Origin of the sequence: Paenibacillus sp. 37, from assembly GCF_008386395.1 — a bacterium.
Classification (GTDB): Bacteria; Bacillota; Bacilli; order Paenibacillales; family Paenibacillaceae; genus Paenibacillus; species Paenibacillus amylolyticus_B.
Window position 1 is genome coordinate 5763508 of sequence record NZ_CP043761.1, and the last position, 230686, is coordinate 5994193.

Below are 230686 nucleotides of genomic sequence, written 5' to 3' on the forward strand. Positions count from 1 at the left end.
TAGCACCCGTTGTGAAGAAACATTGGCCTCATAACAACGTGCTTCCACCCTCCCCAGATGAAGATCGTCAAATCCAAACTGCAGCAGCCTCTGTACCGCCTCGGTAGCCACACCCCTGCCCCAACAGGACCTGTTCAGGATATAACCGATCTGTGCGGTACCATTCTGATCATTCCAGTGTTGGAATGAGGTGATTCCAATCACCTGTTCCTTGCCTCTCCAGCAGATCCCATAATGTAACGAATCCAGCTTGGTGCTGCTGCTCCGTATCTGGTTCAATAACCGTCTCGCCCTGATTGGCGTGGGCTGGCTTCCCCTATTCACATATCTTATGACTTGAGGATCGGAAAATAGTTCCGATAATGTGCTGTAATCACTTTGACGTAATGATCGCAGGACAAGACGCTCTGTCCACAAAGCGGGCAGACCTTGAACCAGCATTTTTCGGGTAAGCATGACAATCGCTCCTTTTGCCTAAACGGGCTCTAGTCCGGTAAGACAAGCATGCTCTGATGATGATCCGGCGTAATACCATTTGAACTGATCCACGAACTTTAGTATTCGCATTTTAGTATTAATATATTGCAACATTCAATTCCTCACGCTAAAAGGCCCAGATGCTGACTACTCCTGCAGCCCGCGATAGATACCCGTACGAATCTCACGAATATAGAAATCCAATGCAGGAACATTCGCCGACTGTGCAACCTGTACTTCTCGCTCAATATCATAAGGCACCCGCACAAATTGAACATTGAATGAGGTATTGTTATCGTTGCTGTCTTCACCCTCCAGAATGCAGTAGGAAGCCTGTGGAAGATCGAGTGGATTACCAACACTGCCTGCATTAAACAGTAACTTGCCGTTCATATACTGCAAGTATGCATTATGCACATCCCCATAACCTACAACATCTGCAACACCTTGCTCAGGCTCATCAGCCGGAGGATCAAACATTGCCAACCTCTTTTCCATCGCGTCCCACGGCTGTACACGATGGTACACACTTTGAGGTGAAGCATGGACCAGACGTATGGTGCGACCGCTCAGTTGAAATTGATGACTGAAGGGTAGGCCCGCCAAGTACGCCAATCGTTCCTCACCCAACCGTTCTGCTTGCCACGTAAAGTTCTCGTTGTCTTGGTTAACCGCAACCAGTTCATCCCAATTGCCACGGATGACAAGTTCGCACGTTGCTCTCACCTGATCCACAACCTGTACCGGTTCTGGCCCCTTTCCCACGAGGTCACCAAGACAAAAGATTCGCTCCACGCCACGACTTCGGATATCTTTTAACACTGCTTCCCAGGCAGTCATGTTGCCATGAATGTCGGATACAATCGCAATTCTTTCCATCTGGATAACCTCCATTCATGTTGAATCCTTTATGTTGTATATTCATCTTATATTCTTTTATGTGGTTGATCCTTTAAGCTCAAAAACCGTTAATTCTGGTCTGCACAGAAAACGAATCGGCAGTTGAGTCATGCCAAAACCACGATTCACATACACAGGCATCTGTGTCTGGGTGCTGTAATATACCCCCTGGACATCCGTGTAATACAATCCTTGAACATACTTGTGTGAACCTCGCGGAGTTGTCAGTGCCCCGATCCAGGGAAAACGTACCTGTCCACCATGGCTATGACCGGAAAGTTGTAATCCGAAACCATAGGGAGTGGCAATATCGGCGTAATCCGGTTCATGCATAAGTAACAATTTCCACACATCATGATCCAATCCCTTGATAGCTTGGGCAGGATCAGGCCTGCCTGTAAGTGCGTCATCCAGGCCAGCTATGGCCAGACGTTCGCCTCCTTGTTCAATCACCACATGTTCGTTCCGTAACAAAGTGAATCCGGCTTCACGGAACATGGTTGTCACTTCATTCTGCTGCCCGCCCCGATAATCATGATTCCCCAAAACTGCAAATTTGCCATACTTCGCTTGCATGGAGGCGAGTACCGGAATACATTCACGCATCGGCTCTGCTTCCCTCTCGACGATGTCTCCGGTAAAACAAATCAAGTCCGGTTGCTGCTCCTCAATCGTTGCTGCCAGCTTCTTCAGCTCTTTCACCCCGGTATGAAAACCAAGATGGGCATCGCTGAACTGAACTATACGCAAACCGTCAAATGCCTTTGGAAACTTCGGAAGTTTCAGCTCCACTTGCTTGATCTCCAGACGACGCGGTTCCCATAGCCAGGCATAACCTCCTGTAAGCAAACTGGCACCCGCTGTCATCAAAACCATGCGCAATAAGAAACTTCGGCGAGAGGGATCATGATCCTTTTCTTCTCCAGGAAACACAGACTCTTCTGTCCCTGGTGCTTTGTACGAGCGCTGGGACGGCGAGTTGTTACTGCCCTGACGCGGTGTCTCTGCCATATCTCCCCCTCCTTCTACGCTCTTAATCCATCCCCTTAGTATATCATATTCTGCATGTGTAGCCCGGTTCCTCTGCTTCATTACAAAAAGAAGCCGGGATCTCCGGCATGTTGCTGCACGGGATCACGACTTCTTCTAAGTTGCAGATTACACTTCTGCACATGTTATGACGAGATTATACACCCAACCAGCGTTTGAACATATGCTTGGTCGTTTGTTTGTTCATTTCGGCAATGGAGGTAGTCAGTGGAATGCCTTTTGGACAGGATTGCACACAGTTCTGTGAGTTACCACAGCCCTCGATGCCTCCGTCTTCCATCAACGCTTCCAGACGATCGTCGGCGTTCATCTCCCCTGTTGGGTGAGCGTTGAACAGACGCACTTGGGACAGTGCTGCTGGACCGATAAAGTCAGTTTTCTCATTGACGTTCGGGCATGCTTCCAGACATACACCACATGTCATGCATTTGGACAGCTCATATGCCCACTGACGCTTCTTCTCAGGCATCCGTGGACCTGGACCGAGGTCATAGGTACCATCAATCGGAATCCATGCTTTTACGCGTTTCAGGGCGCTAAACATCCGGCTACGGTCGATGACCAAGTCACGAACCACTGGGAATGTCTTCATCGGTTCGATACGAACAGGCTGTTCGAGCTTGTCGATCAGGGCTGCACATGCTTGACGTGGCTTGCCGTTGATGACCATGGAGCAGGCACCGCAGACTTCTTCGAGACAGTTGGAATCCCAGCACACGGGTGCAATGGATTTGCCATCTGTATTGACGGGGTTTCGCTGAATCTCCATCAGGGCGCTGATCACATTCATGTTGGGACGGTACGGAAGCTCAAATTCTTCGTTGTACGAAGATGACTCCGGGCTGTCCTGACGGGTGATGATAAACTTGACGGTTTTGTTGGCTGTAGCTTGTTCCGCCATATCGTAGTCCCCTCCTCTGGTGACGATGATTGTATTGCTGATGCGCAAAGTTACTGGTTTGGTGCACGGGAGACGCTTCGTCAGCGGAATGCCCCTCTGATCGCTGTTATCCCCGGATTTTTTTGATCAACCCTTTCCAGGGTTAAAATCCGGTGATAAAGGCGAGCGCTTCGCTTCTTCTGGGCATTTCCGCTTCCTCCGCTACATCGTGCACTGGGTCACTTTGCTGGAAACTGCATTCCATTCATTCTGGATTGCCGTAATTTTAGATAAGCAAGCTTTGCCCATGCGTTGCTTGCTTATGAACAGGTATTTTGGCTTCCTCTGCTGCGATGTGCACACAAAGTATCTTTGCTGAGAACCTTCACTCCATCACTCTGATGGCAGTAACTTTGAAGAAGCTCTGCTTCTCCAAAGTTCTCCTGCCTCTTCGTTCAGGTGCTTGATATTTAACCTTATAAATAAATCCCTGATATTTAATCCTTGGAGTAATCCCGGATACGTGGTGGGATCAAGGATACGTCTACTGGCTCGTACGAGATTTTCGGGCCTTCCTTCGACCAGCTTGCGATGGTCGTTTTCAGGAACTCTTCGTCATTACGTTCCGTGAATTCCGGTTTGTAATGCGCGCCGCGGCTTTCGTTACGCAGCAGTGCGCCGAGAGTCATTGCTTCTGCCAATTCAATCATGTTCCACAGTTGGCGAGTGAATGCTGCGCTCGGGTTATTCCAACCGGAGCTGTCATACATGTTGATTTTGCCATAACGCTCTTTCAATTCCTTGATCTTGCCAATCGTGGCTTCAAGCTTGTCGTTGTAGCGCACAACCGTCATGTTGGCTGTCATCCACTCGCCAAGCTCTTTATGAATAACATAGGCATTTTCCGTGCCCTGCATTTTCAAGATGCCTTCATATTTGTCGCTTTGTTGTTTGGTGTGTTTCTCAAATACGGAAGATGGGATATCAGCGGACGATTTTTTAAGTCCTTTGATATATTCAGCCGCTTTTGGTCCAGCCACCATACCACCATAGATCGCAGATACCAATGAGTTTGCACCCAGACGGTTCGCACCATGGTATTGATATTCACATTCACCAGCTGCGAACAGCCCCGGAATGTTAGTCATTTGGTTATAATCTACCCACATGCCGCCCATAGAATAATGGACTGCCGGGAAGATTTTCATTGGGATTTTACGCGGGTCATCGCCCATGAACTTCTCATAGATCTCAATGATTCCGCCGAGTTTAACATCCAGTTCCTTTGGATCTTTATGAGACAGGTCGAGATAAACCATGTTCTCACCGTTCACACCCAGACCCATATCTACGCAGACGCTGAAGATTTCACGAGTCGCGATATCACGTGGAACCAGGTTACCGTAGGATGGATATTTTTCTTCAAGGAAGTACCAAGGTTTTCCATCTTTGTACGTCCAGATCCGTCCACCTTCACCACGCGCGGATTCAGACATGAGACGTAACTTGTCATCCCCTGGAATGGCTGTCGGGTGAATCTGAATGAACTCCCCGTTGGCGTAATTTACACCTTGCTGATACACCGCACTTGCCGCTGTACCTGTGTTAATTACAGAGTTGGTCGTTTTACCGAAGATGATCCCCGGACCACCACTCGCCAGAATAACCGCTTCTGCCGGGAAGGTCTGTACCTTCATCGTTTTCAGATCCTGAGCCACGATCCCGCGACATACACCTTCATCATCCAAAACCGCCTGCAGGAACTCCCAGTTCTCATATTTCGTAACCAGACCAGCTGCTTCCCAGCGACGTACCTGCTCGTCTAATGCATAGAGCAATTGTTGTCCTGTTGTCGCTCCGGCAAACGCTGTACGGTGATGCTTCGTTCCTCCAAAACGACGGAAATCAAGCAAACCTTCCGGTGTCCGGTTGAACATTACGCCCATACGGTCCATCAAGTGAATGATGCCAGGTGCTGCTTCGCACATCGCTTTAACAGGAGGTTGGTTCGCAAGGAAGTCACCGCCGTATACCGTATCGTCAAAGTGTACCCATGGGGAGTCACCCTCACCCTTGGTATTTACCGCTCCGTTAATGCCGCCTTGTGCGCATACAGAGTGGGATCGTTTAACAGGAACCAGTGAAAATAAATGAACATGGACTCCGGCTTCAGCCGATTTGATCGCCGCCATCAATCCCGCGAGACCGCCGCCCACAATAATTACATTCGTTGATGCCATTGCTGTTCACTCCCTTATAAGTCAGCATTTATACGCTAAATGCTTAAATTAGAACTGTTTTTACTGCGTCAATCATCGAAGTAGCTGTCTGGAAATCAATGCTCCGGAAAGCAAATAGTGAAGCAATAAACATGATGGAAACAATAGCGAACAAGCTCATACATACGTAAGAGGATACACGTTGCGCACGCGGACCAACCGTAATTCCCCAGCTAACGAGGAACGACCATAGACCATTGGCAAAGTGATATGACGCCGCAACCACACTGATCATATATATCGCAAAGGTTATCGGATTCGTCACCGCATCATGTATGACGCCGCCAATCTCTTCATGGGATACATTCCCCAGCGCAATCTGTACTCGCGTCTCCCATACGTGCCAGATGACGAATACAAACGTAATAATACCGCTTACCCTCTGTAACGTGTAGCGCCAGTTGCGCTCATTGCCAAAACGGCCCACGTTAGGCTTGGCCTGATAGGCAATATAAAGACCGTATACACCGTGATAGAACAACGGCAGCCAGATAAGTAACGCCTCGATCACAATAACAAGAGGCAAACCGTTCAGAAATGCAACAGCACCGTAAAAAGCTTCTTTGCCGCCTTCAACTGCTGTGAAGTTTGTCACCAAATGCTCAGCAAAGAACAGACTGAGCGGAATGACGCCAAGCAAGGAGTGCAGCTTTCTGGAGTAAAACCCTTTCATAAAATGTCGATCCCCTTTCGCTAAATACAACGTTTTCATAAATGATTTCACTTATCATGACACGAATCCTTTTCCATGAAAAGGTTCGACAAATTGTTCCGTTTTCCCTAGGTGTGAACAACTTGTGTCACGAACCATGTTACTCCTTTTTTTCTTATAAGGGAATTGCAATATAATTATTAAATGTTATAACCTATAGGTATAAGCAGTGAAACATTGGGTTTACAGGCTATACAACATGGAAAACGATTAAGCAAGGGCAAGAATCACATTCATGGAAAAGAGGTTATTGTTCATGTTTGAGGAGTTAAATGCATTTGCGGCGGTCGTGGAGCAATCCAGCCTAAACCGCGCATCCAAGTTACTGAACTTGTCCCAACCCGCACTCTCACGCAAAATTGCCAAATTGGAGGATGAACTCGGGGTTGCCCTGTTCCACCGCCGTGGCAAACGGCTGGAGTTAACCAGTGTGGGCCAGTTCACCTATACCTACGCTGTAGAACAGAAGCAGCAGCAACAGAAGTTCCTCACCATGCTGGCCCAGTATAAAGACGAAGAACAGAGCACCATTACACTCGGAGCCAGTCTGACGACGCTTCAAACTACGTTACCACCTCTCGTCAATGCCTTTATGGAGAAACATCCAAATGCCGAACTGAAACTGTTGACGGGAAAAACACATGAAATTGTGTCGTTTGTGCGTGACAAAAAAGCCGATGTGGGCATTGTCGCCTCCTCCATCAGCGAAGTGGGGCTTAACTGTGTGCCGCTCTTTGACGATCACCTGGAACTGGTTGTGCCGCTTACACACCCCTTGTCCGGTAAGGAAGCCGGGATGGAGCATTTGCAGGATCTGCCGATGATCACGTTCTCCAAAGGCACCTGGTACCGCAAATTAACGGACGATCTTTTCCAGCGCTGTGCCGTGATGCCGGATATTCGTATGGAGATTGATTCCTTCGAAGCGATCATACGACTTCTGCCTTCCGCCAAAGCTGCTGCTCTATTGCCCAAGTCATATCTTCGTCCACAATTACTCGCGGACAATGATCTTGTTTCTGTTCATTTGCCTCAATTACAGCAGACCCGCAGAACAACCTGTATGATCTATGGAGAAAAAGAGGACCTCAGCGAGACTTCCAGACAATGGGTCAAGGAGACGGCTGCACTCTTTACAGCAAAGGCGCCATTACCCTCAAGGAGGACTACGACGCCTTTGCCTTGATCTGAATCAGCCAGGTACTAACGCCTGGCTTCCATATTTAACTCATCTTAATTATCAGCTCTCTTGGCTGATAACCTCTTCTTCAAATCGGTCGATATCTGCATTATTACCAATAATGACCATGATATCCCCCATTTGAAGCGAATCCAGTGCCGTCGGAGCAATGATGACCCCGGCTTCTTTCTGTAACGCTACAATGCTGCAACCAAAACGTACACGTGCATTCAGGGTCGAAAGGGTCTTGTTGTGCAGACAGGCGGGAACCTTCATCTCGACAATACTGTAATCATTGGATAATTCAATATAATCCAGCAAATTCGGGGTAACCAGCTGATGGGCAACCCGAATGCCCATATCCCGCTCAGGATAAACGACACGATCAATCCCCAGTTTATCCAATGCTCGTCCGTGAAGGACGGATATGGCCTTGGCCACGACCGTCTTGACGCCCAGCTCTTTTAACAGAATCGCGGTGAGAATGCTCGTCTGAATATCATCTCCGATGGCTACGATACCACAATCAAAATTGCGAATACCCAGAGAGCGCAACACTTCCTCATCTGTGGCATCGGCTACAACGGCATGGGTGACCAATTCACTCATGTCTTCGACGACTTCTTCATTTTTATCGATTCCGAGCACCTCGTAGCCGAGTTCCATTAATTCCTGTGCCAGACTGGAGCCAAACCGCCCAAGCCCAATCACCGCAAACTGCTGTGTTTTCATTGTTCTTCACGAACCCCTTATCCAAATCATTTTCAATCACTAAAAATAGATTTATCCAATAATCATTTTGCCTTCCGGATACCTGTATAACTCTTTACCCTTTTTCTGCCCAAGTGCATACGCTAATGTGATCGGTCCAAGCCTTCCTGCAAACATCGTAAAACAGATCAGGAGTTTGCCCAATGTAGTCAACTTCAGCGTCAGTCCCAGCGATAATCCGACAGTACCAAAGGCCGATGTTGTTTCAAATAATATCATCATAAAACTGGCGTCTTCTGTGGTACTCAGTGCCATCGTTACAGCTATGATGAACAAAAGCGCCAGCAATGTAATGGTAAGCGCCTTGAAAATCCGTTCCTGTACGAGCCGATAGCGGAAAAACACGATATCTTCACGTCCACGCATCATGGCGATGACCGCGCCAGCCATAATCATAAATGTCGTTGTTTTGATCCCGCCTCCGGTAGAACCCGGCGAAGCACCAATGAACATCAGAATGATCATAAAGAACTGTGTTGCCTGTCTGAGTCCGGCAATATCTACCGTATTGGCTCCTGCTGTTCGCGGCGTAACGGACTGGAAGAATGAACCGAGAATTTTGCCACCCCAGTTCAGGCCACCCAGTGTCCGTGGATTGCTAAATTCAAATACGAAAATGACAAGTGCACCAAACACAATCAACAATCCAGTCATTAACAGTACAACTTTGGAGTGCAGAGACAGCTTCCGCGTTTTGCGGTAATCCACCAGGTCTGACAGCACTACAAAACCGATACCACCAGAGACAATCAGGAATATCGCTGTAAAATTAACCAACGGGTCATACACATAACCGGTCAGACTGCGGAAATCCCCAAACATATCAAAGCCCGCATTGTTGAACATGGAGATCGCATGCCAATAGCCATAATAGATCGCCTGTCCGACTGGCATGTCGAATGACCAGCGGATGGCAAACAGTGTGCCACATATGCCTTCGATAATGAGTGAGTAGATCACAACTTTACGAATGAGCCGGACGATACCCTCCATCGTGCTCTGGTTCATCGCTTCCTGTAGAATCAACCTTTCTCTGAGCGAGATCCGCCGTTTGAACGCAATGGCAACCAACGTGGACATTGTCATGAAGCCCAGTCCGCCAATCTGAATCAGAATCGCGATCACAACCTGACCCAGCACCGAGAAGTGAGTCCCTGTATCGACCACTACCAAACCAGTGACACAAACAGCCGAAGTTGCTGTAAAGAGCGCATCAATAAATGCAAGACTGTCACCGTTACGGTTGGATGCCGGAAGCATTAACAGCAATGTGCCTACCAATATGATGCCAGCAAACCCTAACACAAGAATACGGGGCGGCGATAATCGCATCCATTGAACATTCAGTTTCACTTGAGTATCTTCCACCTCTTCTACAATGAAAATAACTCCACACCCGTGGAGCCTTCTTCATTTGTAATGCTGTTGCCAAACGTTAAACATGTATGAATCAGATTAAAACGACATATATAATGAAGTTGGAATATATTCTATTCGTTCCCTTGTTGTGCGAAAGACATGCGAATCGTTGCACATTTGCTTCAAAATTATAAGCGTTGCGACGTTTGTAGACAAAACGTTTTTTGTGTAAATAGCATCGAATTCAGCCAAAAAGGGAAAAACTCAGATATGGCGACGGATGGATCAGATTCTTTCGGTCCTTTTCATTCATTTTCAAGGATTTACACCAGTTTTCGTTACATCATTGGCATTCGGTGCTTGGCCTGTGCTATGTTAACTTTAATATCCATATTAGTGCGTGTTCAAAAAAGGGCGGTTTTCAGTACCAAGAAGATGGGATGAAGCCAGAGACTTTTTGAACAACCTCTATTAAATAAGGAGGAACAACATTACATGAATCCCTTAGGGCAGCCTTTGCAACTTAAGGCTAACTTCAAGCGGCTGGGGTTGCTTGCGGCGATTGGCCTGATTCTATTTTTTGTATTTCAGATCTTTCCTGCCACCTCATCGCAAACAACAGAAATTTCGTCTACGTCCTTCATAACCAAGGAGCAGGCGACGCAATCCGCACGATCATTCGCAGCTTCTGTGAATGACTATACACTGCCAAATGATGATGAAAAAACCCTGGTAACCTACCAGACACATTCGGATATCTACGGGTATATGGCCAAAACCAAACAACTTGATACCTATAACCAGAAATGGGAAACAAGCTATCCTTACGATGTATTCCGCGTTCGTTTGCCTGATCAGGACAAAGGCGGTTATCTTCATGTTGACGTACATATGAAAACAGGAAAAGTGGTCGGCTTCAAACGGGAACTGCCTTCTTCCCTCTACACCGCCATTGAGGCGGAACAAAGCACCGGGAAAGTGACCACATCGCAAGTACTTGCTGAAGGCAATATATCTTTGGACGAGAAACAACAGCTTGCGGCTGGCGTTCTGACCGAATTTGGTTATGAAGTGCCGGCACTTCAACTGGAGACTCGCGATGGTGAAGCGGGACTGAAGTATGTGGATTCTGAAAAAGCCATTGGAGACTCCAAGCTTGAACTGAACTTTACGTTTGAAGAGGGTGCGGTACGATCGTTCGATCCTGGCTTCTCGGTCCCTGAATCCCATACCGATTATGTGAAAGCTCAGACGCGACAAGCCAACTGGATGACCTATGGCGGCTATGCGTTCCTGACCCTTGTTCTGGGCGTGCTGGCCATTATCTATAGCATTCTGACCCGAACACATACTTCTTTCAAACGCGGGATCATTCTCTCACTGGTGTATTTCGCAGCTTCGGTGATTGGCACGCTGAACATGATTCCTCTGCTTCAAGCACAGGGATTCTCCAACTTCATGTTAGCGTTCCTGATGTTATTTCAGATAGGTATTACACTGGTCATGAGTGCAACCATCTATCTATCCCTCGTTGCCGGTGACGGCATGTGGCGTAAAATCGGTCTGAACCCTTGGCCTCGTGCCAAAGAACCGGGATACGGAAAATATGTACTTCACAGCATGGTTGCCGGTTACCTGTGGGCATTCATTCTACTGGGTGTGCAATCCATCCTGTTCTTCATTCTGGAGCGGAGCATTGGCACATGGTCAACAACGTCAGCAGATCAATCTACATTCAATATGACCTATTCGTGGCTCTTCCCGATCATGGCCTGGATGGCCGGTATTGGTGAAGAAGCCGTCTATCGACTGTTCGGCATTCGTATGATGCAAAAGATTGTGCGTAACACGTTTATTGCCTGTCTGATTCCAACCATCATTTGGGCACTTGGACACACATTGTATCCGATCTATCCAGTAATCACCCGTCCCATTGAGCTGTTAGTGATTGGATTGCTGTTCAGTCTGATCATGCTGCGTCACGGCTTCATTGCCGTTGTATTCGCCCATGTGATCTTCGACAGCTTGCTGATGGGACTCAGCTTGGTCTTTATGGGAGATGCCCTGAATATGGCTGCCGGACTCTTCTGGATTGTACTCCCGGCCATCGTTGGATATGTGATCTACAAATTCAATCCAAAACAAAAAGAGAAGCCGTATGTTACGACTCCTCATCCCGAAGTGCTGCAATAATCTGATTTGCCAGTTTGTCACCAATAGATAGAGGCCGGAAGTCTTCGACGCTGGCCTCTTTTATTTTGCGCAAAGAGCCAAAATGCTTCAACAGCAACTTACGCCGCTTTTCTCCAATACCCGGAATGGCATCCAAACGTGATGTCACCATCGATTTGCCACGCTGTTCCCGGTGGAACGAGATCGCAAAACGGTGGACCTCTTCCTGTATCCGCTGCAACAGGTAGAATTCCTGACTATCCCGTGGCAGGGAGATGACTTCCGGTGGATTACCGATCATCAACTGCGAAGTTTTATGCTTCGCATCCTTCACCAGTCCACATACCGGAATAAACAGCCCCAGCTCATTTTCCAAAATATCAACCGCAGCCGAGATCTGTCCTTTACCACCATCGACCACAATCAGGTCAGGCTGGGTCAGGTTTTCTTTTAATACCCGCTCGTAACGGCGACGGATAACTTCTCTCATGGTTTCATAATCATCCGGTCCTTCAACCGAACGGACCTTATATTTCCGATATTCCTTCTTATCCGGTTTACCATCCGTAAATACGATCATGGCGGATACCGGGTTCGTACCCTGGATGTTCGAGTTATCAAACGCTTCAATACGGTGAAGCTGATCCAGTCCAATATATCGGCCTAGCCCTTCAGCAGCTTTGGATGTCCGTTCTTCATTTCGCTCAATTAGACGGAACTTCTCTTCCAGTGCTACACGTGCGTTATCTACAGCCATGGTGATCATCTGGCGTTTCAATCCACGTTGTGGGATGAGCACTTTGATCTCCAACCACTCCTGTAAAGCAGCAGCAACCTGAGTGGGGTCTTCCAGTCCTGATGGGAGCTTTTCAGTTGAAGTAGTTGTATCCATTATTGGAGCATCCTCTTGCATACTATCAGGCTGTTCAACTTCTGACTCAGCGGCACTTCCATAAGGTGCCCGGGTCTCAGCAACCAGTGGCTGGTTAGCTGTACTTTGCTCCACTTGTTGCGTCTGTTCGAACTCTATCGTAACTGCGGCAGGCACCGATCCATCAGCATCAGATAACGTATCCAAACTGTCGTTATCCGTTGCAAATTCCTTGGGCATTTCCGGCAACAAAATTTCTTGTGGCAATGCCGGATTATCACTGTAATACTGTGTTACATAGGACATGAAATCACTGTACGCCTCACCGTAAAACGGGAAGGTGGAGACATGGCGTTCGATCATTTTACCCTGACGCATATATAGAATCTGGACACACATCCAGCCTTTATCAATGGCAAAACCAAATACATCACGGTCTCTGGCATCGGCCATCGTAATTTTCTGTTTTTCCATCATCGCATCAATGGCGATTACCTGGTCGCGCAGTTCCTTGGCACGTTCAAAATAAAGATCCTCCGCAGCCTCTTGCATCTTACGCTGCAAATCCTTCTTGATCTCTTCGTGACCACCGCTCAGAAATGAACCAATCTCCTGGGAAATCTGGTCGTACTGCTCCTTCTCCACTTCCTTCACACAAGGGGCAAGACACTGTCCCATGTGATAGTACAGGCACACTTCTTTGGGCATTACACCACATTTGCGCAGAGGATACATGCGGTCGAGCAATTTTTTCGTTTGGTGTGCCGCATATGAGTTCGGATAAGGTCCGAAATATTTGGCTTTATCTTTCAGCACACGCCGGGTTACTTCCAACCGGGGGTGCTTTTCATTTGTAATTTTAAGATACGGGAATGTCTTGTCATCCTTAAGCAATACGTTATAACGCGGCATATGTTTCTTGATCAGGTTACACTCCAGAATGAGTGCTTCCATGTTACTGCCCGTCACGATATATTCAAAATCACGGATTTCGGAGACCAGTCGCTGAGTCTTTCCGTTATGACTACCGATAAAATAAGAGCGTACGCGGTTCTTCAGAACTTTAGCCTTACCTACATAGATAATCGTGCCTTCACTATTCTTCATCAGGTAACATCCAGACATATCTGGCAGCAAAGCGAGCTTGTGACGAATCTGCTCCAATGCCTTCTCCTGATCCTGCAAATCATTCATGAATTGGTCCATAATTCGGTGAATCCTCCTTCCCGAAAAAAGTATAAATAAAAGGTTACACTAAGCCATTCTGATTACAGTACCGTCTTCCAATCCGTTATTGGATTGTCTCTGAGTCACCTTTTTTTATAAGAAGAAACTAAAGATAATTCACACTGACACTACGATGACAGAACAACCTTCCAATCCCTGTTATCCCCAGATTTTTTTCATTCCCTTTTCTCAAGGGAAAAATCTGTTGATAAAGGGGAACGCTTCGCTTTTTCAGGTTTTTTCTGTCCTCTCCGTTACTGTGTAAATAATTAGTTCCAACTATATATCAGAGATGAATCCGGGATAAAGACGAGCACTTCGCTTCTCCAGATCGGTTCTGTACTCTACAATCAAGTGTGAAAAATATTTTTACTTTATATTGTCCTATATAAAGGTATTCGACGCAAAACGCCCCCGGCATGTAAACCGGAGGCGTATGTGTAAACCTGTAAATTATTGGTGTTTTGCGATAATTCCTTTGAGCGCATCTTTCGAATTCAGACCAACCACTTTATCTACCGGTTGACCGTCTTTGAAGAAGATCAAAGTTGGAATGCTCATTACGCCAAAGCGGGAAGCAGATTCCGGATTTTCATCCACGTTAACTTTAGCAATTTTCACTGCATCGCCAACTTCTGTGGACAGCTCTTCCAGGATTGGAGCGAGCATTTTACAAGGACCACACCAAGGCGCCCAGAAATCAACAAGAACCGTTCCTTCGCCTTCTACTTCAGCGTTGAAGGATTGATCGGATACGTTAACAATAGCCATGAAATTGTCCTCCTTATATATACTTACGGTTTTATTTTAACCTGTAACGTCGTGAACGACACTTCCAGTATAACACAGGTACGTCAAACTTGTGAATTGAACGCTGCAATGTTCATCTTCCCAACATCAAATCTTCACAATTACAGGATGTGGCATACCAACTTCAAAATCTTTACAAACGCTTTCTTTTCCAAGTATACTAAAATTACTCCGGGTTTCAGCCCCAATACGGGCAAGCTGTTTCCCCATAAGGAGGCAATAACATGGATGCAAATGTGCGGATCAGCGACCCGCGTGAACATGTGAACGAGGAACCCCGCAACGATCTATTTGATCTGATCGCGGGTGTTGCCGGCATGGCCGGCCTGATGACAGTGATCTTTTTCGGTATGGTTATCTTCAAATTCCTCACCGAATAGGACACTCACAGGTCTCACGCAGGACCAGAAAAGCCCGGTTTTCGCGACAATGCGAAAGCCAGGCTTTTTTTGGGACTACTTTAACTTTTGATTGCAATCAGCTCAGCTTCTAAATCGTAAGCTCCACCGATAAGAACCATTTCGTTCAATTAGCTCGGTTCAACGTTTGCCGCGCTGATTCTCACCCCGAACGGAGATGACATCCACAAATGGACGAATCCGGTCCATGAGACGCTGCCCTTTATTCATTTCCTCGCCGTCCCGATTGGTGAAACTAAGATGTTTCTCCAGCCCATCCAGATTGTAATTGGACGTATAGAACGTTGGTTTGCGATTCATCCGATAGTTCAGAATGGACCCCATCACATGATCTCGAACCCAAGGGTTCAGATTCTCTGCCCCGATATCATCAAAGATGAGCAGATCACAACTTTTCAAAATATCCGTCATTTCCTTCAGCTTCTGCCCTTCACTGATCATGGATTTCAGATCCTCCACAAAGTCAGGCATATAGATGATGACACCCGTATGGCCTGCAACCGCCAGTTCATGCAGCAGATAACACATCAGAAACGTCTTGCCTGTCCCGAATGTTCCTTCCAGAAACAGTCCTTGCGGAGATAATCCATTCTCCTTGGTCTCCCTAATATAACGAAGCACCTGATTCACTGCCGGAGCACGCATCCGATCCTTGCCCATAATCTCCACGTCGTTGTATCCGGCACTGAGTGCACGCTCGTCCACATAGAAACTGCGAATGCGTTGCTTAATGATATGTTCATTTTGCCGGGCGATATGTTTGGAACAAGGCGCTTTTATATCTATGATTTCGGGTTTACCGTTAAAATGTTCTACTTCCAGTTTGCAAAAGTGGCCCTGAAAATCGTTAGGACAGTTGTCGAGTCCCGGACAATTCGCACAGTTCTTAGAGTCTTTGGCGTACTGAAACAGCTTGCTCAGATCGGTCATGAGCTGTGCATCTTGCAGTTCAGGATGACCTGCGCGGAATTCGCGTACGTACGGATTTTCCATCAATTCCGCCGCAATCCGCCGCGATTGCTCACGAAAGGCAGGGTTCAGCTGCTGAAGCAGTCCTCCCAAGGATTCCATGGCTTCAAGCCCCCTTAATGTTTCAATATAGAATGAACAATTGAAGTGTACCCCTGACCATCTTGATGGCATAGGAACTTTCGATCATTTGCAATTCTACTGTTCATTCTATAGAAAAACAACCAATAACTCAACAGATACATCTGGTAAATAGCGTAACCCTTCCACCACCGTACGTAATGCCTAGTTTAGAGCACACTTGCAGTCCTGTACCTTTTAGTGTGTGTTCAAAAGTCTGTTTTTCGACTCTTTAAACAACTTTTATCAGCGGCGCAAGCCGACAGTAACGATCTCGCATGAACCTGTCTGTATGTTCCATTCCTTGCTGGCAAATGATAATGTCGACGCCTCTTCTATGTTGTGGGAATGAAGCATTTCGCCCTCTTCCTCCAGGATGTTGCTTTTGTACGCCGTTTCGAATGGCTGCGGAATCACTTGTGATGTTGCAAGCTTCAACGTGGCAGAGTCAGTGGTCATATTGAACCAGCGGAGCATCACATCACCGGAATCCTCATTTACCTTGAGCGAAGAAAATGCTAAACCGTCTCCTTGCCATGCAAACGGTGTGTTGCTAGGTGTCAGATAACCCGGGTGTACTTCAGTCTGTGCCAGCGTCCAAGGGACCTGGAACTGATACGCCTCAATATATGCGCCTGACGCTGCACCATTGCCATCATGCGGAATGATCTCGATTTTAAACGTATGTTCACCAAGACATTGTGCTTCAGGTGTCGGGAACAAACCCCAGTCTCCAAGTTCACCCACAGCACGAAGGAGCGTAACCGCAATAGTATTGCGCCCATCCTGAAGGACTTCATATTCATTCAGACCCAGATTGGCAACGACCAATCCGGCGTCCTTTTCACTCACATCCACAAAATTCTGTTGATGTTGTGTATTGCTTGGATTTTGCCACTCTGGTGCAGGCTTGTTATCACGTGTTGCAATTTCGAACATGGAATCCACATGATGAACAGCAGATACAAGATCCGTCGGGAAAAGAGCACGTACCCGATGATCCTTCGCCTGATTGTTGAAGGTTGTCTCCAATTGTACTCCTTTTCCACTACGACTAAGTGATATAACCGTACGGATCTGAAGTGGAATCATTTTAGTTGAACGCTGGGCTTTACGATGTGGATAATAAATCAGTTCCCGCTGTTCCTGATCCAGCATCTCATCCGCTGACTCCGGTATTTCCCAATGATGAATCACCTCGAACGAGGCCAAGTATGATGTATCCTCAAGGACCCGAATTTCGGCCTGAAGTGCTTGTGTTGTCAATGCAACTTCATTCTCTGGTTGCTTGAACATGTATTCATTACCGATATCACCCACATTTTCGTACACGCCAAGGTCCTTATAAGTCCGGCCTGTTCGTTTGTCTGTAATTGTGAATGAACCGTTGTCTGCAATCGTGACAATCATATGTTGATTTTCCATGCCACGTTCACCACGCAACAGCGTAGTCGTTTTCGACGGAGTACCACTCTTGGCATCATCCGCAAAGTTGACCAATGCATAGGTTTTCAGGCCAAATGCAGCTACATTCTCTGTTTCAAAACGAATACGAACGCGCCGACAGCTATACGGCTGACGGAAGCGGTCATCCGGCAGATCATAGCCAAATTGCAGACCCAGATCTTCCACCGTACATGGAATCTGCGTACCTTCTTCATCTACAAGGATACGACCTGACAGATCAACGGCGTTCATCTGCGCCGCCATCTCTTCCAGCGTGTATCCTTCCCGGAAATACAACCGAGCCGCATCCAGTTCCATCTGAACCACACCGCTTCGTTCCCACCCTGTTGTATTAAACACCACAACAGGCCGGGCATGCTCGCCATAGCGTGCAAAGATGGAGGTATCCACGGCTGTGGCAATCTGGTTGGTGCTGTCCTCAATTAATGCTTCTGCTACATGACGGCTCTTATCAAACCGTGTCACCATCTCACGGTGTACCTCATCCACACTGCATCCACAGATGCTGTCATGCGGGTGATTTTGCATCAGCGTTTTCCATGCATACGTCAGTTGATCATGTGGATAAACATGACCAAGCAGATAGGCAGAGGATGCCAGTGGTTCGGCCACTTTTTCCAGCATGGTCTGGCCCAGTTGGTTCATCTGTTTCAGATACACACGAGCCGAGGCCGTGTTCACCAGAGTTCCCCAGCCATCGGTACGCTGGCTGCGCAGCTCTCCTTTGACCGTGGACAGCTCATGTTCAGCCGATACTCTCAGGGCGGTCAGATAGTCCGGGAAGTTCGAGTGAACAAACTCGATATCGGGATATAATTGCTCAGCCATACGGATGGCTTCTGGCAGGTCTCGTTGAATCGGTTGGTGATCACATCCGTTCATGTACAACAACTCATTGGTCGATGCATATTTCTCAGCGTCTGCAAGCTTGGTTTCCCAGAACTTGCGAGCCGAAGCCTCGTCTACCGGAACCTCATTCCCGTTGGAGTACCAGTTAGCAAACAATACGCCGAGCACTTTCGATCCGTCTGGTCCTTCCCACATCAGCTCCGAGAAGCTTGATTCATATCCGGCATCCGAAACCGTATTATTAAATCCCGTAGGCTTCACACCACGTCCAAAGAACACATTATCAATGCCCGATTGCTGCATCAGCTGCGGAGTCTGCCCGACCAATCCGAATGTATCGGGAAAGTAACCAATTTTCGAAGGTGTACCGTAACGTTTGGCATCCTTATGTCCAACCTGCATGTTGCGCACATTGGCTTCTCCACTCGTCAGAAACGCATCCTGCAAAATGTACCATGGTCCAATCACAATTCGCCCATTGCGAATATGTTTCTCCAGTCGTTCCTTCTGCTCCGGTCGAACCTGAAGATAATCCTCGATGATAATCGTTTGTCCATCCAAATAAAAGCTTTTATAGTCCGATCCCTCATCAAGCTGATCCAATAGTGAATCCACGAGCTGAATGAGCCGCATATGATGCTTCTCATACGGCAAGTACCATTCCCGATCCCAGTGGGTATGCGAAATAATATGTGCTCTCTTCTTCTTAGTCATCGTGTGATCCCACCTCTTTCATCTTGTTGTACAATCTCAACCTCATCAGGGCGATACACCGCAGTCAGCTTTCCGGAAACATCTGTCGCAAACAGCACCGAACGATTTTTCTCCAATTGGAACGAGTACGATACACCTGTACGTTGATCTCTCACATGAACTTCATGGTTCAAGGCAAACTCCGATACAAATACATACAGATTCCCTTTTGGAAAACTCAGCTTCCGGCCGTAGATCCCTGCGATATCTCCGCCAGATATCCATTTCAACTCCTGTTCGATGCCCGAAATCTCGGTTGCATAACGATACAATTCAGCAAGTGGCTCATCCCGTCCGTTTAACTCGATCGGCAGTGGAGTCCAGATTAATTTCCCTTTGCCCAAAGGCAGAACGTGTACTTCATCTGCTGTACCATTATCCCCATGAAGCAAAGTCTCCTTTGCCACCTCGGCGATCCGACGCCGTCCATAGGTCACCCGGTGATTCACGCCATTAATATTCAGCAGCTCTTCCCGCTGCACGTTACCCAGACTGCGTTTGCCGACGATATGATCTGCCCGGTCAGTTGCCTTCCAGTACGCATCCAGTCCCAGCGGCCCTGTAATGAGCAGGCTCGTGCCTTCCTTCTCCGCAAACGTGAGCAATTGATGCAGTGCATCGCTGTCCATATTGTGCGGACTCGGTAGGATAATCAGTTTCGGTGGTTGCTGCTCCAACGCTTCCAAATGATATTCGGATAACGCACGGAATGGCAATTTCAGATCATAGGACATCACACGAGTTAGCTTTGTTGTGGCATCATAGGCGAGGGCACGGTTGGAAAAGTCATTGGAATAAGGGAACACCACTGCAATATCTTCCAGCTCACGGTCTTCAAAGAGATCACGAATGCCATGCATGAATCGGCCAAAATCATAAGACACATCCGCCTCTGGTTTCTCCGTACCATCTGCACGAAGGGCTCCGATATGGGACTCATTGGCATTATCCATATAAAAGTTGGTGTTCCAGATCCATTGCACGGCGCCTGCGCCGCCTGTCGAGAAAGCATAAGCGTACTTTCGTTCGAGAATGCCACGAAGCTCTTCTTCCGTACGTTTGGCTCGACCATCCGGGGTTTCCACATACATGATGCCCGTCTCCTGGATGAGATTTGGCTTATGTGGCGTTTTAGCGAAAATGCCATCCCAGATCAGATCATCATTCAACCACCAGGAATGCACGGTTGTATAATCCACTTCTCGTTCATAGAAGAATGGCGAAGGACGCTGTGCACCAAGGGCTTCGTCCTGTCCCACCGTGACCAGATGATCCGGTACCAGATCCTTGATTGTACCTACAAGCTCTCTTGCCCAAACATTGTGCATTTCCATGGAGAAAAGACAGTAATCGAGCCAGCGTGTTCCTTTTTTGGCCTTGTGCATGTCCTGTACATCAAAGTTAATCTCTTCTGCCTCCGGGATCACCGCTGCTGCAAAATTGGGGAGCTGCTTCGGTGACATGTTCCATGCCTCCTGCAACGCTTCACTCGTCTGATGCCGCTGCTGAAGCCACTCGACAAAGGCTTGCTGTTCATATGAATCCCTCGCCGAGCGTGGACCAGCTGAGAAGATGCGCACCGGATCAAACATGGATGGCTCATTAATCAGATCCCAGTCCACATGGGTTGTATGCGTGTGACGACTGACGATGCTGCGGATGAAACGTTTCTGAGCCTCGACACTCTGAGGGTCCAAATACGGATTCGTTCCTTCCCATGTCTCCGGTGTAAAGGAGAAGAAGGTAAACGTGACCTGTAAGCCATGCCGTTTCGCCGTTAAAATAAATGCATCAATGGCACGAAGCACATCCTCTGCCATATGTCCGTCCACCTGCATCATGTTGCGATAGGCGGTCCAGATTCCCGTCCGAATCCAGTTAATACCGGCTTTTGCCATCTGAGCCATGTCTCGATCCCAGACATCCGCATTGGGCAGAAATAAAAATTTCCGTGCCACATCGGAGGTCATGTAGGTCATGCCTACAACAGGGAGAGGACGTCCGTCTTTTACAAAATAGTCCCTGCTGCGGGTAATCACTTCCCCTTCTGCCAGCAATGCTGCATCTTGTCCCCAGAAGCCCTGACGCAAGGTCCGATCTTCCCCGTCAGGTGCCTGCGCGTGGCATACGATCCGATACAGCCCACTTTCAATGGAAACCGGGAGAAGTATACGTTCGAAACGCTGCTCACCGGAAAGTTCCATCTCCAGTTGATGGCTCCATACCTTCTCCGTCGTTCCACTTATGCGATCCTCATGCTCGACCGTTATGTCAAACGTCCACAGCTCGGACTCGGTAAGTCTATTGCCTGCACGCTGTAAAATCTGGCCTTGAAGTGTGAGTACAGCCCGTTCATCTGGCTCATACGAAGCATAATTCGTTTTCAGGGATAACTCAGTTACACCTTGCGCACAGAATTGCGCCCACTTCACAATCTCGTCAGCGCCATCCTGCGTCCAGAATGAGGTGGTCAGCGGCAGGTGCACAAATATCCATCGTGAACCAACGAAAGTCCCGCGCGAGTTTTCCCACAGAACGACCGGAGCGGCGATGCTACGTCCATCCTTGCTCATGCCACGAAGTAATGGATAAATCTGCGTACTCATGGGACCGGATGAACCCATCTGGTGGGGCAGATCACTTGTTTTGGTTGTATGTGGAACCAGATTCCATGTATCTGCCTTCTCGAACAGCCCCTCTTTCCCAGTGAGAAGCGGGATCTGTTCGGATGACGTGTACGATTGCACATTGGCAGAAGATACGTTCAGTGCCTCATGAATATAGAGTTCCTGATGATACGCGGTCTGCTCGGACTCTACAACCCATGCCCCATTCTCATATCGAACCGGACGTTTAAAGGGTGCGCCCCCCATACTGATCAGGCTTCCGCCCTGGTGCAGGTAAGCTGCAATCTCCGTCCAGGCGGACTTGGGAAAATAGGGTGCATGCAGATTGACCAGACATCCTTCACCAGCCGTCGCTTTCAACGCCTCTGCAAGTTCATCAGCGTTTACAACAGTAATCTCTTCGACTGCTTTCCATGTATTCAGAGCCTGCTCAGTTGGAAAAGCACCTTCCATTGGAAACGCAGGATCAGCGAAAATAATCAGCTTTTTATCATTAGGTTGGATACTCATAACAGGCCATCCTTCATGGATTTATAGACCAACTGGGAGAACAGGCTGTTGGACCATGCAAACCATTTTCGTGTAAAAATCGTTGGATCATCAGCGTGGAAGCCTTCATGCATATAACCTGTATCCGCATCTGTCGCTTCGAGCATGCGAATAATCTCCAGTTTCTCCTCGGCAGACTGCGCAGTCAGACCTTGCATGGACAATCCCATATGCCAGATGTAATCTGGTGGTGTGTGCGGGCTACCGATTCCTTTGGCAACCTTGCCCTCATAATAGAACGGGTTCTCTTTGCTCAGAGCGAAGCGGCGGGTATTTTGGTAGATCGGATCATCCGCTGTGACGTAACCCAGATATGGAATGGACATGAGTCCCGGTGTACCCGCATCGTCCATAAGACAGTGGTTGCCATAACCGTCCGTCTCGTACGCATAGATCGGTCCAAATTCCGGATGACGATAAATACCGTACAACTGAATGCCGTGATCTACGTCCTGCTCCAGATCCTTCAATTCCTGCAAAAGTTCCATATCCCGGAACACCCACTCGGCAAACTCCTGCATTTGGCGCAGAGCTACCACCGCGAACATGTTGCCAGGGATATTGTAGTGGAAATCACACGCATCATCACTGGAACGGAAACCGGACCAGATCATACCCGTGTAGTTGACTGGCATACCCTTTCCGTGATTGCGCAGGGAATCTGTTGGGATACCGTTATTGCGAGTGAAGCGATATGGAGATTGTTCCATGTGATGCTGTTCGACTTTGAACAGGTCCACGATTTTACGCATCGCTGCTTTGAAGCTTGAATCGAAAATGTCAGTCAGTTCGGTTTCCTTCCAATATAAGTACGCCAAACGTACAACAAAACATAATGAGTCAATCTCAAATTTGCGTTCCCACACCCAAGGTGACATCTCGGTCTCGTCCGTAGTGTTCCAATGCCAGTCGTTAGCAGTCTCATTGAAGGCATTGGCATATGGATCGATGTGAACATATTGGATATGACGTTTGATCAGCCCGCCAATAATGCGTTGCAGGTCCTCATCTTCTTTTGCAAACGGAATGTAATGTACAACCTGCTCCACGGAATCACGCAACCAGGAAGCCGGAATATCTCCTGTGATAACAAAAGTCGTACCGTCCTCCATCAACTTCGTTGTTGTTTCAATAGTGTTGGGGAAGCAGTTTTTGAATAATTGAAGCAGTTTCGGTCGGTGAGCCAGTTTCTGTTCTGCTTCTTCGAGCACGGCCTGAATGGATTGTGGCAAAGCAACAGGTGGCATGGGTATTTTCGGTAATCTGAACTGTTCCATGGATGAGTGCAACTCCTTAAACAAATTGAATGGTGTAGCTGTACAGGATGAAACAAAAAATTTACACGGGACCACTGCGCGGTCAGAAATATCCTCCGATCGCTGTTATCCCCAGATTTTTTTGATTCCCTTTTTTAAAGGGTGAAATCTGGGGATAAAGGCGAACGCTTCGCTTCTTCGAATTCTTTCTGTCCTCTCCGTTTATCGTGTAAATTTTTAGTTGAACATGTATAGCTCAAAAATATTTCAAAAAGGTTTACCGCAGTAGCACGGTTTGTATTTGGTAGGGTTTAAAAGATAGTGTAATCTGGCCGTTCGTGTGGGCCAGTGGTTTGATCGGTTCTTCCAGTGCGTTGGAATGGTACGCTTGCTCGAACGCATGTGGCCATTGCAATGTGATGTTTTCGCGTTTGCCTGAGGATTCATAGAAACGCAGCGCGGTGCCGTGTCCATCCTCTGCCAGTTTGACGGTATCCAGAATGACATGCTGGCTTTCGAAGTTAATCCATGAGCCAGTTGCTGGACGTGAGTGAGCAACAGTTACTGTTGCATCTGCGGTTGGATATACTCCAGCCCCTGCGCTTTGTTGTGATTGATCCCTCTGCTGCATCTGTTCCATCGATTGCTCTTGTTGTGCCTGTTGTTTTTGCTCTACTTGTTGCACGACCACTTCCGTGTTCAGTTCAGCTGCCTGGCGTACGGTGTGTGCGTTTCTCCAGTCTCCGTCGTGCGGGTACAGGGAATATGTGAATTCATGTTCTCCCAGATCAGCCGTACGGTCAGGCCATTTTGGTGCTCGCAGCAAGGACAAACGAATGGTACTTCCGTGCACGTCATACCCGTACTTGCAGTCGTTGAGCAAACTCACGCCGTATCCATATTCGGATACATCTGCGAAGCGATGTCCGCAGACCTCATACTGGGCTTGTTCCCAGCTTGTGTTGCGATGTGTTGGACGTTCCAGTGTGCCAAACGGAATCTCGAATGTGGCCTTGGAAGTCACCACATCAATCGGGAAACCAACTTTCAGAAGTTTGTGATTCTCGTTCCAGTTCACCTGTGTTTGGAAGTCAATTCGCCGTAAGTCATGATAAAAGACGATATCTTGTGTAATCACCGATTGATGTAGCTTCCACCGGAAGCGCAGGACATCTTTCGTTGTACCCGCCAGCACCAGCTTTTTCTCCAACAGTTCCACTTCGCCAGCAATCTGTTCCTCATAACGACTGTCGATATCCCATGCATCCCAGAGCGTTGGGCGATCGTGGAAGAAGTGAAGTTGATTGCCACGTTCACCCGGCTTCAACATCTCACGCTCTGCGGTTTTATCCCACAGACGGGTGATCTCCCCACGTTCATTGAACTGCACATGATAAAAGGCAGTATCCCATGTATCATTAAAGGTTGGTTGTGCGGCAAGGGTGGTCATTTCCCGTACATTCGTTTCCCTTGTGTTTTCCGGTACCAGCCAAATCGTCTTATATCCAAACGCCGGAATGTCTGTCACGAGAATAGACATACTTCCATCCTCCCGATCCATCCGCAAGCGCTGGCCTTCTTCATCGATGCCGTAGCGATCCAAGCTATCCTGCACAGCCAATTGAACAACTGCACTGCGTTTCCAGCCCAGGCTGTTGAATACAACATAGGCTAATGAACCTTCCGGTCCCTCTGTGTTGATACCCGTTGTCAATGCTGTAACACCCTGGGTCAATCTGTTCTTACCTAATTCAAATACCTGTACATATTCCTCATTCGAAGTGACGTAGGATTCCGTAATCGCCGATCCCGGTATAATATCGTGGAATTGATTCAGCAAAATCAATTTCCAGCCGTCATGCAGTGCTGAACGCACTTCAGCTTCGGTATTCGCCTCCATATCTGGCAGAGCGAGTGTATTCCACAATTCAGCTTCACGATATAGAACTTCCGCTTTCCGGTTGTTGCGCTTATTACGCGCATGGGTCGTGTAGGTTCCCCGATGTAACTCCAGATACAGATCGCCATGCCACTTCGGAAGTACAGGTTGCTCCTTTTCAATTCCGGCAAAGAAAGCTCCAGCTGTGCTATAACGGCTCGCAGGCTGACCTACCATCAGGTCTGCGCGATCCACATACTCCAGCATCTCGCGTGTTACGCCACCGCCGCCATCTCCGTGTCCGTATAGAAGCATATGCTCCGGATGCGCTGCTTTCTCACGGTAGGACTGCCAGTGATCATGAATGTCCTTCGGCAACGTATGCTCGTTAACACCATGATTGAGGTAAGACAGAATGGGTGTTCCATCAATGCCCACCCAGTGGAAGAGATCATATGGAAACACATTTGTGTCATTCCATCCGAGCTTTGTTGTCATGAAATATTCCACATTGCCATGCTTCAAAATCTGCGGCAGGGAAGCACAGTACCCGAATGTATCCGGCAGCCATTCAATCTGTGATGTCTTGCCAAACTCCTCCATATAGAAACGCTGACCATATAACATCTGGCGAATCAGGGACTCCCCGCTCGGGATGTTCAAATCCGGCTCAACCCACATGCCGCCCACAAGCTCCCAGCGACCTTCTACAATCCGCTGCTTCACCCGCGCGTACAGCTCAGGGTCATGCTCTTTCAAAAATGCATATAACAAGGGTTGGCTCTGTGAATACACATAGTCAGGATATTCATTCATGAGTGCATCCACGGTGGAGAAGGTACGGCTAGTCTTACGTACGGTCTCGCGCACAGGCCACAGCCAGGCAATATCAATATGGGATTGTCCCACCATATGCTCCAGACCTTCCGCGTTTCCGCCAATCTCACACACATGATGCTTCAGATTATTCTCAATCTGACGAATACCCTCTCCCTGCTCAATCTCTTCTGCTGACATGCCTACAAATTGATCCATCGCACGATACACCAGTTCTAACAGGCGAACCCGCCGAAAGTCACTTTCCGGTAGCAACACAGCCGAATCACGCACAATAATGACGGTATACATCAGACTACGAACCGCTTCATTTGGTCTCACCAGCAGGCTCGTAATGGATGTGATCGGCGGCTGAATAACCGCCTGTTGATTCAAGGGGTCCACAGGTTCAGGTACCGGATCAAACATCTCAATCTCAAGTTCCGGAGCGTTTCCGACTTTGGATGGATCAAGCGTGACGTAGGTATGATTGCGGTCAAGGCCCTGATAAGAGTGCCCATTTACCCGAAGCAAACCTTCTCCGCCTGTCTCAAATACAAGCCCATAAGGTGCTTGCTGCCATGTAGCAGGGATCTCCAAACGTGTTCTAAAAAAATAAGTCGTTCCCTGTTTGCTCGGAAAACGCTCAAAATCTTGCCCTTCGGGGTACTCACCATGATCCTCATACTGTCCTGGCACATTATAATAAGCGCGGGTAATGTCCCAGCTACGCAGCTGTAATTGCTCCAGCCACTGATGTTCGGACAACTCGCGAATAAATCGTCTGATACGTTCCAACGTCTTACGCCTCCCTTACGGTCAGTTCGGCCATTTGCGTATCGTTAACGCAGCTGCCGATATGGATATGGAATTGTCCCGGTTCAACGACAGGTTTCAAATCACGACCAATATACTGCAGTTGCTCGGCTCCGATTCGGAATTCCACGGTCTGTGTCTCTCCAGGCTCCAAGTTAACTTTTGCAAACCCCTTCAGTTCCTTGGCGGGACGAGTCAGTGAGCTGACCACGTCAGAGATATACATCTGTACAACTTCTGCACCTGCATAACGGCCGGTGTTGGCCACATTCACCGATACCTTAACTGAATCATCAGTTGTCATGGACGAAGAACTCAGTTTCGGTTCGCTGTACTCATATGTGGTATAACTCAGTCCGTATCCAAATGCATAACGTGGCTCCAAATCCTCTTCGAGGTAACGCTTGCCTCGGGAACGTTTGCCGTTATAATAGATCGGTAATTGGCCGACATGCTTTGGAATGGAGATCGTCAATTTGCCTGACGGATTCACATCACCGAATAGAATATCTGCAATGGCACGACCGCCCTCTTGACCCGGATACCACGCCTCCAGAATTGCATCGGCATGTTCATCGACCCAAGGTTCAGTGATCGGACGACCATTAATGTAAACAACGATAAGCTTCTTGCCGAGCTTGTGAATCTCCTGAATGAGTTCCAGCTGTACTCCGGCAAGACCCAACGTCATCCGGTCGATGCCTTCGCCGCACTCCATATCGTTCCATGAGTTATCCGATACATTGGAAGCGCCCGTCTTCAGATCGATCGTTCCTTCTCCAAAGTCACGTGCACTGGAGCCGCCAACCACCATAATGACCGTATCCGCCTGGCTGGCAATTTCGATGGCACGCTCAAATCCTCCTTTTGAATCACCTTTAATCCGACAGCCCGGTGCATAAAGAATCTGATCTGTACTGCTGTCACCAGTCAAAGGACCAACAGAACTCTTCTCCGTTTGCCCATTCACATGATTAGCCAGCTTACTGCGAATCCCATCCAGTACCGTTGCCACTTTGGACTTCGGTTGCGGAGATGTGTAATCGCCCAGTTGATTGTAAGCTTGGTCTGCATTAGGACCAATAACGGCAATCTGTCCCACATCTGCTATCGATAGAGGTAACGTGTCAGCCTCATTTTTGAGAAGTACAACCCCTTCCGCCGCCAACTGCCGTGCCAGTTGAACATGCGCTTCACTGCCAATCACTTCCGCTGCCCGATCGGCATCCACATAAGGCTGTTCGAATAAACCCAGTCTGAACTTCAACGCCAGCACGCGAGAGACAGCCTGATCCAGAACCTGCACATCAAGCTTGCCTTCTGCCACCGCCTGCACCAGATATTGCCCAAACATCTCACCGGACATTTCCATATCGATGCCTGCCTCAATTGCCTGTACGGAAGCTTCCATTCCATCTGCCGCGACATCATGCCCACTTGCCAGCATGTTGATCGCACCACAATCTGTAATGACCAGACCGTCAAAGCCCCAATCCTTACGCAAAACATCTTCCAGCAATTCTGTATTCACGGTGCAAGGCGTGCCATCAATTTCGTTGTATGCTGGCATGATCGACGCAGCGCCAGCTTCCACCGCTTTACGGAATGGATAGAGATCCACTTCCAGCAGTTCACGCCAGCCCATATGTACAGGCCCTGCATTACGTCCACCTTCCGAGCTGCCATAACCAACAAAGTGTTTCAGCGTTGCCGCTACTGTATCTCCACCGTCAAGACTTCCACCCTGAAGTCCTTCTACGGAAGCAACTGCCAGCTCTCCAATGAGAAACGGATCTTCACCAAAACATTCCTCGGTACGTCCCCAGCGCGGATCACGCACAACATCCAGTACCGGAGAATAGGTGACCGCACCGCCTTGAGCACGTGTCTCCCGCGCTACTGCCTGGCACATCTCCCGATACAGATCCACATTCCAGGTGCTCCCCAACAAGAGGGGAACAGGATAGACCGTTCCGTCAATGGCCATATGACCATGCGAGCACTCCTCCCCAATCAGAATGGGAATCCCCAGTCTGGAATGTTCTATCACATAACGTTGAATCAGATTGACCGCCTCAGCGCCTTCTCTGGCCGATAGTCCATTTTCCAGCGTGACGCCAGTCCATGGATCTGCCCGAAGCGCACCGTAAAGCGAACCGATGCCCCCATTTTCCACTTGCTGCTTAAAGGATTCGTTTAACATGATGTTCCCTTGATCATTCGTATAGGTCTGCCAGCCAAATGGCTGCGTAAGTTGACCTACCTTTTCTTCCGTAGTCATCAGGCTCAGCAGGTGTTGCACCCGTTCCTCTACGGATTTCCTTTGATCCTTATAAGTCATCACTCTACATCTCTCCAATCCTATAACGTGATCCGGTTATTCTTTGACCGCACCCACCGTCAGACCCTGTACGAAATAACGCTGGAAGAACGGATAAGCGAATATAATTGGCAACGTAGCAAGCACAACCATCGCCATTCGGGACGTATCCTGCGGAATGGACTGCATGGCTGCCAGACTCATCGAACTGTTAGCAGAGTTCTGCTGGATAAACTGGATACTCGACTCAATCCGCATTAACATGGATTGCAGCGGTACCAGATTCGGATTATCGATGTATAATAGCGCATTGAACCAATCATTCCAGTAACCGAGTGTACTGAACAACCCGATGGTTGCCAGTCCCGGCAAGGAGAGTGGAATCACGATTTTCATAAAGGTATAGAACTCACCGGCACCATCAATTTTCGCAGATTCAATGACTGCATCCGGCACACTGGTGGAGTAGAATGTACGCAGGATCATAATATAGAAGGCATTCATCGCCAGCGGCAGAATCAGTGCCCATAACGTATCTTTCAATCCAAGCAGCTGGGATACAACCATATAGGTTGGAATCATCCCGCCGTTAAACAACATGGTCAGAATCGCAAAGATGGAGAAAAATCTCCGATATCTGAAGCTCTTGCGAGAAATCGCATACGCATACAGCGACATGAGAATCAAACTGATAATGGTACCGAGTACCGTCACCAGAATGGTAACTCCATACGCACGCAGCAGCGTGTCCCCACTCTGCCAGACAAACTGATATGCCGCGAGACTCCATTCTGCCGGAATCAGACGATACCCATCACGGGCCAGTGCTTTCTCGTCTGTAAACGAGATAATAACTACAAATATAAAAGGAAATACACAGATCAGAGCGAATAGACCGGCGATAATGTTCATGATCACGTTCCATCCGCTGGATACGTGGTGGAAGTCGCGTTTTTTAACAAGCCCTGCTTGAGCCATGGTGGTTCACTCCTTTCCCTGTTCTAGAATAGGCTACTGTCTTTATCTACTTTGCGCACAACATAGTTGGAGATGATAACGAGAACAAAGCCTACGACGGATTGATACAATCCCGCAGCTGTACTCATGCCAATCTCACCACTCGTTTTCAAACCACGATATACATACGTATCAATAACATTCGTAACGGAATAGAGCGTACCTGAGTCCCTTGGCACCTGATAAAAGAGTCCAAAGTCGGCATAGAAAATGCGGCCTACGGCCAGCAAAGTCATAATCGTGATGATGGGCGACAGTAACGGAATCGTAATGTTACGAATCTGCTGCCATTTGCTTGCTCCATCAATCATGGCTGCTTCATACAGTGATTTATCAATCCCCAGAATGGAAGCCAGATAGACAACGCTGCTATAACCGATGGTTTTCCATAACGCTACGAATACCAGAATATACGGCCAATATTTTGCCTCGGAGTACCATTGAATCGGTTCCACCCCGAACCAGCCAATAATCTGATTCAACATCCCGCGGTCCATGCTCAAGAAGCTGAATGCGAAGTAACCAACGATAACCCAGGATAGAAAATACGGCAGAAACATACCGGTTTGATACAGTTTGGCGAGTCGTTTATTCACTAGTTCCGAGAGCAGGATTGCCAATGCTACAGAGAATACCAGTCCCAGGAAGATAATCGCGATGTTATAAAAGAGGGTGTTGCGTGTAATGAGCCATGCGTCACTTGTGCTGAACAGGAATTTGAAATTGTCCCAGCCAACCCATTCACTCTTCATCAGACTTGCCCAGAACCCTTCACGGCTGAAGCGATATTCCTTAAAGGCAGCCACTGTACCCACAAGAGGCAAGTAGGAGAAGAAGAAGAACCAGATGGCGCCTGGCAGCACCATGAGCAGCATGACCCGGTTTCTAAGCAGGTTTTTCAAAAATGTAGTCATTGTGGAGTTCCTCCTTCAGGCTTGAATGAAAAAGGACCGGACGCGATAAGCAGCCGCCCGATCCTTACGATGTACTGTTACTTGTTCTCTGCTCTCCAGGCATCCAGCTGGCTTTGGGCTTCAGCCATTACTTTCTCCAGTCCGGCTTGATTGAACTTCTCAATCACTTGATCCAGATTGGCTGCCGGGTCCAGTGTACCTGTCATCAGTGCTGCCCAGTACTGCTCTTTCACGTTCTGTACCGCTGTCAGTTCGGACGATACATTGCTTGCATCAAAGTTAAAGCTGAGGATCGGGGAATTGACACCTTCAGCGTTAAACTTCTTGAACTCATCCCATTTGTTATCCGGGTCATTGCTGTTCAGATAGAGCAGCATGTTGTTCCCAAGGGAGTATGAAGGCATATCGTAGTTTTTCGATTCAGGCAGATTTTCCATATGTGTGTCATCCACTTTTTTGTAGTGTGTGCCCTCAATGCCGGAGTCCACCATATTACGCAGCACAGGATCTGTATTCAGCAGGTTCAGGAATTCCATTGCTTTCTCCGGATATTCCGAGTTGGCCGAGATGGCCATGATGGAACCTTGTACAGATGTATTCGTTATAATTGCTTCACTTGCAGGTGTTGAAACGACTTGATAACCGTAACTTGCAGACCATTGATTGTCCGCGAGCGGCTGAGTCTGTGCACGATCCAGGAACCAGTTGCCCGATGTTGTCAGGTCGTTCGTTGAACCTGTTGTTGCCGCTTCTGCTGATACATAACCAGCCTTGTAGTATTTGTGCATCGTGGTAAGTGCTTCTTTCATTTCAGGTGTTTCCAGTATGTTTACAAGCTTATAGTCTGTTGTATCCAGCTTGATTGCCATTGGCAGATTCTGAATGACATAGTCATAAGGCACGTAAGGAACATAGTTTTTATCCATGGCAAATGGTGTTACACTCGCCTCGTTTTCCTTAATTGTTTTGAGCAGAGGCTCCAGACTGTCTAACGTACGAACGCCAGAGATGTCCAACTTGTATTTATCAACCAGCATTTGGTTAAAGCGCCATACCTCTTGTTGTGGCAACTCTTTGTTGGCTGGAATTCCGTAATTGTGTCCATCTACCTTCGAACCGCTGAGGAATGCAGGATCAATGGTCTTGGTAAGATCCTGACCGTATTCATTAAGCAGGTCATCCAGTTCAAGGAATGCACCTTTTCTGGCATTTTGTACATAATCGAATCCACCGGAAGAGGTGAACAGAATGTCCATTGGCTCACCGGATGCTACGTTAACCTGCATCTTCTGCGGGTAATCACCCCAGTCAACCATCTTCATCGTTACCGTGGCATTAATTTTCTCTTTGGTATACTTGCTCACTTCTTCCATCACTTTGTTGACGTCTTTCTGAGGGGTACCGATGGTATACCAGATCAACTCTACCGCGTCATCTCCAGCTCCCCCGGATTCTGAAGCATCTTTGCTTCCTCCACAGGCACTAAGAACAAGTGTAACGGCCATTAACAATGCAAGAACGAGTGAGAAGCGTTTTCTTTGTTTACTCATTTCTTTGATCCTCCCTTTTCGTGTTCCCTTAGGCTCTACTTACTAACTGCTTTAACCTTATCGAATGAAAGCATTTACAAAAAGAAGATAAACTTAAGTTTTCGAGGTACAAATTAAAGAGAAATCGTCCTTGGGCATCTATTTTGTACCTGTTTAAATAAATCGCTTACATGAAAGAGACATGCCGGGTAACGTATGCCATGATTTTCATCCATGCCATTCCTGTTCCCGATATGTCTCTTGGCTCTCTGTCCGCATGGTTGGATCTACTCGTCACCGAATTAACCAAACACCTTGTAATCAGTCGGTGAAATCCCCACATATTTACGGAACTGTTTATAGAAATATCCCGTCTCCCAATACCCCACATTTCGTGCGATCTCATGTACCTTCAGATTGGAATTGCGCAGTTGCTCCTTCGCACGTTCAATCCGGTATTTGTTGATATATTCGGCAAACGTCTCTCCGGTCTCCTTATGGAACAATTGTCCCAAATACACCGGATGCAGATGATAGTGGGCACCCAGCAGTTTCAGAGAAAGCTCTTCTGCGTAGTGTTTGTCGATATGCTGAAGCACCTGGTTTACAATCGGATTTTTCAGATCCTGCAATAGGGACTGGATCGTCTGCGACCCAACTTGCTGAAGCGCCCGCACGAGTTCATCAAAAGTGCCACTGTCCAGGACAAGTTGAAGCCCTTGTTGGTATATCGCAGACTCATCCGAGTGTTTGATGCTCTCCAGTTCCATCTTGAAGCGAATCACCACTTCCAGTGCGGTATTCTGTAACTCCCCAGGTGTAAGCCCATCGCGATGCTGTTCAAAATCCATACGAATCCGGTCGGCAAGTTGTTCTGTATTGCGGGACAGAATGAGTTTGGCATACTCCCTCCATTCAATGAAAAAGGTCGCGTTTGAATTTCCGCACCTTTCCAGCATGGCATGGTCGATGACTTTAAGGTCAGGATAAATCATCACATACTGGAGTGCTTTTTTGGCCTCCGAATAACTGGTCGGCGCATGGTACAGTCCCTTCATCAATCTGCCTGCTCCAATGCGTGCCCCCGGATGGGTTACGGTTATCTCATCAGATAATGCCTGCAAGCCATCCATCAACTTCTGTTCCTCGTCACTCGTACCCTGAATATTGGCAATAATGACGATGTCTCCATCGATATCATGAAATACGTTCAGATGTCGTCTGTCTCTGAGCATCTCTTCTACGCGTTCAAACATGCCGGATACTTGCCCTTTGTCACGCAGAATGGCCACAGCAACGTCTGGTGCATCCAACGAAAGGTCCATAAACTGGGCACGTTCTTCAAATTCGGTAGCTGCAATCTGTCCTGTAAGCCATCGATGAAGAATGTTATCTTTCAGAATCTGAATGCCATAAGCATCATCGGCTTGAGGTGATACCGTATGATCCAGCTTGGACGCGGTGTTGCTCAGCGTAGATTCCAATTCCTCCACATTAATCGGTTTAAGCAGATAATTTTCGATCCCCAGCTGCATGCCTTCCTTCAGATATTCGAACTCATTGAAACCACTGAGGATAATGACCTTAAGCTCAGGTTGTACTCGCCTTGCTTCCCGAATCAGATCGAGACCATTCATGAGTGGCATGGATATATCCGTAATCAGGATGTCCACAGGCTGAGAAGAGAGCGCTTGTAACGCTGCTTGCCCATTGCCCGCATGACTCACAATTTCCATTCCAAACGAAGACCAGTCCACAATATCGTATAACCCTTCAATGATGAATGGCTCATCGTCCACAATAAACACCTTGTACATATTACACACCTGTCCCTTCTGTATGTGGATAACGCACCCTGATCCGTGTTCCTTCTCCGAGGGTGCTATCTATGGTGATACCGAACTCTGGCCCATACAGGAAGCGCAATCGACTATGGACACTGCGCAGCCCAAACATCTGACCAGATTCTTCAGGACGTTCCAGTTCTTCAAGGATTTCCGTCAGGCGTGCCGGTTCAATGCCTTTGCCATTATCTTTAACTTCCACTTGCACCACATCATCTGTCTCTTCTACAACAATCGATAATCGGTTATCCGAACGTTCTGTCTGAATGCCGTGTACGACATAATTCTCAATGATGGGTTGCAGCGAAAGTTTGACCACAGGATGTTGATAATATGCAGCATCGATCTGGATCGTATATATGAAAATATCCTTATAGCGGATTCGGAATAACTCCAGATACAAGCGACAAGCTTCCATCTCGTCCTTCAACGTATAATTTTTCTTCTGCTGTACCAGGCTCTTGAACAATACGGATAGACTATAGATCATCTCGCCAACATCTCTCGCCCCTTGGGATATCGCCCTCATCCGAATCACTTCAAGCGTATTGTAGAGAAAATGAGGGTTGATGCGCGCCTGTAATGCGACCAGCTCGGTCTCCTTCTGTTTGATCTCGGCTTTGTAGACTCGTTCAATATAGAGATTTAGCTCGTCCAACATATCGTTGAAGCTATGTGAGATCTGCCCCAGTTCATCATCACGCGGATCGTCGATGCGAGCCGTGAAGTTGCCGTATTTCACTTTTTGGGTGAAGCGAATAATTCGACGGGTTCGTTTGGCAAAGTTAATAATGAAAAATGCCGGAACCAGCACGGCAAATAAAATACAGACGATACTGATCGAGATGATGGTATTGCGAATGCCCGCATAGGTTTCAGCCATCTCTTCTACCGGAACGGTACCCATGACCACATAACCCTGATCCGCGGAGACAAACTTGTTCACATACATGTTCTGCTCCTTTTTCATCGAATCCATATCCGTCTGATCAAACAGGGAATCGGCCACATTCACGTAAGGGTACTTTTTCCCGTAATACTGATTGTTGGAGTCGAACAAGACTGTTCCTTTGGCCGATAACACCACGATTTCTCCCTTGAGATTACTCTCGTAGTTGTCCAGCGCGTTACCGATTCCTTCTGAGTCAAAGAAGACAAGAAATTGGCCCAGATTCCGTAGAGTCTGTGTATTGTTAATCGGTACGCGGATGGAGTAGAGCGCAGGGTCCCATTGATTAATCTCTTTGCGTATCCAGTAGTTAGGTGCACTGATATTGGGCGTTTCCATCGCCATCACGTCCGGAATATAGGAATGAGCTACATTGGCGTCCAGCTTGCGGAACTGCTTGTGTTGATTAAAGGTAGACAGATCCTGCTGTTCGGCGCTATACAACATGAGTTGGTTAATCTGCGAATTGCGATCCATAATGTTCTGAAAATGTTTCAACACATCGGCCGAATAGTCATCCTGATTGGCGTAATATCCATTTGTCATATGCTGAACATATTCAGCGTACGAATGATTCATCAGGTAAGTAATGTTGGCGGACAGCGCCTCATTCTGATGCATATCCCTCACCATGTTTTGCACCGATTCATACTGCTGATGAATGTACCGATCCACATGTTCCATCGCCGCTTTCTGGATCGCCAGTTCCCGGCGAATCGTGGAGTCGGACACCGACAGGAAGATGATATAAGACAATGTAATGATCGTGACAATCGATATCATCGAGAAGATCAGGAGCATTTTCATAAACATATTATTTTTGAAGAAATTATTGTAAACGCTAACAATTTTCAAATCGCATGTTCCCTCCGATGCTGTTTTCCTAACTTGAATTATATCATTAGGCTTCTGACATTAACTTGTCACCTGCAACTTTTCTTTAGTTTATATCTGTGTTTCTTTAATTTCACCCTATTTAAAAACGCTTTCATCCACTATCGTTAACCATAAGTTTAGCTTTGTGTAAAAGAATATCTTACATTCATTCCACTTCAAGGAGGAACAGCATGACACGCAAACTCAAACCAAAAGGCATCATTCCCAAGGTCACTGCCATGGTCCTGACTACGGCTCTGCTTGGACAAGTTGTTGCATCATCCGTTTATGCCGGAGACACGCTCCCTTACACCGGTGAAAGTGCCAAAGGGGTGAATCAGCCCTATCAACATGGATACACCTCGGCCCAGATTCTGAACTGGACACCGGAAAGTGATATCCATGGCGATTTACTTCGTGCCCATGTTCCCTTGCAGCCCCGTAATGAAGCGTTCGCTGCCACACAGGCTTATCCTGAGCTTAGTCCGGATACCCAGCTATTCACGATGAGCGGCGATTACGGCAATGCATTCTTTGATAGCACACCTTATACCAATGAATTCAGCCAGTATCTGTTTAATTATTGGCAATATACAGACTACTACAGTTATTGGCACGGCATGGCCTCTGCGGGAGTACCTGAGGAGCTGTACGATCCGAGTAAAGAATGGACGGAGAAATACTTCGAGTTTGGCATTTTGAACATTCCGAATCCGGCCTATACCAACGCAGCCCACAAAAATGGCGTCAAATCCATTGCCAACATTTTTTTCTCAGACAATGACCGTGGACCACAGACGTACAAACAAATGCTGATCCAGGATGAAAACGGTAATTTCCCTGTGGCCGAGAAACTGGCCGAGATGGCGGAATACTACAACTACGATGGATATTTCTTCAATCAGGAAGAGGTTGCCCGGGGTGTAGCCCCTGAGGATATCGCTTCCTATAAGAAATTCATGAAGTATCTAAGAGATAAGGGACTGTACGTTCAATGGTATGACTCCACCATCAATACAACAGGCAAGATTCAATATCAGAACCAATTCAATGGGCTCAACAGCCCCTTTGTACAAGATTCCGTTCTCGGCAGAGTCTCCGATTCCATCTTCCTGAATTATGTATGGAACCACAAGATGCTCCGCGATTCCCGTGATCATGCCCTTAGCCTGGGACTGGATCCACTGGAAACCGTATTTGCTGGTGTCGAAGGTGGACATGACAAATTCGGCCGCTGGAAGCAATCCTATGACCTGCGCCATAACCTGGATGAGAACGGTCAACCGATGAACAGCATCGCGACACTGGGTGCCGACTTCACCCACAACGCCCTGGATGAAGAGATGGGCGATGGCAGTACCAATCACCGAGCTGAGGATAAGTACCAGTGGATGACCTTTGTACGTGATCGTGCCTGGTGGTCTGGTCCAAATCAAGACCCGACAGATGCACGTCGTAATGCGTCTGCCGATCTGTCGGATGTGTATGCTTCCGGTGCGAATTGGGATGGGATTGCCGCTTATCTGACCGAACGCTCCGTTATCAACGGCTCTAATTTTGCGACCAGCTTCAATACAGGTCACGGTCTGAAATATTATGAAGATGGCGCTGTCTCGAACGACAAGGAATGGTCCAATATCAACATTCAGGATATCCCTGTCACTTGGCAATGGTGGATGGATAGTGAAGGTGAAGGTGACAAGCTCAGTGTTGATTTTGACTACGGTCCATCTTATGAGAAAGGCGCAAGGTACAACTATAATTCCATCGGTGCGTTTAATGGCGGCAGCTCTCTCGTGGTGAACGGTACATTGAACACGGACAACTTCCTTCGCCTGTACAAGACCGACCTGTCCGTCAACGTACAATCCAAACTGGAGCTGACGTATAACAAACCGTCCACTAGCGATGCTTCTTCCCTGTATGTTGGGTTAATCTTCGAAGACGATCCATCCAACGTGGTCAATGTGGAAGTGCCTCAGTCAGGCCAGCATACTACAGGTTGGAAGACAACTTCGCTGGATTTGAGCGCCTATCAAGGCAAAACCATTGCCGCTATGGGATTGTCCTTTGACCCGAATGGCAAAGCGATTGAGAATTACCAGATGAATATTGGCGAGATCCGCATTTCCGACGGTTCAGCGGCTGTACCGGATGCACCTACCGGATTCCATATTGCCAAAGCACTGACCAACACCGACGAACTGGTTGTTGCATGGAACATGAAGGACTATTCAGAGGTCAAACAATACAATTTATATGAAAATGGCGCCTATGTTGGCGGCGTGTATGATTCTACTTTTTATATCAAATCGTTAAAACAGCCTTCTGGTGAACTGTCCATTCGTGCTGTTGGTGCAGATGGTACCGAGAGTGAAGCAGCGGTCCTGCCTTATGATCTGAATGCAGCCGTTCAGAATATCGATGTGAAATTCAAAAAGAATGGCGATGCTATTGTAAGCTGGAAAAACCCGAAAAAAGTAAACGATTCGGGCAAAGACAAAGATAAGCATACGGATAAGGACAAGGATAAAGATAAAGACAAAGGTAAAGGTAATGAGTCTATTCAACTCACACTACAAACCGAATACACGAAAGAACCTTTCACTAAGTCAATTCAAGTCAAAAAAGGAAAACAGTCTGCCGTTCTGACCGGACTTCCGACCAATGGTGAGCATTACGTGCTGAACATTGCTATTGGCGGGCAGAACCCGGTAACCCATACCGGACAGCTAGCAGATCTTCAGATTACACCATACGCCAAGGAAAAGATCACGGTAAAAGATGGAAAGTATACATTAGCCCTCCCGGATCTGGAGGATTGGTACAAGATCTATGTATATGAAAATGGGGTGGCACGCGAGTTCGGAGTCACTTACGTTTCGCAGAAATTCCCGTATATCATTCGGGGAAGAACAAAGCTAAGTGAACTGACCTTCACACCAGCGTCCAGCAACAGTTCTTTAAAGCTGGTCATTGAGGATTATGCGGGCAATCAAGCCACGACAATTTTGAGATAAATATAATTTTCGTGCACGCCAGTATGCTGGTTGAAATACGTACAGCCCTTCACTTCCCAAAGGAAGTTGAAGGGCTGTTTGTTCCTATAGGAACGCATCCATCTGCTGAACATTCAATGCTTTTTGAACTAACGTATTTCTTTGATTACACCCCGTTGGATAACATTGAGGATAGATACTTCCGCAACTGCTTTTTGTCTATTTTATCCACAGCTGTTCTGGGCAAAGTATCCAAAATGAACAGTTGAGTCGGCCATTTGTACGGAGCAAGGTGTAGCTCACAAAACGCCCGCACCCGCGTCAGATCCAAACTGTCACCTTCCCGTAATACTATGAAAGCAACGAGTTCCTCGCCTTCGTCAGGAAGAGGAAGTCCGATTACGGCCGCCTCGCTTACCGCCTCATGGCTCACAATAACATGCTCAACTTCGGCACAAAACACATTGGAACCGCCCACAATAACCATATCCTTCAAGCGATCAAACACATAAAGATAACCTTCGACATCCAGACAACCGACATCCCCAGTTCGAATCCAGCCATCGGACATGGTCTCGGCAGTAACCTCCAACTGGCGCCAATACCCCTGCATGGTCTGTGCACCTCGAACAACGATTTCTCCAGCCTCGCCCGTAACTGTCTCACTTCCGTCCGTATCTAATATCCGAACTTCGAAGGCCTGCTCACCTTGGGCAGCCAAGTCAGCAGGACGACCTACGGATCGAAGGCGATGAGGATCGCCTATATGCTGAGCAGGAAAAAGGCGGCTTATAGACATTCCACATTCCGCTTGTGAGTAGTTGTTCACAATGATAACTTCAGGAAATTGCGATACGACTTCCTGTAGTGTATCCGGGGAAATAATGGACCCTCCGCAGCCAATAAGCGATAGACTCTTCAAGTTTCTACCTCCTACGGATGCCTCGCGGGTAAAATCACGAAGCAGTTGGCCTACTGTGCTGAGTTGTGTAATCTGATCACGTTCAACAGCTTCCATTATGCGGTGTACATTCGCCGGATATTTATCCAGAAATACAAGACAGCCTCCGGCAGCCATAGTCGCCCACAATTGGAACTGACCCACCAGATGGGATAGGTTGAGCACTAACACACGACGACTGAGATCATGTCCGAAGCCTGCAGAAGGCGTAAGTTGATTCCAAGCAGCCATTCCGCGATGCGAATGCATGACCCCTTTTGGCCGACCAGTTGTCCCGCCCGTATAAATCAGGACTGCCGTATCGTCCACACTTCGTTTGACATGGTCTTTTGGAGAGAAAGCGGGTTCCTGCTGTAAAAGAGCAGCGAGCGAACTGCTATTCGTCCCTTCTTCTTCAGTCGTGAACAGTTTTGGACAATAACCAAGAAGCTTTACTGTGGCGATAGCGGCTTCAGCATATTGGTCATCATGAATAACCATATGTGGTTCTGCGTCCTGAAATATGGCAGCGAGTTCAGGTACTGTTAGCAAAGGAGACGGCACGAGTGGTATAGCACCGATCCCAACTGCTGCATAAAACGCAACAACGAGCTGGGGATCTGGATCACCTAAAAGGGCAAAGCGATCACCGGCCCGGAGTCCTTTAACATACAGAGCATGACTCAGTCTTTCAACTAGACCGTTAAGCTCCCCATAACTCATCGTTTGCCCATATCGCATTAACGCAGGTTCCTCAGGGTACAGACTTGCTGCAATTAGCAATCGTTCGGATAGAAGCAAGCAATTACCCCCAATATTTAAATTTCCATTTTTCCGTTAAGAAAACTATGGAATAAAAAGAGAGTAGCATATATCTGGAATAATAAGTAATCATTATCCCCTATTAAAATCATAAATTCTTCTGATATTACAGTTCTGCCAACAGACGATTCTTGCCATTTACCTAATTGCTAACTTATTTAGGCAGGTCAAATTGGGCTGCTTTTTAAACTGAAATCCAACATTTCTTTTATCATTACGTTTATTTAGGTAACGAGTACCGGTGTATCCTCCCATAGTTGAACGGAAAAAAGTATCTTTATATACTAAAAGTGAGAACTTTATATCTAAAGTAATCTTCAACTTGTTTAACTCTTTTCCAATATACTTAACAAAAAGTTCATAACGTCTCTTTAACCATTTAAATGGCCTAATCCTGATGTTTGTAATTTTACGTGTATGAGTGATCCGGTAGGACGTCCAAATTTTTTAAAAATAATCCCAACCTTTATTTCGCCTGACACACTATATAATTGTCAGGAATTACAGATGCAACTATGGAGGCGTAAAATGGATTCAAATAGAAATAACGGAAAAGAAGCGGCGGAAGCGATTCGGAGCTATGTCAAACCGATTTTCGGTTTTGCCTTAAACCGGGTCAAGCAGCGGGCCGAGGCGGAGGATCTGGCTCAGGAGATTATGCTGCAGTTGTTGAAATCCTTCTCCGGGGTGCGGGACATTAGAAGCCTTGACGCTTACGTCTGGACGGTTGCCCGATACACTTGGGTGAATTGGTTGAAAAAGCGTGCGCACGCTCCCCAAGCGTTCGAAATCAACGGCATGTCCGAACTGTCGGCCGCCCCTTCCCGGGAGCCGCTTGACCGGTTGCTGGTAACCGAAGCTTACCGCGAGCTGCGCCGAGAAGTCGCGTTTCTGTCCGACATCCATCGCCGGATCGTGGTCATGCATTACTACGACGAGCTGAAAATAAGCGATATCGCGATTGCTCTGAACATTCCTGTCAACACGGTGAAATGGCATTTGAGCGAGGCCAAAAAGAAGTTACGGAAAGGGATGAAACGTATGCGTGCAACAGGAACTTTAAGTGTCAATCCGGTCAGCATGGGGGAAATGGGCCATTCCGGTTCGGCCGGCAGCCTGGGCGAAACCAACGATTTTCTTGGACGCGCCTTGGCGCAAAATATCGTTTACGCGGCTTATCATAAGGCGCGTACCGTACATCAAATCGCGGAGGAGCTTGGAATGCCGCCATCTTTGCTGGAAGGCGAAGTCCGGCACCTGGCCGATTACAATTTTCTCATCCAAACCTCTGCCGGCAAATATCAAAGCAATACCATCGTCTGGGACCTCTTCGACTTAGCCGTAGCTGGTCATCAACTCTGGCAAGATTGTGCCGCCGAAGTGGCCGATGTTCATTTCGACGCGTTAATGGAAGTTCGCCGGCAAGTAGAGGACAGCGGAGTGTACATTCCAGACGGTGACTATAACTTCCTGCTCTGGACCTTGCTGCCCAAGAACATCGAGGAGCAATCTTGGCGGAGCATGCCGGCGGGCGACAACTTCGATGCGGTCGCACCAATGCGAAAGGACGGAGGTCAATATATTGCCTATGCGGCGTTAAATCGGAGCCACTATGCCGATCCGGGTTTTGATATGAGTAGTTACGTCACCTTCGGTCCGTCGCTCCGCTACGTCGAAGACACTCCCTTATACTTGTGGCAATTCAATACGCACTGGAGCGACCGCCAGGTGGATTGGCGTTTCCTGGAATACCGGAATGTCGAGATTTGTCATGCTTTCCAACAAGGAGAACTGCCCGACAACGAAGAGAACGCTGAGCAATATTCGTTCCTGCTGGAGAAAGGATACATCCGCAAGACGGAGGAGGGGTACAAGTTCAATGCGGTCTGGATGGACTCTCCGCAAACGTTGGAACGGTTGAACAAGGCAATGCCGGATTTGTCCGCTCTTTATGCGCCTGCTGTCGGCAAGCTCTACGACAAAATGCTCAACCTGTTCCTGCAAAATCAGCCGAAGCATTTGGAGCCGCAGCTTGCTTACATGGTGAGAGGCAACACCGGAGGAGGTCGGCTGGTCGCTTATATTTTGAAACATTTGATCGATAACGGGAAGTTGAAACCGCCGTTGCCGCACCAGCAGAAGACGATTTCGACCTGGATGGGGCCGGTCAAGTAAGGCGGTTCGGAAATGAATACGAAGAATAGTCGTTCCCGGGCGGTGGCCATTTTTACACAAAACTCTGTCTGTCCAACGAAGTGATTAGGACATCGCTATTTCACAAGACCCCCTCCTGAACGTATGGAAATGATTAAAAACTACCCATGACGCATGTGCGTCATGGGTAGTTTTTAATCGCAATCGTATAACGTTTCCCGTTAGCTTAATGCTCAAACTTTATGGTTCTGTATTTTCAGTACCTTCAGAAAAAAGAAAAGTTACCTCTAAATCATTATCCCCTCTAATTTCATCTATAGTTTTTGAAATCATATGGGAGTACCTCTGATATAACCAGTCTGTGGCAAACTGATCTTGACCTGAAATAATGAGAGTGTTGTCAATTTGAATTGCTGTAGTACCTGTAAACCACCTATCAAAGCTTGGCTGAGAGATTTGGTCTTTTATTTTTTCTAGAACTGATTTCCAAATGTCATTCTTGTTATTAAGTATATTCGTTTTACTTATATGAGCATCATTCTCTTCTAGGAAATAATCGACTGTATTATTAAATATCTTAGCTAATCGAACTAATATATCAATATCAGGTAAACATGCACCTCTCTCCCACTTTGAAACAGCCTGATGACTAACTTTTAAAACTTCACCAAGTTGTGTTTGCGTCATGGATAAATCTTTACGGTTTCTTGCTATGATCTCCCCGACCCGCTTAATATTTATCATTGTTTCACCTCCTAAAATGAATAGTAATTCAGGAACTTATTTATGTATATCAAATTGTGGTTGAAAAACACTCTTCAAATTGCAACTCATAGTTTCATTAAACTAACCTGCCCGTTAGCTTAATGAGGAGCTCATCATCCAAATATAATTTTCGTGTTCTCTACTTTCTGTAAAGGTATACCAAAAAGGATCGTTAGCATTTTTGCAACGATCCCTATTGTCAGTCCGTTAGTTGAAATAAGCAACTAATCACTTCGCTACCCTGCCGACTATAAGTCCTAGGGATATTAAGATTACATCTGTTTACAAACGCATTCTAATCATAGAAAGGAGACCTGAGATGATTTGCCTGTTAGCCTAGATTTTATACATCAAAAGGAATCACTTATGTAACTCACAGCCACTCACCCTAATTAGAGTGTCTCAACCAACTTCTGAATCTTTGAGTGGGAAATTAAATATACAGGTCCCGTTGTTTCTATTTTGCCGTTCTTTACACGTATAGCGCTCTCCTGTTCTGCCGCATAAACATCAATCTCTTCAGACAAGGGGAACAGGTAGCCTTGAACAAACGTGGCGTAGTCGCGTTGAGAATGAGATTCGTAGGCAAAATGATCAAAGCCAATACCATCATAAATAGTACTTGTTTCAACTTCATCCGTCTTATTCAAGCTTAACCATTTTGCAGCCATGTTTAAGGCACCGGCGCTGGCACCCATGATAACGGCATTACTATTCTTAATAACATCTGATAATTCATATTCCGCCAAAAATTCGTTCTGCAGAACAGGATATCCACCGCATAAAAAAATGACAGAAGCGTTCTGAATGGATCGCTGGGCATCTTCCTTCTGCATGCGGTAATCAATGAAATGATACTCATCAAAAATAATATTAGCCTGATTCAACCAGGTCCATTCAGTAATATCATCCATGTTAATTGGCTCATCATTATAACCAGCCGGATCAGCACTAATCATGACAAGTGATTTTCTATCTTGTATATCCTCCTGCAAACAATGGACCAGCTTCTCTGGGAAAAAATGATTAAACCAACTGAAATAGTAGTGAGTACTCAAACTTAATTACCTCCATATGTATTATTTACATTCATCCATAGGAATCATAGACAACCTCTTTTTACATGCATTATACAAAATAATCCAATTTATTGATAGTACATGTACCATAACTATAACCACGTTAAAAAAAGCCCGGTCCTTCCCCCGGGCAACAAACACTTTTGTATGGGTTACTTACTTATAAATTCTACCATCTTCTGATGCAATTCCTTCTCGGAACATTTTTAAGAATACTCTCCTCATAGGTACCCATGAACCAATTTGGAGCATCTGCTTCACCGACCGCTTGGTGAAACGATGGCATATCAGGATATACTTCAATCGTTACTTTTCGCGATGGATGATAATTCTCTATGATTTGATATCTTTACAAATGAATAATGATACGCAAAGATTGGAGTAGTTCTGGAGGGAATCACTTCATGTAACCGACTTCTCAAAATGAAGGAGAGATACTAATGAAATACACCAATGTTTTATTATCAAGCGTAATTGTCTTAGGAAGCATGGGTACGTTATCATCTGCATCGGCTTCGTTTCATACTTCTGATAAAATAGCACACGTTGCTGCTAAATCAACTTCTGTGAACGCTTCGACATACCAGAGTATATCTAAGTTTGAAAAAACAATAAGCTCAAACAAAATTGTCTGGAGAGGTGACAACATCACGATAACCGCGAACACCTTAAAGCTAGATGCTGCTGCCGATTTTGAACAAAACATAATTGACACCATTGTAGTTACTCATGGTAAAGAAAAGCACACCCTACAAACGGGAGATTTTGAAGTTAAATTATTGGATATCACTAGTGTTGCTCAATCTCCATCAAATGAATGGATTGCTATCCAAGTAGAAAAAAGTGCTGGCAGCAACCTCATTCTCATGAACCTTAAAACAGGAAAGTACACGATTATAAACGAACGTCTTGAAAAAGCAGGTAAACAAAATGTAGAAACCATTTCATCATATAATTGGTCACCAAAAGAAGACATCATTGCATTTTCTTATGGAAATACGGAGAAAAGCACGTTAGCAATATACGAAACTAAGAAAGACAGTGTTGTTTATCTCCCTCGGGCAACCAACTATATCAGCACAGGTCTAATATTATGGCATAAGAACGGAAAAAGTATTGATTATATTAGTGAGTATCCTTCAGATCAATGGATTCTTTTCAGATACGATACAGGAAGCAAAAAAGTTAAGCCTGTAAAAAAAATCACAAAAAAAGAATTTCAGCAGTGGTTTAAATTAGATAAATATCCTGCAAAATAATAAAAAAAAAGATTGGACGGAAAATACGTTTTTCTTCAGTTCAACTTATATAGAAAAAAGGCGAGTCTCCATTAAGGACTCGTCTTTTGGCTTTATTAAAATATTTAAGATGTTCCTTTTTGCTTACTCGCTTGCATCTGCTGGGCAAATCTCATCATCTCTTCAAACTCTTCCTCAGATACGGCATCCCCATCGGTGCTTATGTCTTGTACAATCGGAATTTCGGGCTTGGCTTTGGTTCCTTTGCCGTATGTACGGGTACGGGTTCCAGCTGCACCAGCAGCCTGTTTGCCTTTGACCTTGGCCTGATCACGAATATATTGGACGGCTTTCTCGTAGGAGTTCACCTGCTTGAGCAACATGTTGGAGGCGATCGCCTCAACGAAGTTACGGTTAATCCGCTGCTCGCCGCCAGATACAAGCAATGCCATCAAATAATGAATCAATACATTGATAACTTCACCCGGCAACTTGTAACTCAGATCAATTTTCTCAAATATATCGATCAGATTGTCCGGTACTGCACCTGGGAAAAACGTCTGCAGCAGACGTGTGTATGGCTCATTGCGCAACATCATATTGTATTGATGAATATCACACTTGGTCATAAATTGTGGAGGTACTTCGACGTAATATTCCATCTGTACCCCATGCTCAACAGGTGGTTCACCGGAGTCTTCTTTCCGCTCTGGCTCCTCCATATGCTGTCTCAGCGCCACAACCTTGGCCGCCTGTACGGTCTGTTGCTCATGACGCTTCTTCGTCTGTCTGAACTGCATGCTCGCTTTATGCTGAAGATCATCCAGAATCAGCTGGCCCTGTGGAGTGAAGATATCATCTTCATCCAGCAGACGGCATACATCCTGCACACTGAGGTTAAACTTGTTTACTACATAATTTACAATGCCCAGTTGTTCATGATCGAAACGCAACTGTTCCACATGACGACGATTGACGGACTCCCGCGGGAAACGCAAAATAATGTCGGCATAGTTCAAACTGTTTTCTTCCGCTGCATCATTCGTGCCTGTCCGCTGGGCCGTAGTTGATACTTCCGACAAAGCCTGCTCCAACTCGTAATCAATTACGTGGGTATTCAATTCAAATATATCGTAAAAGGGAACGGAAATATTCTCTTTATTGGCTGCCGGATAAGGCGCGTCCCCATTTTCCACTGCCGAGAAACCGGAACGCAGGGAAAGGACTGCGAATTTACCAATCTTGTCACGAAGCAGCAGTGTCAAATGCTGTGTCCGGAAAAACTCTGCCGGAGAGAGCGGCGGTTGCAGCTCATATTCGTAGATGTAATCATCATTTTCCGGTATATATAGGCGTGAAGTCTGAAGTAGCCCCACTGCCTCAAGCTTGGATGTCTGCTCTAACAAATATTTGCGCCCTTTCTCACTTGGCTCCAAGCCAAGTGTCATGAACAGCCTCCGTTGCTGTTCAAGCGGCGAATAACCGACCTGTTCACCGGGAAGATGCTGAAACAACAGCCGATACAAGCCAACCGCAAAAGCACCTACCATGGGCTGATATGCTCCTGTAAGCATACGGTCATCCAGGGCACTAAGTCCAAACTCCCTGTATACGCAGTAGCGATGATGTTCAGTATAATGGTGCAGATTCTTCATGCGCATAGCCTGATCTCCTTCTCCCCAAAAGTATGTTTATCTATTCTATCATAAATGTCTGATCCTCAAATGCTCAAAAACAGGTAAAAAGATGGCCTGTTCTCGCTCCGTTTCGTCCTAGGTCGACATCATTCACGTTTTCGCCGAATTCAGCAAATTTCTAAAATAAAATGTCGAGAGTCGCTAGAATACTATAAAAGCTATAGCAGCAGAATACAAGTGAAGATCTGAAGAGAATGTTCTCCAGATGTATATGAAGTACAAGTGTACAATAATCCTTCTAATATAAATGAATAGCAAAAAAAGCCTTCCCTTTGTACTCGTAAGCGTTTACGACAAAGACAAGACTTTCACGCGATCACAGTGACATGTGTTACCTCTTTCCAACAATCTAAAACATTCTGTACCCACCCAAACGCAACTTCTGGATCGTCCAGCCACTGATTATCGCACCAGCCAGTCCAGCGATGCCCGTCATATAGTCTACAAGCTGGAAAGAACCCAGATGTGACATCAGAGATGACGACTGATCCCATAGAGAGTATACAACAACAGGCAGAATTACAATAATGAACAGATAGGAAGGAAACCAGGTTGTCTTCATCAGCATGTTCAGAATGAAACCGATACCAAACATCATAACGAAAAATAATACCATTAATACCAAAACAGGTATAAATTGCATCGGGCGACACTCACCTCATCTTTCACACATTCAGGTTTCACTTCTGGATAGTAGTTAGTGTACCGCAAAAAATGTGGCGAAGCAACGAACTTTCTGGACAAATTTCCCTATAATTATACTCTGTTCATTTGCCCTTCTGCTTCATGTTGGGATACAATGTAAACGATAAAGCAATCACCCATCCCTTATAGTGCGTATTCAAAAAGACCGGTTTTCAGTGCGGACTTTTTGAACAACCTCTTATAGGGATTTGGAAATATACCTTGCAGGAGGAACACAACCAATGAACGAAGCCGCATCAACACTGGAGGGCTGGTATGCCCTGCATGATTTTCGCTCGATTAACTGGGCCGCCTGGAAAGCAGCAGATGATGAGGAACGTGCTGTAGCGCTGGACGAGCTGGAGGAATTCTGGAAGGAATGGAAAGAAGTCGAGAATTCATCCCAGGGAAGCACGGTCGTTTATACCGTAGTGGGACAAAAGGCTGACCTTTGCATGATGCACCTGCGTGAAACGCTGGAAGATCTGAAGGCTGTTGAAAACGCATTTAACAAAACGATGTTTGCCCAATACACAACGAAGTCGTATTCCTACGTTAGTGTAGTGGAACTGAGCAACTATCTTGGCAAAGAAGGCGAAGACCCGATGCAGAATCCGGAGATTATCGCCCGTCTGAAACCCGTTCTGCCACAACGACAATACATCTGCTTCTATCCGATGAACAAAAAACGTGAGCTGAATGACAACTGGTACATGTTGTCCATGGACGAGCGTCGCACCATGATGCGCAGTCACGGCATGATTGGTCGCAGCTATGCGGGTAAAGTGAAACAGATCATTACCGGCTCTGTCGGTTTCGACGATTGGGAATGGGGCGTTACGCTATTTGCGGATGATGCACTTCAGTTCAAAAAACTTGTCTATGAGATGCGTTTTGATGAAGTGAGTGCCCGTTATGGCGAATTCGGTTCGTTCTATGTGGGAAGCCTCTTGAACGAAGAAACGTTGGAAGACATGCTTAAGCTGTAAACATAATGCAAAGCACAATAAAGCACCGCGACATCTCCTGTAAAGGATATTGTCAGCGGTGCTTTTTCTCATTCATGTACGTGTGGACAACCAAGTCGGACGATGATCCATTTGCAGTTGTTCACTCTATTTTATAAGCCCCTGTTAATTCTTAATCATCGTCCTCTTCATCTACCGCTTTTAGCGATTCGAGGAACTCGGCTGTGGCCCGATCACGGTCACGCCCCTTCTCTTTAAGCCGCTCAATCGCAGGCATAATGAGAATATCCACTTCTTTCTGCACGATGTAGGCCAGATCATACTGATCCTGTTCCTCGAGATAACCACCGACCTGCATCAGGGCGTTGTATCGATCCAGCTCTTCACGTGTTAATAGTCCCCGGACCTGAACACTGCAATGTCTCATCCAAAAAAACGCCCTTTCTTCAGGACTAGCGGAATACCACCAATGATGAACAGATAACGCAGATCAACCAGCTTCTTCAACTGAGCCGCTTTCCAGCCCTTGTATTTCTTGCCGCCTACAACAGCAATGGCTTCACCTTTACCCAATGAAGCAACCGTGCCTTTGCTCGTAAATACAAAAGGTTGTGGCTGTTTCTTGCGAATGGATGCCACGACGTTCTTGGCGCAGTTTACACCCTGCTGCATCGCAATCTGGGCTGTTGGCGGATAAGGCCGTCCTTCCGCGTTGAAGACCAGTGAATTATCACCAATCACATAGACATGCTCATGTCCCGGGGCACGCAGATAATCATCTACTTTCACACGTCCTCGCATCACTTCAAGACCTGCCTGTTCAAGCAATGAGTTACCGCGAATACCGCCGGTCCATACGACTGTAGCCGCATCGAGCTTTTCACCCTCACCCACAATAACCCCGTCCGGGAGACATTGCTTGATTGGAACACCAATTTTGAAAGTAACGCCCTTCTTCTTGAGCACATTCATCGCATGCTCTACCAGTTCCGGATCAAATCCAGGCAAAGCTGAAGGCGCTGCCTCTACATTGTAGATGTGCACGTGTTTCGGATTCACGTCGAACTCCTTGCACAGCTGTGGAATACGATCTGCAAGTTCAGCTACGAATTCAACACCACTGAAACCCGCTCCACCTACGACAAACCGAATACGATTTCGTTTGTTATCGTTTTTGTACATCGCAAATTGATATTCGATGTGTTCTCGAATCAGTCTGACCGAGTTAATGCTGCGGATTGTCATGGCGTGATCGAGCATCCCCGGAATACCGAAGGTCTCAGGCTCACCGCCTAGTCCAATAATCAGATAATCATAGGATAACGTGCCATCCTCCAGAATAATCTTCCGATCCTGCAGACGAATCTCCTTCACGGAAGACTTGACCAGATCAATCTTGAACTCATCAATCAGCTTAGAAATGGGTACTCTTGCATGCTCAATGGTATCCGTGCCGGCTGCCGGCATATGTAGATGTGTAGTAATATAATGATAATCATGCCGGTTCACCAATGTGACGTCGGCCTCGTTATAGTTCAATTCCTTCTGCAGCCGCTGGGCTGTCAGAATCCCGCCATAGCCCGCGCCGAGGATGACGATTTTGGGAATACTGCTCATGTCTATACCCCTTCCGGTTTCACTTGCATCAGCCCGATCTTGGGTGAGATGCAAAATGCACATACTTACAAATATTGATGATGTCTTGCCCATTATGACAACAAATGTTAACTTCGCGAATTTATTTAAACGTTTGCATCAATTTCATAACTCACTAAAAATGGATTTTATGAAACTAGATATCGACGTATCGAACCGTTTTGATCTATATCTAGACTTGATTGAAGCAACTAAAGGTTTATGAAATTGATACGTTTGCACGCAAGTTATCGTTTCAAGTTGTGAAATTAACCACAAGATTCTACAAAACACGGGATCTGTCTTCATATTACATATTGACTCTAAATTAGACAAAAAAACACATAGTACAGGTCAAGGATATCTGTATTTCTAGTAAAGATCAAGGTTTTTTTTGTTATTTTTCATAACCTTTCATTTCCAATTTCATCCTATTCTCATCTGATCTTCATCAATTGTTCCCAGTTTCGTGACGCCGCTAACTTTGCAACCCTGAATACACCGTTTATAATAGGAAAGACAGTTCAGCACCCATGCCGGTTACGATACGTAGCCTGCACATTCTTTCTGTTAACTACCTATTAAAATATGAAAGGTGTTGTTGATTCTTGACTGCACAAAATTCCAGTCATGATATGACTGATTTACTTATTATCGGTGGAGGCCCTGCGGGTCTGTTCGCCGCGTTTTATGGTGGGATGCGTCAGGCATCCGTTACACTGGTTGAAAGTATGCCACAGCTTGGCGGACAACTTGCCGCTCTTTATCCGGAGAAATACATCTATGATGTAGCCGGATTCCCGAAAGTAACGGCTCAGGAACTGGTGAATAACCTGGTTGAGCAAATGAGTCATTTTAACCCGAACATCCGCCTTGAAGAAAAGGTTATATCGGTGGAGAAAAAGGATGAGCAACATTTCGTCGTGAAAACGGATGAGAATGAATATCATGCCAAAGCCGTCATTATTACAGCTGGTGTAGGTGCATTCGAACCACGTCGTCTGGAGCTTGAAGGTGCTGCCAAGTTCGAGAAGAGCAACCTGCACTACTTCATCAGTGATCTGAATGCCTTCGCCGGCAAAAAAGTATTGATCAGTGGCGGCGGTGACTCCGCGGTAGACTGGGCACTCATGCTGGAGCCTATCGCTGAGCAAGTGACGCTGATTCATCGCCGGGACAAGTTCCGTGCACATGAGCACAGTGTCGAAAACCTGATGAATTCCAAGGTGAATGTCGTTACACCGACCGAAATCACGGAACTTCATGGGGATGACACGATTACCAAAGTAACCCTTTCCCATGTGAAAACCAAAGAAACTCAGGAAATCGAAGTAGATGACGTGATCGTTAACTTCGGATTTGTCTCTTCTCTCGGACCAATTGCCGAGTGGGGTATCGAAATTGACAGTAACTCCATCGTTGTTGATTCCCGCATGGAAACATCTATTCCAGGAATCTTCGCTGCCGGAGATATCACAACATACCCAGGTAAACTGAAGCTGATCGCTGTCGGATTCGGCGAAGCTCCAACAGCCGTCAACAATGCAAAGGTATACTTCGATCCGGATGCCAAATTGTCCCCAGGACACAGCAGTAACATGAAACGCTAGTTTTGCTGAAATAACATATATTGATACAAAAAAGGGTATCTTACTCCTGAGTGAATCCATATCAGGAGGGATACCCTTGTCTTATATATGCCCGCTGTGTAACGGTCTGGTTGTACCGGAGCAGGCTTGCCCCCACTGCCTTCAGGGACTGTTAGAATGCGGCAAATTGGATGATTACACCGGACCATACAGCCCCTACGTATTCCAACCTTCCTCTGACACGGCAGACGAAGTCGAAAACGTTTGCAATCATGTGATGTACTGTCACCATTGTCAAACAAGCACGCCATGGCCAGTCTCACTATGGGACTTGTCCGGAAACCTGTAACATTGCCTGCAATGAGGATCTCTAGTGAAGAATGGCAGATACGTCGGTACCCAGTTTGCGCTTATGGATTTCTGCCAACAGCAGTGCGATGAAATCTCGTTCGAGATTCAACTCAATCGCTTTATGGTAGGAATCCAACAACATCTCATCGGATAACATAGCCATTTCCCGCCACAACCTTTCCTTTTTTTTCCTCAAAACTATCATATCAGAGATTCATATAGAGAACAAGCGTTCTTGTTATCCACAACGATATGTGGAAATCCTGTGCATAGTTTGTTGATAAATGGAAAAAATACAGAGTAATCAACGTGTATAGTGTGGACAATATTTATGCACAGGGAGTTTGTACTACTGTCAGAACGTTTATCTGCGTATTTTTTTTGGAATAAATTCATAGTTTCAAGACTTGTTGCGAGTAAATTACCCTGTAATGTAAAATTTCAAACGGTTTTCATATCGTTTTCTTCTATATATTATCGGATTTTCTTGAATTTTCTTGAGTTTTCCCATTCATTTTCTATTGGGGTCTGGTATTCACTTCCAGAATCCAAATCTTGCCTGAATAATCCAGTCCATAATCAAATCCAAGCTGACCTACACCAGGGAAATGTCTTTCCATAATGTACGTACATGTCAGTGTAAGGGAACGCATCTCCCGGCGTTTGTGCCGACCGGATATATGTGGCAGGGATAAACCAAGAGCTCGCCTTCCTGATAACATGGTTCCACCCTTGCTCAGATTCGTCACACAGAGTCCGGGACGAGCGAGTCGTCCTACTAAGGAACGGAATACCCAGCCTCGTTCGGTTTTGACCACTTTGACTCTGTAATCAACAGGTCTCCCTTGAATTGTTGCCAGATGAATGCCTTGCTGGATCAAGTACTTGCGTCTAGCCTTTACACGCACTAGAGAGCGATACATCTGGCTGAAACTGGTGAAAGAACGGGTCGTTTTCATATGGGTGTATCGATAAGCCCCACCGCTCGCCGATACCCGGATGACACCGTAACCTCCACCTCCTACAATAGGTTTGACATACACCATTCCATAATGACTGAGCATTTGCAGCAGATTACCCGAGTTGAATGCCTTGGTCTGTGGGATATGGACAGCAGCTACCGGGTATTTCATCAGAGCCGCTGTCTTCCGCCATTTGCTTGCAAGTTGTCTCGACATGGGTTGATCTCCTTCCTTGAAACAATAGTCCTTCCTTATACATACTCAACAGAAGCCTTGCTTTCTTGGATGTCTGTCCACGGCAAAGGCCCCTTTTCCATGTAACCTGTCCCAGGGGTGATGGCGGAAACGGGAACAAGCGCCCGGTTTGCTTTTCAAACAAGTCAATCTGTCGTATGCTACTAAGGAATGGCTGGAAGGGCTTAAATATGAGGATCTAAGGAGCGTTCTGAACAAATGGAAGCATTTTTCAAATCACTTTATGGCGTAGCCTATTTTGCAATGTCGATCGTTCTGGTAGCTGTTACGGTACTTCTCTTTGTCACAGGTATTCGACTGTTTATGCAAAAGCGTAATCGCGGCTTTGCCGTGAGTTGTCTTATATTTGCCTGTTTCATCGTCTTTATCATTGTTGTTATGTTAACTACGCCCTTCTCTGCCACACCGCCGGGTTCACCGGAAGCCATGGCTGCCCTTCTTCACTTCGGGTAGTTGAACCTCTGTAGAAGGAGATGCTTATGACACGTACTAATGAAACCTTAGGAATTATTGATATCGGCTCGAACTCCATTCGTCTAGTTATATATGAACTGGATCAGGATGCAGCCTATCGCATCATTCATGAAGACAAATACGCTGCTCGTCTGAGCAGCGTTGTTGAGCCGGATGGTACCATCCTTCGCCACTCTTTGGATAAAGCCATCACCATCTTGCGTCAATTCAAAGCGACCTGTGAAGCGTATCAGACCAAACTGATTCGCGCAGCAGCTACCGCAGCTATTCGTAATGCAAGCAATGTCCTGGAGATTATTGAATGGCTGGAGACCGAGACGGGGCTTACCATTGAATGTGTATCGGGAGATCGGGAGGCCTATTATGGGTTCCTTGGTGTCACTCAATCCATTGATCTGGCTGATGGTTACGTCGTGGATATTGGAGGCGGCAGCACAGAGATCACGGTCTTTCAGAATCGGAAGAGGTTACATAGCATCTCCCTCCCTATTGGTGCAGTGAATTCACATGCCCGTTATGGGGGCGAAGATCAGTGGACCGAGGAAAATGCAAATGCATTATGCAACGAAGTCATTGAGGCTCTCCGTGGACAGGATTGGATTCGTGAGCACCCTGGTCTGCCACTCATCGGACTTGGCGGCACAATGCGTACACTTGCCAAAGTGGAACAGAAGCGTACCCAGTATTCTTTGCCTGTGAGCCATCATTATGAGATCAGTGAGGAAGCGATGGAGAATATTGCTCGCACCTTGCCACATTTCACCTCAGCACAGCGTAAAAAGGTACCTGGGCTCGCCAAAGATCGCGCAGACATCATTGTGCCCGGCGTACTGATCCTGCGAACCATCTTCCAGTTAATACAGGGAGATCGTTATGTGGTTAGTGGTGCGGGTCTACGAGACGGGTTGTTGCGTGATTACATGGCTGGAGGTCAGCCGGTCGTTCCAGACGCGCTGAAAGACAGTATCCGCAACTTTATCCATTTTGGTCCGCCTATTCCAGAGAAACGTCTGCAACGGATTCATCAGGATATGGTTACCCTGTATACGGCATTACAAGGTACCCCTCCTGATCAAGCAGATGCCCGAATCCTGTATGCATCCTCCATGCTGCACATGGCAGGTAAGCAGATTAACTATTTCCGTTATACACAGCACTCGGCCTATTGGATCATGAATTCAAGCATCTATGGACTTTCTCATCGGGAGACCATTCTAAGTGCCAGTGCAGCTGATTATCATCCAAAAAAAAGAACGCCCCAGCTGCTGAATAAGCACCGGGACATTCTGAAAAACTCGGATGAGCGGCATGCTCATCGTATTGGCTCTCTGCTGCGCGTAGCTGAAGCCATCAATCGATCCGAAAGCATCGCTGCGATTGAAGCAACAAAAGAAAACGACTCGCTGCAGGTGCAATTCACCTGTACAGCTGAGCCGTTACTGGAACTTGATGGCCTGGAAGAGGCCGTCAAGGATCTGAAGGAAGCCTGGGGAGTTACGTTAACGCACTCCATTCAGCAGGCTTCCAAGGGATAATACCCATGGCCTCCGTCTGACTTCTCAGCGGGGGCTTTTCATTTTTTACAAATACATAATTGCCACCAGGCATAAGCTCTCTGGCTTTGACATTATCCATAAGGGACAGATTAAGAATATCGACCAGCATTTTCTTCAGCTCTGGATCGAACACGGGACACATCAGTTCAATTCTTCGATTCAGGTTACGTGTCATCCAGTCTGCACTGGAGATGAATACATCCGGGTTGCCGCTATTTTCAAAATAAAACAACCGTGAATGCTCCAGAAAACGATCCACAATGCTAATGACCCGAATATTCTCACTGAGCCCCTCTACCCCCGGACGCAGACAACATACACCACGCACAATCAGATCGATCTGCACGCCGGCTTGAGAAGCCTCGTATAATTCATCAATCATTTCCTGATGGGATAAGGAGTTGATCTTGGCAATGATTCTGGAAGGTTTCCCTTTCAGCGCGTGCTCCGTTTCTCTACGAATCAGTGCAAACAACTCATCCTTCATACCATCCGGAGCTACGCGGAACGCCTGCAATGCCTTCGGACCGGAGTATCCGGTAATCTCATTGAACAATTCGGATGCATCTTCCCCAATAATCGGATTAGAGGTGAACAGTCCCACGTCCGTATACACTTTGGCTGTACTCTCATTATAGTTACCGGTTCCTACATGAACATAACGTCTCAGCCCCTGCTGTTCCCTGCGTACGACAAGAATGATTTTGGCATGGGTCTTGAGTCCAACCAGTCCATAAACCACGTGACATCCGGCCTTCTCCAGCTTACGGGCCCAAGCAATGTTACGCTCTTCATCAAACCGGGCTTTCAATTCCACCACCACCGTGACCTGCTTACCACTCTCAGCGGCAAGTGCAAGTGCCGGAATAAGGCGTGAATCGCCATTGACCCGATATAATGTCATCTTGATAGCCAGAACTCTTGGATCTTCCGAAGCCTCCAATATAAAATCAGTGACTGGTTCAAACGATTCGTATGGATGATGCACCAGTACATCGCGTTTGCGCAGCAACTCAAAATGACTTTCTCTTGGGAGAAACTCAAGTGGGTAGACTGGCTTCACCGGACTGTATTTCAGATGTGAGAAACTTTCCAGACTGTCTACGAATCCCGCCAGAAAACTCAGATCGAGTGGTCCATCAATTTCATATACCGGGTCCTGAATATCAAATTCATCCTGCAATTCCAATAAGGCATCCGGACGAAAATCCTTGCAGACTTCCAGTCGTACAGGAGCCCCGCGGCGTCTGCGTCGCAATTCTTTTTCAATAGCCTCAAGCAGATCTTCCGCTTCTTCTTCATTAATGAACAGATCCGCATTGCGGGTCACTCGGAACTCCTGTGCAGCAAGCGAGATATATCCGCTGAAGAGCGTATGGATATGATGTTTGATAAGATCTTCAATCAATATGAATGTTTTCTTTTTGCTATTCGCCCGAATGGGAGCCTGAACTACCCGCGGCAGATTGGAAGGTACCTGAACAATAGCCATAAACGGCTCGCCCTCTTGCTCCCCTTCCTTCTGTAACATCACGGACAGATAGACAGACTTGTTGTGTACCAGTGGGAACGGACGACTCTGGTCAATCGCCATCGGTGTGAGTACCGGAAAAATAATCTCATGAAAGTATTGGTCCATTGCGCGCTGCTGTGTCACATTAAGATCTGTATATTCCTGAATGTTCACGCCTTTCTTGGCGAGTAGACGAATGAGTTCACGATACGTTTTATACTGTTCGGCGACCATGGTCCCGGTTCGTTTGATCAATCTGCGGTACAATCCCGAAGGCGTGTATCCTGTAAAATCTTTTTGCGTGAATCCGGCCTTGATCTTCTCTTTTGTCTCTGCCACCCTTACACTGACGAACTCGTCCAGATTACTAGCGACAATGCCGAGAAATCTCATGCGTTCCAGCAGAGGCGTTGTTGGATCCTGGGCCTCCTGAAGTACGCGCCGATTAAATTCAACCCAACTCAAATCACGATTAACGTAGTTACCTGTTTTGACGTCTCTATGCATGTATGGCCTCCGAATGTGTTGCATATCTATTCTTGGTTAGAAGTTCTCATATAATTGTACTATTCGTAATCAACATCAAGCGTCAGCGCAGTGTAAACGCTACGTAAAATTTATGTAAATGATACCTCATGGCCGCAACTTTTTCCATCCCTTTACAAAGGTCAATAGACAGAGTAAAGTGAAGTACAGTGTGATTTGGTCCGGTTGCTTGTTCTCATTCCAAATATATTTGATTAAAGGAGTATATAATGAAATCCAACAAACCTAGAACGTTACAAAAAAATATAGAGTTTTTCACGGCTGCACTATCGCAATGTATGGTAAGCGCATGGCAGGAAGACCCGGCTGGCGTCTATTGCGAGGTAGGTTGTGGCATTGTGGAACGAATCAGTGAAGACAGTGTGCGCATCCGAAACAATGACGGAACAAAGAGCCATTATGCACGAGATATCACGATGTTCCAGACTGAAAAATAATTTTGCATAACTACGTAAAAAAGACTAGCTTTGCGAAACAAGGTGTTGTATACTCTTGCCACAAGGAAAGGAGGTGCGTCAACATTTCTAATGTCATGTTGAACGTGTCCCTTACCCGATCCACTAGCTCAAATTAAAAGAGTCTAGTGGAGGCGCGGGATACGGATCAATGTTTTAAAAAGCGCCACGGGTAGAAAAGCCGTCTTCGGACGGCTTTTTGTTTTGTCTTTTTTCTGTAGAGAGGTTGAGAAAACACCCAAAATATTGGAAATAGACCCTTTAGTAGAGCAAACCAGGATGGCTATAATTAGGATGCAACTCAACCTAAATCCGAGGAGGCATCTTGTAATGTTCAAAAATGTAAGGGGTTTCAAGACATCCATCATGTTGGCTTTTGTTTTGTTATTCACCTCCATCCTGTTGCCCGCAGGTCAGCATGCCAGCGCAGCACCAAGTTTCGCCAAAGGAGCCGACATCAGTTGGGTTCCCGGAATGGAAGCCCAAGGGTACAAATGGAAAGATAAAAACGGAGTTCAGCGTGACATCATTGATATTTTGAAAAAAGACTATCAAATCAACTCCGTCCGCATTCGGGTATTCGTTAATCCTTCGAATGATTATGGGAACGGTTACATGAATAAGGATCGTGCGGCTACACTCGCACAGCGTGCCAAGAATGCCGGCATGAGTGTAATGCTTACCCTGCACTACAGCGATTCCTGGGCAGACCCTGGTCAACAAACTAAACCTGCTGCCTGGAAAAACTATACGTTCCAACAGCTCATGGATGCGGTATGGAACCACACTCGTGATGTCATGACGGCGATGCAGAGCAAAGGCGTTACCCCGGACTGGGTACAGATCGGGAATGAAACAAGCAACGGCATGTTATGGGAAGATGGCAAAGCATCCACCAACATGAAAAACTATGCGTGGCTGGTGAATACAGGCCATAATGCAGTAAAATCCCTGAGCAGCGGTACCAAAACCATTGTGCATCTCGCAGGTGGAGATGATAACGCCCTCTATGTATGGAATATTGGTGGTTTGATCAATAACGGAGCTAACTTTGACATGATCGCCATGTCCCTCTATCCTTCAGCTTCCGGCTGGAACACCGCTGTGACGAATACGGTAAACAATGCCAAGGATATGATCAACCGTTATGGCAAAGAGATCATCATCTCCGAAATTGGCATGGACAATAACCAAGCTGCAGCTGGAAAAAGTTTTGTTGCCGCGATGAAAAACCAAATCCGCAATTTGCCAAACGGCAAAGGAAAAGGTGTATTCTACTGGGAGCCTCAGGCTACACCAGGGTACAATGGCGGCTATGGCAAAGGCGCATGGCAGTCTAATATGATGCCAACGGCGGTCATGGAAGGATTTATTGACTAGGTACGGTGGGTAGAAGTGCGGGCTTTGGGGGGCAGCGTGGTGGCGTTCCGGGGGCGGATCGTTCTTATGATCGCTGTTATCCCCAGATTTTATGAATTCCCTTATTAGGGGAAAATCCGGGGATAAAGGCGACCGCTTCGCTTCTTCAGAATCGATTCCGCCCCCTCCACTACGTTGCTGCTTCTGTGTGAGGCACTTCTAAAACCGTGTGTAGTCAAATGGGATTAAGTAGTAAGGTAAAACAAGGGCTGAAGGCGCTATTCCTGTGGGAGTGGCGCCTTTTTGTGATGAAGTGCGCGCTTTGGGGTAGCACGATGGTGGGCGTTCCGGTGGCGGATCGTTCTTATGATCGCTGTTATCCCCAGATTTTATGAATTCCCCTTGTAAGGGGAAAATCCGGGGATAAAGGCGAACGCTCCGCTTCTTCAGAATCGATTCCGCCCCCTCCACTACGTTGCTGCTCCTTGAGACACTTCTAAAACCGTGTGTAGGCAAGTTATTAGGGTAACGAAAGACGGAAGGCTGTTCCCAGTGGGAGTAGCGCCTTTTGGCGATGAAGTGCGTTAAGGGCGCAACGTGCTGGGCGTTCAAGGGCGGATCGTTCTTATGATCGCTGTTATCCCCAGATTTTATGAATTCCCCTTGTAAGGGGAAAATCCGGGGATAAAGGCGACCGCTTCGCTTCTTCAGAATCGATTCCGCCCCCTCCACTACGTTGCTGCTTCTGTGAGGCACTTCTAAACCGTGGGTAGTCAAATGGATTAAGTAGTAAGGTGAAACAAGTGCACGAAGGCGCTATTCCTGTGGGAGTAGCGCCTTTTTGTGATGAAGTGCGTTGAGGTTGCAGCGTGGTGGGCGTTCCTGGATCGGATCGGGCACTTCTCAAGCGTGTCGATCAATCGGGGAGGGGTGCACCACTCGGGCTGGAGACTGATGTTCTTTTGGCTTACATATGAATATAATAAGTTTATTGAGATAACACATAGGATCAACTTCTTATTGGAGCGGGGGAAAATGGATGAGTTTTTTAAAAGGGATAGGTCAATTGGCTGGGGAAGTTACCGGAAAAGTGTTGGGTGGCAGCGTCAGGGTTGTTGGTGAGATCGCAGGTAGCCCCTTTATCAAAGAAATCGGGAACGGTGTAGAGAAAGCTACGATCAATACAGGCAAAACCATTGGACAACTGGCTAGTGGTACATATGATCTTGCCAGTGGTGCAATTCGAAAAGATGATACTACCATAGACGCGGGGCTTGCTGATATTGGAGGTGCCGTAACCACTACTGCAAAAGGTGTAGCGATATCAGCCAAGTATGTATATAACAGCGGTAAAGATGTTGTTGTGGGCATGAAAGAGGAAGATAAGGACAGAGTCAAGCTGGGTGCCAAGAATCTTTTAGCAGCCGCTGCGGTAACAACACTCGCTGTAGGTGTCATTGATGCAGTTGATGGGCCTGAAGGTATGGATACGTAGGAATCCGAATTAGATCACTAATAACACAACAACTGCAGAAATACAGCCTAGCAGGGCAATAAAAATATGGAGACAACTAAATGAGATTTTTTCAAGTAAAATCCGTTGTCTCTTCTGAATAAAACATGAGTAGATGAACACCGTTATCACAACGGGCAGATATAAATGAAAATCCGGACCATTCATGCTCGGTAATAGTTTATTAATATATCCACCTATCGTCTCGTTGACCATCATGAACCCATATATACTACCAATTATTGCTGAAACTGCAAACTGAAATAGTATCTTAACTACACCCTTCTTTACAAAGAATGGATCACGTTTGCGGTAACCGTTATTAACCATCATATATCTGTCGCCTCCTCGTTTTTCTATTACTCTTTTTGGTTATTACTCCTTTATTTTACCATAACGTTGATCAGCTGCCTTCTTAGTTTTTGTCATTCCATCGTTTCCCCACAAACAAAAAGATGGCCCTGTCCACCTTATTGGCAGACAGGGCAACTATGGTGATACCAGATTAGCTTTATCCTCAGCTTACCTTAGCAAGTCGCGTGGCACGCATCGATGCGGTTGCATATACGATAAGCGCAATCCAGATGAGCGCGAAACCAACGAGCAGAACTGGCGAGACCGTTTCCTTGAATACAAACACACTCAGGATCAGCATGATTGTCGGACCAATATACTGCACAAAACCTAGTGTGGACAATGACATTCGAGCAGCCGCCCGTGCAAAGAACAGCAGTGGCAGCGCCGTCACCACGCCGGAAAGCAGCAGTTCGAAGAACATCGGTGCAGGCAACGTCCATGCCGTTGCTTTTCCCACAATGGCCAAGTAGATCCAGTAACCGAGTGCGATGGGCAGAACTACAGCTGTCTCCGAAAATAAGCCCACTGAAGCATCTTGCTTGATCTTCTTCTTCGCCAGACCGTACAAGCCAAATGACACGGCCAGCGAGATCGCAACCCATGGGAAACGTCCGTAGTCGATAGCGATGATAAGCACCGCGACACCAGCGATGGCAATCGCGAGCCATTGTCCACGGTTTGGCTTTTCATGAAGGAAGACAACCGCCAGCAGCACATTCAGTAACGGGTTCAAATAATAGCCCAGACTTGTCTCAACCACATGACCGTTGTTAACTGCCCAGATGAAGATCAGCCAGTTAATAGCAATTAGCAGTCCACTTGCGGTAAGGGACAGCAGGGTCGAACGACTGGTCAGAATTCGCTTCATGTCACCCCAACGACGTTGGACGGCAACGAAAATTCCCATAAAGACAAATGACCAGACGACCCTGTGCGATAAAATCTCGCCTGCCGGTACATTTTCAAACAACTTCCAATACAGCGGGAGAACCCCCCACATGATATACGCAATGATTGCGTTGATTAATCCACTATTCATAACTGTATCCCCTCTTATTGCTCTGATATCTCAACGGATTATACGCCTCGATCCTCGTTTAAGTAAAGGGGTAATAGGTCATACAGGAATCCATGCCTAGTTCAAATGACTTTTTTTTGAGCAAAATCCCCCGTATAGCGCTACCAAATTATACTTTGCGCTTTTTCTTTCTTACTATCATATAGAGGATAAAGATCGCCGCTAATACGAATATACCTACGATATACAAATCGATGTCTTGCTCAAACATAAACCACATTTTGTGTTCTAAGTTTACTTGTTGTTTGGGTAGATATCCTTCCCCGAATAGTTCAGTTGCTTGATTAATATTGTTCATTTCGATGGTCGAACTGCACGGACTACTGCTTAACTCGACATTCGCCTCACTAAAGTAGATTAAGTATTTGTTGCCTTCCTTGAAATCAAACCCCCAAGTATAGTTCGTTCCGATAATTAGTTGAGAGCTAACTTCAGTATTCCAACTCCTCTCAGCTTCCACTAAAATATATCTAATTTTCTCTTTTGTGCCCGTAAACCCCTTTTGCTTTAAGTCCACCTTTACTTGCTTTACTTCACCATAAACAGCTCCATCATATATTTCTAACTGTTCTTGGGGACCTCCCGATTCAACACATGACAAAGCGTTAGCATTTTGTGCATTTGAGATAAAAAACACGGTAGAGAAACAAAATATTAACGTGAAAATACGAAGCTTCAGTTCATCCACCTTCTTCTCATCATCTTAATTCGTACATCTTTATTGACCTGTTTAACAGGAAAAATGTTGCATTTTTCCTGACTTTAGGTGGATCAACAAAGAAGCAACCAACCGGACACAGTTGGTTACTCCACTTGGCTTTTTAAGTTTCGTATTTCTTTTTCCATTCTTCACTCCATTTTTGAAAACTTTTTCCCGTTACTTCTTCCAATGTTTTTCCATCCAACGAATATGGTGCTCCATCCATTGCTGCATTTGGGAAGGATGTCCCCCCTATAACTTTGCCTTCACAAAGTATTATTGAAACTTTGGATTTACTATCGTCTAACGTTCCCAGAGGATGGTTTGTTACTGTAAAGCTATACACCGATATTTCCATTCCGAAATACTGTTCGGGTTCTACTTTTTGAACCGCCCATGTCTGTCTATATGGTATCGTTTCCGTTATCCCGTAGAGTAGTTTGTCTTTGCTTAGAGTGTATTTCTGAACTTGACCATCGTACGAAGAAATTTTATAACCTTTTGCCTTAACATATTCTGTCGCAGTCTTTTGATCACCTGTGATCGTGAGTTCATCTGTACCCAACATCGTGACCTCGTTATTGCACCCAGCAATGATAAAAAAAACTAGCGCTAATACAATACGGATAGGTTTAAAATACATCAAGTTCTCCCCCCGCAACGTGAAGTAGTTTATTCATTTTTTTGACGATTAGTTTATTAAAATGGTTTTACTATTCTGCCGTTACATTAACAAAAAAGCTGCCGACCCTTTTGATCAACTGCCGAATGGTGTTCATTTTATTGACGTTCCTCCAACATGAAACACACCAATTACAGTTTCACCATCCTTGTCATACAGTGGAATATCCCACCCGTCTGGTGATCTGCTGTTCTGTATCGCAATAGCTTCTTCAGGTGTTTTTGGTTGCTCGCCATCCATGTCTTTTTTCAGCAGATATCCTTCTGTACCATCCACACCAGTAGCCAGGATTAAATCAGGTTCCGTTTCTGGAGAAGTCGCATATGCGGCAGAACCATATGTCTGTCCATTCTTATTTTTCGGATAAAGAGAAGTGATGTGAATTTGATTCATCGCATTTTTAACGTTTGGATATTGGGATAACCCCGAACCACTCGATACACTAATCATTAAAGCCACAAAGATCAATAGTATAACTCCATTAGAATACATCTTCACAACTGTTCACTCCCTTATACTTTTAGGCTCGCAGAAAATCTGATTAAAAGAAGTAGGCCTTCCATATAATCGCATTTACATCCCATATTTAGAATAATATAACATAGATTCAAAGGAGTATTTGGAAGTTGAACGATAATCATCTAACCTGTCTAACTTTATTGCAGAACATCCCTCTTCGATAACATAAAAAAACGGACACCGATCTGTGGAGATCAGCGTCCGTTTGTATGTTCCATATAATAATTTAAAAGTGTTACTTCACTTCGCCGACAACGGTAAAGCGCTCGTTTTTGTGTTGTGGATTCTCGATCTCATCAACCAAAGCAATCGCATAGTCTGCATAGCTGATGTAGCTGTTGCCCTCGCTATTCACGAGAATAACATCGTTGCCTGCTTGATATTTGCCGGTGCGTACACCTTCTGGATTAAAGAATCCAGCCGGACTCAGGAATGTCCATTGAATACCTGAAGATGCTTGCAGATCCTGCAAGTTTTGGCCTTGGTTCGTTGCAGTTGCTTTGTATGCATCAGGGAATCCTGGGGATTCAAAGAGACGCAATGTCTTGGACTCGTCTGTGAACAGGCTTCCTGCTCCACCTACAACGATCAGACGAGTGTTTGGTGCATCTTTCAGGATGTTGATCAACGCTTGTCCTACTTCCACATGCAGGTTTTCTTTACCCGCCAGTGCACCAAATGCATTTACAACCACATCGAAAGCTTTAACATCTTCAGCTGTAAGATCAAATACATCTTTCTCCAGCGTATTCAGGCTTTTATCTTCCAATTTGGATGCATTACGAACGATTGCCGTCACTTTATGCCCTCTGTCTGCTGCTTCTTTCAAAATCACACTTCCCGCTTTGCCTGTTGCACCAATGATTGCAATGTTCATCATGATCTCTCCTTTAAATTATCGATATGGTTTATGTTTGAACTTTATATTGTAACTATAGTTGTTACAATTATGTTTGTCAACCATGCAACTTTCAGTACACGCAAAAAAGCCCCTGATATCATGCCCGTGCAAAACGGATACAATTCAGAGGCTATCTATTAAAGGGATTGCAAACTGCTTATTTCAAAACAAGATTGGGAAACCGCTGAACAACTCAGTTTCTTAACAATCTTTATCAGGTACACCCGCGTCTTCCTTCGTACGGAAAGAAGATCCACAGCCACAAGTCGCTACCGCGTTCGGATTATGGATGGTGAACCCACCCGTCATACCGGACTCTTCAAAATCAATTTCGAGACCATCCAGATACTTCAGGTTTTCCTTCTCGACTACAACCTTCATGCTCTGAATATCCATATACAGGTCCTCATCGGACTCTTTATCGTCAAAGCCCATGGCGTACGAAAATCCGGTGCAACCGCCTGGTGCTACGCCAAGACGCAGGAACATACCAGGTGTCTCTTGCTGTGCAAGCATCTCTTTCAATCTGTCAGCAGCCGTTTCGCTGATGTTAATCATGCCAGGTCACTCTCCTTTTTCATATAAAATCAATGTTCAAAAAGGGCGCTTTTCAATACCAAGAAGATGGGATGAAGATAGAAATGGAGTAGCGGAGCGTAGGCAAAACTACGTGAGCAACTACAATGTTTCCAAAGGAAACATACTTCGTAAGCCTCCCGCCTATTTCGGTGAATCCCATATTCGACGCTGAGATGCCGCTATGCATCCCTCGTAATCAAAAGCGTACTTTTTGAACAACCTTTCATTAACTCTTCTTTAAATTATACTCCACCCCGTCAAGGGTCTCAAGTCATGTTTGCCTCTTTCCGCGTTCCCCCTGTACTCCTTTTTCTTCCCAGTGTATTGAACCCCCGGGACACGAGGTTTATAATGAATAGGTGGTCGCACTGAAATGTCGTTATTTTGTCATGACTTATTCAGACGATGGTCATAATTGGAGTTGTAATTTTTTTCACATTTCGAGACTGCAACGCAGTCCCCAATGCATATATGAGTCAACAGACTCCATTTTTTGAAAAAATTTAGCTTTCATATGCAGCACGCGCTGCACCGGGTAAATAAGAGTTAGTCCAACTAAGAAGGCGGCAGTTGACCGCATCTTTTCTATGTAGTTCTGTATGCAGATCCTACACACAACTCAAATCCGGTTAAGAACAGGAGGAAATAATATGTCTACATTGGTAACACCGTTCACAGACAAAAGAATGGCTGAAATCGTCGAGAAAGTGCAGAACGGCGTAAGGCTGAGCGTGGAAGACGGCGTATATCTGTATGAAACAGATGATCTGCTGACTTTGGGCCAGCTGGCCAATGAGGCCAACCTGCGGAAGAATGGTAAGAAAGTATATTTCATCGAGAACATGAGTCTTTACTTTACGAACGTATGCGAAGCCCACTGCGCTTTTTGTAATTTCCGCAAAGACCAGGGTGAAGAAGGCTCCTATACATTATCCGGTCAGGAAATGATCGATTATGTGGAACAGCATATTCATCCGGGCGTACGTGAGTTCCATATCGTAGGCGGACATAACAACCATGTTCCTTTTCAATATTATGTCGATTCCCTGCGTGCTTTAAACGAGAAATATCCGGATGTTACACTGAAAGCTTACACGGCAGCCGAGATTGATTTCTTCACCCGGATTAGCGGACTCAGCATCAGAGAAGTTCTGCAAGAGCTGCAAAAAGCAGGTCTGAAAACATTGACTGGTGGCGGCGCTGAGATTCTGTCGGATGAATATCGCAAAAAAATGCGTGTAGACAAAGCCAACGTGGACCGTTATCTTGAGGTGCACCGAACAGCTCATGAGCTGGGCATGCGTACACATACTACGATGTTGTATGGATCGATCGAATCCTATGAGGATCGCGTTAACCACATGGTGCAGATTCGTGAATTGCAAGACGAGACCAACGGATTTATGGTCTTTATCCCTCTTTCCATGCAGCCAAAAAGTAAAAACGCAAGCATTATGCGTCGTAACTCGGCATATGAGGATCTCAAAACAATTGCGATCAGCCGTCTGATGCTGGATAACATCGATCATATCAAAGCATACTTCATTAACATCGGTCCACAGCTGACTCAAGTCGCTCTTGGTTTCGGTGCTTCGGATGCACATGGTACGATCGTTCGGGAACGCATTAGTCATGCGGCAGGTGCACTCACACCTGAAGGCCTTACACGTAAAGAGCTTATATGGCTCATTAAGGGTGCAGGACGTATTCCGGTAGAACGTGATACGTTCTACAATGAAATTCAAGTGTACGAATAGGATATAACTCCATCCACAACCAATATTGCACCAGCACCACTCCAGAACGCAGCTTTCATGATAGGGAGACGTTTGAATTCGAGTGGTGCAAACTGCTGAATAATATCTACAATTTTCAATGTCTACTTTTCAATTATTCAAATCATAACAAAAGGAGCAGCTATGTTATTGCATAGCTGCTCCACAGTTTACAGCCCCATTTCAGTGGGACTGATGCAGAAAGGAAGCCGAGTCATGAAAAATTTCGTCATTCTTGGAGGCGGCTATGGCGGCCTCACCATCATCAAGGAACTTCTGGAAGGTAAAATTCCATCCGATACACAAATTATTTTGGTGGACCGCAGCCCCTTTCAGGGATTAAAGACAGAATATTACGCACTCGCAGCAGGAACCGTATCTGATTATGACCTGCGTATCCAATTTCCAGTGAGCGATAAAGTCACTTACCGTTATGGAGAAGTTACCTCGATTGACCTGGAACAGCGTCAGATTGAATTTGAAGGCCAAGACCCGCTTGAATACGACAAGCTTGTCATCGGACTTGGTTGTACAGACCGTTTCCACAACACACCAGGCGCAGAAGACTACAGCTGTACCATTCAAAGCTTTAGCAAAACACGCGAGACTTACCTGCGACTTAATGAAGTCAAAGCCTATGGCAATGTGCATATCGTAGGCGGTGGATTAAGTGGTGTCGAGATGGCAGCCGAACTTCGTGAGAGCAGACCCGATCTAAACATCAGTATTCTGGATCGTGGTGAACGTGTATTATCAGCCTTCCCGCAACGTCTGTCTGTGTATGTGCATGAATGGTTCAACGAACATCAGGTAGAGACACGCGGGCATATCGCCATTTCACGTGTTGAACCTAATGCCATCTATAACCGGGATGAACAGATTCTAACGGATGCTGTCGTGTGGACTGCAGGCATTCAGCCCGTAAAAGTGGTACAGGATCTGGACGTGACCAAAGACCCTCAAGGACGTGTCGTCCTGAATGAATACTACCAAATCCCGGAATATACCGATGTCTATGTGGTTGGTGACTGTGCCAGTGTACCTTATGCACCTAGCGGTCAAGCTGCGGAAGTACAGGGTGAGCAGATCGCCCATATTCAGCATGCCCTCTGGAAAGGCGAAAAGCCCAATCCACATCCACTCAAGCTTCGTGGCACACTCGGTGCACTCGGCAAGAAGTCTGGGTTTGGGCTGATGGGCAAAACGTCCATGATGGGACGTGTACCTCGTATTTTGAAAAGTGGTGTGCTCTGGATGTCCAAGCGTCATCTCGGTTAGTCGAGATCGAGATCGTCCCATGCATCGGCTTCGGCAACTTTGGCCAGAATGGCGTTATATAGATCTTCCACTTTGTCCGTGATGACAACTTCGCCATTTACCAGTGCAAATGGAGTCATAGAACATTGGCCGCAGTTGGTGAGGCAGCCATATTCAATCACGTCATAGTCTGGATTTTCTTCCAGTTGATCCATGACTTCATCTGTGCCAAAATGCATATTATTGGCACAAAATTCAATAATCGGTCTCATTTAAGTTCACCTGCTTTGTTTGACCATTTTAATTTGTGGCCATTTGTAATATAATATAGGAAGGAAAGGAGTTGAACAATATGAGCGAAAACGCACAAAGCACCATGTATGATGAGGTATCTGATGTGCTTGATAAACTTCGTCCGTTCCTGCAGCGCGATGGCGGTGACGTGGAACTGGTCGACGTGGAGGACGGCATCATTAAGCTGAAACTGGTCGGTGCCTGCGGCAGTTGCCCAAGCTCCACCATTACCTTAAAAGCCGGGATTGAACGTGCCCTTCTCGAAGAAGTTGAGGGTGTACAAGAAGTCGTACAAGTATTCTAATCAATCCTTCACGAAATAAACCTCAAGAGCCTTTCGCTTCGCATGAAGCGGAGGGCTCTTTTTTTGTGTGCATATGCAGAGAGTCCATGTTCACAGTCACCTTGACCCGTTTCCACGTACAATCCTTCAATTCACCTTTTAAGTATCCTCGCGCTGTATGGTTGGACGAATCGGATCAAGTCCTCCAGATACATCCATAATGTTACCTGTTATAAAATCGGAATGATCAAGGCACAGATACGTAATCACTCGTGCAATATCTTCACCGCTGCCTGGTCGCCCTCTTGGCGTTTCCTCATCGGTGATGCCTGCCATTTCATCAATCGTTTTCTCTTTGTTCGCACCACGAATGTCACCTGGACATACCATGTTAACCGTAATTCCATACGGAGCTTCTTCAACCGCTAGCGTCTTTGTAAAAGATACCAGACCCACCTTGGCAGCCGCATATACGGCGCGATGAGGCCAGGATCTCGCTTCTCCAGCGTGACTGAAGCCAAAATGGATAATGCGTCCCCATTGCTTGCGTCTCATCTCTGGCAATACACGCTGATCCAGTAACATCGGTCCCAACAGATTACCCTGCACAAGCATCTGGACCTCAGCTTCAGAATAATCCGCAAATAATCGTCGTTCACGGACAAATGGACCCGCGTTATTCACCAAAATATCAATACTGCCCAGGTTGCCTTCCACCTGCTCAACCAATGAAGAGATATCTTCCACCTTGGATATATCAGCCTGGATGGCAATGCACCGCACACCCTTGGCTATAATCTGAGCCTTTAAAGCCTCAGCTTCTATTCTGCTGTGTACATAGTTGAGGGCAATATGACACCCTTGATCTGCCAGACTGAGGGCCGTCATTTTACCAAGACCTTTGGCACTTCCCGTTATGAGGGCAACTTTTCCCTTCACGTTCATCCCCCTCTTCAAAGAGCAGTCACTATCCAGTATAAAAGATTTATCGTCCTCCTACAACTCGCTTATCCACAAGGGATTATCCACCTTTAATTCCAGATATATCTTGATTGAAATCGAGCACCTATGGTACTGTCGAGGATATAACCCGAAAGGACCTTTACATAAATATGATTAACAAAAGATGGATATCATTTCTTACATTTTTAATGTTGAGTTTATTCACAGTCTTTAGTGCCTTACAGGTATCAGCGGCCAGTGAGAGTGAGCAAGCGCCTGATGAGTACGATTGGATTATTGGACCAGCATCTGTCTCTATGGACGGTAAGGCCACCCTGGAGGTCCCTGAAAGCCATTCCTATCTTGATAAGGCCAATACCCAACGCTCGATACTTAACAGTGATGGGAAGCCTAACGGGAATGAAATCGGAAGCCTAACCAGCAATAGTGAATTCGGCTCGTGGTATGTTGTGTTTGAATACGTGAAAACAGGTCATATTCATGATGACGATCAAAATTTGAGTGCCGAAGAACTGTTAAGCAGTTATATCCGAGGCACAGAAGAAGATAACAGAGAACTTGATCCTAAATATAGAACGTACATAACGGGGTGGGAAATCGAACCGGCATATGACAGTACCAAACATCAGTTGGTTTACTCCCTTGGTTTTAAGAATGCTGATCAGCAAGCCATGGTCAATTACAATGTAAAACTCCTGACACGCGAAGGGTACATCACAGCCATTCTGGTTACAGATACGGCCAACTTTCAACAGAGCCGCCAGACATTCGAGGAAACTGTCCTTAATCAACTTCACATCAATGCAGGATATACCTACGAGGAGTACAATGCTTCGACTGACAAAACATCCACCATAGGGCTCAACAGTCTTCTGATGGGCGGGATCGGGTACACGGCTTCCCAGAAATTCAGTGCTCTTCTTTTGCTCAAAAAAGGATGGGCTTTGATCCTCGTTGTCGTCCTTGGGTTAATCGGTTGGATCAGATACAAGATCAAAAGCTCACACGGAGAAGAAGAAACACTCTCTCCCTCCGAGAGAACGTACCTGCAGGAAGCAGATGAGCAGCAGTATGCTGATCAGAATGAATTATCCTACTACCGCCAATCTGGACATCCACCCAACGCGGAGAAACAAGATAAGCCCTAACCCTTCCCTTATTAATCCCCACGTCAGCACAGATTAGGAAACATAAAATAAGCCGTATATCTCTTCAGAAGAGATATACGGCTTATTCTTAATAGCTTCACAACATATCATACATATCGTGAATTATTCAGTTGCAGGTTCAACTGCACCTTTATAACGTTCTTTGATGAATGTTTTCACTTCTTCGGAGTGCAGAGCAGCAGCCAGTTTTTGGATTGCATCTGCATCCTTGTTGTCCTCACGGGAAACGAGGATGTTTGCGTATGGGTTACCTTGCAGATCTTCGATCAGCAAAGCATCATTCGCTGGATTCAGGTTTGCTTCAAGCGCATAGTTAGCGTTGATGAATACCAGATCCGCTTCATCCAATTGACGAGGCATCATGGCTGCATCCAGCTCGATAATATTCAGATTTTTCGGATTGGCTGTGATATCTTGAATCGTAGATGTAATATTTGTGTTGTCTTTCAGCGTAATAATGCCTTCCTTCGCAAGCAACAACAGTGCACGTCCACCATTGGATGGGTCATTTGGAATGGCTACTTTTGCGCCGTCAGCCAATTCATCCAAAGACTTAATCTTCTTGGAGTATCCACCAAAAGGTTCAACATGAACAGGTGTTACAGTAACGAGGTTGAATCCACGTTCTTTATTCTCTGTGTCCAGATAAGGCTGGTGCTGGAAGAAGTTTGCATCCAATTTTTTATCAGCAAGTTGCTGGTTTGGTTGTACATAGTCATTGAACGTAACGACTTGTAAACGAATACCTTGTGCTTCCAGCTCAGGCTTGATGCTTTCCAGAATCTCTGCGTGTGGTGTAGGTGAAGCTCCAACTTTCAATTCAACTGTACGTGGTGCCCCTGCTGAATTGTCTGCGCCGCTATCGGCGTCCTTGTTGTTTCCGCAAGCTGCGAGAACCACAATTAACATAAGACTAAGTAGAGCAAAAGACCATTTTTTCATGTGTAAAACCCCTTCTCTAATCATTTTTTTCATGTGGCGTCCGCATGAATGCATATCCATCATGTTATCTATGTGTTATTTCCTGGTGAAAAATGTAACCAAGCGATCTCCGGCCATCTGGAGAATTTGCACAAGAATGATCATCGACACTACGGATATAATCATGATTTCATTTTGATAACGGAAATATCCATAGTTGATTGCCAGTGTTCCCAGACCTCCACCACCAACCATGCCCGCCATCGCCGTATAGGAGACAAGCGTAACGATGGTGATCGTTATACCCGCAAGCAGTCCAGGCAGTGCCTCAGGCAGTAAGACCCGTCTTACAATCTGTCCGGTCGATGCGCCCATCGCCTGCGCAGCCTCAATGACACCCCGATCAACTTCTCGCAACGTCGTCTCCACCAATCGAGCAAAGTAAGGAGCTGCTGAAATAACTAAAGGTGGTATAACACCTAACACTCCTGTAGCTGTACCGACGAGTATACGAGTGAATGGAATAAGAGCAACAATCAATATGATAAATGGAACTGAGCGCAAAATATTCACAATCAAGGACAATATAATGTACACCGTCCGTGATTTGATCGAAGCAGATCGGGCTGTCATGAACAGCAGAACTCCGAGCGGTAAACCAAAGATTACGGTGAACAAGCCTGATACACCCAAAATTTGCAGCGTCTCAATAGAGGCTTTACCAACCTCTTCCCAACGTACGGTTGAAAAATCCATCTAACGAAGCACCTCCACATCAAGTCCCTCTGCGGTTAATTCTGATATCGTCCGATCAATCGCAATGGAATCACCCTCGAACCGAACGGTCAGCTGTCCATAAGGCACCTGTTTAATCGTAGAGATTGTACCCTGCAGGATGGCAAAATCCACGCCTGTCTTACGTACCGTTCTCGACAAAATCGCTTCATACGTTTTGTTACCCAGAAAGGATATCTTCACAAGTTTGGAAGCAGCACCTGCCTGCAATTCAATGCCTGCATTCGCCAGAGCGGTCTCTTCCAGAGCGAGTCCAGCTTCATGGTCACGCATCATGAAGTCCCGCGTAATCGCATGCTGCGGCTTCAGGAACACTTCGGTTACAGGTCCCTGTTCCACAATGCCACCTTGATGAATGACAGCTACCTTGTCACAGATGTTCTGAATGACATGCATCTCATGTGTGATCAGCACAATCGTAAGGTTGTACTTTTCATTAATGTCGAGCAATAACTTCAGGATTGAATTTGTCGTCTGCGGATCAAGTGCCGAAGTAGCCTCATCACAGAGAAGTACATTCGGATCACTTGCAAGTGCTCTCGCAATCCCTACACGTTGTTTCTGTCCACCCGATAATTGAGCTGGATATTTTTTGCTATGGTTCTCCAGGCCAACGAGATTGAGCATTTCCTTCACTTTGCGATCAATGGCATCCTTTGGTGTATTCACAAGCTTTAGCGGAAAAGCCACATTATCATATACCGTTGCCGAAGATAACAGATTAAAGTGTTGAAAAATCATCCCGATCTTGCGTCTCTGTTGCTGCAGTTCGGTTTTGCTCAGTTCAGTCAGGTTGATCCCATCAACCCATACTTCACCCTCCGTAGGCCGTTCTAGCAAATTAATGCAGCGAATCAATGTACTTTTGCCCGCTCCAGAATGCCCAATCACGCCGTAGATTTCGCCCTTTTGGATGTTCAAATTCAGCTCGGATAACGCTGTTGTAGATTTTGCCCCTTTGCCGTACGTTTTCGTTAAACCTTTTAATTCAATCAATCGCACTTGCCCCTTTCCAACCACCTACATGTATCTTTACCCGATCTAAAGGAAAACTCCCCTTAAAGTACAAAAAAAGAGCCCTTTGCAGAAACAAAGAGGGCTCTTCACGTGAAAGAATATACCTTCTCATCTGCCAAAATCGTGCCTTGCACCATTTTGTAGGAATTAGCACCTAACATCTATAACGAATGATACATGTATCATGTCATTACAAATCGGTTGCCGGGCTTCATCGGGCCTGTCCCTCCGCCGCTCTCGATAAGAAATATGTTATTGTAGGATTTTATAAGTTCATGTAGTTTATGCTTTATAATGTGAATGTAACTTTTGAGAAATATCATTTCATTCTTCGTCATTGTAACACTCTAATTGAAACTCAGTATATTCCAAGTATTCCGATTTGTCAAAGGGAATTATTTCTTTTCCATATTTTGTTAATATAACGATAAGAGGCTGTTAACGTTTCACAGACCATATCGACGCCCTGACGCATTTCCTGCACATGCTGATTCAAATCCTCCAATTTCACTTTACCTTGCAAGGTCTGGTGTAACTGCCACAGGTCATCATGCATTTCTGAGTTCATGTAGTGAATTTCCATATTACGTCGTTTGCGCAGCTTGCTCATCGGCTCACGATAAGAGTCCTTGATCTGTATTAATTGCAACGCAAGATCATGGTGCTCCCTCGCATAATCGAACTGCCTTAACACTGTAAAATAAGAAAAATGCGCTTTGGTATTTGAAGTATTCAACTGGAATATTTCATTTAGTACCGTACCCACTTTATCCAGGATGGCAAAGCAGCGGATAAAGCCATCTTTGTAGAAATACACATACCGTGCATACTCTGCTTTTTCAGTCGCCGTCATATCATCCGTTGAGCCTGCAACGACCTTATTGCGAAAATGAGCAGCAGCGAAACAGCTTTGCTCTAGTTCATCCAGTGAGGAGATAAGTCCCTGAGTCCACACATACAGTTTCCGATAGTCATGCGTGGGATCATGGTCCACATGCATTTGTCGTTGAAATAACTCAAGCGTATGCGCCATTGCGTCCATCGCTGCCTTCAATTTACCTTCGTTTATACGTGGCTTTTCCCCCAACAACGTTCGCAGCATATCTAACCTCCTCTTTTCCAAATCAACAAGAATTCATCACCGTAAACGTAACACATCATCCATTCCGTGTAATTGCTGCTTGCCATAGGTTGCCCTGATCCCCCTGACATCAAACAAAGTCCACCTGTCCAATGATGTACATCACTGGATGGTGGACTTTCATATTTAGCCCAAGTACCTTTGGAAAAAAGAATGGATCTATATCTTAGAAACGATTAGCCGGGCGATGCAGCTTGTACACCAGGAAACTCATATACGTTAAAACTCCGAATAATATGGCGATATCCAGCATATGAGCGAGAGCTACAAACATGTATACTTCCGGACGGTTCATTGTCACCATCATGAAAATACCAATGACTACTTGCATCAGGATGAGAACAACGGATACCACGCCAAGGGTCCGCATTTCCTTGTTGTCCGGATGATTACGGTAAGCGAAGTGACCCAGAATTGCGATAACAATCACGAGCGACGCTGCTGCTGCACGGTGAGCAAAAGCAACCGCTACCCCACCCGAAAGCTCAGGAATAATCTGCCCGTTACAGAGCGGAAATCCGGAACATCCGCCAGCAGAATCCGTGTGACTCACAAATGCACCCGTGTATACCACGAGATATGTGTAAATAGTGGAGAACCAGACCAGATTCCTGAATTTTTTACTAACCCGAGGGTATTTATTCAGGCGTTCCAATCCGCCATCTTTAGCCTCCTGCCTTATGCCCAGCGCCATCATTAGAGAACTGGCAAAAGCAATCAGTGCAAAACCAAAATGCAGTGCCATGACTGCTGAAGATTGGGAGAAGACGACGGCAAAAGCACCCATGATTCCCTGGACGATAACAAATACAAGAGTTAAGAAAGAAAACAATTGCAGGTCACGGCGTGACTTGCCGAACTGCAGAAAAGCAACAAATGAGGCAATGGACAACAGTCCAGCCAGTGCACTTACAGCGCGGTGGGAATATTCAATGAGTGAAGCCACAGTATGTGCCGGAACGAGTTTTCCGTTACATAAAGGCCATTCTGTTCCGCAGCCAAGGCCTGATTCCGTTTTGGTTACGATGCCTCCACCAAAAGTGGCCAGAAACATGACAAGACAGGTTAATACGGTTAACCATTTAAACAAAGTTAAGTGTTTCAAATTTTTCTCACCCGCTGTTGGTTTAAGATGGCGAAGAATATTCTCCGCTTGTTTCGGTACTTTGACACTTATTTCACAACTAAATTCATTATACCGGATAAAATGTTCATTGACGTCGCGCTTTGTGACAAAATGTTAACGTCTGGTGAAATAATGACCCGCAGGTCATTGGGGTTATGTTATTTGGGGGATAGCCAGTTGAATTGTGTCTTAAACAGAGTTCAGAACACACAAACGCCATTTCCCTATTTCAAGAGAAATGGCGTTTCATCTAGTATACCCTTTAACAACATGAACCTGTCATACATTTATATAAGTTCAATGAAAAATTTACACAATAACGGAGAGGACAGAAATAGCCTGAAGAAGCGAAGCTAAAAGCTTTCTGAAAGAAAGCTGCATCGAAAGCATATGCTTCGCCTTTATCCCCGGATTTCCCCCTAATAAAAGGGATCAAAGAAATCTGGGGATAACAGCGATCAAAAGGTTATTCTGTCATCGGAGTGCCTGTGTGAATATTCATCATTTGAACTTATATAACATTATTTATGGATCGTGTTGTACACCTCAACTGCGCGATCCAGGAACTGCTCGATCTCTTCTCTTGACTTGCGCAGCTTGTTCACATACCGTACGAGTTCGCGGCCATCTGTATACGCCACAAAGCTTGGAATGCCAAGAATATTCTGCTCTTCACTAACGGTTCCAACCTGATCCACGTCGACCTCAATCAAAGTCAGTTCACGTGCATATTTCTCTTCAACCTCAGGCATAAACGGATCGATGTATTTGCAGTCACCGCACCAGTCTGCCTTGAATACGGCAATCGTCAAACGTGGGGATTGGATGGCTACATCAAAAGCCGGTTTGGAAGTAATCTGTTCCATTCAGTTCATCTCCCTTTCTGTACCTTGTCTTACCCTAAGTGAAGCAAATTGGCGAGTGGAAGTCAAATAATCAGCGCATACTTAGAATAAACCACATGGTCTGTGAATTTAAACCCAGAACATCATGAAAGGATGTCACATCATGACTTCCACCAGAACCGATTCTTCCAGCGAACAACATCACGGGTCCCTCCTGCAGATGGTCCGTTCCATTCCGGGTGCTGCCCGGGAAATCTGGCGTGGCAAACAGGCTGCATGGCAAGCGTCAGCACAGCTTCGTCACCCATTGCGTGACATCGAGTGGGATACCGATACGGCAGCTGCCCTACAGTCTGAGGTGGAGCGTCTGTTACCTGCCAGCAGCAAGTCTTTTGCACGTACGGACCAGGTTCAAAGCGCACTCGTCTGCGAAGAAGATTGCATCATCCTGGAAGAGATTAAGACACTGACCCAGGAACATAATCGGAGTAATATCACCCGCACGGCAGCTTATCTGGAATGTTATGAGCAATACCCTGAACTCCATTGGGCACTGCTGGCCCATATGGTCTCTCGCAACGGCGGATATCACATGACAGATCTTCAGAGTGACTTAATGCATAATCTACAGAATCAGAGCGATCGCGAGTATATGTATCGGCTGCTGGAGCGGTGCAATGCACTCATTTTCCAGGATGCCTATCCCCAGCTACTGCTGTATATGAACAGTCGCCGGATCGGACGAAGCTGTTTCCATCTCTTGTCACACTTTCACGTATCGGCGTTTATGACGCCGTTTTGGGAACGCTTTTGGCTGGAACGATGCAGTTCACTGCTAAGTGTGGCATTAATTATTAATGAGCAGAACTATATCGAGAGCCGGGTGGTGCAGCATCCTTATTTTCAAAAAGAAGTACTTTCGAAACCCGCATTCCATCTGCATAATCTGGCGGGTCTGAATCATATCGTCTTTCCTCTTGGACGGGGAACAGGACTCGCAGGACGCGTCATTGAACATTTTGGAAAGTTGGATGAGCGGATCATGTTTGGTAAAGGCCTATATGCCTTGTTGTTTGGCGTGGAGCAAGTACACTCACAAGTGTTGGAGTTCGCACGTTTGGTTCCCCATCGTGGCTCGCGCGCTGAATATTGGCCTGGTCTGTTTACCAATCGTGAAGACGAGGCGGGTGAACATACATTATACGCTCAGGCGTTACTGGATGAGGAATGGCTTCCAGAAGGGCAACGATTATATAGTCCGGAACTGCTCTCCGTATGGGGTGACACGCCTTATGAACCGATCACCAGACAGGACTGGCTTCAGACTCGGGATAGTCTCGGTTATCTGACGGCACCTCGCCGCCCATGGCTGTTTGAGATGAGTCACGAACACCGGTATGGCATGCTGAAAACAGCACTGGCTCATGATGCCAAAGCCATCACACACTAATGCTAAAGGTCATATAGAGCAGTCAAAGACGGATGATGGGAATACCTTTATACACTGCTATCCTTGCTTGCTGGGCTAATGTGGAGTTCAGTTGCTCAGCTCGCCTTAACTATACAAAAAGCCCTGTCCGCTTCAATAGCAGACAGAGCTTGTATCCTATTTTCATAAAATATTTATGCTTGAATAATGCACTTTGTATTTTTAACCTCTTTGCCCGGCTCCACGTTGAAGACGCATAAGTGGACGGAGAATTTTTTGCAGAATACGGGGGTAACTGCCCAGCTCGTCCTTGCGCAGTACACGCAGCACAACCATGAGAATCAGATACACCACCACCACAAGCACACCAACCACAAGGCAGGTAAACAAGAAGGATACACGCGCTGGCAGGAACAGTCCAAAGATCGTATTCCCAATCCAGTTCGTTGCAAATCCTACACCTGCTGCAAGCAACACTGTAATGATAAACCCTTTCCAACGATCTCCCATGATGGAGAAATCAACGATTTTGCGAAGGACCCGCAGATTCAGGTACGTGATGACCAGGAAACAAAGGGCCGTTGCAATGATAATGCCGTAAATGCCAAAGATCGGCGCCAGAATCAGACTTGCGATCAGTTTGATCACAACACCTGCTGCGACACTGATCATAGTAATTCGTGGTTTCCCTACCCCGAGTAAAATGGAGTTGGTGGTCATCATCGTAATCTGGAAAATAGTACCGAATGTTAACAAGGCAATGATCGGCGTTCCATCCAGATTGGTAAACAGCAATCCGTTGACCGAATATGCTGCCGCACAAAGCGCAATGACAATCGGCATACCTGTCAGAATCGAAATGCGCAACGCAAGTGTCACCTGACTCTTCAGATGCGCTTCATCCTTGCGGGCAAATGCTGCTGAAATGACAGGCACCAACGATTGACTTAAAGCGATAGCCAGAATCGGAGGAATACCCGCAATACTTTGGGCTTTCGCACCCAGAATCGCAAGTACACCAGTCGCTTCTTCGAGTCCAATCTGGCCACTAAGCAGTGGTACCACAAGGGATGAATCGATGAAGTTAATGGCTGGAACCGCAAGTGAGGACAGCACAATTGGAATAGACAGCTTGAAGATATCACTGTAGATACCTCTCATCGGTAACTGCTCTGCACGTTCGTAATTCAATTGGGCCGCACGGTCGCTACGACGCAGCTTCAAGGTGAAGTACAGCATGACACCGAAGGCACCCACACTTCCTAATACCCCGCCAAATGAAGCACCTGCAGCAATCGTCTGGTCATCATAATTCCATTGCAGCATGACATAAGCCACGATAATGGCTGTACCTACACGGGCGAACTGTTCAACAATCTGTGAAATACCACCCGCTGTCATGTTGCCGCGTCCCTGGAAATATCCACGCATCATCGCAATGGCCGGGAACAGCAGCAAGGCTGGAGCCAAGGCGCGAATGGCGCTGACCGATGCCGGTACTTTGGAGACATACGTGGCATAATAAGGTGCAGCGAACCACAATAAAGCAGACATGACTACCCCCGCGACAGCCGCAAAGATCAGGGCTGCACGGTAGATCTGTTGGGCTTCACTCGCGCGTCCGAGCGCATAGCGTTCCGATACCATTTTACTAAGTGTACTCGGTATGCCCGCCGTTGCTACAGTTAACAGCATTAAATATACCGTATTGGAGATCGTAAACGATGCGTTACCGACATCTCCAAGGATATGCTCCAGCGGCACCCGTTGAACCAATCCGAGTACTCTCGCGATTAGCGCAGCTGCTGCCAGAATAAGCGTACCCCTAATGAATGTTTCTTTCTTAGACAAACGAATTCCCCTTCTTTCCTCCACACCGGACATGCATCCCGTTGAAGCTAATCCTGAACGTTTAGGCGAATCTTACCACCCAGATAATAAAGAGAACAATCATGACGATTTGCAAAATAATTTTCATCACGGTACTCGTAAATAACCCCACGACCGAACCAAATCCAACTTTTGACGCTTTGGAAGGTGAAGACCCTCCGATCAGTTCCCCGATAAAAGCACCGATAAATGGTCCCAATACCAGTCCGAATGCCGGAATGACAAATGGGCCAATGATAACACCAATGGTACTCAGCGTGGTCGATAACTTGGAGCCACCGAACTTTTTCACACCCCATGCGCTGACGACATAATCAGCCACAAACAACACAACAACAATCAGAATCTGAATGATCCAGAACCACACACCAAACGGATCAAAGCTGAAGAACCAGCCGTAGACCAGAAACGCGAAGAAAATCGCTACAGCACCAGGCAGTATGGGATATACTGTTCCAGCCATCCCCACTGCAAACAGCAGCACAATTAAAATCCAGGCAATGGTTGCGAGCAAAGGTTACTCCCCCTTCAAAATATGTTCACGAATCACTTCGACGATGCCGTCTTCATTGTTACTCGCTACGATCAGATCAGCCGCTTCCTTCACCTGCTCTTGCGCATTGCCCATGGCTACACCAAGACCCACGGCCTCAATGACAGCCAGATCATTCAGACTATCTCCGACAGCAACAACTTCGGACATCTCGATGCCCAGCAGCTTGCAGACTTCGGCTACACCACTTGCTTTGGATACGCCAGCAGGGTTGATCTCAATATTAACGGGTGAGGAATTTGTCATTTGCAGACCACCCATTTGTTGCAGTTCCATCATAATCTGGTGACGAACTTCATCCACTTCGGTATTAAAGCCGAATTTCAGCCATTCCAGACCTTCAATATTGTCCGTCCAGCGATCACGGTTGAACAGCTCTTCCACGGAGTATGCCCAGTACCAGCTGTTATATTTCTCACCGATCTCCTGCATTCTGCGAATCAATACCGGGTCCATCAGATGACGCATATGCAGATCATGCGGAGCTTTCCAGACCTCACTACCGTTAACGGTAACCATTGGTGTCTCCAGTCCAAGTTGAACCGCATAAGGCATCGCGTGGAATACGGCTCTTCCCGTTGAAAGGCACACATGTACACCCCGACGAATGGCAATCTGAATCCACTTGGCGGTCTCCTGTGTAATTTCATGATTATCGTTAAGCAATGTTCCATCCATATCCAATGCAAGCAATTTGTATTTCAGTTCACTCATACAGTAGTTCCTCCTAGGTTGTCTCTCTATTTCTCCCTAATTTTAAACATTCTTTCACAACAAGATCGCCCGGCATCCGTAAAAACGGACGCTCCGGACGTCACAGCTAACGACATTTTACCACAGATCATCTATATGCAACAAAGAACCCACTCACGATTGAACCTTCTTACTATATACAAGTGGTGTCTGTTCCAAGCTATGCACACCATCCCTCCCCTTTTATTCGGAGTTATCCATACTTTTTTTGTATCGTATACATTCTTAAACCAAAAAGGTCCACCCCATTCAGGATGAACCTCTTTTAACCGCTTCTAGTTTAACCTTATTACTCCGCACAGCCATGATGAAATCTAATCATGCTCTGTCTGGCTTGTTTGCTGCAAACAAGGATTGGGACATCAGATCCATTGTTTGTTTGTATATGGTATGGGCTGCTTTTACATCGCCGAGGAAGCCACCCATATACAGATGGATTACACCATGCAGTGATGCCCATATCGTACTTACAAGAGTCCCGGTATCTTCCTGGTCCGAAATCTGTCCTTGCTGCTGGGCGGTGCTGATTAGAATTAGCAAACGGCGTATGGCAGTCATCGTTCCCTGCATACTCTCTGCATCCGGCTTAAACTCGGCAAAAGCTCCTCCAAACATCAGCTTGTAGTAACTGGTATAATCCTGTGCGAACTGCCAGAAGGCTTCGCCCAAATCCAGCAAATGCTGCATGAGATCAGAGGACGGCGGCACTTCTTCAAAACGCTTCGCCAGCAATTTGCAACCCTCCAGATACAACTGCTGGGCAAGACCTTCTTTATTAACAAACAAACTGTAAATGATCTTGGTAGAGCAGCCCATCTTTTGCGATACTCTGCGTACAGTAACAGCCTCCGGCCCTTCTTCCTGCAAAATGGCTGCTGCCGCATCAACCACAAGCTTTCGGAGATTATCCGTATTTTGCCGACGAGCTTCCTGATATGTTTTTAATGCCCGCCCCGTGGATGGCGAAGGTTTGTCTTCGTCACTGATAAGGATCACCTTCATTTAGTTATCACGTTTCTGACCGGAAACGAAGTTTCCGACTTCTAACAGGCATTCTAACCATTCGTAGAAAGATTGTCAATGAAGCTATCACGTTGAAAAAAAAGGTTTGACACCAGCACAACTTTTTGGTTACGATGATTCCTGTTAGAAACAGTGTTACCAAAAATGTTTTATGCCAATTTTTAATTGGTATTTTTTCCGGACAATCGGTAACATCGTTTCTTTGAGAAAACATCGTATTCAAAGTGTAGATTGCCCCGCAAACAATATTAGGAGGATTACTAATGTCAACAGAACAAAAACAACGCAAACGATCCACTGGTCAACAAATTCGTAGATGGAGCCTGACCCTGCTAGGGGTAATTGTGCTGGGAGTCATTGTATTCCTGCTAATGCCCGCCCCGGTAGAACCCGCGGTTTGGTCTGCACCTGCTGCTCCTTCTTTTGAGAAGGAGGGTCCCTGGAAAGAAAACAACAAACTTAGCTCCGCTGAACTGGTTACAGACCTCGCGAAATTCCCGGAATTTATCACTTTTGATAAAAAAGGGCGACTGTATGCGGGTGACTCCGACGGCAAAATTTACAGAGTAACCTTTGACGCCGAGGACAAGGCACAGCCAGCAGAGGTATTCGCCGATACCCACGGAACACCTAATGGACTAAAATTTGATGCTGCCGGTAATTTGATTGTGGCAGATATTCAGAAAGGGCTGCTGTCCATTGACCCGATCGGAAATATCGAAGTATTAACCAATGAAGTAGATGGAGGGCCGATCTACCTTGCGAACGAACTGGACATTGCTCAAGACGGAACGATATATTTCTCCGATACCTCTAACTATGGCAAGGTCATGTTCAAAGAAATCGCCGAGAATAAACCGCATGGACGATTGTTGAAATATGATCCTCTGACCAAGCAAACAACTGTACTGCTTAAGGATTTGTATTTTGCCAATGGGGTCGTACTGTCTGCCGAAGAAGACTTCGTGCTAGTCGCAGAATCGTATCATTATCAGTTGACCCGGTACTGGTTAAAAGGCCCCAAACAAGGCACCTCTGATATTTTCGCGGAGAATCTGGCTGGATTTCCGGACAATATCACCCGTGACGCACAGGGACACTTCTGGGTAGGGGTATTCACAACCCGTCTGTCTTTTGCCGATTACATGCATAGTCATCCTTGGTTAGCAGCGACGATGTCCAAAGTTCCACAGTCCTTGTTAAATGGAGCCAGTGCCCCGGTGAAACACGGACTTGTTGCAGAATATGGACCAGAAGGAGAGCTTATTAGTAGTTGGCATGATCCGGAAGGAACATTGTATGGCATCACCACGGCCGTAAGCCAAGGGAAATATTTATATCTCGGAACCGCACCGGGAGGAAGCCAAGGGGTTCATCGGGTGCCTTTGAAACCGTAAGGATTGTTATATTCCTCTACCTCATTCCACCTTTAGGCATCTCAATAGCAGCTCACTCCAGCAGGAGGGGCTTCTATTGAATTTTTCTTCGTTTACAATCCAATCAAAAAAACCGCCTGCAAAGCAGGCGGCTAACAATCTCTATGAATTAACGTGCCGCGAATTTGCGACGAGCGTAACGGAATACGATGCCATGTTTCGGTGACAACAGCAGTGCAAGAACAAACAAAATTCCAGCAACAGCTACCATGCAGCCCGCGATGGAAGCATCCAGGGCATATGCCATGATGTAACCTCCAACCGAGGATGCTGCTCCGATCAGGACGGCATACAGAATCATTTTGCCCAGACGATCTGTGAGCAGGTAAGCCGTTGCCGCAGGTACAATCAGCATACCCACCACGAGAATCGAACCAACACTTTCAAATGAAGCTACGGACGTCATCGAAACGAGTCCCATGAGCAGATAGTGGAACAGCACTACTGGAATGCCGCAGGCTGCAGCCAGCGCCGGATCGAAGGCACATAGCTTAAACTGTTTGTAGAACAGCCCAATGACGACAAGGATGACCAGCAAAGTAATACCCAGCATCCAGACCGCCCTCGGCCCGACATCCGTACCTCCAAGGGTTAGTGTATCCCACTGTACATAAGCGATCTCACCGAACAAAACACAGTCCAGATCCAGATCAATATGCTGGGCATTCAGACTAATCAGAATGACACCTACTGCGAAGAGTGCAGTAAACACAATTCCGATTGAGGCATCAGACGAGAGTCCTCCCGCCTGCAAACTCTGTATGAAGAACACCGTCAGTAGTCCAAACACCGTTGCACCAAGTAGCATCCACAAGGAATCCCTGGAACCACTCCACAGGAAAGCAATCGCAATGCCGGGGAGAACCGCATGGCTAATCGCATCACCGACCAGAGCCATTCGCCGCAGAATCAAAAAACAACCGAGGATGGCGCAGGCGGAAGATACCAATACGGCCGTCAAGATAATCCAAAACGTTGCCATTACATCTCCCCCCGTTCCTGCTGATTTCGCTGTATGGCGAGAGTCTGAAGTGTAGCCCGCTCTTCACGCATATACGCCGACTTTGCCTGAATACTGCGCAACCGTCGAGCTAATAATCCACGACGCGGAGCCAGCAAGGCTGATCCAGCAAACAATGCCGTAGCCGCAAGAACGGTTACAGGTCCTGTTGGCAGATTAGGTACAAGCGTACTGAAGATGGTGCCTGTTGCACCGCTCAATGCACCAAATATGCCTGCCAACACCACCATCAGTGCAAGTGAGTCGGTCCAGCAACGTGCCGCTGCTGCTGGAGTTACCAGCAAGGCTGCAACAAGCACCACACCAACGGCCTGAATCCCGGCAACCACCGCGATTACCGTTAAGAGCAAAATGAGCTGCTCCAACATCGCAACTGGCAGTCCCATACCACGTGCAAATCCCGGGTCAAAACTCACCAGTTTGAATTCCTTGAACCAGGCAAGACATGCAATCAGTAATACTAGACATACGCCTCCCATAACATACACATCCGTCATGACCATGGATGCCGCCTGCCCAAACAAATATTTATCAAGTCCGCTTTGGCTTCCACTCGCCCCATGCTGGATGCGCGTCAGCATCACTACACCAACCCCGAAAAAGACGGTAAGCACAATTCCCATCGCCGCATCCTGCTTGATTCGGGAGTAGCGTGTAATCCACGAGATTCCGAAGGTAGCGACAATGCCAGCCACCAGAGCACCGAACAGGAATAATCCGACCGACTTCGTTTCCGTCAACATAAATGCAATACAGATCCCAGGCAGAGCAGCATGAGCAAGGGTGTCCCCCATCAGGCTCTGTTTACGAAGAAAGGTGAAGGAGCCAATAATTCCGCTACTGAATCCTAACAACAGACAGCCGAGCAATATCCAACGTGTATTGGGGTCAGATAAGATGGCAACGATCCAGTTCCACATGCACTACACCTGGCCTTTCTCCGTCCGGCTTCCGATCATCGCAATCCGGCCTCCGTACGTCTCTTGCAGTGTATCCGGTACAAATACTTCACTTGTTGGTCCACCTGCCACCAGTCGTCCATTGAGCAGTAGCACATGGTCGAAGTATTCCTCGACTGTCGCCAGATCATGGTGAACAACCAGTACCGTCTTGCCTTGTTTCTTCAACTGTTCCAAAAGCGAAATGATCGCTTTCTCTGTGGTGGCATCCACACCTGCAAATGGCTCATCCATGAAATACAGATCTGCGTCTTGCACGAGTGCCCGTGCCAGAAAGACACGTTGCTGCTGTCCACCGGACAGCTGACTGATCTGGCGGTACTTGTAATCGCCCATGCCGACTTGCTCCAGGCAGTGTGCCGCCAGGTCCCGCTCCTTTTTCCCCGGACGACGGAACCAGCCCAGATGACCATACCGTCCCATCATCACCACATCAAGTGCATGCGTTGGAAAATCCCAGTCCACCGATTCCCGTTGTGGCACATAACCGATGCGGCGACGTTGTTCCCGGTACGATTGTCCGAAGATCCGTACCTCTCCATGCATCTTCGGTACTAGTCCCAGAACGGCTTTGATCAGTGTTGATTTCCCTGCGCCATTTGGGCCAAGAATACCGATGAGCTGTCCTTCCGGGATATCGAAGGATACGCTGCTAAGCACCGGCTTTTTGTGATAGGCAACGGCCAGATCCCTCACACTAAGAGGAGCCGACGTAGGCTGCGTTCCCTGCAAGTGACTATTGTTCAGTTTCGTAGGAGTTTGTTCCAATAAAGTTGTATCTTCCATAATCCTGTAACTCCTCTCTTCATGTGATTCATTATTTCAGAGCTTCTACAATCGTCTCAACATTGTGGCGAATCATACCGATGTATGTGCCTTCTTCCGTTCCCTCAGCTCCCATGGCATCCGAGAACAGTTCTCCACCAATGGTGACCGTATGTCCTTTTTGAGCTGCTCCGGCAATGATGGCTTCCATCGCTTTTGCAGGCACACTCGATTCAACAAATACGGCTTTGATATGGTTATCTACGAGATAATCCCTCAGTTCGCTAACATCTTTTGCACCGTATTCGGCTGCTGTACTGATGCCCTGAAGCCCCATCACTTTCATGCCATAAGCCTGACCGAAATATCCAAATGCATCATGCGCCGTAACCAATACCCGGCTTGCTTCCGGAATCTCCAGAATCTTCTCACGTACCTCGGCATCCAGATCTTTGAGCTTCGCCAGGTATGCCTCTGCCTGAGCCTTGTATTCTTCCGCATGATCCGGGTCCGCCTCCACGAGCGTATCGCGTACGGCTTCTGCCGCATGCATCCAGTGGCTGACGTTAAACCAGACGTGTGGGTCATATTCGGTGCCGCCTGTATCTTTGCCTGAGTGTAACTCCTCGATTGGAATAGTCTCTGTAACAGCAGTAACCAGCTTGCTTGATGACATTTTCTCCAAAATGTCTGTCATTTTGCCTTCGAGATGCAGTCCATTATAGAAAATAACTTTTGCTTGTTCCAACTTGCGAATATCACCTTGGGATGCCTTGTACAAGTGAGGGTCAACGCCCGGGCCCATGAGCCCGGTAACATCAACATATGCCCCGCCTACCTCACGTGCTACGTCAGCGATCATTCCCGTTGTAGCGGTTACTTGTAGCTTGCCACCACTGCTCGTCTCTGCATCACTGGAACATGCCGTAAGTATAACAACCAGAACCAGAGCGGCTAGCGTAATGAACCCCCTCTGAATACTCCTCATTTTCACCATTAACAATTCAACCGTCCCCTTCCCTCTCCTAAAATACTTGTCTACATCTAATTTTGTTGTACAAGGTATTAAATTTTAATCAAGGCTAATAATGTTTCCCTTGTGCAAATTTTATCCGAAGCCAAAAAAAAAGGCAAGGGATTATTTCCCCTGCCTGTCCAAATATACATTTAATTCACTTCATGAACCTTTTGGTTACGATGTTAAAAGAGCTAATTCACACGATATTCTTTGCGATATTCTTTGCATTACTCTTTGTCTTTCCCTTCGTCTTTCTTACCTTTCGGCGTTCCATCGAGACCATACACTTCATCATATGCATCGAAAATTTTCCGTGCTATCGGTGAAGCACTGACTGACCCGAATCCACCTTCTGGTACAACAACAGCGACAGCAAGCTTCGGATTATCTCGTGGTGCAAAGGCAATAAATACACCATTCTCTTTTTTGTTAGGTCCGGTCCCCTGTTCTGATGTTCCTGTTTTCCGGGCATAATCGTAAGGGAAACCGTCAAATGAACTTACTTTGGTAACCATTCCTTTATGAACTTCATTCCAGTGCGCATCGGCAAAATCAACTTCATTGAGCACCTTAGGTTTGATCTCTTTCACCACATTGCCGTCCGCATCACGGATTTCCTTCACCAGATGTGGTTCCATCCGTTTGCCCTTATTGGCAAGCATGGTCGTGTATTGGGCGAGTTGCATCGTGGTGTACTTGGCTTGCTGTCCAAACGAGGCAAATGCCAAACGTGTTAGAGCTGATTCGTCTTTATTAGTATATTCTAGCCTACCCAGAAATTCATTAGGCAGATCTACACCAGTGGACACACCCAAGCCAAATTCCTGCATGTGTTTGTGCCAGACATCGATGCCTTTCTCTGAGCCATAATTACGTAACAAACGTTTACCCACCATATCAATCATGAAGGCATTGGAGGATTTCTCAATCGCTCTTCTCGCCGTAATAGAACCATTATAAGCAGAATGCGAGTTCTTCACTTGTCGTCCGTCTTTCCCCAAAACCGCATATCCCTGATCGTGATAGGTCTCTCCTGCTGTAAATAATCCCTCTTTTAATCCAATAAGCACACTTAGCGGCTTGATTACCGATCCAAGAAGTACAACGGATTCCGCCCGACTAGGCTTGTCATCATTCGGTGGGAACGACTCGGTGGTTCCGTTCCGGAACACATATTTGATTTTGTCATAATCCCAATCGTTCGGATCATAATCCGGCATACTTGCCATGGCTACCACATTTCCTGTATCCACTTCCATGGCTACTGCGTATCCTGTAATTGCCTTGGGCAGCCTGCGCAATTCGTCCGTTATCGCCTCTTGTGCGGCCATCTGAATTTCCTTGTTAATGGTGGAAACCAGACTGTAGCCTTTCTCCGGTGGTGTTTGTAACATCGTTCCATCTGGCAGATTACGTGCGTCAATATCAATGGACTGGTAGCCGCTTCGTCCACGAAGTTCCTCCTGGTATTGGAGCTCCAATCCATCGAAGCCAACCTTCTCTTCTTCATGGTACACAAGACCAGGATCACGCTGAGTACTTGCCCCCTCGCGGATGGCCTTATATTTGGCAATGGAATCTGGTGCTCGCTTGAACTCTCTTGTGTAACCCACAACCTGAACGGCTACACCATCCGGGTCATATTTTCTTATGTTTTCTTCCAGCACCATAACCCCTGGATAATCTGCTTTTTTCTCCATGAAAAAGGCAATTTCTTTGGTCGACAGATCCGACTTCACAAGCCTCGGCACATACCCGAACGTTTTCTGGTAATCCAGATCCAATCGTTTGATGATCTCTTCCGCGTCCGGCTGCTCTTTGTCCCCTGGATTAAACTGCTTAAACACAGCCGCCAGATCATGAGCCAGTTCCTCTGCTTCCTGTCTACGTTCATCATTCCGATAATCCTCATACAACAACACATAGAGGGACTGTACAGGTTCGGAATAAGCGAGCGCGACTTCCCCTGTCGCATCATAGATGGGACCACGAACAGGTGCGAGTGGAATGTCTTTGGTATTACGACTCGTTTCCATATACGTCAGCTCAGGACCCTCCACAAACTGCACAAAAGCTAATCTGAAAATAAGGATACTGAATATGACAAATGCCGCGAAAAAAAACAGATTCAGCCTTGCGGTGGAAGGCTTGTTGACGGGTGTATCTTCCTCAGTCATGGGTTTCTTCCTCAATCGGTTAAACATATTTTAAGCCTCTCCCGTTCCTCTATAAAAATAAAATATTTAATCCGTATTGTGAACGCGTTCAATTCCCTATTTAATCCTATCTCATACAAGTCTACCAAAGGTTAGCTGTCACGTCTTTCAATATTTGGTTACATTTTCGTAAACAGAACCGTTACACTACCCCATCTACCGATTCCAATGTAAACACTGACATATCAACGTTATCCCGTTCTCCGGATCACGTTACCCTTCCCTTATATAAACGTGGTACAGCTCATATGGTTACATATTAATGCAACTAATTAGTTCACTCTTACGATCATTTTCCACGTAAAACAAAAAAGAGGACCCACGAAGGGTCCCCTCTGTAACCAATGCCTCACATTACTGTGTGCCTGATTCCGAATCTGAATCTTTATTTTTGTCTTTCTTCGGTACACCGTCGAGACCAAATTCCTCGTCATAGGCATCGAAGATCGCACGTGCAACCGGAGCCGCACTGCTCGATCCAAAGCCCCCTTCGGGGATAACCACAGCGACAGCAAGCTTTGGATTATTACGTGGTGCATAGGCGATAAATACACCATTATCCACCAGTTTACCGCCTACTACCTGTGTCGATGTCCCTGTTTTTCTGGCAAAGTCATAAGGGAATCCGCTAAATGCAGATACCTCGGTTGCCATACCTCGTTGTACTTCATTCCAGTAGGCATCGTTAAACTCTACCGTGCTCAGTACCTTCGGTTTTACTTTCTCGACTACGTTGCCTTCCGAATCCCGGAACTCTCTAACCAGTTGTGGCTCCATCCGCTTTCCTTTGTTCGCCAGCATTGTCGTGTACTGTGCTAACTGCATGGTTGTGTATTTTCCCTGCTGTCCAAAGGAACCATACACGAGACGAGTCAACGAACTTTCCGTGTCGTTCATGTAATCCCGTATACCCAGGAATTCATTCGGCAGATCAACCCCTGTAGATACTCCAAGGCCGAACTGCTTCATGTATTCATCCCATTTGTCAATTCCGGTCGCACCATATTTTGAGTACATCTTCTTCCCAATCTCATCAATCATGAATACGTTCGAGGAATGACGAATCGCATCACGAGGATACATTGCACCATACACATGCCCGGATGAGTTCTGAACTCTACGATTGTCCCCACCAAAGGTCGTTGAACCTCTATCCGAATAAACTGTATTGGTAGTGAAGAAACCTTCTTTTAAACCGATCAAGACACTAAGCGGTTTGATGGTGGAACCGAGTAGCACGATCGATTCAGCTCGCTTTTTAGAGTCATCGGGAGGGAATGAACGAATCGTACCATTTTGATACACATATTTGATATCATCATACTGATCATTTGTGATACTGCCTGTTCTCCAGATGTTGGTATCATAATCTGGCATACTGGCAGCAGATACGATTTTCCCGGTATCCACTTCCATCGCAACTGCAAATCCGGTCTTGGCATTCGGATGTAATCGACCGGAAACCTGATTCCGATGAAGCCAACTCAACTGATCCAGAATGGCCTGTTCTGTTTTCACCTGAACGTTTTTGTTAATGCTGGAAATCAGGTCGTACCCTTTCTGCGGCGGGGTAGAACCAGCCACACCTTCAGGCAAGTTACGCAAATCAACATCAACGGATGTATATCCGCTTTTGCCCCGGAGAGCATCCTGATATTGCAGTTCCAGTCCATCAAAGCCTACAAACTCATTTTCCGTATACACCAGGCCCGGATCCGTTTGCGTTTTATTGGCCTCGTCCACCTCTTTGTATTTGTTCAAGGACTTCGAACTTCTGAACTTCTTCAGATAACCGATGGTCTGAACAGCTACCGTATCCGGATCGTAGAATCGCACACTCTCCTCGACGATCTGAATACCTTTGAACTCGTCCTTGTGCTGTAGGAAATAAGCAACTTCTTCCTCGGACAGATCACTCTTGATCAGACGAGGCATAAAACCGTTCGCTTTGCGGGAGTTCAAGTCCATCTCTTCAATAATTTGTTCCACCGTAAGTGACTCTGAATCCTTCAGCTTGTACTGTTCAAACACATCATGCAACCGGGTTGCAATATCCTGCACTTCCCCTATGTTAGGACTCGGTTTCCCCTCAACATCTCCATAGTTTTTATAAAGCGTCAAGTAGAGAGACTGAATGGGCTTGGAGTAAGCCAACTTCACCTCACCTGTGGAATCATAAATCGTGCCTCTCACAGGAGGAAGTGGTACATCCTTGGTAATGTTACTTGCTTCTTCCTGACTAAGCTCAGGCCCTTCGACAAATTGTAAAAAGGCCAAGCGTACAATAATAACGCTAAAAATAACAAAGGAAGCGAAGAAAAATACGTTCATTCGGTAACTGAAGCGCCGTTTGTCCGTAAGTTCATCCTTCTCATTGGAATGCTTTTTCATCCATCCTACCTCTTTCATGACTTGATGCATACCGCTCAATCTGATTCTTCGCGGCATGATAACCTGGCAACGTCGTCATATTCCGGACCCATGTCCGTTGTATTGCTAAGCTGATTGATCCTTTAGATGGGTGTCGGCAAAATTCGGAGGATTAAACCAGTCTCCACTGATCGCCCATGTCGGGTCAAGCGGAACCCAGCTCTCGGAATCACTCAAATACACCTCATTCCACGCATGTGGACCGTACCCTCCTTGGCCGTTATAACCAAGCCCTGTAACCACTTTGACTTCAAGTCCTTGTGAACGGGCCATCACGGCATAAAGACGGGCATAATCAATACATACGCCTTTGCGTGTATCAAATGTATTCTGTGGATTTTGTTCATGCCATATGCCCTTTTGCTCATAGTCATCCACTTTACCATAGTCATACTGAATACGTGAACCTACCCAGTCATATAGCGCTTTTGCTTTGACTTCATCTGTCGATTGGCCTTTGACAATCTCACTGGCTGCAGATTCAATATCCGTCGGAATATTGTGGTCGATGACTTCATATTTGCGTTGCAGGATGCCGCCCAGTTCCTTCTGCACAGCCTGCGTGAATACGGGTAGCTTGTCCTTAATGAACGTGCCGGACAAAGGTTCGATAACCGATTTGGCCCCTTGCATATAGATCGGAGATGCTTCCACATAACGGCTGAACATGCTCCCAGGGTAAAGGCTGACAATCATGAACAAAACTGCGATGACAATCATTCCACGGACGGAGCCTATGATCGTGCCAATGAATGCACCCGTCAACCGACTAAACATACCTTTGGGCGCACTTTCCTCGGCTGACCTCTGCCTGCTGCTAAAAATAACTGAAGAGAGAAACCCGAGAATCAGTCGGATGAGTCCATAGCTAAGTACAAATAATACAGCGAACCGCATCAGCGGAAAATCTGCAATCGCCGTAACCAACGTATAATACATCTGTTCCCACCGGTTCAACTCACGGTTAGGCATGGCTGAAGCATACTCAGACAGCCACTGCTGTACATATGGCGCAAGCCACAACGTTAAACCGATCGACAACAGAATACCAATGACCGCCATAATGCCATCCATCAGGAACCCAAAGAGTCTGCCTGCTGAACGCGAAGCCCCTCTGGACCACCCCTGCAATAATGAAGCAGCCACAATCAGCAACAGCATAATCGTGATGCCATTCAATTCCTTCAGGCTGTCCAGCCAATTCTGCAGCACGTACCGATTCCCCCTTTACTACGATGCTGGTGCTGTTTTGTTCTCCTGTGCCTGTTCGACAAACGTACGTATAGTTTCATTGTCGAGTTTCCATTCGCCAAGTGAAATTCCGCGGAAGGTCACATCAACTTTATCCGATTGAGTTCTACCCTTAATCTCCACATTGGGACTTGTGATGGTGAACGCTCCATCCTGTCCTTTGACGTATTTCGCTTTGGAAGCCTCCTTGAGCATCATGCTGGTTGCTTCCTTCTTCAATGTGTCCATCGTGCTGGATTGTACGTCTGTCACTGTCTGTTTGATCTGATCAATGGAGATGCCGCTGTATATCAGTAGAGCCGCAATAATGATGATGGCAATCGCCCATTTCAATACGGTTTTGACCACATTCAGAACAAAGAACAATATGATCAATGCAACCACGATCACCAGCCAGTTCTGCATCACAAACTCTTTGATTACTTCTATGTTCATGACTACACCTTCCGTATTAGAATTCATTCGTAACACTCCCGAATATTATACATGATTTCCGAAGCTGCTGTCAGCTAAGCCCTCCCCCTTAAAAATAAACGGTCTAAGTTCGTCCCGCCGGGCGTACAAGTAGTACCATGAGGTTCTGCCGGGCGAACGGGGAACACGTTCAAGACCTGTAGTTTGAACATGCATCGCTTAACAAGGAGGGGCTTATGTGAAAACGGCCATCTGGCTATACCTGTTTTTGTTCCTTGCCGTATTTGATTTGCACGCCCAGTATCCCATTCTGACCCCTTTTGCCATCTCGCTGGGAGCCGCCCCTACTTTCATTGGCTGGATGATGGGTATCTATTCCTTAACGCATCTTCCTGGCAATCTGATTGCTGGAACACAAATCGATAAACATGGCAGTCGCCGCTACATTGTATTCAGTCTGCTCGGTGCAGGATTCATCCTGCTCCTGCAAGCCTATGTCCAAACACCATGGCAACTGCTTGCTCTGCGTTCCATCAGTGGGTTTGTACTGGCCTTCCTGTCTCCTGCATGTCTCGCCCTGCTTGCACAGTTATCCAGTGATCCGGTGAAACAGGGGAAGTATATGTCGGGTCACGGGGTAGTGCATACACTCGCGTCTGTGGTATCACCAGCAGCCGGTGCGATCATTGTGGGTTCCATGGGATTCTCTGCTACCTTCTCAGGCTTGGGTTACTTGCTCATTCTTACAGGTGTGATTGCTTTCATGACGATGCCCCGTGGCATCGTCAAGCAGCATGAGAGAGTGACTGAACCTGCCAAACCTGACGTTTCACCAGCAGATGCCACAAGTGCATTCCTGCCGGTGTCCTGGCGATACTTTGCCTTGCCTCTGGTGATTGCCTGTGCCCAAGGAATTCTCTTCTTCGAATTACCCCTGCGGGGCGGAGGACAATCGTCCATCATGTCTACCGGACTGCTGTTCTCTATAATCAGTATTGGGGCACTCTTCACCCTCAGCATGTTATTTCTCAACCGGTATTCCCCCAAACTGCGTCTGGTTGCGGGCGTGCTGTTAATGTCCTTGTCTTTTTTTGTGATGGCAGCCATTCCACAAGTTCCCTTGTCCACTGTATTATTTGTACTTGGGATGTCCAAAGGCATCATCTTTCCAGCTATGGCAACCCTATTTATCCGGCTGAGCGGAGGAAGCAAGTTGGGCCGCATTTTCTCGCTGCAATCCATTGCCACCTCCATCGGCTCTTTCATCGGCCCCATCACAGCCGGGCAACTTCGTGTCGGGTTGTCACCCTATTTCATCGCGTTTCTTTTGTTAATGATTGGTATGCTACTGCTTCCATACTATACATCCAGACGCGAAGCATCCCTCACCGATCCCAAAAGTATATTAAATTAGGCCTGTATCAAGCTCTTCTTCCCTACCGTTATGACAGCAATTAGGCCTGTATTTTCATTAGCTTTGCATCATTCCCCCATTTACAGCTAAACTATATAAAATGGACTAACGTTTTACACACACGAACGGAGCGGCCTAGTGATCCTCAGCGCCGTCTTTAAGATTTCATCTTTTTCTTTAAAGCATCATTAGGTATGGACGATCATTGGAAGTAGTGAAGGGGACGGAATCGATTTTGAAGAAGCGGTAGCGTTCGCCTTTGTCTCCATATTTCAACCTTTAAAAAATTAATCAGAAATTTGGAGACAACAGCGATCGAAGGAACGATCCGTAACCGTAACGGCCACTACTGATCAGAATTAATTCCTGATGTATGTGAAAAAGAATTTAGAAATCAAAGGTGCTCCTGTCGCGTGGTGAACAGTGTAAAGAAAGGAGTCCATTTTATATAATCAGTCGATTTTCGCTGCAACATTTCCCGGGGAATGTCGACATAAGCTCTCGAACAAGAGGTGAATATCATGCCTATTCATGTCATTGTGGAAGGTAAGAATGATCGAAGCAAACTGAAACGTTTGGTTGGACCCGAAATCAACATTCTATGTACGTTTGGAACGCTTAATTCACTTAAGCTGGAGACATTGCGCAAACAAGTCGGATATGATGAAGTTTATTTATTTATGGATAATGACAGTTCCGGCAAAAAAATTAGAGGTGTGCTTCGGGATGCTTTCCCGGATGCAGTACAGATGTATACACGACGAGGATATGCGGGTGTGGAAGGAACACCTGATGAGTATATCATTGCCCAGCTGGAGAAAGCCGGGTTAGAGACATACATCCAATACCCTGAACATCCTTCCTATTAAAATGAAATACCAAAAGGCTGCCTTTGGGTTGATATCCAACCTGAAGGCAGCCTTTTCAGTATGATGATCAGATGATTATTCCTTGATCAGATTGCGAATATCCTCGGCAATGACAGCAGGCACAACGTCCTCTGTATTAAATGCGTTATATACCTTGCGCAGCTGGTTATTCTGATCCACCAGACCAATCATGTTCATATGGGCAAAATCATCCTTACTCTCCCCATCGATTAGGATCTGGAATGAATCCCTGGCCAACTGTTTGGTTTTGTCCATATCCCCTCGCAAGAAGTACCATCCGGAATAATCCGCGTGGAAGCGGTCCGCAAACGTCTTAATCTTCTCTCTTGTATCGACTTTCGGGTCGAATGAAATGGATACAAATGAGACATCTTTACCGAAGGTGTCGTCCTCTTTCAACAGATCCTGCACCTGAGATAACGTAAACGTCGTAATCGGGCAGACATCCGGACAACTGGTGAAATAAAAGTAGAACAATCGGACTTTCCCTTGAGTATCCTCCAGTGATACCGTACTGCCATCTACATTTTCCATGGAAAAGGATTGGATTTCACGAATCTCGGGTAATTTTTCCTTACTGGCAAATACGGTGCCCCACATTAGATACACAGCCATTATCAGTGCGAGCCCGAGCAGTATCCATGTCCATTTGTACTTTTTCAGCATCTTCCTCGTCCCTTCTGTATCTTCTCTTATGAATACGCATACATATGTGAACCGAAAATCACGTTTGTTTCGCTTCATCCATCTACTGTGACATATGTATTCAAAGAAACCTACTTATTATGAGATTCTATATTATTGTAACGGTTAAAAGGAACAATGCCCATAAATTATTTTAGTGTTGTATATCATTCGAATAGTATCGTAAGTTCTCTGGCGCTTTTTCTCACTGTATCCGATATAAAGTTTATCATAGGAACTGCCAAAATAGTTTGACAAACTACGTACATTTATTGGGTATGTCACAGGAAATTGTCATAACTTTGAAATTAGGGATGTTTTGCATCCTGACAGACGGATATTATACACTATATATGGGTATCACCTAGATAGAGAAGTAATATGCCTTAGAACGATACACCACACAAAGGAGACGTTTATGGATACCTCTACACATTTTGTCATGGGGATTGGTTTAGCCGGTCTGGCTTATGTCGACCCTGTTGTCGCGGCTAGTCCCATGCTTGCAGCTGCGGTAATGGTTGGCACGATCGCCGGTTCCCAGGCCCCTGACATCGATACTGCGTTACGTCTCAAAAGCAATTCGCTTTACATTCGGAATCATCGGGGCTTGTCACACTCTCTGCCATTTCTCCTGTTATGGGTTTTGCTCATCACAGGCGTCATTGCACTGATATTCCCTGGTGTCCCTATTGGACACGTTGCCACCTGGACAGCTGTGGCCGTAGGCTTTCACGTATTCACCGATCTGTTCAACACCTATGGAACCCAAGCCGCCCGGCCTTTCACGGAACGCTGGATCGCCTGGAACATCATTCATATTTTTGATCCGTTTCTATTCACTACACATGTCATAGCTATCTTGTTATGGGCCTTTGATCTGATCGCCCCTGCACCACTCTTCGTTACGTTGTATAGTTTGACCGGTTTATATTATATATGGCGAACGATTGCTCGTGCACAAGCAGTCAGAAAAGTTAGACGTCTCGACAACAGCCCAGAGCAGGCAAGATACATCGTCATTCCAACGATATCCTGGAACCGCTGGCATGTGGTTAAACGAGTTGAGGACGGCAGTTATGTGATCGGTAAAATGGATGGTTCTAATCTGGTATGGAGTCTGCACGCCTCGTCTTCTACTCATGCGGCCGTTGCTGCTTCACGCAAATCACCGGAAGTCAGTGCCTTCCTCTATTTCACCTCCTATGCGGTGGCAGAGGTTGAAGAACTGCCTGCCGGTTACAAGGTCCGTTGGGCAGATGTACGTTATCGACACCGAAAACAATATCCATTTGTCGCTGTAATTGTGATGGATCGGAATTTTGAGACGATTGATACGTATGTAGGCTGGTTAAGCGATGAGAAAATGGATAAAAAACTTTTATCTGCACGCCCTTGACGAAGTGAGCATGGCAAGGCACAATCAGACATAGGAACTGATACGCGAGAAAGCCCGGAGCGTTTCCGCTCCGGGCTTTCTGTTTATCCTGTTTTGTTGCTGTTGGTTAAAATAAATTATTTGCCAGACCCAGCCAGAGACTGCTCAGCGATTTGTACCAGACGTTTGGTGATATATCCACCCAAAGATCCTGTTTCACGGGAAGTGTAGTTACCATAGTAACCGTCTTGTGGGATAGTTACACCCAGTTCCTGTGCAGCCTCGATTTTCAATTGTTGCAGTGCTGAATTTGCCTGAGGTACCACCAAGTTGTTAGAACGAGATCCTTGAGCCATATTTATAATCTCCCTTCAATCTGTGTCTGTAATGTAATTGCAAGCTTGCAAGATTATTATGGCTCGTAGGCTACAGGTTATACGGAGTTTTACTAAATTTGTAGATGGAGGTTTTTCCCAATGAGTAAAGGCTTGTCTTTATGGTTCGCATTCTCTTCGATTATTTTGTTAACGGTTTCTGCAATTATGATCTCCTACTCCGGTTGGTTTGCTGCACTACTGTTTGTCCTGTCCATTGCCAACATTGGCTGGGGATTTGTGATTCGCGCCAAAAAAGAACGTCAGGAAGTTCGCTCGGCTGCTTCAGAGCCCACTTCTTGAGCAGGTCATTTGATAGTTCAATAATGAACGCACAAATAAAGAGGAGTCCTTCAATAGGGCTCCTCTTTATTCATGTTAACTATTCATTGCGTGAAATGATTATATTGTTCAGGACTAATGTTTACGTCTCGGGACAAATCCCATACGTTCTTTCACTGCATCCAACGTTTGAGCTGCAACTTCTTCTGCACGGCGGGCTGACGTATCCAGAACATCCGCCAATTCGCCAGACTCGCGAATCTCATTATAACGTTGTTGCAGGGGTTCAATAACAGACACAACCACTTCAGCCAGTTCTTTTTTGAACGGACCGTACATCTTGCCTTCATAACGCTCAGCTACTTCTTTAAGCGTCATACCTGCACATTCAGCGTAGATACTCATCAGATTGCTGACTTCCGGTTTGTTTGCCGGATCATATACGACTTCACGTCCCGAATCTGTAGTGGCTCGACTGATTTTTTTGCGAATCACATCTGGCGGATCCAGCAGGGCAATATAACTGCCAGCGTTAGGGTTACTTTTGCTCATTTTCGAAGAGGCATCATCAAGTGACATTACCCGTGCACCTACCTGTGGGATATACGGATCTGGAATGGTGAAGTACTCCCCATAACGGTGGTTAAAACGTCCTGCCAGATCACGTGTCAGTTCCAGATGTTGCTTCTGATCCTCACCTACGGGTACAAGGTCAGCATTGTATAACAAAATATCAGCCGCCATTAATGATGGATACACAAACAGTCCAGCACCAACGGAATCTTTACCGGATGATTTATCCTTAAACTGAGTCATGCGTTCAAGCTCACCCATGGAGGTCAGCGTTGTCATCAACCAGCCCAATTCCGCGTGCTGCGGTACATGGGACTGCAGAAATACGTTAGATTTCGACGGATCAATACCTGCTGCAATAAACAGTGCAGCTACTGCTTCCGACTGTTCGCGCAATGCTGCTGGCTCCTGAGCCACGGTGACGGCATGAAGATCAACCACCATGAAATGACATTGATAGTCATGCTGAAGTTTCACAAAATTTTTGATTGCACCAATATAATTACCTAATGTGAGCTTGCCGCTCGGTTGAATACCTGAAAGTACTGTTTTCATTACACATAACGCCTCCCTGATTGTATATAAAAAAACTCCTGCCATTCTCTGCGAACGCAAAAAGGCCCCACATCCGCAAGGGACGTGAGACCGTGGTGCCACCCTTATTCGCTTTTCTTCTATTGCTCCTGACTCTGAATCAAGTCAAGCCGAAGAAATGCCTTCATTGTTCCGTAACGTGGATTAAACGGCAGACTCTAGTGGGGCAAGCCCATCTCCGGCTTAACCTGTTCAAACCTACACTCAAGGGTCCATTCGGTACAGAGCTCACACCGGTTCACATCAACCACCGGCTTTCTGAAGAGGATTCTCTTGGCCTACTTATCCCTGTCATCGATTTCATGTCATTCAATTCTAATAAATGCTTTCAGAGTTCCATCTTAATGCGCACAGGCGCGAATGTCAAAATGAGTTGAACTTTTTTACCCGAGACATCAAAATCTGTTATGATGGAATTGCTTATCCTGTTGTCTGCTTCACACGAAATAGCGCAGGAAATAGCTGGCATGTACACAACGACACGCCTGCAGCAGTAGCTTCATCATAACTGCTTGCAGACAGATTTCAAGTGGGAAAAGGAGCATCGATATGAAACAAGTGACCAAAGGCCAATGGAATGGTTACGACACGTATATCCTACATAGCCGTGAATTGGAAATCACCCTGCTGCCGCGTCTTGGAAATAATATTATTTCTATTCGTGATTTAGTGCAGGACAGAGATGTCGTTCGCCGTCCGGATGAAGACGATCTTGCCTTTTATCTGCAGAAGCCGTACCATTTTGGCGTTCCTCTCCTGATACCACCAGGGCGCATTCATCGTGGACAATTCGAATATGAAGGCGTTCATTACCAGTTCGATCAGAACACGGCGAATGACAACCATATTCACGGTCTCCACCGTACCCAATCCTGGTGTGTCAGTGACATTGAGGAAGATGAAGACGGCTGTGCAATTACGACTGAATTACTGACCGAAAATGAAGAGCATTGGATGGCTCAATTCCCGATTCCCCTGAAACTTGAGATGACGTTCAGTCTGCAAAACGCTGTATTTAGCCAGCGTCTGCGAGTCACCAATCTGAGCTCAACACCTGCTCCTTTTGGGATGGGATATCATACATGGTTTTTGTTAGACGGCAAACCTGCCGACTGGACACTGCAACTGCCTGTTTCCGGAATATACGGACAGAATGAAGAACAATTACCGACAGGTGAACTGGAATCTCTGGGTGAATGGTCTGCTCTGAACGAAGGCATCAATTTGCAGGGACGTAACTGGGATACCCTGTTGAAAGCTACCGAAGCTGAACCGGCTACGGCTTACTTACACAGGCAAGATGGATATACATTGAAATATTCAGCAGATGAAGCATTTTTCAAACATTGGGTTCTCTTTACCAAAGGTGAATCCGATCAGTTTTTGTGCATTGAACCGTACACTTGGCTACCAGATGCACCTAATTTGGCTTTCTCGGATGAACAAACCGGGTTGATTCGCTTGGAACCGGAACAGCCTGTTGAGTTATTTACACGTATTGAGGTTATACCTCCTACAGACTAAGCGAGCTGATCATCCTCTATTTTGCTTTTACGCATATCAACCTATATTTTGCTTTTACGCATATCAACCTATATTTTGATATCCAAATACAACTTGCCGACCGCATTGGGTCGGCTTTTTTATGTGTCCTGTGCACTGATAGTTATCCATATTTTCCCTTACGCCATATCATGTATATTTCCGTATTCTCTAACCATACTAACATCACCAACCCATAAGGAGGTGACACATATGTACGGAGGTCAAAACCAAGGTAGCGGTAGCCGCTCCAACAACCTGGTCGTTCCCCAAGCAACTGCAGCATTGCAACAATTGAAAATGGAAGCTGCACAAGAGCTGGGTGTAACTATTCCACAAGATGGTTACTACGGTAACTATACTTCCCGTGAGACAGGTTCTCTGGGTGGATACATCACTAAACGTCTGGTGCAAATCGCTGAGCAGCAATTATCGGGTCGTTCGTAAGCTCGTAATTATTGCTTAAGCAAACAGAATCCAAAAGCGGCCTTCTTCGGAAGTGCCGCTTTCTCTTGTGCAACGAATTATGAGGTCGACTCCATATCTGAATCCTTGTATGTATTGGTTCTAGGGTAACGAATCATGAGGCTCGCCATATTGTAATTAGACTCCATCGTTGCATCTACCAAAATCATACCTTGTCTTACTGTGAAGTCGTATGATATCTCGCCATGCGTCCAATTGCGTTTGAATTTCAACGTCTCCAGTGCCATTGCCCGGAAAGAAGTTCTCTGGGTTTGGTTTAGCCCCCCTTCCTCCACATCCATCTGCCCATCTCGTCCAGCTATCGGATTATGTCGAATACCGAATTTCCCAATTACGTTGTTTCGTATTTGCACAAAAACCACCCCTGAATCTAACCCTGATAACTCATGATCAAGTTCTTTGAACACCAGATCCAACTGTCTCGCTAATGAAAGCTCATCAATTTTCATATTAACACTCTCCTTATATGCTTATAGTCCTATACATCAAGGACTTACGACTCATTATATGACATCATATGTGATCATTCAACAAATAACGGCAAAGTTGGGTATTTCTAACTATGATTTGCACAATTAATTGCCATTCCACTCCCTTAAACTGAGCTTTTTCTTTCATTTGCGACAAAATATTTAAACCTTAAAAATTAGGATCGCGAACAAAAAGAGGCTGCAATCCCGTGTCTGTTAACAGGGGATTGCAGCCTCTTTCATATATATTCAACCTATTATTTGGTCGCCGTCATCTGTAGAAACTGCTCAATATCGGCAATAACCAAGTCCGCAGCATTTTGCCAGAATTCCGGTTGTGTCAGGTCCGTACCTAGATGTTTTTGGGCAAGTTCTTCGACCGTCATACGCCCTGTATCCCGCAGCAAATCATCATATTTATCTGCAAATGCTGTACCTTCCTGCTGCGCTCTTGCATAGATTCCCGCACTGAACATATACCCAAACGTGTATGGGAAATTATAGAATGGCACACCAGTCAGATAGAAATGCAGTTTGGATGCCCAGAAATGAGGATGATCTGATGCAAGTGCACCACAGAACGCTTCCTGCTGAGCATCCACCATTAATTTGGATAGTTCATCCGCGTTAACCAGACCTTTTTTGCGTTGTTCATAGAAACGATTCTCAAACAGGAACCGGGCATGGATATTCATAAAGAAAGCCACACTTCGCTGTATCTTATCTTCCAACAACGCCAGCTTCTCTTGCTCATCTGTTGCCGCCTGCACCAAGGCATCTGCTACAATCAATTCAGCAAACGTGGAGGCTGTCTCAGCCACATTCATCGCGTAACGTTGATTCAACGCAGGCAACTCTTCCATAATGTGTTGATGATATCCATGACCAAGTTCATGCGCAAGAGTGGACACATTAGATGGTGTCCCGGAGAAGGTCATGAAAATTCGGGTTGCTTTGCTAAGTGGCAAAGACGTACAGAATCCGCCTGGACGTTTGCCAGGACGGTCTTCTGCTTCGATCCAGCGTTTCTCAAAAGCCATCTCTGCAAACGAGGAAAGTTTAGGACTGAACTTGGCAAACTGTTCAACAATATTGATGGCTGCCTCATCGTAAGTGATTTTGCCGCTTGATTGGCCTACAGGTGCATCCACGTCGCTCCAGCTGAGCTTGTCTACCCCCAGCAGTTCTGCCTTGCGCTCCAGATATTGAACAAGTGCAGGTTTGGCCCCATTAATCACATCCCACATCGTATCCAGTGTCTGACGTGACATCCGGTTGATGGCCAGAGGTTCTTTGAGGATATCATCCCAGCCACGTTTCTCGTATAACTTCAGACGGAATCCCGCGAGGTGATTCAGCGTGTCAGCGCAGAAATCTTCGACATCAGTCCAAGCCTGCTCCCAGTTTGCGAATACCGTCTCGCGTACATTCCGATCACTATCGCTCAGCTTGTTGGCAGCCTGTCCTGCGGAGAGCATCACCGTTTCCCCATCTTGCTCAAATGGAATGTTCACCTTGCTGACAATCGTGTTATAGAATTTGCCCCAACCATGATAACCATCCACACCCAGATCCAGAGCAAGACCTTCCAGTTCCGGCGACAACTTCTCACGTGCCAGCGTGCGACTCTCGTTCAGTACAAATGCCAGCGGCTGAATATCTTCCCGAGCAATCCAAGCGTCCCACACCGAATCTGATGTCTGACTGAGTGTATTATCGAACTTCGATTTGCTGCCGTTCAGCATCGCTGCAATAGAACTGATGGCGCCTTGAAGTTGCGTTGCCTTTTTGTCCTTCTGGTTTTGCGATGAGAGACAGGATACAAACGCAGAACCTTCCGATATGCGGATATAACAGCTTTGCAGCAGTTCCAAAATCGGATCAAATGCTGCCGTCTCTTCTATTGAAGTCGGTGCAGGTGTTTCGTTCAACAGATGTTGCAGTTTACGTACATCCTCTTCCAGTTCAATAAGATACGCAGCGAATGATTCGGAGGAAGAACCTCCACTAAAAATGGACTCCAGGTCCCATACGGGGTGTAATGGCGTTTTCATTTAATAAGGCACCTCTCTCTATAAATTGGATGGTTAGGATTGAATTAAAAACTGGTTTTATGCGTGTCATATCTCTATACTAGAGAAATACTTATAGTAACTTTCAGGAGGTAATTGTATGAAACCTTTACAAGTATCGGCTGATACAGCCGTCAAATTAGCAGAATCCTTAGGCGTACCTTTGGAGCACCTGATGCACATGCCCCAACATATCCTGATGCAGAAGATTGCGGAACTTGCCAAACAAGAAGCCTCCAAACCTTCCGAACCAGAAGGCGAACAAGAATGATTCCGTTTGAGAACAGCTGGCCTTACGATATTGTGATGGGAGACATCTATGTACAGCAATGTCCCTACTGTCATGCAAGCAACGTGCTGCTCCCCCTCAAACCCAAAGAGCTTGTGCTCATTCGCGAAGGCAAAAAGAAATTACTCGTCTTTCCCTGCTGTAATACAAGCATGACCGTCATCGACAACGACAGTGATTATTTGTTATCCAGCCGTCCTGTCCGTAACTAATGTAGATCAACCTAGAGGGGGCTGCGCTTCGCAGCCTCTTTGTCTGTTTCCAGCATCTCTTCAGGGAGTTCCAATTTACTTGAAATCATCTGCTCACGCAGCACGGCCCACTGTTCCCTTGAAGCACGAATCATGGCCGCATCTGTGATCCGCTTGTCATGAATGACCTTACTAAACCATTGCACTGCTTCATTAAACCGTCCTACCCTGCGGTTCAATTCCCCGAGCAAATACAACAGTTTGGCTTCATTGCCACCCGTTCCTTCACGTTCGAACACCTTCACATAGGCTTCAAGGCTAAATTCAAGGAAACGATGTTCCTGTGTATGGTCCTCCATATAACGATACAACCAAGCTATATGATGCAACAGACCAGCGACGACACGATCTTTCTCCTGGATAACCTGTGCGCACAGCAAGGCAAGCTTGTACGTAGCCAGCGCCTGTTCCAGTGTTCGTGCTCCGCTATAATCACGTTTAACCCAGCGGTTACCGATCTGTTCCTTAAAAGCCTTGCGCTGAGCATCATTTAAATGCTCCGTTGCGTTCTCCGTCGTGGCAAACCCGCACTGCGGACAGATGCGAACCACATAAAAATCTGGATTCTCCAGCTTGTAGTACGCACAAAAATCCGAATCCGTCCGGTAGGGCCTTTTCAAACTTGGTCTTACCCGTGAGGTCTCATACTCGGTTTCGCAATAATGACAGGTCACTTTCACCTTATACAGCGGCTCTAATTCCAATCTCTTCCATCCCTCTCCCGTACGCTTATATTCGGATCTACGGTGTATTTACAAAATGATGTGCAGGCCCGGATAAACGCTGCAGGATAAACGAATGCAAGGGCTCCTCCACACCAATCTGTGTTAAGGCTTGATCCATACATGCAAGCCAAGCCTCAGCCCGTTCAACCGTCACTTCAAAATGCATATGACGCGCACGCATCATTGGATGTCCAAATGCCTCGGAAAACAGCCCTGGTCCTCCAAAAAACTGAGACAAAAACATATACTGCTTGTCGATGACCGGCTGAATATCTTCCGGGAAAAGCGGAGCCAGCTGCTCATTCTGCTGAACGATCGGATAGAAAGCCTCGACCAGTGCGCGAACACCTTTCTCACCGCCAAGATTGTCATAAATACTTAAACTTGGATTCATTCGTCTGATTCCCCTTTCTGATGTCGAATTTTGCCATATATTACACGTTACGTGAACATTGTGAAAACAGTAACAATATCCAGGCCCCAAAAGCCTTTATCTCCATTCTATCAAAAAAAACCAAAAAGTCCTATATAACATGAAATCATCAGGACATGTAACCTGCCATCTGTATATAGGACCTTATTCAAAACGTATCACAAAAAAAGCGCCAACCGCTTGGGTTGGCGCACTAGATATTTCATTAATAACTCCGCCAGTCCTCTTCCTCAGAGCGTACCAGCGAGGCACGTATCACATATACAAAAGCACAGACCAGGATTCCGGTGACAAGACTCATGATCATCACTCCATCCGAATTGAATTCCACCTTGGAGACAATTAGGTGACGTTCAGGCGTTTTTCTCATTTTAGCACACATTAATCAAAAACACAGCCACTTTTGCAAGCGCTTTCTACGTATAATTTTGTACTGTTTGTCCACTTTTTTTCATATATTGATGGCAATAACACCACAGACTTCCGCACACCGACCATTCCAAATATAAAGGAGAAGAATTCATGGCTGCTTCACAACGACTCACCCATGTCCTGGTCACACTCGCTCTCCTGATCCTTTGTGTGTTAATGGTCTTGTATCCAGCGGAAACCTGGCATGCAGGTGTACGCGGACTGTCCATCTGGTGGGACGTATTGTTTCCCTCCCTTTTTCCTTTTTTGGTGCTGTCCGAGCTGCTGCTCGGCTTTGGCATTGTTCATTTTCTGGGCACATTGCTGAATCCACTGATGCGTCCATTGTTTCGTGTTCCCGGAAGCGGTGGTTTTGTATTTGCCGTGAGCTGTGCATCCGGTTATCCTACAGGAGCGAAACTGACCGCCCAGTTATGGGAACAAAAGCTGGTTACCCGGGAAGAAGGAGAACGGCTCGTTGCCTTCACTACATCATCCGATCCGATCTTCATGATTGGAGCCGTATCGGTTGGGTTCTTCCATAATGTCGCCATTGCTCCAGTATTGGTTGCGAGCCATTACGCTGCAGCTTTTCTGGTAGGTATGCTCATGCGTTTTCACGGGGGTACAGCAAAAGGCTCACACCCAGACAGTTCTTCTGGATCTCCATCGGAGGGGATACCTAGAAACAGACTGGTCCGGGCCATCTATGCGATGCATGAAGCAAGAAAAGCTGACGGACGGGCATTCGGTGAACTGCTGCGCCAGGCAGTCTCCTCATCCCTTCGCCTTATTATTATCGTAGGAGGGCTGGTTGTATTCTTCTCGGTCATGATGGAGCTGCTTGTCCAGACCGGTTGGCTTGGCGGATTATACGGCATAACCGAACAATTGTTACGACATAGCGGACTGCCTCCATCCTTATCTCCTAGCTTGGTTGGTGGACTGTTTGAAGTCACGCTGGGGAACAAAGAGGCTGGGAGTGCCGGGGCATCCATCCCACTCGTCTATAAAGTAGCAGCAGCAGCCTTTGTTCTCTCCTGGGGCGGATTATCCGTCCATGCACAGATTATGAGCGTTCTTAGCAACACACCCATGAGATACGGTCCCTTTCTATTTGCCAGAGCGATTCATGCGCTAATCGCACCTGTGCTGGTCCTGCTATTGTGGACACCCATGATGGGGCGTTCCTCTTCACCCGTTCTCATGGAGCCCGGTTTCATCCCATCGTTATCAACGTATACACCGGACTGGGGACTGATTCTCTTATCCGGAATGATTGTTTTTGTTAGCCTCATCGTGTTGTTGTTATTCCTTGCGATATTAAGTTCCATTCTCAAGCCAAGACGACATGCCAAAAAATAAGTCAACGATTCATCTATATTTAACGGAATATGCGCCCAAACGTTGTGTTCTTCCGCGGAATTGATTATCATCGGTAGTATAATGACCACAAAGGAGCTTTCATCTTGAGATATTATGTTCAAGACCGCGGAGACCAGTTATCGATTGATCTCAGTCAGCAGTTTCATGCGCTGGCGAAGGAAGAAGGGTTCAAGCTGGATGCAGAATCGCCGGAGATTGTTATCTCCATCGGGGGCGATGGTACGATGCTGCAGGCATTTCACAATTTCATCGACCGTATTCCGGATATTGCTTTTGTTGGGGTTCATACAGGCCATCTCGGCTTTTACGCCGATTGGAAGAAGGAAGAATTACGGGAGTTAGTCAGGCTGATGAGTGGCAAAGGAGATCCGGAGCGTCTCAAACCACGCATTGTACAATACCCGCTATTGGAGCTTGAGATCCGGAAAAAGTCGGGGAATTCCTCTTACATCGCCCTTAATGAATTTACGTTAAAAGGTGTAGACGGTACCGTCGTGGCCCAGGTCGATATTAACGATGTGACATTTGAGATGTTCCGTGGGGATGGAATCTGTGTATCCACGCCATCAGGCAGCACGGCATACAACAAGGCCCTTGGCGGTGCCATGGTTCATCCAACCATCGAGGCCATTCAGATTGCTGAGATTGCATCGATTAATAACCGGGTCTATCGGACACTTGGTTCACCGGTTATTTTGCCCAAGCATCATCATTGTGATATTTTCTCCCGCAAGGATCAGCGGTTATTGATGACGATTGATCATGTAAATGTGATGGTGGAGGATCTGATCTCCGTCCGTTGTCAGGTATCCAGTCATAAGGTCAGTTTCGCACGTTTCCGCCCTTACCCATTCTGGAACCGGGTTCGCACGGCATTTCTTGACTAAAATAACACACCAAAAAAGCGGTCCTTCTCAGGAACCGCTTTTTGCTTTGGCTTGAGGTTGATCTTTGCTCTTCTGAAGCACAAAGTACGCACAGCCAAAGTTACAATATTCATTGATATAATCCACCATACTGGCGATTGTGGAATCCTTCGTCGCTTTTGGATGGTTGTCACGGTAAAAACCTTTTAACCTTAACTGGCTATAACCCCAGTCTCCGATAATATAATCATAACGCTCCAGCACTTCACTGTAACGATCACGGAAAACCTCTGGATTCCAGCCTTCTTTGTGGTTCTGGACGATTTCATAATTTTTTCCACCGATCTGTACAATGACCGGTTCTTTGGGCTTTTCTTCAACTGACTCAACAACCGATTCCTGAACCGGCTCCTGGATCTGTTCCTGAAGTTGCTCCTGAATCTGTTCTGTGTTTTTTTCTTCTTCCAATCCGGTATCCTCCATCACGCGTGTGTTGCCGCCTGTTCAGCATGTTTGGTAGCCGATTTCACCTGTTCATGCGCATGGTAGGAGCTGCGTACCATCGGGCCAGATTCGACGTGGCTGAACCCACGTTTTAATCCCTCCTGTTTCAATGCAGCGAACTCCTCTGGCGGATAATACTTTTCAACATACAGATGTTTCTCCGAAGGCTGCAAATATTGACCTATCGTCATAATATCACAGCTCACCGCACGAAGATCATCCATTGTTGATAAAATTTCATTATATTCCTCACCTACACCAAGCATAATGCTTGATTTCGTAGGGATGTTAGGTTGCATTTCTTTGGCACGAGCAAGCAATTCCAGTGAACGTTTATATTTCGCCTTGGCACGCACTTTGTCTGACAACCGCTCAACCGTCTCAATATTGTGATTCAGAATGTCCGGTTTGGCATCCATTACAATCTGCAAAGATTCCCGATCGCCCAGAAAATCTGGAATGAGTACTTCAACGCTGCACAATGGCAACCGTCGCCGTACGGCCTTCACCGTCTCTGCAAAGATCGTAGCTCCCCCGTCTTTCAGGTCATCACGGGCTACACTTGTAATTACGCAGTGTTGCAGATTCATCTGCTCTGCTGCTTCCGCCACACGTTCTGGTTCCTGCAGATCAAGCTCCGTTGGCAAGCCTGTATTCACCGCGCAAAAACGGCATGCCCTTGTGCAAATATCGCCCAAAATCATAAAAGTGGCCGTTCGATTGGCCCAGCATTCATAAATATTCGGACACCGCGCTTCCTCACATACCGTATGCAGCGTTTTGGAACGCATCATCGTTTTCATTTCCTGATAGTTATCGCCGGTTGTCAATTTGATCCGAATCCAATCCGGCTTCGGTTCTTTAACACGTTTAGCCAATGCATAAACCTTCTTTCTACTGAAGTTAGGCTGTTGCTCGGAACATATTATACCATGAAAGCGCTGGAAAAACCCCCATTTGTCACATCTTGTGCATTCATGCTCGATATGGACAATTTGTATAATTGGATTCCCCCCAAGAGCTTACATGGATAAAATGAGAACTTTTGAAGAACGCTAACCTTTAGCTTGGTTCATCGGGTACCTTGTATTATTCTAATGGAAAGGGGCTGCTTCCCAGTGCAACAACGCTTGACCTTCAGGCACACGTACCGCTTTTGGATCAAAACATTACTTGCAGGTACTCTGCTTCTCCCATTCTTGCCTGTTGAAGTTTACAGTGAACCCGCCCAGGCCACTCCCAAATCACAGGCTGCCGAGTTAAAACCCGCAGAAATTTTCGCTGCACGTCGCCATTTATATGAAACCATCGGTCAGATGACCCAGATTCCCTGGTACAGGCTTGCTGCCATTGATCAGTATGAACGGACGATTACTCGTGCACATCCAAAGGATCGCAAGCATCCGGAGCGGCTTACGGGTATCTTCATGACCCCTCCGGCCTGGAGAGGATGGCTAAATCCCGATGAGACGGATCAACATCCGGAATCCATTCTTTTTTTCAAAGGATATGGACGTGATGGTTCAGGAGACGGTATAGCGGATGCCAACAATGATCAGGATGTGCTGTACAGCATGGCTTCTGTTATTCAGGGTTACGGGAACAAACAAGAGGACTTCAACATTGCCTTGTGGGAATATTATCACAACTCCCGTGCTGTGCAACGGATACAGCAATTCGCGAAGTTATATGAGCATTTTGACAATCTGGATCTATTCGGACATGCCTTTCCGGTCCCGCTCGGAACCAACTACTCCTATCGCAGTACCTGGGGGACAAAAAGAAGCTGGGGCGGTTATCGCATTCATGAGGGAACAGATATTTTCGCTCCGCATGGCCTGCCTGTGCGCAGTACCTGTTACGGGGTCGTGGAAATCAAAGGCTGGAATCCGTTTGGTGGCTGGCGCATCGGAATTCGGGATTTGAACAATCATTATCACTATTACGCTCATCTTTCGGGTTTTGACAAAAGTGCACGCATCGGTGAAGTGGTAATCCCCGGTCAGGTTGTAGGTTGGGTTGGCAGTTCGGGTTACGGGAAACCTGGGACACAGGGCAAATTCCCTCCGCATCTGCACTATGGGATCTACCGGGACAGCGGACTGCACGAATGGTCGTTTGATCCTTATCCACAGCTGAAACATTGGGAACAGGATGAACGCAAACAAAAGAGCAAGAAAAGCAAGTGAGACGAGGATATGCACGATCAGCAAAGCGAAAAAGGGACCTCTTTAATTGAGGCCCCTTTCTTTGCTTTACAATTCTAATTTGTGTGTATCATGGGTGCGCGTCCTTATTGAGCTGCAATCCCCCATTCACATCAGGCAGATCATCCGGCTCAATTTCAAGTTCATTCCCTTGCAAAGGGTCTGACGGCGTCTGTTGCTGGTTCTGGCTAGGGGGATTCGTAGTTACTCCATTACCGCTTGATACACCTGTATGACCTGATGGCAGCGCAATAGCTGGGGCATTACTGCCGTTACTACCCACTGGCTTGCCCTGATTATCGTAATAATACATTGGCACATCTCCGACAACCAAAAGGTAGGAAATCGGGATTTCCGTATCGACCGTTTCGGGTTCCATGTCGAAGGGCACCACGACCGCGACCTCAGCAATAATGTGAATGTACACTTCCACCAAAATCATGTTAATACCCGCATTCTGTTGACGGGTGTTCAGATCCACTTTGACAGCACCTTGGGGCTCAATACGAACCGGTATACTCGGGCCAAATGAAGCCAACACCGGACTGCCGAGCGCCTGACCCAGTGGGATTTTTTCTTTTAACATGTGTACATTTTGCAGCGTGGATTGCACAATATTCATCGTACTTGCGGTGATCCGCATATGCTCATTGTAGTTCAGCATGAAACCGGACACCTTCCCGGCGGTATCCGTCTTCCAGTCAATCAGTCCTTCGTTGGTTTTGCCATCAGCAACCTGTGCTGTAATCGCCTTGTTGATCGCTTCGGTCGCAATCTGCTTCACTCTGATCTTGGCCAAGTGCATGATGGGGGGCTTCATCTTTTTATCCACATAAGCAAAGCCCTGCATCAAACAAAACGCAGTGACCAATAAAATGATCAACCACATTTTGCGCTTGCCGCTTGGCGGCTTACGGCGTCTCCGGCTTCGCCATTTTCTTCTCATCATCGAAGTGTCCCTCCCCTACGGGATGAGCTATAGGCTATATGTTAACCTTATGCACCGTTGTCCCAAAAAAGAAGGACAGTACGTGTACACTCTATAGAAAGTAACAACAACATAATAAACAGAGATAAAAAACCTTTCGCCCGCAGATTACTCTGCAAGACGAAAGGCTTTATGTTCAGACCACCCAAAGATTCAGGCATGTCTATCCTTTTATTTCGGAACAGATTCCCAGTCTTTCAGGAAACGTTCAATCCCGCTGTCCGTCAGTGGGTGTTTCCAAAGTGTCGGCAGAAGCGAACCCGGAATGGTGGCAATATGCGCACCGGAAAGGGCTGCATCCTCTACATGTTTGATATTGCGAATGCTTGCTGCGATAATCTCGGAAGGCAGATCATACATGTCCAGAATAAGACGCAGATCACGAATCAATTTCATACCATCCACAGCAATATCATCCAAGCGACCAACGAATGGACTGATGTAGGTTGCACCGGCTTTCGCCGCCATCAGGCCCTGTGCTGCGGAGAAAATCAGCGTAACATTGGTTTTGATCCCTTTTTGCGTCAACTCATGACAAGCATACAGCCCATCTTCGGTCATCGGCAATTTAATGACTACATTCGGTGCCCATTCTGCAATTTCATAAGCTTCCTTCAACATATCCTCGGCTTTGAGACCGATGACTTCAGCACTGACCGGGCCTTTAACAACGCCACAGATCTCCTGAATGACTTCTTTAAATACGCGACCTTCTTTGGCAATCAAAGACGGGTTAGTCGTGACTCCATCCACCAGACCCAGACGTTCGATCCGTTTGATTTCTTCCACATTCCCTGTATCCAAGAAAAATTTCATGATATGTTCCCTCCACTTGATGAATTCGAAAACACGATATAAGTCATTACCCGATTCTCATCATATGTTAACAGTTATATATAAAATTAATTTTTCTCTACAGCGTGACCGCCAAATTCATTACGCAATGCTGCTACCACTTTACCTGTGAATGTGTCTGTCTCCAGGGAACGATAACGCATCAGCAAGGACAACGCGATAACCGGTGTAGCGGTTTGAAGGTCAAATGCCGTTTCTACTGTCCAGCGTCCTTCGCCGGAAGAGTGCATTACACCTTTAATCTCATCGAGGTTTGCATCTTTGGAGAAGGCACGTTCTGTCAGCTCCATCAACCAAGAGCGGATAACGGAACCGTTGTTCCATACGCGAGCCACTTGTTCGAAGTCGAAATCAAATCCACTTTTCTCCAATACGTCAAAACCTTCACCAATGGATGCCATCATACCGTACTCGATACCATTGTGAACCATTTTGAGGAAGTGACCGCTGCCCGCTTTACCAGCATACAGGTAGCCATTCTCTACGGAAGTATCTTTGAATGCCGGTTCAACGATTGCCCAAGCCTCCGGGTCCCCACCGATCATATAACATGCTCCATTACGTGCGCCTTCCATACCGCCAGATGTACCTGCATCCATGTAGTGAATGCCTTTGGTTTTCATCTCTTCATAGCGACGGATGGATTCTTTGTAGTGGGAGTTACCCGCTTCAATGATGATGTCGCCTTTGGACAACAACGGGCTGACTTCAGCCAATACAGCATCTACTACGTTGTGGGGAACCATGATCCACAATACACGTGGGGATTCGAGCGAAGCCACCATCTCAGCGTAAGAAGACACGCCTTCAGCGCCGTATTCTTTCATTTCATTTACTGCTTCAGCGTTCAGGTCAAAAGCAACTACTTCGTGTTTGTGGTCAATCAAGTTTCTACCTAGGTTCAATCCCATTTTTCCTAATCCGACGAGTCCAAGTTTCATTTTAAAATCCTCCTGTTATGAACAATGTTTAAATTGCATTTGCGTTCAAATATTAATTAAGGTTTGCGTTATGCAGCAACCGTTCCGGTGATGGATCGTTCTTATGATCGCTGTTGTATCCAAATTTTTTTTAACTATTTTTCTTATAGTTAAAATTCGGATACAAAGGCGAACGCTTCGCTTCTTCAGAATCGATTCCATCCCCTACACTACGGCACTACACCAAAAGTTAATTAATTTGAACACCTCTATATTAAAAAATTTCCACTGCCCTCCGGCAAACATAACCGGAAGGGCTTATGCAAAATTGGAACGGTATAATTCATAAAAAATGAGATCTGTATACATCATAAAAGCTACTTCATCTATATCAGCATTTTGCATCATTTCGATCAACTCGCTTCCGAATACAAGTTCTAGAAGACGAAAAGAACCATTTCGTTTCATATCCTGTTTACTTGAAAGACGGTCTTTGGATTTGTGCAAAATGTTCATTGGTAAACACAATGGATTGCACTGTTGTGTTCTCAGATGATTACTCTGTTGTTACACTTACCACCAACGGTAGCCATCTGCAGCTGTCAGGCGATCTGCTGACTCTGGTCCATGCGAACCTGCACTGTACGTATCCAGTGGCACGTTGCCCACTTCGAATGCTTCCTGAATCGGTTGAACCCACTGCCATGCCAGCTCCACTTCGTTCCAGTGAGCGAAGAAGGTGGAATCACCACGCATAGCGTCAAAGATCAGATTCTCGTACGCTTCAGGGATGTTACGTTTACCTGAGTTGAAGGTCATATGCATCGGCTCCACTTCACCATGGTTCAATGGATTCTTCGCATTTAATTGAAGGGAAATACTTTCTCCCGGACCAATTTCAATCGTAAGCAGGTTAGGTTCCGTTGTATTTTCGGATTCATGCCCCGTTTTCAGTGGAGCCTTGAACTCAACAACGATTCGAGTGGATTTCTCAGCCAGGCGTTTACCTGTACGGATATAAAATGGAACCTCACTCCAGAACGGATCATCGATCCACAGTCTTGCGGCAACATAGGTCTCATTCTGCGATCCGGCAGGGATGCCAGGCTCGTCCAGATATCCAACAACCGAAGTGCCTTGCAGCTCACCTGCGGCATATTGCGCACGAACGACTTCAGAAGCGACGTTTTCTTTCGTCAAAGGACGAAGTGCTTCAGCAATTTTTTGCTTTTTGAATTGAATTTCTTCCGGTGTGCAACGTTTTGGCAAATGCAAACCAATCATCATCAGCAACTGAAGCATATGGTTTTGGAACATGTCACGAAGCGCACCACTTTGGTCGTAATACGCCGCACGTTCTTCAACACCCACCGTCTCACTTGCCGTAATCTGAACATTGGCAATATAACGGTTAGACCACAACGCTTGAATTACCGGATTTGCATAGGTGAGCGTCTCAATATTTTGAACCATTGGTTTACCAAGGAAATGGTCAATACGGTAAATCTCTTCTTCCGCAAACGTATTGCTCAGTTTTTCGTTCAGATCACGAGCGGATTGCAGGTCGTGTCCGAAAGGTTTTTCGATAATCAGTTTCTTCCAGCCTTTGGTGTTACCCAGGCCACTTTCTTGTATGTTTAATGCGATTGGCTCAAAGAATTCCGGTGCCACCGACATGTAGAACATGCGGTTTTCGGGAATGTTAAGCTCTTGTTCACGCTGTTGAACCAGTTCCAACAGTTTGGTGTAATCTTCAAGCTTCGTATTATTTAAAGAACAATAACGGAAAGCTCCAATGAAATCCCGAACCTGAGATGCTTCTTCCGGCGTCTGACGTGAGAATTCATGCAGTGACTTTTCAACATTCGCCTGAAAGTCCGTATCCGACAATTCACGTCGTCCCAAACCGATAACGGAGAAGGATTCCGGCATTTTCTCATCCATGTACAAGTTATATAATGCAGGGTAAATCTTGCGTTTGGCTAAATCGCCTGTTGCCCCGAACAGGACAAATGTCATTGCATCCATTGGAGTGCCTCCTGTGATCTGTGCAGTATAGTATATGATGTTGCAAAATGTTCAAATCCAAGCATGACAAAAGACGGAATAAGTGGGTGTGTTCCCCGCCTTGCCTCCGTTTATATAACACACCTGAATTTAACCATGGAACATTCCTTCTCTCCACAACCTGTATTTAGGTTATAAATTGTAACCTTTTGAATTAACGTTACCCATATTACACCTGTCGTCACAATTCGTCAATAATCGTGTCTAACCTGTGAACTCCAGTGTTTATAGGGTTTTTATTTGATGATAACGCTTTATGTGGTAAGATTAAGAACAATTGGTATGTGACATTTTACACATATGGCCTGTGGACAAGTAGGTTACAATAAGTATACTAATGATATTACAAGCAATACTAAACCGAAGGAGCACAATCATGAGCGATGATGAGAATGCCAAGCAAATATGCACAAAAGTGGAACAATCTTATCAGATCATTGGCCGAAAATGGGTAGCCCTCATAATCCATGCGTTGATGGAGGAACCCAAGCGCTTCAGTGAGATTCACGCTTATATCCCTGACTTGAGTAAACGCGTGTTAAATGAGCGAATGAAGGAATTGGAAGAAGAAGGACTCGTGGTTCGCCATGTGGTCACGGAACGTCCAGTTCGGACTGAATATATGTTGTCACGAAAAGGTACGGAACTGGGGAGAGCGCTAAGCGCCGTGGAACGTTGGGCTGATAAGTGGCTGTAATATTTTGAGGAATCATTATGGTTTATTTATTTAGCTTAAAGGTAACGCCGATAATCCCGGAGGTGGAGTATCGCATTTAGCAAATGGCTAGTGCAATCCGCATCCGGGATTTATTTACTTCAAACAGTGAATACTAATTGTATACAAAGACGTAATAACGCTATTATTTTGCAAACCAAATGACTATGGAGATTATTATCTCGAAGCGATTGCGAGTTAAATGGATGGAAAAACCGGGTGTATTGATTTTTTAGTGGTGTAGGTGTTATAGACCTGGAACAAAAAAAGATGCCAATTCTCACTTATGTGAGGGGCATCTTTTTCACGTATAATACTACGAATCCAACTTACTCCCGAGTGTAATACTCGAATCCTCGAAGTTGTCCACCGTCGTCTTTTTTTCATAAAAGTGTACGGCATGTTGCATAATTCCTTCTCTTGTGTAAAACGCGTCTTTCGCCCCTAGTGGAAAAACAACCTTTTCTCTCGTACTTGCCGACTTATAGATACCCACAATCAGTTCAAGCGTATTCCGACCACTTTGGCCATCCACCAGAAGGGGAGATCCTGTCTCAATAGCATTTAACACATTCTCCACTTGCCCAGCGTGACCGACATGAGTAACATCCGGCAATTCGTCAGCGAGCTTCTGAATCTGTTGTTCCAACTCTCCATTGGATTCCGGAAATCCGTTATTCCGCGCGGTAGAAGCAACCACTTTCCAAGGTGCAGATACCCGGGCTTCTTTGCCCTGAAAAATTAACTGTTGCTCCTCTCCGTGATGTATGACGGAACTGGTAATCATGCCAAGCGCCCCTTCCTGGAAGCGAAGCATCGCCATGGATATATCCTCAACTTCGGCATTATCATGAGCCGTATTTGCCATCATCGCCTGTAATTCCACTGGAGGTCCCATCATCCAAAGCATAGCATCAATATGATGCACCGCATGATTAAGGGTACAACCTCCGCCTTCTTTTTCCCATGTCCCGCGCCACCACAGATCATAATAATTGTGGCCCCGCCACCAGAACGAATCAACCTGCACATGTACAATAGGCCCCATCCGTTTACTGTCCAGCACACCTTTTAACTTCATCATCGGTGTCGTAAATCGATTCTGTGCTACTACAGATAGTAACTTGCCACTTTCTTGCGCTGCTCTCAACATCAGATCCGCTTCCTCCAGGGAAGATGCCATCGGTTTTTCGACCAACACATGCGCACCTGCTTGCATGAAATCACACGCAATTGGAGCATGCGTATATGGTGGCGTACAGACGGATACCAGATCAATATTTTGGGCAAGTAGCTCTGTGTAATCCGTAAAGGCTTGTGCACCTTCCAATCCATATTCATTAATTCGCTTCTGTGCTTTTTCCACGTAGATATCGACCACAGCAACAATCTGACATCGCTCTGGAAATGCTAAGTATGCTGAGATATGCGCTCCACTAATTGCACCTACTCCAATAATCGCCACTCTTAACATCGTTACAACCTCCCTTGTTTCCTTCACAATACACAATAATAAAGCGCTTTTATGCGTTCATCTTGTGGTAAAATATAACTATCTTGTGCATGATAAGGGAGGCATTCATGATGTCCATCTTCCTGGGAGAACAATTTAAGCTGGTCTGTCGCCGTACATCCAACACTACGTTTCGCGAAGTGTTCCATGCTCACTCGCAGCTGGAGATAACCTATATTCACGAAGGATACGGGCAGTTGATAACCGAAGGTCAGGTTTTCTCCCTTGAACGCGGTATGCTCATGATTTTTCGACCTTTTCAATTGCACCACTTCCAGATTCAAGTATCCAGTCAGCAGCCTTTCATCAGAAACGTGCTTATGTTTGAGCTTGAAATATTAAAGACATATTGGTCGCATTTTATGACGACTCACCGTTTCATACATGACCTGCTGGGAGAGCACTCTCCGATTCACCCGATCCGACTTCCTGCCACTTCCCCACTCATTCAACGAATGGAACAATTCGATAAGACCTATCCAGAACTACTACCTCATGAAGCAGTGGAGGATACTTGCCTCTTTATACTTGATTCACTTACGCAACTACGTTACTTATGGAAAGATGTTGTCATTCAGGATCTAAAGGCACATTCCGTATCCAGTTCAGTAATGCTTCATCCTCATGCCGAAGCCATCATGCAGTGGATTGAACAGCATTACCAGGAGCCTTTTCGTTTGGAGGATATCGCAGAGACACTTCATCTATCCCCCTATCATCTATCTCATGTATTCAAAAAAGCGACTGGCACCACCATTATTGCTTATGCTCAAGCCACCCGCATTCGTCATGCCTGTGTGCTGCTCACCCGTTCCTCCCTTTCCGTTCCCGAAATCGGTCACCGTGTCGGTATGACAAGCCCCTCCTACTTTTGCAAAGTATTCCGTACTACCACAGGCTCTACACCACATCAATATCGGCTGAAGGTGCAGGGGAGGAAGTAATGGATCACCACATAAAGAAAGAAGCGAAAGAATTCACTTCTCCGCTTCTTCTCGTACAAACCGTTTTACTTGCTTCACCGTACATCAAGCCCCAACTTCTCCAAATACGGAATAAGTCGCTCTCTTAATTGCCTCAAATCATCCTTCTGTTCCACTGACAAGCGTTCATCATGAATACTTCCATCCTTATCCACCACCATCAGCTCATACTCCTTCATTTGTTCATACACAGATTTGAACTCGGTATACTCCTCTTTAGATAACATCTCCTCCGCTCGCGCCAACTGCTCCGTCCAGAATTGTTGCTCATTCATAGGATCCTTTTGTGAAGCGGTACTCACAGCTTCCAGCTTCTCGAAAAACGGTTCCAGCTCAGCTACAAGAAGGTTATATTGTTCCTGCTCCACTGTACCCCACTGCTCTGGATGCATTTTTCCCTGAGAATCAGCATACTTCACGGCCATTTGCCCCATTTTCTTCAGCAGGTCCATGTATTGAACAAATTCTTCTTCACTGAAATGCGTCTTGGCCGTCTGCAGCTTTGCTTCCAACCTCATATAATCCTCAGCTGTTCCCCCCATAGCAGTGATATTTTCCTGTGAACCATATATTCCGTCTGCAAGATAGGTGTACCCTGCGTAGGCTCCGGTGGGAATAATGAGTACAACAGCCAATAGCCCAGTGACCAGCCATCTTTTTCGATTTCTTCTAATGTGAATATCACTTCGAATACCATCCAACATTTTATGTTTAATTCCCGCAGGAACAGACCACTCTTTAGTCTCTTCCTGGTAGGCTGTTCGCAACTCTTCATCGAGTCTCATGCAAATCCTCCACCTTTCCCCGCAACCTTGGATTCATCTTCTCTTTTTGTCTCAACTTCGCCAGCGCCGCATGTATGCGCGATTTCACGGTTCCAAGTGGAATCTCCAATATGCCAGCAATCTCCTCTTGCGTGTATTCGTTCAAATAATGAAGTGTAACCACCTGCTGCAGCTTGTACGGCAAACGACGCACCTGTTCCAGCAGAGGACGATTTGCCAATTTGTTGACCAGATCAGTGGAAAAATCATATTCCATACCAACGTCAGATTTCTCGAGCCGCTTGCCAAACCGAAACTGCATCAATCTTTTGCGTCGATAACTCTGAACCTGTCGCATCGTCACCCCCATCAACCAGGGACGAAAAGCACGCTCCGCATCATATCGCGCCAATGATCGATACGCCTGAATGTAAATCTCCTGTACCACATCCTCCGCGTCAGACTTGTCCTTGATGAGAAATCGCACAGTGTGATATATCCTCGTCACTGTTTTCTCATATAATTCTCCATATGCTTCTTCATGCCCCGCCCGTATTAACGTTACAAGTTCTATGTACTCATCTTGCTCACTCATTATCCATCCCCCTCCTCCTTACACTATATATTGGCATGCCAGCATCATATCGTTCGATTTATTTATTGAATGAGTAGGTACGGCTGAATCTGATACAAAAATGTCCTCTGGTGTTTATCATGATATAATATACCTAATTTTGATATAATTGGAGGTTCTGCATCTGAGTTATAAGATCCCCTTTGGTCTTTTACTATTATCTATATCGATCATCAGATTGGTAATCGCCAGAACAAACCTTGAGCCCTAGACCACGGTATACAGACTTATTGGGATCTTGGTTATCTTATCATCTCTTTTTCTTTCGAAAGCGGATATAAGGGAGTAACTTAGCAGGGGTGGTCACTACTGTAATGAAACTTTTCAGCAAATTGTACTCAGAATATCTCCTGATTCCACGACCTCTACGTTTGTTGTTTTTGTGGGGGTGGATTGTTTTGTTTTATATTGCTGGTGCCAAACTCAGATGGTTCTACTTCCTACAATAAACTGATTTTAAAGAAATCTGATCCCCTGGGACATCAAAAAGAGCTGAGTCGTCATTATGACATCTCGGCTCTTCTTTGATGCTCATCCTATTCCTTGCAGATAAAGATATAGGTAATCAACTCGAGCTCGCTCATACGTTCATTTTTGAGACAAACTTTATTTGATATTCAGAAATCACTTGATCACCGCTCCTGAATTGTTCTACCTGTTCAAGTCTTGCCATTAAGTTGGCAAGGCTTTTTTCTCTTAAACGTAAGTTATTTGGCCTTGCTTATGTATTCTTTAGATTTTCTTCAGAATTATGCTCATTAATTCCTTAGTTTTTTTCATTAAGATTGCTATATCGACAAGAGAGGAGGCAAAACAATGATCAGTAATACGATCTTAGAGCTACTACATCAGTATGGATATCTGATTTTTTATTTTGCCTTCTCATTAGGGCCTTTCGGAATTCCAATTCCAAATGAAATCACGATTATCAGCGGTGCCATTTTGAGCCACACAGGAGTTATCAATTCATGGATCACATATTTCTGTATTTTATCAGGACTATTAACGGCCATTACCTTTGCCTATTTTGCAGGGAAGTTATTTGGAACCAAGATAAAACACAGATTTCAACATCATAAACACTTCGTCAAGGCTGAACTCATCCTGAATAAGAGTGGCAATTGGGCGATGTGCATCGGTTTGTTCATTCCAATCGTGCGGTATGTTCTCCCTTTGGTCATTGGGCTGAGCGGCGTCCAGTATAGAAAATTTGCTATTATCTCCTATTCCAGTGCTTTGTTATGGACCCTAACGTATTTTACAGCGGGAACTTACTTCGGCGGCCCCATATTATCGACGCTTCATTTATTACATTTCTAACTGGTTTGGATAACATAACATCACATTATGGAGGAACCCCTATGAATTCCAATGAACCTGTTTTATTTTTGAAAAGCTTTCTGCAAAGCCCTAAACATGTCGGCAGTATCATACCCAGTTCCCGGTTTCTCGCCAGCAAAATGGTGAAGCAAGCCTCTTGGCTAGAGGCAAAAGCAGTCGCCGAGCTTGGATCGGGTACAGGTCCTATCACTCGCTATATTCATCAACAAGTACAGGATTCCACCAAAGTCCTATTGTTTGAGATGAACGAAACGATGAGGAATACTCTTAAGACGGCATACCCGGAGTTCTCTTGTTATCCAGACGCCGCTCGATTGGTAGAATCTATGAATCAAGAGGGCGTTCAGCAACTCGATTACATTTTTAGCGGGTTGCCCTTCTTCAACTTTGAGCCTGAATTAAGAAATACGTTGGTAGGGCAGATCCATAAGGCACTAAAACCCGGAGGATTATTCATCGCCTTTCAATATTCACTTCAAATGAAAAAATTATTATCCGAACACTTTATCATCGAAAAAATAGAATTAGTGCCTTTGAATATCCCACCTGCGTTCGTTTATGTCTGTCGCAAAAAGGAAACAATTTAAACATTCCTGGCTATCGTTTACACTGATGTTATCCTAATTTTTAAGGAGTGTTGAATCATGAGTACCATTCTTGTTGTTGATGATGAACCCGATATCCGTGATGTCATTCATGTCTATTTACGTAACGAAGGATATCAGGTCATTGAAGCAGCCAATGGTGAAGAAGCGCTAAATATTATCAATACAACATCGGTCCAACTCGTTATTCTGGATGTTATGATGCCCATTATGGATGGAATCAAAGCCTGCTTCAAAATAAGAGAAGTATCACCCACTCCCATTATTATGTTATCCGCCAAGGAAGAAGACATTGATAAAATCACGGGCCTGACTACCGGGGCCGACGATTACATGGTCAAACCGTTTAATCCGTTAGAATTACTGGCTCGCGTTAAGGCTCAGCTCCGACGTCAAACACTCATTGGCAAAGCTGAATTTGATTCACTTATCCTGATTAAAGACCTTGTCGTTGATACGAGTAAACATTCTGTTAAGCTCAAAGATAATGACATTTCACTTACACCACTGGAGTTTTCCATTCTGGTGCTGCTCGCCAGCCATTCTGGACAAGTATTTAGCTCCGAGAAAATTTACGAAACCGTATGGAAAGAACCTTACGGGTATTCGGATAATACGGTGATGGTTCATATTCGTAACCTGCGAGAGAAATTGGAAGTAAATCCGCGCGAACCTCAGTACATTAAAACGGTATGGGGAGTGGGATATAAAATTGATTAAACCATTACCACATTTTAAAAAAAAGATACAGATTAACATCCTATATCAAATGTTGATCAGTTTATTGATTTCATTTGTTGGCTCTGTGGGTGTAAATAATATGTTGATCATAGCTGCCGCAGAAATTAGTGAAAGATTTAATTGGCCTTCACTTCTTCACATTTTTCCTTATGTTTTAACACCAATCTTCATCGTAATTTTCACGTTATTTTTTTTGTTTTCCACACGAAAAATTGTGAGAGATCTCATTACATTAGAGAAAGGGCTTCAATTCATATCCGAAGGAAATCTGAATTACAGGGTGCCCGTTAATCGACAAGATGAACTTGGGCGAGTCGCTTCCAACATCAATCACATGACAGAACAGTTAAAGCAACAGATTGCTAAAGAACGTGAATTGGAGCAATCCAAGATGGACATGATCACTGGCCTCTCACATGACCTGCGTACACCGCTTACCAGCATAATTGGTTATATTGAGCTTCTCAAATCAGAATCATTTCAAGACAAAGCAGAGTATGATCGTTTTATCCAGAACACCCATAACAAAGCAACGCATTTAAAGAAGCTGCTTGATGATTTATTTGAATACACACGTCTTAACGCAGTGAATACCCAATTGGATTTGAAAAAGGTTGACCTACGTCAGCTATTGGATCAATTGTTGTTTGAATTCGAACCTTTAGCTCAGGAACATGGGATTCGTATTGAAAAAAAACTCGGTGAGGCTCCGATTATGGTCTCTCTGGATAGTGATAAGATTGCACGAGCCATCGACAATCTCCTCATGAATGCACTGAAGTATTCCTTTAAACCGGGCACAATTCATGTTCGAATGAGTGTGCAGCCTAATCACGTTACCATTGAAGTAGAGAATAAAGGCATGCCTCTAACGATAGAACAAAAGAACAGACTGTTTGATCGCTTTTATAAGGTGGATTATTCGAGGAATAGCGAAGGCATTCAATCAGGATCTGGTCTGGGACTTTCTATTGCGAGAAACATTGCGGAGTTACATCAGGGGACTCTAACACTAGAACATACGCGTAACGTATTTATATTCCAACTAAGCTTGCTTTCTAACACCCAGTGAAACATCAATAGCATTGATAATGGAGGAAACCGCAATGAAAACATCCGAACCACTCCTTTTTCTGCAAGGATTCCTGAAGAACCCCAAACGAGTAGGCAGTGTCCTCCCCAGTTCCAAATTTCTAGCCTGTAAAATCGTCCAGTCTGTACCATGGGATGAGGTTAGAACCATCGCTGAACTGGGGCCAGGAACAGGAGCCATCACACGTCTCATGAGAGCACAATTACCGAAATCGGCAACCGTGTTTTTATTTGAAAGGGACCCCAAAATGAGAAGTAATCTGAAGAACACATATCCTGAATTCATGTTCCATTCGAATGCATCTTATCTATCAAAAAGGATCAATCAAGAACATGTTCATCAGTTGGATAGCATCATTTGCGGACTGCCCTTTTTTAATTTTTCCAGAGAAATGAGACAAAACATCCTGTCACAGATCCATACAGCGCTCCGACCTGGAGGCACATTAGTTTTATACCAGTACTCTCTTCATATGAGGAAACACTTAGCTGAGTTATTTGAGATGGAGAAAATTCAATTTGTGCCTTTCAACTTTCCTCCTGTTTTTGTGTATGTTTGTCGTAAAAGACAAGATGAAGGACACACTCTATAAATGTTTAATGTCCTGTCTTGTCCTGTGAGGATCTAATCATGCGGGTCATCATCTTGCGCGGCAACAACCGCGGCATAAACGCGATGAATCGGTTTCGAGCACCAGGCATAATTAACGTCTTGCCACGTAAGAAGCCTTGATACCCTTCTTCAGCCACCTGTCCCGCTTCCATGATTGGGCCCTGCAACATCTTCGAGACACCCATACCCGAACGATCAACAAATCCGGTAGATGTCAGACCTGGACACAGTGCCGTTACCGTAACGCCCGTTCCGTTTACTTCATTCTCCAAAGCCTCAGTGAACGATAGCACGTATGCCTTTGTTGCATAATATACCGACATCATCGGTCCAGGGAAAAAACCTACCAACGAAGCCACATTCATCACACCGCCGTGTCCACGTTGTATCATATCCGGCAAGAATAGCTTGGTCATGACGGTTAAAGCCTTGATATTCACGTCAATCATATTAACTTCTTGTTCCAGTTCCGTTTCCATAAACATCCCGAACAGACCGAAACCTGCTTTGTTGACAAGATAGTCAACAACAATCCCCTTTTCCTTCAGCTCATGATAAATTTCCTGTGGTACCCCTGGTGCCGCAACATCTTTGGCAATAACCGTCGCCTGAATGCCATACTTTTTCTGATACTCCTGAGCTAGATCCTGTATTTTACCCTCGCTTCGTGCTACCAGCACAATATGATGTCCACCTTTGGCAAACCGATCTGCTAACTCTTTACCAATCCCACCCGATACCCCTGTGATTAGAACTGTCTTTCTCATATCGTTACCTGCCTCTCTTTTCTATAAAATATGTTTCATCTGGAACATTAATTAGAATGGACGTTCTATAATGGTGAAAAAATAGACTACTTCAGTATGAGATCCATAGATAGTGTCGATATACGAAGAAGTTTTTCCTTTGTCGTTGAAGTCTTGGCCATCACCCTTAGCCCAACCCCTACATTATGCAGATATTCCGCCAATACCTCGGCGTTGTACTCCGTTGTGAATTCATCTTCTTGCTGTCCCCACACCATAATGTCCTTGATTAGTTTCTCCGTATTTGCAAACATCTCCGTTGATCGGTTGTTCATGTCTTCATCGCGTGACGCCAATTCTACCGTCGAATTAACAATGAAGCAGCCTGATGCTGGAGATTCCTCTCCATGCATTAAAGAACAAAATATAAACTGAAGTGCTTCCGTTGCCGTTTTGGAACGCTTTACGCCTGCTACAAGGGCAGAGCTGATTTTGTGATCATACAGATCTACTGACTTCAGAAACAAGGTATGTTTATCGCCAAATGTGTCATACAAGCTTTTACGATGAATTCCCATATGATTAACCAGCTCCGTCATAGACGTCTTCTCATAGCCTTGTTCCCAAAAAAGTCTCATCGCTTTATCCAGTACAACAGACTCATCGAACTCTTTGCTTCTCGCCATTAGCTTCCCTCCTGTTCAGAAAACGAACATTGAATAACATACGTATGATCTTAACGAGCCTTTAAAAGGTAAGAATGATTTTGCCCTGAGAGTGACCCGTTGATACTTTGTTCAATGCCTTTTCAATGTCCTCAAACGTATACGTAGAATCGATCGAAGGGTTAATGTCTTCTTTTTCCACAAGAGCTGTGATTTCTTGCAATTGAACTCCACTGGAGTGCACGAATAAAAAACGATATTCATTTTGATTCTTACGCGCTAAAGAATCCAGGCGTGCACCTACGAGACCGAATAATGCTCTTTTCCACAACGGGAATTGACTGTCCACTGCAAAGCGATAATTGGGTCCAGCCTTTAAAGAAACTAATTTGCCCTGTGGTTTCAAAATGCTCAGTTCAGCTTTGATCTCATCCGCGCCCAAAGTGTCAATTACATAATCGATATCGGACAGAATGTCAGCATAATGTTGAGTTTTATAATCAATGAATTGATCTGCTCCAATAGATAGTGCACGTGCTCTGCCTCTTTCGCTTCCACTTGTAATCACTGTTAATCCCATGGACTTGGCAATCGGGATGGCCATCGCACCGAATCCACCAGTTCCACCAGGAATAAACAACTTTTTATTCGGTTCAGCTCGGAGTACATCATGTAATGCTTGATACGCGGTCAGGGCAGTAAGGGGTACCGCCGCAGCTTCAATAAAGGACAAATTCTCCGGCATTATGGACAAAGCATCCTCATGCACAGCTGCATATTCAGCAAAAGCACCAATTTTATTTATTGGCAACCTGGCATAGACTGAATCCCCCACTTTAAATTTCAAAACATCATCACCGACGGCTTCAATGACACCGGATAGTTCATTCCCTAAAGTTAAAGGTAACGCATAGTCGGCAATCATCCGAACACTGCCATTCATATTCAAGATATCCAGCGGATTTACACCCGCTGCTTTTACTCTGACAAGGACCTCATGGCTCTGAATCTGAGGTATCTCGATATTATTGATCTCCACTTGGATTTTTTTGGAGTATTTCTGTATTTGAGCTGCTTTCATCATTTATCCTCTTCCTTTGCTTATAAACTATATAAGTTGAACTAAAGATTATTTACACTGACACTACGATGACAGAACAACCCTCCAATCGCTGTTATCCCCAGATTTTTTTGATCCCCTTTCTAAAGGGAAAATCCGGTGATAAAGGCGAGGTGTATGCTTCCGAAGTAGCTTTCTTTCAGAAAGCTTGTAGCTTCGCTTTTTCAGGTTCTTTCTGTCCTCTACGTTATCGTGTAAATGATTAGTTCAACTTATGTAGGAACATGGCGCGCAATGTTCAGTTGTACACCATGCTCCATGGTTGGTGCTAGTGTTGCCCCTCTTGCGACTTTAATTCTTCCAACGTAGGATAATCCGTGTAGCCCTTACTTCCTAATCCAAAGAAGGTTGTCGGATCTGCTTCATTGAGTGGCGCACCTTGTTGAAGTCGTTCCACCAAATCTGGATTAGCTAAGGACCATATACCTACAGGTACCACATCAGCGAGACCACGATCTAAATCGACACTGAGATCCTCCAACGTTCTTCCAGCCCGATTGACCAACAATGGATTTTGCCAGATCGAACGAATGTCTTGCAACAGGTTCTCATCTCCAAGATGCATAACATGAAGGTAAGCCAAATCCAATTGAGCCAATTCTTCTACAAGATAGCGATAGAGTTCAGGACCTTGTTCACCATCCTGAATACCGCCCAGTGGTGTCCCAGGCGAAATTCGGAAGCCAGTTCGTTCTGCACCTATTTCCTCCACGATGGCTTTCGTTACTTCAATTGCGAAGCGAGCACGATTTTTAATAGACCCGCCATACTCATCTGTCCGTGTATTTGAATTTTCTCCGAAGAACTGATTGATCAAGTATCCGTTGGCCCCATGAATCTCAATGCCATCCGCCCCTGCTTCGATCGCTGCGGCTGCTGCTTTTCGGAAATCGGAGATGGTCGTTTGAATATCCTCCTGACTCAGTTCACGGGGAACGGGGATATCCTGCATCCCTGTAGCCGTAAACATTTTTACACCCGGTGCGATTGCTGATGGAGCAACCGGTTGACGATGATGCGGGGTATTGTCCGGATGTGACATGCGACCCGCATGCATTAATTGGATGTACACATATCCGCCAGCTTCATGCACCCCATCCGTTACCTTTTTCCATCCATTAATATGCTTGTCCGTATAAATGCCCGGTGACCATAAGTAACCCTGTCCATCGTCGGAAGGTTGTGTTCCTTCCGTAATCAGAAGTCCCATCGTTGCACGCTGAGCATAATAAAGTGCCGCCAACTCTCCAGGTGTACCATCTTCTTGTGCTCGACTGCGTGTCATAGGGGCCATCGCTAGTCGATGAGGCAATTCCATGTTGCCAACCTTTGTTTTACTCCATATCTTTTTCAATTGGATGTACTCCTCTTCTTATTTGAAATTTGGTGAAAGATGTATTGGTGGATGCTTCTGAATTAACCTAGTTCTGAAATCACCGGGTAGATTGCACCTGTAAGTTGGAAATCATAGTTCTGGTCTACAATCCCCACAACCACATCGTTGCGATCATACAGATCGATCATGAAGCCTGCCATTTCTTTAGCAGTATGATATTTGGACATATTCGCTTTGTAATCAAATCCTTCAGCATCTATTGATTTTTGTACAAATTCTGTTTCCGTGATCGCTGGTGCCAGGATCTTCGCTTTTAGTTTTGCACCTTTCAGATCCAGTTCACTGGCAAGACCTTCGGTGAAGGCACTTACGTAGTATTTTGATGCAGAATAAGCTACACTGCCTACAGCAATGGCATATCCAAGTGCGGATGAGACGTTAATCAATTGTGTCCCTTCGACATTCGCATAATCTCGCACATACAGTGTAGAAAGGATGGTCAACGATTCGATGTTAACACGCAGCATGGTCTCCACTTTATCCAAATTCTGTTCAGCAATGAACGAGCCTTCTCCAAGCCCTGCATTGTTGATCCAAGTCTCAATTTCATATTCCTTCAAATCGTTATATAGCGTGTACGCCTCTGCGCTAACAGACAGGTCACTTGTGTGAACGATAACACTCACATTAGGATCGATACCCTGAATAGTCGATTTAAGCTCTTCAAGCTTATCTAATCTTCTAGCTACCAAAATCAAGTGTTTGCCCCGTGCTGCAAATGCCAATGCCGTTTCATATCCAATCCCTGAACTTGCTCCTGTAATTACGGTGTATTTCATCTCATTCTCTCCCTCATATTCTTTAGATTAGTGTAATTTCAGTTTTGAGAACGATCGTTCTTTATTATGCAAAAAAAACAGTTAGAACTAACTTGCTGTTAGCATATCATTTCTAGAACGAACAGTAAAGAATTATTTGTTTAAAGAATATGCTTCGAACGCACTCACATGAGAATTAAAAAAGACTGGAATTGGTTTAATCAATCTTCAACCAGTATCCAGTCTTCATACATTTTTCACAAAATATTAGCTATATTACTACCTACACCATCCGCTGTCTCATGGCCTCAAACAACAGAATCGTTGCCGCCATTGCCGCGTTAAGCGACTCTGCCTGTCCCTGCATCGGGATCGTAATCGCATCATCCACCAAACTTGCCGTAGCGTCCGAGATACCCTTGCCTTCGTTACCAATGACAAGCCATACCGACTGCGTAAAATCATAACTATAACATGAATGCTCTGCCTGCAAAGAAGTACTTACCAGCTTCACGCCCGCTGCCTTCGCTTCGGGAAGCAAGGATTCCAACTGGCCCTCCACAATGGGCAAATGAAACAATGACCCCATCGTCGAACGAATCGTCTTCGGGTTATATACATCAGCACAGCCCGCGCCAAGTACGACCCCAGCTGCACCAGCTGCATCCGCACTACGAATAATGGTTCCTACATTCCCTGGGTCTTGCACTCCGTCCAGCACCACAACAAGCCCGCGCGCTCCGGCAATCAGGCTTTCCAGCGGCTCACTGCCTTTACGCACAATTGCGAATACAGGCTGCGGTGTCATCGTATCCGTACATTTGGCGATAACCGCTGGAGATACACTGACCCACTCCACACGCTGTAGCGGATTCTCAAGTCCGGCGAGTTCGCTAGGTACGCCTTGCTCTCCGTCGTACACAATGCACTCCAGATCTGCTCCGGCGCGCAACGCTTCCTGTACCAGATGAATGCCCTCAATGATATATTTATGTTGACGGGTACGATGCTTTTTCTCCAGCAGCTGTGCCCATTCTTTTACACGTGTATTTTGCGGTGATACAATATCCATCTTTCCATCCTTCCCATCTGCATCCATCACTTCGGATATGCAAGCTCCATTTTCGTCAAATGATCCTTGTGACCTACAATGATCAGCACATCTCCAGCTTCGATCCGGTCCTCCGCGTACGGCGAGATGTTCATTGAATTCCCACTGCGGATCGCCATCACATTACAACCAAAACGTGCACGAATGTTTAATTCCATCAGGTTTTTGCCGATCATCTGCTCGGAAGCTCTCATCTCCAGAATGCTGTAATCCTCAGACAATTCGATGTAATCCAGTATATTAGGTGAGGTCAGATGATGGGCTACGCGCAGTCCCATATCCCGCTCAGGATAGATGACTTTATCCGCCCCAATCTTCTGCAATACCTTACCATGAAGCTCATTTTGAGCTTTTACGATCAGCACCGGTACACCCATATCTTTCAATATCAATGTTGTCAGAATACTCGCTTGTATATCTTCACCAATTGCCACAACGACAACGTCGAAATTTCGTATGCCCAGCGCACGCAGCGCTTCTTCATCTGTTGAATCTGCCGATACCGCATGGGTCACCACATTGGACATTTCCTGAGTCCGCTGCTCGTCCGCATCAATTGCCAGCACATCGAATCCCATACCGCTCAGTGCATTGGCAACACTTGATCCGAACCGTCCCATGCCAATTACGGCATACTGTTTCTTGGCCATTAGGGTCTTAACCTCCCGCTGCACTTCAGCATGACGCATCATTACGGATACCCATGCTAACGTAAATAATCCTTCGTAGTATACCACAAAGCCTGATAAACTTGAATGCGCTCGCGCTTCCCAGGGAACAGTATTAGAGCAGCCGAATATACGAGGAGGGAATTGCGATGCCCATTACATTAAGCCTGCGTGAAGCGATTGTTCATAAAGTTCATGACAAGAGTGATGATCAGCTCCGGGAGATGATTGAAGGTTCAGTGGATGGACCGGAAGCTGCATTACCTGGACTTGGCGCCATTTTCGAGATGATCTGGAAGAACACAGAACCTGCCAAGCAGGAAGAACTCATTCAAATCGCGCAGGAGCATCTGCACACCATTCCCGTTCAACCGCTTCGTTAATCGAAGCATTGAAGGGTAAGGTAACCATCAAACCGTTTGTTCTGTCTGCAAAAGAAAGCTTTCCCTTATTCGGCTGGTTATACCCGCCTCCAAGTAAGGTGTATAGCAATAGATCCCTCCGCCAATTGGCAGAGGGATCTTATTTATAACAAGATCTATCTCATCACATGAACTTGTCGCGTTTAACTAACCTTTTAACAATATCCACGAAAGACTTCCGTCTTCACTTAAGGCGCAGTCTCCAGGAATTGAGCTGTAGGATTTTTATCCATAGCCGTTCTCATGGCGTACTCATTTTCGAAGAGCACTACATAATTCCCTTTTTTATCTTTTACAAGCGCAGAGTTAATCCGGAATTTGCTTGGGTCCAGATTCTCGTCCACAATCCAGCGAGCGAACTGATAAGGCATGCGCTGCAATTGCACGTCTACCCCATACTCGCCTTTCATCCGGTACTCAAATACCTCGAACTGAAGTTGACCAATTACGCCGAGGATTGTCTCGTCGAAACTTGCCGTCTGGAACACCTGAATGGTTCCTTCCTCCGTCAACTGATCAATTCCCTTTTGATACTGTTTATGTTTCAATGCATTTTTCACAGTAACTTTGGCGAAAATCTCTGGTGAGAACGTTGGCAACTCCTCAAAGACAATCTCGCTGCCTTGGCTCAGTGAATCGCCAATCCGGAAGATACCCGGATCGAACAAACCGATAATATCGCCAGCATATGCCTCTTCAACAATATCCCGGTCTTGTGCCAGGAATTGCTGTGGCTGTGACAGCTTGATTTCTTTGCCCACACGAGTATGCTTCACACTCATTCCACGTTGGAACTTGCCTGATACAATACGCAGGAACGCAATACGATCCCGGTGTGCCGGGTTCATGTTTGCCTGAATCTTGAACACATAACCGCTGAATTTCTCATTCGTTGGCTGAATCTCTCCTGCCGTACTGCGACGTGGTTCAGGCTTTGGTGCCAGTTCCAGGAAGTTCTCCAGGAAAGTCTGTACGCCGAAATTGTTGATCGCACTACCGAAGAAAATAGGTGTCAATTCGCCGCGTTGAACTTTCTCCATGTCGAATTGGTCGCCCGCAATATCCAGCAACTCCAGATCCTGACACAATTGATCATGCAGGTATTCTCCTGCCATCTCACGGATAATGGGATCTTTGTAGCCATCTACCTTTTGCACTTTAATCGTCGAGTGATCGTCCCCTTGGAACAACTCCACCTGATTTTTCATCCGGTCATAGACACCGCACAGTTCGCGACCTGTACCAATAGGCCAGTTCATCGGAACCGAACGAATACCCAGTACATTTTCAAGTTCTTCCATCAGATCAAATGGGCTTTTACCTTCACGGTCGAGTTTGTTGATAAACGTAAAAATTGGAATGCCACGCTTCGCACATACCTGAAACAACTTGATCGTTTGTGCCTCGACACCTTTTGCCACGTCAATCAACATTACTGCGCTATCGGCAGCCGTGAGTGTACGATACGTATCTTCACTGAAGTCCTGGTGACCCGGTGTATCCAAAATGTTGACGCGATGATCCAGATAATCAAATTGCATTACGGAAGAGGTAACCGAGATTCCCCGTTGTTTCTCAATTTCCATCCAGTCACTTGTTGCGTGTTTGCTGGCTTTCCGAGCCTTTACCGTTCCCGCAAGGCGAATCGCGCCCCCGAACAGCAACAGTTTCTCGGTTAATGTAGTTTTACCCGCATCCGGGTGAGAGATAATGGCAAACGTCCGGCGTTTGTCCACTTCCTGTTGAAGAATTTCATTTCCAGCTTTGCTCATAGGTTTAATCCCTTTCGTCCGTTCATTCACGTTAATCCGGCATGGCCGGTCCATCATTCAATCTTTATGCAATCCGGCGAGGCCGGTTGATTGTACACTGATCATTTTACATACGATGTATTTACACACTAGATTAATTTTACACATTTACAATGGAGTTCATCCTCCTCAAATCTGTGCTTTCATGCATACCGTGAACTGCTTCTTAACCCAACTCTCCTATTGTACCATAATCTGTACCGAAAATAACCGATTACTACAGCAGATTCTTCTCTTTTCACTTGCAAAAAAAAGCACCCTTCAGCCATTTCCATGGCATCCAGGCACTCCTCATTCATTTTTATTTATCGGATTTAGAAAATCAATGCATCCAGTGCGTATTGTCCGCCACCCGTCAGTGCCAGCGCTACACCAATCACCAGAATCGCGAGATTATATTCGAATCCGTTCTGTGTGGACCAGTATCCGTTCGCTCCATGGACTTTCACAATGGCAATGACCATCGTCAATGCAATCAGAATGCCACCTACCGGTGTGAGCAGACCCAGAGCCAGCAGCAATCCGCCACCGAATTCCGCGAGTCCAGCCAGTAACGCCACCAATGCACCGGGTTTCATACCCATCGATTCAAACCAGCCGCCTGTACCCTTGATCCCGTACCCTCCGAACCAACCAAACAGCTTTTGAGCCCCGTGCGCCATGAACGACAATCCAATCACCAAACGAATCAACAACAACCCTACATCCAACATCATTTTCTTTTTCCTCCATTCGATATATACAAAATAGTATTCTTAGATTAAAGATATTATGCACATTTTTTCTTCATGATTCTCTGTGACGCAAACCCCTTCAACTGGTTTACATTTTATCTCATGAATGATAACTTATCCGAAATGTTTGCCCGAATAAAGTTTGTCATTTGCGTAACTCTTTAACTCATGTGTTGAGTATAAGTTACATACTTACTTTTTGTCAACAACTTAATTTAAATTACTTATTTCCTTATGATGGATACCTCCCCTTTCCCCGCGAAAAAAAGCCTGGAGACACCGCAAAATTTGCGATTTCCCCAGACTCAGTCATGTTGTGTATGTTGTTATTACCATTGTTAATGCCCTTACCCTACCCTAACCATTCACTTGCCAGATCACGCTGTCCTCGTCCTGACCATTCACCGGCCACCAGTGGAATCCGTCCTGATCCAGCAGCTTATCTGTCGCTTCTGGCCCCCATGTTCCAGCAGGGTACGTATGAAGTTCTCCCTGATTCTGTCCCCAGGCTGCTGCGATCCGATCCACAAAAGACCAGGCTGTTGCCACTTCATCCCAACGGGTAAAGTACGTAGAATCCCCCTCTGCTGCATCGTGCAGCAGACGTTCATACGCTTCAGGCGAGTTGATTCCAATCATGCAGCTCTGACAGAAATCCATTGCGAGTGGCTGAATCTCGGAATCCGAGCCTGGTTTCTTAGCATTGATTTTGATATATATGCCTTCCATCGGATTTACCCGAATGACTAGCAGATTCGGTTCCAATTTATACTTTTTCCCAAGGTACACGTTGTTTGGCATCGACTTGAACTCAACTACGATCTCGGTCGTTTTCACCGGTAGACGCTTGCCTGTCCGAATGTAGAATGGAACACCCGCCCAGCGGAAATTATCAACAAATACACGTGCGGCAAAATACGTCTCCGTATTCGACTGCGGATCAACCTTGTCTTCCTGACGATACCCCGGAAGCTGCTTGCCACGGTATTCCCCTTCGGAATACTGTCCCCGCACAACGTTGTTGCTCACTTCCTCATCCGAAGTAAAGGCCCGCAGTGAACGTAATACCTTCACCTTCTCATCCCGAATGTCCTCCGGGAATAAGCGACTTGGCGGCTCCATCGCAATCATCGTTAACATCTGAAGCATATGATTCTGCCCCATGTCACGCAGTGCACCGGAGTGATCATAATAACCACCACGTTCTTCTACGCCGACGGTCTCACCAAGCGTAATCTGAACGTTGGCAATATGTTTGTTGTTCCAGAGCGGTTCAAAAAAAGCATTTCCGAAGCGGATCACTTCGATATTTTGCACCATTTCCTTGCCCAGATAATGATCAATCCGATAGATTTCCTCTTCACGGAATACCTCACGAATCTGCTCATTCAGATGTTCGGCCGATTGCAGATCATAACCAAATGGTTTTTCGATCACCAAACGGTTCCAACCCTGACTTTCCAGCATACCGCCGTCCCGCAAACTGTACGAGACACTGCCAAACAGCTCAGGTGCCAGTGCCAGATAGAACAGCCGGTTCCCCGGCGTGTTAAACTTTGATTCCAGATGCTCCGTCTGCGCACGCAGCTCTTTGAATCCGTCCACATTATTGATATCCAGTGCTTTGTATTCAAAATGATCGACAAAAGCGTTCCACTCATCAGGTTCCCCCGCTGGATAACGGCAGAACTCTTTAATGGATTCATAGATGTCTTCCCGGAATTCTTCTGGGGACCTCGGACGACGTGCTACGCCAATAACCGCAAAGTCTTCGGCAAGCTTGCCTTCACGGTAAAGACTGTAGATAGCCGGAAACAGCTTCCGGCGGGCCAAATCACCCGTTGCTCCAAAAATGAAAAATACTGCGCCTGGTGTCTGTACTTCATCTTGCAATTGTTTTTCAACCATGGGCTCCTCTTTCTTCCGGGAAGATAACCTTCACGCTCTCCCCGAGCTATGTAATGGTGTTATATATGCACGACATACAACTGTCAATTACCAGCAAGTTCCTTCTTGGATGTGATGCCATTTTAGCATATCAACTGAATGGATGCACTATTTCAAACTCATTTTTCTGATAAAGATTCTCAATATTGGGTCCTAATTCATGAAAAATTCATCCTTAATATTCAATCGTAATCACTGGAAACCCCACTGTAATTCGATTGTCGACCTCGTCACCAACCTGGTGAACTGCGAGTTGCATATTTAACATATGCGAGCCACTCTTGATCGACAGGGGCAGCTCAGCCGCCTCAAAAGAGACACTTGCGCTGGCTACATCCGTATAACGTTCAACGGAGGTGATATCCACCTTTGTAGACAGCTGTTCTTCGATCAGTTCCAGTTGCTGACTCGCATTATGTGCAGTAGCAGTAACTGCTGTACCTTGCACAGACATATTCCAGGTTGCCTTCATCCCTGAGTCTACAAGCAGTTGATCCACCTGTTCATGTACTGTCATTAATGCCTTCCGATCCGTGTGTGCATCCCCAGAAATTTGTACGATGGCGTAGTAGCCGTTATCTCCTGTCTCGACGACATTGGCCAACATGCCTATGCTACTATTAGCTGTACCTACAACCACCTCACTGCGGTACACATTATGGCCCGTCTGACGTACCTGCATCGGTGATTCAAGTCCCAAGTGACTTGCTAGTAACACGGCCTGTGCTTGTGCATCTCCCTTGCCTTCTCCTTGCCATTTAATCACCAGACGATCCACATTATCAATTACACTGTCAGCAGTATAGATTAGCTGTTCCAGTTGGGCTGCTTTCGGTTCGTTCTTCTCTGCGTATACCTGTGTCACACCAATAAGAATAATAATAGCCATTGCCAATATACCTGCTGTCATCCAACGATTTAACATTTGAATCCCCCGTTCATTCTTGCATTCTATGAATCTATCAACAGCATGCCCCATTCCCACATTAGCCATACTTCTTCTGAACACAGCAAAAAAAAGCCCCACCCGCCACTTGCATGGCAGATCAGAGCTTTCCATTCATACTTATAGAGGTTGTTCAAAAATTCCGCTTTTGATTACGAAGGGTGCCTAGCGGCATCCTCAACATCATTATGGAATTCAGCCGAAATAAGTAGGGGCTTACGAAGAATGTTTCCTTCGGAAACATTGCGGTTGCTCACGTAGCTCGATCTACGCTCCGCTACTCCATTTCTAGCTTTATCCCATCTTCTTGGTACTGAAAACCGACCTTTTTGAACACGCACTTATATATAAATCATCTCTTATCTATAACTTCCGCACATTAATGCACGGTTATTTGGCTTAATGATGTTAACGCATATGATTCTTGTTATTACTCTGCAAGTCCGTTTTTATAAGCATAGATCGCAGCCTGTGTACGGTCGTCTACGCCCAATTTTGCCAGTAAATTCGTGACATGGAATTTGACTGTCTTAATGCCGATGATCAGATCATCAGCGATGTCCTGATTCGATTTACCTTTGGCGAGCAACCGGAGCACATCCATTTCACGGTCTGTCAATTCATCATGCAAAGGAGCTGCTGCCTGTGGCTGCCGGAAGCGATTCATCATTTTCGAAGCCACCTGTGACTCCAGAACGGATTGCCCGCGAGCGGCTGCGCGAATCGCATCTGCCACTTCATTGGCTCTTGATGTTTTCAACAGATAACTGAATGCACCTGCTTCAATGACAGGATACATTTTTTCATCATCCAAGTAACTGGTCAATACGATGACTTTGCACTCCGGATACATTTTAAGTACCTGACGAGTAGCCTCAATGCCATCCATGCCTTCCATAACCAGGTCCATCAGAACAACATCAGGCTTATACTCCTGTGCAAGCCGAATGCCTTCCTCTCCACTACCTGCTTCACCAACAACTTCAATTCCATCTTCGGTATCCAGTACCGCTGCAAGACCAATACGCACCATCTCATGATCATCCACGAGCAATACTTTGATCGACGTTTCCGTCTCCGTTTCGACTTCCGGTTCCATTGACATGTTCTTCCTCACTTTCATCGTTCATCAAAGGTATCGTAATCTCAATCCGCGTTCCCTTACCAGGCGCTGTTACAAATTGTATAGCCCCGCCAATCTCCGTAACACGTTCACGCATGTTAGCCAGACCGTAGGAAGCTTGTTTATTCTCATCCAGATCGAAGCCTTGCCCATCATCACGAATCAATACCCGGATCGCATCAGTACGGCGCTGGATCCGTATCTCCATTTTTTCCGCTTTTGCATGCCGTAACGTATTGGACATAGCCTCCTGAACGATTCGAAACAGATGATTCTCGATGCCTTTGATCAGTTCAATGTCTTCGTCCATTTCGAGCACAATGTCCATGGGTACTTTTGTTTTCAGTTCCATCACCAGATCACGAAGACCTTGTTCGAGATGTTTACCCTCCAGATAAACTGGCCGCAGATGTAACAGTAACGCACGCATCTCGGACTGAGCTACCGAAGCCATTTCCTCAATCAAAGCCACCTGCCGCTGAGCACGTTCAAAATCCTTCTCCATCTTCCGTCCAACGGCCGTTGCTGTCATGGATATCGCGAACAATTGCTGCGATACCGCATCATGCAGTTCCCGTGCCAAACGCTGCCGCTCTTCCACAATAGCCGTAATTCTGGATTGTTCAGCAAGCTGTGCATTATGAGTAGACAATCGCTGGAGCGAAGATACCTGATCTTCCCACTTTTTGCCGATTCGTCCGAGTTGCTCACTTAGACGACCCACATCATCATCGCCCAGATCAGGTACAGTGCGGGATAGAGAGCCCTTCTCCCACAGTAGAAGCGTTTCCCGCAGCAGTTCGAGCCGGCGTTTAACCCGGTAACTCTGATAGAACCCAAAGACCGCACCAATCCCAATCAGAAGCAGCAATAGAGCCAGCCCGGATTGAATCAGATGCCGCCAGCCTGCAAACGGAGCAAGATAACCATATGTATACAATACATACAAAATAACAGCGAGCACAATGAAAACCAGGAGGATCCCTTCACCCATACTTCGGGTTACCATGTCGGTATGTCGTTTTGTCTTCATCGGGGTCTCCTCCTTCTCTTCATCTATTTTACTACGGATTACTGATACTTAGGTCGCCAACAATATAAGAAATGACAAATTTTGCTTTATGTTCACTGGATTCAAATCCAGGCGTTCTCCATACTAATTTGTTCATCATGCCGCTATCTTGTTCTCCAAGAAGATTAATCCGGCCGAAAAGAACCGATGCTTCAATCTCCACTCCATAATCTTCTGGTAGCGTAAGGCGAACATTGCCCATAACTCCTTGCAGCAGCACAATCGTTTGTTTCTCCTCCGGAATCGAAAGAGATAGATCCGCGTTAACCTCACCTATGGCATGCCACAGACTCATACTGCGTAACGTCCAGGATGATTGATCCCAGTAGTACCGAGCCATGAAATTCTGTTTTTTCATAACGCCTTCGTCCAGATGAATCTTTTTGTTTTTCGAATAAAAGTAAGCTAAAGAAGCAAGTACAATCAAAAATACAATCATTAAATTATCCAGCAATAACAGTGCCGCACCAATGCCAAGATACCGATGACCTTTGCGGGTATCCCCATTGCGGACTTGAAGCATTCCAACCGTTAACAGAATCAGTGCGGCAGCGGTCAGGAAGTTAATATTGTCATTCAATAACATCATTGTGCCAATAATCATAATGACAACTGCAAGCCATTTACTCTTTTGATTCATCCCCGCCGCACCCCCTCTGTAAGTTAATCTCTCTTTATTCAACGGAAAAGCCATATCAGGCAATGAAGTCCTGTATGGCTTAACTTTTGTTCTACCAACCGTACATTATACACGATTTATAGAATATCATATTGTCCACTAAGCGAACAGTTATTCTTTTGAAGTTCCGTTCGCTTCATTCTTGGAACCATTGCCCATTTTGTTTTTGAGGGCTTGTAATTGCTGATCCACTTTGAATTGTTTTTCCACATCTACAGGATTCGTGTACGTGGATGATGTGTTGCGATAAGGTGCACGAGCTACGTCAGCTTCAGCTTCCAGCTGCATGATTTTCTCTTCCATGCGGTGGAATCCAAGTGATGCGCCGCCACTTTCGATCGAATGCAAGCTGTTGATGGAAGACATTTGTTTTTTAGCTTTTGCCATTTGTGCACGGGATACAAGTTCATTACGTTTGTTACGCATTTTGTAGAACTCATCTTTCATGTCATGCAACTGTTGCAACAGATCTTTTGCTTGTGCTTCGGACTGTGCATGCAGTTCGCTGTACTCCGTAATTTTTTGATCAAAGTAGATTTTCTCTTCCAACAATTTGCGTGCCACTTCTTCCTGACCGTTAGACAGAGCAGCTTCTGCTTGGGACTCACGTTGTACCGAAGTACGCTCCGCTTCATCCAAACGTTGTTTCATGCGGCGCTCATTTGCCATTTGTTTAGCAACAGTTACCTCTGCCTCATGAATCTCAGCCTCCATATCACGCAAGTACTGGTTCAACATTACAATCGGGTCTTCTACCTTATCCAACATATCATTTACCGATGCTTTCGTCATATCCTTAATCCGTTTAAATACTCCCATTTTACTTTTCTCCCTTCTCGTAACGAGATAATTTTTGGCGAAGCTCTTCAACTTCTTTTTTCAGTGCTTTTTTCTCGATATCTTTCATCATGGAATCAAGTTCACTTTCTTGTGGTGCACCTGCTCCGTAGGCGTTGTTGTCATAAGAACGGGGACCAGATTGAGGTCTGCCGTTGAATCCAGGGCCGGGACCGAAGTTACCAGGACCTTGCTGGTTGTGATTATTTTGAAAAGGACCTCTCGGTGGCTGATGATCATAGTTGTTGTATCCTCTGCCAGGACCAGGACCTGGGCCCTGACCGTAGCCATATGGATCATAAGGCGGATACGGTTCTTTTGGTACCACCAGTGCTGCAATAAAGTATATTAACAACGACGTGCCGCCAGTTACGAAGATACTGATAACAAAGATGATACGCAGCAGGGTGGAATCCATTCCGATGGTTTCGGAAATTCCGCCGCACAAGCCGGTTAACATCCGGTCACGCGTTGAGCGGTATAATTTGCTCATGTTCTTGCTCCTTTCGTTTACTTGTATCCTCTTACGTTGGGATCATAAGCATATGGATCAACGTGGTTGGATTCCTTGGGTACCACCAATGCAGCGATGAAGTAGATCAACAATGAAGTACCTCCCGTAGCAAAAATACTGATGAAGAAAATGATACGTAGCAGCGTGGTGCTCAATCCGAGATTTTCAGAAATGCCGCCGATCAAACCTGTTAGCATTCGATTACGCGCCGAGCGGTATAATTTATTCATGTGACTACTCCTTTCTGTCATTGTTCAATTTCTGTCTTAAGCGCTCCAGTTCCTTATCCAGCGTGGAGGATGACATGTTTCCAGTTACTCCTGAACCATCTTGACCCATCCGCCGGATATCCCGGAGACTTTGTGCTTCATATTCGAGATCTGAGACTTGGTCATCCAGTCGGTTAAACATACGAGGTACATTCTGACCGTTGTGATTCCCTCTCTGGTTCATACGTTGTTGTAACTGAATCGTCTGCATACGAGCGTAGTAATATTGGCGTTTGCTGTATACATTCTGATATTCAACTTTCAACTGGTCGATCTGTTCATCCAGCTCCTGTAATGCCGCATAACTTTGTGCATACAATTCATTGTACTGTTCCATTTTTTCCTCGTGGAGGATTTTCTCCTGCAAGGCCAGCTTAGCGAGATGTTCTTCTCCTGCTTTGAGAGCCATGGAAGCCTGTTCTTCGCGTTTGTTCACCATACCTGCTGCCTGATCGGCTTGTTGTTTCATTTGTCTGGTATGACTTGCATATTGATGACGAAGTTTCTCGGCTTCACCGATGTCTTGGCGGGTCGAGACCAGAAACTGATCAATCAGTTTGACTGGGTCCTGACTTTGCTCCAAATGTTCGTTCAGATTGGCTACGGTAATATCCCGCATTCGACGAAATACACTCATTATGTTCTGTCCCTCCTTTTCATAATCGTGAAAGCTTAGTACCGACCACGACGACTGCGGTTATTGCTTAGCATTGAGATACCAAAGATGATTAACCCGATCGCGATGATCGGTCCGATCAACCATGCCAGTTTACCCATCAGTGAGATGATACCGATGATGAGAACAATCCAGCCAAGCATCACATTCCCTCGTTTGACTCCGTAGTATCCCAGTGCAATCATCAGGACCGGAATCAGATAACCCATTAAGTGTCCAAGAAGTGGAGTTAACTTTCCGAAGAGGAGTAGTGCACCCAGCGCAATCAATACAATCGCCCAGCCATTTCCCTTATTCAATCTCATAATTGTTGTTCACCGCCCTTTCCATTCGTTTGTTTTAATGTTGAGTCATTTGTTCGTTTGTTTCTTGTTTTTTTGTTTCCGTGTTTCTTGTTTAACCTTATGTCCTTATTCTAGGGGATTCTGCGACTTTTCAAAACAGACCGTGGACGGTTTTTCATCCTAGACTCAGGTCGGGGATCTAGTTGGACCTTTGACTGTCCCTGTATAAGACCAACGTTCCACCTAAGCTGAATAACACTCCAGATACCTTCTATTCCCCGTATTCAGGCTACCCTTTAGCCGATATCGACCTGTAGAGAGAATAATGTCCATGTCTCTATTTACGTTCACACTGCAATTTCGTTCCTCATGATTCCGTATTGGATAGTCAGTCCAAGCCGTTTCTCTAGCCTTTTCTGCAAAGTCATCTATCAGCAATCCCTTATCTCTACTTCTATATCCCCCTGTGAAATTACTTATTTATCCAAATAAACAAAATTTAGATTGTTCTATATGTAAGCGTTTACTAAAATAGAAAGTGTTACTATTTCTAATGTCAGGGGTGGAACTGAAACTGTGCGACCAATCAGCTATCTCCATAAAATGATCATCTTCGGAATCCTGTTAAGCACCCTGCCCATTTTGTTAACGGGAATTGCCGCATTTATCTATTCATCAAACCAAACAGAGCTGCATCGTACACAGGCCAACAGACAGTTGCTGGAACAAATGCAATCCAACGTAGAGCACAAACTCGCTACAGTCAGTTATATGCTTGATCAGGCCGTTCGCTCTCCAGTAACCCTTCGTTCCCTGTCTGCTTCTTCTTCACTAGAAGGGAAAGGACCTTTGCTTGCCGACAAGCTACAGAGCGAATTTCAGAATATGAGGTCATGGGAGCCTTTGCTGGATATTACCCTGGTGAATCAATCCCAGAATTGGCTTATTGATCATGCCGGATTATATCGTAATACCGATTTTCCGCTGGCTCTTCCCATGAGGGAATTGATATCGGATACGTTAACTTCTGGATGGCAGCTCTCCCCTTCATCGGTGTTCAGCAATGATGAGCGTTCACCCGGTACAGGCTGTATTTATCATATTGCCCTAGCGAGGTCTATTCCGAATCTGAATACGTCTTCTGATGCTGCCCTGATTGCGGGAATTCCTGCTTGCTCTTTGCAAAATACACGAGGAGAAGCCTCCTTAGGAAATGCTGCCTCAGGACTGATCATTATGAATCGGGAACAACGTATCTTGGTCCATCCCGATCCTGTATACATTGGACAACCGCTGTCTGCCATTGGATTACAGGATCGGGATACAGAAGCCAACATAACCAAACTATCACCCATCACATTTTCAACAGGTTTTGAAAACCGAGAAGTGAAGATCGACGATACACATTATACTCTGACGTATAGCCCTTCTACCTTAAAAGGATGGACTTATGTTCTAATCTCACCTACCAATATTCTGACACAAGAATATATCGATATCGGATTACACACCTTGTATATCAGTATCTTCTTACTTTTACTTTCATTATTACTCGCCTGGCTCGGCTCCAAGCGAATGCATGTCCCGATTCGTAAACTTTTAACCCAACTTGGTGACAACCACCTGTCCAAAGAAGGAAACACGGTAGCTCAGCAATCACCACCATTTTCTGATGAGTTCGAACAAATCAGGGCAGGGGTCTCACAATTATCTGCCTCTCGGTCCCAATTAGAGAACACACTTAATGTGCATCTGTTGCAGATTCGCAATCATTTTATGATGAATCTGTTCCAGGGTAAGATCCCTGTTCATACTCTTCATGACACCTTGCATGAATATGGCTACACACATCAGGTTCGGGAATGGCAACAAATTGCTGTTATTACACTACAGGCCGATCTTGTTAATCATACAAAATATAGAGCTAGTGATCGTGATCTCTTATTATTCGCTATTCAAAATATATTGGAGGAAACGGTTGTGCATAACCAACAATTGCTTCCCATTGTGCTGGAACATACGGTAGTCACGGTGATTGGGACCGTTGAACAGGATCAGTTTATTTTTTCACAGCAGCTATATGTATTAACAGATCAGTTACAACAACAGATGGATAAGATTCTAGCTCTTCAAGTCAGTATAGGATTCAGCCAGCCGCACAGCTCTCTACATCACATCCCTCAAGCTTATACAGAAGCCATGGAAGCATTGAGGCATCGGATGAAGCTGGGAACAGGCATTATTTTTCAATATGAGAACATAGATCATTACGCTCCCACTTGGTCCATGACCTACCCGGAATCATTGGAATATTCGTTGATCCAAGCTATTCAAAGCGCGGACGAAGTTCAGTCCTCTGCTCTTCTGCAACAACTGCTTGAAGTGATCTTTGGTATGGAGGTTACACCCGAGGAGTATGAGGTGGCTCTTACGAGGCTACTCACGCATATTTTGCAAATGACTCAGGAATCCGGCATACGACTCGGACAGTTCTCCCAAGGTCGTGGCTCGATGTTTCATGAACTTCATGGTTTGCAGTACGCTGCTGAAGTTGAGGAGTGGTTTAACCATCAAGTCATCTTGCCCGTCATTCAGGTTTTTAAAGCGAGACAATATGCCCAGTATCAGCATATATCTGAGAAAATGATTGCCATGATCCATCAAGATTATGATAAGGATCTGACGCTTGAGGAATGTGCTGTTAAGCTTCACTACAATGCCAACTACTTGAGTAGTGTTTTCCGCAAAGAGACAGGCTGTGCATTTAGTGAATATCTTACCAAGTACCGATTTAATATCGCTAAAAAATGGCTGGACGAAAGTGAGCTAACCGTTAAAGATATCGCAGCACGACTTCGGTACAACAATCCGCAAAATTTTATCCGATCATTCCGTAAATGGGAAGGAATCACCCCCGGCCAGTATCGGGAGCGTAAGCAGAAAGCAGAAGTGTCGAACAGAAATTAGACAAGGAGCACGATAGTAAGTCGTACTCCTTCGGCCAGCTTGGACACCGCTCCATATAGCTCCCCGAACAGGGCTCGGACCTGTGACAACTCGATTAACCGTCGAGTGCTCTACCAACTGAGAGATCCGGGAATGTACTTCAGAGATCATTCTCTGAAAACAAGGTCTGTGTTTTGTTTTTCGTTGTCTCGAACATCTCTAAATAAACGAGGGTCTGGTTCAAAGCGATCGACAAATTAGTGGCTTCAAAAAGAGGGAGCACATAACCTGCTCCCTTCACTTACAACTTTACTTCTACAATCTTAACATCATATGTTTCAACCGTTCATCTCTTTGCGCAGTGTTGTGATGCTTCCTAGTGTCATCTTAGACGTTAGACTACATTGTCCATCTCAATTCCTTATTATCAGTACACTTGCCAAGCGTATGCGATTTATCGCTTATCCTTAGTACGAACTGTTTTCATATTTGGCTGTTCAAGTTGAATTAGAATTTTACCAAACCTTGCTCCACGTGAGAAGGTCACCGTACTATCCTTGTACGTATCGCTAATGTAATTCTCAGCCAATCTGAGGGAATCTTCATTCGATGGTAACTCATACGTACTAAGCCATTCTGGCAGCTTTTCGATAATCTCTTCCACCGGTACTTCAAATGAGTTAACTTCTCTCGTAATGATCATCGTATAAGAATACCCCTTCAAATACAGCAACTGTTGGATATACCCCATATCACCGGCCTTGTATGAAGAAGTTACCCCCAGTACATCCTTAAGTTCATCCATTAGTGTGTGTTCCTTCTGTCCCGCCATAGTACTTATATACACATACTTCCGGGCGCAATTGATCGCCTGCTCAATCGTTTCCCAATCCGACATCGCCGGACACATGGATGCAAATGCAAAGTCATATTTCTTCTCCCAGCCTTTATCCTGAATAGAGATTTCCTCATATCGTTCGTTTACGATTTCGATTTTGGATTCAAGTGCTGGAGGTATCGTCTCTTTCATAAAGGAGACAAGCAACTCAGAAGGCTCAACTGCTGTCACATTTGCCCCCTTTTCCGCAAAAGGAATGGTAAATATGCCTGAGGCCGCTCCAATGTCCAAAATGGATAACCCTGCGAATTCCACACCCTGGTTTTCAATCCAGCCCATAATACGTTCAGAACGCTGCTTTCCTTCTTCGGTAAACGACTGTGCATGATAATCCCTGGCCCACCGCTCAAATGCTTCTTCTGTATTAAAGGTAGTGCTTTTCTTCTCATATTTTGAAATTCTCGGGCGGTTCTTCCATGCCTCTTCCCATACAGAAAGATCAAATAACAGATCGGTATCCGTTACATTTTTTCCAGTAGTCACTATGCTTCACTCCTCTATAATTGAAGACTTCAATTATCTACAATATACTTAATTAAATCATACGTCAATCTTTATTAACGTCCAACTATCCTTACAATACAAAAAATCAATTTATATAAAATAAAAATAGCCCTACACATTGCATAAGCAACATGTAGGGCTATTCAATATACCGGCGAGAGGACTCGAACCTCCACGGTTTCCCACTCGATTTTGAGTCGAGCGCGTCTGCCATTCCGCCACGCCGGCATATGCTGGAGGCGCCACCCAGATTCGAACTGGGGATAAAGCTTTTGCAGAGCTGTGCCTTACCACTTGGCTATGGCGCCATATTTTGGAGCGGACGACGGGAATCGAACCCGCGACCCTCGCCTTGGCAAGGCGATGCTCTACCGCTGAGCCACGTCCGCATAATGGCTGGGGATATAGGATTTGAACCTATGCATGACGGAGTCAAAGTCCGTTGCCTTACCGCTTGGCTAATCCCCAATAAAAAATGAAAAAACAAAGGGGCGATCGAGGGGAATTGAACCCCCGAATGCCGGATCCACAAACCGGTGCGTTAACCACTTCGCCACGATCGCCACAAAAGGTTATTTTCTAAAAGATAATTGGCAGGGGCAGCAGGAATTGAACCCACACCAACGGTTTTGGAGACCGTTGTTCTACCTTTAAACTATGCCCCTAAAAACTGGTGGAGGATGATGGATTCGAACCACCGAACCCGTACGGGAGCAGATTTACAGTCTGATGCGTTTGGCCACTTCGCTAATCCTCCAGGATTACATGGTGCCGGCGAGAGGACTTGAACCCCCAACCTACTGATTACAAGTCAGTTGCTCTACCAGTTGAGCTACACCGGCATATTAAATTGTTTTAAAAATGGTGGCTCGGGACGGAATCGAACCGCCGACACGAGGATTTTCAGTCCTCTGCTCTACCGACTGAGCTACCGAGCCATAATAAAGTCTAATCTTAATTCCTTACACTTTATATAGGGCATCAGTGCCATACAGCAGATGTAGTGAACAGTTTGCCTCATGTAAAGATTAAATGGCGGAACCGACGGGATTCGAACCCGCGATCTCCTGCGTGACAGGCAGGCATGTTAGGCCAACTACACCACGGTTCCAGATCACTTTCTCAAAGGAAAGTATGATTGCGGGGGCAGGATTTGAACCTGCGGCCTTCGGGTTATGAGCCCGACGAGCTACCGGGCTGCTCCACCCCGCGTCGTTATAAAGTTTATATGGTGGAGGCTGAGGGGATCGAACCCCCGACCCTCTGCTTGTAAGGCAGATGCTCTCCCAGCTGAGCTAAGCCTCCGAACAACACATTTATGATCATACCATAATCTTGTTGTAAAAATCAACTTCTTTTTTGAGAAGTTATTATGACCCGTAGGGGATTCGAACCCCTGTTACCTCCGTGAAAGGGAGGTGTCTTAACCCCTTGACCAACGGGCCTTAATATTATGGCGGAGAGAGAGGGATTCGAACCCTCGAGACGCTTGTGACGCCTACACGATTTCCAATCGTGCTCCTTCGGCCAGCTCGGACACCTCTCCATATGGCTCCCCGAACAGGGCTCGAACCTGTGACAACTCGATTAACAGTCGAGTGCTCTACCAACTGAGCTATCAGGGAATATGCTTCAGAGATCGTTCTCTGAAAACTAGATTCGAAACGAAACATGCGAATTATCACTTGCTAATTGGATAAGCCCTCGACCGATTAGTACTGGTCAGCTCCATGCATTGCTGCACTTCCACCCCCAGCCTATCTACCTCGTCGTCTTCAAGGGGTCTTACATACTGGGAAATCTCATCTTGAGGGGGGCTTCACGCTTAGATGCTTTCAGCGTTTATCCCGTCCGTACATAGCTACCCAGCGGTGCTCCTGGCGGAACAACTGGTACACCAGCGGTACGTCCATCCCGGTCCTCTCGTACTAAGGACAGCTCCTCTCAAATTTCCTACGCCCACGACAGATAGGGACCGAACTGTCTCACGACGTTCTGAACCCAGCTCGCGTACCGCTTTAATGGGCGAACAGCCCAACCCTTGGGACCTACTTCAGCCCCAGGATGCGATGAGCCGACATCGAGGTGCCAAACCTCCCCGTCGATGTGGACTCTTGGGGGAGATAAGCCTGTTATCCCCAGGGTAGCTTTTATCCGTTGAGCGATGGCCCTTCCATGCGGTACCACCGGATCACTAAGCCCGACTTTCGTCCCTGCTCGACTTGTAGGTCTCGCAGTCAAGCTCCCTTATGCCTTTGCACTCTTCGAATGATTTCCAACCATTCTGAGGGAACCTTTGGGCGCCTCCGTTACTCTTTAGGAGGCGACCGCCCCAGTCAAACTGCCCACCTGACACTGTCCCCGCACCGGATTACGGTACCAGGTTAGAACCTAGATACGATCAGGGTGGTATCCCAACGTTGCCTCCACACAAGCTGGCGCTCATGCTTCAAAGGCTCCCACCTATCCTGTACAGATCGTACCCAAATTCAATATCAAGCTGCAGTAAAGCTCCATGGGGTCTTTCCGTCTTGTCGCGGGTAACCTGCATCTTCACAGGTATTAAAATTTCACCGGATCTCTCGTTGAGACAGCGCCCAAGTCGTTACGCCATTCGTGCGGGTCAGAATTTACCTGACAAGGAATTTCGCTACCTTAGGACCGTTATAGTTACGGCCGCCGTTTACTGGGGCTTCGGTTCACAGCTTCGGGATTACTCCCTAACCACTCCCCTTAACCTTCCAGCACCGGGCAGGCGTCAGCCCGTATACTTCGCCTTACGGCTTCGCACAGACCTGTGTTTTTGCTAAACAGTCGCTTGGGCCTTTTCACTGCGGCCCCCTCGTGCTATTCACACTACCGGGGCACCCCTTCTCCCGAAGTTACGGGGTCATTTTGCCGAGTTCCTTAACGAGAGTTCTTCCGCGCGCCTTAGAATACTCTTCTCGCCTACCTGTGTCGGTTTGCGGTACGGGCACCATCACCTGGCTAGAGGCTTTTCTTGGCAGTGTGAGATCATGACCTTCGCTACTATAATTTTCGCTCCCCATCACAGCTCAGCCTTACAATGTGCGGATTTGCCTACACATCAGCCTTACTGCTTAGACGGACATCCATCAGTCCGCGTCACTACCCTACTGCGTCCCCCCATTGCTCATAACGGCTTACGGTGGTACAGGAATTTCGACCTGTTGTCCTTCGACTACGCCTTTCGGCCTCGCCTTAGGTCCCGACTTACCCTGAGCGGACGAGCCTTCCTCAGGAACCCTTAGGCTTTCGGCGGATCAGATTCTCACTGATCTTTTCGTTACTCATACCGGCATTCTCACTTGTATAATGTCCAGCGCTCCTTACGGTACACCTTCAACCCTTATACAACGCTCCCCTACCCCTGATGCAAAGCATCAAGCCATAGCTTCGGTGGTGTGTTTAGCCCCGTTACATTTTCGGCGCAGAGTCACTCGACCAGTGAGCTATTACGCACTCTTTCAATGGTGGCTGCTTCTAAGCCAACATCCTGGTTGTCTGTGCAACTCCACATCCTTTCCCACTTAACACACACTTGGGGACCTTAGCTGATGGTCTGGGCTGTTTCCCTTTTGACAATGGATCTTAGCACTCACTGTCTGACTCCCGGAAGTAAGTCTATGGCATTCGGAGTTTGACTGAGCTTGGTAACCCTTGCGGGCCCCGCACCCAATCAGTGCTCTACCTCCACGACTCTGTTTTCCGAGGCTAGCCCTAAAGCTATTTCGGGGAGAACCAGCTATCTCCGAGTTCGATTGGAATTTCTCCGCTACCCCCACCTCATCCCCGCATTTTTCAACATGCGTGGGTTCGGGCCTCCAGTGCGTGTTACCGCACCTTCACCCTGGACAGGGGTAGATCACCCGGTTTCGGGTCTACGTCCACGTACTATGTCGCCCTATTCAGACTCGCTTTCGCTGCGGCTCCGGCTCTTCACCTTAACCTTGCACGGGAACGTAACTCGCCGGTTCATTCTACAAAAGGCACGCCATCACCCCTAAAACGGGCTCTGACTTTTTGTAAGCACACGGTTTCAGGTTCTATTTCACTCCCCTTCCGGGGTGCTTTTCACCTTTCCCTCACGGTACTGCTTCACTATCGGTCGCTAGGAAGTATTTAGCCTTGGCAGATGGTCCTGCCGGATTCATACGGGGTTTCACGTGCCCCGCACTACTCGGGATCCGTCTCGGAGGGAACCAACTTTCAACTACAGGGCTTTTACCTTCTTTGGCGGGCCTTTCCAGACCTCTTCGCTTAACCGGTTCCTTTGTAACTCCATGTGAGACGTCCCACAACCCCAAAGAGCAAGCTCTCTGGTTTGGGCTTCTCCGCGTTCGCTCGCCGCTACTGACGGAATCACTATTGTTTTCTCTTCCTCAGGGTACTTAGATGTTTCAGTTCCCCTGGTATGCCTCTGCACAACCTATGTATTCAGTTGTGAGTAACTGGAAATTACCCCAGCTGGGTTTCCCCATTCGGACACCCCCGGATCAAAGCTTGCTTACAGCTCCCCGAGGCAGTTTCGTTGTTCGCCACGTCCTTCATCGGCTCCTAGCGCCTAGGCATCCTCCGTGTGCTCTTAGTAGCTTAACCAGTTTGCTCCGGTTTTGGCTGTTCGCTTCCCTTGTTTTGGACTACGTCCAAAGCCAAAAGTCGCTCCCATTCAATACCATCGCAAAAGCAATTAAGTACCAATTTATTAAACTTGTTTAACACAAGTTCAGCTAAAAAGGAATGTTCTAATTCGCGTTTGTTTCGTTTCGATATCTAGTTTTCAAAGAACAAGCTCCATGCAAAAGCAAGCTGTTTTGAGAGTTTGAGCTCTCAAAACTGAGCAACGAGTGAGTGTTTTGCAGCTAAGCTGCATATTTGAATGTTTCCGTTGCAGGAAACGATTCTCCATAGAAAGGAGGTGATCCAGCCGCACCTTCCGATACGGCTACCTTGTTACGACTTCACCCCAATCATCTATCCCACCTTCGGCGGCTGGCTCCTTGCGGTTACCCCACCGACTTCGGGTGTTATAAACTCTCGTGGTGTGACGGGCGGTGTGTACAAGACCCGGGAACGTATTCACCGCGGCATGCTGATCCGCGATTACTAGCAATTCCGACTTCATGCAGGCGAGTTGCAGCCTGCAATCCGAACTGAGACCGGCTTTGTTGGGATTGGCTCCATCTCGCGATTTCGCAGCCCGTTGTACCGGCCATTGTAGTACGTGTGTAGCCCAGGTCATAAGGGGCATGATGATTTGACGTCATCCCCACCTTCCTCCGGTTTGTCACCGGCAGTCTATCTAGAGTGCCCATCCGAAATGCTGGCAACTAAATATAAGGGTTGCGCTCGTTGCGGGACTTAACCCAACATCTCACGACACGAGCTGACGACAACCATGCACCACCTGTCTCCTCTGTCCCGAAGGAAAGATACATCTCTGTACCGATCAGAGGGATGTCAAGACCTGGTAAGGTTCTTCGCGTTGCTTCGAATTAAACCACATACTCCACTGCTTGTGCGGGTCCCCGTCAATTCCTTTGAGTTTCAGTCTTGCGACCGTACTCCCCAGGCGGAGTGCTTAATGTGTTAACTTCGGCACCAAGGGTATCGAAACCCCTAACACCTAGCACTCATCGTTTACGGCGTGGACTACCAGGGTATCTAATCCTGTTTGCTCCCCACGCTTTCGCGCCTCAGCGTCAGTTACAGCCCAGAGAGTCGCCTTCGCCACTGGTGTTCCTCCACATATCTACGCATTTCACCGCTACACGTGGAATTCCACTCTCCTCTTCTGCACTCAAGTCACCCAGTTTCCAGTGCGATCCGGGGTTGAGCCCCGGGATTAAACACCAGACTTAAATGACCGCCTGCGCGCGCTTTACGCCCAATAATTCCGGACAACGCTTGCCCCCTACGTATTACCGCGGCTGCTGGCACGTAGTTAGCCGGGGCTTTCTTCTCAGGTACCGTCACCTTGAGAGCAGTTACTCTCCCAAGCGTTCTTCCCTGGCAACAGAGCTTTACGATCCGAAAACCTTCATCACTCACGCGGCATTGCTCCGTCAGGCTTTCGCCCATTGCGGAAGATTCCCTACTGCTGCCTCCCGTAGGAGTCTGGGCCGTGTCTCAGTCCCAGTGTGGCCGATCACCCTCTCAGGTCGGCTACGCATCGTCGCCTTGGTGAGCCGTTACCTCACCAACTAGCTAATGCGCCGCAGGCCCATCCCCAAGTGACAGATTGCTCCGTCTTTCCAGTTCTCTTCAGGCGAAGAAAACAATTATTCGGTATTAGCTACCGTTTCCGGTAGTTGTCCCAAACTTGAGGGCAGGTTGCCTACGTGTTACTCACCCGTCCGCCGCTAACTATCAGAGAAGCAAGCTTCTCTTCAAGTCCGCTCGACTTGCATGTATTAGGCATGCCGCCAGCGTTCGTCCTGAGCCAGGATCAAACTCTCCAATAAAGTATTGAAAAGAGCGATAAGCTCATTTTGAATCTGACGAGATTAAAAATCTCATTTGTGCTCCAGTCGATTCAAGCCAAGGCTTGTCTCAACTTTCGCGTTCATTCTGCAAGCAGAATGTTTACTCACTCGTTGTTCAGTTTTCAAAGATCAAACACGGTTTGTTTCACTTCATTTTCGTCTCAACCAAGTTTCGGCGGCGACTTAAATAATGTAACACATTTCGTTTGTTTTCGTCAAGAAATTTTTTAATTTCTTTTTTGAAGCTTTAGTTCTTCACTTTTCCTCTGAAGAATTTATCGTTTGTTGACGATAATCTCGTTTGAGGAACGAAATATAATGTATCATATATCATGAATGAGAGTCAACATCTTTTTATAAATTATTAAACAAACAAAAAAGGAAGGTTTCCCCTCCCTTATGTGATCAATATAACGTCAGGCTTCGGGAGGAGGTTATGCCTCTATCCAATACCGAATCTCCCGGCCCTCTCCTCCGATCGATGGCCATCCTGCCGATTCTTTTACAATAGAACGAAAGACCAGCTTACGTATAACCAATGGCAGATCTTCTCGAACAAATCTTAACTGCGGATGATGAACAAGTTCATTCATGCTCCACGGCTCCTTGCGACTTCTTAACACACGCAGCAGCAGTTCTGAGCATTCACTCATTTTGGACATTACGGAAAACTCACAGGCAAGCAGGACAAGCTCTACTCGCTGCTCCAGCGTCTCCGAGCTTACGGTAAGCTCTTGATATAGTTTCCATAAAGCGCGATCCAGATTCTGCACATGTGTCCAGACGGCATGATCCGGGTATATCCCCTGTTCAATCAATACAATTCTTGCCCAGTTCCCCAGAGCCTCTAATACATTGTAGTAGGCGTCTACAACATGGCCTTCCTGAATATGACGTTTGGCCTCCACATACATTCTCAAAAAACTGGTGAATTCATGAAGCAGCTTCTGCTCACGCAATTCTGCCCCAAAGGTAGACAGTTCTTCTCGCAAATCACTTAATGCGCTGTCCGCTTCCCAGATAATCTCACCTTCAATTAGACACTGGGTGAGATTATTATGATTTCCGGTAACTACACTACTCTTTAATTCATGACGGCTTGCATAGATCATCTGATAACGAAGATCACCATATCTGTAATGTCCCACTGCCGACTTCAATTGATCATCATTATGAACAACAAGTACTAATAATTCGAAATCTTGAATTAGGGAGCCGTGGAATCGCTCTCCCGGGTGGGAATAAGCGATAGCCCCAACTGCCCCTGTCTCTTCCGACTGTTCGGACAAAAAAGCAAGGTTCTTTAATTCCACGATTCCCTCCATACATTTCATGGCAGATAAGCGCCAAGTCAGTTATAATGTAATTCTACATCCAGACTGAAGTTTCCTTCTTTTCCAGGTCCGATACTACTCATACGATAGGAGCATTTTTCATGATTTTTAAATCAGCAAAAATTAATGCTTTTCGCACTTGGGGATTACTACTGACCATGCTAGGTATGGGCCTAATGATACTCGGAACAGCCGGGATTGTTTTCTGGGGACATGCAGGCAAGGTATTCGCAGCTGTAGGGCTCGTCATCGGACTGATTGCCATGATGGCCAGTCTAGCCATTTATTTCTGGGCGGGTATGCTCTCCACCAGTGCAGTACAAGTCGACTGTCCGGAATGCGGGAAGTTAACCAAAATGCTTGGCAAAACGGATCGGTGTATGTTCTGTCATACCATCCTCACCCTGGACCCTAATAAGGCCAACATGACCAGTCAGCAACTGAAAGCGCCTTCTACAACAGTTCCCCCCACCGATGGTTAGCACGATATGATCTCCAACCGCTAAATGTCTTTTACCTTAATTTCATTGAAGAACAAAAAAAGGCCCGGTATGTTTACCGGACCTTTTTGGATTTTGCTTATAAGTGAGCCCTTATTGGTGTTATCGATAGCTAAAATATGAAGTTAAGTTATAAGTTCTAAGACCAATAAAACGGTAGACTGCACGTATGATGGTATCCAATAATAAACTTTGAACTTAGTGAAAATAAATTGGAGCAAGCAGACACTCTGAGTTCGAATAATTTATTTCTGGTAACCGGCCTGCTTTAATACCTCCCATGCAGAAGCATTAGCAAAACTCCGATTCCATGCTGCTACTCCGCCCAGTTTCAACGAAGCAATCAAATCCACCCGCGCCTGAAGGGACACGGCATCTTCGATCCATATTTTCTTGGTAGCTCCGTCTTCCTTATATTCCACATAGTTCTGTCCACTTGCCTGATCCAGTTCAGGTTTGAGTTTCTTCTCTTGGATCAGCTCCACAATGGCATTCATGCCCACCGCTTTGGAAGACACTTTAACCTCACCCTGATCATTCGTCTCTTCCGTCCAGATCCGGGTATAGAGCGGAACCGCCATGATCAACTTGTTAGAAGGGACTTCATCCTCCTCAAGTATGCGTCTCATGGAAGCCTCGGTCCAAGGCAGAGATGCTACCGAACCTGCCTTGGGACTGGCCGCCCAATGTTCATCATAAGCCATCACCATAACATAGTCTGCAAAAGAACCTAATGCACGGCGATCCAGAAAGGCAGACCACATCTCACTGTTTGATTTCGGTGTTACATCGATTGATAACATCAATCCATGTATACGTGCCATCGCCTTGATCTCGCGCACAAATTGCGTAATGTTAGGCCCGTCATCTGTATACACGTTCTCAAAGTCGATGTTAATACCATCCAGTTGATACGTCTGCGCATACTCTAACATCTGCTCAATAATATGAGTGCGTGTCTCGTAAGTAGCTACAGCTTCTTTTGTAACGTCCGGGTCAAAGTTGTTATCCATGAGTCCCCATACTTCCATACCCGAACGGTGAGCCCAGTTCACATAAGCTTGGTTTCCCTTGCTTTTCACCGTGCCCTGTCCATCCGTAATATGAAACCATGTGGGGCTGACCACATTCACACCAGGCATTTTACCGATAGAACCCACATCAGGCTGACGATTGTACACGGCTTCCCAAACCAGATTTACCGGTTTATTCTGCCACTTCTTCTCTGCTGCAGTCAGCGTATACTTAGGCAAGTCCACCTTCTTTTTCTCGGTGAGGACAATATAATCATTATCTACATATCCGGCATATCCATTATCAAGTTGAACAAAACTCTGTTTATCACCCGTCTGCCATACACGTACCCGTGCATCCTTTTCCATATCGGCAATGATTGGTGAGGATTCTCCCCCACGTTTATATAACGGCACGGTCTTGTCCGCTTTGGATGATAATGTATCAATCTCTGCATACTGTATCATGTCTCCACCACGCATCAGCAGCACAGCACCTGTTACTGAATCTTCCTGTACGGTTATGCCATATACTTCTTTCAAAGGTTTGAGCGGAATATAGGCTTCTCCGTCCTTAACCTCAGGTTTAACTGTCATAGGATAATCTTTGTGATTAAGTTCTGCTTGTGTGCTTCCATCTTTCATATGAAGGACTCGCTGAGGAGAGGCAATAATGATATCTCCCGATTCTGATTCATAACGTATGCCTGCATCAATCGCTTCTTGCAAAACATCTACAGGCAACTTGAGTTGATCTCCTGTACCCAGAGCGTCTCCATCCATCAGTTGCCCATCTACAAAAATAGGCTGGCTTCTTCCTACCCAGTCGGGGTCTTCATGGGTCTGGTTCAACCATACATTCGTTATAAGCCAGTAAGCCCCTCCGGCGATCAGACAAGCCCCGAGAAAACCGGGCCAAAATGAACGTCGCTTCTGACGTGTATATCTGCTTTTTCTACCCAAACGTCTACCTCCGTTAATTATGCTGATCATAGGGATGTGCGCATAAGTTGTTATCAAAATGAGTGTTTTGCATAAATGCTAAAAAAAAACGTGAAGAATCCATACTGAATTCTGCACGTTAATATTGTAATTCAACTCTCTTAATCCCTGCAACTTTTGCAAACGCCATATACTTCCAATCGGTGACCGTGTACTTCGAATCCTGTACTAGACTCCGCCTGAAGCTCTACACTTTTGAGTGAAGGATAGCTGAAGTCTTCAATCTTGCCGCATTGATCACAGATAACATGATAATGATCCGTCACATTGGCATCGAAGCGACTTGAATTATCTCCGTATGTCAATTCCCGGACCATGCCAGCTTCCAGAAACATCTTCAAATTATTATATACCGTTGCCACGCTCATACTGGGAAATTGGGGTTCAAGGGCTCGGTAAATTTCATCGGCTGTCGGATGCCCCATGGATTCCATCAGATAGTTCAATATGGCATGACGCTGGGGTGTAATACGGACACCGGTCGTTTTCAGATGCTCCAACGCATGTTGGACACGTGTTGCCATAAAACCCACCGCCTTACCTTTCATTCTCTGGTGAAGAGTAATTTACTGTCTCCTCGCTCAGAGTTGATTCCCGGCCATTAAGAACGACAATCCATCTTTCATGCCGTGTAATCTTGCCAGTGTACATTTATTGTACGGCGATTACAAGTTTATTGTCAACGCGGCAGTCAAGGAACCTCTGTAGAATCCTGCTGGGAATTTGGTCCGTCCTCGGTAGTCTGTTCCAGATTCTCAGCCGTATCTTCAGAATCAGGTGTAACTGTTTCAGGCGTAGATACAGCCGGGTTGCTCTGAATGGTGAGATCACTGTTGCCTTCAATTTTCACCCTGTACTCGCCCTCACCGAGCTGGCCTTCTATGGTTTTATTCTGTACTTTGAAAGGTAGATCCGTACTTAGATCTCCATAACTGCTGGAACCCGCAAGACTGTAGTCTCCACGATCAGGAAGTAATACGTTAATGGCTCCCACCGCACTGTACACATCCCAGTCCCCTCCGACTTTGGTAGATACGATGTTAATGCTGCCATTAAGCGATTGGGCTTTGATTCCCAGATTGGCTCCATCCAGCGTAATATTGCCGTTGCGTGTCTCTGCGATGAATTCACCAACGGAGTCCGCAATACTGATACTTCCCACTTGTGTAGCAAGATCTACATCGCCGGAAATACCGCGAGCCTTCATGTCGCCACGGTTACTGTCCAGATCGACATTACCAATGGCATTGGCTACAATGACATCCCCGTTCAACGTTTTCCCGGAGATATCTCCAACAGCATTGGTAATCCGGATACGTCCGTTACCCGTTTCGGCCAGTATGGTACTAATGGCTTCCGGACGGTTTAATAATATCGCTCCATTGGACGTTCGAATATCCAGATTAAAACGACGATCATCCGGGATCGTAATGGTAAGATTCATCCGTGGCTGCGTTTTTTCATTGTCTCCATAAGTCTTGCCTGTAGCTTTGATATAAATTACTTTTGTACCATCGGCCTCTACAAAAGAGGCTGCTGCAACGGCCTTTGCCTGTACTTCCGTCGTCTGATCTACCCAGATCACCGTCCGTACTTCAATCTCATCTGTATCTCCGCGTTGTACCGAGATATCTCCGTTGACACCTTCAACCACCAGGTCTGACGTATCCATGCGAACAGGTACACGAATCGTTCCCTTATCCTCCATATATCCTGCCGCTTGACTGTAGTCCATGGATGCCGCTCCGAGATTTAGACTCACTCTATTCCATAAGTGCATGTAGTGATCCTGCTCGGTGACGATAAATACGGAAGCTGCCAAAATCAGTGAGGTTAGAATCCCTTTGGCATCGGGTCTGAAACGTACTTTGATTTGCTCATCAGGATTGCTCGGGTTATCCGATTGCACCTTGTTTCTTCTGCGTGTCCACAGGAACAGCACAATATATTCAACACCTAAAACAACGAGCAAAAATGGCCACCAGTCCACCATCTCATATACGTAGTCAGTTCCCCACCGTTTATCCAAAATCAACAGCACACCGACCGCTATGATTAAGGCGGCAGCCGTATAGCGGCCAACCCGGACTTTACGGTTCATCACGTTCCCTCCTTGTATCGTTTCCACTACATTTTTTTCTTGTTCAACATCACCCAGAATTCACGACCAAACAGAAGCAAACCGCCTACGATCATGAGAACCGCAAATGAATATCCGCCGTACATGGCGAGAAGCTCTTGAAACCAACGTGGTTTGCGGAAAAACAGCACCATCAAAGACCCTCCCACAATCAGAAGTAATCCAAACGATATGCCTCTCTCCCAAACCATCATTGCATCTCTTGTAGAACGTTCATTAGTTATCGGCTTGTCCGAAGTTGCCTGGGTTACTGCTCTACGTCTGCGCATCATGACCCAATCTGCAGATTGCAACACATCATATACATTGTAAAAGTAAATAACCGGAATACACAAAGCCAGTAAGATGAGCAATGGCACATTGATCTGTATACCAATAGATGAGAAGTACAACACTGCTGACAGATCAAGCAAAACAAGCAGCATAAAGGTCAAACCTCTCATGTACAATCTCAGATAAATATGACCCAGGCCAGGAATAATGGCACTCAGTAATCCCGCGATAAACTTGTGAGTCCGATTTCTGACCGGTTTGGCCTGGACTGAACGGGTCTTTTTGTTCAATTGACGTCTCCGTTTCATAACATACTCCTCTCTTCTGATCTGACCTTCCGCTCTTCATGCATTTGGTTAGATAGTACCCTAAAGAGCAAGGAGAGTAACTGGAAGAAATATGGATATGACCAAAAACCCTCCGGCACTACTGGCCTGGGGAGGGTTGTAATTCATTTATTCGATCGACACCTTGGTAACGTGTTCCCATTGTCTTAACTTGGATACCAAGCCTACCGTTTGGAAATCATGCGGTACCTGAACATGTAACACAATCTCAATTTTACGTTCAACCGAGACCATCTCTGCATAAGCCAAGTCTTGTTCATTCACGGTAATTTTACGAATTTTGATCTTTTCCTGCTCCATACATGAAGACAGTTGTTCGAGAAAACCGGGTTCTGACAAGGTATGAAGTGTAACAACATGCAGTTTGTTCCCTCGTAAATACCTTAGCTCTAATTTGTTAAATACCCAGAGATTAAGTAATACCAGAACGGTGGATACGATAGAGGCAAAAAAGAATCCCGCACCTGCTGCGAGCCCAATGGCTGCAACAACCCAGATTGAAGCTGCTGTAGTCAGTCCGGTAATGGATTTTCCCGTGAAGAGAATTGTCCCTGCTCCCAGGAATCCGACACCAGTAATTACAGCAGTAGCCAGACGGGCTGGATCGATCCTTACATTTAATTCATTAGCAAAATCTTTAAAGCCATAAACAGACAACATCATAATCAGTGCGGAACCAAGACATACCAGGATATGGGTACGCAAACCGGCAGCATGATTGGACCGTTCCCGCTCCAGGCCTACGAGCCCTCCAAGCAGCATAGCCAGCAATAATCGTAATAAAATGTGCCACTCATCAATGAACCAGGGATCGCCCAAAGTCGGTATTCCTCCTCAAGTTGTTAATATTATTAAAGTTTATTCTTGTGAAAAGTCGTTAATTCCACTCCAGGTGCAATCTGTGTGACTTCCACGGGATTAAAACCAAATTTGGTGTACAGATTCACTGCGGGTTGATTCAGCGTTCCTGTGGAGACGATATAACGCGGAAGATCCGCATGCTGTTCCAACACATAGGTCATCAAAGATGCCGCAATTCCCTTGCGAAAGTGATCCGGGTGCACCATCATTCGTGTAATGGTCAGTGTATTCTCCTCTTCCTCTGTTACAGCGACAGCCCCGATAAGCTCTCCGTCATCGTGGATACAACCATAAAAACTCTCTCCACAATCCCGAAGTGTCTCCATCGTATCCATCAAAGGAGGAATCTCCTGAAATCCGATGATTTCGGCTTCCAATCGATAAGCTACATGTTGTAGTCTCCATAACTGTCCCAACGTCTCCAGATCACTCAGTGACAATGGTTGAATGTTCATATCTGTTCCCCCGTCCAAAATACATTTGTATCTATCAATACCAAAAAGAGGCTGTCACAGGGACGAGCCTCTTTCTGTCCGGCCTCACCGGAAGGATTAGCGGTTCAGTACATCTGCAAGCAGTTGGTTGGCTAGAGCGGGATTCGCCTTGCCTTTACTTTCTTTCATAACCTGACCAACAAGGAAGCCAATGGCTTTTTGTTTACCAGCTTTATAGTCTTCCACGGATTGAGGGTTATTTGCTACAACCTGCTCAACGATGGCAAGAATGGCGCCTTCATCACTAATCTGCACAAGACCCTTCTCTTCAACGATCTGCTGTGGAAGCTTGCCGCTCTCCAGCATTTCCTTGAATACCGTTTTGGCGATTTTGCTGTTAATGGTGCCCTTCTCCAGCAGTCCGATCATCTCACCCAAACCTTGACCTGTCAGTGGGACCTGAGTCACCTCAAGATTGCTCGTATTCAGGTAACCCAGCAAGTCGCCCATGATCCAGTTGGATACGGATTTGGCATCCTGAGTGAATTTCAAGCTATCTTCGAAAAGATCAGCTATAGCCTTGGATGAAGTAATAACCTCTGCATCATAACTAGGCAATCCGTAATCAGCCGTGTAACGAGCCTTACGCTCGTCTGGAAGCTCAGGTATGGTAGCTCTGATCCGCTCTTTCCAGGCTTCATCGATATGCAGCTTCACCAGATCAGGGTCCGGGAAATAACGATAGTCATGCGCCTGTTCCTTGCCACGCATCGACAGTGTTTTCCCTTGAGCTTCGTCCCAGCGACGCGTCTCCTGAACCACTTCGCCGCCATCATCCAGAATCTCAGCCTGACGATATTGTTCATATTCCAGACCACGTTGAACACCACGGAAGGAGTTCATGTTTTTCAGCTCAGCTCTTGTTCCCAGCTTCTCCTGTCCATGTGGGCGCAAACTGATGTTAGCGTCACAACGCAGTGATCCTTCCTCCATCTTCACGTCCGATACATCACAGTACTGCATGATCGCGCGCAATTTTTCAAGATACGCACGTGCCTCTTCCGGAGAAGAAATCTCAGGTTCGGATACAATCTCCACCAGTGGAGTTCCGACACGGTTGAAGTCCACCAAAGACGCGTATCCGCCATCGATATGTGTAAGCTTCCCTGCATCTTCTTCCAAGTGAAGACGTGTGATGCCAATTCGTTTTGTTTCACCATTCACTTCGATATCAATCCAGCCGTTCTCACCGATTGGTTGATCAAATTGCGAGATCTGATAGGCTTTTGGTGAGTCGGGGTAAAAGTAGTTTTTACGGTCAAACTTGCTGACATCAGCAATCGTACAATTGAGGGCCATCGCTGCCTTCATGGCGTAGTCTACCGCCTGACGATTCAGTACAGGCAGTACGCCCGGATGTCCGAGACAGACCGGGCAGGTATGCGTATTCGGCGGAGCTCCAAAAGCTGTGGAGCAGCCGCAGAAGATTTTGGAGTTGGTATGCAACTCCACGTGGACTTCAAGTCCAACGACCGTTTCATATTTAGATGCGGACATTTCTATATTCCTCCGTTCCGGGCAGTCTACAGCTGCGGACGCTGCTTGTGGAATTCTGTATTTTGTTCAAACGCATGCGCTACACGCAATACGGTTGTTTCATCAAAGGCTTTACCGATAATCTGCAGGCCGACAGGCAATCCATCCGAGAATCCACATGGAATACTCACGGCAGGTACACCAGCCAGACTGACCGGAATCGTCAAAATATCGTTCAGATACATCGTAAGTGGATCATCCACCTGTGAACCGAGTTTGAACGCCGTAGTTGGCGCAGTTGGTCCAATAATCACATCATATTTGGCAAATACATTGTCGAAATCCTGTTTGATCAAAGTACGTACCTTCTGTGCTTTCAGATAATAGGCATCATAGTAACCCGAACTGAGTGCATACGTTCCAAGCATGATACGTCGTTTCACTTCGGGACCAAAGCCTTGGCTCCGAGACTGATGGTACAGATCCAACAAGTTGTCCGGATTGTCTGCACGCACGCCATAACGTACACCATCAAATCGAGCCAGGTTTGAAGAAGCCTCTGAAGATGCCAACAGGTAATACGTAGCCACCGCATATTCGGTATGCGGAAGGGATACTTCTTCCCATGTTGCCCCGAGTCCTTCAAGAACTTTTAATGCAGACAAAACCGTTTCTTTCACTTGTGGATCGACGCCTTCACCGATGTATTCCTTCGGAACAGCAATGCGAAGCCCTTTGACATCACCTGTCAGTCCGCTCAAATAATCCGGGATCTCTACTTTTGCAGATGTCGAATCTTTGGCGTCATATCCGGCAATAGCTTGCAACACATAAGCAGAATCTTCAACATTTTTCGTCAAAGGTCCAATCTGATCCAAAGATGATGCAAATGCTACCAATCCAAAGCGGGAAACAAGTCCGTACGTTGGCTTCAATCCAACAACACCGCAATACGAAGCAGGTTGTCTGATGGAACCACCTGTGTCTGATCCGAGTGTAAAGTATGCTTCTCCCGCAGCCACAGCTGCTGCAGAACCACCACTGGAACCTCCTGGAACACGATCAAGTGCCCATGGATTACGTACAGGTGAGAAACTTGAATTTTCATTGGAGCCGCCCATGGCGAATTCGTCCATGTTGAGTTTACCAATAGTTACGGTGTCCGCAGCTTTCAATTTCTCAACAACTGTCGCGTCATACACCGGGTCGAAATTACGAAGGAATTGGCTGCCACACGTCGTGCGCAGTCCGTTTGTAACGATGTTATCCTTAATACCTACAGGCAGACCAAAAAGCAAACCTTTCTCCTCGCCGCTAACCAGACGGTCATCCAGTTGACGTGCACGAGCGCGTGCTTGTTCTTCATCCAGTGCCAAATATGCTTTAACTTTATCATCATGCGCGCCAATGTTCTGATACGCCTGATCCACCAGATCGCTGACCGACAGCTCTTTGGCATGCAGCTTGTTATGTAACTCAGGCAACGATTGTTCAAATAAACTCACAGTTTTTGTCCTCCTTCCGGTTATCCGTTATTCCATTACAGCAGGCACTTTAAACTGCCCGTCTTCTTCTTCCGGTGCATTGCGCATCACCTGTTCAATCGACAGGCTTTCTTTGGTCTCATCTTCACGCATAACATTGCTTACGTGCAGAACGTGAGTGGTGGGTTCGATGTCTTCCGTATCCAGCTCATTCAGCTTTTCTGCATATTTTAAAATCGCGTTCAGCTGACCTGTCAGGGTCTGTTCTTCTTCAGCAGTCAAGTTGAGCCGGGCCAGCTTGGCCACATGCTGAACGTCATTATTCGAAATACTCATTAGCGGATGCCTCCTTCATTCGTTCTAATTCCCGAAACGACCTGAAACGAATCGCTCGTTTAACGGGCTAAAGTCTCAAGATAACTTTTTTCATTATAGGTGAGATAGTTCGACAATTCAATGCAAATGACCTGTCCTCCATACTATCCAATATTCGTTCTTGTTTATCACTGCCAAAAAGGCAGCGCTAAACGCACTGCCCTTGGTTACCAACCTGATTAGAATTAATACTAGTGCGTGTTCAAAAAAAAGGGTGGACTTTTGGAATTATCTTATTAAATCAGACCTGATAGCTGCAACAGCCGTCGAACAAGCACAGCTGTCTCTGCCCGAGTAATCATAAATTTCGGAGAAATGTTCTCGTTACTTCGACCAGATACAACTCCAGCTTGTAGACTGATGTTCACCGCTTCTTTGGCCCAATCGGATACTTGATTCATATCGGTAAACCGTGAAAGATCTTGGCTCGCATTTATATCCAACTTACGATTCAAGCCAGTGATTTTCATCGTCCGATGAATTATCATCATCGCTTCCTCACGAGTGATATCCTGTGCAGGACGGAACGCACCGTCTGTGTAACCATCGATGAGACCATAATCAGTCGCAGCGCTAACTACACCTGCATACCAATCACTTGGACTCACATCACTAAACTGGTTATTAGCTGTATTGCTTTGCAGCCCCAACGCTCTTACCAGAACAGCCGTGAATTCAGCACGTGTAATACGCTCATCTGGGTTAAATATTGTATCCGTTACTCCACGAATAACCATACGTGAGCCCATATCGTTTACTTCTGCTTCTGCCCAGTGTCCCGAAACATCCGTGAATGTTCGTGGATTCCAGACCAGACCGTATACACTATTGGTCAAACTGTTGATCTTCGCATAGTTCACACCGTTAATATTCGAAATCTTGGTCGGTACATGACGTATGCTGCCATCCTTCTCAACAACTACTCCTGTCGTCACCTTCATGGATTCACTCTCATTAGGTAGTATTATTGCTCGTTCCACATACTCGTTAAATCGGTCTACACTCACAGAGTTACCCTCATATGTGGCTGTGATATTGAATTCTAACAGCGAACCAATCAAGCTAAAGCCGTTAACACGGCCTGCTTCCTCCACTTCGGATACGCGATCTGCAGAAGCAGGAGAAATTTGCAAATGAAGAATCATATCTTCAAGGTTTTTATTCGCACCAAGTTGTTGGGCTAGCATACTAACATCCACCAAGCGGGAAGGCAAGGAATACGTAGCCGCATCTGTCTGTAGCACAAGTACAGCTTCTTGATCTGCCATGAACTTCACTAATCTTCCAGTCAATTCACCATTAACCCGGTCTTTATCGCCGCTTTGCACAGGAAGGGTCACTACGGCACCCTTGCCTTCAACCTGCAATTTTTGCATGACAGCCAGCTCGTCGACGGTCAGAGTCAACACATTCTGCCCATTCAATTGAGTTTTACTCAAGGTTCCAACTGTTTCCGGCTTTCCATTCACCAAGATCGTGACACCCGAGTTGGTTGTTCCTCCGCCTGATGGTGATGCACCTGTCGCTCCGCCTCCCGCACTTCCAGAACCTCCAGATCCACCTGAGCCCCCAGATCCATCAGAACCTCCGGAGCCTCCTGACCCATCAGATCCACCATTATTTGAAGCAGTCCACTTCGCGTACAAGGTTACATTAGATTTTCCTACGAGCAGAACATCCCCTGCACCATAGCTATGTCCACTACCATCCGCAGCCGTATTCCATCCTGCAAAAGCATATCCTGTCTTCACTAGATTACCTGTGTTACCGAGAATGGTAACCTGCGATTGTGACTTATACATCTGGTCATCTAAAGGTACATTTCCTGATGAAGCCCCGTTACTGTCATATCGAATTTGATAACTCTTAGATGGAACATAGGACATCACTGTAGATTTGGGTGCACTAATTCCATCTCTAAAAGAAAGGTAAAGGGCCCCATCTTTGTTAATCGCCAGTCTGGTATCCATTGCAATTCCTTCTGATACTCCAGCTCCCCCTAATGGTTCCCAGCCATTCACCTCGTCATATTTCATAACGGTTGCTTTATTACCATTGGCAAAGTCCTTAAAAGCCACATACGGACTTCCTTTTTGGTCAACTACCATGGAAAGAAATTCGGTCTGGTTCTCAGAGAAATTGGGCTCTCCAACCGCTGTCCATGCTCCCGAGCCAGTGTATTTCACTACGGTTGGCTTAAGTCCATTGTGGCCACCCGTCGTATATGTAGCATACACCGTTTCGTTCTGATCCACAGCGAGCGCAATTTCAGCCAAATTTTGTTCAGTGAACGCACGATCGCCAACCAATGACCAAGAATCATCTGCTTCGTTATATCGAATAACAGATAATTTGAAGCCTGCATTAGTGTCACTGTATGCAGCATACAGAATACCGTTTGGACTCATAGCCAGTACGCCGCCCGCCGCGCCTGCCAGATTGTAACCTGTGTTACCGATGTACTCCCATTGATCTGACTCGTCGTTATACTTCATCACTTTAAGTTCATAACCCGTATTAGGTGCAACATAAGGCACACCATTAAGATCGAGTTTCAAATCAAGACTCCTTAAACTATTCTGAGTGAAACCTGGCGATCCCACGACCTTCCAGCCATCATGCTCCGTGTACTTCATGACAGTGGCACTGCCAATACGATTTCCATCACTAAAAGCAACATATATTGTTCCATTCTGGTCTATTGCTATTTTATTTTTGGATGCAGGACTCTGGGTAAAGCCCGGTTGTCCTACAGGCACCCATCCACTATCTTTGCTATATTTCATTACAGTCGCTCTAGAGCTATTAGCACTATCCGTAAATACAACATATGGCGTGCCATTCGCATCTACTGTAATATCCTGATCAAAAGCCATTCCCTCTGAGAAGCCTGCTTGACCAAGAATATTCCATTTGTCTTCTTCTAGTTCCGGGTCTGTACCTCCAGAAGAAGAAGGTGTCCAAACCGCATATAGTGTTACGTTAGAAGTACCCATTATTAACGTTTCGCCAGCATCATAGCTCGTTCCGCTTCCATCACTTGCTGTGTTCCAGCCAGCAAATAGATATCCCACTTTTTCCAAAGCCCCTGTGTTGTCTTGAACAGTGACACCTGCTTGTTCAGGGTATTGCTGATTATCAATTGGTGCACTGCCTGCCTGAGTTCCATTCCCATCGTACGTGACTGTGTGCGAAAGCTTCGTACCAAACCGCATTACGGTCGCTTTGGATTGCTCAGATGCATCCTGATAAACCACATAGGGTTTTCCATATTGGGGATCTAGTGCCAGTGCAGGCGTAGATACCACATCTGCGGAGAATCCCGCTTGACCCACAAACTGCCAACCATTATGCGAACTATAACTCATAACTGTTGCTTTATGACCGTTTGCACCGTCCTTAAAGACAACATAAGGTACGCCCATCTGATCTACTACAATTGACGGTGAAGAAATCGAACCTGGAGAGAACCCCCGGTCACCAACGGTTTCCCAGCTTTCTGTCTCACTCTTGAATGTCATTACTGTCAATTTGGATGTATCGTCACTAAATGCGATAAATGGCCTGCCTGAGGGGCTTAGTGCGAGCACGGGAGAGGATGTATATCCGGGCGAGATCCCTGCTTGTCCTACCACTTCCCAAGTATCAGCGCTATATCTCATCACTGTCGTATTGGAGGAACTGTCCTGAAAAGCTACATATGGTATACCTGCTTGATCAAGAACCAACGATACCGCGTTTTGAACTTCGGGGGAAACATCGTTAATTCCTACCAAAGCCCATCCTGTTGTTTCGTTGTATGCCATTACTGTTGCCTTACCACTGGCTCCATCCTTAAAAGCAACATACGGATTACCCGCCTGATCCAGCGCAAGCGAAGGATAGTTCGCCCTGTCTGGCGTAAAGCCAGCTTGTCCTACCGGTTCCCACCCATCATTGATTGCATTATATCTCATAACTGTTGCTTTACCATCCGCATTATTATCCTGATATCCAATATACGGGGTACCCTGTTGATCTAGTACAAGCGTAATTCCAATTGCTGAACCGCTCGATAAACCTCTCTCACCAACAAGTTGCCAGCCATCGGAGACACTATACTTCATCACTGTAGCTTTGAAACTGGCACCTAAATCCGTATAAGCAACATATGTATTACCTGATTGATCAACCGCCAACTTGGGAGCAGAGGCTTCTCCTTCAGAAAAACCAGTATTTCCGAGCGATGTCCATTCTTCATCAACAGAAGCATAGGCCTGATCTGCAACCCATGTCGGAAAGATTGGAACCCCTCCCAATATGACTACACAAGCCAACAACATCATAATGAATTTCTTACCATTCTGATTAATCCTTCTCATATTCATATCTTCCTCTCTCACTTATGTAAGTTTGATAGGGATTACCCTTCTTCAACGGAAGATATCGTATCAAATGTCTCTGAACCGATTCTGAACATCTTGTATTGTATTAGGAAATAAAAAAGAGCCGGCATCAGCCGACTCTTAAAATTCTAGATCCATGCACGCAGATTAACCTGCTTTATAAAATCCGCCTGTGACATAACATCGTTCGCGGTTTCCTCTTCCTCTTCCACAGCTTGAAAATCTCCGTTCATCAAATGATGAAACAGCTTCTCATTGTGTGTCGCAAGGGCGTAATCTATCAACGCTTCTCGCTCGACCCGCTCAGCTTCCTGCTTCAGCAGAACCTCTTCCAGATCGACGTCGCCGGATGGAACAAAAAAGTTCCGGTTCACCTGCGGCACTCGAAGCACGTAATCGAACGCATTGTCCGGATTCCGGTCATAAGCGATGATGAAACCATATTCCCCCACAGGAAGATTCTGCTCAAACGCATCCGCGACGATGACAACCTTCTCTCCTAATCGCAGCATCGTCTAACCTCCTGGTAGTCTATCATTAATATTTATTTGTATAGTCTACTAGAAAAGAATAACGATGTCTAGGAATACTAGAATTAAACAACATATTTGTGCAAAATCTTTTTTTCCATTTTTAAAATGATGTTATTTCGGATTTCGTGCACCTGGCTTGCGCTGTGATCGAATTACGACAAACCAATATATTATCAGCGGCGTGGGAAATCCCGTGATACCCCATAATCCCCATAACCAAGGGAAACGTCCACGTCTGCGTGCGTCCTGAAAGATCCATGTGCCCTGAACCAGGAGAAAAATGCCAAGCAATATAAGCCATAGTGGAGAAATTTCATCCAATGAATAATGCATTTTATTCATGACGAACCTCCTTCCGGCGCCGTCCGGCCCAGATCACAGCCAAAATCACCGCAACAGCTGTACCAAGAGCCTGGATACCTAAATATAGAGCTGGAGCAGATACGAACAATAATGTACCGAACACAATGGCAAGCAATCCAACCAACCAGAAACATATCATCTCGATCCAATTGGCTCGACGTCTAATCTGTCTCCGTCCCCTGACTTGGGCTTCAAGTGCACCCAAAGAAGGAATACTTGTAGGCTCAAATGCATCATCCAGCACTTTCATGTGTTGTTGCAATCGTTCTACAACTTCTTGTTCTTGTGCATCATCTGATCTGCTCACCTTTATTCCAGCTCCTTTCTTAACTGACGGAGACCATAAGCTGTGCGTGACTTCACCGTTCCCGCAGGAATACCCAGCATTTCCCCGATCTCTTCATACCCGTATCCATAATAATGCTTCAGTAGCACTGCAACACGATGTTCAGGTGTCAGTCTTGTCATCGCATCCATGACATCTGTCCATTCTTCATTCCGAGTCTCAAGCTGCCAGCGGAATCGACGTACAGCCTGATCCCGAATGAGAGCAAGCCAGTTCTGTTCTCTCTTCTTACGTCTTGTCTTATCGATATAGATGCGGGTCGCAATGGTGATCATCCATGATGAAAAGGCAGACGTGCCATCATATCGATGGATATTTTCCATACAACGAATCATCGTATCCTGCACCGTCTCTTCTGCAAGGTTAGCGTCCATTGTCACTTTGACAAGATACTTATACACAAACGTGTAGTGACGTTGCAACAACGCTGCGAGTGCGCTATCGTCTCCCGATACTGCTCTGCGTACCTCTTCCAGCTCAGCTGCCTTTATCATGAAATCACCTGCTTCCCGTTCAATCTGGAGTTAATACGACTGACTCTGCAAAAACGTTCAATGAAATTAAAAAAAATTAAAACCCGACAATTTCCCGGGCAATCAGACTTGATTCCGGTAATCTTGCAGCTTGTCGAACCACGGTTGGTTACGGGCTCCGTTTCTTAAAACACGGCTTGTCCATATATTCTGCTGAGACTTCATCATTTCTTTGGCCACGCTAGGGTTATGTATTAAAGCTCGCTCAGTACCCGTTTCTCTTTTCCCACTTTCCAATATGCGACGGTTTTCCTCAATGATCGGATACTCGACACGCTGATTCAACGGAATAACTCTTGGTTTCTCCACTTTGATATTCCCCACTCTCTCATGATCTATATAAGTTGAACTAAAGATTATTTACATTGACACTACGATGACAGAATAACCTTCCAATCGCTGTTATCCCCAGATTTTTTGATTCCCTTTTCTTAAAGGGAAAATCCGGGGATAGCTTATGCTTCCGATGCAGCTTTCTTTCAGAAAGCTTTTAGGCGAACGCTTCGCTTTTTCAGGTTTTTTCTGTCCTCTCCGTTATTGTGTAAATGATTAGTTCAACTTATATACTGTTTTCTTGAATTTTGTTATTTCTAAATCAATCTGTACTTGCTTCTAACTTGCTATTGGTCTCAAACTGGCTTGTGATAAAGCGCATCTTGCATCTCTATGTAGCATAAAAAAGGCTAATTCTGTGTTAAAAAGGGGCTGAAAACAAAAAAAGAACGCAAACCGGGTATAGACCACAGTCTGCGTGCTTCGCGAGGTTGGGTGTTTCTTGGTAATGCTTCAGTTAGATGATGCCTTAACGCTTGTAACAACTAATTGCTATTCTAATGAAAAAGTTGTCACTTGTCCAGACTTTCTTCACATATCATGTCGGATTATCTTGCGGACACGTAAGGATTGTTCTGTTTCTCATAACCAATGGTCGTTTTGGGACCATGACCCGGATATACTTTAACCTCATCAGCAAAGGTGTAAAGCTTGTTCTGGATTGAATCAATCAGATCCCGTTCACGCCCTCCTGTCAGGTCCGTTCTGCCCACACCCATGCGGAACAGCACATCACCGGCAAACAGGTCGTTATCACAAAGCAAACTTACACTGCCTGGTGAATGTCCAGGTGTATGGAACACTTTAAACGTATGACCAATCAGATTCAGCTTCTGCCCTTCGTCCATGGCATATTCAGCAGGATCTGTCGAAAGCGGTGGTGTCGCCTGCGGCCAATTCAAAGATCCATTTAATTTCGGGGTGGTGAGCCAGTCACTCTCCAAGTCATGAAGATAAACGGGACATCCCTTCAATTTACGGATCTCATCTACCCCGCCCATATGATCAAAGTGAGCATGAGTGAGGAGAATGGCTTCAATCTCCAAGTCTTGGATCGCCTTAAGCAGCGACCCTGGATTCATGCCCGGATCGATAATGACGGCTTTGCCCGGATCATCTCCTTGTAGAAGATACGCATTGGTCTGAAGCGGGCCTAGTGTAAACGTACGAATGTTAAGCATATCGGCTTAGTAACCCGAAATCAGTTCACGCAGCTCACGGATAATGGCCGCATGTGACTCCGTTCCTTCCCCATAACGTTTACCAATCTCTTGACGCGCTACAGCCAAATTTTCCTGGTAATCTGCTGCTTCACGATCCGGATTAAGGCGTTTGAATTCAATCATGACTTCCTGTACATGCTGCGGACGAGGTCCCCACTGACCTAACACATGACCACCTGTATCTGCAAAAATAACGACTGGCACGGAACGGCCACCCATCGTCAGGAACTCATCCATCACTTCCGGGTGGTTCTCCATAATCAGAACTTCAGTTGGAATTCCTGAGATTTCAAGCGCCTGGAACACAACCGGAATATTACGGACAACATCCCCGCACCAGTCAGCTGCCAGAATTAACACACGCAGATCATCGCGATGGTTCAGACTCTCAAAAAACTCACGATCCTCTTCGTTCGACCAAGTAAAGCTATCATAATTGGCCTGGAATTCACTTTGGTTCTTGGTCATACTCTCGATAAAATCCTTCGGTGGCAGACCTTTACCGAATTTGTGAGACAAGTTGGGTTTACCCATGACTAGACACTTCCTTTCTTTTTACGAGCATTCATCCATTTAATAAGTACATAAACGATCATAAGGGCGAGAGCGACAAGCAAAATAGGCATAACATATGGTGCCGCTTTCTCATCAATATGCTTCCATTGATCTCCAAGAATCATCCCTAAATATATAAACAATGCAGTCCAAGGTATAACAGCGAGTGTAGTAAGCAAGATGAATTTACCTGTGTGCATTTTCGTGATGCCAGCCGGGATGGAGATTGCATGTCTTACCACCGGAACAAAACGCGCTGTAAAAATGACACCTGTACCATACTTGCGAAACCACTCCTCGGAATGGTCGATGTGTTTTTTCTGGATGAGTATGTATTTACCGTAGCGTTCAAGTACAGGTCTGCCGCCATAACGGCCAATCCAGTAAATAAATAACTGGGCAATCACACCGCCCACCGTACCAAAAATCATAGCACCGAAGAAGTTGATATTACCTTGTGAAACGAGAAAACCTCCATACGCCAGCACAATTTCGCTTGGGATAACTTCCAACATTAATCCAAGCATGATTCCAAAGTAGCCAAGACTTTGAATCCAATCGAACAATTGGCCAACAAGGTTATGAATAAAGTCCATCTCAACCCTCTTTCTCCATCCTGATTGGCGGTGCCCCTCCGCACCATGGATGTTCGTCCCTATTTTATCACAGGGCTGTGGACGTTGCTACTTCACAAGGTTGGGATAGTGTCCCGTTCGTAGCAGTCCGCATATGGTATGGGGAGAGGAGCGTGAGAAGATGTCACACAAGTCAATACCCGGTTCTCCGCCGGTCAAACATACGCAATCCGGTCAAAACCTTCCTTCCGCCAGAGGGATTCGCCGGGCATGCAGCAAGGAATTGTACCGGACAGCCAAAAGGCTAAAAGTATATGTCTCTCCCGAACGGATGAAGCAGGCGGAAGAATATTATTACGGTAAGGTGATTGCTAATCTGCTCTGGATTGGGGAGAATCGCGACAACCGCAAGAAATTATGTGAGTGGTGGAACACGGATGTCAGTGCAGAGATCGCCGCGATGTGGGAAGTAGATGTTGAACCATTAAAAGATGCGTTTCAGCATGCATTTGGCGGTTATCGTCTGTAGGAATGGAGAAATGAAAAGCTTCGATCTGGGTGGAATTCGGGGGCAACTCTGGCTTGCGGTTGGAGCAGAGCATGGAGCCGACCACCACGGGGAGCATGAACATAAACTAGGATTATGAACATAAACTGGGATTATGAACATAAACACCGAGTAATTATTCATGCTCAAGCCCACGAGTGGTAACGAACCTGAGATGTCTTATTCAAGGATTTGAAGCACTCTTAGAAATCTAAGGAATCTGAGACACGTTATATCGGAATTTTTGGACTTTTATAGGGTTTTTGTTAGGGGATTTCCGGAAATAACGTGTCTGATGTTCCTTACAATTTAAAGGAGGAGGTAAAGGACAAATAAGACGCCCTGTGTTCCTTAGAAAATGGTATACCCATCCGCCAGGAGCAACGAGCTTGGACCCTCAGACTTTTCAGACGCTGACATCCATCAGTCATTCAAGGGCTCCGCTTGGTCAACTCTTGAGTAAATGGAGGAGAAAAAGCTGAAGCAAGCCTGCGCAGGTTCTCTCCATAGCCTGGAGCATGTTCTTCCAGTACAAAACGACGATCATTGCGAACGTTTCCTGCTTCCACTTCCTCAGCCAGCAGTTGATACCGTTCATACATCTGTACACCAGCGGCGGCAGTCTGTTGGGCTCGATCTCTATATCCTGCCTTCCATTCCCGCCGCGCTGCCTGCTCCATCCAATACAAAGCCGTGGATTGGCCAATGCCATCATACCGATTCAATGCGATCGCTTGTTCAAAATATTCTCCAGCCTGCTGTCCTTCGCCGAATTTGGCTGCCAATCGTCCCAGTTCAATGTAAATCTGAGGATGCATCGGGGAATGGGACAAGCTGTTCAAAAGGAGTGATTCTGCTTCTCGTCCCGGGAGGGATCGTGCAAGGGATATCACGATATCGGGTCGATTCGGATTCGATTGAAAAGCAGCCATAAGATGCACCTTCTGTGCTGGAGTGCCATCCGGTTCAGACATCGCCTGACGGTACTGCACTTCTGCTATGGCATATCGGAAGGTCAGCCAGAATGTTCCACCAATCCAGAAAAGGATGATCATCACTGTCGATACCCTTATTAGCCGAGCAGTTACTCGCTGAAGAATATGAAAGAAGGAACGCCACATCGGGACATATAATAAACGGGTGTGGATTGATAGAGATCGCAAGAAAAGAAATCTGGATCTGGATTTAGATCTCAATTTAGATCCCGATTTGGATCTGATGGGAGTGTATTTCACTGTTACGCCGGATCGCTGGACCCCCTCTGTTTCCGTCTTCAATGCAGTTGCCCAAGCACCAAGCCAGATGAAAAGCATCCAAAATACTGTAAAGCTCCAGTCAAAGTCCATCGCCCCATGCAGGCCAAAAACAAGCACGGATGGAAATAGCTGCGGTGCAAAATGAAAGATGCTTCGCAGGGTGAGGAGAAACCACCCTGCGACAAGCAGGATGCCGATCATGCCCCTGTCCAGGGCGAGATCAAGCAGGCCGTTGTGGACCTCGCCTCCAACATAAGGCGAGGATTGAATGGCGCGAAACATGTTGCGCCATGTATCTCCCCCGTGGCCGAGCCATGCGACCTCGGTCCACAGCTGGAGGGCGTCCCGCCACATCTGTAGGCGGGACACCCCAGTACCGACACCCGCCGCGAGGCGCTCGGCGGTGGAGGCCACGGCCATCAGTGCGGCGGCGGCTCCCGCCAGCACAATGGCCGTCAGGGCAGCGGTACGCGGAGCCTTGGCGGCGCCGCTGTGCCATAAACGGCACAGCAGCAGCGTGCCGAGCAGCGCAGCTGCCCATGCCCCGGCCAGTGCCAGCAGGCCGGGCACAGGTGCAGGCGCCAGCTGGGCAGCAGCCAGCTGGCGGTACAGCCAGGCCGCGCACGCCAGTGGCGCGGCCGTGGCCAGCAGCAGCGGCAGGCGGGCACCGCGCCGCTGCAAAGCAAAGGCGGCGACCGCGGCGCAGCCGGTCGCCAGCCAAGCGCCGCGCGACTCGCTCAGCAGGAGCGCGGTTTGCGCGGGCATGAGCGGCAGCACTGCCGCGATGAGTCGCCTGGCCGGCACAGGCCGGGCCAAGACTCGTGCGGCGGCTGTCAGCCGCTCCAATGCGTACATGCCAACAACGGCACCGTACGCATTCGGGTACTGCAATAATCCGCCGAGCCTTGCTCCGGCGGAACTGATCTCGGGGTCAGCAGTCCGCATCACCCCGAAGGGCAGCGGCAATATCCCGCACACGGCAAGGATGCCGCTTAGCACAAGCAAGCCGCCTGCCATCTGCCAACCGCAGGCTAACCAACGTGCACCATTCGTGCGCGCAGCCAATATTGCGGTAAGCAGGGTAAACATCGCAAGCAGGCTCCACCGCAGCATTTCATCCATGCTGCCCTGTTTACTCACCGAGCCTGCCCATGCATGTAGTCCAAAACATGTCATCATCCCCAGCGGCCACAATACCCGCCACATCCCCGGAAATCGGAATATTTTCTCAACGATTCGTTCGAGTCTCCCCCGATCCTGTACCAATGACATGGGTATTCGTTCACTCGTCTTCTGTGGACGAATACCTACAAGGAAAAGCAAAAACATAATCAAAGTGCTTCCTGCTGCGATCAGAATAACAGGGTACAGATCAGCCGAATAGTACAGTCCCCGACTCAGACATCCTGCAAGCAGCAAGACAATGGAGAGTATGCCCAACCCAACAGTCCACCCAGATCCTGAATAACGTTTACACCTCAAACTTTGAGAAAAATAACCTGACCCCTCGGTTTGAATAACTCCATTTAATTGATATGGTTCATCTTTTTTATACGTAACATCTTTGTTGTATGTATCTTGTCTATTATATGCACTGTCTCTAATGCCCCTAATGTCCTCATTACATAAGTCCCTGTTATCTACATATTCTGTATCATTTGCGTGGTGAGACCGTTCAAACAACTGTTCCATCATTTTCTCATTCGCCGCATACCCTCGTTTATACCTTACAACTCCCTTATCCATTGTAATATTCTTCATCCTTATACCCCCTCCTTCCTTCCGCCGCTCCATATGCATAACAAAAAGACAGAAGATCCCGATAACGGGTCCTTCTGTCTGATAAATACCTGACAGTTATGATGTTGCTTGCTACAACGTATGTGCATAATATTGAACTTTACATTCAGGGACCCTAATTGCAGTATGTCCCTGGATTGGCATTGGCACACTCAGCAAATGTCGCAATTTGCGGAATTTTGAACGGTTTCTTTGCTCGATTTTGATTTCCCGTCGGCCTGCTTGCCATCGCCAGGAAGCAAATCGGCACAAGCCCGCTCCAAATATGGATCGGCATGAATGAAATCACGGAAAGCCGTATATTCATTCCACATCTCCGTCACTTCGCCGGCCTGACCACGAACAGCACGGATCAATATGTTTTTAGGCGTATTCTCCATATCGATGAATTCAAGCAATTGTGTCTTGTATCCCATCAGATCAAGCAACTTGGCACGAATCCCATCCGTAGCCAGAGCGGAAAAACGTTCCTTGAGGATACCATGGGACAATAACGGATTCATCACGGAAGCCTCTACTTGATCAAACAGTTCATGCTGACAGCAAGGAACAGACAGAATCACAGAAGCCCCCCAACGAACTGCCTTCTCCAAAGCAGCATCGGTAGCTGTGTCACAGGCATGAAGCGTGACAACCATATCCACTTCATTTAATTCATCGTAGTCCGCGATGTCTCCAACCAGAAACTTCAGATCACCATAATGCAATCGATTAGCCAGATCATTACAGTGTTCAATGACATCTGCCTTTAAGTCCAACCCAATAATCTTGAGTGAACGACGTTGTTGCACAGACAGATAATGATATAACGCAAATGTCAGATAAGACTTGCCGCAACCAAAGTCAACGATGGTCAGTGGACGTCCTTCCGGAAGATGGGGAATGACATCCTGCACCATTTCGAGGAAACGGTTGATTTGTCTGAACTTGTCATACTTGCGAGCCAGCACACGACCTTCTTCGTTCATAATACCAAGTTCAACGAGGAACGATACAGGTACGCCTTCTTCCAATACATATTGCTTCTTGCGATTATGCGACAGATCCACCGCAGTTTTGGAAGCAGATTTGGTCAGAATGGATACTTTATATTTTTTGCTGATCAAAATTTGATAGTCTGCCTCGGTCGTACAGAGCAGCCCTTGACGAAACGTCTCTTCGCATAACAAAGTCATGCGCTCAGCCGCTTCAGCCGGAGTCAAATTCTCGTGCAGCACTTTGTTGTTATAATGAAATGCAAATTGATAATGCAGCTGATTCTTCAGTGTCACCGGCTTGACTTGCACTTTGGTATACGAGACATTGTCCCGTCTGCGCAGCTGGCTCCAGGTCGCTGTAATCAGCGAATTCTGTTCAAAGATGTCTTGTATAAGCTTTCGCAATGAATCCACGGGGTACATCTCACTTTCGGTTTGGTTTGGTCAACCGTTACCATACCACAATTCCGTTCCCTCTCCAAGTAAAGGCATGTAACAGGCCTTGATCCAATCCATATTTAGGAGCTCATCTCTTGACGACTTAGTTCAGCTAATCCTTCTTCAACTTCGTTACGTGGCAAACCGCCCTGCTCCAGCTGTTCATCCGTGAGTTGGCTCAACCTTTCGTAGAACGCCTGTACATCATTTCGGTAGCTCACCGGAAATTCAGCACCAAGATGTAGCAATCTGTACCAACTGTTCTCTGCCTGGTCATAACGCCCTTGTTGTTCACGATACAGGGCAAGCTGTCTTTCGGTTCGAGCAGGGAGTTCATATTCTTTCGTAAGCCCCAACACACCCTCAACCCGTTCCGGTGCGTCTAATAACTTGGGATTAGCGCCATGATTCAATGCATACAGGTAAAAATGAATTGACCTCATCAATCGAATGACAGCATCATCCTCTGCGTCCATTCTCTCCTGATCATCGATGCCTTCCACTTTGGCCTTCTCTTGATAAATATAGGCTTCTTCTTCAATCAGCCTGGCGGCGTGCTGCAGATTGTCCACTTCAATCATTCCGCGAAAACGGAACATTTCAATAACATCCTCTGCTGGCAACGAGTTCAATAGCGATAAGTTTAACCCAAACTGCCTGCGCATCAGCTCATCCAGTTCAGACAATGCCTCGGTGTGCTTACGTTGCTGTTTGAGCGTGAACACTTTGCCAATTGCTTCAGTCATTTCCTCCATCATGCGGAGCAGATAATCTTTTCTGAACATGCTGCATGCCCCCTCATCATTCGACCCTATACATCCTATCGTTCCTTTATATTTATTTTAATTCATGCCATGACAAAAAGCCAAAAACAAGACACACGCGTCTATGCTCTGTCCATGAACACAATAAACCCCTGCCTATCCAAAAGGGACATTGCAGGGGTTAGGTTGAAATGGAACTGGATACCCCTCCTCCACAAGAGGTTGAATCATCCAGAAACCAAACTATATTTTAATAAAATCAACATAAATCACTTCATCAATTACTTCGATAATCCAGCCATAAATTGTTTAATGACCTGAATTAACTCTTCAGGAGCTTCATACATGCTCATATGACCTGCACCCGCAATTACGGCTTGCACGATATGTGGCTTGTCACTTGTAAATGTACGTTCTGGCGGGATAACCGCATCCTTTTCTCCCGCAACCAGCAATACAGGTAAAGGTGTAGCCGATAACACATCGCGGCGATCCGGACGTTCTCGCATAGCAAGTGCAGCACCAACAGCACCTTGAGGAGCAGTCTGGTAACCAATTTCCTTCACACGTGTTACATGCTTAGATAGCGATTCCACATGTTCTGGTGCAAACAGTCCGGGAACCAGTCCATCTACAAAATTCACGATACCTTCTGTCTGAATGGTGGATACAGCACGAAGGCGTTTTTCCTTGGCTTCTTCACTGTCCGGATAGGCTGTCGAATGAATCAGACCAAATGCATTCAAACGCTCCGGGTGACGTTGCGCAATCGAGAGCGCAATGTATCCACCCATCGAGTGTCCCAAAAGGACCGCTTTTTCCACATTCAACTCATCCATCAACTGTAATACATCGTTGCCCATCTGTTCGATGGTATAACTTCCTACAGGTGCATCTGTTTTTCCGTGTCCACGCAGATCAGGTACGATACAGCGATAGCTTCGTGCCAGTTCAGGTACGACTTCATCCCAATATGATGAACTGCCACAGTATCCGTGGAGCAAAATGAGTGCTTCTCCCTTACCTTGTTCGGCATAACAAATCGTCGTTCCATCACACATCACTTTTTCCATATGAATCCCTCTCTCTGCGCGAATTAAATAATTCAGGTTGTATATTATTAAGCCTACATATCATAAATGAAACGTTTGTCTCCATTTCCATGCTTCAATTGCGGCGTCTGCAATCGTTCGGGACATCCCCATGACGAAGTGAAGCGAGGTCATCTGCAAAATGGAATAGGGCCTTGGTCCATTAGCATTAACCACAGCCGCTACACTGTATTGCCCAACAGGGGGTAGCTTGCCTCCGACCGATTGGGCCGGAATGAGTGGGTTATTCGAGAGATAGTATGTACCTACCGCATGCTTTGGTCCCAGACATGCATCAATCGCTATGATGGCATGGTGTGCAGGAATAAGTGCCAATTTCTTTTCCAGCGTATCTGCATCACAAGGGGAAGACAGCGTGCCAATCACGTTCTCCATTCCGCTCTCTTGCAGTATACTTCCGGTCAGTGGACCCAGAGCATCCCCGGTGGAACGATCCGTACCGATGCAGATAAACGTGATCTCAGCTGGAGAATGAAGTTGAACGATGTTTTTGAAAAATAAGACCAGATTCTCTGCAGGCACGCCTTTGCGGACTTCCCTTCCTTGATGACGAACCATTTCTCGCTTATAGGCTGCCAAGCTGTATTCCCTCCAGTACAATCAGGTTTCAGTTAAATCCTGTTGTTGTATCCATCATTGTAACCGATGCTTGGTTTCCTCGCAAAAGCATTAGCCTGAGCGCTTCCAATCATGATACAATAACAAGAGTTTCCGAAACGGAAGGGATGAACTTAACGATGGATTTAACACAAGCAACAGCAGCCAATATGGAATATATGATTGAAGCGATCAAAACCAAACTTCGTATGGCAAGCGGTGCCGCCATGCAAGCTTCTTCATTCCCACTTGAGAAATATGAAGATCTGTTTGACCTGTATGAAATGATTTTGAGCAAGGAACATCTCAGTATTTCTGAAGTGGAAGCTGTCGCTTCGGAACTGGGTAATCTTCGTAAATCTTAGTAAAAAAAGGACCTGTTTTCCACATCACCGTGGGAACAGGTCCTTTTTCACATGTTTATATTTCCAGACTCTTTTAAGGAATACATCCTTAAGGCAGGTCAACCAAAACAAATTCGGCAGGTTCACTGTCTGTGCTCGTGATTTGCAGATCACAGCTTTTGCGAATTCGTGCGGCATCGCCCGGCTTGAGGTTGAAGTTACCATCCGAACAATGAATCTCTACATGCCCACTGATCAGAAAAAGATGTGTCCGTCGATCTTCGTGTTGCGGGTACATCAACTTTTTCCCGGACTCCAAATGGGAGAGGTAACAGGTTACATCCTGGGAAATAGGCAATGCGCCTTCGCTTCCCTCTCCCCCTTGCCCGGATACAATCGGACATAGACGATTCAAGTGCTCCTGCGGCTCTATTCTCCGATTCATATAGGAAGGTTTCAGCATACGCTCCGATGGCAAAAACCACATCTGGAGGAAACGTACCGGTTCATCCGCTGACGGATTGGTCTCGGAGTGTTCCACTCCCGTCCCCGCACTCATCACCTGGACCGTACCCGGTTCAAGCAATTGTTCTGTTCCCATACTATCCGTATGTTTGAGTGTGCCCGAAATGACATAACTGACAAGTTCAAGATCATGATGTGGATGTTTCTTAAAGCCTTCTTGCGGCATCAGCGTGTTTTCATTATGAGCCAACAGACAGCCAAAATGGGCGTTGCTTGGATCATCATAATCCGCAAACGAAAAGCTGAATTCACTGTGTATCCAACCTCGATCCGACGTGTGCCTTTCTTCCGATGTCACCACTTTAATCATGTTCATCCACCTCCAAGGGTTTAGAGCTGCCACATTACCGCGGCAGTCCATGCGTGTATATGAATTGTATAGATGAATACCAGTTGGTATGTCATCTTTACCCGAGGTCCGGCAACTCTAATCACGCCCCTTCTTAAGGTTATACGCTATCTTCAAGTGAGTGGAGAATGAACTCACTATCTGCATGACCTACAACGGTACCCGCATCATTTCGGATGTCCGAAGGGAACACTTCAGCCAATCGTGCAATGGTTCTCTCATTGGAATAACCAATCTGTCTTAGGATGGATTGGGTGATGAAAGCCCACTCTTCCTCGGAACCATCAAGCACCTTGAAGGTGATTCCCAGTCTTTCTTTTTTCAGACCAAATCCGAATACCCCCTTGAATCCACCCTTCGCTACAATGTTATCGTCTTCCAGCAGCACTGAATCTACACGCTCCGTGCCACCTACCATCAACGGATGTTCATTCATAGCTGATGTTATGGTCTCTACAGCTGTTCTTGTGGAAGGATCAGCGATAAGATCCGGACAAGCGAGCTTCAGATAAGCGTTCGACAATGCCGACAACGGCAAAGAAAATACCGGAAAGCCGCAGCCATCCGTCCCAAGCTCAATCTCTTTTTCCTCAATACCTGCCAGGTCGGCAAAGGTTTCAAGAATTTCTCGTTGTACCGGATGATCCGGTTCAGCGTAACTACCCAGGTCAACCTGCTTCATCTGACTGTACCCCAGAATTCCCAGATGTTTTCCGGAGCAGTTGTGTAAGATGCGCCGTTTCTCTCCTTGTCCACGTAACCATTGATTACGGCTTTCTTCATTAAGCGGATAGCTTGGTGCACAGATTAAGCATTCTTCTCCCAATCCGATCTTACCAGATAACTGCTCCAGCACCCGAATGTGTTCCGGTTCTGAACGATGCGAAGAGGACATAATGGCAACCTCCTGTGCGGATAGGCCATAGTGACTGGCAATTCCTGCCCGAATACCTGGAATGGCTTGAAAAGGTTTGGCAGATGAGCGAGTGAACGCTCTAAAATGAGGGTCACCAGCCGAGTATACAATTCGGCCATACTCATCCGTAATACTTATGTGTCCGTAATGGGCGCATTCCATAACGCCTGCACGGTATTCTTTAATTAACAAGGCACTCTCCATGCGAGTTCTCTCCTTTGTGCTCCCGATTTCATCTCTGCTTTGCGTCACGACGCCGCATGGGATATCTTAAATAGTATAGTACAAAAGCGACGTTTTTACAGTTTTTTCGACAGGCGTTTCGGGTATAGCTTTATCATCTATGTTCATCTACTACAATAACTGAAGGAGAAACTCATTATGCCGCGCAAAACGTATTCACCAGCCTCATTCAGTTCAAATTCCGGTACGTTATTACGTCCACTCCTCAACTGGAGTTTGGCTGGTCTGGCCCTCAGCGCATCGGTTGTATTCATCCTGGCAGGTCTGGGTGCCTGGTTGGGTGCTGATGTTATTATTCGTCTGGATGATCAAATTCAGCAATTATTTTATCTGAATTCAGATTCACGTCTTCATCTATTCCCTTACACTGCATTCATAACCGCACTGGGTTCTTTCAAAATCTCTGCTGTGGCTGCAGGAGGTTTTGCTCTTCTTTTCTTCATTCAACGCAGTCCAAGGTTTGTTGTATATGGATATGCGCTCACGGGAAGTTTTGCCATGATGTGGATTCTGAACACGTTATTGAAAGAATTTTTCAGACGAAGCAGGCCTGAACTGGATCATCTGCTGGTCGTTCACGGGTACAGCTTTCCCAGCGGACATGCCATGATCTCCATGGGCTTTTACGGCATGCTCTTTGTAATCTGGGCCTTGGAACGACAACAACATAAATATTCCGGTGTGTGGCTTCCTGTTCTATTTGGTATTAGTTTTATTTTCTTGATCGGCCTCAGCCGGATCATGTTGGGTGTTCATTATCCTACAGATGTATTTACTGGATTTACTGCTGGATTGGCATGGATCTTCTGCATGGTTAAGGGCATTAAACAAAGCCGCTAAAAGAATGAATTCCTCTGATTTCCAGTTCATTCATCTTCATCTTTATTGTTTCACAGGGTTGCACGGGGTTTATATACGAAGTAAGCAAACGCGAACAGACAACATCCTACATCAAGTTTAAAGGAGGCGGTTGTTATGTGGGGCATCATTATCAGCATTGTGATGGCTGTCATCATCGGTTTGATCGGAGATGCACTTGCCGGTCACAATATGCCTGGAGGCATAATCGGTGCAATGATTGCAGGATTTGCCGGAGCCTGGCTGGGAGCACTTTTGCTTGGTAACTGGGGACCCGTTATCGGTAACTTTGCCATCATCCCTGCCATCATTGGTACAGCGCTCTTTGTTTTCTTGCTGGGGCTTGTGTCCAGACTGCTAAGACAGGCTGCCTGATTCGGGCAACAAGGTGTTCGTTGTTTCGTATTTGTTTCTTAAATTGAAGAAGGAGTGATTAGACATGAATAAAGCAGAAGAGCAATATCCTGTACAGACGGGTTCAACTTTCGCAAAAGGTATTTTCATCGGGGGTTTGCTGGGAGCTGCAGCAGCACTACTCTTTGCGCCTAAACCGGGACGTGAATTGCGTGGTGACCTTTCCGAGAAAGTGGGCATCGTTACTGACCGCACCAAAGAAGTGGCAACTGTTGTAAGTGACAAAGCCACTGAACTGGCTAAAACGGTCTCTTCCAAAACTTCCGATATTGCAAAAACGGTAAATCAAGGCCGCAATGATGTAATGGACTCTGTGAGAAAAGCGTCCGCTGATGTGGCTAACGAAGCATCCCGTGCATCTGATGAAGTGGCTGCCGCTTCCGTTGAAGCGAAGGAAGATGCACGTAAAGAACTTAACTCGACTAGCCTGTAAGGCGATACAGATCGAGTGACCAATAGCCAGCTGCACTCCAGCTGGCTATTTTTTATCCAATGAGAGTTGAGGAGGACAAATAATATGAGTAAAGTTACAATCAACGGTAATACTCCAATTACAGGAGGAACACCAGCACAGCAGTATGATACAAGCGAGCATCCTTTTGAATTGCGTCATGAGGTAAAGCGATTAAACACCCGTTTGGACCAGATTGCGGACAGTCTGGAGAGAGCACAGATCAAGGATATTATTGAGAATTATAGCAGTCCCAAAAAGCGGATTATTACTAATTTCACAGCGGGCATGGCACGAGGTCTCGGTCTGACTGTGGGTACCTTTGTTGTTCTCGGTTTGCTGGCATTCATTCTCAGCCAATTTGTGAATATGCCTATTGTGGGCCAATATATCGCTGACTTGCTTGGTTATATTGAAGATTACAAAAACTAAAAGGACTAACCAATAGTAGGCTATCCCTTACGTTTTTCCGTAGCTCCTTTTTTCTCTATCTCTTCAGCTGAAGGCTGTGAGGATTTCACTTTGAGCAGATCTCCTGTCCAGCCTTTCATCATCAGCCATACATACATGCTGATCATGCTTAAGATAATGACAACAAGGACCAGTACAACTCCCCATGATTTGTCGATAAAGGGCAGGTTCTCAAAGTTCATCCCCCATATCGCACCAGCTGCCGTGGCGGGTATGAACACAGCAGTGACAATGGTCAACGTCTTCATGATCTCATTGCCACGTACACCGGAGATCGCATTATCAATGGAGATTAACGTATCAATCTCTTTCTCGTAGTGACTAAACAAACGTTCCATTCGCTCTACTCGATGTTGGAGCTGCTTGAAATATCGATTTTCATTTATTTCATCAAGGTAAGCCTCATGTGAAGCAGCCATCAGTTCCGAGTAAGGGATGAACAGATTACTCCAATACAATAATTCAAATCGAGCGGCGAGAATCTGGTCCATCAAGGTGCGTGCATTGCGAGATTCCATCTTCCGTTCCAGATCACGCAGGTTCATCTCAAAATGATCCATTCCCACATGGTAGTAATGCAGTATAGCTCGAAAGAGTACAAACATCCCGTCCCTGGCCTCACTACATTGCTGTAACATATGGGCACGTTCATCCGTCTTCATAATACCTCGTGTATTGTCATCCATATTCAAGGTAACCAGGTTATTACGATCGACATAAAAGAACATCTGATTATCTTTTCTTTTGTCATCTCTCTCATTCTTGATCGCATACAACAATGAACCAAATATGACTGGTTCTTTACCATTCACGAAACGGACGGACAAATAATTCGATTCTACTTCCGGAATTTTACAAAGCCAATACCGCATATCCGGAAACGCCTCTGTCAGCTCTTCCAAAGCATCGTTCATACTATCGGTGTCAGGTGCAACCCAATCCCACCATTGCCAATTATTTGAGCAAGATAACTTGTCACGGCGAGCTTCCAACTTGATTTGGTTCACAATCACTTTATCCACTCCTGCACTCATGTTCTTCATTGCATACCCATCTTTTTGATCCCAAAAAGGACACGTATGCATTTCAGCGCAATGACGTGTCCTTCTTTATGCCGTACTCAACAACATCAGGGTTCCATTTTTCATAACATTGAAGCATTAGACATGATCTGTTTCAATTTCTCTGTAGCTCGCTTCTGAATACGAGATACGCTCATCTGTGAAACACCAAGCTTCTGGGCAATTGCCCGCTGAGATTGGCCATCCTGAAAGGCTAGAATAAGTACCTGCTGCTCTTGTTCCTTCAATTGTCCCAATGCCTGTTGCAAGTCCATCCGTTTTTCGACCGAATCATAGTCATTAACATCCGCACTGATCAGTTCACCCAATGTAGCTGCACTGTCATCCTGAGATAAAGGAGAATCCAGTGACACATAGTGATAACATTCCCGACCAGCCAAGACTTCAATCGTCTCTTCTGCAGTCAAATCAAGGTATTCAGCAATTTCGTTCACACCGGGTGAGCGCTCCAGCTTCACGGTTAACTCATCAATGGCATGTTGCACAAGTGCTCCCTTTTCCTTAATCCTCCGGGGCACCTGAATATACCAGGATTTGTCTCGCAAGTAGTTCTTCATATGACCGATCATGCTCTTCATGGCATAAGGTTCAAACGGAATACCCAGGTTGATATCGTATTGCTTAAGCAAACGAATCAAGGCCATCTGCCCGGTCTGATACAAGTCTTCGTATAGATCGGGGCGATTCCGAGCAATTTTACCTGCTGCCATCTTAACCATCGGTTCATATTTACGGATGAGAACTGTTGCAATTTCATTATCTTGGGTCTGCTGGTATTCCCAGATCAAACCTATAGCTTCAGACATGGACTCTGGGGGAGTCACTTTTTCATTCATACTTTCTCCTCACTTCTTGCAAGACGTTTTACGAGTACTACTTTCGTACCTTTGCCCGTCTCACTTTCCACACTGACATCGTCCATCAAGGCTTGCATCAGGTAGAACCCAAGTCCGCCAATCTGCGCTTCTGTCAGTTCTTTGTCGTGAAGACCAGCACGTGACACAGCAGGATTCATGTTCTCGAAGCTGGCACCTTCGTCCTTAACAGTAATGGACAATGTTTCGCCTTCGACTTCGAATACAACTTCAACCATGCCGCCTTCGTGTGAGTAAGCATACAGTACAGAGTTGTTACAGGCCTCGGATACAGCAACTTTCATATCCTCAATGTCTTCATAAGAAAATCCCATTTTGGATGCTACTCCATAAAGATTAAGTCTTACAATATCAACGTAATCAGCTGTCGCCGGTAAATTAATGGTGACTCTTTGAACTTCTGCATTCATTCCTTTTTCGATCCTTTCCTATTGGGAATTCTTCTGTGTGACAAAGAATTTGGCGATGCCCGTCATGTCAAAAAGTTTCTGGATTTGCGCAGGAACTTCCTGTACTTCAAAGCGAGCTTCCATTCCATGTCTGGCCTTCAGAACAGATAACAGGATACCAATCCCTGTACTATCGATATACTTCAATTCTTTCATGTTGATCACAAGATCCTGTTCCTTGTTATCCACCAGCGGCTCCATCACCAAGCGGAAGTCAGGAGCAACCGACAAATCCAGTTCGCCAGTCAGATACACCGTGCACACGCCGTCCTGTGTTTCAGTTCTTGCATTGAATTTTTCGTTTTTGTTTGTATTCATTAGACATCTCTCTCCTGATCAATGGTTTCCTTACCTAATAACCCAACTTCCGCACGAGTGAAACAAAAAGAAGTTTGGAAAATATTTCAATTGGCCTGATTCATGGCTGAAGGGCTTGGGTCTAACATTTGTCGTTGTTTCTGAAAATGGGCTATTTTCTGTTTTACATTGCCCATTTTCACCGGTTTACTAATATAATCATCCATGCCGGCAGCAATACAGCGCTGTTGAATACCTTCCATCACGTTAGCAGTCATGGCTATAATGATTGGCTGATTAGACTGGGACAGACTCTCTCGAATCCGCCGTGTACATTCCAAACCGTCCATCACAGGCATCTGCAGATCCATAAACACATAGTCATAGGGATACCGGCTACCGTTTACCATATCGAGTGCGCTCTGCCCATCTTCAGCAATGTCTGAGAGCAACCCCAGCTTACCAAGCATAATCGCCATCAACTTCTGGTTAATCGGATGATCATCCACAATTAATACCGTAGGATATTTATTCTCATTTTTCACATCCGTTGGTTTCTCTTCCCCGTTCCTCTGGACCAGTTCAGTTTCTACATAACGTTTCGCCTGAATTGTAAATACAAACGTCGCTCCCCGTTGCTCTGTTGTATCCAGATAGATCTGTCCACCCATCATTTCAACCAGAGTCTTGCATATTGCCAGTCCTAAGCCAGTTCCACCGTATTTACGTGTCATGGATGTATCCAGCTGGGAAAACGGCTGGAACAGGCGATCAACTTTGTCTGAAGCGATACCTATCCCTGTATCTTTAACAGCAAACTCCAATGCCATTTGTCCGTCTTTTTCTTCATTCACTGACACGATCAGATATACTCCACCCTGGTCAGTAAATTTGATCGCATTTGCAATTAGATTCAAGAGAACCTGACGCAGCCTTGCCATATCTCCATAGATTAATTCAGGTACAGAATCTTCCAGGAAATAATCCAATTCCAGATTCTTTTTGCCTGCTTCTGCAGCAAACAGTCCCAACACTTCCCGAATACAGGAGGCAATTTCAAAAGGATGCTCTTCAAGTTCCATTTTGCCGGATTCCATCTTGGTGAAATCAAGAATGTCATTGATGACCGTGACAAGTGCATCCGCGCTACGACGAACGATGTCTGCATATTCCTTCTGATCTTCCCTCAGTTCCGTCTCCATCAGCAGATCAACCATGCCGATAACTCCGTTCATCGGTGTACGAATCTCATGACTCATCATTGCCAGGAACTCGGTCTTTGCATTGGCTGCAATTTCTGCTTCTTCCTTGGCCTGAATGAGTTGTTGGTTCATCTTCTCCAGTTCCTGTGTCTTCTGGTGAAGAAGCATGGTCTGTGTCTTCAAACGTTTATTGGTGATAAACATCTCTACAAAACCCTCGATTTTGGATTTCAAAATCTGAGGAATAAATGGCTTAACCATGTAATCAATAGCCCCGGCTGAATACCCGGCAAACAAGTGCTCCGCTTCTCTGCTATTGGCAGAGATGAATATAATCGGCACATCCTTGGACTTGTCCCGTGCCTTAATTAACTTTGCTGTCTCAATTCCGTCCATTCCAGGCATCTGCACATCGAGAACGATAACCGCAAATTCGTCTTTTAGCAGACAGCGGAGTGCCTCTTCTCCGGAAGTTGCCTTAACGAGTTTATATTGTTCCGATTCCAGAACTGCTTCAAGAGCAAGCAAGTTCTCAGGGCGGTCATCTACCAATAATATGTGGATTGGTTCATTGAGCCCCATGGCTAACCCTAACCCCCTATTTGATCTTCCGGTATATTTTTTCGGTCCGGTCTAACGGCTCATAGGTATCACTGAACTGTGTAAAATGTATAGATTCTTTTGACCCCAGAACCAGAATACCAAAGTGGCTCAAGCTCTCATGAAACAGCCCATGCACATGGTTCCGCAGTTCATCATTAAAATAAATCATGACATTACGGCAAAAGATAACATTAAACTCGTTAAATGACCGGTCTGTTGCCAGGTTATGCTCGGCGAAAATGATGTTCTTCCTTAGAAAAGGATGAAATATCACCGAATTGTATTTCGCTGTATAGTACTCGGAGAAGGCTCTGGTACCCCCTGCCTCCAAATAATTTGTAGTAAATAGTTTCATTTTCTCAATGCCATATACGCCTTCTTTGGCCTGTTGCAAAGAGCGATCATTCATATCCGTTGCGTAGATTCTTGCCTTGTCATACAGTCCTTCCTCATGCAACATAATTGCCATGGAATAAACTTCCTCTCCCGTAGAACATCCCGCATGCCAAATTCGGATATACGGGTAGGTTCTCAGAATAGGAATAATCTGTTCCCGAAACATTCGGAAAAGCGAAGGATCTCGAAACATTTCCGTTACAGGGATGGATAAGTTCTGTACAAAACGGTCAAACGCGGAACGGTCATGAAGCACACGCTCCTGCAAGCCGGATATGCTCTTAACACCTTCAGCATGTGCATGATGCCAGATTCTTCGTTTCAGGGATGGCAATGCATAGTTTCTAAAATCATATCCATATAAACGGTGCATGCCTTCCAACAGCAACTCAATCTCGATCAGCTCTCGCTCTTCATCTTGCGGCATGCGGACCAAATCTGCCCCTGTCTCGGTTGGTTCCCACGGTGTCATAACTTCTCTCCACTTCTTCATTTGTTACTTGCGTATTCGTCGTATTGTCTTTCATTACCCAAACAATCAACATACGAATAATGAACTTACGAATACAGCCATACGCGCATTAAGGATAACAATTGATCTGTCTGGATCGGTTTTTTCACATAATCAGATGCCCCAGCCTCAATACATTTACCGCGATCCTCTTTCATCGCTTTGGCCGTAAGCGCAATAATCGGCAACTTTTCAAACTGCGGGATCTGTCTGATTCGTGTCATTGCTTCATAACCGTCCATCTCTGGCATCATCATATCCATCAGTACCAGATCAAATTCCGGATTTTTGTCCAAAATCTCCAAAGCCTCTCGGCCGTTCTCAGCAAACGTCACATCCATCCGATAGCCTTCAAGAACACTTGAAAGGGCAAATACGTTACGAATATCGTCATCTACAAGCAATATTTTCTTGCCTTCAAACAACGTTTCTTTGTTGTGTAGTTTCTGTAAGATTCGACGCTTGTCTTCCGGCAAATTGGCTTCTACCCGATGCAGGAACAAAGTCGTCTCATCCAGCAAACGTTCCGGTGACTTGACATCTTTGATAATGATGGATTCCGCATATTTGCGCAGCTTCATTTCTTCCTTGGAATCCAGTTCTTTGCCTGTATAAATTATAATCGGCAGATCGTTCAGATATTCATCATCGCGAATCTGGTCGAGCAACTCAAACCCGGTCATATCCGTTAACATCAGATCCAGTACCATGCAGTCATAACGCTGGCTGTGTAATTCATTCAATGCCTCACTACCTGTCGATACAGCGGTGATTGCAACATCATCATGACCAATCAATTCAATAATGGCTTTACGCTGAATTTCATCATCTTCGACGATCAACAGTCGTTTTAATTGATTCTCGGTATATGATTTGATATGCGAGAATGCTTTATCCAGTGAATCCTTGCTCGAAGGTTTTTTCAGATACGCAATGGCGCCCATCATCAGCCCTTGCTTCATATCATCAATAACTGAAATCACATGAACCGGAATGTGACGTGTTGCCGAACTGCTCTTCAGCTCGCCCAGAATGGTCCAACCATCCATCACCGGCAATTGAATATCCAGGATAATGGCATCCGGCAGATATTGACGTGCCATTTCAAGTCCTTTATCACCTTGAAGGGCAACAAGTGCTTTGAATCCTCTTCCTCTCGCCATATCCATCAAAATATGTGCAAAGTTCACATCGTCCTCAATGATGAGAAGGATTTTGTCACCTTCCATAAGATTCTTCCGATCATCTTCGATCTGCGTGACATCTGGAGTATGGGTAGGAGAAAGATCTGTACCCACGCTACGCTCCGGATCAGGAGAGAGAATGGACTGATGACTTGAAAGCATGGTCCGTGTTTCGATGGACTGTTCATAAAGATCCTCTGAGGATACAGCCGCTTCTCTTGAAGCACCTTCCTCTGCCAAGGCTTCCTCTTCATGATTATCCGGCAGGTATAAGGTAAAGCAGCTACCTTCGCCTTCGGATGATTCCACCTGTATTGCGCCACCAAGCAAACGTGCCAGTTCCCTGCTAATGGACAATCCCAGGCCAGTTCCACCGTATTTCCGACTTGTAGTCCCATCCACTTGCTGGAATGCTTCAAAGATCAGATCCGTTTTATCCGATGGAATGCCAATACCCGTATCTTTCACACTGAATCCGAGATATTCCTGATTGGTGTTCATATAACCCGGCAGCTCTTCCGGTTTCATCCGTCGTCCAATCAGACTAACCGAACCTCGATTGGTGAACTTAAATGCGTTCGACAACAAATTCCGTAAAATCTGTTTGACGCGATGACTGTCGGTGTACACCCATTCCGGTAGATCGCTGTCGAAATCGATATTCAAGTTCAGTTCCTTTTTATTCGCCATCGGTCCGAAGTTCTGCTGAACAAAGCTGGTCAGCTCTTCCATTCGAACTGTCTCATAATTGATATCCATCTTACCTGCGTCCACCTTGGACAGATCCAGAATCTCATCAATCATCTTCAGGAGATCCGCGCCCGACATGTAGATGGTTTGCGCATATTCCTGCTGTTTGTCAGTCAGATTCCCACCCTTGTTCTCCGACAATAACTGGGACAGAATGAGCAGACTGTTCAATGGTGTACGGAGTTCATGTGACATATTCGCTAAAAATTCGGACTTGTACTTGCTTGTCATCGACAGCTGTGTAGCTTGCTGTTCCAACTGTGTCTTCGTTTTCTCAATTTCGTCATTTTTCTCTTCAACTTCACGCACTTGCTCTTCAAGCGCCCGCGTCTTGGCAATGAGTTCCGTATTAAAATGTTCCAGTTCTTCCTGCTGACGCTGCAGCAATTCCTCGGATCGTTTAAGCGCCTCTGTCTGCTCCTCCAGGTTCTCATTGGAACGACGGAGTTCTTCTTGCTGTGTCTGCAATTCTTCCGATTGAACCTGCAGTTCCTCAGTCAGTGCCTGGGATTCGCGCAGCAGCTCCTCCACACGCAAACGACGTCGAACGTTGTTCAAAATTACGCCCAGGTTCATAATCAGTTGTGTGAACAACTGCTTGTGAAGTTCATTGAAACCTTCAAAGGAAGCCACTTCAACTACACCAATCAGTTCATCTTCAAACACGACAGGATAGATCATGATACCCGCAGCACGTGTTGAGCCTGATGCTGAACCAATATGCACATAATCTTCAGGCGTATTTTCCAGAATAATCGGTGTCATATCCAGCGCGGCTTGACCAATCAGGCCTTCACCGATGCGATACATTTCTTTACCAACATCTTCGTTCTCTTCAAATGCGTATGCACCGTAACGTCTCAGTTCGTCGGGATGTTTCTCCTCATCGATCAGATAGACGACACCCAACTGAGCGCCAAGCACAGGTGTGAACTCACTGATAAACATCTGTGAGATTTGGCGAATGGAGCCAATCCCCCGAAGCAGCTCCGGAACTCTTGCGATGTTCGAACTCATCCAGTTTTGATCCTGCTGAGCCTGTACATAAGCCCTCTCGATTTCCAGTTTTTCTTCCAGATCACTGGATACATCTTTGAACACACTGGCAATCTGACCAATCTCATCGGTTGATTTGACCTGTATGCGCCGAATGGTTCGGTAACGCCCTTTACCAAAGCTGGTAATCATCATAGATACCGTGTTCAGCCCCCGCGTAATACTCGGCAGCACCCACATAATGACACCCAATGCCAGCAACAACCCCGCAATCATGATACTTATCGTGATCTGTACGGCTCTCGTATACGCTGCATTAGCGTTTTTGATCTCGGCATCAATCTCTTGGTCCTGATAACGGGAAAGAGCATTCAAACTATCCACAGCTTCTTTTTGCACCGCGAGTCCTGTTGAATTGCGGTAGTTATTCGCATCTTCCACCCGGTTTTGGGACATCAGGCTAACCTGCCTAGTTGCATAGTTGTTATAAGCCTCCCATGCCGTGTTGACACGATCCACCAGCTGATGTTCAGGTGCACTGTCTGCCCTTTTTCTCACTTCCTCGAGGTTACGATCGCCACGCTCTTTCATCGCTTTCAAATCCCCATCTGCTGCCCCAATGGAGTTGGTTGGGTTTAATAACAAGTTAGCCAGCACTTTGGCAATGTCATTAACCTCTCCGCGGGCAGCTGAGGTGAACCTTACTTTGAGATAACGTTCCTGATACATCTGATCAATCTGCTTATTGCTACTGTTCAGGCGTTCATAACTCACAAATGTGAGTACGATCAGAATAGCCATCAGAGCGGTAAAACCAATCAGCAGTTTATTCCTGATCTTCATTCATCCCCCGCCCCTTTATCCAAAGTAATCCAGACCAGACATTTATCATCATCCCGCTCCTGGGGAATTTCGTCGTCAAAAAACATCGCCTGCATGGCAGCTTCATTCCACTGATGTGAGCCGGTCAGTTTTTCGATCAGGAATTCATGTTGTTCTTCCTGCCCGCCCTGAACAGCTTCCAGTAATCCATCCGTATAAAGTGCAATATGCCCGTCACCCTCGTAATGGATCGTTTGTGGTTCAATATCCATCTTGTCAAATAAACCAACAGGACAGCAAACACTGTCAAATGTGGTGACACTGCCATCGTTTCGGAAAAATAAAGCAGGTGGATGCCCTGCATTAACATAATCAATACGTTTCATCCGTGTATCAACGACCAGATAAATTGCCGTGAAATAATACTGCACCAATTGTTTTTCCAGATGGAGCTGGTTAAAACGACGGTTCAACTCCTGAATAACCTTCTCTGGATCCACATAAGTGGTAACCGTATCTTTCAACACAGAAGCGATAAACATCGTAAACAGGGATGAAGATATCCCGTGTCCCATCATGTCAAGCAGCAGCACTCCGTAACGGCCTTCCCCAAGGGGGTACCAAGAATAGAGATCACCGGCAAGCTCAAAGGATGGTTTATAGATGGCATGCACTTGGAACAGCGGGTCCCTAATTGCCGGACTTAAAACCGCATTTTGGACCATCGCTGCTAACTTGAGCTCATCCTGAATACGTTGATCGCGCTCTTTGTGCCAATCCTTCTCCTGTTTCAAACGAAGTGCGAGTCGAATTCTGGCCATCAGTTCGACTTTATTAATCGGTTTGGTCACATAGTCAGATGCACCTGCATCCAATGCTTCGGCAAGTTTCTTAGAATCTCCGATGGCAGTCACCATAATAATCGGTATATCCTTCAGATTCTCAAATTTCTGCACAATACTGCAGGCTTCGATACCGTCCATCTCGGGCATCATCATATCTAGCAAAATTAGATCAATATCCGACGGTCTTGGACGAACTTCGTTGCTTTCCTCCCCAATTCCCAACACTTCAAACATTTCCATGGCGGAACTCGCCGTTACAATGTCACGATAGTTCTCTTTTTTCAGAATTTCTCGAATGATAATGACATTCGTCGGATTGTCGTCAACAATAAGTATTCTCATTGATATCTCCTTATCTGTGGCGTCCGGGTTTGTCGATTCTTATTAAGTAAAAACGAACGTTAATTATACAAATTTTTCATACAAAACGGCAGTAGACATAATAATTCCTAGTATAACTATAATCGTAAAATCAAAAAAACTCTATCAGTAAATGGCACCATCACGGGTAATGTTCACCGCTTTTCGCCCTGTTTTTGCAGCGTCCTGATCCCGCTTCCAAACTTGCAAAAACATAGATAAGGAATGGGGCTTTCCCCATTCCTTATCTATGTTTTTGATTAAGCATTTTACATAAATGATTCAGAAGCTTGTCCATGTTCAGCAAACTTCAACTTATCGGGTTAATCTTTCTTTTTAGCAATAACGAGCACTTTACCTTTGTCGAGTTCACTCTCGTAGAAGTCCGCTTCGGCTTCGGTAAAGCCCATCGAAACAATTTTGGCCCGGAGTTCATCACCACGTGAGCGGAACAGATTCGCCAAGGAATCAAATACGCCTTCTTCCTTAATGCCAATTTCTTTGGCATCTGCTGTATCTGCAATTCGATCTGTACGATCCTTCTCATGGGCGAGAACAAAGATTTGATCAGCAAGGTATCCGGTAATCTGCAATTCTTTCACCGCTTCTACCGCCTGGACTCCGTTTTCTACCACTTTTGCATAAGCTTGCTCATTGGTTGAATTCATCGTTTCCACTCTCCTCTGATTTAATCTTCTGTATCGAGCTACTTAATATATAACCATACTATATGGGGTTGAAACGATTCGGTAATAACCAATCCTAGGAAACTGTGTCATCAAAAAGATCAATGCCTTCAATCTGCTGAGAGCCTGACTTCATATATACTTTCAGAGCCTGGTCTCCACGCAGAAACACTTCTCCGTCCTCTGCCACATAATAAGGTTTCCCGAGAGCGTGATGGATCGCTTCAATATTCATCTCAATTCTCTTTCCGTTTAACATGATGTGATTCTCAGATGCATCGATATGCACATATTGAATGACATCCGTATCTTCACACAAACCAACCTTTACATCATGAAAGTGATATTCAGGACACCCCAGATAAGGATCTTCCTGCTTATGCCCCGGCTGGCCCTTCTTGGCCAACAAATCATCCATGGTGTCATCCAGAGAAATGCCATTCAGAGTCCGAAAATGCTGGAAAGTCTCGGATCGATCAACAGCCAGAGTTACCTCTGACGCCTTCTCTTCCATTGCCGTCCATTGCATATCGTGAGCAGCGGGTACCGCTGCCGGTTGAACGGAAAAGGGAGAAATTACGCTAAACATCACAAGCAGTAGTTTCATCATGATTCTCACCCTTTCATCAGGTTCATCACCGCTCTGAAGGCTTCTTTATGGTTACAAAGCGGTCATGTTACTTGCGCATCCGTTGCCATACATTCGCTGCAACATCAATATACTTCATCCAGTTTTTCCCGCCCTTAGCTTCACCATTATATGTAGCTTCATAGGATTGCAGGGTACGGTCCGTTGATGTAGCAGGCGGTGCGGTTACATGAACCGCTTCAGCATGTTTGGTCTGTTCAGCGTTGTTACGTTTGGTCTGAAATTTCGCCATCAGCGTTGTGGAGACTTGTTTGGCTGCTGCCGTCACTTCATTCAACACTTCACCCAGATTCTCAACAGATTCCATAACAGGATCAATTTTTTTCATTTTGTGCTGTACATCCACCGTAATATCATTGGCATGTCTTACCGTCTGCTTCACTTCATAACTAAGTTCATCAATGGTTTTCTGTACCTCCTGCAATGTTTGTGAGACATTGTCCAAAGAACCCTGAGCGGATTTCAAGGTACGAATTAAAAAGAAAACCAGTACTGCAAATGCCACTGCAATCAGGGCCACGCTAATTTGATAGATCATAGAAGAACCTCTCTTTCCATATGTGCATCAGTTTGTTATTGCTATAGTTACCCGGCGATTTCCCGGACGAAACAATATTATATATCCCTTCATATATGCCTTCGCTTGGAAAAAAAACCAATGTTTCAAGTGGTTAGCACTCGGTTAAAGTTAGACTACACAAGGCGGTGAGGTGAACACAACTCACTGCACAATCAATTATACGAAAGGATGAAACCTTATGTTGAAATGGTCTGTATTATTTCTAATTATTGCTCTGGTAGCAGGTATTTTTGGATTCTTCGGTATTGTTGAAGCAGCTGCTTCAATCGCGAAAGTACTCTTCTTCATCTTTGTTGTACTGTTCGTAATCTCCCTGATTACGGGGCGCAGCCGAATGCGATAACCTCAGGCTCTGATATGACTGAGTGTTACTAAACGAATACATACAAAAGCCGATCGTGCTACCAAGCCGATTGGCTTTTGTGCGTTCAGGCATAGGTCAACTTTTCTATATTATGTATTGCACTCCCTTCTGCTTTATTCCAATTCGCCCTCGTATGAATCCCAAAAAATCAGGACCTTTTTGAGATAGCCAACCCGGTTTTATCCCACCGAAGTATGATATTTACAGGCTTGCTATATACCCACATATGAGCCAGTTGACACTGGAGAATGCAAGAAAATATTGTTATAATTTGTGATTCATAAGGGTGCTTGCTTGGTTACTTGTAATCAGGACAACATTTTACATACCTACCGAGGAGGAAAAACAAAATGAAAAAAATCGTGAGTTTTGCCGCTGCTTTAACGTTGATGGGTTCAATGGCTGCCGCTGCAGGTGCTGAGGAAGCGGTTACTGGAACGGTAACTCCGGAAACAGGAACTGAGACTACAACAACGCCAACGACCACTACAACTCCAGCTGTTGAAGTGAACAAACCTGCTGTAGAAACAGTAGAAGGTACTGCTGAGACTGTAACAGGCACAACAACAGACACTACAGGTGCAGAAGGTACTTCAACTACAACTGAAACGCCAGCTACGACTACAGATGACAAAATGTTTGAAGAGCCACTCGTAAAACCAGGCGATGAAGTCCTGGCACCAACGATGTTGCTGAACCTTCTGGAGCGCACTTGGTTCTATGATGCACCTAACGGTAAACCAATCGGTGCATTAGGTTCCCAAGTCATCGATACAACAGGTGAAGTGGTTGATGGATTCGATGGCGGCGAGTGGGTACAAGTATACACTTGGAAAGGCAAAGCGTGGATCCACGTTGCCATTCAGTAACATCGTATAATCGTTCTAATGATAAGTAAAGAGGACAGCACGCACAATCGCGGCTGTCCTCTTTTGATTTTCCAAGATGTTCACTCCCTGTTCAAGGGTTCCTTGTGACTTCTTCCGTCTTTGGTTCCACATGTACATGTACATGCATGATGTTATGCGATCGCTTCAACCGCTCTTCAACACGGTCACAGATCTGATGGCCTTCAATCAAGCTTAGGCCTCCGTCCACTTCAATGACTACATCCACAAGTACATGACTGCCATGCACACGTGCCTTCACATCCTTGATCATCTCAACACCGGGAACGCGTGCTACCGAGGATCTGAGATCCGTCAGTTCCTTCTGGTCAAATCCATCGGTAAGACGATGTGTAGAATCCCGGAAAATCTCCCAAGCCGTTTTGCAGATCAACAGACCTACAGCAATGGCAGCTACTTTATCCAGCCATGGAAGTCCGAACTGCGCACCTATAATTCCAATTGCAGCGCCTATGCTGACCCAGGCATCCGAACGATTATCTTTCGCCGCAGCCATCAGAGCCTGACTATTAATTTGTTTAGCCAGACGGTGATTGTAACGATACACGCCTAACATCACCACAGCACAGACTACAGCCACCGCTGCCGCCCACAGGTTTGGAGCAACAAAGGCTCCTTCATACCAGGAGCGAACGGCTTCAACCAATACTTGCAGCCCAACCATAGCCATAATAAATGAAGCCACCAAGGCAGCAACAGTCTCCGCTCTGAAATGACCATAGGCATGATCCGAATCAGGTGGTTTCTGGGAGATCCGAAGCCCGATCAATACAGCAACGGATGCCACAATATCCGTAAGGTTATTAAAACCATCGGCCAACAAGGCGCTGGAAGCAAATAAATAACCACAGATCAGCTTAAAGGCGGACAAGACGAGATAGGCTGCGATACTAACCCAAGCCCCTCGCTCCCCTTTTCGAATTTCTTCATAAGCGTTCAAACCGGGCGACACCCCTTTTAACGTTTCGTATTACGGTTTTTTCATGTTAACAAATGTGGAGCGTGTGGGTCTACAGAAACAGTGTTGCCAGGCTCCATTGCTGTAGGCAAGCCGAAACAAAGTTGCCAGACGGCAGGGCTGTAGTTAATGAGAAAAAATGTTGGCCTGGGTAAAACCAAAGGTTTTGAGCATTTTATCAGGTTGCCCTTGTAGGGCTTTTGTAAAACGTATAAAATAGGTACATCCCGTCCAATCTGGACGGCTCACTGTAAGACCGGGAGGGAAATAACGATGAGCGAAAATAACGAACCGAAAAAGGTCAGTTTGCAGGATGCTATACGCCAAAAGCTGGCGCAAAAGAAAGAACAAGCAAATTCTGGTAACCAATCCAGCGCCTACTTTGAAGGCGGACCTAAAGCGATGAAGAGTCAAAACAACAAGAAGCCTAACAACCAGCGTCGCCGTACTGGTGGATCTTAGGTCTTAAAGCCGCAGAGAAACCCATTGAATTACAAAAAGAACCGCAAGCCCTCTTTACAGAGGCTTGCGGTTCTTTGGTGTTCCTATAATAATGTGCTGCAGATGATGCTTAGTTTAAGCTTCTACCGGATACATTTTATTGCGCAGTTCCTTGATTTCATCACTTTCCAGATATTCGTCATAGCTCATTTGGCGATCAATGATGCCATTCGGCGTAATTTCGATAATCCGGTTAGCAATGGTTTGAATGAACTGATGGTCATGGGATGTGAACAGCATGGTGCCGTCAAAATCAATCATACCATTGTTCAGCGCTGTAATGGATTCGAGATCCAAGTGATTCGTAGGCTCATCCAGAATCAATGCGTTAGCACCAGTCTGCATCATTTTCGCCAGCATACAGCGAACTTTCTCGCCCCCGGAGAGTACGCTTGCCTTTTTCAAGGATTCCTCACCTGAGAACAACATACGTCCCAAGAATCCACGCAGATACGTTTCATCCTGATCTTTGGAATATTGACGGAGCCAATCCACAAGAGTCATGTCTACACCGTCAAAATATTTGGAGTTGTCTTTCGGGAAATAAGCTTGAGTTGTAGTTACACCCCATGTATATTCGCCGCTATCCAATTCCGTTTCACCCATAAGAATATCAAACAAAAGTGACTTGGCATTTCCGTTCGGGCCAACAAATGCAATTTTATCCCCTTTGTTCACGACAAAGCTGATATCATTCAGCATGTTTACACCATCAATGGATTTGCTGATACGATCTACGGTCAACAATTGTTTACCGGCTTCACGCTCAGGTTTGAAGTTGATAAACGGATATTTACGGTTCGATGGACGAAGGTCATCCAGCGTGATTTTATCGAGTTGTTTCTTCCGGGAAGTTGCCTGTTTCGATTTCGAGGCATTTGCAGAGAAACGTTGAATAAAGGCTTGAAGCTCTTTAATCTTCTCTTCTTTTTTCTTGTTAGCATCACGTTGCAACGCAAGTGCCAATTGGCTGGATTCATACCAGAAGTCATAGTTACCTACGTACAACTGGATTTTACCAAAGTCGATATCCGCAATGTGCGTACATACTTTGTTCAGGAAGTGACGGTCATGGGATACTACAATAACAGTACCTTCATAGTCCATCAAGAAGTTCTCAAGCCATTGAATGGATTCGAGATCCAAGTGGTTGGTAGGCTCATCGAGCAACAGGTTGTTTGGACGACCAAACAATGCTTGTGCAAGCAGGACACGAACTTTTTCATTACCACTTAGTTCATTCATTTTCTTATCGTGCATTTCACGGTCGATACCCAGACCGATCAAGAGTGCCGCTGCATCAGGCTCAGCATCCCAGCCATTCAACTCGGCAAATTCACCTTCAAGTTCACCCGCACGCAGGCCGTCTTCTTCTGTGAAGTCCGCTTTGGCATACAGCGTATCTTTTTCTTTCATAATGGCATAGAGACGACTATGACCCATAATTACCGTTTCGAGAACCGGATACTCATCATATTCAAAGTGGTTTTGCTTCAAAACGGCCATACGTTCGCCCGGGGTGATGTGCACCTCTCCCGAGTTTGATTCAATTTCACCGGACAAAATTTTCAAGAATGTTGATTTACCGGCTCCATTGGCGCCGATGAGGCCGTAACAGTTTCCTGGTGTGAATTTGATATTTACATCTTCAAAAAGTGCACGTTTTCCGTAGCGGAGCGTGATGCCGCTTGTACTGATCATTAAGCATACCATCCTTTATTGGTTAATCTGCATACTGCATGAATAGCAAGTTGCGTAAATCATGGATTCAATATCCCGATGCCTATTCTGGCACCATATTATAACACAAAAAAGCGGCAAATTCGAAAATTGGCCGCTTTTTACTTATTAAAGATTTGGTAAATGTACTGTTCATGCAGGCATATCCCTACATTAACATATTTAGCTCACTTTTGTTAGTCCCGTTTACCTTCCTCGTGGTGAATGCGGAGTGTTTCACCATGACCAAGCACCCGAATCCGCTCTTTACCAATGCCTAGCCGTTCACGTTCAACTTCCAGCCGATCCAGCGCTTCCTTGGGCGTATCATCCGCCAGCTTGAATGTGCCGTAATGCATTGGCACCATGAGCTGTGAGCCGGATTCAACGAACCCCTGCAGCGCTTCTTCAGGTGTCACATGCTGAGAAGTCATGAACCACTCCGGATCGTAGGCACCGATGGGCATCAGGGTAACACCAATGTCAAAGCGCTCTCCAATCGTTTTGAAACCCTGGAAGTAACCTGTATCACCCACAAAATACAACACAGGCGGACCGCCTGATGCTTTGGATGTTTCATTCTTCCCTGATTCCGTGGATGATTCATCCTGACTGCTCGCTGTTGCAGCACTTTCCGCTGCTGAAGTCGTCGCCGCATGGTTCTTTTCCAACACATAACCGCCCCAGTGGGACGTATTGGTATCAAACAGTGTTCGGCGCGTCCAGTGCTGTGCAGGCACAAAAGTTATTTTGACTCCGCCAAGTGTCATATGATCCCACCATTTCATCTCCTGGCATCGATGGAATCCTTTGCGAATCATCTTGCGCTTGAGACCATCGGGTACGATCAGCAACGTCTTGGCTGTAATCAGCTTACGCAAGGAAGCCAGATGCAGATGATCATAGTGGGAATGGGATATCAGAATGACATCCAACGGTGGAATATCCTGAATCGGAATGCCGGGGGCACCGAGCCTTCGTTGAAATCCCATTTTTTCGGCCCACACCGGGTCAGTCACGATGTTCAATCCATAATATTGAATGAAAAACGTGGAGTGACCAATCCAGGTAATACTTGTGTCATCCCGGTTGGCATGCAGATAATCCAGTTCAGGCGGGTGTTTGGGCACGGTGTAGGAGTAGTCCTTCACTTTATTGCGCCGTTGCTCCCTCCATTGCTTGAATTCCTTCAGCGTTTTGTCCGTACTTACATTATCGATATTGTTATAACGGATTTTCGGCATGAAAGGGCCCTCCTCCCTTCCTCATTTCTTAACAAGAGATTACCCCAAACGGGAATGGACGTACCAACCAATCAATCCTTTGGGTTCTTATATACGGCCAAATATACAAACAGAAAGACAATAGCAGCCGCAATGATCAGTGGAGGGGCGTACATAATGGTGAATGTCTCAAAAAAGCTTAATCCGGTTATACCGGGTATCCCCGTGACTCCCTCAGTAGATAGTGGATCCAGCAAGGGAGCCATGTGTAAAAACATGTTTGGGTGCATGAACAGACTCATCCTTTCTTTTTACCAGAATTACCGCGCACATAATTGGCATCAAACAGGAACAGCTTCATAATCAGCACAAGCGAAGGAATGAGCACGAGTAGCCCCAGACTAAACGCTGTAATGAGCGCAATCCCCATCGTACGATTCGTAAAGCTGTCGTAAATATTGATGTAAGGATACAGAATGTACGGAAGGTGGGATCGCCCATAACCATACCAGGCAAAGGCAAACTGAAGCATGACAGCGACAAAGCACCAACCTAGATATTTACTTTTCCACACCAGCGACACGGCAATGACAAAACAAATAAACGAAGCGATGAACATCCACGAAATATTCACCATCTGCTCAAAGTGTGCGGGATTCTGTTTGTTAATCTGCAGAAAAGCCAGAAAGCTCGCAAAAATGGTAGGCAAACTCCAGAGCAGCGCGTACTCTCGAAGCACCTCATATGCCGGCTCATCCCCCGCCCGCTTCGCATAATAGGAAAGAAACATCGCCGAGATGTAGAGCACACTAACCAATGCAAGCAAAACAACCGACCAGGTATAGGGATTCGTCAGAAATTCACGCCAGCGAAAAAACACCTGATCGCCCACCTGCTCAATGATCCCGCCTTCGGATATTGCCAAAATGGTGGAGAATACCGCCGGAATCAGCAATCCCGTCGCCCCGTACAATGCCATATAGATCCGGCTGTTCTGCCCATGGTTGCCATAGGTATTGTAGGCGTAATATACGCCCCGGATCGCAAGCAGTACAATAGCCAGTGAACCCGGAACCAGCAAGGCAGTCCCGTAATAGAAGGCGCTGTCCGGATAAAAGCCGACCAATCCGACCACAAAAAAGATCAGAAACACATTCGTCACTTCCCACACGGGAGACAGGTAGCGCTGAATGATGTTATGAATTTTGTTCTCGTGCCCAGTCAAAATGCTGTAAAAGCTGAAGAACCCGGCCCCAAAATCAATCGAAGCGACGATCAGGTAACCGAACAAAAATGTCCACAATATCGCGATGCCTGCAATTTCGAAACTCAATGCACGATCCCTCCTTCAAGCCCCAGAGACTCCAGTTCCTTCTCTGCTTCCTTGTTGCGGAACAGCTTGCTGAGCACCCGAATGCACGAGAAACACAGGATCAGATACAGCAAGATGAACAACACCAGCATCCATCCTACCGAAGTTGACGTCGTAGCCGCTTCCGCCACCTTCATATACCCACGTAAGATCCAAGGCTGTCTGCCAACTTCAGCGAACATCCACCCCAGCTCGATGGCAATCATGGCCAGAGGCCCCAGCAAGACAATGCCAAGCAGCAGCCATTTGGGATATGGCTTGCGCCCTGGTAACCACCGCCGCAGTACATATAACACAGGAATCATCAGGATGATCACTCCGGTTGTGACCTTCAGGTCGAACATATAATGAATGGACAACGGTGGTCTTAGATCCGCCGGAAATTCTTCTAGACCCTTCACTTCCGTATCGGGACGATTACCCGCCAAAATGCTAAGAGCATAGGGAATCTCAATGGCGTATTTCACCTCATTGTTCTCATCCAAAATCCCCCCATAGACGAGCGGTGCCTCTTTCATCGTCTTGAAATGCCATTCTGCGGCAGCCAGCTTCTCCGGCTGATATTTCGCGAGAAATTTACCGGAGGAATCTCCGATCATGACGGTGCTAATCGCAAATACGAGTGCAGATACCGTCGTGAGTTTCAGTGCTTTTTTGTAATACACATGATCCCGTCCCCGAAGCAAACTGAAGGCGGCTATCCCCGCCAGAATACCTGCACTCAAGGTGTAGGATGAAGCGAGTACATGGGACACTTTGGTTGGCGTTGCCGGATTCAACATGGCAGCAATCGGATGAATGTCCTTCATAATGCCATTAATCAGGGTGAATCCCTGAGGCTGGTTCATGAAGGAGTTCACCGTTGTAATGAAAATCGCAGATGCGGATGAGCCGAGAGCTACCGGAATCAACAGCAGCATATGCGTATATTTCTTTTTGAAACGATCCCACGTATAGAGATAAATTCCAAGAAAGATCGCCTCGATAAAAAAGGCAAACGTCTCCATGAACAGCGGCAGGGCGATTGCCTGACCCGCTACCCGCATAAACATCGGCCACAGCAGACTGAGCTGTAATCCGATCGAGGTGCCTGTAACGACGCCCACGGCAACGGTGATGACAAAACCTCGCGCCCACCGGCGTGCCAGCAAGGTGTAATGCATATCATTGGTTCGGAGTCCTCGCCACTCGGCCAAGGCAATCATAAGTGGAACACCTACACCGATAGAGGCAAAAATAATGTGCACAAACAAGGTAAGGCCGGTTAGTATCCGGCTGAACAAAACAGGGTCCAGGGATGACATGGTTACACTCCTCTTTCACATAATCGTTATGTACGACAGCAGTTACTCTGCTTGAACATGTATCTCAATAACTCATAATTCGGATGATGCTCTTCACAACGGCATACAGCACAACCACAGCTGCAACCAGACAGACGATGATGAGTGTTTTCTCTTGTTTACGGAACATATACCTGCCGTCCTCCTTTTGCATGGGATGCAAATTATGGCTCTATAGACAGTTTGCAAAAGAAGTTGTTTTTTTATCCGGGGAAATTGAAAAACAAAAAAAGCCTTTCCCCTTATCGCGCTCACGCGCTGAAGGACAAAGGCTCTATTCGTAGGTCTCGTACATAATTATTATTCATGAAAAAGTGAAATACATCTCTTCATTCTTCATTAAGCAAGCTCACACCAATACGTCCTGCTTGGGCAGTCGAACCTTGAACGTGCTTCCTTTGTCCGGTGCAGATATAAAGGTCAGCGTACCCTTATGGTCCTCTACAATTTTACGGGAAATGTACAACCCAATTCCTGTTCCACCAATCTGCCGATGATCCGAATTATCGACCCGATAGAATTTGTTGAACAACATGTCCTTCTCTTGCTCCGCAATACCTATTCCATAATCACGCACATCAAGACATAACCATTCCTCTTCTTCCCATAACGTAACATCAATACGATCTGCTCCCGGCGAATACTTAACTGCATTGCCCACCAGATTATGCAGAACCTGAACCATCCTGTTCTGGTCAGCATAAGCAAAAAAGTCTCCATTAAACGTATGCACGTAGATACGTTGGGCAGACTTCATATTCCACTGTTCGGCAACCCCTTCTACCAACTCAACCAGCGGTACATACGTCATGTGGTAAGTCATACCTTCGTTGTCTAGCCGCTGAATATCAAGTACATCATCGAGCAAACTGCTCAGCCGCTTGCCCTCCGAAGAGATGGTCTGCATGAATTCCCGCTGCTGAGCTGCCGGAAGGTCATACATCATCATTAATTCCACATAACCCATAATGGTGGCTACAGGCGTTCGAAGCTCATGAGATACCACACTGATCAGCTCATTTTTCATCCGATCCAGCCGTTCTTCTCCTGTCCGGTCACGGAACACCAGCAGAAATCCATGGTTTTTACCCGGGACATCCATCTGCTTCATGTACAAGGAAAATACACTTTTATCCACATTATTAAATATAAATTCGGTCTCGATAAACGCTGTTTCTCCATTCAGGAATGCTCTTGTCTGTTCCATCAGATTGAAGTTGTCCGTTAATACCATCGTATCTATCGCTTGCGCCAAATCCTCAATGGATCTGCCCATAAAATCACCCAAACCAAACATCTCTTCTATCCTTCGGTTGACGATGGTTATGGTCCCTGATCGATCAGACATCACGAGCCCTTCTCGTACGGATTCAATAAATTGCTCACTGATATCTCGCTGTTCCTGAATGGCAATCTTCTCATTGAACAACTCCGAGTTCAGCTTCTCCAGCGCAAGGGCATGACGTACACGATCTTCTTCTGCTCTGGTCCGCTCTGTAATATCCTTAATAAACAGGTTGTATAATGTCTCATTTTTGCCCAACTGGATCTCAACAATTTTGTACTCGATCGGAAAAACGGAACCATCCCGTCGGATACCTGAAATTTCTTCAACGATGGTGTATCTTTTACCTTCAACATATTCAAATCGCTCCAGCAAATTCTTGATTTCCTTGCAGCTGGCCCCTTGAAAAAGAGAAGGTGCTTCCTTGTGCAGGATCACTTCTTCCCGACGCAATCCAAACATTCTTTCAGCCTCCGGATTAAACTCAACGATCAGCCCATTGGAGTCCACAGCGATAATCGCATCAATAGAGGATTCAATAATGGCACGTTTGACCTCTTCACTATTCTTGAGTTCCTTGGTACGCTCAATAACCCTGTCCTCCAGCGTTAACTTGTCGTGACGAATCTGTTCGAATTGTTCCAGCAGCACATCGGCCATTTTGCGCAAATTACCAATCAGGATCTGTACTTCGGTTACATGGCTGGTTGGCCACTCCATCTTCCCATTTCGAAACAACAGCCTCGGAAGAGAGCCTGTCATCCTGGTCAGTCTTAACAGCGGGCTAACAACCTTACTGCTGAGAGGAGCCGCTACGATCATGGAAGCCACGATGATGATGAACAGGGATTGCAGCGTGGTCAGATAAATGGATTCGATTCGGGGGTAATACTTGGACGAGTCAGTCACAATGAATACCCGATAAGGTGTTAATCTTGTCATTTCTGCTTCATAGATAAAGGAGGCTTGTTTCCAGTGATTCAGTACATCGCTGTAATGGATATTTGCGGAACTTAACAGAAAGAGGTTATCCCTTGATTTCAGAAGACGGAATCTGTCCATGTCCAGGTAATCGCCCGCCTGAAGTGTATTCAATCCAGAAGCGACGACTGTATCATTCCGATCCAGCAGAATTACATTCACGCCTAGTAGATGATGATAACGCGCCATATTCTGATCCATATTCTCAGAGGTAACATACTCTTCATCAATGTCCTGAACAACCGCAGTCGCTGCATATTTCATATCACGTAATATGGCATCATTCATTTGACCCAATTGTCTGCGGCTATCTGCGGATAACAGTAAGAGAGAAACAAATACCACAAAGGCGACTACGTATTTAAACGCAATTCTTGTTAATGGAATGGTTCCCGTCCGCTTTGATTTGTGTTCACCCGTGGTGATCCAGAAATCAACTACAATTCCCGCAATCAGCGCATTTACCATACCAATCACAGCAATATACATATACTCATACTTCAAATCGTCTATATCTAAACCCAACATAAAATGCCCGGAATAGATAACAGGAAGTAACATCACTACCCAAAAGACAGCATTAGCCTTGATTAGGCTGCCATTCTTCCAACGGATCTGCCAAACGAGCATCCAGATTAATTCCAAGAAGTGGGCAAGCATCACAGTTAAGTTGTGCGGCACAAAGCCGACAAAGACAGTATTCAGCAGATGGATGACTGTAAGGGTTACAAATCCATAGATGGCCCCATGCAAACGAAGAGCAACGAGTGCTGCCGCGCTACCAATCATAAACTGTACACCATAGAATAAAGTAAACGGAAAAATAGTGCTTAGTGAGCCCAGAATGATCAAAATGCTGGTCCCAATCCAGGGTATTCTCAGCTTCAACACGACCCAATCTAGCATATGTCTTGCCTTTATACGATCCATAAGCAATTGTCCTCATGGATCATTTTTTCTACTGTTTTCAACAACAACGTTGGTTCCCCCTATAAACTTAAGCGGATACAAATATTACTTTTTTCCCCTTAACTCGTTCTGATCCATTATACTGTAATTAGTACTTGGTGTAGATTTGGGAAATTCTGATTGATCGGCAACCAAACTGCATTCATGCTAGAATATTGAAGTTCATCAAAAAAAGCGTATTCTTTCTCTACATATACATCCTATATTTTGGGATAGAAACATTAAAAAATTTGCGGCATTTATTCGCAATTCACCTTGTTTTTTTAGCATTTTCTTAACATATTATTTTCACCAGGAGTGTGACCCTATGACTATCAAAGTACTTCTTATAGAAGATGAGAAAAATCTGGCCGACATGATTGCTTTCTTTCTTGAGGAGGAAGGATACATCACTGAACGGGTTCATCATGCCCGCGAGGCACTTCAACTGTTTCCACAATTCCAGCCGGATATTGTTGTAACGGATCTCATGCTTCCTGAAATGGATGGAAATGATCTCGTAGAAGCCTTTCGCCAGCACTCCACTGTGCCCATTCTGATGATCTCGGCAAGCACCATGCTGAATGATCGACTTCGCGCATTGCATAACGGTGCGGATGACTTTCTGTGCAAACCATTTAGTTTGAAAGAGTTGGATGCCCGGATTAAAGCACTGCTGCGAAGATCAATCATTTCCTATAAGGATAAACCGGTAAAAGAAGATAAGCAGACAGAGGTTACTGGACATGTGAATGTGAATGAGTACAGAAGAACTCTGTTCGTGGATGGTGTTGAAATCGAGGTCACTCATATTGAGTTTGAGATTATGAAGGAATTGTACCGCAATCCGGGTAAAGTGTTCACCCGCAATGAACTGATGGATCGGATCAAAGGCTCCGAACGCGCCTATCTGGATCGTACCATTGATGTTCATATCTCAAGTCTGCGTAAAAAAATTGAGCCTGACCCCAAGAACCCACGTTATATTAAGACGGTTTGGGGAACAGGCTATAAATATGTGATCTAATACGATCTTAACGATTAAAAAGTTAAACATCTTTGGCCATATCTCTCTTTTATCTCATGGATAAGATGGGTGGTATGGCTATTTCTGATTTATGGATAGACGAAGAATGAAACCAATTTTCCATATCCTTGATTAGTTGATTCGGGTCATGCTCGTTCCAGAGAATCATCTTCATCTCACCTGAACCTGTAATCTGTTGCAGGTGACGCTTCCGAATAAGGGATTTGAAATCCGTAATGACCAGTAACGGAAGTTGTGGCATAAAAGCCCGAATGGCATTTGCTGCTGACACCGCTTCTTCGGCAACCTGATAATCAACAATGCAATAACGGGCATTTTCCCAACTTCCCCGATGTGTTTCTATCGCAGAACCAGATGCTGAGTCCTCAATCCAGTTCCTGAACAATTGAATAATATTCTCATATGCAATACGACGTTTTCCATCCGAGAGCACGGTAATGGGTTCCATAGGTATAACCTCCAGTTGATTCTTATCTTTATTGTGCCAATTTTCGTTTAAAAATGTTTGTGCGTGAACATGAAAGAAGTGTTAACAAATTTCGTACTTCTTCACATTAAGTGTTAGAAACGTCCACTTCACTTCTGGATGATTTCGCAGATTCCACACATTGATGTAAAATAGAGAAATACCCGTGTGATTTAATTTACGGGAAGTTAAAGATGAATCTGGTACTATAGGAGGTTACATTGATGAATATTGTTTCCATTGAACCAACACCGAGTCCAAATACGATGATGCTACATCTCGATGAACGTCTGGAGGACGGAATTCGCAAAACATATACACTGGACAACGAACGATCTGCTCCGGCGTTCATTCGCCAGATGCTTCATATTCCCGGTGTAAAGAGTGTGTTCCACACAACAGACTTTGTGGCACTTGATCGTAAAGGGAATGCCGACTGGTCCGTTATCTTGGGTGAAGTCCAAAATCGCCTTGGACAGCAAGGCATTGATCTGGACTGGATTGAATCCGAAGATGGTTCAGGTGAGCACTTCGGAGAAGCACAGGTATTTGTACAATTCTTCCGAGGCGTACCGATGCAAATTAGGGTCAAGGCCGGGGTCAAGGAAGAACGAATCTCGTTGTCCGATCGCTTTGTCAAAGCCGTGACAGAAGTCGCCAGTGCAACAATGATCAAAGAACGCAAACTGAGTGATTACGGTGTTCGATATGGTGAATTGCCTGATATTGCACGTGAAGTTGAGCAGGAATTGGAAGCCGCTTACCCCCCGGAACGGCTGGAGCAGGTCATCAAACAGGCCATTGAACATGGTACCAAATCCGAAGAGTTCGTCGAGCGCCGCCGTGAATTGGATGGAGCCGAACTTGAAGAGGCTCTGCGAAACGAGGACTGGAATGTTCGCTATGCGGCATTTGACGGCATGGAGCCTACGGCCGAAAGACTGCCTCTCGTAGCCCATGCCTTGCATGACAACAAAATGCAGATACGTCGCTTGGCTGTCGTATACCTGGGTGACATTCGTACACCGGAAGCGATGGAATTGCTGTATGAAGCGCTTCAGGACAGTTCTCCTGCGGTACGCCGGACTGCCGGGGATACCTTGTCTGATATCGGTGATCCTGCCGCCACTCCAGCCATGACAGCTACGTTATCCGATAAAAGTAAACTTGTACGCTGGCGTGCAGCTCGTTTTCTATATGAGGTCGGAACAGAAGAAGCAGAACAAGCGTTGCGAGTTGCAGCCGATGATCCCGAATTCGAAGTCAGCCTGCAGGCCAAGATGGCTCTGGAGCGAATCGAATCCGGCGAACAAGCTGCTGGAACGGTATGGCAGCAGATGGCTGGTCGTAACAAAAAAGAGGAATAGTCGTCTCTCAGACCTCACATCCAACAATTGTTATTGCACTGGAAAACCATGCGCGTTATACTGATTGTCTGTTTACTAAACAGGACACACAATGTTAAGTTGTGTTGTTCATAATTTCATAGACAATAGATACACCTCATCCATTGATGGTGAGGTAGAGGTCGCGGGTGCGATCAGTACGCTGATGGAGGCGCTAAGGAGCCGCTTATGAGATCAGCCGAAAGGTGTACCCGCCGAAGCTCGCTGGACGTTCCTTATACGGTCCGGTGAGCTGGGGCTGCTGTCGAAAGGCGCAGAACTGTCACGGAAGTACATTTCCTTTATATTAAGGTATGAATTCTTCTGTGTTGAGCTATCTTAATCATCTGGGACATGGTGCGGACATTGAAATATTAAAGACCGCAGGCTGATGCCTGTGGTCTTTTTGTTTATGAATTCAAGTATCGCAAACATCAGTATATCGAATGAAGGAGTGTTTCCATGCAAGACCGCAGTAACCCAACAACAACTGGACCTTCCCTGAAAAAAGGATTACGCGCACGCCATATGACGATGATCGCCCTCGGTGGCTCAATTGGTACCGGGCTGTTTCTCGCAAGTGGTACCGCCATCTCAACCGCAGGCCCTGGTGGAGCATTAATTGCCTATGTGGCCGTTGGCATCATGGTTTATTTCCTAATGACCAGCCTTGGTGAGCTTGCTACCTTTATGCCGGACTCCGGTTCATTTAATACGTATGCCGCACGTTTTGTCGATCCTGCTCTCGGGTTCGCCATGGGCTGGAACTTCTGGTACAACTGGGCGGTAACCATTGCAGCAGAGCTTGCTGCCGCTACTGTACTCATTAAATACTGGTTCCCCGACAGTTCATCCATGTTATGGAGCTTATTGTTCCTCGTGCTGATCTTTTCCTTGAACGTGTTGTCTGTTAAAGGCTATGGAGAGTCCGAGTACTGGTTCGCCATTATCAAAGTCGCTACTGTTATCATCTTCTTGGCCGTTGGTGTGCTCATGATCTTTGGGATTATGGGCGGAGAAGCGGTTGGTTTCAGTAACTTCACCATCGGTGATGCGCCCATCCATGGCGGATTCTTCGCCGTGTTAGGCGTATTCATGGCTGCGGGATTTTCATTCCAAGGTACCGAGCTTATCGGGGTAGCCGCTGGTGAAAGTGAAAACCCGCGCGAAAATGTACCTCGTGCGATTCGTCAGGTATTTTGGCGCATTCTGATTTTTTACATTTTGGCAATTACCGTGATCAGTCTGATCATCCCGTATACGCATCCGAATCTGCTCAAAGGTGACCTGGAGAATATCGGTGTCAGCCCGTTCACACTGGTATTTGAGAAAGCTGGCCTCGCCATTGCAGCTTCCGTCATGAATGCCGTTATTTTAACCTCTGTACTCTCTGCCGGTAACTCAGGCATGTACGCTTCAAGTCGGGTTCTCTATGCCCTTGCCCGTGACGGTAAAGCCCCTCGTTTCCTGGGCAAGCTGAATAAAAAAGGCATTCCAATGAATGCACTTTTGCTTACAACAGCCGTTGGTATGTTGGCATTCCTTGCCTCCCTGTTCGGCGATGGAATTGTGTACACCTGGTTGTTGAATGCATCCGGGATGTGTGGTTTTATCACTTGGCTGGGTATCGCTATCAGTCATTATCGCTTCCGTCGTGCATACGTTGCACAAGGCAGGGATCTGAGCGATCTGCCTTACCGTGCACGCTGGTTCCCGTTTGGGCCGATCTTTGCTTTTGTCCTGTGTATCATCGTGATCATTGGACAGAACTATCAGGCATTCACGGGTGATCAGATCGACTGGAGTGGAGCCATCGTTGCCTACTTGAGCGTACCCCTGTTCCTGATATTGTGGCTTGGTTACAAATGGATCAAAAAGACCAAAGTGGTGCCGCTGCAGGAATGTGATTTCACACCTACCGATTCACCAAGTGATAAATAGTAGCTCCAACGTGTACCACCATTAACTGATTCAATCCGACTCTATATAAAAAAACCTCCCCGTGGCGTTGCAGTTTTCCTACTGTAGCGATACGGGGATATTTTGTTTTGGGTCCACTCTCCCCTTCGAACATTCCCGTACGTCCTTTCGTCCCTGTCCATATTTTGTATAGGTCGGTAAGTAGAATATAGAAAGGTATACTATTTTTCTTGGACAACGGGAGTTGATGTATAATGAAAAAATTCTCTATTCTGCTCGTTCTATTGGGCATCCTGATCATCAGCTTTCCTTTCCTGCGGGAAACGTATTATGACTGGCAGCAAACCCGTGTCATGAACGATCTGGAACAATTGCAAAACGGCTTGTCTAAGCTTAATCACTCCTTCGAACAAGGCATACAGGATGCAGCTTCTGCCGAGCCGACTACTGACAATACAGGTACAGTACAAGAGGCCTCCTCGGATACGTTGGGGGTACTATCGATTGACAAGATTGATGTCCGCTTACCGATTCTGGAGGGTGCAACGGAGGACAATATGAAGGTAGCTGCAACCCATCTTGTCGAAACCACCCGTATCGGGAATAAAGGTAATGCTGCCATAGCCGCTCATCGCGCCCACAAAAAAGGACGGCTGTTCAATCGTCTGGGAGAACTCCAGATTGGTGATTCAATGGAAGTCACCTTGGCAAATCGAACAATTATCCAATATAAGGTAGATCAGATATCCGTTGTAGAGCCAAATGACTTATCTGTGCTGGAGGATCCCGGGCTTGGGCAGGTCCTTACCTTGATTACCTGTGATCCACTCGTCAATCCAACACATCGCCTAATTGTAAGAGCTATTGAAGTGAAACCAAATATTACGGGGACTTGATCCTGCCTTAATATCATCAAAAAATACCCTCTAGCATATTCACACGTCGACGCTAAGCCTTCGTAGTGATTGCTAGAGGGTATTTCTATCTACACACGATGAATTTTAGATACTTTGTGTTTCGATCTAGCGTTGAAGCTGTTGTCTGCGGCGGAAGTACATGAATCCCGCGCTACCTAACGCCATCAGCATCATGCCCACAGCAGTGTAAGCCATTGTGCTCTCTTCACCTGTTTGTGGCAACATTCCCTGAGATAACGAATTTCCGTTTGGCTGTGATGCAGAATTTCCATTGCCCTGTGACCCATCTGTACCCGTTCCAGCAGGAGGTGCAAGTGCACCATCCCCATCCGGTGCATCTGTATCCCCAACTGGAGGTGCATTGTCGTCACCGTTGGAATCGCCAGGCGAAGGAGGAGTTACTCCGTAATCTTCATCTGTTGGAATTTCGGTTCCGCCTTCAGGTTCAGTAGGTCCAGTAACCACTGTGCCTGGGATAGACGTTCCTGGTGTTTCCGGTCCTGGTGTTACTGGTTTCTCCGGATCTGGTGTTACACCCGTAGTAGGTGTTCCCGGATTATAAGGTCCACTAGATCCACCACCCGATACCGGGATGGCCTGATTCGTTTTTTCCACAACTACGGCTTCGGTTTGTATGTTCGTAATTTCAAATGGAACTGGTGTTGTTTCCAACATGTATCCGTTAGGTGCTTTTATTTCAACCAACTGATATTTATTGATATCCAAGCCTTCCAGTACAATTTCACCTTGTTGATTGGTTGTCAGTGTAGCTTCATCTAGACCTGTTACCTTGTGGAACTCCCAATTCCCATTTGCATCCATCAATGCAGTCTGAGCCCGTAATTCAAACACAGCTCCTTGAAGGTGCTGAGTTCTACCCGCATTGGTTTTAATCAATTTAACAGAACGTTCATTTTTTTTATTTTCAATGGTCAATTGAGTTTCCGGTTTGATAATAGATACAAGGGTCTCCGGCTGTTCAATAACAAATCCTTCTGCCTTGGTTTCTACCAATGTATACGAACCATAGTCCAAACCATCGAATTCAATGATCCCATTTAGGTCGGTTACTTTTGTATCGATGACACTGTTGGAACGATCACGCAATTCGAATTCAATTCCGCTTAATACGGACTTATCCTTGGCATTTACTTTGGTAACGACAAGTTTACCGCCTGCACCCATTGCATTCGACTTCGTCAGTGTAATAATCTGAGTCTGATTCTCTACAATCGTAAACGGAATTGGTGTAGCATCCAATTGATAAAACTCAGGTGCCACGACTTCTACCAGCTCATAATCCCCTGGCAACAGTCCACCTTTGGCGATCTTCCCATCTTCCCCTGTCGTTAACTCATCGATTTTCTCTCGCGTTGCTCCGTCCTTGGAGTACAATTCGAAAGTTGCACCCTTAAGTGTCTTGGAGGAGTCCACCGCATCTACCTTGGTTAATTCAAAGCCTTGACGAATCTTTTTATTTTCAATTTCAAAAGCAATATCCGCATCCTTGAACTCAATCGTTTTACCTGAGGCAGAGCCATATTCAGGATCAACCAAGTATCCTGCCGGTGCAGATAATTCTTTTAACTTATAAGGTACACCGTTGGTTAGATTGTTTAATCGATAGTTTCTGGAGCTTTCAACCACACCATTCTCGTCCGTTGGTTTCAAGGTTTCCAGAAGCGTAGTTCCAGACGCATTATAGATTGCAAATATTGCACCCTCCAGCGGAACTCCTGTATCACTGACTTTGTGAATTCTGATTTTGCCCAGACCTGTAGAGGCTCCTCCACCTGCTCCAGCCAAGGAAACTTTGATTCCCGACTGATTACCTTCTCCGATTACCGAGGAAGATTGGCCTGCAAATTCAACCTTATTCACAATTCGGGCGCCATGATCGGCATTAATATAAGACTGATATTCCAAAATGAATGCGGTATGAATATCTTTCTTGAAGGTGAAGGTAAATGTATTGCCCTCCACGTCCAATTCATAATCAGCCGGATCAACAAGTCCAGCTTTGGTGGATACATTGCCTGAATTGTTGGCAGGTAAATTAGTTGCATATAATCTCAATGAATCAGCCAATAAAATCTGGTTCTCTGACAAGGTATCTGTTAATTGATTACCCGCAGGAATGAAAGATTGACTTGGATTGATATTTACCGTCCATGATGCTTTATCCGTTGTACCTTCTTGCTTCCCTGTTTTGCGGACGTATACACCACCGTTGGCAGGTGTAACACTGGCTGATCTATTAAATCGTATTGCACCACCCTCACCATCCGTCAGAACAGCCTGGTTGGCATAAGCGCCTACGACAGAATATGGTCCATCCAGACTTGTTTGGTACTGAATGCGATAAGCCATTTTGCCCATGTTACCCAGATCCAACACAAAACCTTTACCGTCCGGATTCAGCTGGAATTGACCAGGTGTGAGCGGAACCTCGCTACCTACAGCAGTAACATTATTGGCTCCCTGTAACTCTAACTCATGAACCTTCAATGAACCGTCTACAAAAGATTGGTTACCTGTGTAGGCATCCTTGAGGATGGCTTCGTGAATATCGAACAAGTTGTAGTTTACATCAATTGTCCACGTGATCGTTTTGTCTTTGGCGCTGTATTCGCCCTTCTTGTTACCATTTTGAATGGTATACTCTTGCGGTTTGACCATAGCCGATTTGGTAATCGCAGTCTGTGCTACATCGGACTCTTCCCAATCGATCTTGGCAGAGTTGCGATATTCATTATCCGTTGGCATACCTGCCGTCGGATCAAAGCTTGTCGTATAGGTAATGACATGTTCCGTGTTAATGGTAACGCCGTCTTTCAGGCGAACGGAGAATCCTTTTTCATACGTTGGATCAGCCGGGTCTGGAGTCAGTTCAAAGTCGTCTTTGTTAACCCCACTTACTTGAAGACTACCCGGAATCAGCTTCATGTGTCTGCCTTCATAATTGTCGGTGATGACGATATCCGTCATGTCCTGCAAATCACGGTTCAACACCATCTGCCATTCGATTTCTTTTGTGTTGAAGTTTTCACTTTTTACGCTTTTTGCAAAAATGACTTCCCGAATGTCTTTCCGGCCTGTTTTGGAAGTACCATCATACATGTTCACTGTGTTCGTAATGGTATCGTTGGTATATACACGATGAATGGATTGTGTATCATATTCGATCTCATAGGCCTTGGTAATGTCGTTATTAAAATGTAATCTGAAGCCGTCATCGAACCCTGTATTCACCGCTTCAAGTGTGTATTCATTCGGATTCACCAGCGTTCTGTTCGAAGCGGCTCCGCTCGAATTAATATCCACCTGGTACACCTTGACGGAATTGTTGATCAGTTGCTGTTTTGCCGTATCAAAACGGTCTTCAATCCATGCATTCGTTTGCATGATTTCTTGCTGATTGTAGTTATATTGCACTTTCCATGTAATCGTCTGTGTCACCGGATCATATGCACTATCTTGCCCTGACTTGTTCAAAGGCTCATTAAAACTCACACGAACTCGGCCAATATCGGTTTCGTTGTGCTCGCTCTGATCCGTTGTAAGCGCAACCTGGTTTTGATACTCCACGTTGGTGAACGGAGCAGTGGTTGGTGCTTTAACACTTGTCGTATAGGTTACACGATAGGCCTTATCTGTATCTCCCAATTGAATTGGAAACTGTGGTTCCGTTTGAACTACTGGGCCTTCTTTTACAGATCCATTCAATTGCACTTCCAATTCGCGAATTTCGATATTGCCCTTGAGCTCCAGCTCTGCTGGGAACGTGTCTGCAAGAACAGCATTTTTCATAGCCTTCTCGCCTTGGTTAAAATCTACGGTCCATTTAATTTCATCCGAGTTGAAGTTGTCTTTGTTTGCGCTTCCCGATTTCTTCAACTTATCTACGGCTGTGTTGGCAAAATGTACATCAATGATGCTCTGCCCTACGGAACTAAAGTCTATCTGTTGTTTCAAACCATCTTCCATCTTGCTCTCATCAAACTTAATCCACACGTAGAAGTTGCCTTCCAGCTTCGCATGCTCGATCAGTTCATTAAAGGTAAAGATGATTGTGCCATCTGGATTCACCACATACTCCCCAACACCGCCATCCAGATTACCTTTAAGCTGCGATCCAATGATGAATTTATCGGGCAAGTTAAAGGTGAACGTGGAACCATCGCTGTAGTTGTGGGTGTCATTTGCAAGCCCCCATGTAAAGACTACAGCCACCTCATCCTGAATGCGTGGTCGAATATCCTCGATTTTATCTCCTTTGACTTCAATCGTGCCATTCCCGTTGTCTTCTGGTGCCTGATTGTACATCTGCACACTGGTAATCAATTGATCTGTAATTACCGGGCCTGCAGCTGCGATTGCTAAACTGCTCTGGTTGAGGTTTCCCTCCCCCTCTTCTTCCGGAGTGGCAGCAACGTCAACGTTGTTGACCTCTTCCGAACCTGCCAAACCTTCTTCTGACGCTGTATCGCTGATTGCACTGGCTGGCAAGTTAGTTAATTCATCCTGAGCATGCATTGTTGGTGTAAATATCCAACCCTGCATCATTTGCGTGACCAGTAACAGAGCAATGATCACTATGCTCACTTTTTTCCTCATTTTTTGCATATCCTCCTCGTACGTAGTGTTGGCATACGCCGAAGATTAGAATAGCAAAGCGACATATACAAAAAATAGACAACACTAAAATCCTCGCTTTTGGACACAAAATTGAACACAAAAAAGGATACTCCTCAATCGGAGCATCCTGTTCAAATGGTTGTTATATTGTCCAGTTAATTTTGACGCGCAGATCGGTAGTACCTTCCATTTTGGACACATAATAAGATATCGATTTCATGCCAAGTTGGTACAAATCCTGCAAATCTTCAATCAGCCCAGCCTCCGTACCCTTGTACCTGAATGTCAGCGAGGTTCCGCCTTCCTTCAGCTTACTCTGAACCTTGGTCTTCAGGGCAGCATGGCCTTTAACCGCATCCTCTTCATCATACAGGGAATAGTCGAGAGCGTGGTACAGCTTCTGATAAGCGGCTTTTTTGCTATCTCCAGCCTTCACCAGCTTTAATAAAGCTTCTCGATATGGGGCTGGCGCAGCGGGGTACTTGCTTTTGCCTGTCCAGATATGGTCACGTGCCATCTCATCATCACTCAGCAAATAATAGCTGTGGCTCACCTTACCTTTGCGGTCAGGGGTAGGATCATCCCAGGTGGTGTCCATGTGATACCACTTGCCGTCCAGGTTCACGATATTCCAGGCATGAAGCTGCCCACCTGCTGTACCTTCCACAATCCGGTTATCGATACCTACTCGCTCCAGCATCCGATAGGCCAACAGTGAATATCCCTGACATACGGTACTGCCTGTAACAAGCCCGTCGTAGGCCGTATATTTCTTGAGCGAAGTATCGTAGGAAAGGTTAAGCACAATCCAGTCATGGATGACCTTGACCTTCTCATGATCCGTCATGCCTGGTTTGATGATTTCTTTCAACACGTTTGTGACTTTACGATTCACATAATCCGTCTGCTCCTTGGTCTCCCGATAGGAGAGAGTCACATGCACCTCGGCGGACACATTGGATCCTTTATAATTAAATGCATAACTTTTAACGGTATATTGGATATAGGGGTCACTCTTCATTGCCTCATCGATGGAGGTTTGTAATTGTTTTTTGAGGCCTTTCACATTGCCTTTGTATGTAAAAACAAGTTCCTCCGTTCGCTGTGACATTGCGGTAAGCAAGGTCTGGCGCAAATCTGTTGCCGTGGATATATCCGATGTCCCTGATGCAGCATACAGTTGATCCAGATCAACCGTACGTGGTAACGCTACAGCAATCAGACAGCCTGCCAGCAGTATGGTGATAATTCGTTTCCCGTTCTTACCCATGAAAGGAACCCACCCTTCTTTGCAAAGTTCTCACGCCCTATTGTATCACAAAAGGGTCTGTCGTCATTCTAGTTTTGTAAAAGCAAATCAAAAGAGACCTTCTATGGAAGGTCCCTTTGATCTTTAGTTCATTGAATCACGATTACCCGTTATCTTCATCCTATGATTCGCTTGGGCATGATATGAGTGATTCCTCGTCTAATACAGGCGATTACCACTCATAAATGTCTCTGTTTTACCTTGAAGCTTCGCCAGCCGTTCCAATACCTGTGACGCTTCAGCTACCGTCACTTTGCGTGCAGGCATGAACCGTCCTTCAATCGAAGGAAGCAATCCCAGCTTCAGACTCAGGGAAACCGCTCCCTTACTTGTAATGGCACTGGCATCCGCAATGTTGGGAAGATCCGATGGCAACGTATAGAATCCGGCAAGCTTCTCATAGCGTAAAATACGTACAAGCAGCACTGCCAATTCTTCACGTGTCATCTCTTCCTGCGGATTCAAATTCTGTTCAGGGTCCGCTCCGGCAAGCCAGCGCTGATCGATTAATGCCCGAACTGCCTTATAATACGGGCTGTCAGGTGTCACATCAGCGTATAACTTGTCATCTCCGTCCCCACTGTAGTAAAGATCCATATTTGGATTAATCGCTCTTGCCAGATAGTTAAACCAATCTCCTCGGGTAATCACACGATCCGGGAATACGCGTCCCTGCTCATCAGCAAGCAATACGCCATGCTGTGTCATATTGCGTAGAGCTGCTTCGGCCACATGACCCAAGATGTCCGTAGGTTCAGCCTTGGGTGCAGAGCTTGTGTCCCCGTATAAAAGCTTCCACTCTCCTGTGTTCGCATCCAGCGCTTCATAGTTGCCATAGATTGAATTCTCATCACGTGTAGGCATATAAGCAAGGTTCACCCCCGCTGGGATGACTTGACCACCGTTCGTACCATATCCGCCATAACGGGAATATGCGAGGATCAGCTTGAACTCCTCCAGATAGAGTGCCTTGGCCTCTTCATAACTGATGGCTGGCTTATCATCTGCTGGCAATTGTTCAGGTTTTGCGGCAATGCGTGTATAGAACTCGTTCACGGTTCCATCGTTCAACACCTGCACTTGTGCCGTATCATCTTTCACCTGAATTCCGTTCAGATAGCGTTGGAACATAAACGTACGAGCATCGTCTATCTCAATAACGTTAGCCAGTCGGAACTGCTCCGTTGCGTCTGGAACTAGCGCAATCACTGTGTCCATCGCCAGTTTCTCAGCCTGCTTCCGCGTTACCAATTTGCCTGCCTTCTCCTCAGCCGGCTTCTCCTGTTCCATCTCCGGTCCGATTCGTTGCATCATCGTATAGCTGTAGATCTGCCCGGTAACTGCATCTACCTGTGCTGAGATATCCCGCATGAACATATAGGACATATTGGCACTTCGATCACTCCAGCTCAAACTCCACACCTGATTGTTCGGACTTGAGTAATATCCCTTGCCCAGCTGGCTATGTTCCAGCTTATAACCCTTGGGAATATCAAAGTTTGTTGCGACCCGATTGGCGGCCTGTTGAACATTTAACCTCGTACCATTGGCCGGCACAAAAGGCGTTACATCACCTTTCAACTTCGTATCCTGCTGCAAAGAATCTTCATTCACAGCTTTACCTGTTAATGTATTAATCCGTTCCAACGTATTGGCTTCAATCGGAACGATACTGATATTTTTTGGTGTATATGCAAGATAATACTGCTGACCCTGTTTGGAAGATAGACGATCTTTGGCGATATAAGCCAGTTCCACATCGAACTGTTCTTCAAACTGCTGTCTTGCCTTCTCTTCTGAAGCTGCCGGTTTCGATGAGGGATACTTGGCTTCAATAGTACCTCGTGAGTAACCTGTCACCAAACCACTTTCATCCACATTAATGTAGACTGTCTCTGCATCAGATAACAATCCATCATGTTTTAACTGGTACCCGTATCGATACTCTGTTCTGCCAAACAATGACTCTTGTTCAATGGAAGAATACAGATCTCCAAGCGGAGCATATTCATTGTCCTTAAGACCTGGAATCGCTTGGTACAACAATGCCACGGCCTTTTCTTCAGCTTCAGCTTTGGTTAGCTTCACATCCGATTCCGAGACATGTTTGTCCAGGATATCCGACGGCAAATGTACACTTAACACTTCCCCTGTGCCTGCATGTACAGTTCCACTGAATCCCGACGTATGATTACCTTGTGTAATCTGGAACCCGATCTCCCATGCCTTGTAGTCTGGCGTTGGATAGGAATTAGGTGAATCGAATCGTGCAGATGAGATTGTTGCTTTTTTTAACAATGGAAACAATTTCAGTATATTTTCACTGGCTTGCCTGGATGAGATTTTTGCTCCCTCTGGCACGTCATTGCTCGTTGCGTCTAGTTGTTCATTTTCCCCCGTTGTCGCTTCGGTCAACTGCTCTGCTTGCGCGGCTGATGCACTGCCTGCAAAACCTGGTGTTTGCGAAGCAAGCAGCAGTGTTGCCATCGCTGCGGTTGTTGCTTTGGTTGCGAACATTTTCAAAGTTAGATTACACTTCCAATTCAAACTCAAATCTGGACCTCTCCCTTCAATTTCATACAAAGAAGCATAACAAATAACCTCGCATGAATATTGCCAGTCTATTCTATGATACCATAAGCTTCCTTTTTAATCGTCGTTTTCGGGGCAATTTTACAAATGTGAATTTCTGCATATTGCTATTAACAGCAAAAAAAACGCCAACCACGTTGGCGTTTTCTCTATTAGCCTGCACTCTTATGTAGGCTGATTCTACCTTGTCAACTACTCGCTATAGACGAATCGTTCGACTTCGCCTGACCTTGAACATGGATTTTCAAAAAGGGAATCACGGTATCCCAGAAGGCGGGATCTTCCTCGGAACAACTGTGTCCTCCGCTGTTGACCCATAGATGTTCAACAGGCGGATCGGCTTTGGACATAAAATATTCAAGCTCACTCGGGGGAATGAAATTATCTCCCTTGGAGTGCACCATAAGCATTGGCAGTTGCATCCCCCTGCGCCGTTCATTCAGCATCATCACCGGTTCACGCTGACGATAGGATTTCAGAGATTCACCCAGTCGCCAGAACCAGATTCTCGGAATTAACTGGGCCAGTGGAAATAAGGGCAGACGCCGGCGTCTCAGCTCTGAACTGACGATTACCTCAAATTGCGATGGCATCGAGTCCGTAATCACTGCTGATACAGGAATTCCCTCCGTCACTGCAAGAATCGTACCCAGTCCACCCAAAGAATGTCCAAGTACTCCGATGGCATCCGCATCAATCTCTGGTCGTGCAGTCGTATACTGCAACGCCGCGAGCAGATCATCCCGGAACAGGTAGGCAGATGCAGCACGAACCGGATCACTGGCCCCATGACTACGCACATCATACATAAATAAGGCATATCCAGCTTCCCAGATCGGACGTGCGTAACGAAGAACACGGGAGCGATTGGAGCCCCATCCATGTGCAATGATAACGAGCGGCCATGGTTTCGGAATGTCGGCTCTGGCCGGGATGAACCAGCCATGCACCCGACCTCCCCCACTGTCAAAGGTCACATCCTCAAATGGCATTGGGGGTGTCAGTGTGATTGGAATCTTCTTAGGTGTCTGGCTCTTTACCGCTGCCTTCCATAAACCACCTGCCGTTACTGCGGCCACGGCGAGCATGCCGCCTATCATTGTTTTAGCTTTCACAGGGCATCTCTCCTCTCCGAATTCTGGCATACATCCATCATAAAACAATAGAGTGAACGGCATGTTAAGTCACATGGGTTTTTATGATAAAGATTAATCTAACAACTAATTTTTCGGAACCATCATATATATACCCAAATATACATATCCCTCATCTGATGCTGGAATCCTAGACTACAGCTGCTTCCACAAATCTCCGTGCACATGCTGAAATCCACTCATGATCTCCTGCTACAAGAGCTTCTCGTGGTAAAAGGGCACTTCCCAGACCCACTGCAGCAGCGCCTGCTGCATAATAATCAGCAATATTCTCCAGTGTGGCACCACCTGTTGCCAGCAGTGGAATATGATTCAGTGGAGCTTTGATCTCCCGCAGATACGGTATGCCCAAACTCGCCATCGGAAACAACTTCACAACTCGTGCTCCCGCTTCATGGGCAGCGACAATCTCCGTGGGTGTCATGGCTCCAGGCCAGATCTCGACACCATGTTCTACAGCATATTCAATGACAGACAGATCGACATTGGGAGACACCAGAAATTGTGCTCCTGCAGCGACCGCTTCCTTCGCCATCTGCACATTCAGAACCGTACCCGCTCCAACATAAGCCTTTCCTTCATGCCGCTCACGCCAGTCTGCAATAATATCATGTGCTCCAGGTGTGTTTAGTGTGACTTCCATCAGTCGGATGCCACCACCTGTCATACCTTGTCCAGCTGTTACTGCCGCTTCGCGGCTTATACCGCGCACAATCGCAACCAGCCTTGACTCCAATAGTACTTCCGTCAAATTCATATCCAGTTCCCCTTGCTTCATCAATTCGGCAGCCGAAGACAGGCAATCATGGTCACCGCTTTTCCGTTATTCATTATTGTAAGGCATATCCTCCCCTGGATGAAATACATTAATCCATTACTGAAGTGAATTCGAGAGATACTATAAAGTGAATACATTTCAACGTAAAAAAACCTCTCCATGGAAATGGGGCTGGTTCACCCATTCAATTCCACGAAAGAGGCAGTATTTCGACTGAAAATACTAAGCATTTTCCAACACGTTATCCTTCTCCAAATCTTTAAAGTATCGATCGTTATATAACATACTCGGATGTGTTGGATGATAGGCGAGTGCGATATCATTATGTTCCCGGGCCTTGGCACGGTTACCCATCCGGTCATAACACACACATAGTTGCAGATGCGGCATCCAGGTCCAGGCTGCTTCATTCAGCACTACCATAGGATCATCGGGACGTACAGCACGAGTCGCCTGTTCGTACCAGAACAGGGCCTTGCGATAATCTTCACGGTCGGCAAAATAACCACCCAATCGACAGCAAATCTCGGCTCTTGGCAAATCATAGGCAAATGATCGGAACAACGCGGTGACTTCCTGTTCCGGACGTTCAAGTGCAGCTTCACAATCCGCAATTTTCTGGCACGCAGCGATCTGATCTTCCACCCAGCCCAGCCCGGTATCCAGAAACTTCTCATAGTACTTCACCGCATCCTCATGCTGTCCATGGTCCTTCAGTTCATTACCGAAGTAGTACAAGTCACGCGGCCCAAATTCCTCTCCGGCCTGTTCCCTTTTGCGATAGATCCGCAGATTCCGATCGGTATACTCCTTATCTTTCTTGTGGGTAACCGCTATATCACTATGCAGCAGATTGCCCGCTACAGCCAGGTATTCATGCACCGCGCCAATCCAGCGAAATTGCCGATCCCGACGCACCAGACGATTCCGGCGTAGGTTGTAGGCTACCTTGCCATCTGCTGTGAATGACAGATTGTAATCCATCGTGACACTATCAACATCCGGGTCCAGCGAACGTTTCAAGGCGATCAGTTTCGCCCGATCTTCCGGTTCAAACACATCGTCGGCATCCAGCCACAGAATATATTCACTCTTTGCCTGATCGAAAGCATAGTTGCGTGCTGCTGCAAAGTCATCCACCCACTCAAAATCAACAATACGATCCGTATATCTGGAAGCAATCTGACGGGTACGATCCGTCGAACCGGTATCCACGATTACAATCTCATCGGCAATACCGTTGACCGAGTCCAGACATCTGGCAAGGGAAGCTTCTTCATTTTTCACAATCATACACAGGGTAATACTGATCGTCTCCTCACCTCTTCTCGCCCTGCGATTAAAGGCGGATACCCCCGGCAGTTCGGACAATCGATAAATGTGGTACGCAGGGAAATGAGTATCGACGAACAAACGAAAACCCAGTGCCTGAGCACGAATGCAAAAATGACGATCTTCACCCCAGAAGGATACATTGGGGATCTGGTCATATGAAACTCCTGCTGCCAGCACATTTTTGCGAATAAGAGTACATGCCCCCAGCCCTCCAACTTCATAACAACCCGGGATCCGCAACTGACTCAGAAAAGCAGTCGTTTGTGTGCCCTCGTCCTCCGCCTCGGTTCCGTCTAATGTTTTACCACCGCGGCGATACAAGGCATACTCATCTTGCAACCATACCTGTGGCATTTCCCTGGCATCCGGTTGCCAGCGGGTCCAAAAGATATTGGATACAATGTCTTTGCCATTCGATACAAGTTGCTCCAGCGTCCGTGGATGCAGCACCAAGTCAGAATCAATCAGGAAAACCCCATCGTAGTGATTGTCGCGTGCATATTGCAATATGCGATTTTTCAAACCGGCTACACGCCAAATCTGCTCATCCTGCCAATAGTGTCCTCCCTCATCCTTGCTGTACACCCCTTTGTTGTCAGGACTACCGCTACCATGTTCATCTGCTTGAATAACCGTCCCTTCATGTTGAAGCACAAATTCATGCAATATATTCGATGCGGCTTCTTCCACGTTATCGTCAACAAACAGATAATCCGTCTTCACTGTTGTTCGTTCCAGTGCATGCAGAGAATCCAGAAATTCACGGAGCACTGGCGTTGTCTGGCGAACCGGGCTGGCGATCAGTATTCTTTCCTGGCCAAGCTCTTCAAGCTTTTCCGATTGGCGGGTTTCCAGCGATTTATCAGAACGTCTGGACGGTCGATGATTACTATGGCTCTCTTTCTTGCTCTCATCTTGCTCCGCATTTTGATTTTCTTTCTCATTCTCTTTCCCTTGTAAATTCAGCTCTATTTGAGGTTGGG

General features: G+C 46.1%; 200 protein-coding genes, 16 tRNA genes, 2 rRNA genes, 2 riboswitches and 1 other annotated feature (1 of these 221 cut by a window edge). Of the genes, 54 read left to right on the forward strand and 164 right to left on the reverse strand.

From position 1 onward, the window contains the following. From F0220_RS24690 to F0220_RS24715, 6 genes are all read right to left on the reverse strand, one after another. A protein-coding gene (locus tag F0220_RS24690; protein WP_091020854.1) for a GNAT family N-acetyltransferase crosses the window boundary here: on the reverse strand, positions 1 to 456 show its 5' portion. The gene continues 177 nt to the left of window position 1, outside the view; 456 of the gene's 633 nt are visible here — the first part of the coding sequence; its start codon is at positions 454 to 456; its stop codon lies off the left edge, out of view. 168 nt (positions 457 to 624) lie between these two features. Beyond that, entirely contained in the window at positions 625 to 1356 is a 732-nt protein-coding gene (locus tag F0220_RS24695; protein ID WP_105601259.1) for a metallophosphoesterase family protein, read from the reverse strand. A 57-nt stretch (positions 1357 to 1413) separates the two neighbouring features. After that, the gene (locus F0220_RS24700) at positions 1414 to 2388 is read right to left on the reverse strand and encodes a metallophosphoesterase (RefSeq protein WP_105601261.1); all 975 of its coding nucleotides are present in this window, start codon (positions 2386 to 2388) and stop codon (positions 1414 to 1416) included. A gap of 175 nt (positions 2389 to 2563) precedes the next feature. Continuing rightward, complete coding sequence (gene sdhB, locus F0220_RS24705) at positions 2564 to 3328, reverse strand: succinate dehydrogenase iron-sulfur subunit (protein WP_036605794.1); 765 nt, start codon at positions 3326 to 3328, stop codon at positions 2564 to 2566. Between the two features lie 476 nt (positions 3329 to 3804). Beyond that, positions 3805 to 5547: a succinate dehydrogenase flavoprotein subunit gene (sdhA, locus tag F0220_RS24710; RefSeq protein WP_036673387.1), complete on the reverse strand. Its 1743-nt coding sequence runs from the start codon at positions 5545 to 5547 to the stop codon at positions 3805 to 3807. Between the two features lie 43 nt (positions 5548 to 5590). Beyond that, positions 5591 to 6259 carry a succinate dehydrogenase cytochrome b558 subunit gene (locus F0220_RS24715; RefSeq protein WP_091020850.1) on the reverse strand — a complete coding sequence of 223 codons (669 nt, stop codon included), beginning with the start codon at positions 6257 to 6259 and terminating at the stop codon, positions 5591 to 5593. Between the two features lie 295 nt (positions 6260 to 6554). Between F0220_RS24715 and F0220_RS24720 the strand changes: the two genes are divergently transcribed. Next, complete coding sequence (locus F0220_RS24720; RefSeq protein ID WP_091020849.1) at positions 6555 to 7484, forward strand: LysR family transcriptional regulator; 930 nt, start codon at positions 6555 to 6557, stop codon at positions 7482 to 7484. Positions 7485 to 7538: 54 nt separating this feature from the next. Here the strand turns inward: F0220_RS24720 and F0220_RS24725 are convergent, their stop codons facing one another. Both F0220_RS24725 and F0220_RS24730 read right to left on the reverse strand, forming a co-directional pair. Next, positions 7539 to 8210 carry a potassium channel family protein gene (locus tag F0220_RS24725; protein ID WP_091020848.1) on the reverse strand — a complete coding sequence of 224 codons (672 nt, stop codon included), beginning with the start codon at positions 8208 to 8210 and terminating at the stop codon, positions 7539 to 7541. A 51-nt stretch (positions 8211 to 8261) separates the two neighbouring features. After that, entirely contained in the window at positions 8262 to 9581 is a 1320-nt protein-coding gene (locus F0220_RS24730) for a TrkH family potassium uptake protein (protein WP_374954426.1), read from the reverse strand. Positions 9582 to 10103: 522 nt separating this feature from the next. On the opposite strand from F0220_RS24730, the gene F0220_RS24735 reads away from it, so the two are divergent. Next, positions 10104 to 11801: a CPBP family intramembrane glutamic endopeptidase gene (locus tag F0220_RS24735; protein WP_105601264.1), complete on the forward strand. Its 1698-nt coding sequence runs from the start codon at positions 10104 to 10106 to the stop codon at positions 11799 to 11801. On the opposite strand, the gene uvrC is transcribed toward F0220_RS24735, so the two are convergent. Further along, on the reverse strand, positions 11770 to 13857 hold the full coding sequence (gene uvrC / locus F0220_RS24740; protein ID WP_105601265.1) for an excinuclease ABC subunit UvrC: 2088 nt from the start codon (positions 13855 to 13857) through the stop codon (positions 11770 to 11772). The genes F0220_RS24735 and uvrC overlap by 32 nt on opposite strands. A 474-nt stretch (positions 13858 to 14331) precedes the next feature. Further along, on the reverse strand, positions 14332 to 14649 hold the full coding sequence (gene trxA, locus F0220_RS24745; protein ID WP_017692451.1) for a thioredoxin: 318 nt from the start codon (positions 14647 to 14649) through the stop codon (positions 14332 to 14334). Between the two features lie 263 nt (positions 14650 to 14912). Between trxA and F0220_RS24750 the strand changes: the two genes are divergently transcribed. After that, the gene (locus F0220_RS24750; RefSeq protein WP_017692450.1) at positions 14913 to 15068 is read left to right on the forward strand and encodes a hypothetical protein; all 156 of its coding nucleotides are present in this window, start codon (positions 14913 to 14915) and stop codon (positions 15066 to 15068) included. Positions 15069 to 15227: 159 nt separating this feature from the next. Here the strand turns inward: F0220_RS24750 and dnaI are convergent, their stop codons facing one another. The 11 genes from dnaI to F0220_RS24805 all read right to left on the reverse strand — a co-directional run bounded on the left by dnaI (position 15228) and on the right by F0220_RS24805 (position 36636). Continuing rightward, positions 15228 to 16178 (reverse strand): primosomal protein DnaI, encoded by a 951-nt coding sequence (gene dnaI / locus F0220_RS24755; protein WP_076319793.1) that lies wholly within the window; start codon positions 16176 to 16178, stop codon positions 15228 to 15230. Between the two features lie 264 nt (positions 16179 to 16442). Beyond that, positions 16443 to 19226, reverse strand: a complete 2784-nt coding sequence (locus tag F0220_RS24760) for an alpha-mannosidase (RefSeq protein WP_149846779.1) — start codon at positions 19224 to 19226, stop codon at positions 16443 to 16445. After that, a complete protein-coding gene (locus tag F0220_RS24765) occupies positions 19223 to 22402 on the reverse strand; it encodes a beta-galactosidase (protein WP_149846780.1) in 3180 nt (1059 codons plus the stop codon). The genes F0220_RS24760 and F0220_RS24765 overlap by 4 nt, the downstream gene beginning before the upstream one ends. Continuing rightward, positions 22399 to 23718 (reverse strand): glycoside hydrolase family 125 protein, encoded by a 1320-nt coding sequence (locus F0220_RS24770; protein ID WP_074096344.1) that lies wholly within the window; start codon positions 23716 to 23718, stop codon positions 22399 to 22401. Before F0220_RS24770 ends, F0220_RS24765 begins: the two co-directional genes overlap by 4 nt. Before the next feature lie 256 nt (positions 23719 to 23974). Continuing rightward, positions 23975 to 27190 (reverse strand): alpha-mannosidase, encoded by a 3216-nt coding sequence (locus F0220_RS24775; protein WP_149846781.1) that lies wholly within the window; start codon positions 27188 to 27190, stop codon positions 23975 to 23977. A gap of 4 nt (positions 27191 to 27194) precedes the next feature. Further along, on the reverse strand, positions 27195 to 29549 hold the full coding sequence (locus tag F0220_RS24780; protein ID WP_149846935.1) for a glycoside hydrolase family 3 N-terminal domain-containing protein: 2355 nt from the start codon (positions 29547 to 29549) through the stop codon (positions 27195 to 27197). A 36-nt stretch (positions 29550 to 29585) separates the two neighbouring features. Further along, on the reverse strand, positions 29586 to 30506 hold the full coding sequence (locus F0220_RS24785; RefSeq protein ID WP_062837930.1) for a carbohydrate ABC transporter permease: 921 nt from the start codon (positions 30504 to 30506) through the stop codon (positions 29586 to 29588). A 23-nt stretch (positions 30507 to 30529) separates the two neighbouring features. Beyond that, entirely contained in the window at positions 30530 to 31459 is a 930-nt protein-coding gene (locus F0220_RS24790) for an ABC transporter permease (RefSeq protein ID WP_091020840.1), read from the reverse strand. Between the two features lie 77 nt (positions 31460 to 31536). Continuing rightward, complete coding sequence (locus F0220_RS24795; protein WP_091020839.1) at positions 31537 to 33009, reverse strand: ABC transporter substrate-binding protein; 1473 nt, start codon at positions 33007 to 33009, stop codon at positions 31537 to 31539. 281 nt (positions 33010 to 33290) lie between these two features. Then, a complete protein-coding gene (locus F0220_RS24800; protein WP_105601275.1) occupies positions 33291 to 34805 on the reverse strand; it encodes a response regulator transcription factor in 1515 nt (504 codons plus the stop codon). 1 nt (position 34806) lies between these two features. After that, entirely contained in the window at positions 34807 to 36636 is a 1830-nt protein-coding gene (locus tag F0220_RS24805) for a sensor histidine kinase (RefSeq protein ID WP_091020837.1), read from the reverse strand. A 212-nt stretch (positions 36637 to 36848) separates the two neighbouring features. Between F0220_RS24805 and F0220_RS24810 the strand changes: the two genes are divergently transcribed. Next, positions 36849 to 39677: an endo-beta-N-acetylglucosaminidase gene (locus F0220_RS24810; protein WP_149846782.1), complete on the forward strand. Its 2829-nt coding sequence runs from the start codon at positions 36849 to 36851 to the stop codon at positions 39675 to 39677. 145 nt (positions 39678 to 39822) lie between these two features. Here F0220_RS24810 and F0220_RS24815 read toward each other — a convergent pair whose 3' ends face one another. Then, positions 39823 to 41397, reverse strand: coding sequence for a class I adenylate-forming enzyme family protein (locus tag F0220_RS24815; protein ID WP_149846783.1), 1575 nt, complete (start codon positions 41395 to 41397; stop codon positions 39823 to 39825). A gap of 549 nt (positions 41398 to 41946) precedes the next feature. Between F0220_RS24815 and F0220_RS24820 the strand changes: the two genes are divergently transcribed. Further along, positions 41947 to 43593: an RNA polymerase sigma factor gene (locus tag F0220_RS24820; RefSeq protein ID WP_188310496.1), complete on the forward strand. Its 1647-nt coding sequence runs from the start codon at positions 41947 to 41949 to the stop codon at positions 43591 to 43593. Positions 43594 to 43812: 219 nt separating this feature from the next. Here the strand turns inward: F0220_RS24820 and F0220_RS24825 are convergent, their stop codons facing one another. Further along, the gene (locus F0220_RS24825) at positions 43813 to 44316 is read right to left on the reverse strand and encodes a helix-turn-helix domain-containing protein (RefSeq protein WP_149846785.1); all 504 of its coding nucleotides are present in this window, start codon (positions 44314 to 44316) and stop codon (positions 43813 to 43815) included. Positions 44317 to 44729: 413 nt separating this feature from the next. Then, positions 44730 to 45395 (reverse strand): Type 1 glutamine amidotransferase-like domain-containing protein, encoded by a 666-nt coding sequence (locus F0220_RS24830; protein WP_149846786.1) that lies wholly within the window; start codon positions 45393 to 45395, stop codon positions 44730 to 44732. 461 nt (positions 45396 to 45856) lie between these two features. Between F0220_RS24830 and F0220_RS24835 the strand changes: the two genes are divergently transcribed. Continuing rightward, positions 45857 to 46675 carry a hypothetical protein gene (locus tag F0220_RS24835; RefSeq protein ID WP_149846787.1) on the forward strand — a complete coding sequence of 273 codons (819 nt, stop codon included), beginning with the start codon at positions 45857 to 45859 and terminating at the stop codon, positions 46673 to 46675. A gap of 104 nt (positions 46676 to 46779) precedes the next feature. Here F0220_RS24835 and F0220_RS24840 read toward each other — a convergent pair whose 3' ends face one another. Continuing rightward, positions 46780 to 48315: a replication initiation and membrane attachment family protein gene (locus F0220_RS24840; protein WP_149846788.1), complete on the reverse strand. Its 1536-nt coding sequence runs from the start codon at positions 48313 to 48315 to the stop codon at positions 46780 to 46782. Between the two features lie 385 nt (positions 48316 to 48700). Continuing rightward, positions 48701 to 48994, reverse strand: a complete 294-nt coding sequence (locus tag F0220_RS24845; RefSeq protein ID WP_091020829.1) for a YuiB family protein — start codon at positions 48992 to 48994, stop codon at positions 48701 to 48703. 283 nt (positions 48995 to 49277) lie between these two features. Between F0220_RS24845 and hemQ the strand changes: the two genes are divergently transcribed. After that, the gene (gene hemQ / locus F0220_RS24850; protein WP_149846789.1) at positions 49278 to 50024 is read left to right on the forward strand and encodes a hydrogen peroxide-dependent heme synthase; all 747 of its coding nucleotides are present in this window, start codon (positions 49278 to 49280) and stop codon (positions 50022 to 50024) included. A gap of 151 nt (positions 50025 to 50175) precedes the next feature. On the opposite strand, the gene F0220_RS24855 is transcribed toward hemQ, so the two are convergent. Continuing rightward, complete coding sequence (locus F0220_RS24855) at positions 50176 to 50430, reverse strand: hypothetical protein (RefSeq protein WP_091020827.1); 255 nt, start codon at positions 50428 to 50430, stop codon at positions 50176 to 50178. After that, positions 50427 to 51620 carry an NAD(P)/FAD-dependent oxidoreductase gene (locus F0220_RS24860; RefSeq protein ID WP_036605766.1) on the reverse strand — a complete coding sequence of 398 codons (1194 nt, stop codon included), beginning with the start codon at positions 51618 to 51620 and terminating at the stop codon, positions 50427 to 50429. The genes F0220_RS24855 and F0220_RS24860 overlap by 4 nt, the downstream gene beginning before the upstream one ends. Positions 51621 to 52273: 653 nt before the next feature. Here F0220_RS24860 and F0220_RS24865 point away from each other — a divergent pair. Then, entirely contained in the window at positions 52274 to 53248 is a 975-nt protein-coding gene (locus F0220_RS24865; RefSeq protein WP_210109929.1) for an NAD(P)/FAD-dependent oxidoreductase, read from the forward strand. A gap of 76 nt (positions 53249 to 53324) precedes the next feature. Further along, entirely contained in the window at positions 53325 to 53576 is a 252-nt protein-coding gene (locus F0220_RS24870; protein ID WP_074096361.1) for a hypothetical protein, read from the forward strand. Positions 53577 to 53597: 21 nt separating this feature from the next. Here the strand turns inward: F0220_RS24870 and F0220_RS24875 are convergent, their stop codons facing one another. Both F0220_RS24875 and F0220_RS24880 read right to left on the reverse strand, forming a co-directional pair. Next, positions 53598 to 53741, reverse strand: a complete 144-nt coding sequence (locus F0220_RS24875; protein WP_017692430.1) for a sporulation histidine kinase inhibitor Sda — start codon at positions 53739 to 53741, stop codon at positions 53598 to 53600. A gap of 355 nt (positions 53742 to 54096) precedes the next feature. Beyond that, complete coding sequence (locus tag F0220_RS24880; protein WP_091020825.1) at positions 54097 to 54756, reverse strand: YheC/YheD family protein; 660 nt, start codon at positions 54754 to 54756, stop codon at positions 54097 to 54099. Positions 54757 to 54993: 237 nt separating this feature from the next. Between F0220_RS24880 and F0220_RS24885 the strand changes: the two genes are divergently transcribed. Further along, entirely contained in the window at positions 54994 to 55248 is a 255-nt protein-coding gene (locus F0220_RS24885) for a hypothetical protein (RefSeq protein ID WP_017692428.1), read from the forward strand. Between the two features lie 26 nt (positions 55249 to 55274). Then, positions 55275 to 56804 carry a Ppx/GppA phosphatase family protein gene (locus F0220_RS24890; RefSeq protein WP_188310497.1) on the forward strand — a complete coding sequence of 510 codons (1530 nt, stop codon included), beginning with the start codon at positions 55275 to 55277 and terminating at the stop codon, positions 56802 to 56804. Here F0220_RS24890 and ppk1 read toward each other — a convergent pair. Beyond that, complete coding sequence (gene ppk1 / locus F0220_RS24895; RefSeq protein ID WP_091020823.1) at positions 56764 to 58845, reverse strand: polyphosphate kinase 1; 2082 nt, start codon at positions 58843 to 58845, stop codon at positions 56764 to 56766. The two genes, F0220_RS24890 and ppk1, sit on opposite strands and share 41 nt — an antisense overlap. Before the next feature lie 248 nt (positions 58846 to 59093). Between ppk1 and F0220_RS24900 the strand changes: the two genes are divergently transcribed. From F0220_RS24900 to F0220_RS24910, 3 genes are all read left to right on the forward strand, one after another. Further along, complete coding sequence (locus F0220_RS24900; RefSeq protein ID WP_017692425.1) at positions 59094 to 59321, forward strand: hypothetical protein; 228 nt, start codon at positions 59094 to 59096, stop codon at positions 59319 to 59321. Positions 59322 to 59669: 348 nt separating this feature from the next. Further along, positions 59670 to 60719 (forward strand): glycoside hydrolase family 53 protein, encoded by a 1050-nt coding sequence (locus F0220_RS24905; RefSeq protein WP_091020822.1) that lies wholly within the window; start codon positions 59670 to 59672, stop codon positions 60717 to 60719. 1018 nt (positions 60720 to 61737) lie between these two features. Beyond that, a complete protein-coding gene (locus F0220_RS24910) occupies positions 61738 to 62193 on the forward strand; it encodes a hypothetical protein (protein ID WP_149846792.1) in 456 nt (151 codons plus the stop codon). 9 nt (positions 62194 to 62202) lie between these two features. Here F0220_RS24910 and F0220_RS24915 read toward each other — a convergent pair whose 3' ends face one another. The 7 genes from F0220_RS24915 to F0220_RS24945 form a co-directional block, all read right to left on the reverse strand. Next, on the reverse strand, positions 62203 to 62544 hold the full coding sequence (locus F0220_RS24915) for a hypothetical protein (protein ID WP_149846793.1): 342 nt from the start codon (positions 62542 to 62544) through the stop codon (positions 62203 to 62205). 184 nt (positions 62545 to 62728) lie between these two features. Beyond that, positions 62729 to 63607, reverse strand: coding sequence for an EamA family transporter RarD (gene rarD / locus F0220_RS24920; RefSeq protein ID WP_105601294.1), 879 nt, complete (start codon positions 63605 to 63607; stop codon positions 62729 to 62731). Positions 63608 to 63755: 148 nt separating this feature from the next. After that, the gene (locus tag F0220_RS24925; protein WP_149846794.1) at positions 63756 to 64334 is read right to left on the reverse strand and encodes a hypothetical protein; all 579 of its coding nucleotides are present in this window, start codon (positions 64332 to 64334) and stop codon (positions 63756 to 63758) included. Between the two features lie 133 nt (positions 64335 to 64467). Beyond that, positions 64468 to 64989 (reverse strand): hypothetical protein, encoded by a 522-nt coding sequence (locus F0220_RS24930; protein WP_149846795.1) that lies wholly within the window; start codon positions 64987 to 64989, stop codon positions 64468 to 64470. Between the two features lie 132 nt (positions 64990 to 65121). Next, the gene (locus tag F0220_RS24935; protein WP_146117108.1) at positions 65122 to 65526 is read right to left on the reverse strand and encodes a hypothetical protein; all 405 of its coding nucleotides are present in this window, start codon (positions 65524 to 65526) and stop codon (positions 65122 to 65124) included. Between the two features lie 256 nt (positions 65527 to 65782). Continuing rightward, entirely contained in the window at positions 65783 to 66424 is a 642-nt protein-coding gene (locus F0220_RS24940) for an NAD(P)-dependent oxidoreductase (RefSeq protein ID WP_105601300.1), read from the reverse strand. A 225-nt stretch (positions 66425 to 66649) separates the two neighbouring features. Then, positions 66650 to 67006, reverse strand: coding sequence for a HesB/IscA family protein (locus tag F0220_RS24945; protein WP_036605753.1), 357 nt, complete (start codon positions 67004 to 67006; stop codon positions 66650 to 66652). A 671-nt stretch (positions 67007 to 67677) separates the two neighbouring features. Here F0220_RS24945 and mqnE point away from each other — a divergent pair. Both mqnE and F0220_RS24955 read left to right on the forward strand, forming a co-directional pair. After that, positions 67678 to 68784, forward strand: a complete 1107-nt coding sequence (gene mqnE, locus F0220_RS24950; RefSeq protein WP_091020813.1) for an aminofutalosine synthase MqnE — start codon at positions 67678 to 67680, stop codon at positions 68782 to 68784. Positions 68785 to 69018: 234 nt separating this feature from the next. Continuing rightward, the gene (locus F0220_RS24955) at positions 69019 to 70080 is read left to right on the forward strand and encodes an NAD(P)/FAD-dependent oxidoreductase (protein ID WP_091020812.1); all 1062 of its coding nucleotides are present in this window, start codon (positions 69019 to 69021) and stop codon (positions 70078 to 70080) included. On the opposite strand, the gene F0220_RS24960 is transcribed toward F0220_RS24955, so the two are convergent. Next, on the reverse strand, positions 70077 to 70331 hold the full coding sequence (locus F0220_RS24960; protein ID WP_105601302.1) for a YuzB family protein: 255 nt from the start codon (positions 70329 to 70331) through the stop codon (positions 70077 to 70079). The two genes, F0220_RS24955 and F0220_RS24960, sit on opposite strands and share 4 nt — an antisense overlap. A gap of 80 nt (positions 70332 to 70411) precedes the next feature. Here F0220_RS24960 and F0220_RS24965 point away from each other — a divergent pair, with 80 nt between their 5' ends. Further along, positions 70412 to 70657, forward strand: coding sequence for a NifU family protein (locus tag F0220_RS24965; RefSeq protein ID WP_053783253.1), 246 nt, complete (start codon positions 70412 to 70414; stop codon positions 70655 to 70657). A gap of 138 nt (positions 70658 to 70795) precedes the next feature. Here the strand turns inward: F0220_RS24965 and F0220_RS24970 are convergent, their stop codons facing one another. Next, positions 70796 to 71575 carry an SDR family oxidoreductase gene (locus tag F0220_RS24970; RefSeq protein ID WP_091020811.1) on the reverse strand — a complete coding sequence of 260 codons (780 nt, stop codon included), beginning with the start codon at positions 71573 to 71575 and terminating at the stop codon, positions 70796 to 70798. A 212-nt stretch (positions 71576 to 71787) separates the two neighbouring features. Here F0220_RS24970 and F0220_RS24975 point away from each other — a divergent pair, with 212 nt between their 5' ends. Next, positions 71788 to 72747 carry a DUF2167 domain-containing protein gene (locus tag F0220_RS24975; RefSeq protein ID WP_188310498.1) on the forward strand — a complete coding sequence of 320 codons (960 nt, stop codon included), beginning with the start codon at positions 71788 to 71790 and terminating at the stop codon, positions 72745 to 72747. A 123-nt stretch (positions 72748 to 72870) separates the two neighbouring features. Here the strand turns inward: F0220_RS24975 and F0220_RS24980 are convergent, their stop codons facing one another. The 6 genes from F0220_RS24980 to F0220_RS25005 all read right to left on the reverse strand — a co-directional run bounded on the left by F0220_RS24980 (position 72871) and on the right by F0220_RS25005 (position 78634). Then, positions 72871 to 73710: a MetQ/NlpA family ABC transporter substrate-binding protein gene (locus F0220_RS24980; protein ID WP_105601305.1), complete on the reverse strand. Its 840-nt coding sequence runs from the start codon at positions 73708 to 73710 to the stop codon at positions 72871 to 72873. 75 nt (positions 73711 to 73785) lie between these two features. Continuing rightward, complete coding sequence (locus F0220_RS24985; protein ID WP_105601307.1) at positions 73786 to 74445, reverse strand: methionine ABC transporter permease; 660 nt, start codon at positions 74443 to 74445, stop codon at positions 73786 to 73788. After that, on the reverse strand, positions 74446 to 75480 hold the full coding sequence (locus F0220_RS24990; protein WP_105601309.1) for a methionine ABC transporter ATP-binding protein: 1035 nt from the start codon (positions 75478 to 75480) through the stop codon (positions 74446 to 74448). A gap of 126 nt (positions 75481 to 75606) precedes the next feature. Beyond that, a riboswitch (SAM riboswitch) is annotated at positions 75607 to 75748 on the reverse strand. Positions 75749 to 75886: 138 nt separating this feature from the next. Then, entirely contained in the window at positions 75887 to 76603 is a 717-nt protein-coding gene (locus tag F0220_RS24995; protein WP_091020807.1) for a Cthe_2314 family HEPN domain-containing protein, read from the reverse strand. Between the two features lie 205 nt (positions 76604 to 76808). Further along, positions 76809 to 77747 carry a COX15/CtaA family protein gene (locus tag F0220_RS25000; protein ID WP_091020806.1) on the reverse strand — a complete coding sequence of 313 codons (939 nt, stop codon included), beginning with the start codon at positions 77745 to 77747 and terminating at the stop codon, positions 76809 to 76811. 542 nt (positions 77748 to 78289) lie between these two features. Further along, entirely contained in the window at positions 78290 to 78634 is a 345-nt protein-coding gene (locus F0220_RS25005; RefSeq protein ID WP_017692403.1) for a thioredoxin family protein, read from the reverse strand. Positions 78635 to 78776: 142 nt separating this feature from the next. Here F0220_RS25005 and F0220_RS25010 point away from each other — a divergent pair, with 142 nt between their 5' ends. After that, the gene (locus F0220_RS25010) at positions 78777 to 80063 is read left to right on the forward strand and encodes a DUF2515 family protein (protein ID WP_105601310.1); all 1287 of its coding nucleotides are present in this window, start codon (positions 78777 to 78779) and stop codon (positions 80061 to 80063) included. A 201-nt stretch (positions 80064 to 80264) separates the two neighbouring features. Here the strand turns inward: F0220_RS25010 and F0220_RS25015 are convergent, their stop codons facing one another. From F0220_RS25015 to F0220_RS25030, 4 genes are all read right to left on the reverse strand, one after another. Next, entirely contained in the window at positions 80265 to 81893 is a 1629-nt protein-coding gene (locus F0220_RS25015; protein WP_105601312.1) for a putative polysaccharide biosynthesis protein, read from the reverse strand. Between the two features lie 61 nt (positions 81894 to 81954). Continuing rightward, positions 81955 to 82395 carry a DUF456 domain-containing protein gene (locus F0220_RS25020; RefSeq protein WP_047841365.1) on the reverse strand — a complete coding sequence of 147 codons (441 nt, stop codon included), beginning with the start codon at positions 82393 to 82395 and terminating at the stop codon, positions 81955 to 81957. A gap of 54 nt (positions 82396 to 82449) precedes the next feature. After that, positions 82450 to 83199: a Cof-type HAD-IIB family hydrolase gene (locus F0220_RS25025; protein ID WP_091020802.1), complete on the reverse strand. Its 750-nt coding sequence runs from the start codon at positions 83197 to 83199 to the stop codon at positions 82450 to 82452. Between the two features lie 357 nt (positions 83200 to 83556). Further along, positions 83557 to 84240: a TetR/AcrR family transcriptional regulator gene (locus F0220_RS25030; protein ID WP_181155553.1), complete on the reverse strand. Its 684-nt coding sequence runs from the start codon at positions 84238 to 84240 to the stop codon at positions 83557 to 83559. A gap of 284 nt (positions 84241 to 84524) precedes the next feature. Between F0220_RS25030 and F0220_RS25035 the strand changes: the two genes are divergently transcribed. Beyond that, on the forward strand, positions 84525 to 85658 hold the full coding sequence (locus tag F0220_RS25035; protein WP_105601313.1) for an SMP-30/gluconolactonase/LRE family protein: 1134 nt from the start codon (positions 84525 to 84527) through the stop codon (positions 85656 to 85658). A 148-nt stretch (positions 85659 to 85806) separates the two neighbouring features. Here F0220_RS25035 and F0220_RS25040 read toward each other — a convergent pair whose 3' ends face one another. From F0220_RS25040 to F0220_RS25075, 8 genes are all read right to left on the reverse strand, one after another. Beyond that, positions 85807 to 86679, reverse strand: a complete 873-nt coding sequence (locus tag F0220_RS25040) for a metal ABC transporter permease (protein ID WP_047841304.1) — start codon at positions 86677 to 86679, stop codon at positions 85807 to 85809. Further along, positions 86679 to 87638 carry a metal ABC transporter permease gene (locus tag F0220_RS25045; RefSeq protein WP_091020798.1) on the reverse strand — a complete coding sequence of 320 codons (960 nt, stop codon included), beginning with the start codon at positions 87636 to 87638 and terminating at the stop codon, positions 86679 to 86681. Before F0220_RS25045 ends, F0220_RS25040 begins: the two co-directional genes overlap by 1 nt. Before the next feature lie 3 nt (positions 87639 to 87641). Continuing rightward, positions 87642 to 88463 carry a metal ABC transporter ATP-binding protein gene (locus F0220_RS25050; RefSeq protein WP_223199773.1) on the reverse strand — a complete coding sequence of 274 codons (822 nt, stop codon included), beginning with the start codon at positions 88461 to 88463 and terminating at the stop codon, positions 87642 to 87644. A 31-nt stretch (positions 88464 to 88494) separates the two neighbouring features. Continuing rightward, positions 88495 to 89439: a metal ABC transporter solute-binding protein, Zn/Mn family gene (locus tag F0220_RS25055; RefSeq protein WP_105601315.1), complete on the reverse strand. Its 945-nt coding sequence runs from the start codon at positions 89437 to 89439 to the stop codon at positions 88495 to 88497. A gap of 248 nt (positions 89440 to 89687) precedes the next feature. Continuing rightward, positions 89688 to 91637, reverse strand: coding sequence for a peptidoglycan D,D-transpeptidase FtsI family protein (locus tag F0220_RS25060; protein WP_181155554.1), 1950 nt, complete (start codon positions 91635 to 91637; stop codon positions 89688 to 89690). Positions 91638 to 92030: 393 nt separating this feature from the next. Continuing rightward, positions 92031 to 94067 (reverse strand): peptidoglycan D,D-transpeptidase FtsI family protein, encoded by a 2037-nt coding sequence (locus F0220_RS25065; protein ID WP_105601318.1) that lies wholly within the window; start codon positions 94065 to 94067, stop codon positions 92031 to 92033. A gap of 105 nt (positions 94068 to 94172) precedes the next feature. Continuing rightward, positions 94173 to 95318: a transglutaminase domain-containing protein gene (locus F0220_RS25070; RefSeq protein WP_105601320.1), complete on the reverse strand. Its 1146-nt coding sequence runs from the start codon at positions 95316 to 95318 to the stop codon at positions 94173 to 94175. Between the two features lie 18 nt (positions 95319 to 95336). Further along, positions 95337 to 95819, reverse strand: coding sequence for an ATPase (locus F0220_RS25075; RefSeq protein WP_174806458.1), 483 nt, complete (start codon positions 95817 to 95819; stop codon positions 95337 to 95339). A 190-nt stretch (positions 95820 to 96009) separates the two neighbouring features. On the opposite strand from F0220_RS25075, the gene F0220_RS25080 reads away from it, so the two are divergent. Together F0220_RS25080 and F0220_RS25085 are read left to right on the forward strand one after the other, a co-directional pair. Further along, entirely contained in the window at positions 96010 to 97185 is a 1176-nt protein-coding gene (locus tag F0220_RS25080; protein ID WP_091020793.1) for an MFS transporter, read from the forward strand. 521 nt (positions 97186 to 97706) lie between these two features. Further along, on the forward strand, positions 97707 to 98054 hold the full coding sequence (locus F0220_RS25085; RefSeq protein ID WP_091020792.1) for a toprim domain-containing protein: 348 nt from the start codon (positions 97707 to 97709) through the stop codon (positions 98052 to 98054). A gap of 75 nt (positions 98055 to 98129) precedes the next feature. Here the strand turns inward: F0220_RS25085 and F0220_RS25090 are convergent, their stop codons facing one another. Further along, complete coding sequence (locus tag F0220_RS25090; protein WP_105601322.1) at positions 98130 to 98741, reverse strand: SCO family protein; 612 nt, start codon at positions 98739 to 98741, stop codon at positions 98130 to 98132. 436 nt (positions 98742 to 99177) lie between these two features. Here F0220_RS25090 and F0220_RS25095 point away from each other — a divergent pair, with 436 nt between their 5' ends. After that, on the forward strand, positions 99178 to 100158 hold the full coding sequence (locus tag F0220_RS25095) for a metal-dependent hydrolase (protein ID WP_036605731.1): 981 nt from the start codon (positions 99178 to 99180) through the stop codon (positions 100156 to 100158). A gap of 116 nt (positions 100159 to 100274) precedes the next feature. Here the strand turns inward: F0220_RS25095 and F0220_RS25100 are convergent, their stop codons facing one another. After that, positions 100275 to 100493, reverse strand: coding sequence for an alpha/beta-type small acid-soluble spore protein (locus F0220_RS25100; protein ID WP_017692386.1), 219 nt, complete (start codon positions 100491 to 100493; stop codon positions 100275 to 100277). 120 nt (positions 100494 to 100613) lie between these two features. On the opposite strand from F0220_RS25100, the gene F0220_RS25105 reads away from it, so the two are divergent. Continuing rightward, a complete protein-coding gene (locus tag F0220_RS25105) occupies positions 100614 to 100814 on the forward strand; it encodes a hypothetical protein (RefSeq protein WP_017692385.1) in 201 nt (66 codons plus the stop codon). A gap of 114 nt (positions 100815 to 100928) precedes the next feature. Here the strand turns inward: F0220_RS25105 and trpS are convergent, their stop codons facing one another. Next, positions 100929 to 101921, reverse strand: coding sequence for a tryptophan--tRNA ligase (gene trpS, locus F0220_RS25110; protein ID WP_105601323.1), 993 nt, complete (start codon positions 101919 to 101921; stop codon positions 100929 to 100931). A 75-nt stretch (positions 101922 to 101996) separates the two neighbouring features. Then, positions 101997 to 102264: a binding site (T-box leader), on the reverse strand. A 245-nt stretch (positions 102265 to 102509) separates the two neighbouring features. On the opposite strand from trpS, the gene F0220_RS25115 reads away from it, so the two are divergent. After that, positions 102510 to 103484 carry an aldose 1-epimerase gene (locus F0220_RS25115; RefSeq protein ID WP_105601326.1) on the forward strand — a complete coding sequence of 325 codons (975 nt, stop codon included), beginning with the start codon at positions 102510 to 102512 and terminating at the stop codon, positions 103482 to 103484. 231 nt (positions 103485 to 103715) lie between these two features. Beyond that, positions 103716 to 103949, forward strand: coding sequence for an alpha/beta-type small acid-soluble spore protein (locus F0220_RS25120; RefSeq protein WP_105601328.1), 234 nt, complete (start codon positions 103716 to 103718; stop codon positions 103947 to 103949). 77 nt (positions 103950 to 104026) lie between these two features. Here F0220_RS25120 and F0220_RS25125 read toward each other — a convergent pair whose 3' ends face one another. Together F0220_RS25125 and F0220_RS25130 are read right to left on the reverse strand one after the other, a co-directional pair. Further along, positions 104027 to 104437, reverse strand: coding sequence for an O-methyltransferase (locus F0220_RS25125; protein WP_105601329.1), 411 nt, complete (start codon positions 104435 to 104437; stop codon positions 104027 to 104029). Positions 104438 to 104715: 278 nt separating this feature from the next. Continuing rightward, entirely contained in the window at positions 104716 to 106512 is a 1797-nt protein-coding gene (locus F0220_RS25130; protein ID WP_149846797.1) for a M3 family oligoendopeptidase, read from the reverse strand. 118 nt (positions 106513 to 106630) lie between these two features. Here F0220_RS25130 and F0220_RS25135 point away from each other — a divergent pair, with 118 nt between their 5' ends. Together F0220_RS25135 and F0220_RS25140 are read left to right on the forward strand one after the other, a co-directional pair. Next, a complete protein-coding gene (locus F0220_RS25135; protein WP_091020788.1) occupies positions 106631 to 106801 on the forward strand; it encodes a YycC family protein in 171 nt (56 codons plus the stop codon). Beyond that, positions 106798 to 107031 (forward strand): hypothetical protein, encoded by a 234-nt coding sequence (locus tag F0220_RS25140; RefSeq protein WP_017692378.1) that lies wholly within the window; start codon positions 106798 to 106800, stop codon positions 107029 to 107031. The genes F0220_RS25135 and F0220_RS25140 overlap by 4 nt, the downstream gene beginning before the upstream one ends. Positions 107032 to 107042: 11 nt before the next feature. Here F0220_RS25140 and F0220_RS25145 read toward each other — a convergent pair whose 3' ends face one another. The 3 genes from F0220_RS25145 to F0220_RS32625 all read right to left on the reverse strand — a co-directional run bounded on the left by F0220_RS25145 (position 107043) and on the right by F0220_RS32625 (position 108598). Continuing rightward, positions 107043 to 107774, reverse strand: coding sequence for a DUF2225 domain-containing protein (locus F0220_RS25145; RefSeq protein WP_105601333.1), 732 nt, complete (start codon positions 107772 to 107774; stop codon positions 107043 to 107045). Positions 107775 to 107811: 37 nt separating this feature from the next. Beyond that, positions 107812 to 108189: a globin domain-containing protein gene (locus F0220_RS25150; protein ID WP_036605723.1), complete on the reverse strand. Its 378-nt coding sequence runs from the start codon at positions 108187 to 108189 to the stop codon at positions 107812 to 107814. 244 nt (positions 108190 to 108433) lie between these two features. Beyond that, on the reverse strand, positions 108434 to 108598 hold the full coding sequence (locus tag F0220_RS32625; RefSeq protein ID WP_155984997.1) for a hypothetical protein: 165 nt from the start codon (positions 108596 to 108598) through the stop codon (positions 108434 to 108436). A 152-nt stretch (positions 108599 to 108750) separates the two neighbouring features. Between F0220_RS32625 and ylbJ the strand changes: the two genes are divergently transcribed. After that, on the forward strand, positions 108751 to 110004 hold the full coding sequence (gene ylbJ, locus F0220_RS25155) for a sporulation integral membrane protein YlbJ (protein WP_105601334.1): 1254 nt from the start codon (positions 108751 to 108753) through the stop codon (positions 110002 to 110004). Positions 110005 to 110108: 104 nt separating this feature from the next. Next, the gene (locus tag F0220_RS25160; RefSeq protein ID WP_036673293.1) at positions 110109 to 110912 is read left to right on the forward strand and encodes an NAD kinase; all 804 of its coding nucleotides are present in this window, start codon (positions 110109 to 110111) and stop codon (positions 110910 to 110912) included. 27 nt (positions 110913 to 110939) lie between these two features. Here F0220_RS25160 and F0220_RS25165 read toward each other — a convergent pair whose 3' ends face one another. Both F0220_RS25165 and lipA read right to left on the reverse strand, forming a co-directional pair. Then, the gene (locus F0220_RS25165) at positions 110940 to 111359 is read right to left on the reverse strand and encodes a YutD family protein (protein ID WP_223199774.1); all 420 of its coding nucleotides are present in this window, start codon (positions 111357 to 111359) and stop codon (positions 110940 to 110942) included. A gap of 14 nt (positions 111360 to 111373) precedes the next feature. Next, positions 111374 to 112273, reverse strand: coding sequence for a lipoyl synthase (gene lipA / locus F0220_RS25170; RefSeq protein WP_105601336.1), 900 nt, complete (start codon positions 112271 to 112273; stop codon positions 111374 to 111376). A gap of 240 nt (positions 112274 to 112513) precedes the next feature. On the opposite strand from lipA, the gene F0220_RS25175 reads away from it, so the two are divergent. Then, complete coding sequence (locus F0220_RS25175; protein WP_105601337.1) at positions 112514 to 113584, forward strand: M23 family metallopeptidase; 1071 nt, start codon at positions 112514 to 112516, stop codon at positions 113582 to 113584. An 88-nt stretch (positions 113585 to 113672) separates the two neighbouring features. Here the strand turns inward: F0220_RS25175 and yunB are convergent, their stop codons facing one another. The 4 genes from yunB to zwf (F0220_RS25195) form a co-directional block, all read right to left on the reverse strand. Next, complete coding sequence (yunB, locus tag F0220_RS25180; protein ID WP_091020784.1) at positions 113673 to 114551, reverse strand: sporulation protein YunB; 879 nt, start codon at positions 114549 to 114551, stop codon at positions 113673 to 113675. 210 nt (positions 114552 to 114761) lie between these two features. Next, complete coding sequence (fsa, locus tag F0220_RS25185) at positions 114762 to 115406, reverse strand: fructose-6-phosphate aldolase (RefSeq protein WP_036605718.1); 645 nt, start codon at positions 115404 to 115406, stop codon at positions 114762 to 114764. Between the two features lie 86 nt (positions 115407 to 115492). Further along, a complete protein-coding gene (gene gnd, locus F0220_RS25190; RefSeq protein ID WP_062838007.1) occupies positions 115493 to 116386 on the reverse strand; it encodes a phosphogluconate dehydrogenase (NAD(+)-dependent, decarboxylating) in 894 nt (297 codons plus the stop codon). A gap of 552 nt (positions 116387 to 116938) precedes the next feature. Then, positions 116939 to 118393 carry a glucose-6-phosphate dehydrogenase gene (gene zwf / locus F0220_RS25195; protein ID WP_105601340.1) on the reverse strand — a complete coding sequence of 485 codons (1455 nt, stop codon included), beginning with the start codon at positions 118391 to 118393 and terminating at the stop codon, positions 116939 to 116941. 415 nt (positions 118394 to 118808) lie between these two features. Between zwf (F0220_RS25195) and F0220_RS25200 the strand changes: the two genes are divergently transcribed. Continuing rightward, the gene (locus F0220_RS25200) at positions 118809 to 119129 is read left to right on the forward strand and encodes a winged helix-turn-helix transcriptional regulator (RefSeq protein WP_036605715.1); all 321 of its coding nucleotides are present in this window, start codon (positions 118809 to 118811) and stop codon (positions 119127 to 119129) included. A gap of 334 nt (positions 119130 to 119463) precedes the next feature. Here F0220_RS25200 and F0220_RS25205 read toward each other — a convergent pair whose 3' ends face one another. Continuing rightward, complete coding sequence (locus tag F0220_RS25205) at positions 119464 to 120621, reverse strand: Gfo/Idh/MocA family protein (protein WP_105601342.1); 1158 nt, start codon at positions 120619 to 120621, stop codon at positions 119464 to 119466. Between the two features lie 107 nt (positions 120622 to 120728). Here F0220_RS25205 and F0220_RS25210 point away from each other — a divergent pair, with 107 nt between their 5' ends. Further along, entirely contained in the window at positions 120729 to 121604 is an 876-nt protein-coding gene (locus F0220_RS25210; RefSeq protein WP_181156163.1) for an AraC family transcriptional regulator, read from the forward strand. 74 nt (positions 121605 to 121678) lie between these two features. Here the strand turns inward: F0220_RS25210 and F0220_RS25215 are convergent, their stop codons facing one another. Together F0220_RS25215 and F0220_RS25220 are read right to left on the reverse strand one after the other, a co-directional pair. Beyond that, the gene (locus tag F0220_RS25215) at positions 121679 to 122428 is read right to left on the reverse strand and encodes a DUF3600 domain-containing protein (protein ID WP_105601345.1); all 750 of its coding nucleotides are present in this window, start codon (positions 122426 to 122428) and stop codon (positions 121679 to 121681) included. Next, positions 122415 to 123002 (reverse strand): sigma-70 family RNA polymerase sigma factor, encoded by a 588-nt coding sequence (locus F0220_RS25220; protein WP_105601346.1) that lies wholly within the window; start codon positions 123000 to 123002, stop codon positions 122415 to 122417. The genes F0220_RS25215 and F0220_RS25220 overlap by 14 nt, the downstream gene beginning before the upstream one ends. An 855-nt stretch (positions 123003 to 123857) precedes the next feature. Between F0220_RS25220 and F0220_RS25225 the strand changes: the two genes are divergently transcribed. Genes F0220_RS25225 through F0220_RS25245 form a run of 5 tightly spaced genes read left to right on the forward strand, consistent with a single transcriptional unit; the run spans position 123858 to position 127413 of the window. Beyond that, complete coding sequence (locus F0220_RS25225; protein ID WP_105601348.1) at positions 123858 to 124361, forward strand: DedA family protein; 504 nt, start codon at positions 123858 to 123860, stop codon at positions 124359 to 124361. A gap of 41 nt (positions 124362 to 124402) precedes the next feature. Beyond that, positions 124403 to 124969, forward strand: a complete 567-nt coding sequence (locus F0220_RS25230; RefSeq protein ID WP_105601349.1) for a class I SAM-dependent methyltransferase — start codon at positions 124403 to 124405, stop codon at positions 124967 to 124969. A 57-nt stretch (positions 124970 to 125026) separates the two neighbouring features. Next, the gene (locus tag F0220_RS25235) at positions 125027 to 125707 is read left to right on the forward strand and encodes a response regulator transcription factor (RefSeq protein WP_105601351.1); all 681 of its coding nucleotides are present in this window, start codon (positions 125027 to 125029) and stop codon (positions 125705 to 125707) included. A 49-nt stretch (positions 125708 to 125756) separates the two neighbouring features. Next, positions 125757 to 126800, forward strand: coding sequence for a sensor histidine kinase (locus F0220_RS25240; RefSeq protein WP_105601384.1), 1044 nt, complete (start codon positions 125757 to 125759; stop codon positions 126798 to 126800). Positions 126801 to 126834: 34 nt separating this feature from the next. Then, complete coding sequence (locus F0220_RS25245; RefSeq protein WP_179198690.1) at positions 126835 to 127413, forward strand: class I SAM-dependent methyltransferase; 579 nt, start codon at positions 126835 to 126837, stop codon at positions 127411 to 127413. Positions 127414 to 127417: 4 nt separating this feature from the next. Here F0220_RS25245 and F0220_RS25250 read toward each other — a convergent pair whose 3' ends face one another. From F0220_RS25250 to F0220_RS25280, 7 genes are all read right to left on the reverse strand, one after another. Then, positions 127418 to 128200, reverse strand: a complete 783-nt coding sequence (locus F0220_RS25250; protein ID WP_105601352.1) for an SDR family NAD(P)-dependent oxidoreductase — start codon at positions 128198 to 128200, stop codon at positions 127418 to 127420. 86 nt (positions 128201 to 128286) lie between these two features. After that, positions 128287 to 128865 carry a TetR/AcrR family transcriptional regulator gene (locus F0220_RS25255; protein ID WP_105601354.1) on the reverse strand — a complete coding sequence of 193 codons (579 nt, stop codon included), beginning with the start codon at positions 128863 to 128865 and terminating at the stop codon, positions 128287 to 128289. A 61-nt stretch (positions 128866 to 128926) separates the two neighbouring features. Next, positions 128927 to 129925, reverse strand: coding sequence for an NADP-dependent oxidoreductase (locus F0220_RS25260; RefSeq protein WP_105601386.1), 999 nt, complete (start codon positions 129923 to 129925; stop codon positions 128927 to 128929). Between the two features lie 307 nt (positions 129926 to 130232). After that, the gene (locus F0220_RS25265; RefSeq protein WP_105601356.1) at positions 130233 to 131318 is read right to left on the reverse strand and encodes an alkene reductase; all 1086 of its coding nucleotides are present in this window, start codon (positions 131316 to 131318) and stop codon (positions 130233 to 130235) included. A gap of 62 nt (positions 131319 to 131380) precedes the next feature. Continuing rightward, positions 131381 to 132139, reverse strand: coding sequence for an SDR family NAD(P)-dependent oxidoreductase (locus F0220_RS25270; RefSeq protein WP_091020770.1), 759 nt, complete (start codon positions 132137 to 132139; stop codon positions 131381 to 131383). Positions 132140 to 132401: 262 nt separating this feature from the next. Continuing rightward, positions 132402 to 133190, reverse strand: coding sequence for a TrmH family RNA methyltransferase (locus F0220_RS25275; protein ID WP_105601388.1), 789 nt, complete (start codon positions 133188 to 133190; stop codon positions 132402 to 132404). 26 nt (positions 133191 to 133216) lie between these two features. Then, positions 133217 to 133918: a potassium channel family protein gene (locus F0220_RS25280; RefSeq protein WP_076211287.1), complete on the reverse strand. Its 702-nt coding sequence runs from the start codon at positions 133916 to 133918 to the stop codon at positions 133217 to 133219. A 128-nt stretch (positions 133919 to 134046) separates the two neighbouring features. On the opposite strand from F0220_RS25280, the gene sspI reads away from it, so the two are divergent. Continuing rightward, positions 134047 to 134280, forward strand: coding sequence for a small acid-soluble spore protein SspI (gene sspI, locus F0220_RS25285; protein WP_036673259.1), 234 nt, complete (start codon positions 134047 to 134049; stop codon positions 134278 to 134280). 227 nt (positions 134281 to 134507) lie between these two features. Here sspI and F0220_RS25290 read toward each other — a convergent pair whose 3' ends face one another. The 12 genes from F0220_RS25290 to F0220_RS25345 form a co-directional block, all read right to left on the reverse strand. Then, a complete protein-coding gene (locus F0220_RS25290; protein ID WP_105601357.1) occupies positions 134508 to 136091 on the reverse strand; it encodes a peptide chain release factor 3 in 1584 nt (527 codons plus the stop codon). A 353-nt stretch (positions 136092 to 136444) separates the two neighbouring features. Then, a complete protein-coding gene (locus F0220_RS25295; RefSeq protein WP_024634146.1) occupies positions 136445 to 136843 on the reverse strand; it encodes a DoxX family protein in 399 nt (132 codons plus the stop codon). 378 nt (positions 136844 to 137221) lie between these two features. Then, on the reverse strand, positions 137222 to 138772 hold the full coding sequence (gene zwf, locus F0220_RS25300; RefSeq protein WP_105601359.1) for a glucose-6-phosphate dehydrogenase: 1551 nt from the start codon (positions 138770 to 138772) through the stop codon (positions 137222 to 137224). 214 nt (positions 138773 to 138986) lie between these two features. Beyond that, entirely contained in the window at positions 138987 to 139736 is a 750-nt protein-coding gene (locus tag F0220_RS25305; protein WP_181155556.1) for a YwmB family TATA-box binding protein, read from the reverse strand. A 451-nt stretch (positions 139737 to 140187) separates the two neighbouring features. Further along, the gene (locus tag F0220_RS25310) at positions 140188 to 140856 is read right to left on the reverse strand and encodes a response regulator transcription factor (protein ID WP_091020933.1); all 669 of its coding nucleotides are present in this window, start codon (positions 140854 to 140856) and stop codon (positions 140188 to 140190) included. After that, positions 140798 to 141913, reverse strand: a complete 1116-nt coding sequence (locus tag F0220_RS25315; RefSeq protein ID WP_091020934.1) for a sensor histidine kinase — start codon at positions 141911 to 141913, stop codon at positions 140798 to 140800. The genes F0220_RS25310 and F0220_RS25315 overlap by 59 nt, the downstream gene beginning before the upstream one ends. 31 nt (positions 141914 to 141944) lie before the next feature. Then, on the reverse strand, positions 141945 to 142592 hold the full coding sequence (gene liaF, locus F0220_RS25320; protein WP_105601362.1) for a cell wall-active antibiotics response protein LiaF: 648 nt from the start codon (positions 142590 to 142592) through the stop codon (positions 141945 to 141947). 150 nt (positions 142593 to 142742) lie between these two features. Continuing rightward, positions 142743 to 143450, reverse strand: coding sequence for a PspA/IM30 family protein (locus tag F0220_RS25325; protein WP_017692315.1), 708 nt, complete (start codon positions 143448 to 143450; stop codon positions 142743 to 142745). A gap of 1 nt (position 143451) precedes the next feature. Further along, positions 143452 to 143961: a PspC domain-containing protein gene (locus F0220_RS25330; RefSeq protein WP_091020937.1), complete on the reverse strand. Its 510-nt coding sequence runs from the start codon at positions 143959 to 143961 to the stop codon at positions 143452 to 143454. Positions 143962 to 143978: 17 nt separating this feature from the next. Next, a complete protein-coding gene (locus F0220_RS25335; protein ID WP_091020938.1) occupies positions 143979 to 144212 on the reverse strand; it encodes a PspC domain-containing protein in 234 nt (77 codons plus the stop codon). A 4-nt stretch (positions 144213 to 144216) separates the two neighbouring features. Then, entirely contained in the window at positions 144217 to 144888 is a 672-nt protein-coding gene (locus tag F0220_RS25340; protein ID WP_105601364.1) for a PspA/IM30 family protein, read from the reverse strand. A 35-nt stretch (positions 144889 to 144923) separates the two neighbouring features. Further along, complete coding sequence (locus tag F0220_RS25345; RefSeq protein ID WP_017692311.1) at positions 144924 to 145232, reverse strand: LiaF transmembrane domain-containing protein; 309 nt, start codon at positions 145230 to 145232, stop codon at positions 144924 to 144926. A gap of 582 nt (positions 145233 to 145814) precedes the next feature. Here F0220_RS25345 and F0220_RS25350 point away from each other — a divergent pair. Continuing rightward, positions 145815 to 148178 carry a helix-turn-helix domain-containing protein gene (locus tag F0220_RS25350; RefSeq protein ID WP_146117109.1) on the forward strand — a complete coding sequence of 788 codons (2364 nt, stop codon included), beginning with the start codon at positions 145815 to 145817 and terminating at the stop codon, positions 148176 to 148178. A gap of 59 nt (positions 148179 to 148237) precedes the next feature. On the opposite strand, the gene F0220_RS25355 is transcribed toward F0220_RS25350, so the two are convergent. From F0220_RS25355 to F0220_RS25450, 20 genes are all read right to left on the reverse strand, one after another. Then, positions 148238 to 148310 (reverse strand) — tRNA-Asn (locus F0220_RS25355). 301 nt (positions 148311 to 148611) lie between these two features. Next, positions 148612 to 149538: a class I SAM-dependent methyltransferase gene (locus F0220_RS25360; RefSeq protein WP_105601367.1), complete on the reverse strand. Its 927-nt coding sequence runs from the start codon at positions 149536 to 149538 to the stop codon at positions 148612 to 148614. Positions 149539 to 149708: 170 nt separating this feature from the next. Beyond that, positions 149709 to 149787 (reverse strand) — tRNA-Leu (locus F0220_RS25365). A gap of 6 nt (positions 149788 to 149793) precedes the next feature. Then, positions 149794 to 149867 (reverse strand) — tRNA-Cys (locus tag F0220_RS25370). A gap of 6 nt (positions 149868 to 149873) precedes the next feature. Next, positions 149874 to 149948: transfer RNA gene (locus tag F0220_RS25375), tRNA-Gly, on the reverse strand. 4 nt (positions 149949 to 149952) lie between these two features. Then, positions 149953 to 150027: transfer RNA gene (locus F0220_RS25380), tRNA-Gln, on the reverse strand. Positions 150028 to 150049: 22 nt separating this feature from the next. After that, a tRNA-His gene (locus F0220_RS25385) sits at positions 150050 to 150122 on the reverse strand. A 28-nt stretch (positions 150123 to 150150) separates the two neighbouring features. Then, a tRNA-Trp gene (locus F0220_RS25390) sits at positions 150151 to 150224 on the reverse strand. A 6-nt stretch (positions 150225 to 150230) separates the two neighbouring features. Beyond that, positions 150231 to 150316: transfer RNA gene (locus tag F0220_RS25395), tRNA-Tyr, on the reverse strand. Between the two features lie 9 nt (positions 150317 to 150325). Continuing rightward, a tRNA-Thr gene (locus tag F0220_RS25400) sits at positions 150326 to 150401 on the reverse strand. 20 nt (positions 150402 to 150421) lie between these two features. Then, positions 150422 to 150497, reverse strand: a tRNA-Phe gene (locus F0220_RS25405). Positions 150498 to 150592: 95 nt separating this feature from the next. Further along, positions 150593 to 150670 (reverse strand) — tRNA-Asp (locus F0220_RS25410). Between the two features lie 27 nt (positions 150671 to 150697). Next, positions 150698 to 150771, reverse strand: a tRNA-Met gene (locus F0220_RS25415). A gap of 17 nt (positions 150772 to 150788) precedes the next feature. After that, a tRNA-Val gene (locus F0220_RS25420) sits at positions 150789 to 150864 on the reverse strand. 68 nt (positions 150865 to 150932) lie between these two features. Next, positions 150933 to 151004, reverse strand: a tRNA-Glu gene (locus F0220_RS25425). A gap of 9 nt (positions 151005 to 151013) precedes the next feature. Beyond that, positions 151014 to 151105 (reverse strand) — tRNA-Ser (locus F0220_RS25430). A 3-nt stretch (positions 151106 to 151108) separates the two neighbouring features. Next, positions 151109 to 151184 (reverse strand) — tRNA-Asn (locus F0220_RS25435). 67 nt (positions 151185 to 151251) lie between these two features. Continuing rightward, positions 151252 to 154179, reverse strand: a 23S ribosomal RNA gene (locus F0220_RS25440). Between the two features lie 312 nt (positions 154180 to 154491). Beyond that, positions 154492 to 156044: ribosomal RNA gene (locus tag F0220_RS25445) — 16S ribosomal RNA — on the reverse strand. Together the 16S and 23S rRNA genes with 15 tRNA genes alongside form the textbook arrangement of a ribosomal RNA operon. Before the next feature lie 455 nt (positions 156045 to 156499). Beyond that, positions 156500 to 157378, reverse strand: a complete 879-nt coding sequence (locus F0220_RS25450; RefSeq protein ID WP_036607052.1) for a nucleotidyltransferase-like protein — start codon at positions 157376 to 157378, stop codon at positions 156500 to 156502. Positions 157379 to 157500: 122 nt separating this feature from the next. On the opposite strand from F0220_RS25450, the gene F0220_RS25455 reads away from it, so the two are divergent. Then, positions 157501 to 157881: a DUF2614 family zinc ribbon-containing protein gene (locus tag F0220_RS25455; protein ID WP_076319627.1), complete on the forward strand. Its 381-nt coding sequence runs from the start codon at positions 157501 to 157503 to the stop codon at positions 157879 to 157881. Between the two features lie 263 nt (positions 157882 to 158144). Here the strand turns inward: F0220_RS25455 and F0220_RS25460 are convergent, their stop codons facing one another. From F0220_RS25460 to F0220_RS25545, 18 genes are all read right to left on the reverse strand, one after another. Further along, positions 158145 to 159875 carry a glycosyl hydrolase family 18 protein gene (locus tag F0220_RS25460; RefSeq protein ID WP_149846798.1) on the reverse strand — a complete coding sequence of 577 codons (1731 nt, stop codon included), beginning with the start codon at positions 159873 to 159875 and terminating at the stop codon, positions 158145 to 158147. Positions 159876 to 160015: 140 nt separating this feature from the next. Further along, positions 160016 to 160438: a peroxide-responsive transcriptional repressor PerR gene (perR, locus tag F0220_RS25465; RefSeq protein ID WP_026081471.1), complete on the reverse strand. Its 423-nt coding sequence runs from the start codon at positions 160436 to 160438 to the stop codon at positions 160016 to 160018. 167 nt (positions 160439 to 160605) lie between these two features. Further along, a complete protein-coding gene (locus F0220_RS25470; RefSeq protein WP_105601858.1) occupies positions 160606 to 162015 on the reverse strand; it encodes a DUF4097 family beta strand repeat-containing protein in 1410 nt (469 codons plus the stop codon). Positions 162016 to 162041: 26 nt separating this feature from the next. Beyond that, positions 162042 to 162635 carry a hypothetical protein gene (locus F0220_RS25475; RefSeq protein ID WP_074096431.1) on the reverse strand — a complete coding sequence of 198 codons (594 nt, stop codon included), beginning with the start codon at positions 162633 to 162635 and terminating at the stop codon, positions 162042 to 162044. Between the two features lie 147 nt (positions 162636 to 162782). Then, on the reverse strand, positions 162783 to 163493 hold the full coding sequence (locus F0220_RS25480; RefSeq protein ID WP_017692302.1) for an MgtC/SapB family protein: 711 nt from the start codon (positions 163491 to 163493) through the stop codon (positions 162783 to 162785). Positions 163494 to 163525: 32 nt separating this feature from the next. Further along, complete coding sequence (locus F0220_RS25485) at positions 163526 to 163990, reverse strand: GNAT family N-acetyltransferase (RefSeq protein ID WP_091019363.1); 465 nt, start codon at positions 163988 to 163990, stop codon at positions 163526 to 163528. Positions 163991 to 164086: 96 nt separating this feature from the next. Beyond that, a complete protein-coding gene (gatB, locus tag F0220_RS25490; RefSeq protein WP_149846799.1) occupies positions 164087 to 165526 on the reverse strand; it encodes an Asp-tRNA(Asn)/Glu-tRNA(Gln) amidotransferase subunit GatB in 1440 nt (479 codons plus the stop codon). A gap of 26 nt (positions 165527 to 165552) precedes the next feature. Further along, on the reverse strand, positions 165553 to 167010 hold the full coding sequence (gene gatA, locus F0220_RS25495; protein ID WP_149846800.1) for an Asp-tRNA(Asn)/Glu-tRNA(Gln) amidotransferase subunit GatA: 1458 nt from the start codon (positions 167008 to 167010) through the stop codon (positions 165553 to 165555). 27 nt (positions 167011 to 167037) lie between these two features. Next, the gene (gatC, locus tag F0220_RS25500) at positions 167038 to 167325 is read right to left on the reverse strand and encodes an Asp-tRNA(Asn)/Glu-tRNA(Gln) amidotransferase subunit GatC (protein ID WP_036607033.1); all 288 of its coding nucleotides are present in this window, start codon (positions 167323 to 167325) and stop codon (positions 167038 to 167040) included. Between the two features lie 275 nt (positions 167326 to 167600). Beyond that, on the reverse strand, positions 167601 to 171725 hold the full coding sequence (locus F0220_RS25505) for an S-layer homology domain-containing protein (RefSeq protein ID WP_188310499.1): 4125 nt from the start codon (positions 171723 to 171725) through the stop codon (positions 167601 to 167603). A 152-nt stretch (positions 171726 to 171877) separates the two neighbouring features. Further along, positions 171878 to 172261, reverse strand: a complete 384-nt coding sequence (locus tag F0220_RS25510; protein ID WP_024631336.1) for a hypothetical protein — start codon at positions 172259 to 172261, stop codon at positions 171878 to 171880. Between the two features lie 132 nt (positions 172262 to 172393). Continuing rightward, positions 172394 to 172624, reverse strand: coding sequence for a hypothetical protein (locus F0220_RS25515; protein ID WP_179198630.1), 231 nt, complete (start codon positions 172622 to 172624; stop codon positions 172394 to 172396). Then, positions 172617 to 172952 carry a YxlC family protein gene (locus F0220_RS25520; protein ID WP_149846802.1) on the reverse strand — a complete coding sequence of 112 codons (336 nt, stop codon included), beginning with the start codon at positions 172950 to 172952 and terminating at the stop codon, positions 172617 to 172619. Before F0220_RS25520 ends, F0220_RS25515 begins: the two co-directional genes overlap by 8 nt. Positions 172953 to 172954: 2 nt before the next feature. After that, on the reverse strand, positions 172955 to 173485 hold the full coding sequence (gene sigY / locus F0220_RS25525; RefSeq protein WP_149846803.1) for an RNA polymerase sigma factor SigY: 531 nt from the start codon (positions 173483 to 173485) through the stop codon (positions 172955 to 172957). Between the two features lie 102 nt (positions 173486 to 173587). Continuing rightward, positions 173588 to 173848, reverse strand: a complete 261-nt coding sequence (locus F0220_RS25530; RefSeq protein WP_223199775.1) for a hypothetical protein — start codon at positions 173846 to 173848, stop codon at positions 173588 to 173590. A gap of 557 nt (positions 173849 to 174405) precedes the next feature. Further along, positions 174406 to 175038: an MBL fold metallo-hydrolase gene (locus F0220_RS25535; RefSeq protein WP_105601862.1), complete on the reverse strand. Its 633-nt coding sequence runs from the start codon at positions 175036 to 175038 to the stop codon at positions 174406 to 174408. A 6-nt stretch (positions 175039 to 175044) separates the two neighbouring features. After that, a complete protein-coding gene (locus F0220_RS25540; RefSeq protein ID WP_017692292.1) occupies positions 175045 to 175614 on the reverse strand; it encodes a thioredoxin family protein in 570 nt (189 codons plus the stop codon). Between the two features lie 2 nt (positions 175615 to 175616). Then, positions 175617 to 176231 carry an undecaprenyl phosphate transporter UptA gene (locus tag F0220_RS25545; RefSeq protein WP_091019353.1) on the reverse strand — a complete coding sequence of 205 codons (615 nt, stop codon included), beginning with the start codon at positions 176229 to 176231 and terminating at the stop codon, positions 175617 to 175619. A 160-nt stretch (positions 176232 to 176391) separates the two neighbouring features. Here F0220_RS25545 and F0220_RS25550 point away from each other — a divergent pair, with 160 nt between their 5' ends. Next, positions 176392 to 176739 carry a dehydrogenase gene (locus F0220_RS25550; protein ID WP_091019351.1) on the forward strand — a complete coding sequence of 116 codons (348 nt, stop codon included), beginning with the start codon at positions 176392 to 176394 and terminating at the stop codon, positions 176737 to 176739. A gap of 449 nt (positions 176740 to 177188) precedes the next feature. Here F0220_RS25550 and F0220_RS25555 read toward each other — a convergent pair whose 3' ends face one another. The 5 genes from F0220_RS25555 to yyaC all read right to left on the reverse strand — a co-directional run bounded on the left by F0220_RS25555 (position 177189) and on the right by yyaC (position 183683). Next, positions 177189 to 179774, reverse strand: coding sequence for an O-antigen ligase family protein (locus F0220_RS25555; protein ID WP_188310500.1), 2586 nt, complete (start codon positions 179772 to 179774; stop codon positions 177189 to 177191). Between the two features lie 191 nt (positions 179775 to 179965). Next, positions 179966 to 181213: a class I SAM-dependent methyltransferase gene (locus tag F0220_RS25560; protein ID WP_091019347.1), complete on the reverse strand. Its 1248-nt coding sequence runs from the start codon at positions 181211 to 181213 to the stop codon at positions 179966 to 179968. Between the two features lie 95 nt (positions 181214 to 181308). Beyond that, on the reverse strand, positions 181309 to 182013 hold the full coding sequence (locus F0220_RS25565) for a DUF6483 family protein (protein WP_105601864.1): 705 nt from the start codon (positions 182011 to 182013) through the stop codon (positions 181309 to 181311). Positions 182014 to 182273: 260 nt separating this feature from the next. Beyond that, on the reverse strand, positions 182274 to 183065 hold the full coding sequence (locus F0220_RS25570; RefSeq protein WP_036607004.1) for an alpha/beta fold hydrolase: 792 nt from the start codon (positions 183063 to 183065) through the stop codon (positions 182274 to 182276). A gap of 60 nt (positions 183066 to 183125) precedes the next feature. Continuing rightward, complete coding sequence (yyaC, locus tag F0220_RS25575) at positions 183126 to 183683, reverse strand: spore protease YyaC (protein WP_105601865.1); 558 nt, start codon at positions 183681 to 183683, stop codon at positions 183126 to 183128. A gap of 158 nt (positions 183684 to 183841) precedes the next feature. Here yyaC and F0220_RS25580 point away from each other — a divergent pair, with 158 nt between their 5' ends. Further along, positions 183842 to 184066, forward strand: a complete 225-nt coding sequence (locus F0220_RS25580; RefSeq protein WP_017692283.1) for a DUF1128 domain-containing protein — start codon at positions 183842 to 183844, stop codon at positions 184064 to 184066. Between the two features lie 88 nt (positions 184067 to 184154). Here F0220_RS25580 and F0220_RS25585 read toward each other — a convergent pair whose 3' ends face one another. Both F0220_RS25585 and F0220_RS25590 read right to left on the reverse strand, forming a co-directional pair. Beyond that, positions 184155 to 184880, reverse strand: coding sequence for a pirin family protein (locus F0220_RS25585; RefSeq protein ID WP_105601866.1), 726 nt, complete (start codon positions 184878 to 184880; stop codon positions 184155 to 184157). Positions 184881 to 185019: 139 nt separating this feature from the next. Next, positions 185020 to 186039, reverse strand: a complete 1020-nt coding sequence (locus F0220_RS25590; protein WP_105601867.1) for an asparaginase — start codon at positions 186037 to 186039, stop codon at positions 185020 to 185022. A 177-nt stretch (positions 186040 to 186216) separates the two neighbouring features. Between F0220_RS25590 and F0220_RS25595 the strand changes: the two genes are divergently transcribed. From F0220_RS25595 to F0220_RS25610, 4 genes are all read left to right on the forward strand, one after another. Next, positions 186217 to 186918, forward strand: a complete 702-nt coding sequence (locus F0220_RS25595; RefSeq protein WP_091019338.1) for a phosphatase PAP2 family protein — start codon at positions 186217 to 186219, stop codon at positions 186916 to 186918. A gap of 135 nt (positions 186919 to 187053) precedes the next feature. After that, positions 187054 to 187311: a GlsB/YeaQ/YmgE family stress response membrane protein gene (locus tag F0220_RS25600; protein ID WP_017692278.1), complete on the forward strand. Its 258-nt coding sequence runs from the start codon at positions 187054 to 187056 to the stop codon at positions 187309 to 187311. A 64-nt stretch (positions 187312 to 187375) separates the two neighbouring features. Next, positions 187376 to 187783 (forward strand): YtxH domain-containing protein, encoded by a 408-nt coding sequence (locus F0220_RS25605; protein WP_076212649.1) that lies wholly within the window; start codon positions 187376 to 187378, stop codon positions 187781 to 187783. A gap of 84 nt (positions 187784 to 187867) precedes the next feature. Continuing rightward, complete coding sequence (locus F0220_RS25610; RefSeq protein ID WP_017692276.1) at positions 187868 to 188233, forward strand: DUF5665 domain-containing protein; 366 nt, start codon at positions 187868 to 187870, stop codon at positions 188231 to 188233. 20 nt (positions 188234 to 188253) lie between these two features. On the opposite strand, the gene F0220_RS25615 is transcribed toward F0220_RS25610, so the two are convergent. From F0220_RS25615 to F0220_RS25665, 11 genes are all read right to left on the reverse strand, one after another. Next, positions 188254 to 189306 carry a magnesium transporter CorA family protein gene (locus F0220_RS25615; protein WP_374954432.1) on the reverse strand — a complete coding sequence of 351 codons (1053 nt, stop codon included), beginning with the start codon at positions 189304 to 189306 and terminating at the stop codon, positions 188254 to 188256. 110 nt (positions 189307 to 189416) lie between these two features. Beyond that, positions 189417 to 190190, reverse strand: a complete 774-nt coding sequence (locus tag F0220_RS25620) for a sigma-70 family RNA polymerase sigma factor (RefSeq protein ID WP_047841571.1) — start codon at positions 190188 to 190190, stop codon at positions 189417 to 189419. Continuing rightward, positions 190187 to 190639, reverse strand: a complete 453-nt coding sequence (gene rsbW / locus F0220_RS25625; RefSeq protein ID WP_149846805.1) for an anti-sigma B factor RsbW — start codon at positions 190637 to 190639, stop codon at positions 190187 to 190189. Before rsbW ends, F0220_RS25620 begins: the two co-directional genes overlap by 4 nt. An 18-nt stretch (positions 190640 to 190657) precedes the next feature. Beyond that, positions 190658 to 190996, reverse strand: coding sequence for an STAS domain-containing protein (locus tag F0220_RS25630; protein WP_036606989.1), 339 nt, complete (start codon positions 190994 to 190996; stop codon positions 190658 to 190660). Between the two features lie 86 nt (positions 190997 to 191082). Next, on the reverse strand, positions 191083 to 192759 hold the full coding sequence (locus F0220_RS25635) for a response regulator (protein WP_105601869.1): 1677 nt from the start codon (positions 192757 to 192759) through the stop codon (positions 191083 to 191085). A 16-nt stretch (positions 192760 to 192775) separates the two neighbouring features. After that, complete coding sequence (locus F0220_RS25640) at positions 192776 to 193648, reverse strand: CheR family methyltransferase (protein WP_105601870.1); 873 nt, start codon at positions 193646 to 193648, stop codon at positions 192776 to 192778. Positions 193649 to 193734: 86 nt separating this feature from the next. Beyond that, complete coding sequence (locus F0220_RS25645; RefSeq protein ID WP_091019333.1) at positions 193735 to 197460, reverse strand: response regulator; 3726 nt, start codon at positions 197458 to 197460, stop codon at positions 193735 to 193737. Continuing rightward, positions 197457 to 198626 carry a PP2C family protein-serine/threonine phosphatase gene (locus F0220_RS25650; RefSeq protein ID WP_091019331.1) on the reverse strand — a complete coding sequence of 390 codons (1170 nt, stop codon included), beginning with the start codon at positions 198624 to 198626 and terminating at the stop codon, positions 197457 to 197459. The genes F0220_RS25645 and F0220_RS25650 overlap by 4 nt, the downstream gene beginning before the upstream one ends. A 341-nt stretch (positions 198627 to 198967) precedes the next feature. Then, complete coding sequence (locus tag F0220_RS25655) at positions 198968 to 199312, reverse strand: YflT domain-containing protein (protein ID WP_017692267.1); 345 nt, start codon at positions 199310 to 199312, stop codon at positions 198968 to 198970. 94 nt (positions 199313 to 199406) lie between these two features. Then, positions 199407 to 199940, reverse strand: coding sequence for a hypothetical protein (locus F0220_RS25660; RefSeq protein WP_091019329.1), 534 nt, complete (start codon positions 199938 to 199940; stop codon positions 199407 to 199409). A 67-nt stretch (positions 199941 to 200007) separates the two neighbouring features. Beyond that, a complete protein-coding gene (locus F0220_RS25665) occupies positions 200008 to 200517 on the reverse strand; it encodes a DUF948 domain-containing protein (protein WP_036668007.1) in 510 nt (169 codons plus the stop codon). Positions 200518 to 200737: 220 nt separating this feature from the next. Here F0220_RS25665 and F0220_RS25670 point away from each other — a divergent pair, with 220 nt between their 5' ends. Together F0220_RS25670 and F0220_RS25675 are read left to right on the forward strand one after the other, a co-directional pair. Then, entirely contained in the window at positions 200738 to 200902 is a 165-nt protein-coding gene (locus F0220_RS25670) for a DUF1328 domain-containing protein (RefSeq protein WP_017692264.1), read from the forward strand. Between the two features lie 371 nt (positions 200903 to 201273). Continuing rightward, on the forward strand, positions 201274 to 201792 hold the full coding sequence (locus F0220_RS25675) for a hypothetical protein (RefSeq protein ID WP_105601871.1): 519 nt from the start codon (positions 201274 to 201276) through the stop codon (positions 201790 to 201792). A gap of 91 nt (positions 201793 to 201883) precedes the next feature. Here F0220_RS25675 and F0220_RS25680 read toward each other — a convergent pair whose 3' ends face one another. Further along, on the reverse strand, positions 201884 to 202771 hold the full coding sequence (locus tag F0220_RS25680) for a cation diffusion facilitator family transporter (protein WP_105601872.1): 888 nt from the start codon (positions 202769 to 202771) through the stop codon (positions 201884 to 201886). Between the two features lie 291 nt (positions 202772 to 203062). Here F0220_RS25680 and F0220_RS25685 point away from each other — a divergent pair, with 291 nt between their 5' ends. Further along, positions 203063 to 203251, forward strand: coding sequence for a hypothetical protein (locus tag F0220_RS25685; protein ID WP_017692261.1), 189 nt, complete (start codon positions 203063 to 203065; stop codon positions 203249 to 203251). A 114-nt stretch (positions 203252 to 203365) separates the two neighbouring features. Here the strand turns inward: F0220_RS25685 and F0220_RS25690 are convergent, their stop codons facing one another. The 6 genes from F0220_RS25690 to F0220_RS25710 form a co-directional block, all read right to left on the reverse strand. Then, on the reverse strand, positions 203366 to 204991 hold the full coding sequence (locus F0220_RS25690) for an ABC-F family ATP-binding cassette domain-containing protein (RefSeq protein ID WP_105601874.1): 1626 nt from the start codon (positions 204989 to 204991) through the stop codon (positions 203366 to 203368). Between the two features lie 215 nt (positions 204992 to 205206). Then, positions 205207 to 206253 carry an MBL fold metallo-hydrolase gene (locus F0220_RS25695; protein ID WP_149846806.1) on the reverse strand — a complete coding sequence of 349 codons (1047 nt, stop codon included), beginning with the start codon at positions 206251 to 206253 and terminating at the stop codon, positions 205207 to 205209. 71 nt (positions 206254 to 206324) lie between these two features. Next, positions 206325 to 206510 carry a cytochrome bd oxidase small subunit CydS family protein gene (cydS, locus tag F0220_RS32630; protein ID WP_181155607.1) on the reverse strand — a complete coding sequence of 62 codons (186 nt, stop codon included), beginning with the start codon at positions 206508 to 206510 and terminating at the stop codon, positions 206325 to 206327. A 20-nt stretch (positions 206511 to 206530) separates the two neighbouring features. Then, positions 206531 to 207565 carry a cytochrome d ubiquinol oxidase subunit II gene (locus F0220_RS25700; protein ID WP_076212671.1) on the reverse strand — a complete coding sequence of 345 codons (1035 nt, stop codon included), beginning with the start codon at positions 207563 to 207565 and terminating at the stop codon, positions 206531 to 206533. Continuing rightward, positions 207562 to 208908 carry a cytochrome ubiquinol oxidase subunit I gene (locus F0220_RS25705; RefSeq protein WP_149846807.1) on the reverse strand — a complete coding sequence of 449 codons (1347 nt, stop codon included), beginning with the start codon at positions 208906 to 208908 and terminating at the stop codon, positions 207562 to 207564. Before F0220_RS25705 ends, F0220_RS25700 begins: the two co-directional genes overlap by 4 nt. Before the next feature lie 388 nt (positions 208909 to 209296). Beyond that, positions 209297 to 212143, reverse strand: coding sequence for an ATP-binding protein (locus F0220_RS25710; RefSeq protein ID WP_105601878.1), 2847 nt, complete (start codon positions 212141 to 212143; stop codon positions 209297 to 209299). Between the two features lie 346 nt (positions 212144 to 212489). Here F0220_RS25710 and F0220_RS25715 point away from each other — a divergent pair, with 346 nt between their 5' ends. Continuing rightward, positions 212490 to 213188, forward strand: coding sequence for a response regulator transcription factor (locus F0220_RS25715; RefSeq protein WP_091019318.1), 699 nt, complete (start codon positions 212490 to 212492; stop codon positions 213186 to 213188). Between the two features lie 49 nt (positions 213189 to 213237). Here F0220_RS25715 and F0220_RS25720 read toward each other — a convergent pair whose 3' ends face one another. After that, positions 213238 to 213657, reverse strand: a complete 420-nt coding sequence (locus F0220_RS25720; RefSeq protein ID WP_091019316.1) for a hypothetical protein — start codon at positions 213655 to 213657, stop codon at positions 213238 to 213240. A 242-nt stretch (positions 213658 to 213899) separates the two neighbouring features. On the opposite strand from F0220_RS25720, the gene F0220_RS25725 reads away from it, so the two are divergent. From F0220_RS25725 to F0220_RS25735, 3 genes are all read left to right on the forward strand, one after another. Further along, positions 213900 to 215042 (forward strand): virulence factor, encoded by a 1143-nt coding sequence (locus tag F0220_RS25725; protein ID WP_047841582.1) that lies wholly within the window; start codon positions 213900 to 213902, stop codon positions 215040 to 215042. A 147-nt stretch (positions 215043 to 215189) separates the two neighbouring features. Continuing rightward, a riboswitch (Lysine riboswitch) is annotated at positions 215190 to 215405 on the forward strand. Positions 215406 to 215522: 117 nt separating this feature from the next. Then, entirely contained in the window at positions 215523 to 217001 is a 1479-nt protein-coding gene (locus F0220_RS25730; RefSeq protein WP_091019314.1) for an amino acid permease, read from the forward strand. 233 nt (positions 217002 to 217234) lie between these two features. Further along, the gene (locus tag F0220_RS25735) at positions 217235 to 217876 is read left to right on the forward strand and encodes a class D sortase (protein WP_091019312.1); all 642 of its coding nucleotides are present in this window, start codon (positions 217235 to 217237) and stop codon (positions 217874 to 217876) included. A gap of 126 nt (positions 217877 to 218002) precedes the next feature. Here F0220_RS25735 and F0220_RS25740 read toward each other — a convergent pair whose 3' ends face one another. The 6 genes from F0220_RS25740 to F0220_RS33440 all read right to left on the reverse strand — a co-directional run bounded on the left by F0220_RS25740 (position 218003) and on the right by F0220_RS33440 (position 229661). Further along, the gene (locus F0220_RS25740; RefSeq protein WP_181156166.1) at positions 218003 to 222514 is read right to left on the reverse strand and encodes an LPXTG cell wall anchor domain-containing protein; all 4512 of its coding nucleotides are present in this window, start codon (positions 222512 to 222514) and stop codon (positions 218003 to 218005) included. Between the two features lie 163 nt (positions 222515 to 222677). Continuing rightward, a complete protein-coding gene (locus F0220_RS25745) occupies positions 222678 to 223805 on the reverse strand; it encodes a transglutaminase domain-containing protein (RefSeq protein WP_105601880.1) in 1128 nt (375 codons plus the stop codon). Between the two features lie 198 nt (positions 223806 to 224003). Next, on the reverse strand, positions 224004 to 226397 hold the full coding sequence (locus tag F0220_RS25750) for an S-layer homology domain-containing protein (RefSeq protein WP_105601881.1): 2394 nt from the start codon (positions 226395 to 226397) through the stop codon (positions 224004 to 224006). A 227-nt stretch (positions 226398 to 226624) separates the two neighbouring features. Beyond that, positions 226625 to 227551: an alpha/beta hydrolase gene (locus F0220_RS25755; protein ID WP_223199777.1), complete on the reverse strand. Its 927-nt coding sequence runs from the start codon at positions 227549 to 227551 to the stop codon at positions 226625 to 226627. A 169-nt stretch (positions 227552 to 227720) separates the two neighbouring features. Then, positions 227721 to 228347: a bifunctional 4-hydroxy-2-oxoglutarate aldolase/2-dehydro-3-deoxy-phosphogluconate aldolase gene (locus F0220_RS25760; RefSeq protein WP_105601882.1), complete on the reverse strand. Its 627-nt coding sequence runs from the start codon at positions 228345 to 228347 to the stop codon at positions 227721 to 227723. Positions 228348 to 228590: 243 nt separating this feature from the next. Then, positions 228591 to 229661: a glycosyltransferase gene (locus F0220_RS33440; protein WP_218780912.1), complete on the reverse strand. Its 1071-nt coding sequence runs from the start codon at positions 229659 to 229661 to the stop codon at positions 228591 to 228593. Positions 229662 to 230686: the final 1025 nt, after the last annotated feature.

Bases quoted from the DNA above. Each gene is read 5' to 3' on its own strand.
- F0220_RS24695 (WP_105601259.1), bottom strand. From the start codon at position 1,356: ATGGAAAGAATTGCGATTGTATCCGACATTCATGGCAACATGACTGCC.
- F0220_RS24700 (WP_105601261.1), bottom strand. From the start codon at position 2,388: ATGGCAGAGACACCGCGTCAGGGCAGTAACAACTCGCCGTCCCAGCGC.
- sdhB (WP_036605794.1), bottom strand. From the start codon at position 3,328: ATGGCGGAACAAGCTACAGCCAACAAAACCGTCAAGTTTATCATCACC.
- sdhA (WP_036673387.1), bottom strand. From the start codon at position 5,547: ATGGCATCAACGAATGTAATTATTGTGGGCGGCGGTCTCGCGGGATTG.
- F0220_RS24715 (WP_091020850.1), bottom strand. From the start codon at position 6,259: ATGAAAGGGTTTTACTCCAGAAAGCTGCACTCCTTGCTTGGCGTCATT.
- F0220_RS24720 (WP_091020849.1), top strand. From the start codon at position 6,555: ATGTTTGAGGAGTTAAATGCATTTGCGGCGGTCGTGGAGCAATCCAGC.
- F0220_RS24725 (WP_091020848.1), bottom strand. From the start codon at position 8,210: ATGAAAACACAGCAGTTTGCGGTGATTGGGCTTGGGCGGTTTGGCTCC.
- F0220_RS24730 (WP_374954426.1), bottom strand. From the start codon at position 9,581: ATGCGATTATCGCCGCCCCGTATTCTTGTGTTAGGGTTTGCTGGCATC.
- F0220_RS24735 (WP_105601264.1), top strand. From the start codon at position 10,104: ATGAATCCCTTAGGGCAGCCTTTGCAACTTAAGGCTAACTTCAAGCGG.
- uvrC (WP_105601265.1), bottom strand. From the start codon at position 13,857: ATGGACCAATTCATGAATGATTTGCAGGATCAGGAGAAGGCATTGGAG.
- trxA (WP_017692451.1), bottom strand. From the start codon at position 14,649: ATGGCTATTGTTAACGTATCCGATCAATCCTTCAACGCTGAAGTAGAA.
- F0220_RS24750 (WP_017692450.1), top strand. From the start codon at position 14,913: ATGGATGCAAATGTGCGGATCAGCGACCCGCGTGAACATGTGAACGAG.
- dnaI (WP_076319793.1), bottom strand. From the start codon at position 16,178: ATGGAATCCTTGGGAGGACTGCTTCAGCAGCTGAACCCTGCCTTTCGT.
- F0220_RS24760 (WP_149846779.1), bottom strand. From the start codon at position 19,226: ATGACTAAGAAGAAGAGAGCACATATTATTTCGCATACCCACTGGGAT.
- F0220_RS24765 (WP_149846780.1), bottom strand. From the start codon at position 22,402: ATGAGTATCCAACCTAATGATAAAAAGCTGATTATTTTCGCTGATCCT.
- F0220_RS24770 (WP_074096344.1), bottom strand. From the start codon at position 23,718: ATGGAACAGTTCAGATTACCGAAAATACCCATGCCACCTGTTGCTTTG.
- F0220_RS24780 (WP_149846935.1), bottom strand. From the start codon at position 29,549: ATGACTTATAAGGATCAAAGGAAATCCGTAGAGGAACGGGTGCAACAC.
- F0220_RS24785 (WP_062837930.1), bottom strand. From the start codon at position 30,506: ATGGCTCAAGCAGGGCTTGTTAAAAAACGCGACTTCCACCACGTATCC.
- F0220_RS24790 (WP_091020840.1), bottom strand. From the start codon at position 31,459: ATGACTACATTTTTGAAAAACCTGCTTAGAAACCGGGTCATGCTGCTC.
- F0220_RS24795 (WP_091020839.1), bottom strand. From the start codon at position 33,009: ATGAGTAAACAAAGAAAACGCTTCTCACTCGTTCTTGCATTGTTAATG.
- F0220_RS24800 (WP_105601275.1), bottom strand. From the start codon at position 34,805: ATGTACAAGGTGTTTATTGTGGACGATGAGCCATTCATCATTGAAGGG.
- F0220_RS24810 (WP_149846782.1), top strand. From the start codon at position 36,849: ATGACACGCAAACTCAAACCAAAAGGCATCATTCCCAAGGTCACTGCC.
- F0220_RS24820 (WP_188310496.1), top strand. From the start codon at position 41,947: ATGGATTCAAATAGAAATAACGGAAAAGAAGCGGCGGAAGCGATTCGG.
- F0220_RS24825 (WP_149846785.1), bottom strand. From the start codon at position 44,316: ATGATAAATATTAAGCGGGTCGGGGAGATCATAGCAAGAAACCGTAAA.
- F0220_RS24835 (WP_149846787.1), top strand. From the start codon at position 45,857: ATGAAATACACCAATGTTTTATTATCAAGCGTAATTGTCTTAGGAAGC.
- F0220_RS24840 (WP_149846788.1), bottom strand. From the start codon at position 48,315: ATGCGCATGAAGAATCTGCACCATTATACTGAACATCATCGCTACTGC.
- F0220_RS24845 (WP_091020829.1), bottom strand. From the start codon at position 48,994: ATGCAATTTATACCTGTTTTGGTATTAATGGTATTATTTTTCGTTATG.
- hemQ (WP_149846789.1), top strand. From the start codon at position 49,278: ATGAACGAAGCCGCATCAACACTGGAGGGCTGGTATGCCCTGCATGAT.
- F0220_RS24855 (WP_091020827.1), bottom strand. From the start codon at position 50,430: ATGAGACATTGCAGTGTTCAGGTCCGGGGACTATTAACACGTGAAGAG.
- F0220_RS24860 (WP_036605766.1), bottom strand. From the start codon at position 51,620: ATGAGCAGTATTCCCAAAATCGTCATCCTCGGCGCGGGCTATGGCGGG.
- F0220_RS24865 (WP_210109929.1), top strand. From the start codon at position 52,274: ATGACTGATTTACTTATTATCGGTGGAGGCCCTGCGGGTCTGTTCGCC.
- F0220_RS24875 (WP_017692430.1), bottom strand. From the start codon at position 53,741: ATGGCTATGTTATCCGATGAGATGTTGTTGGATTCCTACCATAAAGCG.
- F0220_RS24880 (WP_091020825.1), bottom strand. From the start codon at position 54,756: ATGTCGAGACAACTTGCAAGCAAATGGCGGAAGACAGCGGCTCTGATG.
- F0220_RS24885 (WP_017692428.1), top strand. From the start codon at position 54,994: ATGGAAGCATTTTTCAAATCACTTTATGGCGTAGCCTATTTTGCAATG.
- F0220_RS24890 (WP_188310497.1), top strand. From the start codon at position 55,275: ATGACACGTACTAATGAAACCTTAGGAATTATTGATATCGGCTCGAAC.
- ppk1 (WP_091020823.1), bottom strand. From the start codon at position 58,845: ATGCATAGAGACGTCAAAACAGGTAACTACGTTAATCGTGATTTGAGT.
- F0220_RS24900 (WP_017692425.1), top strand. From the start codon at position 59,094: ATGAAATCCAACAAACCTAGAACGTTACAAAAAAATATAGAGTTTTTC.
- F0220_RS24905 (WP_091020822.1), top strand. From the start codon at position 59,670: ATGTTCAAAAATGTAAGGGGTTTCAAGACATCCATCATGTTGGCTTTT.
- F0220_RS24910 (WP_149846792.1), top strand. From the start codon at position 61,738: ATGAGTTTTTTAAAAGGGATAGGTCAATTGGCTGGGGAAGTTACCGGA.
- F0220_RS24915 (WP_149846793.1), bottom strand. From the start codon at position 62,544: ATGATGGTTAATAACGGTTACCGCAAACGTGATCCATTCTTTGTAAAG.
- rarD (WP_105601294.1), bottom strand. From the start codon at position 63,607: ATGAATAGTGGATTAATCAACGCAATCATTGCGTATATCATGTGGGGG.
- F0220_RS24930 (WP_149846795.1), bottom strand. From the start codon at position 64,989: ATGTATTTTAAACCTATCCGTATTGTATTAGCGCTAGTTTTTTTTATC.
- F0220_RS24940 (WP_105601300.1), bottom strand. From the start codon at position 66,424: ATGAACATTGCAATCATTGGTGCAACAGGCAAAGCGGGAAGTGTGATT.
- F0220_RS24945 (WP_036605753.1), bottom strand. From the start codon at position 67,006: ATGATTAACATCAGCGAAACGGCTGCTGACAGATTGAAAGAGATGCTT.
- mqnE (WP_091020813.1), top strand. From the start codon at position 67,678: ATGTCTACATTGGTAACACCGTTCACAGACAAAAGAATGGCTGAAATC.
- F0220_RS24955 (WP_091020812.1), top strand. From the start codon at position 69,019: ATGAAAAATTTCGTCATTCTTGGAGGCGGCTATGGCGGCCTCACCATC.
- F0220_RS24960 (WP_105601302.1), bottom strand. From the start codon at position 70,331: ATGAGACCGATTATTGAATTTTGTGCCAATAATATGCATTTTGGCACA.
- F0220_RS24965 (WP_053783253.1), top strand. From the start codon at position 70,412: ATGAGCGAAAACGCACAAAGCACCATGTATGATGAGGTATCTGATGTG.
- F0220_RS24975 (WP_188310498.1), top strand. From the start codon at position 71,788: ATGTTGAGTTTATTCACAGTCTTTAGTGCCTTACAGGTATCAGCGGCC.
- F0220_RS24980 (WP_105601305.1), bottom strand. From the start codon at position 73,710: ATGAAAAAATGGTCTTTTGCTCTACTTAGTCTTATGTTAATTGTGGTT.
- F0220_RS24985 (WP_105601307.1), bottom strand. From the start codon at position 74,445: ATGGATTTTTCAACCGTACGTTGGGAAGAGGTTGGTAAAGCCTCTATT.
- F0220_RS24995 (WP_091020807.1), bottom strand. From the start codon at position 76,603: ATGCTGCGAACGTTGTTGGGGGAAAAGCCACGTATAAACGAAGGTAAA.
- F0220_RS25005 (WP_017692403.1), bottom strand. From the start codon at position 78,634: ATGGAACAGATTACTTCCAAACCGGCTTTTGATGTAGCCATCCAATCC.
- F0220_RS25010 (WP_105601310.1), top strand. From the start codon at position 78,777: ATGACTTCCACCAGAACCGATTCTTCCAGCGAACAACATCACGGGTCC.
- F0220_RS25020 (WP_047841365.1), bottom strand. From the start codon at position 82,395: ATGGCTGGAACAGTATATCCCATACTGCCTGGTGCTGTAGCGATTTTC.
- F0220_RS25025 (WP_091020802.1), bottom strand. From the start codon at position 83,199: ATGAGTGAACTGAAATACAAATTGCTTGCATTGGATATGGATGGAACA.
- F0220_RS25030 (WP_181155553.1), bottom strand. From the start codon at position 84,240: ATGAAGGTGATCCTTATCAGTGACGAAGACAAACCTTCGCCATCCACG.
- F0220_RS25035 (WP_105601313.1), top strand. From the start codon at position 84,525: ATGTCAACAGAACAAAAACAACGCAAACGATCCACTGGTCAACAAATT.
- F0220_RS25040 (WP_047841304.1), bottom strand. From the start codon at position 86,679: ATGGCAACGTTTTGGATTATCTTGACGGCCGTATTGGTATCTTCCGCC.
- F0220_RS25045 (WP_091020798.1), bottom strand. From the start codon at position 87,638: ATGTGGAACTGGATCGTTGCCATCTTATCTGACCCCAATACACGTTGG.
- F0220_RS25050 (WP_223199773.1), bottom strand. From the start codon at position 88,463: ATGGAAGATACAACTTTATTGGAACAAACTCCTACGAAACTGAACAAT.
- F0220_RS25055 (WP_105601315.1), bottom strand. From the start codon at position 89,439: ATGGTGAAAATGAGGAGTATTCAGAGGGGGTTCATTACGCTAGCCGCT.
- F0220_RS25060 (WP_181155554.1), bottom strand. From the start codon at position 91,637: ATGACTGAGGAAGATACACCCGTCAACAAGCCTTCCACCGCAAGGCTG.
- F0220_RS25065 (WP_105601318.1), bottom strand. From the start codon at position 94,067: ATGAAAAAGCATTCCAATGAGAAGGATGAACTTACGGACAAACGGCGC.
- F0220_RS25075 (WP_174806458.1), bottom strand. From the start codon at position 95,819: ATGAATTCTAATACGGAAGGTGTAGTCATGAACATAGAAGTAATCAAA.
- F0220_RS25085 (WP_091020792.1), top strand. From the start codon at position 97,707: ATGCCTATTCATGTCATTGTGGAAGGTAAGAATGATCGAAGCAAACTG.
- F0220_RS25090 (WP_105601322.1), bottom strand. From the start codon at position 98,741: ATGCTGAAAAAGTACAAATGGACATGGATACTGCTCGGGCTCGCACTG.
- F0220_RS25095 (WP_036605731.1), top strand. From the start codon at position 99,178: ATGGATACCTCTACACATTTTGTCATGGGGATTGGTTTAGCCGGTCTG.
- F0220_RS25100 (WP_017692386.1), bottom strand. From the start codon at position 100,493: ATGGCTCAAGGATCTCGTTCTAACAACTTGGTGGTACCTCAGGCAAAT.
- F0220_RS25105 (WP_017692385.1), top strand. From the start codon at position 100,614: ATGAGTAAAGGCTTGTCTTTATGGTTCGCATTCTCTTCGATTATTTTG.
- trpS (WP_105601323.1), bottom strand. From the start codon at position 101,921: ATGAAAACAGTACTTTCAGGTATTCAACCGAGCGGCAAGCTCACATTA.
- F0220_RS25115 (WP_105601326.1), top strand. From the start codon at position 102,510: ATGAAACAAGTGACCAAAGGCCAATGGAATGGTTACGACACGTATATC.
- F0220_RS25120 (WP_105601328.1), top strand. From the start codon at position 103,716: ATGTACGGAGGTCAAAACCAAGGTAGCGGTAGCCGCTCCAACAACCTG.
- F0220_RS25125 (WP_105601329.1), bottom strand. From the start codon at position 104,437: ATGAAAATTGATGAGCTTTCATTAGCGAGACAGTTGGATCTGGTGTTC.
- F0220_RS25130 (WP_149846797.1), bottom strand. From the start codon at position 106,512: ATGAAAACGCCATTACACCCCGTATGGGACCTGGAGTCCATTTTTAGT.
- F0220_RS25135 (WP_091020788.1), top strand. From the start codon at position 106,631: ATGAAACCTTTACAAGTATCGGCTGATACAGCCGTCAAATTAGCAGAA.
- F0220_RS25140 (WP_017692378.1), top strand. From the start codon at position 106,798: ATGATTCCGTTTGAGAACAGCTGGCCTTACGATATTGTGATGGGAGAC.
- F0220_RS25150 (WP_036605723.1), bottom strand. From the start codon at position 108,189: ATGAATCCAAGTTTAAGTATTTATGACAATCTTGGCGGTGAGAAAGGT.
- F0220_RS32625 (WP_155984997.1), bottom strand. From the start codon at position 108,598: ATGAGAAAAACGCCTGAACGTCACCTAATTGTCTCCAAGGTGGAATTC.
- ylbJ (WP_105601334.1), top strand. From the start codon at position 108,751: ATGGCTGCTTCACAACGACTCACCCATGTCCTGGTCACACTCGCTCTC.
- yunB (WP_091020784.1), bottom strand. From the start codon at position 114,551: ATGATGAGAAGAAAATGGCGAAGCCGGAGACGCCGTAAGCCGCCAAGC.
- fsa (WP_036605718.1), bottom strand. From the start codon at position 115,406: ATGAAATTTTTCTTGGATACAGGGAATGTGGAAGAAATCAAACGGATC.
- gnd (WP_062838007.1), bottom strand. From the start codon at position 116,386: ATGAAACTTGGACTCGTCGGATTAGGAAAAATGGGATTGAACCTAGGT.
- zwf (WP_105601340.1), bottom strand. From the start codon at position 118,393: ATGGATGCAATGACATTTGTCCTGTTCGGGGCAACAGGCGATTTAGCC.
- F0220_RS25200 (WP_036605715.1), top strand. From the start codon at position 118,809: ATGAGCGATGATGAGAATGCCAAGCAAATATGCACAAAAGTGGAACAA.
- F0220_RS25205 (WP_105601342.1), bottom strand. From the start codon at position 120,621: ATGTTAAGAGTGGCGATTATTGGAGTAGGTGCAATTAGTGGAGCGCAT.
- F0220_RS25210 (WP_181156163.1), top strand. From the start codon at position 120,729: ATGATGTCCATCTTCCTGGGAGAACAATTTAAGCTGGTCTGTCGCCGT.
- F0220_RS25215 (WP_105601345.1), bottom strand. From the start codon at position 122,428: ATGAGACTCGATGAAGAGTTGCGAACAGCCTACCAGGAAGAGACTAAA.
- F0220_RS25220 (WP_105601346.1), bottom strand. From the start codon at position 123,002: ATGAGTGAGCAAGATGAGTACATAGAACTTGTAACGTTAATACGGGCG.
- F0220_RS25225 (WP_105601348.1), top strand. From the start codon at position 123,858: ATGATCAGTAATACGATCTTAGAGCTACTACATCAGTATGGATATCTG.
- F0220_RS25230 (WP_105601349.1), top strand. From the start codon at position 124,403: ATGAATTCCAATGAACCTGTTTTATTTTTGAAAAGCTTTCTGCAAAGC.
- F0220_RS25235 (WP_105601351.1), top strand. From the start codon at position 125,027: ATGAGTACCATTCTTGTTGTTGATGATGAACCCGATATCCGTGATGTC.
- F0220_RS25240 (WP_105601384.1), top strand. From the start codon at position 125,757: ATGTTGATCAGTTTATTGATTTCATTTGTTGGCTCTGTGGGTGTAAAT.
- F0220_RS25245 (WP_179198690.1), top strand. From the start codon at position 126,835: ATGAAAACATCCGAACCACTCCTTTTTCTGCAAGGATTCCTGAAGAAC.
- F0220_RS25250 (WP_105601352.1), bottom strand. From the start codon at position 128,200: ATGAGAAAGACAGTTCTAATCACAGGGGTATCGGGTGGGATTGGTAAA.
- F0220_RS25255 (WP_105601354.1), bottom strand. From the start codon at position 128,865: ATGGCGAGAAGCAAAGAGTTCGATGAGTCTGTTGTACTGGATAAAGCG.
- F0220_RS25260 (WP_105601386.1), bottom strand. From the start codon at position 129,925: ATGAAAGCAGCTCAAATACAGAAATACTCCAAAAAAATCCAAGTGGAG.
- F0220_RS25270 (WP_091020770.1), bottom strand. From the start codon at position 132,139: ATGAAATACACCGTAATTACAGGAGCAAGTTCAGGGATTGGATATGAA.
- F0220_RS25275 (WP_105601388.1), bottom strand. From the start codon at position 133,190: ATGGATATTGTATCACCGCAAAATACACGTGTAAAAGAATGGGCACAG.
- F0220_RS25280 (WP_076211287.1), bottom strand. From the start codon at position 133,918: ATGCGTCATGCTGAAGTGCAGCGGGAGGTTAAGACCCTAATGGCCAAG.
- sspI (WP_036673259.1), top strand. From the start codon at position 134,047: ATGCCCATTACATTAAGCCTGCGTGAAGCGATTGTTCATAAAGTTCAT.
- F0220_RS25290 (WP_105601357.1), bottom strand. From the start codon at position 136,091: ATGAGCAAAGCTGGAAATGAAATTCTTCAACAGGAAGTGGACAAACGC.
- F0220_RS25295 (WP_024634146.1), bottom strand. From the start codon at position 136,843: ATGTTGGATGTAGGGTTGTTGTTGATTCGTTTGGTGATTGGATTGTCG.
- zwf (WP_105601359.1), bottom strand. From the start codon at position 138,772: ATGGTTGAAAAACAATTGCAAGATGAAGTACAGACACCAGGCGCAGTA.
- F0220_RS25305 (WP_181155556.1), bottom strand. From the start codon at position 139,736: ATGTTAAATCGTTGGATGACAGCAGGTATATTGGCAATGGCTATTATT.
- F0220_RS25310 (WP_091020933.1), bottom strand. From the start codon at position 140,856: ATGGAACCGGAAGTCGAAACGGAGACGGAAACGTCGATCAAAGTATTG.
- F0220_RS25315 (WP_091020934.1), bottom strand. From the start codon at position 141,913: ATGAAGACAAAACGACATACCGACATGGTAACCCGAAGTATGGGTGAA.
- liaF (WP_105601362.1), bottom strand. From the start codon at position 142,592: ATGAATCAAAAGAGTAAATGGCTTGCAGTTGTCATTATGATTATTGGC.
- F0220_RS25325 (WP_017692315.1), bottom strand. From the start codon at position 143,450: ATGGGAGTATTTAAACGGATTAAGGATATGACGAAAGCATCGGTAAAT.
- F0220_RS25330 (WP_091020937.1), bottom strand. From the start codon at position 143,961: ATGAGCAAATTATACCGCTCAACGCGTGACCGGATGTTAACCGGCTTG.
- F0220_RS25335 (WP_091020938.1), bottom strand. From the start codon at position 144,212: ATGAATAAATTATACCGCTCGGCGCGTAATCGAATGCTAACAGGTTTG.
- F0220_RS25340 (WP_105601364.1), bottom strand. From the start codon at position 144,888: ATGAGTGTATTTCGTCGAATGCGGGATATTACCGTAGCCAATCTGAAC.
- F0220_RS25345 (WP_017692311.1), bottom strand. From the start codon at position 145,232: ATGAGATTGAATAAGGGAAATGGCTGGGCGATTGTATTGATTGCGCTG.
- F0220_RS25350 (WP_146117109.1), top strand. From the start codon at position 145,815: ATGATCATCTTCGGAATCCTGTTAAGCACCCTGCCCATTTTGTTAACG.
- F0220_RS25455 (WP_076319627.1), top strand. From the start codon at position 157,501: ATGATTTTTAAATCAGCAAAAATTAATGCTTTTCGCACTTGGGGATTA.
- perR (WP_026081471.1), bottom strand. From the start codon at position 160,438: ATGGCAACACGTGTCCAACATGCGTTGGAGCATCTGAAAACGACCGGT.
- F0220_RS25470 (WP_105601858.1), bottom strand. From the start codon at position 162,015: ATGAACCGTAAAGTCCGGGTTGGCCGCTATACGGCTGCCGCCTTAATC.
- F0220_RS25475 (WP_074096431.1), bottom strand. From the start codon at position 162,635: ATGAAACGGAGACGTCAATTGAACAAAAAGACCCGTTCAGTCCAGGCC.
- F0220_RS25485 (WP_091019363.1), bottom strand. From the start codon at position 163,990: ATGAACATTCAACCATTGTCACTGAGTGATCTGGAGACGTTGGGACAG.
- gatB (WP_149846799.1), bottom strand. From the start codon at position 165,526: ATGTCCGCATCTAAATATGAAACGGTCGTTGGACTTGAAGTCCACGTG.
- gatC (WP_036607033.1), bottom strand. From the start codon at position 167,325: ATGAGTATTTCGAATAATGACGTTCAGCATGTGGCCAAGCTGGCCCGG.
- F0220_RS25505 (WP_188310499.1), bottom strand. From the start codon at position 171,725: ATGAGAAGGATTAATCAGAATGGTAAGAAATTCATTATGATGTTGTTG.
- F0220_RS25510 (WP_024631336.1), bottom strand. From the start codon at position 172,261: ATGCTGCGATTAGGAGAGAAGGTTGTCATCGTCGCGGATGCGTTTGAG.
- F0220_RS25515 (WP_179198630.1), bottom strand. From the start codon at position 172,624: ATGAATAAAATGCATTATTCATTGGATGAAATTTCTCCACTATGGCTT.
- sigY (WP_149846803.1), bottom strand. From the start codon at position 173,485: ATGATAAAGGCAGCTGAGCTGGAAGAGGTACGCAGAGCAGTATCGGGA.
- F0220_RS25535 (WP_105601862.1), bottom strand. From the start codon at position 175,038: ATGCTTAACATTCGTACGTTTACACTAGGCCCGCTTCAGACCAATGCG.
- F0220_RS25540 (WP_017692292.1), bottom strand. From the start codon at position 175,614: ATGGGTAAACCCAACTTGTCTCACAAATTCGGTAAAGGTCTGCCACCG.
- F0220_RS25545 (WP_091019353.1), bottom strand. From the start codon at position 176,231: ATGGACTTTATTCATAACCTTGTTGGCCAATTGTTCGATTGGATTCAA.
- F0220_RS25550 (WP_091019351.1), top strand. From the start codon at position 176,392: ATGTCACACAAGTCAATACCCGGTTCTCCGCCGGTCAAACATACGCAA.
- F0220_RS25555 (WP_188310500.1), bottom strand. From the start codon at position 179,774: ATGAAGAATATTACAATGGATAAGGGAGTTGTAAGGTATAAACGAGGG.
- F0220_RS25560 (WP_091019347.1), bottom strand. From the start codon at position 181,213: ATGTACCCCGTGGATTCATTGCGAAAGCTTATACAAGACATCTTTGAA.
- F0220_RS25565 (WP_105601864.1), bottom strand. From the start codon at position 182,013: ATGTTCAGAAAAGATTATCTGCTCCGCATGATGGAGGAAATGACTGAA.
- F0220_RS25570 (WP_036607004.1), bottom strand. From the start codon at position 183,065: ATGGAAAAAGTGATGTGTGATGGAACGACGATTTGTTATGCCGAACAA.
- F0220_RS25580 (WP_017692283.1), top strand. From the start codon at position 183,842: ATGGATTTAACACAAGCAACAGCAGCCAATATGGAATATATGATTGAA.
- F0220_RS25585 (WP_105601866.1), bottom strand. From the start codon at position 184,880: ATGATTAAAGTGGTGACATCGGAAGAAAGGCACACGTCGGATCGAGGT.
- F0220_RS25590 (WP_105601867.1), bottom strand. From the start codon at position 186,039: ATGGAGAGTGCCTTGTTAATTAAAGAATACCGTGCAGGCGTTATGGAA.
- F0220_RS25595 (WP_091019338.1), top strand. From the start codon at position 186,217: ATGCCGCGCAAAACGTATTCACCAGCCTCATTCAGTTCAAATTCCGGT.
- F0220_RS25600 (WP_017692278.1), top strand. From the start codon at position 187,054: ATGTGGGGCATCATTATCAGCATTGTGATGGCTGTCATCATCGGTTTG.
- F0220_RS25605 (WP_076212649.1), top strand. From the start codon at position 187,376: ATGAATAAAGCAGAAGAGCAATATCCTGTACAGACGGGTTCAACTTTC.
- F0220_RS25610 (WP_017692276.1), top strand. From the start codon at position 187,868: ATGAGTAAAGTTACAATCAACGGTAATACTCCAATTACAGGAGGAACA.
- F0220_RS25615 (WP_374954432.1), bottom strand. From the start codon at position 189,306: ATGAGTGCAGGAGTGGATAAAGTGATTGTGAACCAAATCAAGTTGGAA.
- F0220_RS25620 (WP_047841571.1), bottom strand. From the start codon at position 190,190: ATGAATGAAAAAGTGACTCCCCCAGAGTCCATGTCTGAAGCTATAGGT.
- rsbW (WP_149846805.1), bottom strand. From the start codon at position 190,639: ATGAATGCAGAAGTTCAAAGAGTCACCATTAATTTACCGGCGACAGCT.
- F0220_RS25630 (WP_036606989.1), bottom strand. From the start codon at position 190,996: ATGAATACAAACAAAAACGAAAAATTCAATGCAAGAACTGAAACACAG.
- F0220_RS25635 (WP_105601869.1), bottom strand. From the start codon at position 192,759: ATGGGGCTCAATGAACCAATCCACATATTATTGGTAGATGACCGCCCT.
- F0220_RS25640 (WP_105601870.1), bottom strand. From the start codon at position 193,648: ATGACACCGTGGGAACCAACCGAGACAGGGGCAGATTTGGTCCGCATG.
- F0220_RS25645 (WP_091019333.1), bottom strand. From the start codon at position 197,460: ATGAAGATCAGGAATAAACTGCTGATTGGTTTTACCGCTCTGATGGCT.
- F0220_RS25650 (WP_091019331.1), bottom strand. From the start codon at position 198,626: ATGAGAATACTTATTGTTGACGACAATCCGACGAATGTCATTATCATT.
- F0220_RS25655 (WP_017692267.1), bottom strand. From the start codon at position 199,312: ATGAATTCAACCAATGAGCAAGCTTATGCAAAAGTGGTAGAAAACGGA.
- F0220_RS25660 (WP_091019329.1), bottom strand. From the start codon at position 199,940: ATGATGAAACTACTGCTTGTGATGTTTAGCGTAATTTCTCCCTTTTCC.
- F0220_RS25665 (WP_036668007.1), bottom strand. From the start codon at position 200,517: ATGATCTATCAAATTAGCGTGGCCCTGATTGCAGTGGCATTTGCAGTA.
- F0220_RS25670 (WP_017692264.1), top strand. From the start codon at position 200,738: ATGTTGAAATGGTCTGTATTATTTCTAATTATTGCTCTGGTAGCAGGT.
- F0220_RS25675 (WP_105601871.1), top strand. From the start codon at position 201,274: ATGAAAAAAATCGTGAGTTTTGCCGCTGCTTTAACGTTGATGGGTTCA.
- F0220_RS25685 (WP_017692261.1), top strand. From the start codon at position 203,063: ATGAGCGAAAATAACGAACCGAAAAAGGTCAGTTTGCAGGATGCTATA.
- F0220_RS25690 (WP_105601874.1), bottom strand. From the start codon at position 204,991: ATGATCAGTACAAGCGGCATCACGCTCCGCTACGGAAAACGTGCACTT.
- F0220_RS25695 (WP_149846806.1), bottom strand. From the start codon at position 206,253: ATGCCGAAAATCCGTTATAACAATATCGATAATGTAAGTACGGACAAA.
- cydS (WP_181155607.1), bottom strand. From the start codon at position 206,510: ATGTTTTTACACATGGCTCCCTTGCTGGATCCACTATCTACTGAGGGA.
- F0220_RS25705 (WP_149846807.1), bottom strand. From the start codon at position 208,908: ATGTCATCCCTGGACCCTGTTTTGTTCAGCCGGATACTAACCGGCCTT.
- F0220_RS25710 (WP_105601878.1), bottom strand. From the start codon at position 212,143: ATGGATCGTATAAAGGCAAGACATATGCTAGATTGGGTCGTGTTGAAG.
- F0220_RS25715 (WP_091019318.1), top strand. From the start codon at position 212,490: ATGACTATCAAAGTACTTCTTATAGAAGATGAGAAAAATCTGGCCGAC.
- F0220_RS25720 (WP_091019316.1), bottom strand. From the start codon at position 213,657: ATGGAACCCATTACCGTGCTCTCGGATGGAAAACGTCGTATTGCATAT.
- F0220_RS25725 (WP_047841582.1), top strand. From the start codon at position 213,900: ATGAATATTGTTTCCATTGAACCAACACCGAGTCCAAATACGATGATG.
- F0220_RS25730 (WP_091019314.1), top strand. From the start codon at position 215,523: ATGCAAGACCGCAGTAACCCAACAACAACTGGACCTTCCCTGAAAAAA.
- F0220_RS25735 (WP_091019312.1), top strand. From the start codon at position 217,235: ATGAAAAAATTCTCTATTCTGCTCGTTCTATTGGGCATCCTGATCATC.
- F0220_RS25740 (WP_181156166.1), bottom strand. From the start codon at position 222,514: ATGAGGAAAAAAGTGAGCATAGTGATCATTGCTCTGTTACTGGTCACG.
- F0220_RS25745 (WP_105601880.1), bottom strand. From the start codon at position 223,805: ATGGGTAAGAACGGGAAACGAATTATCACCATACTGCTGGCAGGCTGT.
- F0220_RS25760 (WP_105601882.1), bottom strand. From the start codon at position 228,347: ATGAATTTGACGGAAGTACTATTGGAGTCAAGGCTGGTTGCGATTGTG.
- F0220_RS33440 (WP_218780912.1), bottom strand. From the start codon at position 229,661: ATGATTGTGAAAAATGAAGAAGCTTCCCTTGCCAGATGTCTGGACTCG.